Here is a 224,993-nt window from a genome sequence, read left to right on the forward strand (position 1 = left end):
CGCCGGTTGCGCCCGCGCCAGTGGCATCGCCGCCCGCCGCCACGCCGCCGGTCGCCGCCGCGTCCGCCGCGCCCGAACCGGAGTCCGCGCCCAAGAAGGCGTCGTGGCTGTCGCGGCTCAAGCAGGGCCTGTCGCGCACCGGCCAGAGCATTGGCGGCATTTTCGTCGGCGTCAAGGTCGACGAGAACCTGTTCGAGGAACTCGAATCGGCGCTCATTATGGCCGATGCCGGGCTGGAGGCCACCGAGAAGCTGCTGACCGCGCTGCGCGCGCGGGTCAAGAAAGAGCGCATCGAGGATCCGGCCCAGGTCAAGACCGCGCTGCGCCAGTTGCTGGCCGATCACCTGCGCCCGCTGGAGCGCGCCTTCGAGCTGAAGCGCGCGCAGCCGCTGGTGGTGATGATCGCGGGCGTCAACGGCGCCGGCAAGACGACGTCCATCGGCAAGCTGGCGCATACGTTCCAGCGCCAGGGCGCCAGCGTGCTGCTGGCCGCGGGCGACACGTTCCGCGCCGCGGCGCGCGAGCAGTTGATCGAATGGGGCAGCCGCAACAACGTCACCGTGATCTCGCAGGATGGCGGCGATCCGGCGGCGGTGGCGTTCGACTCGGTCAACGCCGGCCGCGCGCGCGGCATGGGCGTGGTGATGGTGGATACGGCCGGCCGCCTGCCGACCCAGCTGCACCTGATGGAAGAACTGAAGAAGATCCGCCGCGTCATCGGCAAGGCCGACCCGGCCGCGCCGCACGAAGTGCTGCTGGTGGTGGACGGCAACACCGGCCAGAACGCGCTGGCGCAGATCCGCGCGTTCGACGCGGCCATCAACCTCACCGGCCTGGTCGTGACCAAGCTGGATGGCACCGCCAAGGGCGGCACGCTGGCGGCGGTGGCGGCGGGCAGCCAGGGCGTGCGGCCGATCCCGGTGTACTGGATCGGCGTGGGCGAAAGCCTCGAAGACCTGCAGCCGTTCGTGGCCGACGAATTCGCGGGGGCATTGCTGGCCGACTGATCAGGTCCACGGATCGCCGTCGGGGCCTCGCGCCCGGCGCTGAAAACACCGCGCCCCACGCCTGATACATCGCAGGCGTGGGGCGCGGTGTTTTCAGCGGGCGCAAACGTGGTCCGCGAGGACCGCGTGGCCTCACTTCCAGAACGGTTTGCTGCTGGCCAGGTCGTCGAAGGCGCGCTGCGCATCCACCGCCAGTTCTTCCAGCCGGGCGCTGATCCAGCCCAGCGCGAACCAGGCCTGCGGATGCGTGGCCGTACACGACTCGTAGTAGTCCTTGGCCACGGCCAGGTCGTTGATCTCGCCCAGGATGTCCTGCACCCGCGATAGCAGCTTGCGGTAGCCGCGCAGCTTGGCCGGCGGCAGCAGCGATTCGGCGAAGGCCAGGCTGTAGCGCAGGCGCTTGCCGCGCTTGCGCAGTTCGTGGCGCGTCGGGATGTCGAGCGTGGCGAACTGGGTGCCCTGGTCGGCTACCTTGCTGTGCCAGCGGTGCAGGCGCCGCGCCAACTGCTTATGCAGTCGCTGCGGGTCGGGCTCGGGCGCCAGCATGGGGATGATGGTCGGTTTGACGCTGGGGCCGGCGATGCCGCCTTCCAGGCGGATGGCGGGCTCGGGCGCGGCGTCGCTGGGCATGCCATTGGCAACGTGCTGGCCGTCGGAGGCCGGCAGGGCCGGCGGCACGTCCAGGCTCCATTCCAGCAGTTCCAGCAGCCACGCCTGGAAGGCCTTGCCGCCGGCAATGGCGCGCGCGTCCTGTTCGGGCGGCGCCGCTTCCATCGGGATGACTGGCATGCCGGCGCGCATCAGCGCGGGCGCCACGGTTTCGTTCAGCACGTCCTGGTCGCGGTTGGCGCCGAAAGCGGCGAAGTGCGCGCGCACGCCCTGCATGATGCTGTCGGAGACCGGCGCGATCCAGCCATCGAACAGCTTCCAGGCCGAACGCAGGCGGCGGATGCCGACGCGCAGTTGGTGCACGTGTTCGGAATTGCCGGCGCGGTACACGCCTTCGGTGTCGACCTCGGCCAGCACTGCGGCGTTGCGGGCGATCTGGTCCAGGCATTCGGCGGCGATGCGGCCCATGGCCTGGGCCGCGGTCATGTCCTCGCGCAGCTTGACGGCGGCAGCCGTGCGCGGCGCCCAGAACAGGGCGATGGCCTGGGCGCGGCGGCTGTCGAGGTCATCGCCCGGGATGGCGTCGACATCGGCCAGGCGTTGCGCCAACTGCGCCAGGGCGTCGCCGCGTTCCGATTTGCTGCGCGGGTCCAGCACCAGGTTGTGGCGTTGCTGCCAGCCGCGCGCGACCGCGAAGATGGCGGCGGGGCGGCCCGAGACCAGTTCGAATTCGAGTTCGGAGATCGGCAGTTCCAGCGCGCCGGCGCGCAGGATGCCGGTGTCGTAGGCCAGTTCGACCGTGCCGTAGCGGGTGCGCACCTTGCGCAGCATGCGCTGCACGTCGGTCTCATAGCGCAGGCCCAGTTCGCCCTTGATGGCGGCCAGGGCGGCCTCGACTTCGGTGCCGGCGTAGACCGACAGGTCGAGCACCGGGCCAGGGCGGGGATGATTCAGTTCGATGCGGGTGATGGCGTTGATGCCGGGCATCTTCAGGGTCTGCACCCAGTCGCGGCCTTCCTGGCGCAGGCGGATGGCGATGCGCGCCCGGGCCAGTTCGCGCTCGGGGGTGTCGAAGTACATCGCGTGCAGGCGAATGCGCGTCGCTTCGCGTTGCTTGATCTCTCGCAGCACGGCCTGGCGCGAAGCCGTGGGCACGTGCAGTTTCAGTTCCTGTTCCGACATGGCGGCGGGTGTCCAGCGGCAAAAGCCGAGATGTTAATCAAATGGGGGGAGATGTTTGATGACCGGTCATATTTAGTTCATAAATGCTCGTCCGAGCATAGACCGGGTTGCGGTGCATCAACAATCGTCGGCGGACCGGTCCCGTCGATATTTTCGGCTTTGATTGCGTCCGCGCAATTACCCGGCTCCAACGACAGGCGACGACGCCCCGGGCTATTCAAATTGTAATTAGCGTGCGTGCGCGCTATGGGTGACAGCGCTCCCCATGGGCGCGACGCGGCGGTGGCGGTCCGGCGACGCGGGAAAAAAAAACCGCCCGTTGCCGGGCGGCGCAAAGGAACGTCGGTGGCGGGCGCGTCAGAGGATGCGTTTGCGCGCCTGGGTGATGAGAATCTCGGCCAGCACCACCACCACGAAGATGGCGGCCAGCACCAGCGCGACGCGGTCCCACTGGAACAGGTTGAGGGCGGTGTCCAGCGCCATGCCGATGCCGCCGGCGCCGACCAGGCCGAGCACGGCGGATTCGCGTACGTTGATGTCCCAGCGCAGCAGCACGATGGACCAGAACGCCGGGCGGATCTGCGGCCAGTAGGCGTACCAGATCACCGCGGCCTTGCTGGCGCCGGTGGCGGTGACGGCTTCGATCGGGCCGCGCTGCGCTTCCTCGATGGCTTCGCCCACCAGCTTGCCGACGAAGCCGATGGAGCGGAACGCGATGGCCAGCGTGCCGGCCAGCGCGCCGGGGCCGAAGATGGCGATGAACAGCAGCGCCCAGACCAGCGAGTTGACCGAGCGGCTCGACACCAGGACCAGCCGCGCGAGCATGTTGATGGTCTTGCTGGGCGTGAGATTGTTGGCCGCCAGCAGGCCCACCGGCACCGCCATGATCACCGACAGGATGGTGCCGAGCGTGGCAATGTGCAGGGTCTCGATCAGCGCGTCGTGCACGCCGCCGCGGTAGTGGGCCCAGTCCACCGGCCACATGCGCTGGAACAGGTCGGCCATCTGCTCGGGCGCGTCGTACAGGAACTCCGGAATGACTTCGACGCCACGGATGGCCTGCACGATGGCGGCCACCAGCAGCAGGTAGAGGGCGAAGCGCAGCAGCCGCTGGCCCAGGCTGTAGCGCTGCCAGACGCGCGGCGCGCCGCTGGCGGGCAAGGTGGGGGCGTGCGTGCTCATTGGTCCGCCTCCGCTTTGCGGGCGGCCTGGTAGGCCGCCTTCGAGCTGCTGGAGCCGATGCCGCGCGCGCCGGCGAAACGGCCCTGCAGGATGCGGTCGAAGCCCAGGTTGTCCAGGAATACGGCGCGCACGAAGCCCGCCAGGATCTCGCCCAGCATGATGATGGCGATCAGCGTCAGCAGGATGGCGCTGACGAAGTCGTAGTCAAAGCGCTGGAAGGCCGAGAACAGCGTGCCGCCGACGCCGCCGGCGCCGACGATGCCGACCATGGTGGAGTTGCGCAGGTTCGAGTCGAACTGGTAGGTGGCAAAGCCGATGAAACGCGCGAACACCTGCGGCAGCACGCCAAAGGCGAGCACGTTGGCGAACGAGGCGCCTGTGGCGCGCACCGCTTCGACCTGCTTGAGCGAGATTTCCTCGATGGCCTCGGTGAACAGTTTGCCGATGAAGCCGATCGAGGCGACCGTCAACGCCAGGATGCCGGCCAGCGCGCCAAAGCCCACGGCCTTGACGAACAGGATGGCGACGATCACCGGATGCAGCGCGCGGCATAGCGCGACGAGGGCCCGCGCCGGCCACGACACCCAGCCCGGCATCAGGTTGCGCGCGCCCAGCAGGCCCACCGGCAGCGCGAACAGGATGCCCAGCACCGAGGCCAGCACGGCGATCTCCAGGCTTTCGGCGATGCCTTTCCAGAGGGTGGCGGGCTTCTCGAAATTGGGCGGGAACATGCGCGCCAGAAAGGTCGAGGCATGGCCCATGCCGCTCTCGAAGCGGGCCCAGCTGAAGTCCAGCTGCGCGCCGGCGTAGATCGTGTATAGCACCAGCAACAGCATGCCCGCCTTGGCGCGGCCGGACAGGGCGAAGGGGCGCGGATGCGCGGAACGGGGAGAGGTCACGCCAGCCAAGACTCGCCTCCGTAGATGGTCTTGAGCATGCCGGCGTCCAGGCCCTGGCCGTCGCCGTCGTAGACCACGTGGCCGCCGGACATGCCGACGATGCGGCTGGCATAGCGCCGCGCCAGCTCGACGTCATGGATGTTGACGATGACCGGGATGCCGCTGGCATCGCCCTGCGCCGCCAGCAGTTCCATGATCTCGACCGAGGTCTTGGGGTCGAGCGACGAGGTCGGTTCGTCGGCCAGCAGCAGTTGCGGCCGCTGCATCAGGGCGCGGGCGATGCCCACGCGCTGGCGCTGGCCGCCGGACAAGGCGTCGGCGCGCTGGTCGGCAAAGCCCGCCAGGCCGACGGTATCGAGCAACTGGTAGGCATGCTCGATGTCGTCGGGCTCGAAACGGCGGGTCCAGGCCTTGAAGGCGCCGGTGTAGCCCAGCCGCCCGGTGAGCAGGTTTTCCATCACGGTCAGGCGTTCGACCAGGTTGTATTCCTGGAACACCATGCCGATGCGCCGGCGCGCGCGCCGCAGCGACGCGCCACGCACCCGGGCCAGGTCGACCGCGCCGTCGCCGGCTTCCAGCACGATCTCGCCGCGGGTCGGCTCGATCAGCCGGTTGATGCAGCGCAGCAGCGTGCTCTTGCCGGTGCCCGAGGGGCCGATGATGGCCGTCAGGCCGCGTCCCGCGATCTGCAGGTCGATGCCGTTCAGTACCGGCCGGCCGGCCCGGTATTCCTTGACCAGGCCGGATATGCGTAGCGACGTCGTCATGCTGATTACTTCTTGCTCTTGGCGGATTCGCGGTCGTAGGCGGCGCGGTTGAAGCTCTCGCCGCCGGATTCGGCGACTTGGCGCACGATGGCCCAGTCCTTCTGGTAGGTCACCAGGTAGAAGCGGTCGGCGCCGTCGAAGGCCTTGGACATCTCGGCCGGGAAGCGGTAGTCGTAGAAGCACTTGAGCATCTGGTCGCGGAACTTCGGCTCCAGGTCGTGCGCGTAGGCGAACGATGAGGTGGGGAATTTCTCGCTCTTGTAGATGATGCGGAAGTCGGCTTCCTTGACCTGGCCGCGCTCGACCATGCGCTTGAACACGTCCGAGGCGACCGCGGCGGCATCGTAGTCGCCGGAGTTCACGCCCATGACCGACTGGTCATGCTTGCCCGAGAAGATGATCTTGTAGTCCTTGTCGGGCGTCAGGCCTTCCTTGGGGAACAACGCCACCGGCGCCATGTGGCCGGAGTTCGACGACGGCGCGGTGTGCGCCAGCTTCTTGCCCTTCAGGTCGGTCAGCTTCTGGTACGGGCTGTCCTTCTTGACGATCACGATCAAGTTGTAGCCCTGGAAGCCATCGGCATAGCCCTTGACGGCGAACGGCACCGCGCCGGCGATGTTGACGGCGAAGGCGGTGGGGCCGGTGGAGAAGCCGCCCACGTGCAGGCGGCCCGAGCGCATGGCTTCGATTTCGGCGGCGTTGCTCTGCACCTGGTAGAACACCACGCGCTTGCCGGTGCATTCGGACAGGTGCTTGGTGAAGGGCTTGAAGATGTCTTCATACACCGCCGGGTCTTCCACCGGGGTGTAGGTGAACACCAGCGTCGACGGCGTCTTGAGCTTGGACGCATCGGTGGGCGTGTCGGCCACCAGGTTCTTGTCGGCGTCGCAGTACATCTGGTCCAGGTCGCCCCGGTTCGGGCAGGTGTCGGCGGCGTGGGCGGCGGACGCCCCGAACGCGAGCGCGGCCAGCGAGGCCGCTTGCAGTAGACGCAAGGCGCGCATCGTATGTCTCCTCTTATCGGTCTGAATATGACTAGTAACTGAATTCAAACATACAAGCGCAGGGGAGACACTCGGGAAAGTCCCTGTGTTTCTTTTCGGGTTTTGTTCGGTTTGTTCGTTTTGGGTTCGTTTTTGCGCGAACCGGGGCGAGGCCCGGCGACGGATCGGTCGATCCGCCGCCGGACTCGCGGGTCAGGCGGGAAGGAGGGTCAGGCGCGGTAGCCGAGCTTGCGCGAGATTTCCTGCGCGCAGGCCAGCAGCGGACGGGCGATGGCGCCGTCCCAGGACACGTCGAACAGGCCGGTGGGGCCCAGGCTGGTCAGCGCCAGCACGATGTTGCCGGTGTTGTCGAAGACCGGCACCGACAAGGCGTCGACGCCGGGCAGCGGGTTGCCCAGCGCCCGCGCCATGCCGTGCACGCGGATGTCGGCCAGTTGCGCCTCGATGTTGGCGCGGCTGGCCTTGCGCGGCGGCGGCACGCTGGCGATGACGGCGGTGTCGCCTTCCTCGCGGGCGATGTAGTGCTCGCTGACCTTGGGCGGCAGCCAGGCCGCGAACACCAGGCCGGTGGCGGTGTGCAGCATAGACATCACGGTGCCCTTGCGCATGTTCACGTGCACCGGGTAGCTGGCCTCGGTCATGTGGATCATGGTGGGGCCGTGCGAGCCCAGCACCGCGATGCCCAAGGTGTGGCCGATCTCGGATTGCAGCTTGGCGATCTCGGGCATGGCGATGCGCACCGGATCCAGCCGTTGCAGGCTGACCAGGCCCATCTGCAGCGCGAACGGCCCCAGCTCGTACTGGCCGGTGATGCTGTCCTGCTGCACCAGGCCCACGCGGATGAAGCTGACCAGGTAGGGGTGGGCCTTGGCCGAGGTCATGCCGGCGCCAGCGGCCAGGTCGCGCAGGGTCAGCGGCTTGGCGGCATCGACCAGCGCGGCCAGCAGCGGCACGCCCACTTCGATCGACTGGATGCTGCGGCGGCCGTCGTTGGCGGCGGGGGAGGATGTTTTGGCGGTGGCCACGGTGCGGGTCTCAGGCGGTGACGGCGCGGGCGGCCAGCAGGCGCTCGGCCATCTCGGTGAAACCGGCGCCGCCATGGAACGCGGCCACGTAGGCGGGGCGGTGCGTCAGGCGGTGCAACTGCGACTGGATGTTGGCCACGCCGACCGAGACCGGGAAGTAGGCGAACATGGGCTCGTCGTTGGGCGAGTCGCCGATGAACAGGGTGCTGTCGAGCACGCTGGCCACGTCCACGCCGAATTCGCGCTGGAACAGGGTGCGCGTCATGGTCAGCTTGTCGTAGTCGCCGAACCAGCCGTTGACGTGGATCGAACTGACCTTGGCCTGGGCGCCGGCTTCTTCGAAGAGGCGCACGATGCGGCCGATGTCGGCCTCGGGCAGGGGCGGCACGTCCTCGCAGAAGTCGATCGCCAGGTCGGCCACGCGGTAGTCCTGGTCGCTGGCGACGGCCGCGCCGGGCACCTCGGCCAGCACCCGGTCGCGGATCGCGTCCAACTGCTTGCGGCTGGCCTGGCGCGAGGCCGCGTCGGTCCAGTAGTGCGTGACCATGCGGCGCGCCTGGCGGTCGTAGGCGTAGTAGAACGCGCCGTTCTCGCCGACCACCGCGCGCACCGGCCACATGCGGGCGATGTGGTCGCACCAGCCAGCCGGGCGGCCGGTGATCGGCACCACCTGGATGCCGGCCTGTTCCAGGCGCTCCAGGGCGGCATAGGCGTCGGCGGGCAGCCGGCCTTCGGTGGTCAGGGTGTCGTCAATGTCGGTGAGCACGACGCGGATCCCCGCCGCGACGGTCGAAGGCATGGCCGCAAGGGCTTGCATGGCGTTTTTCCTTGGTTTTATGGGGTGTTCTCCGGCCGAAAGTTTAACCGGATGGCCCGCTTTGGGCGGGGGCGGAGCGGCCCGGTAGGGGATATGGCGCCGGGAGCGGTAAAATCCGGGCTTTCCCGCCTGGTATTGCGTGTCCACCATGTCCGTCCAGTTGTCCCCCTTGCCCGGCGCCGAGCCGGAATCCTTCGATATCGCGTCGGTCGCCGAGATCATCGCCGAGCTGCGCGCCGGCCGCATCGTCATCCTGGTCGACGAAGAAGACCGTGAAAATGAAGGCGATCTGGTCATGGCCGCCGAGTTCGTCACGCCCGAGGCCATCAATTTCATGGTGACCCACGGCCGCGGCCTGGTGTGCCTGACCCTGACCGAAGAACGCTGCCGCCAGTTGGACCTGCCGCTGATGGCGGCCCGCAACGGCACGCGATACGGCACCAATTTCACCCAGTCGATCGAGGCCGCCGAAGGCGTCGAGACCGGCATTTCGGCCGCCGACCGCGCCCGCACCATCCAGGTGGCGGTGGCGCGCGACGCCAAGCCGTCCGATCTGGTGCAGCCCGGCCACATCTTCCCGGTGCGCGCGGTGCCCGGCGGCGTGCTGGTGCGCGCCGGCCATACCGAAGCCGGCTGTGACCTGACCGCCATGGCCGGCCTGACCCCGGCCGCCGTGATCTGCGAGATCCTCAAGCCGGACGGCACCATGGCGCGCCTGCCCGACCTGGTCGAATTCGCCCGCGAGCACAGCCTGAAGATCGGCACCATCGCCGACCTGATCCAATACCGCAGCGAGCACGAATCCATCGTCAAGCGCGTCGGCAAGCGCAGCATGCAGACCGCCTGGGGCACTTTCGAGGCCGTGGCGTACGAAGACGCGGCCACCGGCTCGGCCCACTTGGCGCTGGTGCACGGCAAGATCGCGCGCGACGTCGAGACCCTGGTGCGCGTGCATGAGCCGGCCTCGGTGCTGGACGTGCTGGATACCGGCGCCAGCCCGCACAGCTGGGGCGTGGCGCAGGCCCTGCAGGCCATCGCGCAGGCGCCGGCCGGCGTGCTGGTGCTGATGAATTGCCAGTCCTCCACCGAGCACCTGTTCGCGCAGATCGCCGGCTGGAGCGACCCCAAGGCCAATGCCAACCCCGCCAACGCCGACCGTTTCGGCCTGCGCACCTACGGCATCGGCGCCCAGATCCTGCGCGACCTGAACGTGGGCCAGATGAGGCTGCTGGCCCGGCCGCGCAAGATGCCCAACATGGCGGGCTTCTCGCTCACCATTACGGGTTACGATTGCGACCCTCCGAACTCTCCCGCAACACACTGAAGGCCGACACATGAACCCTTACATCCTCACCCCCGACCTGAACGGCGAAGGGCTGCACATCGGCATCGTACGCGCCCGCTTCAATGAAGAGATCGGCCAGGCCGAACTCGAAGCGTGCCTGAAGGAACTGGCCGAACTCGGCGTGGACGAGCGCGACGTGATGGTCGCCACCGTGCCTGGCGCGCTGGAACTGGGCGTGGCCCTGTCGCACATGGCCGAGACCTTCGAGTTCGACGCCCTGATCGCTCTGGGCGCGGTCATCCGCGGCGAGACCTATCACTTTGAAGTGGTCAGCAATGAAATGGCCACTGCTATCACCCGTATCTCCCTCGAGACCGGCATCCCGGTCGCCAATGGCGTGCTGACCGTGGACACCGACGAGCAGGCGCAGGCCCGCGCCGCCGGCAAGGGCCGCGACTGCGCCCAGGTGGCGGTCGAAATGGCCAACCTGGTGGCGGCCCTGGAGCCCGAGGAAGAAGACGAAGACGACGAAGACGAGGACGAAGATTTTGACGACGAAGAAGACGACGACCAGCGCTGATAGCGCGGCGCAGGCCCGCGCCAACGCCCGCAGCGCGCGCCGCCGTGCGCGCGAATTCGCGCTGCAGGGCGTGTACGCGTGGCTGCTGCGCGGCGGCGAAGGCACGCAGGACGCCGGCGAGATCGACGCCCATCTGCGCGACACCGAGGATTTCTCCGAGGCCGACGCGCAGTGGTTCAAGACCTTGCTGCATGGCGTCCTGCGTGAAGCGCCCGCGCTGCGCGAGCGCTTCACGCCCTACGTCGACCGCCCGCTGGCCGAGTTGTCGCCCGTCGAGCATGGCATCCTGCTGATCGGCAGCTTCGAACTGATCCATCATGTCGAAGTGCCATACAAGGTCGCCATCAATGAAGCCGTGGAGCTGGCCAAGTCGTTTGGTGGCACCGACGGCTTCAAGTTCGTCAATGGCGTGCTCGACAAGCTGGCGGCCGACGTGCGTTCGCACGAAATGAAGAAGTAGTATTTACCCCCCCCCGAAGCGCTGCGCGCTTCCCCCCCAGGGGGGCGCCGCTGCGGACCGGCGGAGCCGGATCCGCGCGGCCCGGGTCTGGGGAGGGCCGTTTTTTTTGGCGACCTTTCTCCTTTTGGAGCGCGCTTTCCGTCCCGTTGGAGCGAACCTCCCTTTGGAACGTGGCCCCTGAGTGGGAGTCAATACCGGCCTTGTGCCGGACTGCGGAGTTGTCGTGGCGTCCGAATTTGATCTGATCGCGCGCTATTTCACGCGCACCGCGCCTGCGGGGCTGCTGGGCGTGGGGGACGACTGCGCGTTGTTTCCCGTGCCGCCCGGCGAGCAGGTGGCCACCAGCACCGATCTGCTGCTGGAAGGCCGGCATTTCTTTCCCGATGTCGATCCCAAGGCGCTGGGGCACAAGGCCCTGGCAGTAAACCTGTCGGACCTGGCCGCCATGGGCGCGCGTCCGATCGGTTGCGTCCTGGGGTTGGCGTTGCCGCGCCTGGACGAGCCGTGGCTGGCGGCTTTTGCCGATGGTTTTCACGCGCTGGCGGCGGCCCATGGCTGCCCGTTGATCGGCGGCGACACCACGCGCAGCGGCCATGAACTGGCCATCAGCGTGACCGTGTTCGGCGCCGTGCCGGCCGATCTGGCATTGCGCCGCGCCGGCGCGCGCGTGGACGACGATGTCTGGGTGTCCGGCGAACTGGGCGCGGCCGACGTGGCCTATCGCTTGCTCGACGGGCAGTACCCGGCCGACGCGGCGCGGTTGGCCGCGGTCCGCGGCGCGCTGGAGTGGCCCGAGCCGCAGGTGGCGTTGGGCCTGGCGTTGCGCGGCATCGCGCATGCCGCCATCGATATTTCCGACGGTTTGCTGCAGGATCTGGGCCATATCCTGGCGGCCAGCCGGGCGGGCGCGGTGCTGCATGAAGACCGGATGCCCGTGGCTGCCGCGCTGGCCGGCCTGCCCGCCGATCAGGTGCGCCGCGCCGTCCTGGGCGGCGGCGACGTTTACCAGTTCTGCTTTACCGCGCCGCCGGCGCGGCGTGATGCCGTGCTGGCCGCCGCGCGGACGGCAGGCGCGCGGGTGACCCGCGTGGGCCGCATCGTGGCCCAGGCCGGCCTGGCGGTGCTGGACGCAGACGGGCATGCGCTGGCGCAATTGCCCGCGGGCTTCGATCACTTTCCGACTGCCTGATTGCTCGTCGGCGTTGCGAAGCGCGGCGCCAAACCCTGGCACAATCGCTGCCACAGGCATCGCCAACCCTATTGTCATTCTTGCAGCCATCATCGGGCCCTCATCCATGTCGTCCTCTTCCCCCCATTCCCCGTCGATGCGCGAACGCTCGCGGGCGGTCTATCCCGCGCTGTCCTGGGTCTGCCGCGATCCGGGCCGGCTGGTCGCCTTCGGCTTTGGCAGCGGTCTCATCCGGCCCGCCTCGGGCACCTGGGGCACGCTGCTGGCCTGGATCATCTGGGTCGCCGCCGCGCCGGCCGCCTCCGACCTGGCCATCGGCATTTTCCTGGCGCTGGCTTTCCTGTACGGCTGCTGGGCCTGCGACCGTGTCGGCCGCGAACTCCAGCAGCCCGATCATGTCGGAATGGTGTGGGACGAGATGGTGGCGTTCTGGCTGGTGCTGTGGCTGACGCCGGCCGGCTGGTTGTCGCAAGCGCTGGCGTTCGTGCTGTTCCGCGCGTTCGACATCGTCAAGCCGCCGCCCATCAAGTTCTTCGACGCCCGCCTGAAGGGCGGTTTCGGGGTAATGTGGGACGATATCGTCGCGGCCGGATACGCCTTGCTGATCATGGCGCTGGTCGTGCGCACAGGAGTCTTGGGATGAACCAGCAACAGGAAAGCACGCGGTCGAATCTGTCGGCCGAACAACTGGCGCAGGCCACCGCCTTCGGGCTGGCCGAAAGGCTCGGCGACACGCTGCGGCGCCAGGGCCTGGTGCTGGGCACCGCCGAATCCTGCACCGGCGGCCTGCTGGCCGGCGCGGTGACGGCGGTAGCGGGGTCCAGCGAATGGTTCGATCGCGGCTTCGTCACCTATAGCAATGACGCCAAGGTCGCCGAGCTGGATGTGTCGCCGGACGCGTTGCATCACTTCGGCGCGGTCAGCGAGCCGGTGGCGCTGGAAATGGCCAACGGCGTGTTGCTGGCCTCGCCTGCGGCGCAGGTGGCGGTGTCCACCACCGGCATCGCCGGCCCGGGCGGCGCCACCCCGGGCAAGCCGGTGGGCATGGTGTGCTTCGGCTTCGCGCAGCGGGTCGGCGACGGCATCAGCAGCCGCGCCGTCACCCACGTGTTCAGCGGCGACCGCGCGCAGGTACGCCAGCAGGCGGTCGAGTTCGCGTTGCGCGGGGTGCTGGAATTGCTGGGGGCGCCGGCCAACCGGCGTTGAGGGCACGCGCGCAACGGCGCGGGTCGTGGAGACCATGGCGGGGGCCGGGCGGCCCCCGCAAACGTCGATCAGCGCACCGCGTTGATCGCGTCGCGCAGGCCGCGCGCGGCGTCGCCGGCGGCTTGGCGCCAGTTGTCACCGCCGCTGGCGTAGATGATGGCGCGCGAGGAATTGATCATCATGCCGCTGCGCGCGGCGTTGGCGCCGGCGTTGACGGTGGCGGTGATGTCGCCGCCCTGGGCGCCGATGCCGGGCACCAGCAGCGGCACCGCATCGCCGATGCGCTGGCGCACCGCGGCCAGTTCGTTCGGGAAGGTCGCGCCCACCACCAGGCCGCACTGGCCGTTGGCGTTCCATTTGTCGGCCACCAGCCCTGCCACGTGCAGGTACAGCGGCTCGCCGTTATCCATCTTGAGGAATTGCAGGTCCGAACCGCCGGGGTTGGAGGTGCGGCACAGCACGATCACGCCGCGGTCGCGCCAGGCCAGGTAGGGCTCGACCGAGTCCAGGCCCATGTACGGGCTGACCGTCAGCGCGTGCGCCTGGTAGCGCTCGTAGGCTTCGCGTGCGTAGTTCTCGGCGGTGGAGCCGATGTCGCCGCGCTTGGCGTCCAGCACAATGGGCAGGTCGGGATGCTGGTCGCGGATGTGCTGGCACAGCGCTTCGAGCTGGTCTTCGGCGCGGTGCGCGGCGAAGTAGGCGATCTGCGGCTTGAAGCTGCAGGCATAGGGCGCGGTGGCATCGACGATGTCGCGGCAGAACTGGAAGATCGCGTCGGGCTTGCCCTGCAGTTCGCGCGGGAAACGCTGCGGGTCGGGATCGAGCCCGACTTGCAGGAGCGAGTTGCTGGTGGTCCAGGCGTGTTCGAGTCTTTGGAGGAAGTTCATGGGGGCGTTCAGTGCAGTTTGACCCGGGGGCGCGTGCGCCGCATGAGCAGGCGCGCCAGGGCCAGGGAGGCGGTGCGTGAGATGCCCAGCACCGCTTTGTGGTGCATCAGGTGCAGGCTCATGTACATCAGGCGCGCCAGTGTACCGCTTACGAACAGTCCCCGTCCGGCCAGCTTGCCCATCAGGCTGCCCACGCCGGCATCCTGGCCCAGCGAGACCAGCGAGCCGTGGTCTTGGTAGACGTAGGGGGCGGTGGGCTCGGCAGCGCGACGCAGCCGCGCGCTGAGCTTCTTGCATAGGTAGTCGGCCTGCTGGTGCGCGGCCTGGGCGCGCGCCGGCACGGTACGGCCATCGCGCCAGGGTACGGCGCAGCAGTCGCCCAGCGCCAGGATGTGCGGGTCGGCGGTCTCGAGCCGTTCATTGACCTCGACCTGGCCCAGCCTGTTCAGCGGCAGGTCCAGTTCCGCCAGCAGGGCCGGGCCCTTGATGCCGGCCGCCCACATGCACAACCGCGCGGGGAATTCGCGGCCATCGGCGGTCTTGACGGAATCGGCGGTGACCTCGGAGACCCGGCAGTCGGTCTCGACGCGGATGCCGAGTTCGGTCAGGCGCGCGGTGGCGGCGGTGGAGATCTTTTCGGGCAGGGCCGACAGGATGCGCGGCGCGCCTTCGACCAGCGTGATCGCCAGGTCGCGCTCGGCGCGGAAATTCGGCAGGCCGTAGGCGCTGACCACATGGCTGGCCTCGACCAGCTCGACCGCCAGCTCGACGCCAGTGGCGCCGCCGCCGACGATCACCAGGTCCAGCCGCGCCGACGGGTCGCGCACCTTGGCCTGGTCGACCAGGGCCATGGCCTTGAGCATGGTCAGGCGGAACTGCTCGGCATTTTCGGTGGTATCGAGCGTGACGGCATGCTCGGCCGCGCCCGGGGTGTTGAAGAAATTGGAGGTGCTGCCCAGCGCCAGCACCAGGGTGTCGTAGGCCAGTTCGCGGCGCGGCAGCACTTCCTGGCCCTGGGCGTCGGCCACGGCGTCCACGGTGACCTGGCGCCGCTCGCGGTCGACGCCGACCAGCCGACCCTGGGCGAAGGAAAAGCCGTTCAGGTGCGCCAGCATCAGGTAGGACAGGCCTTCCTGGTGGATATCGAGCGTGCCGGCCGCCGCTTCGTGCAGCGACGGCTTCCAGATGTGGAACGGCCGGCTGTCGACCAGGGTGATGTGCTGGCGGCCGTGGAGGCGGCCGAGCTTGGCGGCCAGTTCGAGGCCGCCGGCACCCCCGCCGACGATAACGATGCGTTCCGAAGGGGCTGGCGTCGAGTTGGGCATCATGGCTCCCAGTATAGAGGCGCGGACCCCTTGGCGGGCAAGCCGGCGCCGGAATTCAGTGCATCACGAAACGGCTGACCGCCACGCCCACCCAGACCGCCACCGTGAACAGCAGCAGCAGCATGACGGCGGCGCTGCCCAGGTCCTTGGCCCGGCCCAGCAGCGGGTGGGTGTCGACCGACAGGGCGTCGGCCAGCGCCTCGATCGCGGAATTGAGCAACTCCACCGCCAGCACCAGCACCACGGTGCCGATCAGGAAGAATACTTCGACCGTGGTGCGCCCGAGGAAGAACGCGGCCGGAATCAGCAGCACGGCCAGCGCCAGTTCCTGGCGGAAAGCGGCCTCGTACTTGATGGCGGCCTGCAGGCCCTGCAGCGAATAGCGCAGCGCGTTCAGGATGCGGCGCAGGCCGCCGGTGCTTTTGTAGGGCGAGTGGTGCGGATTGGTCGACATGGGGAGCGTAAGAAGGCCTGGTGTGGCGGCTTTTTAACAGATATGGGTTGCCGGCGTGATGCCATCCGAGACTGGTCGGCAATCCTCCTGCGTTGTGCGGGTAATGCTACGTTACTTTTTGCCTTCGTTGCGGCCATGCGATACCCTGGCGGCGCGCGGCATCGCGGCGTTGGCCTTCGTCCGCGTCCGCCGTGTGCAATTTTCTATCAACGCGCCGCTTCGCCCGTCTGGGGGCGGATGCATCGCGGCGCCCTGAGACATTGCCATCCATGCTCGAACGCTTGAATACGGAGTCCCTGTCACGCCTGCCCGCGGACGTGGAAAAGCCCCCCTATGACCGCAGCCGACTGACACCGGGCATCGTGCATATGGGGCTGGGCGCCTTTCATCGCGCGCACCAGGCGCTGGCCACCGAACTGGCCATGGGCGCCAGCCAGGATCTCTCCTGGGGCATTCTCGGCGTGTCGCTGCGCAGTCCCGCGGCGCGCGATGCGCTGACACCGCAGGATGGCCTCTACACCTTGGCGCTGCGCGACTGCGGCGCGGACGGCGAAGCGCGCGAGTCGCTGCGAGTGGTCGGCGCGGTGCAGCGCGTAATGGTGGCCGGCGAAGATCCGCAGGCGGTGCTGGAACGCATCGCCTATCCGCAGACGCGCATCGTCAGCCTGACCATCACCGAAAAGGGCTATTGCCACGAACCCGCCACCGGACACCTGCGCTGGGACGACCCTGACATCCTGCACGACCTGGACAACCCGGTGCGGCCGCGCAGCGCCATCGGCATGCTGGTCCACGGCCTGGCGCTGCGGCGCGAGCGCGGCCTGCCGCCCCTGACGCTGCTGTCCTGCGACAACCTGCAGGCCAATGGCGATACCTTGCGCAGCCTGGTGCTGGCCTTCGCGCTGCGGCTGGACGCGGCCCTGACCGGCTGGATCGACGCGCACTGCACCTTTCCCAATTCTATGGTCGACCGCATCGTGCCGGCCACCCATGACGACGACCGCGCGCGCATCGCGCGGCGGCTGGGCGTGCAGGATGTCGGGCCGGTGGTCGCCGAGCCCTACCTGAATTGGGTGGTCGAGGACAAGTTCGCGGCCGGGCGCCCGGCCTGGGAAGCGGCGGGCGTGACTTTCGTGGCCAATACCGCGCCCTACGAGCGCCTGAAGCTGCGCATGGTCGACGGCCCGCAGTCGGTGCTGGCCTATCTGGGCGCGCTGCTCGGGCTGGCCACGATGCGCGAGGCGGTGGCGGTGCCGGCGTTGCGCAGGTTCATCGATGACCTGATGCGCCATGAGATCGCGCCGACGCTCAAGGGCATCCCGGAGGCCGGCCTGGAAGGCTACCGCGAGCGCTTCCTGGCGCGGGTCGGCAACGCGGCGCTGTCCCACCCGACGCGGCAGGTGGCGATGGACGGCTCGCAGAAGCTGCCGCCGCACCTGCTGGCCGCGATCCGCGACCGGCTGCGCGGCGGCGACGATATCCGCCGCCTGGCGCTGGCGGTGGCGGCCTGGCTGCACTACCTGCGCGGCGAAGACGAAAACGGCGCGGGCTATCCGGTCGAGGATCCGCTGGCCGAGTCGCTGGCCAAGCTGGTGGCGCGCGCCGATGTGGCCGCGCGGGCGGCCGCGCCCAAGCAGGCCGCGTATCGCCGCGCCCTGGTGCTGGCGGGGTATCGGCCGGTGTTCGGCGACCTGGGCGACAAGCCGGTATTCATCAATGCGCTGGCCGCGCAACTGGAGATCCTGCGCGAACACGGGGTGCTGCATGCGCTGCAAGCCGTGGCGCGCGAGCCCGAGCCCGGCGCCGCGGCCGACAGCGGGGAAGGGGCCGATGTGGCTCAAGGCGCTGACGCCGATGCCGCGCCGCACCCCCCGCAAGCGGCGGCCCGCGCCGGCGGGTGAACCCGCGGCGCCGTGGCCATGGCCGCGGCGCTATCCGTCCGGAGATCGCAGCAGGCGCAGCGCGTCGTTGACGACGGCCCGCGAGCTGCCGTTCCAGGGCTGCCCGGCCTTGCCCGATCTCAGGGCGCGTCTTGCGGCGGGGCAGGTGAGGCGGCGTCCGGTGCCGAGGCGGATGCGGGCGTCGCCGCCGTGTCCTTGCCGTTGGCCGCGCGCCCGAAGCGCAACGCGAACTGCCGCGTGAACACCGCGCCGAAAAAGAAGATCTGCGCCGAGTAATAGATCCACAGCAGCAGCGCGATCAGCGAGCCGGCCGCGCCGTATGCCGACACCGCGGCGCCTCGGCTCAGGTATACGCCGATGCCCCACTTGCCCACCAGGAACAGCGCCGCCGTGACGATGGCGCCGGGAATCACGTCGCGCCAGGAAATGCGGGCGCTGGGCAGCAGCTTGAAGATCACGGCGAACAGCGCCACCACGACCGAAAACGAAAACAGGCTGGAGAGCCAGTCGGCCACCGTGGCGAAGGCCGACGCGGCCCACAGCTCGCCGTAGTACTTGCGCGCGGCGCCCAGCGCCGCGTTCACGGTCAGCGATATCAACAGGAACAGGGCCAGCACCAGCACCAGGCCGAAAGACAGCACCCGGCTGCGCACCATGCCGTGCAGTCCGCCCTTCTGGTTGCCGGAGACCTCCCAGAGATCATCCAGGCTGGCCTTCAATTCGGCGAAGGCCGTGGTGGCGCTGAAGATCAGCACGAAGATGGAAATCAGCGCCGCGATCCAGCCGCCGCCGGATTCATGCGCGCTGGCCAGCACCGTCTGGATCACTTCGGCGCCGCGCTCGCCGGTCAGGTCGCGCAGCGACGAGAACAGCTCCGAGCGCACCGCGTCCTCGCCAAAGAAAGCGCCGGCTACCGCGATCACCAGGATCAGCATGGGCGCGAGTGAAAACACCATGTATAGCGCCAGTGCCGCGCCCTTGCTGGAGGCGCGATGGGTGGACCATTGGTTGGCGGAATCCATCAACAGCCCGCCGATTTCGGACGGACGCAGGACACGCAGGCTCTGGGGAAGGCGCATGGCTCTGGGCGGTTGTCAGTGAGCCTCTCATTGTAGGGAGGTTGCGGCCGGGCCCGTCCACCCGAAACGTAACAAGTCTGTGGAGCCGCGGGCGCGCCAGCCGCGGCTCCGGGTTGGCCGGCCCTAGCGGGCCTTGTCGTAAGCCAGGTAATTCAAATGGATGCCGATGTGATCGGCGATGTACTTCGCGTCATGCCAGACGCCCCAGATGAAGGATGAAGAGCGGTTGGTCTGGTTCGGCAGGCCCAGGAAGTAGATGCCCTTCTCGGCGGTGATGCCGCGCTTGTGCACCGGGTAGCCGTGTTCGTCGAAGATGTCGGCGTCGATCCAGCTGTAATCCACTTTGAACCCCGTCGCCCAGACGATGGCGCCGATGCCGGCCTGCGCCAGGTCCAGGCTGAGGATGGGGTTGGTGAGGCAGTCGGGGTCTTCCAGCAGCTTCCAGGCGTCGGGTTCGGGAGGCAGGTCCAGGCCGTTCTCCTCGATGTAGGCGTCGGCCTCGCGCAGCACTTCGAAGTAGTCGGCATCGCCCTGGGCGATGTTGCGGGCCAGGCCTTCCTCGAACGTCATGACGCCATCGGCGTAGCCGCGCGTGATGCCGACCAGCTGGATGCCGGTATGGGCCAGGCGCCGGAAGTCGATGGTCTTGCCGTTGTCGTAACCGCTGACCGCGAAGGCGACGTGTTCGCGCTTGGGCTTTTTCTTGACCTCGTCCCACATGCCCAGCGCGCCCAGCCACCAGCAATAGTCGCGTTCGCGATAGGCGCGGGGCGGGCGGTAGTGCTCGCCCACGGACAGGTAGACGGTGCGGCCGGCCCGCCGCAACTCTTCGGCGATCTGCGATCCCGAGGCTCCTGCGCCCACTACCAGCACCGCGCCTTCGGCCAGTTGCGCGGGGTTCTTGTAGGCCGACGAGTGGACCTGCTGGATACCGGCCTGTGCCGGCACGATCGAGGGATAGCTGGGAATCTGGAAGGCGCCGGTGGCGGCCACCACGTGGCGGGCCTCGATCTGGCCCGTCGAGGTGGTGACGGTGAAGCCGGGACGTTTCCGGTTGCGCTGGACCCGCAGCACTTCAACGCCGGTGCGCACCGGCGCCTGGATCATCCGGGCGTAATCCTCGAAATACCTGGCCATGCGCTCCTTGGGCGGGAAGGTGTCGGCACTGACGTCATCGAATGCCAGGTTGGGGAAGCGGTCGTGCCAGGCCGGGCCGTTGGCGACCAGCGAGTCCCAGCGTTCCGACCGCCAGCGCTCGGCGATGCGCCGGCGCTCCAGCACGATGTGGTCGATGCCCATCGCGCCGAGGTGTTCGCTCATGGCGATGCCGGCCTGGCCGGCGCCGATCACCAGGGTATTGGTTGTTTCCACTGACATGTTTTTCCTGAGAAGTGTCGAAGCCGGGGCGCCACTGCGTCGCGGCTTCGTCGCCGGGGGCATGAGCAAGTCCGCTCATGGATGAGGCGCAGTGTGGGCCAGAAGGCCGCGCTTGATAACTTGGTTTTTTGGACGCGGGGCTTAGGAAAAAGCAAATCACTGCCCGGCCCCGGCGGCGCGGCGGCGTTTCGCTTTTTCCGATGGACGGCATCGGTATCCACTAACGGCCGGCCGCGCCCGCCTCCCGTATGCTGCAAGCCATCGCCTCCTGGAGCGACGCAGCGGCACGCGTGCCGCGCGTGCCCTGGGAAACCCTGTCGACGAATCGCGAGCCGCTATGCAGAACAGCCCCGTGTCCCCGAAACCCTCCAGCGCGGTGAGCCTGGAAGGCGTGGTCAAGAAATACCGCCAGCAGACCGTGCTGCAGGAACTGTCGCTGAAGATCCGGCGGGGCGAATTCCTGACGCTGCTGGGCCCCTCCGGCTGCGGCAAGACCACGTTGCTGAACCTGATCGCCGGATTCGCCGATCCCGACAATGGCGAGATCTTCATCGAGGATCAACTGGTGACGGACCTGCCGCCCTATCAGCGCCAGATCGGCATCGTGTTCCAGAACTACGCCTTGTTCCCGCACATGACGGTGGAACGCAATATCGGCTATGGCTTGCGCATGCGCCGCCTGCCGGCCGAAGTGATCGCGGCGCGGGTGAGCGAAGCGATGGCGCTGGTCAAGCTGGACGGCCTGGGACAACGCCGCCCGCGCGAACTGTCCGGGGGCCAGCAGCAGCGCGTGGCGCTGGCGCGCGCGCTGGTGATCCGGCCTAAGGTCCTGCTGCTGGACGAGCCGTTCTCCGCGCTCGACAAAGGCCTGCGCGGCGCGATGCAGGTGGAGATTCGCGAGATTCAGCGCCGCCTGGGCGTGACCACCGTGTTCGTGACCCACGACCAGGGCGAGGCGCTGGCCATGTCGGACCGCATTGCCGTGATGTCCAGCGGCGTGATCCGCCAGATCGCCACGCCCGACGAGCTGTACCGCAACCCGCAGGACCCGTTCGTGGCCTCGTTCCTGGGCGATGTGAACATCCTGCCCGCGCATTACCACGGCACGGATCCCGACGGTATCCTGCTGCGCCTGGGGGCGGGGCTGATCCGCGTGCCGCGCGAGCGGCTGGTGGGCGGCTCGCACGAAGGGCGGCGCCTGGACATTTACGTGCGGCCGGAACAGATCCGGCTGGAGAATCTGCACAGCGACTCGGTTCTGAGCGGCACGGTGGTCAACCATGTGTTCCAGGGCGATCACATCGATTCCTACATCGACGTCGATATTCCGGTGGCGGGCCACCAGCGTGTGATGGTACGCAGTGCCGGCCTGGACGCGCCGCGTCAGTGGCCGGTGGGCGCGGTCACCGGCCTGGCGCTGCCGGGCCAGGGAATCAGCGTTTTCGACGCGTCGTGACGATGACGGGCACGCTTCCCTCCACCATGTTGGCCGTCGTGGCGCGCGAGCCGGGCGATGCCGGCGTTCTGACGCTGGCCGAGCGGGCCGTGCCGCGACCCGGCCCGGGCGAAGTCCTGTTGCGGGTGCGCGCCGCCGGCGTCAACCGGCCCGACATCATGCAGCGCCAGGGCCTGGCCCGTCCCGCCGCGGGCGTCACCGATGTGCTGGGCCTGGAAGCCTGCGGCGAGGTAGCCGCCTGCGGTCCGGGCGTGCCCGACACCCTGCGCGGACGACGCCTGATGTGCCTGCTGCCGGGCGGCGGATATGCGCCCTGGTGCGTGGCGCGGGTCGAGCACGCGCTGCCGGTGCCGCCGCATCTGGACGACGAGGCGGCAGCGGCCCTGCCTGAAGGGCTGTTCACGGTGTGGCACAACCTTTTCGAGCTGGGCCGCCTGCGGCAGGGCGAGACCGTGTTGATCCACGGCGCGGCCGGCGGCATCGGCACGCTGGCGATCCGCATGGCGCACGCGGCCGGGGCGCGCGTCATCGCAACCGCGGGCCGCGCCGAGCGCCTGCCGGCGCTGCGGGAAATGGGCGCGGTCGATGCGCTGTGCTACCGCGACACGGATTTCGTGCCGGCCTGCCTCGACCTGACCGAGGGGCGCGGCGTGGATGTGGTGCTGGACGTGGTGGGCGGCGACTACGTGCGGCGCAACCTGCAGGCGCTGGCGTTCGGCGGGCGCCACGTGAGCCTGTCGTTTCTGCAGGGCGCCACGGTCACGCTCGATCTGCTTGTGCTGATGCAAAAGCAACTCAGCCTGCATTCCTCGACCTTGCGGCCCCAAACCGTGGCCGAGAAGACGCGCATGGCCCAGGCGCTGGCGCGTCATGTCTTGCCGCTGATCGCCGATGGCCGGGTCGCGCCGCGACTGAGCGCCAGCCTGCCGCTGGCGCAGGCGGCCGATGCCCACCGCCTGCTGGAAAGCGGCGAGGTGTTCGGCAAGGTGGTGCTGCGTCCCTGACGTCCGCGCGCCGGTTTCCGATTTTCATTGAAGGCACGGACCCGCCATGCTCAAACTGCTATACGCACCGACTTCTCCCTACGTTCGCAAGGTCATGGCCTGCGCCCATCTCGCCGGCGTGGCGGACCGCATCGAATGGCTCGATAGCGCGGCCCATCCAGTGCGTCGCGACGACCGTATCGCGGCGCACAACCCGCTGGCCAAGGTGCCGACGCTGATCCTGGCGGATGGCACGGCGCTGTACGACAGCCGGGTCATCTGCGAATACCTGGCCGACCTGGGCGCGGCGCCCGGGCTCTTTCCGCCCGCCGGAACGCGGCGCTGGCAGGCGTTGACCTGGCAGGCCCTGGGCGATGGCCTGCTCGATGCGGCGCTGCTGGCGCGCTATGAGCACACCGCCCGGCCAGCGCAATGGCAGTGGCCGGACTGGCGCGAGGCGCAGTTGGCCAAGGTGGCGGCCTGCCTGGCCGCCATCGACCGGCTGGCGCCCGCGCTGGCACGGGACCTGCCCACGATCGGCGAGGTCACGCTGGGCTGTGCCCTGGGGTATCTGGATTTCCGGTTCCCCGAACTCGACTGGCGCGCCGGCCATCCGGATGCCGCGCGCTGGGAGGCCGCCTTCGCCACGTTGCCCGCGATGCGGGCCACGCTCCCCCACGAACCTTGAGGTCATCGTCCATGAACGCATCGACGCCCGCCACCATCCCCACGCCGGATCGCACCATCTGGTTTCTGAACGGCCCCAACGCCAACCTGTATGGCCTGGATGCCAACAAGACTTATGGCAGCGACAGCTTTCCGGTATTGCGCGAACGCTGCGAACGCAAGGCCGCCAGCCTCGGCCTGGGGCTGAGTTTCCTGCAGTCCAACCATGAAGGCCAACTGGTCGACTGGATCCAGGAGGCGCGTGGCCAGGCGCCGGGGCTGATCATCAACGCCGCGGGCCTGACCTATTCCTCGGTTCCCATCCTGGACGCGCTGCTGGCGTTTCCCGGCCGCATCATCGAGGTGCACATGAGCAATATCTGGCGGCGCGAGCCGTTTCGTCATCACTCGTATATCTCGAAGGCCGCCGACGGCGTCATCGCCGGCCTGGGCGGCGATGGCTACGAACTGGCCATTGAAGCCATGGCGCGCATGATCGCGCGCCTTGCCTGAGGACGCGGCGATGCGGGCAGACAACACGACGCCTTCCGGCGCGCTGGTGTTCTACAGCGATTTCGACGACTTCGACACCTGGCGCCAGGCGCTGCGGGCGCGCTTGCCGGGGTTGCGCATCCTGCATTCGAGCGAGGTCGCCGACCCGGCCGACATTCATTACGCATTGGCCTGGAAGCCCCCGGCGGGCTTCTTCGGCCGCATGCCCAACCTGCGCCTCATCATCAACCTGGGCGCTGGCGTGGACTCCCTGGTGGGCCGCGACGACCTGCCGGCCGGCGTGCCGGTCACGCGCATCACCGATCCGGACATGGCGCGCATGATGGCCGGCTACGTGCTGTTCGCCGTGCTGCGCCACGCGCGCGACATTCCCTGGTTCGAACAGGCCCAGCGGCGCGGCGAGTGGGCGTACCGCCATCCGCGCGCGCCGGCCGACACGCGCGTGGCGGTGCTCGGCCTGGGAGAACTGGGCGCATACGCCGCGCGCGAATTGCAGCGTCAGGGTTTGACGGTTATCGGTTGGTCGCGCAGTCCGCGCGCCATCGACGGTATCCAGTGCCATGCCGGCATGCAGACGCTGGATGCCGTGATCGCCCAGGCTGACATCCTGGTGGTGATGCTGCCGCTCACGCCGCAGACGCGCGGCCTGCTCGATCGCCAGCGGTTGCAGCGCCTGCCGCGCGGCGCGGCATTGGTGAATGTGGCGCGCGGCGCACTGGTCGACCAGGCCGCGATGACCGAGCTGCTGCGCAGCGGCCATCTGGGCGCCGCCACGCTGGACGTGTTCGAGCGCGAGCCGTTGCCGCCGGAAGATCCGCTCTGGCGGATGGACAACGTCCTGATCACGCCGCATCTGGCGTCGGTGGCGATTCCGGCCTCCGCCGCCGCCCAGATCGCCGACAACATCCTGCGCGTTTCGCGCGACGAAGTGCCGCACAACCAGGTCGATCCGACACGCGGTTACTGAGGCCCGATGTCGTTTGGCGTGGCAAAAAGGCGGCGTGGACGTTCCGGTCCACGCCGCCTTTTTCCGTGCCGCCGCTCAGTGCGTCTCGTCGATGTTGAGGATGCGGCCCAGCCCCAGGAAATAGTTGGCGAAGGCCAGCAGGCTCGCCGTCACGGCGATGTAGACCACTGACAGCGCCGCCAGGGTCGGGTCGGCGAATTCACGCACATAGTTGTACATGGCTACCGGCAGCGTTTGGGTCGCCTGGGTGGTCACGAACAGCGAGGCGGTGAATTCGCTGAAGGACATGATGGCGGCGAACAGCCAGCCGCCGAACAGGCCGGGCGCCAGCAGAGGCACCGTCACGGTGAGCATGACCTTCAGCGGCGAGGCCCCGAGGCTCGCCGCGGCCTGCTCCAGGCGCTCGTCGATGTTCTCCATGGAGACATAGACGCTGCGCATGACGAACGGCAGGACCAGCATCACATGGCACAGGATCACCAGGCCGTAGCCGCGGTCCATGTCCAGCTGGGCCACCAGGATCAACAGGCCCAGCCCCAGCGTGAAGTGCGGGATCACCAGCGGCGACAGCAGAATCGCCTGCAGCAGCTCCTTGCCCGGAAAGCCCATGCGCTTGACGGCAATCGCCAGGGCGGTGCCGATGAACAGCGCCAGGAACGATGTCCAGGCCATGACCACCAGGCTGGCGCGAAAACCCTGCTGGAAGTCCGGATAGGTGAATACCCGCGTGAACCACCGCAGCGACCAGCTCTGTGGCGGAAAGGTCAGCAGGGCTTTGTCGTTGAACGAGGCCAGCGTGACCACGAGTACCGGCAGCAGCACAAACGCCAGGATCAGCGTGATGAGCAGCGGCGCGCCCAGGCGCAGCGCCAGGGAAGATTTATGGGTCATGTCAGTGGGCTCCCAATGCCTTCAGACGCTTGGTGGCGCGGCCCAGCAGCAGCAAGGACACGACCGTCAGGGCCAGGCCGGAGACGCTCAGGCTGGCCGCCAGCGGGAAGTTCATCGAAGAGAATCCAAGCTGGTAGACCAGCGTGGAAACGGTGGGAACGCGTCCGCCGCCGATCATCTGCGGCGTGGCGAAGGCGCTGAAGGTCCAGGCGAAGGCGGTGGTGATACTGGCGATGATGCCCGGCATGGACAGCGGCAGCGTGACGGTGATAAAGGTGCGGACCGGCCCGGCGCCCAGGCTCTGCGCGGCCTTTTCATAGTCGCGGTTGATATGCGAAATGGCCGTGGCCAGCATCAGGACCACTACCGGTATCGTGACGTGGACCAGGGCGATCAGCACGCCCAGGTGCGTGAACATCAGATTCAGCGGCAGGTCGATCACGCCCAGTTTGCGCAGGACGGTGTTGATGAAACCGTTGCTGCCCAGCACGATGATCCACGAATAGGTGCGAACGATCTCGCCCAGGAACAGCGGCGTGATCGACACGATCAGGATGAACGACTTCAACAGGCGGTTGCGCACGCGCACCATGGCATAGGCCAGGGGATACGCCACCAGCAGCGAGCACAGCGTGGTTTCAATGCTCAGCAGCAGCGTGTTGGCGAATGCCGTCAGGTAAATGGACTTGCCCAGTCCGGAGAAGTTGGCCAGCGTCAGGCCGCCAACCGCCATCGAACCGGGGATAAAGGCGCGCACGCTGAATTGCAGTACCGCGGCCATCGCCACGACGATGCACAGTGCGATGAAGCCCGCTGGCGAGATCAGCCATCCCCTCAGGCCGGAACGCGTATTCATAGATCGTTTTATTCCCGTATGCGTTGATGCGTGCGGCAATGCCCGCGTCCCGGCAAGGCGAATCGCCGGGACGCGGGCGCGGCGCTGGACGGCACCGCCATCAGTTCATGATGTTCTCGGTGAACCACTTGCGCCAGGTCGCCGTCTTCTCCGCGCGCAGCTTGTCGTCGATGACGATGGCCTGCTTGTCCCATTGCTCCTTGGTGGTGAAGACGCCCGGCAAGGCGGCGTCTTCGGGGGAAACCTTGGCATTGGTAATGACCGGGCTGGCCTTCTTGTAGGCCACGATCTTGGACTGGACTTCGGGCGACAGCGCGATGTTCATGAATTTGTAGGCCAGGTCCGTCTTGGCGCTGCCTTTCATGATGCCCATGGTGTCGATGCCGAGCACGGCGCCTTCCTTGGGCATCGCGACCTTGATCGGCACGCCCTGGCCGATCATGTAATAGGCGTTCATCGACAACAGGATCTGCACCGGGGTTTCGCCGGTGGCGATCAATTGCTGGCTATTGGCGTCGTTGGTGTAGAACGCCTTGAAGTTGGGCTTGAGGGCCTTGAGTTTTTCCTCCCCTTTTTCCCATGTGGCCGCGGTGCCGCCCGACAGCAGGGCGGCCACCGTGATGATGTGGCTGGGATCGAAGTCGGGCGCCGACAGCTTGCCCTTGAGCGCGGGATTCCACAGATCGTTCCAGCTGTCGAACTTGATGTCCTTGGGCACCAGGTCGGGGCGGTAGCCTATCGTGTAGACATAGGCCCAGCTGCCGATGTGGTACGGACTGACCTTGGCGCGGTCCACCAGGTTGGCGTAGTTCGGCAGCTTGGTCGTGTCGAGTTTCTCGAACAGGCCGCCGTCGACATACAGCCAGCCGATGTGCGAGGTGGTGAAAGTAATGTCGCTTTCCGGCGTCTTGGCGAGCTTGGCCTTGTTCAGGCGGTCGATCGTGCCGCCCGTGATGTACTTGACGGGCACGCCGGTCTGGCGCGTGAATTCCTTGCCGATGTTCTCATCGATCAGGTCCCGGAAGCTGCCGCCCCAGGTGCTGACCACGAGCGCATCCTCCGCCCAGGCCACATTGGCCAGCAGCACGGTTGAGAAAAGACCGGCTACGGTTAGTTGTCGAATCATTGCAAACCCCTTGAGTGTTTTGTGTCCGCCGAGCGCCGCCGACTTGAGCCCAGATGATGAAAGAGGGGGGCGGCGCGGGCCAAGTCGCCTTTTCCTTAGGCCTGGCTCGCAATTCCTGAGGCGCCGCGTTAACCCTTGCATGCGGGCCCGCAGGCGTCCCGGGTCGGAATTTCCGAGACCGGCCCCCGGAAAAAACAAATAGGCGTGGCGCGGCGCCGGGTCCGAAGATGGAGTCCCGGCGCGGCGTCCAGCGCGCGCCCTTGCCTACAGGCCCATTTCTCGAGCAGCCATGAAACACAAGCGCATCCGCACCTTCAATACCAAGGCGACCTACCCCGAACAGAACCTGGACAACGACCTGTGCCAGGCGGTGGTGGCGCGCGGCAGCACGGTATTCCTGCGTGGACAGATCGGGCAGAACCTGGATACCTCCGAAAGCGTGTGCATCGGCGACGCCGCGGGCCAGGCCGAGCAGGCCATGGCCAACATCGCCATGCTGCTCAAGGAGGCCGGTGGCGACATCGAGGACATCTGCAAGATCACCATCTACATCATCGACCCGCGTTATCGTGAAGCGGTCTACCGCGTGGTCGGCCGCTGGCTCAAGGGCGTGTTTCCGGTCTCGACCGGCATTGTGGTGTCGGCGCTGGCCCGTCCCGAGTGGCTGGTGGAGATCGATGCCACCGCCGTCATACCCGACTGACCCGCTACAGGGACAGACCCTCGACCATGACCTTCTCGATCATTGCCCGCTGCCCCGCGTCCGGCCAGTTCGGCGCCGCCGTGTCCTCGTCCTCGCCCGCCGTGGCGGCGCGTTGCATACGCGTGCGCGCCGGCGTCGGCGCGGCGGTCAGCCAGAACATCACCGATCCGGCGCTGGGGCCGCTGGCCCTGGACCTGATGGCCGCCGGACGCACCCCGGCCCAGGCGCTGGCGCAGCTGCAGGAACGCCCGTTCATCGACTACCGGCAACTGATGGCGATCGACGCCACCCATCCGCCCGCGGTCTTCACCGGCGCCAGCGCGCTGGGTACGCTGGCCAGCGCGGCAGGCGCGCACGCCGCCTGCGCCGGCAATATGCTGGCCTCGCCCGAGGTGCCGGCGGCCATGCTGGCGGCCTTCGAACGCGCCGAGGGCGTGTTGGCCGAACGGCTGATGCTGGCGCTGCTGGCCGGGCAGGCCGCCGGCGGCGAAGCGGGGCCGGTGCATTCGGCCGGCCTGCTGGTGTGCCAGGACCTGGATTGGCCGATGGTCGACCTGCGCCTGGACTGGGTCGAAGACGGCCCCGTGCAAGCGTTGTACGCGGCCTGGAAGCTATACGAACCGCAGATTCCCGCCTACCTGACGCGGGCCCGCGATCCGCGCGATGCCCCGAGCTTTGGCGTGCCGGGGGATCTCTGAGTTCGGCAGCCGGACGCGCCTGAGGAAAATCTTGCCCGGCGCCGCGCGAGGAGGGGATACTTTGCGTGCCCCTTCCGCGCGTTCGCCGGCCTTTTGACCCTGTTTCCTCAAGTCGGACCATGCTCAACCGCATTTCCCTACGCCAGATGGAATACTTCGTGGCGACCGCCAAGCATGGCAGCATCGCCGCGGCTTCCGCCCAGATCCACATCTCGCCGCCGTCGATCTCCGCGGCCATTGCCCACATCGAAACCGAACTGGGCGTGCAGCTGTTTGTCCGGCATCCGTCCAAGGGACTGGCGCTGACGCCGCTGGGCACGCAGGTCATGCAGGAATGCGAGGACCTGCTGGAACGCGCCGCCAAGCTGTACGAGATCGCTTCCAACTCCAACGACACCATCCAGGGCGTGCTGCGCGTGGGTTGCTTCCAGCCGCTGGCCGCCATGATCGCGCCCGAGGTCATCTTCGGGTTTTCGCGCGCGTTCGAGAAAGTCGAGCTGCATATGGCCGAAGGCGACCAGCAGGAACTCATCAACCGGCTGCATCTGCTGGAAATCGACCTTGCCATCACCTATGACCTGCAACTGGGCGACGAGATCAGTTTCGAGACGCTGGCGCATATGCCGCCGCACGTGCTGGTGAGCGAGTTGCATCCCCTGGCCCAGCAAATCGCCGTCACGCTGGACGAACTGGCGCAGCTGCCGATGGTGCTGCTGGACCTGCCCATGAGCCGCGAGTATTTCCTGTCGCTGTTCGCCAAGGCCGGCCTGGAGCCGAACATCGTGGCGCGCTCGCGCTCCGAAGACGTGGTGCGCTCGATGGTCGCCAACGGCATCGGCTATGCGCTGTTCAACGTGCGGCCCAAGTCGAGCCAGTCGCTCGACGGCAAGCGCCTGGTGCGGCTGCGCCTGGCCGGCGAGCACCGGCCCATGCTGCTGGGATTGGCCACCTACCGGCCGATGAAGCCATCGCGGTTGACGCAGGCCTTCATGCAGCGCTGCCGCGCCTATATCTCCGATCAATACATTCCCGGCATGAGCGCGGCGAGTTTCTTCGATCCGTACATCTCCGGCCCGGCCGCCGACACGCCGCCTTCTTCCTGAGCCTCGCATGAATCGCCTCCCCCCTGACAGCCTGGCGCTGCTGCGCGAACTGATCGCGTTTCCCTCCGTCACCCTGACGTCCAACGCCGCCCTGATGGACCGCGTGCAGGCGGTGCTGGAGCAAGCCGGCATCGCCTCGACCCGGGTGCCGGACCCGCAGGACGCGACGCGCTGCAATCTGTACGCCAGCGTCGGCCCGCGCGACGTGGCGGGCATCCTGTTGTCGGGCCATACCGACGTGGTGCCGGTGGCGGGCCAGCCCTGGACCACGCCGCCTTTCGAGGCCAGCGAGCGCGACGGCCGACTGTATGGCCGCGGCGCGGCCGACATGAAGGGGTTCGTGGCGTGCGCAGTGATGGCCATGGTGCGGGCCGCGCGGCGTCCGTTGCGGCGGCCGCTGCTGCTGGCCTTGTCGTTCGACGAGGAGATCGGCTGCGTCGGCGTGCGGCACCTGCTGCGCGAACTGGAGGGCCTGGAGCCGCAGCCGCTGCTATGCGTGGTGGGCGAGCCCACGCTGATGCAGATCGGCACCGGCCACAAGGGCAAGGCGGCCTACCGCGCGCGCTGTTGCGGGCAGGCGGGCCATTCCGGCCTGGCGCCGCGCTTTGTCAACGCCATCCATACCGCCGCCGACCTGGTGGGCGCGCTGCGCGATGTGCAGCGCGAGCTGGCCGAACAGGGGCCGCGCGAGGACGGCTACGCGATCCCCTATTCGACGGTGCATGCCGGTACGGTGCGCGGCGGGACGGCGCTGAACATCGTGCCGGCCGAATGCGAGGTGGACTTCGAGATCCGCAATGTCGCCCAGGATGAGCCGCAGCGCATCCTGGCGCGCGTGCTGGAGCGCACCCGGACGCGGATGCGCGAGGCGCAGGCCCTGCCCGAGGCCGCAATGCCCGAGATCGTGCCGGGCAACGCGTATCCGGGGCTGTCGGTGCCGCCGGATTCGCCGGCGGTGCGCCTGCTGGCGTCAATGCTGCCGGCGGGCACGCCATGCACCAAGGTTGCCTTCGGCACCGAGGGCGGGCTGTTCGGCCAATTGTGGCAGCGGACCTCGGTGCTGGTATGCGGCCCCGGCAGTATCGAAGTGGCCCACAAGGCCGACGAATACGTCGAGATCTCGCAGATCGAGGCCTGCGACGCGATGCTGGCGCGCCTGACCGATTATCTGTGCGACTGAGCGTCGCCGAAAAAGAAAAACCCCCGGGGCGAAGGACCGGAGGTTTTTCGGGGTACTGCGTTCCCCGGCCGAAGCCGGGGAGGCCTTGCAGGGGAAGCGGGACTTAGAAGTCCATGCCGCCCATGCCGCCCATGCCGCCGGGCATGGCCGGGGCAGCGGGCTTGTCTTCGGCCAGTTCCACAACGGCGGCTTCGGCGGTCAGCAGCAGGCTGGCGACCGAGGCGGCGTTTTGCAGGGCGGTGCGGGTCACCTTGGTGGGATCCAGCACGCCTTGCTCGACCAGGTCGGTGTACTCGCCGGTCGCGGCGTTGTAGCCGTAGTTGCCCTTGCCTTGCAGCACGGTGTTGACCACGACGCTGGCTTCTTCGCCGGCGTTGGTGACGATGGTGCGCAGCGGCTCTTCGACGGCACGCAGGATCAGCTTGATGCCGGCGTTCTGGTCAGGCGTGTCGCCCTTCAGGTCGGTGATGGCTTGCTTGGCACGCAGCAGGGCCACGCCGCCGCCGGCCACAACGCCTTCTTCCACCGCAGCGCGCGTGGCGTGCAGGGCGTCTTCGACGCGAGCCTTCTTTTCCTTCATTTCGACTTCGGTGGCAGCACCGACGCGAATCACGGCAACGCCGCCGGCCAGCTTGGCCACGCGTTCCTGCAGCTTTTCACGGTCGTAGTCGGAGGTGGCTTCCTCGATCTGGACGCGGATCTGCTTGACGCGCGCTTCGATCGACTTGCTGTCGCCAGCGCCGTCGATGATCGTGGTGTTTTCCTTGCCCACTTCGATGCGCTTGGCCTGGCCGAGTTCGGCCAGCGTGGCCTTTTCCAGCGACATGCCGGTTTCTTCGGAGATCACCGTGCCGCCCGTCAGGATGGCGATGTCTTCCAGCATGGCCTTGCGGCGGTCGCCGAAGCCCGGGGCCTTGACGGCGGTGGTCTTCAGGATGCCACGGATGTTGTTGACCACCAGGGTCGCCAGGGCTTCGCCCTCGACGTCTTCGGCGATGATCAGCAGCGGACGGCTCGACTTGGCGACTTGCTCCAGCACCGGCAGCAGGTCACGGATGTTGCTGATCTTCTTGTCGAAGATCAGGACGAACGGGTCTTCCAGCGCGGCGACTTGCTTTTCCGGGCTGTTGATGAAGTAGGGCGACAGGTAGCCGCGGTCGAATTGCATGCCTTCGACGACGTCCAGCTCGTTTTCCAGCGACTTGCCGTCTTCGACGGTGATGACGCCTTCCTTGCCGACCTTGTCCATCGCGTCAGCGATGATCTGGCCGATCGAGGAATCGCTGTTGGCCGAGATCGAGCCGACCTGGGCGATTTCCTTGCTGGTCGTGACCGGCTTGGATTGCTTCTTCAGTTCGGCGACGGCGGCGGCGACGGCCTTGTCGATGCCGCGCTTCAGGTCGATCGGGTTGAAACCGGCGGCAACGTACTTCAGGCCTTCCTGAACGATGGCCTGGGCCAGCACGGTGGCGGTGGTGGTGCCGTCACCGGCGTTGTCGGAGGTCTTGGAGGCAACGTCCTTGACCAGTTGGGCGCCGATGTTCTCGAACTTGTCCTTCAGTTCGATTTCCTTGGCGACGGAGACGCCGTCCTTGGTCACGGTCGGGGCGCCGAACGAGCGCTCCAGCACGACGTTGCGACCCTTGGGGCCCAGGGTGGTCTTGACGGCGTTGGCGAGGACATTCACGCCACGGACGATGCGCACGCGGGCGTCGTCACCGAACAGTACTTGCTTGGCAGCCATTTGTTAGCTTCCTTCGAAAATTCGTTTGAGGCAGGGTTTACAGCACCACGGCGAGGATTTCGTCCTCGCGGATGACGAGCAGCTCTTCGCCATCGACCTTGACGGCCTGGCCGGCGTACTTGCCGAACAGAACCTTGTCGCCAGCCTTCAGGTCGACCGGCAGGATCTTGCCGTCTTCGGTCTTCTTGCCGGGGCCGACGGCCACGACTTCACCTTGATCAGGCTTTTCAGCGGCGCTGTCGGGGATGACGATGCCCGACGCAGTCTTGCGCTCGTTTTCGAGGCGTTTGACGATCACGCGATCGCCCAGGGGACGCAAGGCCATGAGGAACTCCTGTTACTAAAGAAGAAAGTGAATGATCGGTTGGGCCCGGGAGGATTGTTAGCACTCACCGGAGTCGAGTGCTAATTATAGGGATGATGTCGCGGGGTTCAAGGGGGGAGGGGCACGCTGTTACATTTGGGCGAGGTGTCGGGGAAGTGCGTCCCTGTTTTGTCGAATTTCATCGAACTTGAGATTTGGTTCATGGACGTCGAACGCCACTCAACTTGGCAGTTGCGTCATGCCGATTGAGATTAAACAAAATGTGTCGGCCCAAAGCAGATCTGGCACTTGGGTCGATTTCAGCCCCTAAGGTACTTAGCCCCGAGTCCGTTTTTTTGAGAATTTCGTGGCACTGGGTCGTCACGGGTGAGCGATAGGCTCAACCCGCTTTCAGAGAACTTCCGCTTTCGACCCGAAGCAGCCCTTAAACCGAAGCAGACCCGTTTGGCCAAGGCGCGCTGAATCAGGTGCGGCCCTGAAGAGCTACGCCTCGGGCTTCCTCGAGAATCCATGTCGCAAATGCCTGAAGCGGCCCTGCACTCAATTCGATTGGCTCGGGAAGAACGAGGCAGAAGTTTTTGGAGACCCCTTTACCGTCCGGCCAGGGCGTTACCAAACGGCCTTGTTCAAGCTCTGTCCCGATGTAAAGGCGCGGCACCAATGCCACGCCCAAGCCGGCTAGCGCTGCCTCAATCAGCATGGAATGGAGATCGTAACGGGCACCGACCGCAGAGTTCGTCAGCACGAAGCCGGACTCTTGGGCATAGAGCTGCCAGGCGTCCGGATTTTGCCGCCTGTGAAGGCGTGGCAGTGCATCCAGTGACGTGTTTGCACCGGCGTCCTCGAGGAGCGCCGGACTGCACACGGGCACCAGCACCTCTTCGAGCAGGTGATGCAGATGCATACCCGCCCACGCGGGATGCTCGAAATGGATGGCGGCATCGAATCCGCTCCCGGCTAGGACGAAGGGGTCCATGCGCTCGGCAAGATGCACAGTGATGTTCGGATGTTTCTGTTGGAATCTTGACAAGCGAGGAATGAGCCATCGCATCGCGAACGTGGGGATGGTGGCAATGTCCAGGCTCGCGCCATCGCTCGGCTGCCCCATCAAGTACTGGCTGTCCCGATCCAGGCGGTCAAGCGATTCGCGGACTTGGGCCGCGTAACGCTCTCCGTTGGGCAGGAGGCGCACACGATTGCCGACCCGCTCGAACAGCGTGACCCCGAGGAAGGCTTCCAGCCTGCCAATCTGGCGACTGATGGCTCCTTCAGTCAGAGACAGTTCCTCTGCCGCGCGCGCGAAGCTGCCGTGGCGGGCGGCGGCTTCAAATGCGGTCAGTGCCGTGCTGCTGGGGATCTTCCTTCGCATGAGCGCTCCCGTTCTGAAGCTGGCGATCCAGCTTAGCTTGATCTTTTATCACTGAAGCATACCGAATAATCGTTTTATGCGCGGATATCAAGGTCATACCATGACGGAACATCAACAAAGAGGGCCGGACGCACAAGAAGTCCGGTAGCGAGTCACCCATGATCTATACCGTCGAGTGCAGCTTTGCCGACCCAGCCAGCGAAGCGGAGTGGAATGATTTCTACAGCCTGGAAAAGCTGCCCGCGCTTATTTCAGTAAGCGGGTTCCATACCTCGCAGCGATTCAAGGCGTTGAGCCTTGGCTGCCCCGTCTACCTGGCCATGCACTCGATCGACGGTTTGTCCGTGCTTGAGGGCGATGAGTACCGCCAGAAGGGTGGCGGCAATTTCGCTCGTTGGCAGCACCACATCACCGATTGGCACCGCAATCTTTATGGCGGCCTTGAACGCGCGCCTGCCATCGGTGAAGGAGACCATCTGATCGTCAGCGCAGTCGGTCCCGAGCCGCTCATCGAGATGGGGCTCAAGCCGGATCTGATGCGGGCCGTCGCATTGGAGACATTCCCTGAAAACAGGTGGCTGGCGAAGCTCGATAGCGCCATCGGTCTTAGTGTGGAAACCCTTCCGAAGGACGTGTACCTCTATGCCCCGATGACCCCGCAATTGACGAGTGGCCATGGCGCAGTGCCCCAGACGCAGGGGCAGAACCGACATGCCTAACCTGACGATCTTCATCCAGGCGGAAAGGATGCCGCCCGAAGCGAATCTGGCGGAACTCACCGAACGATGCACTCGGCTTTGCACGGACGTCCTCCAGGCTGCGCTGGACAACGTGCATGTCATCTATGTCGCTGTTCGCCAGGGGCGCGGGCATCCTGCTTACGCGGAAATCAAATACCGCCTCGAACCGCTCAGAACGCCATCGGTCATGGACGCCTTCATGGCGCGACTGGATGAGGCCATAAAGCGCCATACCGGGCTGACGGCGCGCATCCGGTGCTTCGGCTATCCGGCCCCTGCCATCTGCGCGCGGAACTGATGACGCGCAAGGAGCGCCACAATGAAAAAAATGAAATTTCCAGGCCAGCAGATCGGCGAGTTTTCGATCACGGCCGTCAGTGACGGATACATTTTTGCAAGTCTGGATCTTCTCTCCAATATCGATCCTATGGAGGCGTCCAAGTTGCAGCAGGACGCAGGCGTGAGCGACCCATCCTCGATCCACATCAACTGCTATCTGGTGCGTGGAAGGGGTCGCACGATCCTCATCGACGCAGGGGCGGGTGGGTTCAAGCAATGGGGTGGAAAGTTGATCGCGAATCTCGCACTTGCTGGTGTGCAGCCCGCTGACATCGACACCATTCTTCTGACGCATGCCCATCCCGACCATGTTGGGGGGCTGCTTGACGCGTCAGGGGAAGCTGCCTTTCCCGATGCAGAGTTAGTCATCCACCAGCGTGAGGCTTCTTTCTGGAAGGATGATGGCAACCTCAGCCGAGCGAGTGAGCGGGCTCGTGGCAACTTCCTGTTTGCTCGGAAGGTGTTCGATCAGTATCGGGAGAGGACGCGCGTATTCACTGATAGCGAAGTTCTCCCCGGCATTAGTGCGGTGCCCCTTCTGGGGCATACCGCAGGACATTCCGGTTATCGCATCGAATCCGATGATCGTAGTCTGCTGGTTTGGGGGGATATCGTTCATTTCCCCCAGATCCAGATTGCGCGTCCCGACGTATCCATTGCATTCGACCAAGATCCGATTCTCTCCGCCGAAACACGATCAAAACTGTTGGATGTTGTTAGCTCGGACAAAATCCTTATCGCTGGCATGCACCTTGGCGAGCTTGGATTCGGACACATCGAGCGCAAAGGTACGCGCTACGAGATTTCCTATGAGGCTTAGCGCCCGGTAGAGATGTCTGGGATCAGCCAGCAGCGGGGAATGAGATCAATGATCCCATGGTGCTTGCTGCCAGCGATCAAACAGAAAATCACTGAACGCCGTCAGCCGGCGCGGCACCGGTTCGCGCCGTGCTCGCACGATGCTGACCTGTATTGACCCAGCGGAACCTGCTCAGGTTAAGCGGCTACCCGAATGCGCGTTGTCCGTTTCTGGCCGGGCGCCGCCAACCCGTTACTCTCTCATCCTTGCCAGGCACTGGCCGCCACGCCGGCGGCCAGCAGTAGGCACAGTGGTGAAAACACGTACGTGTCCAACCGGGCGAAGGGCTCGCCGCCAAACCGCTTGAACAATCCCACGTAGCGGAAGTCGCCAATTGCCCGTCCGAGCAGAGCCAGCGCCAGCACAGCGCCAACCCAGCGTAGCCAGGTTGGCGCCCCAAGTGTGTTCAGTAAGCCCGCGTTAACCGCAACGAGCCCGGCAAACGCCATCAATGCCAAACCCACCACGAATGTCCCCAGAGCAGACGGCCGAAACAGAGGCTTTCCGTCTTTAACAGGCAAGGCGATCTGGTAGGCGACGCGACCGCCCAGGGCCCAGTAGATGTGCCACAGCGACAGCACGACGAACACGGCACAGGTCAAGGCGGCAATGGTGGCTTGCATGATGATTTCAGAAAGTTGGAACCTGCGTGATTGTGCCCCGGAATTACTGAGAATGATCGGTAGGGACGAGCCGGTCATTGGCAAGCGGTCAGGTGGTCAACGCGCCGTTATCGGCTCTTGGAAATCACATCGCTCATGTACTTGTTCAAATCGCGAAAATCCTGAACGGTCCAGGAGTGCGGCGCCAGCTTTACGCCGTTCTCCCTCAACGTTCTCGGAATCAGGTCTCCGTTCGGACGAAGTATTACCGACGAGACAATGACGCCAGGATAATCATTGAGCCGCTTTTTGAACGCAGCAGTTGTGAGGTCAGGCGTGGGAGGATTGCTTTTCTTAGCCAATGGCCCTGTGCCCTTGATATCTGCACCGTGGCACATCGCGCATCTCTGCGTGTAGAGAGCCTTTCCGTTGATGTTTTGTGCGAAGGATGGTGACGGTTGAGTCAAAACCAACGTTCCTAGCGTAGCGATGAGTAATTCTCTTGCTTTCATGGGCCCTGGCTTATCACGCAAATTGGCGGGGCGCCGAGTATAGACTCCTAAGCTAGGAATGGCTCGTCTTGGCCGCTTCTGTCCGATTACGGGCATTGCGTGACACGAGGTCCCGACCCGCGCGACCTGGACGACCTGAGCGACGACAGCGTCCATCCGGGGGCGCACGTCTCAACGCTAAGCCTTGATGGCGATGAGGTCAGTTAATTTGTGCTGCGATACCTTGTCGGTATTTGCCGGGACCGATACCGAAGTATCGCTTGAACACGCGGTGGAAGGCGGCCTCTGACTGGTAGCCGACAGCCTCCCCAACGGCTGCGACCGAAACGCCACCGCGTTTGAGCATGGCACTGGCGTGTGCCATACGCGTTTGCAGCAATAGCACTGCCGGCGTTGTTCCTGAAACTTGCTGGAACAGCCGTGCCAACGTAGCGCGCGACATATTGCACTCGCGCGCCATGTCTTCAAGCGACCAGTCTCTTTCGGGGGCGGCCAACATACCGTGCAGTGCAGGCTGCAGACGGCGCTCACCCAGTAACGCGTAGAGCCCTGATACCGCAGGCGCTTGTTCTAACCACGCACGGATCAGTAGGGCGAACAGCACCGAAGCCAGTTGAGAGACCACAATGTCCGAACCTGGGCGCGGCGTCTCCGTTTCTTTGCGCAGCATATCAATCAACGCCCGCAGATCGGCAATACCGCTAGCGTGCGCATCGCCTCGAATCACGACCGTATCCGGCAACGCCGCCACCATCGCATTCGGCACACCGGAAAGTGGTGCGAATTCGCCGCAGAGTATGTCCGTCACCGGCCCATCTCCGTCATTGACCCGCTGCATCAGCGACGACACGGAAGGGACCAGGCGACTCGGCGATGCGTCGGCTGGTGCCCCGGTGTAAAGACGATGCGCCCGACCTCTGGGAAAGAGGGCGACGTCGCCGATATTGAGCGGCGTAGCGGTTTCGTCTGACCCATCCAACCACGCGGTTCCGCTCAGTACCAGGTGATAGGGCACGACACCTGGCGCCGCGGCTGGATGATCAATGACCCACGGGGCACGGAAGTGACAGCGAACATCAAGCGACCCCTGCATGGGATAGAGCGACAAAAGCCGGCTGAGTGTATCCATCAGGAAAGAACGTTGAGACGAAAAAGCAAATTGTAGAGTGATTCAAGCATTAATCATCCGAAGTGAGCGCCATACACTGGGCTCATGTCAGCACGAGCTGTCACCGAACCGATCACCACAAGGAATCATCATGAGCCGTCTGTATACGCAAGCCCTTTCCGAAGCCACTGGCCAGTCTGCCGAACTGTTTTCCGCAATCAAGAGCGCCGTGGGCATGGTGCCCAATGCCTACCAGGTCATCGGCAATAACAGCCCCATTGCGTTGGAAGCGGCACTGAAGCTGGATGCTGCCCTCGGCAAGAGCAGCCTCGATGCGCGTGAGATCGAAGTCGTCAAACTGGCCGTCAGCGAGGCAGCGGGTTGTGACTATTGCCTGGCCGCGCATACCCTCATGGGCCGGAAGAAAGGGCTGAGCCGCGAAGCGATGTTGGCCGTGCGCCAGGGCGAGCCATCGGGCGAGGAGCGTTTCGACGCGCTGGCCAATTTCGTGCGCACACTGGTGTCGACTCGTGGCACCGCCTCGCAGGAGGTATTGGCCGAGGTGAAGCGGGCGGGTTACAGCGATGCGCAAATTGTGGACACTCTGCTGGCGGTGGCAAGCATTACCTTCACCAATCTTTTCAACCGGGTCAATGACACTCCCGTGGATTTTCCCGCCGCAGATTGAGGCGCAGGTGATCCACCGGGTTTCTTGGACAGCGTCGATGTTAGTAATCGAGCGGTCATGAGTTCCGACTTGCTCAAGCAGCCCGGTGGACACGTCCCGCAGATCGGGCTGCATCTGGTCAATCGATTCATGCCAGGTCATGCGGCCTCGTAATGCGGATGTGCTCATCCAGCAAGGTGCGGTGCAGCCGTTCGACGACGCCGTTGCCACGCCCCAAGGTGCTCACCTGTCAGGTGAATACCCTCTCCGTACACGCCAGGTCCATGACAACTCATCGGGCGCGTTGCAGCAAGCTCTCGTTGACCTCCCGCAGATCGACGATACCGAGCAGGCCCATGTTGCGTCGCACCTCTTCGGTGATGAGCGCGATGGCATGGGCCACGCCGCGCTGGCCGGCCACCGTGGCCGCGTAGTTGAATGGACGGCCGACGAATACGCAGCGCGCGCCAAGCGCCAGCGCCTTCAGCACGTCTGTGCCGCGCCGCACGCCGCTGTCGAGCATGACCTCCATGCCGCCCGCGGCGTCCACCACCGCGGGCAGGGCCTGCAAGGGCGCCAGGCTGCCGTCCAGTTGCCGGCCGCCATGGTTGGACACGATGATCGCGTCCATGCCGTGCGCGCGGGCGGTGCGCGCATCGTCCGGGTGCAGGATGCCCTTCAACACCATCCTGCCTTTCCATGTCTTGCGTATGGCGGCGATGTGCCGCCAGTTCAGGTGGCCGCGATCGGAAAAATCCCGCAGCACATGCCTGGACAGAATCGGCGCGCCGCGCGTGGCGTAGTTGTTTTCGAAGTGCGGCATGCCGTGGCGGGCCAGCGTGCGCAGCAGAGTTCCGATCAACCAGCGGGGGTGCGTGAGGCCCTGCAAGGCCAGGCTGACGCTCGGCCGCAGCGGGGTGGAAAAGCCCGCCCGCACGTTGTTTTCGCGGTTGGCGGCGACCGGTGTGTCGACCGTCAGCACCAGCGTGTCCACCCCGGCGGCGGCGACGCGATCGATCAAGGCGGCGATCTGTGCGCTGTCGCCGGGCAGGTAGGCCTGGAACCAGGTCCCGGGCGCCGCCTCCATCACGGTTTCCAGGCGGATCAGCGAAGAACCGCTCATGATGCAGGGCACGCCTGCCTCGGCCGCCGCGCGGGCGAGCACCACGTCCCCGCGATAGCGCGTGAGCGCGGCAATTCCCATGGGCGCCACGCCAACGGGCGCCGCGTATTCGCGGCCCAGTACCGTGCAGCGCGTGCCGCGGCGGGACACGTCCACCAGCACCTTCGGACGGAACCCGTACGCGCCGTAGGCCTGCCGGTTGCTCCGCTCGGACTGCCCGTCTTCCACCGCGCCCGACACATAGGCAAACAAGGGTTTGGGCAGAATCCGCCGGGCGGCGTCTTCGAAGTCGTGCAGGCTGAGCATGTGGCGCAGCGGATCTGGCATGGCTGGGGTTCCTGGCGGCGCTCGGCGGGCACGCCGCCGCGCAAGGGTCATCGGTTACGGCGAATGACTATAGGCCGGGCCGAGGTTTGAATAAAGTGACTTTATTGAAGTCCCTTATTACACTTTTCTTCGTGCTCAATCGCCTGCCGCCGCCCGGCCTTTACTCCCATGACGCTCAAGCAACTCGAGGCCTTTTACTGGGCCGCCACCTGCAAGAACTTCGCCATCGCCGCGAATCGCCTGAATATTTCGGTGTCGTCGTTGTCGAAGCGGATCGGCGAACTGGAATCCTCGATCGGCGCCGCGCTGTTCAGCCGCAGCGCCCGTAGCGCGAGCTTGACCGCGCTGGGCGAGCAACTGGTACCCCATGCCAAGGACTTGCTGCGCAATGCGGACCAGTTCATGCAACAGGCCAGCGACAACCTCAGCTACTCCGGCCGATGCCGCTTCGGCGCCGGTGAGTTGACCGCCATGACGTGGATGGCCGGATTGATCGACGTCATCCAGCAGGCTCATCCCAATCTGCTGGTCGAGCCTTTCGTAGGCGTGGGCGAACTGGTCGAGCGCGGGCTGGAGGAGGGCGAGCTCGACTTCGCTGTGATCGCGGGCCCGTCGTCCCGGGCATCGCTCGCCTCGCGCGTGATCGGCAGCGCCCGCTTCGAATGGGTGGTGTCGGCTCGGGCCGTGCCCGATGCGGCCGCGCTCGAACCGGCCGACCTGCCAGGCCTGACGCTCATCACCCTGCCGCAAAGCTCGGGCGCGATCCGCATCCTCGACGACTGGCTGACCGAGCAGCGCGTGTCGCCGGGCCGCAATCAATGCTGCAACAGCTGGTCAGGCATTGCCGCCATGCTGCGGCAAGGGCTGGGGCTGGGCTTCCTGCCCGCCGCCTGGGCCCGGATTTTGATCGAGCGCGGCGACTTGCAGCCACTGTCGCGCTTTCCGCCATTGCCCCCCCTGGCCTATACCTTCCAATGGCGTCGCGACGACACGCGGCCCATGCTGGAAAGCCTGCGCGCACACGCGCAGGCGTGTCTGGACTTCCACGCGCCCGCCGGGATGATCTAGCCCGGGCGCCGGCGTGCGACGTGCGCGACATTTTCCAAAAAGCGTTGTTTTTCACATCAAATTATTCGCTTTAAACCGCCTTGAGCCCGGCGTAGAGTCTTCCCGGACAACGATCCAAGGAGACCAGGCGTCATGTCGGAGTTCGGATTTACCCTGCAGGAATGTCCTGCCGGCCCCAGCCGCGAGACGCTCGCGGCCTATCAGGCGCTGGCCGTGGCCAACATCAGCGATGCCATGAGCCGCGCGACCGGCACCTCGGCCTTGCTCCCGATGCATCGCTCGCGCCGTATCCTTGGCCGTGCCTACACCGTGCGCACGCGGCCGGGCGACAACCTGATGGTCCACAAGGCGATCGATTCCGCCGAGCCGGGGGACGTGATCGTGGTGGATGCCGGCGGCGATATGAACAACGCCATCATCGGCGAGATCATGGTGGGTTGGGCGGCCCGGCGCGGGCTGGCCGGCTTCGTGATCGACGGCGCCATCCGCGATAGCGAAACGATCGGCGCAGGCGATTTTCCCGTCTATGCGCGCGGGGTCGCGCATCGCGGTCCCTACAAGGATGGCCCCGGCGCCATCAATGTGCCGGTCGCGGTCGACGGGATGGTGGTGCTGCCCGGCGACCTGCTGGTGGGCGATGCCGACGGTCTGTTGGCCATCCGTCCCGACGAGGCGCCCGCCATCGCGGCGCGCGTGCGCGCGATCGCCGCGGCGGAAGCCCGAGTGCTGGAGGATATCGCGCGCGGAACGCTGGACCGCGCCTGGGTCGATGGCACGCTCAAGGCGCGAGGCGTGCTGTGAGCGTGGCGTCCCATCCCAAGACTGCCCGGCTCTGCCGCCTGGATCTCTGGCTCAATCCGGTGTTCGACGAGATCATCGGCGGCACGCCCGGTGTCTCGCTGTCGGTGCTGCCGGCAAGGGGCGACGATGCCCGCACGCTGGCCGGCCTGCAGTCGGCCCATGCGTATCACGTTTCCGCGGCCAAGGACGAGTTGCCGCGGCAATGGTTCGTCAATGCCGAACTGATCTCGCAATGCCCGGACCTGGTATGTGTCTCGTCCGGCGGCGCGGGCTATGACACCATCGACGTGGCGGCCTGCACCGCGGCAGGCATCGCCGTGGTCAATCAGGCGGGGGCAAACGCGGAGTCCGTGGCCGAGCACACGTACGCGCTGCTGCTCGCCGTGCAGCGCCGCGTGGTGGAATCGCACCATCGCCTGCGCCACGACGCCGGCTTTGCGCGCGAGGACCTCATGGGCCATGAGATCCATGGCCTGGTCCTCGGCCTGGTCGGCATCGGCAAGATCGGCAGCAGCGTCGCCCGCATTGCGCGCGGCTTCGGCCTGCGCGTGATCGCGCACGATCCGCTGCTGTCCGCCGACACCATCCGCAGCCGTGGCGCGGAACCGGTGTCGCTGGACGAATTGCTGGCGCGGGCCGATGTGGTGTCGCTGCATTGCCCGCTGGACGCCTCCACGCGCGGCCAGTTCGGTGCAAAGGCCTTCGCGGCCATGAAGCGCGACGCGGTATTCATCTCGACCGCGCGCGGCGGCATTCATGACGAAGCGGCGCTGCACGACGCGCTACGCGCCGGGCATCTGCGCGGCGCGGGGCTGGACGTCTGGGAACAGGAGCCGCCCGAACGCGGCGCCCCGCTGCTGGGTTTGCCCAATGTCGTCGCCACCTTCCATACCGCCGGCGTCACCCACGAAGCCCGGCGCAATGTCGCCCGTTCATCGGCCACGCAGCTCGTTGCGATGCTGCGCGGCGAACGTCCACCGCAACTCGTCAATCCGGAGGTCTGGCCGCTGGCGGCCAAACGCATCGCAAACCTGGCATGACAACACGGCATGGGTCCCTGCCCGCATCGAAAAGCGCGAATCAGGCAGCCCCCCGCCAAAATACAAAGGAGACAACTCATGCAAAAACAAGACAAACGCTGGAAGCGGCGCGCCGTGGCGACCCTGCTGGCGACCGCTGCGCTGCTCACCAGCGGCGCGCAGGCGGCCGGCTACCCCGAGCACCCGATCAACCTGATCGTGTCGTACGGGCCAGGCGGAGGCACCGACCTGGTGGCCCGCATGATGGCGCCCTATCTGCAGAAATACCTGGGCAGCGACGCCCGCATCGTCGTACTGAACCGCCCTGGCGCGGGCGGGGCGATAGGTTTCTCGGAATTGGCGCGTGCCCAGCCGGACGGCTATACCATCGGCTTTATCAACACGCCGAACTTGTTGACGATTCCCATCGAACGCAAGACGAGCTTCACGTGGCGCAGCTTCGATCTGCTGGGCAACCTGATCGACGATCCCGGCGCATTTTCGGTGCTGAACGACAATCCGATCAAGACCCTGGCCGATCTTTCCGCCTATGCCAAGAAGAACCCGGGCAAGGTGACGGTGGGCACCACCGGCACGGGCTCGGACGACCATCTTGCCATGCTGCGCTTCGAGCGGGTTTCCGGCGGCAAGCTCAGCCATATTCCCTACAAGGGCGCGGGAGAAGTGCGGGGCGCGCTGGCAAGCGGCGAGATCACGATCGGCGCCATCAACGTGGGCGAAGCGCTGCAGTACCAGAAGGGCGGAACCCCGTTGCGCATGCTGGGCCAGATGGGCAAGACCCGGTCGGCGGCGCTGCCGGACGTGCCGACGTTCAAGGAACAGGGCTTCGATTTCGAGTTGGCCTCGCTGCGAGGATTGGCAGCGCCCAAGGGCTTGCCCGAAGATATCCGCGCCAAGCTTGTCTCCGCGGTGAAGCGCACGGTGGACGATCCGGAATTCCAGGCCAAGGCCAAGGACATGTTTGTCCCGCTGCGCTATCTGCCGCCTCCCGAGTACGCCAAGGAACTGGCGGCCGGCGAAGCAGAATTCCGGGCGCTCTGGAAAGAAGCGCCGTGGCTGGATAAGTAACGGGTCGGATGGCGGGAAGCGGGCCTCGGCCTGAGGTCCGCGTCAGGCGGTGCATGTCCCGGTTTCGCGGCTAATTCACCTTGATTTTGAACTCCCGCACGAGAACCGTATTGCGCTCCAGTTCTGTCTTTATGCGTGCGCCGAACGCAGCACCCGGCAGGCCCACCGGATCGGTTCCCATCTCGGCGAGCTTTGCGCGGACCTCGGGTTTGGCCAGTACGGCCAACGCGGCGTCCTTCAGCTTCTTGATCGCTTCAGTCGGCGTGCCTGCTGGCGCCAGCAGACCGTACCAGGTCGTGGCAATGACATCTTTGCCAGCAGGCCCGAGCACTTCGCCGACCGTGGGGATGTCGGGCGCCAGCGGCGTGCGGGTTAGCTGGGTCACGGCCAGCGCCCGTAGCTTGCCCGCATGAATCTGCGGCAGCAGCGGCGGCAGCCCCGCGATCACCAGTTGCACCTGGCCTCCCAAGGCATCGGACACGGCCGGCCCCGCGCCCTTGTACGGAACGTGGATCAGATCGGCGCCGGTGCGGGCCTTCATGATTTCCAAGGCCAGCTGATGTGTGGATCCCGTTCCAGGCGTGCCCACGGTCAGGGGCGAACCTGATTTTGCCCGTGCAACCACGTCTTTCAGCGTGCCCTGGACCGACGGATGGGCGGCAATGATGTTCGGCGATTCCGCTATCAGCACAAGCGGGACCAAGTCGCGCGACACGTCGTATCGCGTATCCCGATACAGCGCGGGGTTGACCGTCAGTTCCGGGTTGCCCGCAACCAGCACGGTGTACCCATCCGCGCGGGCGCGCACAACGGATTCCGTGCCGATCATGCCCGCAGCGCCGCCTTTGTTTTCGACGACCACGCTTTGCTTGAGCTCGGTGGACATGGCTTGCGCAAGCAGGCGCGCAATGACGTCGATGCCACCTCCTGCCGGGTACGAAACCACCATGCGTATCGGCCTGTCGGGATACGTATCCGCCTGCGCCACGCCTGCCGTCATGGCCGTGGCAGCGGCTAATACGGCAAGTTTCGCACCGAGGCCTTTGCGCGCCAGACGCGCGAACGAATCGAACATGGATGTCTCCTGCGATGCCGGCATTGAGCGCCGATCTGGTAGGTGTAATGAAGAGGATTAATAGAAACGGGGGGCGCTCGTTGGGCGCGGGGGTGTTCCCGAAGTCCCCCCGCTGCAGGATAGCGTCACGGCCGCCATGTTTGGCAATCAACTCGGATTGCCGAGTCTTGGCGCGTTGGTCGGCGGCTTCGGGAATGCAGATAGCGCGCAGCGCCCGATCACACGCAGCGCGTTCGCTGGCATAGCCGGGATCGTCCGCGACATTACGCAGTTCTTCGGGATCGGCCTGCAGGTCGTACAGCTCGGGCGGCAAGTCGATATGGTGTATGTATTTCATCCTGCCAAGGCGCACGGCGAAGGCGCCCGCCACCGAACCGGTCGCGTGATACTCGATCAGCACGCCGCGATCTGGCTGTTGCCCCTCGCATAGTTGCGACAGCGAAACGCCAGGGCGGTCGTCCATCAGGCCGGCCGTGTCCTCCCCCACGGCTTCGAATAGAAAGGGGAATATGTCGACGTGGCTGACCGGCGTCTGGACCGTCTTGCCTGACGGCAGCCCCGCGCCGCTGACAATCAGCGGGCAACCCGCTGACTCTTCGTACAGGGTCGATTTCCCCCATAACCCGCGCGCGCCCAGGTTGTCGCCATGGTCGCTGGTGTACACGATACGCGTATTGTCCTGAAGCCCTGCTTTGTGCAATGCCGACATCACGTTGCCGATCTGTTCGTCCAGGAAGGTGCACAAGCCGTAATACGAAGCCAACGCGCGTTGCACGTGCGCGTCGTCTTCGAAGTAGGCGCCGTAGTCCAGGCAGGACGCATAGTTGCGCACGTACGGATGCAGGTCGTCGCCAGGGCGCTGATGCAGTTTGGGCATGGGCAAGGTGCGATCGGCATAGCGGTAGTAATGCTCCGGGGGCGCGGTCAACGGAAAATGCGGCGCGACAAACGACACGAAGAGCACCCATGGCTTGTTCGTGTATTTGTGTGCCTCTTCTCGCAGCCACACCTGCGCGCTGGCCGCGATGGCGCGGTCGTAAGTTGTGTAGGTGGATTCGCCAGGCCCGGCGGTGGCGGCCAGCTTTTTGGCATGCCCACGCACGGCCAAGGGATCGCGCAGCAAGCCGATCAGGTCTCCCTTGCCCTCGACGACATGCATGGGCAGCAGCTCCTCCGAAAAGCCATTGTCCTCGTCTGAACTGCGAAAGTGCAGCTTGCCGATCGAGGCCACATGATGTCCGCGGTCGCGAAGCAGGTGATGCCAGCTTTTTACCGAGCCGTCATACGGGTCGGCGTTGTCCCAGAATCCAATCTGGTGCACGTACTTGCCCAGGGCAAAAGCCGCGCGTGCCGGCACGCAGATGGGACTGGTGGTGTAGGCGTCGGTGAACAGCGTGCCTCGCTGCGCCAATGCATCCAGATTGGGAGTATGCACAATGGGGTTGCCGTAGCAGCCCAGGACTTTACGGCTATGTTCGTCGGACATGATGACGAGCAGGTTTTGCGGTTTCATGCGGGTCTCCGGTGTTTTTCGATGTTGTCGCGGGAAAGTCTAGGCCCGGCTTGGCAGCGCGATGCGGAACGAGCTTATATGGGATAAGCTAATTCTTATGAATGCGCCCATATACGATTCGCTGGATGACGCACGCCGCGCGCTCGGCCGCTTGACGATGACCGAATTCCGGACGTTGCTGGCCATCAAGACGGCGGGGACCTTGTCGCGCGCCGCAGTGGCCTTGGGCGTGAGCCAGCCTGCGCTCAGCCAACATGTGCGTGACATGGAAAGCAAACTGGGCGTGCCTATGTTTGTGCGTGGCGCGGGCGGTATGACGCCCACCGCCTATGGCGACGCAGTCTGGCAACTGGCGGCAAGCCTGCGGGCGGACATCGGGGTCGCTGCCGAGGCGCTATGGCACGCGTCACGGAACGACAAGCCGCCGCTGCGCATTGGCAGCATGTCGGTCACCTCGGGCGGCATATTGGCCGTGGCGCTGGGGCGCTACGCCTCGGAAGCGGCCAACCCCGCGTGCGTGCTGGTCGAAGGGTCGCGCGAAGTCCTGCTTGAGCATTTGCATCACCGGCGCATCGATATGTTCGTGGGCAGGTTGGCCGACGATGAGCCCCCTTCTGGCATGCTGCGGGAAACCTTGTTCCAGGATAGTTGCGTTGTCATCTCCTCGTTGCGGCACCCGCTGGCACGTAAAAGCCGCCTGAATATGGAAGCGCTTTACGATCATTCCTGGATCGTGCCTGCCGAAGACACCAGCTTCTACAAGCAGATTGCGGAATCCATGCGGCGGGCGGGTGTGGCGCAGCCCGAGGCGCGCATCGCATCCTATTCCATGCTGGCATTGGCGGCCGTCGTTTCAACCTCGGAATTATTGGGCTTCCTGCCGATGTCGTTGTACGCATCGGGTACCTTGTCCAACAGTGTGCGCAGGCTGGAGGTGGATCTGGCCTGGACGCCGTCGCCGCTAGGTATCGTGATGTGGCGCGATGCCAGCCTGAATCCACGCGCGCAGCGTCTGTTGGAAATCCTGCGCGCCGTTGCTGGCAGCGCTCGCGCTTCGGCGCCGCATGCATGACTCCTTGATCCGTTAACCATGACGCCACGCCAGCTTCGTTATTTTCTTGAAATCGCCCGCAGCGGCAGTCTGTCGCTGGCGTCCAGCGCGCTGCGTATCGCGCAGCCCGCGCTCAGCCAGCACGTGGCGGTGCTGGAAAGCGAGTTGGGCGTGGCCCTGTTCGAGCGGCACGCCAAGGGCGTCACGCTGACGGCCGAAGGCAAGCGCCTGCAGCAGCGCGCCGCGTCCATCCTGGACCAGTTGGAATCGCTGAGAGCCGATGTGCTGGGCTCGACGGGAAAACCGCGAGGACCGGTGCGGGTATGCCTGGCGCGTTCGCTGGCGCAGGTGGTGGCCGCGCCCTTGATACGGTATGTGGAACGGGAATATCCCGACATCCGGCTCTTGTTGTCGTCGGCGCTGTCCAGCCAGGTGCGCGCGGCGCTTGAGACGCGGCAACTGGATGTGGCGCTGATGCCCAACGCGTTCGAACTGCCGGGCTTGTATTGCAAGCCGGTGTACGAGGAAGGATTTTCGCTGTTCGGTCTGGAATCGATGTTCGACCGGCGCGGCAAGACCATCGCGTTTTCGGAGATCGGGTCGCGGCCACTGGTGGCGCCGGACCGCGATCACGATCTGCGCCGGCTGGTTGAGCGCACGGCGGTGGATCTGGACTGCCCGTTGAACGTGAAATATGAAATCAACGATCCCGAGTTGAATTTTGCCTTGGTGCGTGAGGGCGTGGCGTTCGCGATCCTGCCCGACAGCGCAGGCCGGGAACTGGGGCTGGGCACCCACACCGTGGGCGCACGGCGCCTGCTGCGGCCGCCGATCAAACGGATGCAGGCCATCGTGCGCGTGGCGGATAACGCGCCCGGCAGCGCGGTGCTGGCCGTGGAGCTGGCGCTACAGGCTGTGTTGCGCAGCTTGGTGGAACACAAGGTGCTGCGCGGTACGCTGGTATATGAAAAAACTTATACAAAACGCAGATAAATAATATTTGTCTTCAGGGCTGCCGCGACCGTACGCTACCCCAAAAATGGCGCACAGAAAGCGCCGATACGGAGACAAGCATGCAAGTCGGACGCAGACAATTTCTAGGCGCCCTGGGCGCCGCCGCGTGCTGTAGCGCGGTGCCGTTCAGGCAGGCGCGAGCCAATCCCCCTTTGCGTATGTTGGTCGGTTTCGCCCCGGGAGGCGCGGCTGACCTGGTGGCGCGTGCGCTGGCCGAAGGCATGCGAGCATCGGGCTACACCACCATCGTCGAAAACAAGGCGGGAGCGGGTGGCCGCATTGCGGTCGATGCGCTGTTGGCGTCGGGCGCAGATGGCAATTCCGTGCTGTTCACGCCCTCCACGAACCTGACGCTATATCCCCATCTGTACAAGGACTTGCGCTACACCACGGCGGATTTCACCCCCCTGGGAACGGCCAGTGAATTCGATTTCGCGTTCGCGGTGGGCGCCAACAGTCCTGCCAGAACACTGGCTGAATTTCTGCAACTGGCGAAAAAGGACATGCGCATGGCCGTGTACGGCACTCCCGGCGCCGGCACCGTCATGCATTTCCTGGGCATCATGCTGGCGAACGCCAGCAAAGTGCCCTTGACGCCCATTCCCTACAAGGGCGGATCGCCGGCGCTGGCCGACACCGTGGGCGGGACATTGCCTGCGTTGATCACAACGCTGCCCAACCTGATTCCCATGCACAAATCCGGCAAGATCCGGATCCTGGCCACGACGGGATCGGCGCCGTCGGCTGCGCTGCCCGACGTGCCCACGTTCGCGTCCGCTGGATATCCGTCGCTGACGATGGCCGAGTACTTCACGCTGCTGGGCAACAAGGGCTTGCCCGCCGAGCGGATGCAGGCATTGACCCGTGCCGTGGCCGACACCGTGCGCTCCCCGGCTTTCGAACGGGTCATGCGGCAGCAATTCTTCCAACCCAAAGTCACCGCGCCCGTGGCCTTGAAGCAGCAGCTGGTACGCGAAGACGCGTTCTGGGATCAGGTCGTCAGGGACAGCGGCTATCGCCCCGAGGCCTGACGCCGCGTGAGCGCGGCTATCCTATTTGCAGGAAGCACAATGAAAGGCAAGAACATCGTCGTCATCATGTCCGATGAGCACAATCCCCAATTCATGGGCTGTTCCGGGCATCCGTTCATCAAGACCCCCCATTTGGATGCACTGGCTGCGCGCGGTGCACGGTTTCCCAACGCATACACCCCCAGTCCGATCTGCGTGCCGGCCCGGGCGGCGTTTGCCACAGGCCATCGGGTGCACCAGACCCGGCATTGGGACAACGCCATGCCGTACGTGGGCGATCCCCAAGGCTGGGGCCATGTGCTGCAACAGCGCGGCATCAACGTGGAGAGCATAGGCAAACTGCACTACCGCAATGAAGAGGACCCGGTCGGCTTCGACGCGGAACATATCCCCATGCATGTGGTGGGCGGGCACGGAATGGTGTGGGCGTCGATCCGCGATCCGTATCTGCCCGTGGCCGGCCGCAAGCGCATGCTAGGCGACCGCATCGGCATGGGGGAATCTGCCTATACCTCCTATGACCGATCGGTCACGGGGCGCGCGCTGGACTGGCTGCGCGCGGCGGCGGACCGGGGGCATCCCTTTGTGCTGTACGTGGGCCTGGTGGCGCCCCATTTTCCGCTGATTGCGCCGCAGGAATTCTTCAGTTTGTACGAGGCGCGCCAGATTCCCGAGGCCAAACTGCATCCGAAAAACGGCTACGAACGACACCCCTGGGTGCAGGCCTATGCGGAATTCGAGCGCAGCGAGGAAACGTTCCAGGATGAAGAGGAGCGGGTCAACGCCTTCCTGGCGTATTACGGACTTTGCAGCTTCCTTGACAGCAACGTGGGCCGTATCGTGGACGCGCTTGCCACGCTGGGCCTGGCCGACTCGACCCACGTGGTCTACACATCGGACCACGGCGACAACGTCGGGGCCCGCGGTTTGTGGGGAAAGTCCACGCTGTATCAGGAAAGCGTGGGCATCCCCATGATATTGGCGGGCCCGGACGTGGCGCCTACTGTCTGCGAGACGCCGGTGGATTTGCTGGATCTTTACCCGACGCTGTTGCAGGCCGTGGGCGTGGATCCGGCGCCGTATCAGGGCGCCCGGCCAGGAAAGTCCTTGTTCGACATCGCGCGGCAGCCGGCCGACGCCAGCCGCGCGATTCTCAGCGAATACCATGCCGCCGGCAGCAACACGGCGGGCTTCATGCTGCGCAAGGGGCCTTGGAAGTATCACCACTATGTGCGCTTCCAGCCGGAGCTTTTCAACCTGGATTCAGATCCCGGCGAACTGCACGATCTGGCGGGCGACCCGGCTTATGCGGCCGTACTGTCCGAGATGAAGACGGCGCTGTACGCAATCTGCAATCCGGAAGACGTGGACAGGCAGGCCAAGGCCGACCAGGCCGCGATGATCGAACGCTTGGGCGGCCCCGAAGCCGCCTCGACGATGGGCGCCAGCGGGGCAACGCCGGCGCCCAGGGTGGAGCAAGCAGCATGAACGTGGATGCCCGGTATCTCAAAGACTGGAGCGGCCTGACGCGGGGTGTGCCTAGCGAGGTGCACCGGCCCATGACCACGGACGACGTGGCGGCGCTTGTTCGCGATGCCGATCTGCGGGGGCGCAAGATCACGATCCAGGGCGGGATGACGGGGCTGGCTGGCGGCGCGGTGCCGGGCGATGGCGATGTGGTCATCAACATGGAGCGCATGAATCGCATTGAATCCATCGACGAGGTGGAAGGGATCATGCAGGTGCAGGCGGGCGCCACGTTGCAACAGGTGCAGGAAGCCGCCGCCGCAGCAGGTTGGTTCTTTCCGGTGGACCTGGGCGCGCGCGGCACGTGCCAGGTCGGCGGCAACGCCGCTACCAACGCGGGCGGCACGCAGGTTGTGCGCTACGGCACGATGCGCGATTCGGTGTTGGGGCTGGAAGCGGTCTTGCCTGATGGGTCGGTCGTGACGTCGTTGACGCGCCTGGTCAAAAACAGTTCGGGTCTGGACTTGCGTTACCTGTTCATCGGCTCCGAAGGGACGCTGGGCGTGATCACCCGGCTGATCCTGCGCTTGCAGCCCGATCCAGGCGCGCCGGCGACGGCGTTGGTGCAGGTGCCGGACACGGCGTCCATGGCCTTGTTGTTGCGCCATTTGAAAAAGACCTTGGGTCCGCAACTGACCGCCTATGAATTCATGTCGGCGCCGTTTCTACAACGCGCCGCAGCGCTGACGGACGTGTCCCTGCCATTGCCTGGCGGCGCGCCATGGAGCGTGCTGATTCAGGCCAGCGGGTTGGCTGGCGTGGACCCGCAACTGGCGCTGGAAGGCGCGTTGGAACAGGCGTGGGAGGCCGGTACGATCAGCGATTGCGCGGTGGCGTCCAGCCTGTCCGATGCGCAGAAATTCTGGCGGCTGCGGGAATGCATTCCCGAACTGTTGACGGCGCTCAAGCCCACAGTGAATTTCGACTGTGGCCTGCCCTGGACCGAAATGTCGGGCTTCGTGAGCGAGGTCGAGGCCGCGCTGAAACTGAAATACCCGGATGCGGCGCACTTGTTCCTGGGCCATTTGGGCGACAACAACGTTCACATCCTGACGGGACCGCATGACCCAAGCGAATGGCTGGACGTGGAGGAGGTGGTGTACAGCGCGCTGCGAGGCCGGCAAGGGACTGTCAGCGCTGAACACGGCATAGGCTTTCTGAAAAAGCCGTTTCTGGGCTATACCCGCAGCAACGGCGAGATCGCGTTGTTGAAGCGCCTGAAGCGTGCGCTAGACCCCAACAATACGTTGAACCCGGGCCGCATTGTCGATTGACGGTCGGTTTCCGACGGAAAGTGTTCCGGGTGCAAGTGGCTCTGCCCCATCCGGAGGTTCGTAGCGCGGGTGACTGGTCACGGCCGCGCCGAACGGGCGCCAGCCCCCCGGCGGTGGGCCTCGAACGCCAACCGCCGGCATGCGCACCTCCCAAGTAAGCCGTGACACGCCACGGCATTGGCAGGATGCGCTTTGCCTCGCCGCAGGTAGGGGGCCCAGCCCTAGTTTTTATCCCCGATGCCAGCGTCATCGACGACTTTCTTCCAGCGGGCCTGTTCCGCCGCGATGTAGGTCTGATAGGCCTCGGGCCCCATATAGTCTTTCTGCAGGCCCAGATTCGCCAGCTTATCCGCGACGCCTTTCTCGTTGAGAATCTGCTCGATATCCTTGGCGAGCTGATGCACGATGGGCGCTGGCGTCTTGGCCGGCGCGGCGAAACCGAACCAGGACCTGACATCGAAGTCCTTGATGTTCAGCGCCTCCTCGACGGTCGGCACGGACGGCAGCGCCGAGCTGCGCACGTTGGTCGCCGCGGCCAGCGCTTTCAGTTTGCCCGCTTTGACGTATTGCCCGGCCAATGCGGAAGTGAGCGCCATCATGTCGACGCGGCCGGCCATCAGGTCTGACAGCGCATCCGATTGGCCCTTGTACGGCACGTGGACCAACTCGGTGTGGGTGCGCTGGGACAGCAATTCGCCGGTGAGGTGATTGGAGGTGCCGACGCCAGGCGACGAGTAGGTCAGGGGCGGGCCGGACTTGGCGCGATTGAGCAGGTCCCGCAGCGACGAGGCCGGATTGCTGGGGTTGACCACGATGACGTTGGGAATCATCCCGACGTTGGCGACCGCGACAAAGTCCTTGGTCGGAGACCACGGGATGGTCTTGCTGATGCTGGGCAGTACCGTGAAGTAGGTGCTGACCGCCAGCAAGGTATAGCCGTCCGCGGGCGCGCTGGCGACGTGTCCGGTGCCAATGGCGCCGCCGGCGCCCGCGCGGTTCTCCACGACCACCGGCTGTCCGTATTTGGCTGACAGGCGCTCGCCGATGATGCGGGCGATGGAATCCACGACCCCGCCCGGCGAGAACGCGACGACCAGCGTGATGGGTTTGGTGGGATACGCGGCGTCCGCCGCCGAGGCGACGCCCGTCGTCGCCAATGCGCTCGCCGCGACTGCGGCCAGTATGATTTTTTTCATGGTCTCCTCCGGTGCCGTGGCGATTGTCCGCCCGGCCGTGCTGTGGCTGATGCGCCGTTCTAGTTGTTCAGTTGTCCGGGCAGCGTTGCGCTGCTTGCGCACACTTCAAAGTATTCGACTTTGGGGTCATAGGATTCCAGGCGCTTTTGCGTGCTTTCCTTGACGATCGCATCTTCCAGGGGCGCGCCCTTGGCGAACAGCTTTACGGCGTCCATGTCGCGCCAGTAGCTCAGATACAGCAGTTCGAATTTGTCGCCGACCGGCTTCTTGGACAGGGATGCGCCCAGGTTCCCGTCCAGCGCGGCCATTTCCCGGAACGTGGTTGCCTGCAGATGCGCAATGTACTCGTCGATGACGGCTTGGGATGTGGCGATCGCGCGCCAGGATCGGATGATCATGTTTTGCTCCAATTGAAGGGTGGGTTGAGAGCGGCCCGTCGCTCGCGTTAGTCTGGTTGAACGACTTTGCCGGGGTTCAGCAGGTTCCTGGGATCGAGCGCCTGCTTGATGCGCTGCATCATGCGCAGGCGGGCGCCCGCCTTGTACTTGCGCAGGTGGCTCGTCTTGCGAGCGCCGATGCCATGCTCGGCGGAAAACGATCCTTCGAGATCGAGCACGATGCGATACAGCTCGTTGCGCAGATCGTCCTCGATGTTTGGCGTGACTGCCGCTTCGTGCAGGCGGGACGTATGAACGCTGAAATGCAGATTCCCGTCGCCCAAGTGGCCGAAGCAGACGATTGGCAGCGCGCCATGGCGTTCTTCGATTTTCCGCGCCGACAGAACCAGGAATCGATTGACCGCCGAAATCGGCACGGAAATATCGACATTGACGACGTGCGGCTTGCTGGCCTGGGCCAGGACGATGTTCTCCCGGATCAGCCAGAAGCTCTTGGCGCGCTGCATGCTGTCGGAGATCGAGGCATCGATCAGTTCGGCGTCGTCCATCGCGGCGCCCAGCGTCTGCTCGATGCGTGCCTGCAGCGTCTCGTGCGGCGCCTGACTGTCTAGCTGCATCAGGGCAAACTGTTCGACATCCTTGTTGTCGAGAAAGGGTATTGGCATGCCGGGAAATGCGTCCGCCGCCAATTCCAGGCTGGCGCGATTCATGATCTCGAAGCTGGTGAGCTCGGTTCCCAGCGAGGCCTGGCAGCGGCGCAGGAGCGCGACCGCGCTGTCCACGTTCCGCAAGCCCATCCAGGCGCACACCGATGACGCCGGCGCGTGTTCGATCTTGAGCGTTGCCGCCGTGATGATGCCCAGGCTACCTTCGCTGCCGATGATCAGGCCCTTGAGATCGAAGCCGGTGTTGTTCTTGCGCAGGCCGCCCAGCTCCGACACGAGTTCTCCGTCGGCGGTCAGGAACTCCAGACCCAGGCAGAGGTCGCGTGCGTTGCCAAAGCGCAGGACCTGCGCGCCGCCGGCATTGGTGGCGAGGTTGCCGCCGATCGTGCACGTGCCTTCCGAACCCAGGCTGAGCGGAAAGAGCAGGCCTTGTGCCATCAGCGATTCACGCAGGCCTTGCAAGGTGCAGCCGGCTTCCACCGTGACGGTCATGTTGGCGCGGTCGACCTTGCGGATCGCGGTCAGCCTGCGCAGGCTCAGGATGACCTGGGAGCTCGATGCGTCAGGGGTCGCGCCGGCCGCCAGCCCCGTGTTGCCGCCTTGAGGCACGATGGCAACATGCCGGTCGGCGCACTGTTGTACGACCGCGCGGGTTTGCTCGACCGATCCGGGTCGCACGACGGCGAGCGCCGATCCGTGGACCTGGCCGCGCCAGTCCGTTTCGTAACTTGCCTTGTCGTCGCCGGCCAGCACGTTGGCCGGGCCGACGATCCGGCGCAACGCGCCCAACAGTTCGTCATGCATTCGATGGCTCCCCCGATATTCTTTCGGCGCCATAGCGCCATTTTGCTGGCGAGTCTGGCCGAGGATCCTTGTCTTGGAAAGGGCTGTTTCGCTGTGCGGTTCACCGTGGCGCCACGGCGTCGGTCGGGCGCCGGGGCGTCTGTTTTGCAGTGCGAAACGGCTCCTCATGGTCAGGGAGCCTTGATCTACTGTCTGGGTATTGGCCGATGCGCGGCCCTTGCCGCCGTTGGGGAGAAGCCGCTTCGGTCGCATAGAAACAAGAACATACGATGCGTGGATGGGACAATGGATCAAAAATTCGCTGATTATTTCGTGAAGCCGCTCGAATCGCCGATTCGAGCGCTGTTTCCCTATCTCAAGGATCCGTCGATCATCGGATTTGCCGGAGGCAACCCGGCCGTCGACGTGTTTGACGTGGCGGGGCTTCGTGAGGCCATGGCCGAGGCGATGTGCGCGTCGGCCGACGGCTGGGCGCAGTACTCGGCCACCGACGGCTTGCCGCGTCTAAGGCAGGCCATCATTGGCTACATGGGCAGGCGGGGCGCGCCAGTCGACGAGGCCTCGCTGTTGCTGACGGCGGGCTCGCAACAGGCGCTGGACCTGTTGGCGCGGGTACTGGTCAATCCGGGCGACAGGATCATCGTCGAGCGGCCGACGTATCCGACGGCCATCCAGACATTCAAGTCCGCCGGCGCGCGGCTGGTTGGCGTGGATAGCGGACCCGACGGCATCTGTCTGGCGCACCTCAGAAGCATCCTGGAGGAGTCCAGCGCGAGCGGCAGACCCAAGGCGCTTTATTGCGTGCCTACGTTCGGCAACCCCACCGGGCGGACGTTTTCCGCGCAGAACCGCCGTGGCCTGCTGGCGCTGGCGAGCGAATTCGATCTGCTGATCATCGAGGATGATCCCTACAGCGCGCTCAGCTTCGAACCCCTGGATTTGCCGAGCCTCCATCGCCTTGCGCAGCAAGACGCGTCGACCTCCGGTCTGGTCGTGTATCTGTCGAGCCTGTCCAAAGTCATGGCTCCCGGGATGCGAATCGGCTGGATGATCGGGGCGGCTGCGCTGGTGCGGCGATGCGCCATCGCCAAGCAATCGGTGGATCTATGCTCCAGCACCTGGACGCAGGCGGCGGCCGCGGTCTACCTCGAGGCGGGACGGCTGGAGGCGCATCTGCCGCGCGCCTGCGAAGTCTATGCGGAACGCGCCCTGGCGTTGCAGTCCTGCTTGTCCTCCCTGCTTGGCGACCGATTCGAATTCGACGCGCCACGGGGAGGCATGTTCATTTGGGGACGCTTTCCGGCGCGGGTGAATACACAGGCGTTGCTGAAAGCGTGCATCGCTCAAGGAGTGGTGTTCGTGCCGGGGGATGCGTTCTATGCCGATGACGCGGACGGCAGCACGGCGCGGCTGTGCTTCTCGATGTGCTCGCCGGATCGCATCGAAGCAGGCGTGCGCCGGCTGGCGCAGGCGCTCGACCGATACCAGGCCGGTCAGGTCGCCGATTGATTCGGCCGATCGCCCGATGCCGGCATTATCCGCTGCGGCGCGATGGCGCGTCAGGCGCCGCCGAGTACTGCAGCGCGATTTTCCTGGCGGCGGCGTTCAGTTGTGGCGCCAGTTCGGCAAGGTCGACCTTCAGGTTGGCCTTGTTCGAGATCGTGCAGTTGATGGCCGCGGGCTCGGCCGAGCTGGGCAGGGGGATATACGTTGCAATGGCGTCGATATCCGCCAGCCATGGGCCGCGCGCGCGGCAATGCCCCGCGGCGCGAAAAAGCTGTTCATCCGCTTCGAGGTACTCGAGGCCCGCGGCGTAACTGGCGGGATCGGAAACCTTGATGCGGTTGAGCAGTGGTTCGCGCTGTTTGGCTGGATGCGCCAGGACAAGCGCCCGGCCGATGGCGCTGTGCAGCAACGGGCTGACGCTGCCCACGTCGGGCAGGTACGGATTGGCCAGGTCGGAACGAACCGAGTCGATATAGATGGCTTGGACCCGTTCCTGGGCCGCGAGGTTGACCGTGCAACCGGTTTCCGTGGCAAGTTGCTGCAAGACCGGTCTGGCGATCTGCCGTAGCGCGAGTCCGCCCAGTACGGGGTGCGCCAAGGTGAGCACGGCGGTGCCCAGGCGGTATGCCCCCGCCTCGTCCTGGCACAGATAGCCGAAGGCGGCGAGCGTGTAGGTCAGGCGCGAGACCGTCGCCTTGGGCAAGCCCGTGCGATCGGAAATCGTGCGATTGGTGAGCACGGGATCCGCGGCAGTGAAGGCGCGCAAGACTTCGAGCCCGCGCGCGAGGTTCATGGAGAACTGGCGGTCTTCGCCCCCCGAACTGGCCTCTTCGATTATCGGCGAAAGTCGCCGCGCGGCTTTTTGCTTGGGATGGGCGTCCATCGCGGGCTTTCGCTCCGGTTAAACAACGGTAGGGGAGGGATTATAGTGACTGTCACGGCCGCGAGACCGGCAAGCGTTGATCGCCCGGGGAGGCCGACGCCGGGTCCGTCCAACCCGCGCCCAGCGCCTTGTACAAGGCAACCGCGCCACGCAGCTGCGCCAGTTGGCTAAGGGCCAGCGCGTCGCGCGCCTGGTTCACGCTGCGCTGCGCCACGAGCACCGGCAGGTAGGCGCTCAGCCCGCGCGCATAGCGTTGCGTTGCCTGCTGCCGGGCCTGTTCGCTGTCGGATGCGGCCTGGCGCAACGCGGATTGCCGCTGGCGTTCGCTGTTCCAGGCCGTCAAGGCGTCTTCCACGTCGCGCAGCGCGGACCTCACATCCCGTTCGTAGACGCGCCGCACGGCGTCGGCGTTGGCCTGCGCCGCCGTAACCCCTGCCTGTGCGCGTCCTGCATCGTAGAGGGACTGACTGCCCTGTATCGCGGCCGACCATGCCAGGCTGGCGCCCGAGAACAGGTCATGGATGACGCTGGCCGTGGAGCCGATGCCCAGCGGGATGCGGAAGGTTGGGAACCGCCCGGCCTGCGCGACACCGATTTGCGCGGTGGCGGCGGCCAGGCGGCGTTCGTCCGCGCGCACATCGGGACGCTGGCGGATGACCTCCGAGGGCAGCGACAGCGGCAGGTCCGCCGGCACCGGCAAGGCCGGCGTGGCAGTGGCCAGGGCGGCGTGCCAGTCGCCGGGAAACCCGCCCGCCAGCACGCCGATGGCATGGCTGAAACGGGCGATATCCGCTTGCAGCAATGGCGGCTGCGCCTCGGCCGCTTCGCGCTCGGCGCGCGCCTGGGTGACGTCGGCCAGCGCGCCCAGACCGGCGCGGTATGCCTGTTCGGCCAGCTTCTCGGCGTTTACGAGGGTGCGGATATTGTCGCGCGCGATGGTCAGGCGCACTTGCGCGGCGCGCAACCCGGCGTAATCGGACACCATTTCGGCCACCAGGCTCACTTGCAGCGCGCGATGGTCCTCGGCCAAAGCCTGGATGCCGGCGTCGGCGGCCTCGACCGCGCGGCGCGTGCCGCCGAAAAGGTCCGGTTCCCAGCTGGCATCGACGCCCAGATGCCAGGTCCGCGCCTGTCCGCCGGGCTGCGAGGCGAGCGCTTTGCTGTCGCGCACGGCCTGGCCGGCGGCGCCGGCGGACACCTCGGGCATGGCCGCCGCGGCGATCTGCACGCGCTCGGCGCGCGCCTGACGCAGGCGCGCCAAGGCGATGTCCAGGTCCTGGTTGTGGGCCAGGGTCTGGCCGACCAGCTTGTCCAGCAGGGGATCCTGGAAGGCGCGCCACCAGGCGCGCAGGCCGTCGTGGCCGTCGGCAGGCATGGCCGTCCCGGCCTCGGTCCAGTTCGCGGGCACGTCCAGCGTGGGCGCGCGATAGTCAGGGCCCACGGTGGCGCAACCGGACAGGCCCGCCAGCAGCGAAGCCAGCCACAGTGCGGGCCGAAGGCACCGCCACGCGCGGAGAAATGATGCATGCATGGCCTGCCCCTCACATCCAGCGATGCAGCAGGGAGATCAGCCGGCCCTGGGGCATCCCGGCGCTTCCCGGTGGCGCCACTTCGATGCTGCCGGTCATGCCGGCCGCCAGCACGATCTCATGCGGGAGGTGTTCGAACTCGACGCGCACGGGAATGCGCTGCGCCAGCCGGACCCAGCTGAAAGTGGGTTCCACGCTCGGCAGCCCGCGCGCATCGGCCTGTTGGTTGGCGTCGGTGATGCCGCGCCCGATGCTCGCCACGCGTCCCGGCAACACCTGGTCGAACCCCATCAGGCGAATCCGCGCGGCGGCGCCGGGTTGGATGCCGCGCAGTTTGGTTTCCTCGAAATAGCCGGTGATCCAGAAGCTGTGGGCGTCGATCAAGGCGATATTGGGCTGGCCGGCCACGGCGTAGTCGCCTTTGTTCAAGCGCAGGTGCGTGACGTAGCCATCCGCTGGCGCACGCAGCACGGTTCGCGCCAGGTCCAGCTTTGCCCTGTCCACGGCGACCTGCGCACTGCGCAGCTCGGCCTGGGCGATGGCGGCCGCCTGTTTCGCGCGCTGGATTTCCTCGGCGGGTACCAGGTGTTCCATGCCCTGACGGCGGCGCGCATCGTCGGTTTTCTGGCGCCAGGAAAGTTCGGCCGCCGCCAACTGCGCTTCGGCCTGGGCCAGTGCCAGCGTGAAGCTGGCGCTGTCGACCCGATAGAGCACATCGCCCTGTTTGACGTATTGATCGTCCGATACCGAGACGTCGGCGACGGCGCCGGACACCTGCGGGGCGATGCGCACGATCTGCGCGCTGACGCGGCCATCGCGTGTCCAGGGCGCGACGACGTAGGCGCGCCACAGCGCGCTGACCAGGAAGCCGGCGGCGATGACCGCGGCCAGGGTGAGTCCCGCCCGCAGAAGTTGGCTGGCGGGGAATGAGCGTTCAAACATAGAGAACCAACAAGGAAACGAGGCAAAGGGAAAGGGCGAATTCGAACAGGCCCGGATGCCAGACCCAGCGCAGCACGCCCGTGCGCGCGAGCACGAAGCGGATGCCCAGGTAGATCGGCAGGGCGACGCAGGCGTAGACGAAGAAGGGCGGCAGGTAGATGCCGGCCACCGGGAATTCACTGAGCATGGGCATGGCTTCCAGAGGGAGATGAAACGGCGTCCGCGTGGCGCTCCAGCAGCGCGGCGATATCCAGCAGCACGACCGTCAGCCGCCGCACTTCGTTTGTCGTCGCGTGCGACTGCGCCGGCGAGCGCGCCAGGGATTTGGCCGCGCGGCGGGCATGGCGCGCGGCCCGCGCGGGATCGCCCGCCCGCAGGCGCATGCGGCGCAGCGCGGTGTCCACCACACGCGGACACTCGGCGTTCTTGGGCGCCTGGCGCAGCCAGCGCCGCAGGCCCAGGACTTCCTGGCCCAGATGCTGGCTGGCCAGGGCCTGGGCGATGGCGCGATCCATCGCCTGCGGCTGCGTCCTGAGCAAGGCCCCCAGCTGCGTGATGCGGTGCTGCTGGCGCCACTGCCAGGCCCGCGCATCGGCGGGCGCGCCACGTAAGGTGGCCAGCGCCTCGTCCCGGATGCGCTGGCGCAGGCGCGTGACGTCGCGCGCCAGGTTGCGCGGCAGCACGATCCTGAAACCCAGCAGCGTGAAACACGTCGCCAGGACCCAGGCCGCGGCGCTATTGAGAAATAGCGCGAAGTCGTAGCGCATCGGATTGTCCGCCGCCGCCAGTGTGGTGAAGGCCACCAGATAGGCGACGCCCGCCAAGGCATGGCGCGGCATCGTGGTGGCGTACACGCCGGGCAGCCAGAACAGGATCAGGACCGCCAGCAACAGCGGCAGTCCCGCAACGTGCGGCAGCACGATGAACGTGCACAGAAAGGCCATGGCCACGGCGGCCACCGTGCCCTTGATGAAGGCGACGGCGCCCAGGCGCGGGTCAGGGGCGGTGGACAGCAGCGCGCATGCCGCCGCCAATCCGGCCAGCATCATGTTGCCGTTTGTCCAGCCGGTGGCGATCCAGAAGGCGCCGCCCATCAACACGGTCAGCAGGGCGCGCGCGCCGTTCTGGATGGCCGCCGCCGGGTCGCGGTGGAACGGCACGGACACGCGCGCCGGGGCGGGCCTGGGCTGGTGCAGGCGCCCGATGCCGGCCAGGGCCTGCAGGTAATCGTCGAGCTGCCTGGTCAAGCGGTCGCCCGCGAGCATCAGCGCGGCATGTTCGCGGGCATCGTCGAGCGAGGCCGCGTCGAGCACGGCCGCCAGCTGGGCACGCAGGCCGGTCAGAAGCCGGACGGCGCACGCCCGCCCGCCGGGGCCGGGTTCGCGCGCCAGGGCCTGGCCGGCTTCCCGCCAGGCCTGCTCCCATTGCGGCCGCAGTGTTCTCAGTGTATCGAGGCTGGCACGGTGTTCGCGCTGGGGCGGCGCGCCGCCCACCAGGGCGGAAAACAGCGACACCATCGTTTGCCGCACCGTGCCGGCGCGATGGGCCAGATCGGCGGACTCGGCTTTGCCCAGCGCCAGCAGATCATCCAGGCCATAGACCTCGACAATGAGACTGCGCCGGTCTGCATCCAGCGGCTCGCCGCCGGGGTCGGCGCTGCCGTGAATGGCCTGATGATGGGTGGCCAGCACGCCCGCCGTGGCGGCAGCCAGCCGGTCTAGCTGCGAGGCCAGGCGGCTGCGCACGCTGCGGGGGCTGAACAAGGCCGACACCACCGCCAGGCAGATCACGCCAACCAGCACGGACGCGCCGCGCCCCATCACCTGGTCGAAGGTGAGCTGCGGATGCTGCATGGCGCCAAAGGCCGCCAGGCCGACGGTGTAGCCTGCCAGCGCCGCGCCATAGGCGCGGAAATGGCGCAGCAGGGTCATGCCCACCACGCAAAGCCCCAGCCACAGGCCGAAGCCGAGCAGGAACAGCCACGGCATCTGCCCGAAGGCGCTCATCAGGACGAACGCAGCCAGCATGCCGGCCAGGGTGCCCAGAACCCGCCAGACCCCTTTGCCGATCACGGCGCCCTGGACGGGGTTGATGACGAGCAGCACGCTGGAGGCCGCCGCATAGGGCGCGTGCAATTCCAGCAGATAGGCCACTGACAAGGCCAGGCAAGCGGCCAGGATAGAACGCATCACATAGGTCGCGCGCGGTGTCGTCAGATCGAGGCAGCACAGCCCGCGCGCCAGCCCCGCCCGAAGCCGGGAAATGGCTGGAGAGACGCCTGAATCCGCTTCAGGCTGGTTCGCCGAATGCACGATGCAACCCTTCTGCAGTGACCAGAATGCATCACTGTAGGCAGGCGCAATCGTTCCGAAAAGTGAATTTATTGCAATCGGTCGATTGCGCTACGCGCACTGATTGCCGGCGTGCCAGCGCTTACACCTTGGCTCGCATCGCCGCCTGTGCGGGATGCTCCTGGCAGAGCGCGTGAATGGTGTGCCGCAGCCATTGGTGGGCCGGGTCGGCATCCAGGCGCGGATGCCAGGCCTGCGTCAGCAGCACCGTTTCCAGCGGCGTCGGCAGGTCGAACAGCCGAATGCGCAGGCCAGCGGCCAGCGCGCTATTGGCCAGATGCCGCGGCAAGGGCAGGAGCAGATCCGAATTCTGCAGCGCGAATAGCGCCGTATACGGGCTGGGCACCACCAGGGCAACATGCCGGCGCAGCCCTTGCGCTTCCAGCGCGTCGTCGACCGGCCCGGCGGCCTTGCCGCGCCGCGACACGCTGATGTGCTCCCAGCGGGTGAGGCGCTCGGGCGTGATCTCGTCGTCGAAAATCGGATGATTGGCGCGCGCGACGCCCACGAAGGTCGTGGTGTACAGGGACTGCACGCGGATTTCCGGCCCCAGCTTGCGCGACGCGCTGATGAACAGGTCGATGCGGCCGTTGCGCAGCGCCTCTTCGTCCACGTCGTCTTCCTCTGGCGCGAAACGCAACGTCGCGCGCGGCATCTCCCTGGCCACGGCATCCAGGAGGTGGCCGAGATGGGCGCTGACGAACTCATCGGTGGCGCGGATATTGAATCGCCTGGCGAGCGATTTCAGGTCGATCTGCGTGCCGGAAGAAAAAACCTGCGAGGCCTGCGCGACCGCCGTGCGCACCGTCTCGCGCAGCGCCAGCGCCTTGGGCGTGGGCACGAGCTTGCGGCCGACCTGGACGAACACCGGATCGCCCAGCGCCTCCCGGATTCGGCTCAGGGTGCGGCTCATGGCGGGAGCGCTCAGGTGCATGCGACGCGCAGCGCCGATGACGCTGCCTTCGTCCAGCAAGGCATCCAGCGCCAGCAGCAGGTTGAGATCGGGACGCGTCATGAAAGTCCCCCGTGAGCGTTAACGTGTGTGCAATCATATTCCATATGACGCTGGGCGCATGGACCGGTTTGCCATCTGCGCCGGCATTCAGGCGGGTCGGAGCGCGGTCACCCAGGACCCAAGAAATGAGGCTCTCTCCTGTCCGCCGAAATCTTCCGCCATCGCACCGCCGAACGCGCCAAGACGCTGGACAAAGACGAATACCGCCAGAAGGCCAGCGGCGTCGGCATGCGGCGGCTGCCGGTACCGGACGGTCGCGCGAGATCACTGCGGCATGCATGAGAAGCGGTCATCGGCGGGAGGCATCGATGGGGATGAAGATCGCGACGCTAAGACCGCTTTGCTTCTCTCTGTCAGAGAAATCGAGTTGAATCTTCGCGCCAATGCGGTTCGCGATTGTCTGGACGATGGATAGTCCCAGGCCCGAGCCCTGGTGGGTGTTGCCGAGCGTGCGATAAAAGGCGTCGAATACCCGCTCCCGTTCGGCCAGGGAAATGCCGGGACCGTTATCCTCGATGCGCAGTTCGGCAAAGCCGCCGGATGCGCGAATCGAGAGATCCACGCGTCCTCGCTCCGGGGTGTAGCGGATCGCGTTATCGACCAGATTTCTGATGAGGAGGGTGAGGTCCAGCTCGCTGGTCCATATTTCGACATCTTTGGCCCCTTCCACGCCGATGTCGATGTGCTTGGCCTCGGCGAGCGGCATGAGGTCTTCAAGCACGCGTCTGAATACATGCTGGGCGGAGACCGGTACCGGGGCAGGCATCGTGCGCGACTGCGCTTTGGCCAGGGCGAGCAATTGATCGACCAGACTTCGGCCGCGTTCTATGCCCTGGCGCAGCACGGCCAGCCGTTCGCGCGCGACCTCGGACATCTCCGCTTGCGCCAGGCGCTCCGCCTGCAGCGAAAGCGCGGTCAAGGGCGAGCGCAGCTCGTGAGCGGCGTCCGCGAGAAAGCGCCGTTGTGATGTCATCGCCTGGTCGACACGCGCGAGCAGGCGGTTGATGGCCACGGCGAAGGGGCGTACCTCGACGGGCAAATGATGGTCCTGCACCGGGTGCAACGCCTGTTCTTCCCGCAAATCCACCTCTTTGGATAGCGTTGCGATGGGGCGGAACATTTTCCGGATCAGATCGCCGACGATCAGCAGGAGCACGGGTACCAGGATCAAGAAGGGCATCACCGTGCGCAGCGCGCCATCGCGGGCGATTTCGTTGCGGAAATCTGCTTCCTGCGACACGGCAAAGCGTTCGCCCGAGGCGAATGTCTTGATCATCACACGGAAGGACTCTCCGTCCAGTTCAAGGGTGTGCAGTCCATCCGCCAGGTTGGCCGGGATCGGGAGTGTTCCGGCGCCTGCCGCAACGGGCGTCGACGGTGGGGAATCTCCCAGCCGCTGAACGGTCACGCGGGCATCTTCATTGCTCTCGTCGAGCGCAGCGTTGGCGGGGGAGGCAACGAGATGCTGCCGATCCATGAGGTGGGCGATCTGCCGCAACAGATCATCCTGTAGTTCATGTGCTTCGTTCAAAGCCGAGGCGAACGAGAAGACGCCCGCCACCAGTGCCGCCAAGAGAATCGATAGCGACAGTGTGAACGAGAGCTTGAGCTGGACTGACTCGTTCAGGCGCCTTTTGAGACCATCCATCCAACCCCCCTGACATTCTTTATGATTTCGCTCCCGAGCTTGCGCCTAAGTGCATGGATCAGGTATTCAACAGCGTTGCTTTCGACTTCTTCGCCCCAGCCATATATGCGATCTTCCAGTTCGCTGCGCGAGAGAATGGCTCCTGGCCGGACCAGCAGGGCTTGCAGCAATGAGAGTTCGCGGTTGGAGAGTTGCTGGGCGGCGCCGTCCTTGGCCCAAGCCTCTTTGGTGGCCAGATCCAGGGAAACCAGGCCGTTGCTCATTACCGGTGCCGAAGATCCGGCTTTGCGGCGTATCACCGCGCGCATCCGGGCTTGAAGCTCCGCCATCTCAAAGGGTTTAAGCAGATAGTCGTCGGCCCCGCCGTCCAGACCGCGCAGCCGGTCGTCAAGACCGTCACGCGCGGTGATGATGATCAGGGGTACGTCATTGTTCCTGGCGCGAAGATCGCTCAATATCTGCAGCCCATCCTTGCCCGGCAGGCCCAGGTCCAGCAGCAGCAGATCGTAATGCTGGCAGTCCAGCGTTGTCAGCACACGTAGCCCATCCTGCACCCAATCGACCGCATAAGCGGCGTCCTTCAACGCGCTTTGGATCGCTCCACCAATCATGAGGTCGTCTTCGACGAGCAGGATCCGCATAGATTCTCCAGACGGTTCGGTGAGCCGCTCAAGGCAGCATTGACCGCAGCACCCTGTCCTTGAGCACGAAGTGGTGGTAGAGGGCGGCCACTGCATGGCCCCCCGCCAACCAGATGATGGCATCGCCCAGGAAGGCGTGAACGTCGCCCCAATCGGCCAAGCCGAGGATGGGCAACGAGGTAATCCCAGGCAGTTCAGTGATGCGCAAGCCCCCCAACAATGTCAGGGGCTGGCCTTCCGAGGCCACGGTCAGAAATGCGGTCAAAGGCAATGCAAAAAGCAGGGTCCACAAGACGACGTGCGTCAATTTGGAGGCAAAGTGCAGCTTGGGTTCGAGCTTATGGTCCGGCGCTCCCGACCGCAGGGCGACCCAGAGCAGGCGCAGAAAGGTCAGCACGAAGATGCTGACTCCCAGCGTTTCGTGCCAAACGATGTCCAGCCTTGCGCCCGGATCCGCGCCGGCGCGGACCAGGCGCCCGAAATCCCCCGGGCCGAGAATAAAGGCGGCAAGAATGAGGATGACCGTGAGCCAGTGAAATATCTTGCTGACCCCGTCGTAGTGGATGGTTTCAGTCGTGTTCATCTTTTTCTCCAGGCAGTTGCCGCGTCGCGTGTGTTGCGGCTCATCAGTGCGCAGCGCGGGCTGCCCGTTGTTTGAAGAGAAGAATGGCGGTCAGCATGAAAGCCAACAGCGCGGCCGAGGCCGAATAGCGATCCAGCGCCAGCCCGCCGGAACTCAAGGGTTTGTCGAGAAAGTCGCCGACCACCGCGCCCAGGGGACGAGTGAGGATGAATGCCGCCCAGAACAGCAGGGTGCGTGAGATTCTGGTGAAGTAATAACCCATGGCCACGAGCGCCAGCAAGCCGCCGAAGACCAGGGCCGCGCCGGTATAGCCCAGGCCGGCGGTGTCGGCAGTCCAATCGCCCAGCGCGGTGCCCAGGGTTTGCGAGAGCATGATCGTGAGCCAGTAGAACGCCTCCGCCTGGGGCGAGATGACCGTGTTGACAGACACCGATCCGAGCACGCGCTGCCAAGCGAAGAGCGATGCCAGCAACAATACGAGCAACAGGCTCGTCCCGCCCGCATACCCTATCCCCAACGAACGGTCGGCGAAGTCGGCCAGCGTCGTGCCGACGGTGGTCGTGGCGATGATCGTAATCCAGTAGAGCATGGGATGAAAGCGCCGGGCCTTGACTTGCGCGGCCACCGCCAACAGGAAGAGCACGGCAAAAATGCCCGTCCCGACCAGGTAACCCAGGTTCAGGGACATGGAGACCGCGTCTCCGCCGGTTTCGCCCAGGGTGGTGGCGGCAATTTTTATGAGCCAGAACCCCAATGTGACTTCGGGTACCTTGGATAGGGCGTTTTCTGTCGATGCGTTCATGGGAGTCCCTCATGTTAAGGCTGGCCGCGTCCGTTTTGCGCGCCATCGCCGTTGCGGCGATGGCTCAAGCGCGGTTACGCCGAGTCTGAGGGGACAGACTTAGCGTAGCCATAGGGATCACGCGCGTACCCGGCCCGTTGTGGAAACGGCCAGGAGCGCGCGCTACGCATCGATCTCCCGGACCTGCAGGTCATGCAGGATTCCTTCCTTCAATGCCATGAGCGTGGCGGCGTGGCGGCGCTCGATCGACGCGCCGGGCTCATCGGTTGCCAGGCTCAGGTTCAACACCATCGCCTGCCCGCCGGTTCCGTTCAAGGGCGTGGCGATGGCCACGACGCCCGGCTGCCAGGAAGCCACGCAATAACCGGCCGCCGACACCTTGGCGATCGCCTTGTCGATTTCCTGGCCGACGGGCCGCCATGATGCGCTGCGGTAGCTGCGCATGATCCGCGCCAGTAGCTCGCCACGGGCCGCGTCGTCCAGCGTGGCGAGGTAGGCCCGTCCCAGGGAGGTCAACTCGATCGGCACGCGCTGGCCGGCCACGATGGTGCGCAGCGAGGCCCTGCGGTTGTAACGAATCGATTCCAGGTAGACCATCTCGGCGCGATCGGCGCTGGCCAGACCCACATTGACGTGGTGCTTGAGCGAGACGTCGCGCATCAGCGGGGTGGCCGCCCGCAGGACCGGCGATGCCGCGCGCATCGCGTGTCCCAGGCTGAGCACGGGCGCGGCCAGCCGGTAGGCGCGGGCCCGCCGGTCATGTTCCAGGAAGCCGCTGGTCACCAGCGTCTGGGTCAGCCGGCTGACTGTCGCCGCGGACAGGCCGGTGCGTTCGGCCAGTTCGCCGTTGCCCAGCAGGTCGGTGCCGGGTTTGAAGGCGCGCAGGATTTCCAGCCCCCGCTCCAGCGAGCGGTTCTGGCTGGTCCCATCGAAACGCCGGTGCTCGCCGGCCGCGGCGCCGGATACCTGTTTCGCGTTCATGCAATTCCATTCTGTGGAAATAGGGGCGTGTCTGCGCATACTGTAGCGCCTACTGTGTCGCCATATCCAGAAAAAACCTGCTGCCGCCAGGGCAGGAGCAACCGAACACGGAGGGAGCGAGAGCATGGCCGACTATGAATTCATCACACTGCAATCCCATGAGGGCGTGGCGACGCTGACGCTGAACCGGCCCGACAAGCGCAACGCGATCAGCGATGCGATGCGCACCGAACTGATCCATGCATTGGAGACGGTGGCGCAGGACCGCGCCATCAGGGCGCTGGTGTTGACGGGGGCCGGCAAGGGATTCTGCGCCGGCGGCGACATCGCCGGCATGCAGCGCCGCATGGACGCGCCGGCCGGCGAAGTGGCGTTCAACGGGTGGTCGCGCCAGCAGCGGGTCCATCACGCGGTCAGCCTGCTGTACCACATGCCCAAGCCGACCATCGCCGCGGTCAACGGCGCGGCCGCGGGCCTGGGCGCCGACACGGCGCTGAGCTGCGATTTCGTGGTGGCATCCACGGCCGCCAGCTTTACCTGGAGCTACATCGCGCGCGGCCTGATCCCGGACGGGGGCGGCATGTATTTCCTGCCGCGCCGCGTCGGCCTGGCGCGGGCCAAGGAGCTGATCTATTCGGGACGCAAGGTGTCGGCCGATGAGGCGCTCAAGCTGGGCATCGCCGACCGCCTGGCGTCGGCCGGTGACGAACTGGCCGCGGCCCAAGGCTGGGCCGCGGAACTGGCGCAGGGCTCGGCCACCGCGTTGGCATTGAGCAAATCCATTCTCGACCAGAGTTCCGAACTGACGGCCGACCAGGTTTTCGCCATGGGCAGCCAGGCCCAGGGCATCTGCTACACCAGCAGCGAGCATCGCGAATCGGTGGCGGCGTTCCTGGACAAGATCGGGCAGGCCAAGGAGCAAGCGCGATGAGCGGCGTGTGGCAATTGCTGCGACCCCGCAGCGTGGCGGTGGTGGGCGCGTCGGCCGATCCCGCGAAGACGGCCGGGCGGCCGGTGGCCTATTTGCGCAAACACGGCTTCGAAGGGCGGATCTACCCCGTCAATCCGAAGGCTGCCGACATCGATGGCTTGCGCTGCTATCCCGATGTGCGGTCGTTGCCGGAGGCGCCCGACGTGGCGATCGTGCTGCTGGGCGCGGAACGCACCCAGCAGGCGATTCGTGAACTGGCGGCGATCGGCACGGGCGCCGCCATCGTCCTGGCCAGCGGCTACTCGGAGACCGGCGAAGAGGGCGCGCGCCGGCAACGCGAATTGCGCGAAGCGGCCGGGGCCATGCGCATCCTGGGGCCGAACACGATCGGGCTGGTCAATCTGACGGACCGGATCACGCTGTCGGCCAGCGGCGCGCTGGCGGTGGATCAATTGGTCAGCGGCGGCATCGGCCTGGTGTCGCAAAGCGGCGGGATCCTCGGCGCGCTGCTGTCGCGCGCCACCGCGCGGGGAATCGGATTCTCCAAACTGATTTCCACCAGCAATGAAGTCGATCTGGAGCTGGCGGATTTTGTCGATGCGCTGGCCGACGACCCGGCGACCCGGGTGATTGCGCTCTATGTCGAGAGCATCCGAAATCCGGCCGCGTTCCGCGTCGCGGCGCGCAAGGCGGCCCAGGCGGGCAAGCCGATCGTGGCCTTTAAGATCGGCCGCTCCGAGTCGGGCGCCCAGGCCGCGGCATCGCACACTGGGGCGCTGGCAGGCGCCGATGGCATGTATGACGCGCTGTTCGAGGATGCCGGCATCATCCGCGCACAGACGTTTTCCGACCTGCTCGATCTGCCCATGGCGCTGGCCTGCGAGCGGCCGCTGAACGGGCGCCGCATTGCAATCCTGACCTCGACAGGCGGCGCGGGCACGCTGGTGGCCGATTGCCTGGGGCTGGCCGGCTTTGACCTGCCCGCGCCCGACGCGCAGACGGGGGCGGCCCTGCGGGCGCTGCAGACGGGCGACCATGCGGCGCTGGACCGCAATCCCATCGACGTAACCCTGGCCGGGCTGCAGCCCGATCTGTTGCGCGGCGCGATCCGTATCGTCCTGGAGAGCGACGCTTATGACGCGCTGGTGGTCATCGTGGGATCTTCCGCCGTCGCCCAGCCGGAACTGATGGCCGATGCGTTGCGCGATTCGCTCGCCTTGAACGCAAAGCCCGTTCTGGCCTATATCAGTCCGCATGCGCCGCGGGCGGCCGAGGTGCTGAGCCGCTATGGCATTGCCGCCTTCCATTCGCCCGAGAGCGTCAGCGCGGCGTTGGGGGCCATGTGGCGGGTCCGCGCGCGCGGCTCGGCGGTGGCATCGGCGCCGCCGCCGGCGCCCGAACCGGTTTCATGTCCGGAACGCGGTTCATTGGATGAAGCCCGGGCCAAGGCCCTGTTCGCCCGGTTCGGCGTTCCCGGCGTGCGGGAGATCGTCGTGCGGTCGCCGGCCGAGGCGCAGCGGGCCGCCGTGCAACTGGGGCCGCGCGTGGTGTTGAAGGTGCTGTCCGGCGAGATTCTGCACAAGAGCGAGGTTGGCGGGGTGGCGGTCAACGTGGCGCCCGAAGACGCCGGGCCGCGATTGACGCAGATGGCGGCCGACGTACGGCGGCATACCGGCCAGACCCCGGAGGCTTTTCTGGTGCAGGAGATGGTGTCCGGGGCGGCCGAGGTGATCCTGGGCGTCCATCGCGATCCGCTTGGCACCGCGATCCTGCTGGGAATGGGCGGGGTGGTCGCGGAGCTGATCCGTGACACCACGCTGGTGCTGCTGCCCGAAGACGGTACGGCGTTGACGGCGGGGCAGGTCGAGGCGGCGTTGCGGCGGCTCAAGACCTGGCCATTGCTCGACGGCTATCGTGGCCGCGAGCGCGCTGATGTGCCGGCGCTGGTCGATGCGGTGCTGGCCTTCGCGCGCATGGCGCAGTCCCTGGGCGATCAGCTCGTGGAGGCGGAGATCAATCCCCTGTTCGTCAAGCCGCTGGGCCAGGGCGTGTGCGCGGCCGACGGCATCGCGATCCTCGGGCCCGGCGCAGGCGGATTCCGATAGGTGGAATTGACGGGATGGCAGGCCGAGCCGGCCTCCCTACACTTTTTCTTAGCGTCGCGACCAGACTGGCGCTGAACAACATCAGGAGACAATCCATGAAGAACAGCTGGATCAAGGCGCGCTGCGCCAAGAGCATTGCCACCGCGTTGGTCGCGGTGGGCACGGTGATGGCGTCGTCGCTGGCGCAGGCCGCCTTTCCGGAGCGGCCGCTGCGTATCGTGGTGCCGTTCACGCCGGGCGGCGGCACGGACATCGTGGCCCGCCAGTTGGCCAAGGGCCTGACCGATGTGCTGGGCCAATCCGTCATCGTCGAGAACCGGCCGGGCGGAAGCACCATCATTGGCACCGAAAACGTCGCCAAGAGCCCCGCGGATGGTTATTCGCTGTTGATGGCCACCTTCGCGCACGCGGTGAACCCCGCCATCCACAGGAAGTTGCCCTATGACACGGACAAGGCCTTCGCGCCGGTCGCGCTGATCGGCAAGTCGCCCAACGTGCTGGTGGTGTCGACGAAATCGAAGTTCAACAGTGTGCAGGACATTCTTGCGTACGCCCGCGCCCATCCGGGCAGGCTGACCTTCGGGTCTTACGGCAATGGCACGTCCGCGCATCTGGCCGGCGAAATGTTCAAGAGCCTGGGACATGTGGATATCCTGCATGTGCCCTACAAGGGCGCCGGCCCCGGGATCAACGACTTGATGGGCGGGCAGATCGACATGATCTTCTCGACCTCGGCCAGCGTCAGCGGCCAGATCAAGAACGGCCAGCTGCGCGCGCTGGCGGTGACGACGAAGGAGCGCTCGCCGTCCTACCCCGGCGTGCCCACCGTGGCCGAGTCCGGCGTGCCAGGCTATTTCGTCGACAGTTGGTATGGCGTGTTCGTGCCGCAGGGCACCCCCAAGGATGTCATCGACAAGTTGAACAGCGCCATCAAGAAGGTGTCGGCCAATGCGGAATTCCAAACGGCACTGAAGCTGGAGGGTCTGGTGGCCGATGTGGGCACGCCCGAGGCGCTGGGCGATTACGTCAAGGAAGAAGAGGCGCGCTGGACCAAGATTGTCCAGCAGGCGGGTATCACCGACAAGCCTTAGCCGCCCACGCCGCCGGCCCCGGGGGCCGCGCGGCGCCCGGCGCCTGCGGGCCTGCCGCAACGGCAGCCCGCCAGGCTGGGGTCACTCGGCCCTGACGTTTCCGGTCTTGATGACCGACGCCCATTTCCCGGTGTCCCGGCGCACCAGTTCGCGGAAGGCTTCGGGCGATGAGGGGCTGGGCTCGATCCCCAGGCTGGCGAGGCTGGCGACCAGCGCCGCCGACTGCAGGCTGTTGCGCACGGCCTGGTTCAACCTGCCGACCACTTCCGCCGGCGTCCCCTTCGGGGCGAACATGCCGTACCAATTGCTGGCTTCGACGTTTGGAATGCCCTGTTCGGCCAGGGTGGGCACATCGGGCAGCGATTTCAGCCGCGCTGGCGCGGCGACCCCGAGCGCCACGAGCTGGCCGTCCTTGATGAAGGGCATCAGGCCCGAGACGTCGCCGAAGAAGGCTTCCACGTGGCCGCCGATCGTATCGGCGATGGCCGGCGCGGCGCCCTTGTAGGCCACGTGCAGGAAGTCGACTTTGGTCTGGCTCTTGAATAATTCGATGGTCATGTGCGGCATGCTGCCGACGCCGGAGGAGGCCAGGGTGGCCGCTTCGCTGCGCTTGCTTGCGGCGGCGACATAGTCCGCCGCGCTCCTGGCGGCGTTTTTCGGCGAAACGACCAGGACTTCAGGTGTGTGGACGACCAGGGCGACAGGCGTCAGGTCTTCGGCCGGCTTGTACGACAGGTTGGGATAGAGCGATGGATTGATGGCGATGGCGCCGGCCGAGCTGAGGAACAGCATGCTGCCGTCGGTGGCGCCGCGCATGACGTAGTTGACCGCGATGGCGCCGTTGGCGCCCGGTTTGTTCTCGACGATGACGGTCGTCTTGAGTTCTGTCTCCAGTTCCTTGGCCAGGATGCGAGCCTGCGAGTCGGCCGGCCCGCCGGGCGGGAAGGCGACGACCAGCCGCGTGGGCGGGGTCGCATGGCTGACGCTGGTCAGGGAAAATGCGGCGAGCAGGGCGCCCGCCAGGAGGGTGCTGGCGATGGTGGGTTTCATGATGGGTATTCTCCTTGCGCGGCGCGGTCAACCGCCAGGCGCGCCTTGCGTGTTGACGTAGAGCGAATAGATGGAGGTGCAGGAAGCCATGAACAGCCGGTTGCGGTGCGTTCCGCCGAAGCACAGGTTGGCGCAGCGCTCCGGCAGCGCGATATGGCCGATGGCGTCGCCGTCCGGCGTGAAGATGCGAACGCCGTCGAGTTCTTCGGTACCCATGCCCCAGCCGCACCACAGGTTGCCGTCGACGTCCACGCGAAAGCCGTCCGGCGTGCCCGGTCCCGCGTTCATCAGCACTTCGGCATGCGACAGCGATGCGCCATCGTCCTGTACCCGGAAAACCAGAAAGTTGCGCGGTCGGGCGCGTGATTCCACGACATACAGCAGCTTTTCGTCGGGCGAGAAGGCCAGGCCGTTGGGGCCGTTGACGCCTTCGGCCACGACGCTCAGTTGTCCCGACACGCCATCGATCCGATAGATATTGGCCGGCAGTTCCTGGCGCGCGGGCTCGCCCTGGTAGTGGCCGACAATGCCGAACGGCGGATCGGTGAACCAGATTGAACCGTCCGACTTCACCACGACGTCGTTGGGCGAATTCAGGGGCCGGCCGGCGTGGCTGGCGGCCAGGACGGTGATGCGTCCGTCGTGCTCCGTCCGGGTGACTCGCCGCGTGCGATGTTCGCAGGTGATCAGCCGGCCCTGGCGGTCGCGGGTGTTGCCGTTGGCATGGTTGGAGGGCGAGCGGAAGGCGTGGACGGCGCCGGTGATTTCATCCCAGCGCAGAATGCGGTCGTTGGGAATGTCGCTCCACAGCAGGTAACGGCCGTCGCCGAACCACACGGGCCCTTCGGCCCAGCGGCTGCCGCTGGCCAGGCGTTCGACCGCCGCCGATAGCAGGTGGTACTTTTCGAAGGCCGGCGCCAATACGCGGATGGCGGGGTCGGGATAGCGTTGCGAGGGTTGCCACATGGGGCCTCCGCGGAAAGAGAGTTGGAATCAGCCGTAGAGGCGGCCGGGGTTGTCATGCAGGATCGCGGTGAGCGTTGCCGGGTCGGCGTCGCAGGCCTGGCGCAGCAACGCCAGCAGGCGCGGCACGCTGGGCTGGGGATAGCGGATGTTGACGTGCGGCCAGTCGCTGCCCCAGATGGCGCGGCCGGGGAATGCCTGCATCAGGCGCGTCATCAGGGGCAGGGCGGCCTGGTAATGACTGGCGCCGCCGGTGACGCGGTCGGCGCCCGAGAGCTTTATCCAGACGTCCGGACAGTCCGCCAGTGCCAGTAGCGGCGCCAGGGCGGCCGCGTCCGATAGCGGCGCTCTGGCCATGTGGTCGATCACCAGGGGCACGCCGTGCCGCAGCAATGCCGGGACGCTATTCAGCACGTCCGGCATCTCGGCATGCACCAGCGCGTGCCAGCCGTATGGCCGGATGCGTTCCAGCAATGCGCCCATCCTGCCGATGTCCGGCTTGCCCGCCAGATGCTTCATCATGCCCAGGCGGATGCCGCGCACCCCCGCCTGATGCATGTGCGCGAGCGTCTCCGGCGGGGTTTGCGCGTCGATCAGCGCGATGCCCCGGTACGCGCCGCCGCTGGCGCGCAAGGCCGCCAGCAGGGCGCGATGATCCGCGCCGTAGGGCGTGGCCTGCACGATTACGCCGCGCGTGATGCCGGCCGCGGCGTGCAGGGCGGCGAGCGCCGGGAATGGGGCTTGCGCAGGCGTGTAGGTGGCATCGTCCGCGAGCGGATAATCCTCCCAGGGGCCAAAGATGTGGGTATGGCAGTCCCAGACGACAGGGTCCATGTGCATGGCGGGTTTCGCTTCAGTTGGAGGTGGCGCCGGTTTCTTTGATGGTTGCGCTCCAGCGGCGGTACTCCGACTTGATCAGCGCGCCGTATTGCGCGGGCGTGCCGGGGGTGGGTTCCGCGCCCTGGGCATCGAGGCTGGCCTTCAGGCTGGCATCCTTGAGCGCGTCGTTGACGGCCTGGTTGAGCCGGGCGGTCACCTCGGGCGCCATGCCGGCGGGGCCGACAATGCCTTGCCAGGTGCCGGAATCGAAGCCCGGGGCCACCGTCTCGGCCAGGGTCGGTACGTTTGGCAGGGCCGAGACGCGCTGCGCGGTCGTGACCGCCAGGGCTTTGAGTTTGCCCTCCCTGACATAGGGCAGGAAGGCGTTGAGGCTGCCCGACATCATGAATTGGATCCTGCCTGACAGCAGGTCGGGCAGCGCCGCCGCGTTGCCCTTGTAGGGCACGTGGGCGAACTCGGTGGCCGTCTGCCGGGCAAACAGCACACTGGTCAGGTGGTCGATCGTGCCGTTGCCGGATGAGCCCATATTGAGCATCCCGGGCTTTTCCTTGAGCAGCTTGACGAAGCCCGCGGCGGTATCGGCGGGAACTTCGGGATTGACGATGAGCACCAGCGGCACGTTGGCGACCGAGGCGACCGGCGTGAAGATCTTGCCCGGGTTCAGTTTTTCATTGCCGAAGAGGGCGGGCGAAATGGCGATGGATGAGCTGTTGTAGAGCAGGGTGTAGCCATCGGCCGGCGCGTTGGCGACCATCTCGGCGGCGATGTTGCCGCCGGCGCCCGGCTTGTTTTCGACCACGACCTGCTGGCCCAGGTCGTCGCCAAGGCGTTTGGCCACCAGGCGCGCCAGCACATCGGTGGGGCCGCCGGGCGAAAACGCGACGATCAGCCGGATCGGCTTTTCCGGGAACGTGGCCGCCGACACGGGGGCGCCGGTCAGGGCCAGGAACGTTGCTGCGGTCAGGGCGCCCAGAAGGCGCCGGCGCGGTTTACCGGAAAGCGGCGGGAATTGATGCATGGTGTCTCCTTGGAGACGCTGGGCGCGTCTCTCTTTTCTGGGAAAGAACGGGGGGTCAGTCGCAGCGCACGCTCATGCCGCCGTCGACAATGATTTCGGTGCCGGTCACAAAGCGGGCCTCGTCCGAGGCGAGAAAGAGCGCGGCATTCGCGGTATCGGTGCCGTCGCCCATGAAGCCCAGCGGAATGCGGGCCTGGCGCTGGGCCAGCAAGGCGTCTACGTCGCCGCCCGCGCGCTGGCCGGCCAACCGGGCTTCGACCATGGGGGTATGCATCTGCCCGGGCACCACGGTGTTCACGCGGATGTTGTGTTTGGCATATTCCACGGCGACCACGCGCGATAGCTGAATGATGCCGGCCTTGGCGGATGCATAGCCGACCTGGGCCGCGCCCGTCCAGCGGATGCCCGAGGTGGACGCCGTATTCACGATCGCGCCGCCGCCATGGCGCTGCATGACGGGAATCACATGCTTGCAGGCCAGGAAGACACTCTTCAGGTTGAAGTCCATCTGCGCGTCCCAATCGGCCTCGGACAGATCCACCGGGCCGCCGCGGCGCGATCCGCCTACGTTGTTGACCAGGATATCGACGCGCCCGTAGCGCTCGACACACGCCTGCACCATGGCCTCGACGTCCGCGCCGAGCGTTGCGTCGCCGGTCCAGGCGGTGATGTCGCCGCCCGCGGCCCGGGCGCGCGCAAGCGTTTCGTCCATGGCCTGCGCGCTCTTGTCCACGGCGAAGACCTTGGCGCCTTCCTGGGCAAAGCGCACCGCCACGGCGCGGCCATTGCCCCAACCCGGGCCGACGCAGCCGGCGCCGGTGACGATCGCGACTTTTCCTTCCAGTCGTTTTTGCATGTGCTTCTCTCTTGAGTGATGTGATCGGGACCCGTCAATCGCCGCCGCTATCGGCGGCCGCCAGCTCGCGCGGTTCGCCCTCGGGCGGCTCGATCTCGAACACGTTCAGGGTCATGGATATCAGGGTGTAGTACCCGGCCAGGGCCACCAGATCGATGACGCCATTGCGCCCGAACATGGCCTCGGCGCGGCGGTACAGCGCGTCGGGAACGCGGCGTGTCCGGTGCAGTACGGTCAGGAACTCGTGGACCAAGGCTTCGTCCGCGTGTTCGAAGGCAATGTCCCGGCCATCGCGCAGGGCGTCGATGACTGCCGGCGCCACGCCCGCCTGCAAGGCAATGGCCTTGTGCGCCCACCACTCGAACTCCGAGCCCCACCAGCGCGCCAGGACCAGGATGCCCAGTTCGGACAGGCGCGGCGGCAGCGAGCTGTCGTAGCGGCAGAACTGCCCCAGCGCCTGGGCGGGCTCGGCCATGGCGGGGCGATGCAGCCAGACGGCGAGGGGTCCGCGCACGCGGCCGCGCGGGCCGGAGGCGATGACCGCATGGATGCGTTGTTGTTCCGCGGTCATCTCCTGGACCTGCGGCGGGTGGATTCGGGCCATCGTGATTCCTGTGTTACGCGGGCTTGGTGCCTGGCTTGCTTGTTCGGTGGGGCGATTCTGCTTATTCTCGGTAATAGCCGTCCAATACGTTTTTCGGATGTCAGTAATTCGATTACGGAATTACGCTTCTTGGTATCGTCCGCTACCCCCTCCCTGTTCGAGCTTTCCCCATGGATCAGAAATCGATGCGCATGTTTCTCGCGTTGGCCGAAGAGCTGCACTTCGGGCGCGCGGCGGCACGTCTTTTCATCTCCCAGCCGCCGCTGACCAAGGCCATCCAGCAGTTGGAGGAGCGCCTTGGCGTCACGCTGTTCGACCGCAACAAAAGAAGCGTGAGGCTGACGGTGGCCGGCGCCGCGATGGTCCAGGAGGCGCGCAGGCTGCTGGCGCAGACGGAACTGTCGATTCGCGCCGTGCAGCGCGCCGAACGCGGCGATGCGGGGCGCCTGCGCATCGGCTTTGTCGCCGCGGTGCTGTTCATGGACATACGCGAAGTCATCCTCGGGCTGGAGCGCGACCTGCCCGGTCTGGAAAGTGTCTGGGAGGAAATGGGTTCGTCCGAGCAACTGCAGGCGCTGGCGCAGGATCGCATCGACATTGGATTTGCCCAGGTGTCGCAAGGCGTGGGCGAGATGCGGTCGATTCCGGTGGGGCGCGTCGACCTGGTCATCGCGCTGGAGCAGGGGCATCGGCTTGCCCGCCGGCGGCGGGTGCGGCTGCAGGACTTGGCCGAGGACGCCTTCGTGGCCATCCCGCGCCACAGCGGGCCGAGTTTTCACGACCTGACGATCGCGGCCTGCATGCAGGCGGGATTCAGCCCGCGCATCATGCACTACGCCAAGCACCTGGTGTCGGTGGTGAGCCTGGTGGCGATGGGGCGCGGCGTGTCGCTGGTGCCCCGGTCGTTCGCGCGCGCGGGGGTGCCGGGTGTCGTGTTCAAGGATATCGACGCAATGGTGGTGGAGGCGGAGTATTCCGCCGTATGGAATCCCGCCAACACCCTGCCCCTGCTGCCGCATGTGTTGAGCCTGCTGGGCGATAAGTGCTAGGCGCGGCGGATGCGCCGCGCAGCGCATTTCCATTGGATGGAACGCCAGGATTGCCCGGCGGGGCGCGGCCTCCTAGACTCGGACGCGCCGGCCTGACAGGCGGGCAGTCCCTGGATATCGACAATTTTCACGAAGCCGCGCCATGCATGCCATCGAAACCCTGAGCGCTTTTGCGCAGCAATTCCAGCAACGTCCCCTTTCCGACGAAGTCGTCCGGCACGCCAAGCGGGCGCTGATCGACTGGTATGCGGCCGCCTATCCTGGGGCCGCGGACCGGGCCGTCGGGATCCTGCGTGCGGTGCTGCTGGACGAGCCGGCCGCGGATGCCGCCGGCCTCGTCGGCGGCGGATCGGCCACCGCGCGCGCGGCGGCGCTGATCAATGGCGCGGCCGCGCACGCGGCGGAGCTGGACGACAGCTATCGTGACGCCATGTACCACCCCGGCGCGGCAACGATCGCCGCGGCGCTTGCCGCCTGCCAGGAGCAGGAGATGAGCGGCGCGCGGCTGCTCAGGGCCATCGTGACCGGCTACGAAGTGTCCACGCGCATCGGTGTCGTGCTGGGGCGGGCGCACTATCGCTACTGGCACAGCACGGGTACCGTCGGCACGTTCGGGGCCGCCGCGGCGGCGGGTTCGGCATACGGGCTGGACCGGGCGCAGTTCGCGCATGCGCTGGGCACGGCCGCCACCTTCGCAGCCGGCCTGCAGCAGGCATTCCGCAGCGATTCGATGTCCAAGCCCTTGCATGCGGGACGCGCGGCGGAGGCGGGCGTGCTGGCCGCCAAAGCCGCGCGCCGCGGCCTGACCGGGGCGATGGATATGCTGGACGGGGAGGATGGCCTGGGCCGGGCCATGAGCAACGCGCCCGCCTGGGACGACATCGGCGATACCCTGGGGAAGGATTTCCATATCACCCGCCTGACCTTCAAGAACCACGTGGGATGCGGCCACACCTTCGCGGCGATCGATGCGGCGCTGGCGTTGCGAGAACGCGCCGGATTCGATTGGCGGGCCATCCGGCGTATCCATGTCCACACGTATCGTCCGGCGCTGGATATCGCCTGCTACGGCATGCCCGCCTCGGCGGGCGAAGCGCGCTTCAGCTTGCGCTACGTGGTGGCGCACGCCTTGCGGTACGGCAGCGTGCGCCTGGACGCGTACCGCGACGAGCGCGTCAACGATCCGGAGATCCGCGCGCTGATCGCGCTGATGGATGTGTCCACGGACCCGGATATCGATGCCGCCTTTCCCGCCAGCCGGTCCGCGCGCGTGGAGATCGAATCGGTCGCGGGCGAAAGGCATGTCCACTTTCAGCGCGACCGCAAGGGCGACCCCGAGGCTCCCCTGAGCGATGCGGAACTGAACGATAAATTCATGGAGCTCGTCGCGCCGCATCTGGGAGTGCCGGCGGCGCGCGCGCGGCTGGACGATCTGTGGCGCGTCGAGCAGCGCCCGGACCTGCGGGCAATGACGTAGTCCGGCATATAACTGTCGGTCGAAAACGGTATTGGACCGTCTCGACGCCACGCAGCTAGAGTGCCTGTACGGACGCGACAGACGTCCCGCGCGCGCCGCGCCTGCTCAGTGACGCAGGTGCGTGAGCCCGCCGAATGAACTCGACCTGTGGCTGGAGACACCATGACATTCCATCAACGACGCGCCATGCTCGGCGCGAGCCTGTCCGTGGCCGCGCTGGCCATGCTTGGCCCCAATGCGTGGGCCGACGCACCCTATCCCAAGAAGAAAGCGATCACCATGGTCGTGCCCTACACGCCGGGCGGTTCCATCGATACGATGGCGCGCCTGGTGGCCGAACAATTGCAGACCGGGTTGGGCCAGAGCATCATCGTGGAGAACCGCGCGGGGGCGTCGGGGTTCATTGGATCGGAATACGTGGCGCGTTCGGCGCCAGACGGCTACACGCTGCTTTTCAATGCGTCCAGCCAGGTGGAGATGCCGCTGGTCATGGGACGCGCCACTTATGACGCGGAAAAGGATTTCACGCCGATCGCGCAGGTGGGGCATGTGCCTTTGCTGGTCGTGACCGATCCTGCCATTCCCGTCAGGAACCTGCGCGAGTTCACCGCGCTGGTCAAGGCCGGGAAAGCCAAGTACACGTGGGCGACCTCGGGCTATGGCACCTCCGGCCACTTGGCCGAAGAGCGTATCAGGCATGGCCTGAAGCTGGATATGGACATCATTTCCTATAAAGGCGCCGCCCCGCAACTGACGGACGTGATGGGCGGTCACGTGTCGGCTGCCGTGTCGCCCATGCCGGGCGTCTATCCCCACGTCAAGTCCGGCAAGCTGCGTCCGATTGCCGTGACGAGCGCCCAGCGCCTGCCGCAATTGCCGGACGTGCCGACCGTGGCGGAAAGCGGTCTGCCCGGGTTCGAACTGCTGTCGTGGTATGGCGTGTGGGGACCGGCCGGCATGCCGCCGGACGTGGTTCAGCGGCTGGCCGACGCGGTCGAAACCGCCAAGCAGAGCGCCGCGCTGCAACAGCGCCTGCGCGAGCTCTCTTTCGTGTCGGTGCCGTCCACGCCCGCCGGCTTTGCCGAGATGATCCGCAAGGATATCGAGAAGGTCAGGGGCATCGTCGCGGATGCGAACATCCGCGTGGCTTTCTGAGGAGCGCGGCGAATGGAACCGATCACGATGACGCTGGCGCAATGGATCAGTGGTCTGCGCCGCGACGACGTTCCCGCCGACGTGCGCGCGACCTTGCGCCTGCTGGCCCTGGATACGTTCGCGTGCGCGTTGGCTGGCCGCAGCCAGCCCTGGACTCGTGCCGTGCGCGCCTGGGCTTTGGCGCCGGGTTCGATCCCGCAGGCGCCGTCGCGCATCTGGGGCGAGCCTTGCGGCCGCCTGCGCGCGGCGGACGCGGCCCTGGTGAACGGCGCGGCCGCGCATGCGTTCGAGCTGGATGATTTCCATAACGCCAAAGTGCATCTGGGCGCCGTGGTGGTGCCGGCGGTATTTGCGCTGGCCGAGTCATTGAATGCCGCGCCCGAACGCATCGAGGCGGCACTCGCCGCCGGCTACGAAGTCGTTATCCGCAGTTCGCTGGCGCTCAGGCCCGGGTTGGCGCGCTTGCAGGGGTGGCACCTGACCGCGGTGTGCGGCCCGTTGGGCGCCGCTGCGGCGGCCTCGGTGCTGCTGGGCCTGGATGTGCAGCGCACGGCTTGGGCGTTGGGGCTGGCCGGCACCCAATCGGGCGGGTTGTTCGCCTTCACGGCCGATGGCGCCAGCTCCAAGCGCTTCCATCCCGGGCGCGCGGCGCAGGCCGGCGTCATGGCGGCCGAGTTGGCCAGCCTGGGACTGAGCGGTCCGACACAGTTGTTCGAGGCGCGCGACGGCGGCTGGCTGCGGGCGTTTTCGCAAGACCCGGACCCCGCGGCGCTGATCGATGGCCTGGGGAAACACTGGCACGGCGCGGAAACGAACTTCAAGCCCTATGCCTGTTGCGGCAGCGTGCATGCGCATGTGGACGCCGCGCTTGCCCTGCGGTCGCGGTGGGCGCCTGGGCGCGGCGTTCGGGTCGGCATGCCGAAGGTGGTGCTCGTGCAGTGCGGCTACGAGTATCGGCCGGGCACGGCGCTGAATGCGCAAATGAGCGGGCGCTACAGTGTGGCAGCGGCGTTGCTGGACGGCGCGGTGCTGCCCGGGCAATTCGATGACGCGCGCATGCGCGCGGCCGATGTGGTCGATCTGGCCGGGCGGCTCGAATTGGTGCATGACGAGGCGCTCGATGCGTTGTATCCGCGGAACTTCTGCGGCTGGGCGGAGGTGCAGGAAGGCGACGGCGCCTGGCTGCGCCATGCCGTGTTGAACCCGTCGGGATCGGCGGCGAACCCGGCCCGGGGCCAGGCCATTGCGCGCAAGGCCGAGCTGCTGCTCGAGCCGATCGTCGGCGCGGCCGGCGCGATGCGCCTGCGGCGGTCATTCGAGGAACTGGATGCGACGCCCTTGCGTGAACTGCTGGCGGACGGGTGTGTCGGTGAATCCGTCGCGCCAGGCGAGGCCGGCAGCCCCGGCGCCTAGGCGATCGGCGGTTCGAGGATTTCCCGCACCACGTTGGCAACCAGGTCCGAGGGCGTCTTGGGGGCCCAGATGGCGCAGATGCGCACGCGCTGCGTGACCTGGTCCAGTTCGCGATAGGTGACACCGTTGGTGGCGCCGCGTGCGAACGAACTGGGCACCACCGCCATGCCCAGTCCGAGGCCGACCATCTGGAAGATCGTCAGGGCATGGCGGGCCGTGTGCGCGATGTTGGGACTGAACCCGGCCTGCGCGCAGGCGGCGATGAAGCTGTCGAACAAGGCCGGCGCATGTTCGCGTGAAAATGCCACGAACGGCTGTTCGCGCAGTTCAGGCAAGGGGATGCTGGGACGGGCGGCCAGCGGGTGGGCGGACGGAATCGCCAGACTGAAGGCCTCGCTGAAAATCGGGCGCGAAGCCAATTCTTCGATATGCGGCTGCTCGTGGATGATGCCGATGTCGATCTTGCCCTGATGCACGGCGCGGATCTGGTCGCGCGAACCCATGTCGGTGACCGCGACGTTCACCTGCGGGAACTGCCGCCGCAGCCGTTCCAGGATGGCGGGCATGACGTGGAAGACCGCCGAGGTGGCCATGCCCAGGCGCAGTTCTCCCACGTCGCCCTTGGCCGTGCGCAGCGTGGTGTCCACCGCCGCTTGCAGGTGCGCCAGGACCGCGCGGCTTTCACGCAGGAACACATGGCCGGCGTCGGTGAGCTTGACCTCGCGCCGCGTCCGCAGGAAAAGCGCCACGCCCATCTCGTCTTCGAGCGCCTTGATCTGTTGCGACAAGGGCGGCTGCGACATGTGCAGGCGTGTTGCGGCGCGGCTGAAATTCAATTCTTCCGCCACGGTGACGAAGTAGCGCAGTTGGCGTATGTCCATTAGTTCTTGTGCCGATAACTGTTAGCCGAATTCCATATTGGATGAATTGGCGGAGAGTTCATACAGTGCGGGAGCGGCTCCGTCATCGGGGCAATGTGTCAATGCTGCCAGGAGAAAAAATTGGAACGATTGGATCAACAGTCTCGCATGGAATCGCGCGAGCCGTTGGGAAATTTCGCGTCGGTTGAGGTTTCCAGATTCTTTGTCGAGCGCCCGGGCGGAATCCGCCTGGAGGTCTACGCCCAAGGGCGCGGCGACCTGCTGGTGATGCTGCCGTCCTTGGGGCGGGGAGCGGTGGATCTGGAAGCGATCGCAACGCCGCTGGCCGCGGCCGGGTTTCGCGTGCTGCGGCCGGAGCCTCGCGGCAATGGCGCGAGCGTGGGGCCGTTGGAGGGGAAAACGCTGCATGACTGGGCGGCGGACATCGCCGCCGTGGTGGAAAGCCAGAATGCGGGGCCGGCTTTCATCGTCGGCCATGCGCATGGCAACTGGATCGCCCGGACGCTCGCGTCGGACCGCCCTGATCTGGTGCGCGCCTTGTTGCTGCTGGCCGGGTCGGCGGGGAAGGTGCCGGCGGATCATTCGGGCGTGCCGATCAGCGATGAAATCCGGGCCGTTATCGAGCGTTGCGGTGACACATCGCTTTCCGATGCGGTGCGGCTGCAAAGCTTGCAGCAGGTCTTCTTCGCGCCGGGAAACGATGCCCGCGCCTGGCTGGACGGCTGGAATACCAGGCTGTTGACTCTGCAGACCCAGGCACAGAAGCGGACGCCGGTGGACGACTTCTTCGCCGGCGGGCGCGCGCCAATTCTGAATCTGCAGGCGGAACACGACGTCATTGCCCCGCAGCGGTTCGCGCGGGTGCTCAGCGATGCGCTGGGCGAGCGCGTCACCAACGTCACCATCCGCAATGCCGCGCACGCGTTATTGCCGGAGCAGCCCCAGGCCGTGGTGGCGGCCTTGCTCGACTACCTGGCGCGGTTCCGCTAGGCACCCGCGAGGTCCGCGGGACCGCCGGCGCCAGAGCCGGGGGCGGGTCGCGGCGCGCAGCGCGTTTGCGTGGCGGCCCGTGCGCCCCGGGTTCAGGTTCGATGGGCGTCAACGTCCGGCACCCTGGCCCCATCGAGGGAATGCGCCGTGGCGCCGAACCGCTCGGCCAGTTGCCGCGCCTGGCCGGCGGCCAGGCGCGCATTGACTTCCATGGATGTGGTCCAGAAGTACGTGCCCGCGGCCAGGCTGCCGAGCACCGACACGGCATCGACACGCCGGCCGTGCGTGTCCAGCAGGCAGCCGGTGTCGAAGTCCAGGTCGAACCCGCCCAACCCATGCGCGCGGGCGATGCCGTCCTCGCACAGTTGCCTGACCAGCGCATCCGCCGTGCTGGCCACGTCGAGCGAAAAGCTGGTGGCATTGATGACCCAGGGCGCACGCAGCTCGCCGGGGGCTGCCTGGATGACGAAGCCGTTGCGCGCGGCCTCGAAGCGGACGTCGCGGAATCCGCCATGCACGTGCAGGCGGCCCTCATGCAGCAAGGTCTGCAGCGTGAGCGCATTGCGCATCGGAAAGGTGGCGCGGCGCGCCATCCATAGGGTCCGCCAGTCGCGATGGAAGCGGTTGCGCTGCGCGTCGTCGAGCGCGTGCCAGATGTGCTCGATGCGATCGTTGGTGGCCGCGGCCACTGCCTGCCAGGGACGCGGGCCGGCCTGGGAGCGCGCGATTTCCGCGTCCAGCGCTTGCGCGGCGGGGCCCGGCACGCCCAGGATGTCGTTCGGTTCCTCGATGCCGCCTGCCTCGCGCAACGCGCGGCGCAGGCTGTCGAGCAGGCCATCGAGCGTGACGCGGCCGTCGGCCTCGGGCTCCGGCAACATGGGCAGCCGCAGGCTCTTGTTGTGGGGGCTGCGCACCGCGGGCAGCCGGCCGTTGCGCGAGACGCAATGGATGGGGCCGCGATGGCCGGACGCCTGCAGTGCCGCGATGGCGTCGATGGCGCTCAGGCTGGTGCCGATGATGCAGACCGCATCGTCCTGGCCGATCTTGCCGGTCATGCCGGCCACCGGATAAGGGCTGTTGAAATAGCCGGGCAAGGCCGCGAGGCGCGGGAACGCGACCGAGGGCAGGTTGCCGTTGCACAGCACCACGCGATCGGCCCGCAGGTGCGTGCCGCGCTCGCCCAGCACCGCCGCGCCGCCGCCAGCCTGCGGCCAGACGCCGACGACCCGTTCGGCATGGCGCGTCACCGGGATGCCGCGCGCGGCTGCCCGGGCCAGCGCGGCTTCATAGAGATCGCGCAGGTACAGGCCGAAGACCGGGCGGGGCACGAAGTCGCCCGGATCGATGCGCCGCACGCCCATGCCGGCGAGGAACGCGGGTTCGCGCTGACGCAGCCAGGCCAGGAAGCTGTCGGGATCGCGGCACACTGCCGACATGCGGCTGACCGGGATATTGAGCAGGTTGCTGGCCGCGTCGGCTTGATAGGCCGTGCCGGGCCCTACGTCGGCGGCGGGCTCGAAAAGCGCGACCGACAGCGGCGCGCCATCCGGCAGGGCATCGATCAGTTGATACAGGAAAGACACGGCGACAGAGCCGCCGCCCACGATGGCGACGCACGCGCGGGATACGTACATGCAGGACTCCTGGGAACGTTATCGGCGGTGGGGCGCGGGCGCGTCGGCGCGCCCGCGGCCAGCGGTCATTGCTTGGCGGTGCGGGTCACGGAGCGGCGTACCACCGCGCCCCATTTGTCAATTTCGCCGGCGATCACCTTGTCGGTTGCCGCAGGCGTGGTGGGCGTGGCCTTGGCGCCCAGTTTGGCCGCGCCCTCGCGCAGTTGCGGCGATGCGCCGGCTTGCTGCATGGCCATGGACATCTTCTCGATGGCTTGGGCGGGCGTGCCGGTCGGCGCGAGCAGCGCGTAGGTGGTGGCCACCGCATAGCCCGGCACGCCCTGTTCGGCCAGCGTCTTGACCTCGGGCAGGGCGGGGGCGCGCGTATCGGTCGTGACACCCAGGATGCGGATCTTGCCGCTGGCCAGCTGCGGCAGCAGGGCGGGCAGGGTATCTATCACCATGTCGATCTGCCCGCCAAGCAGGTCGGTGACGGCCGGGCCGCTGCCGCGATACGGCACGTGCAGGATGTCGGTGCCGGTGATCTGCTTGAACAATTCCCCCGCCATGTGCTGGGAACTGCCGTTGCCGGCCGAGCCCATGGTGAGCTTGCCAGGACGCGACTTGGCCAGCGCGATCAGTTCCTGCACCGTCTTGGCGGGCACGGCGTCATTGACCGCCAGCGCCATCGGCATCGTGATGGCGACGGATACGCCCTTGAAGTCCTTGACGAAACTGTAGTTCTGCTTGTCCAGCAGCGAGGCGTTGATGGCCAGGCTGCCCAGGGCGCCCATGAGCACGGTGTAGCCATCGGGCGTGGCGCGCGCCACGGCTTCGGCGCCGACCTCGCCGCCCGCGCCGGCCTTGTTTTCCACGACCACGGTTTGCTTGAGGTAGTCGCCCATCTGCTGTGCATAAAGGCGCGCGGCCACGTCGGTGGCGCCGCCAGGCGGGTAGGGCACGATCATCCGGATCGGGCGGTCGGGCCAGTCGGCGGCGTGCGCCGCGGCCAGGACGGAGCCGCTGATGGCAGCGGCGAGAAACAACAATAGGTACTTGCGCATGATGGCTTGTCTCCGATGTTTTTTTCGCCGCTGACCGCGCGGCTTGTTCTGCTTTGTGTCCTAACATATAGGAAGTGAATCCCAAATTAGGCTTAACAAGAATCTCACGCAGTGATATTCTGGTCAAGCAATGATCGATATCTCCGGGTTTTCTTGGGATTCGATTTACAAGAATCAGGATCAAAAGCGAGACGACATGGATCACAAGCAAGCGTTGGCCGGCGTGCGCGTTATCGAGGTGTGCAACGTGGCCGCCGGTCCCTACTGCGGCATGCTGTTGGCCGATATGGGCGCGGACGTCATCAAGATCGAACATCCCGAGGGCGGCGACACGCTGCGGGCCTGGCCGCCGATCAGCGAGGGCTACAGCGAGAATTTCGCTTCGCTCAACCGCAACAAGCGTTCGGTCACGCTCAACCTGAAGGACCCGGCCGATGCCGAGCTCGCGCGGCGCCTCATCGACGAGGCCGATGTACTGCTGGAGAACAACCGTCCCGGCGTGATGGAGCGGCTGGGGCTGGGCTACCCGGCGCTGTCGGCGCGCAACCCGCGGCTGATCTACTGCTCGATCTCGGCGTACGGCCAGACCGGTCCGCGCGCGCAGGAAGGCGGCTTCGACCTCACCATCCAGGCCATGAGCGGCATCATGAGCGTGACCGGCGAGCCCGGCGGCGCGCCGGTCAAATGCGGCGTGCCGCTGGCCGATTTCACCGCGGGGCTGTATGCCGCCACGTCGATCACCGCGGCGTTGCGCGTGGCCGAGCAGAGCGGCGTCGGCACGCATCTGGATGTCGCCATGCTGGGGGTCACGCTGGGCATCGCCGCTTTGCAGACCTCTGAGTATTTCGGCAGTGGCAAGGACCCGCAGAAGCTCGGTTCCGCGCATCCGCGCAATGCGCCCTACCAGGCGTTCCGTTGCCGCGACGGCTACTTCGGCATGGCGGCGGGCAACAACGCGCTGTGGCGCGCGGTCTGCGAGATCGTGGGCCATCCCGAGCTGGTGGAAGACCCGCGTTATGCCACGACGACGCTGCGCGCGCGCAACCAGGCCGAACTGCGTGAATTCCTCGAAGCCATTTTCGAGACCCGCGATGGCGACCACTGGCTGCAGCAGTTCCGGGGCCGCGGCGTGCCGTGCGCGCCCATCAACAGCTACTCGGAAGTGCTTGCCGATCCGCAGGTCGAGCATATGGAATGGGTGCGGCCGCTGGAACTGCCCAATGGCGTGCGCACCCGCACGTTCGGTGCGCCGGTGCGTATCGGCGGCGCCGCGACGCCGATACGGATGCGGCCGCCAGGGCTGGGCGAACACAGCGACGAGATCCTGGGCGCGCTGCGCGGCGCGCGCAAGGAGCCGGCATGAGCTTGGTCGATGTGCGTCATGAAGAGGGGTGCAGCCGCATTACATTGCAGCGCCCGGACAAGATGAATGCCCTGTCCGGCGAGCTGGTCGAGGCCCTGATCGCCGCGGTGGATGACGCCCATGCCTGCGAGAGCGATGCCATTGTGTTCCAGGGGCAAGGCAGGAATTTCAGCGCTGGCTTCGATTTCGGCGGTTTTGCCGAACAGAGCGAGGGCGACCTGTTGCTGCGCTTCGTGCGGCTCGAACAGCTGCTGCAGAAAGTGGCGGCGTCGCCCGCGCTCACGCTGGCGCTGGCCCATGGCAAGAATTTCGGCGCCGGCGTCGACCTGTTCGGCGCGTGCCGGCTGCGGGTGGCGGCGCCGGACGCGAGCTTTCGCATGCCGGGCCTGAAGTTCGGCCTGGTGCTGGGCACGCGGCGCTTCGCCGCGCTGGTGGGCGCGCAGACGGCGCACGACGTGCTCCTGCATACCCGCACGTTCTCGGCGCAAGCCGCGCGCGAGATGGGCTTTGCCACCCACCTGGCGCAGCCATTGGAGTGGGAGCCGGTGGCGGCCGCCGCGTTGGCGAGCGCGCGCGAGCTCGACGCGGTCACGCGCGCGCGGCTGCACGCCGCGATTGGCGGCGGCGAGCGCGACGCCGACCTGGCCGACCTGGTGCGATCGGCCGCCGCGCCCGGGCTGAAGGACCGCATACGTGCTTATCTGAATCCCTAGGCGCAGGCCTGTATTGGGCACCGACGTTGCCAGCGAGCAGCGCGGTCAACTGGAGCGAGACACATGACATCAGGTTTCAACCAATCCGATAAGCGGATCTCCCTGGCCGCGCTGGGCGCGATGATTCCAGACGGGGCATCGGTGGCGCTGGGCGGCAGCTTTCTGCATCGCGGGCCTTTCGCGCTGGTGCGCGAGCTGATCCGGCAAGAGCGCCGCGGCCTCGAAATCATCAAGCAATCGCCGGGTTACGACATCGATATCCTGTGCCGGGCCGGCGTGGCCACGCGGGCGCGGGCCGGCATCGTGGCGATGGAAGGCAATTTCGGCCTGGCCCCCTGGTACCGCAAGGCCATCGAACAGGGGCGGCTCGAACTGGAAGAGCACGCGTGCGCCAGCCTCACGGCGGGCCTGCGCGCCGCCGCCTTCGGGGTGCCGTTCATGCCCTGCGGCGGCCTGCATGGCAGCGATCTGCCCGCGCTGAATCAATGGAAGCTGCTCGACGATCCCTATGGCAGCGGGGCCAGCACCTATCTGATTCCCGCGGTGAAGCCCGATTTCGCGGTGCTGCAGGTGTCGGAGATCGACCGCCTGGGTAACGCCCGCGTCCATGGCACGGCGCATTGGGACCGCATCATGTCGCGTGCCGCGGGCTCGGTGCTGGTGGTGGCCGAGAAGCTGGTCGAGACGGAAGTGTTCGAAGCGCAGCCCGAAGCCACGCTGCTGCCCTACTTCATGGTCGAGGCGTTCACGGTATTGCCGGGCAGCGCGTGGCCAGGGTCCTGCACGCCGTATTACGACATCGACTACCCCGCCGTCGAGCGCTATATGGATACGGAACGCACGCTGCAGGCGCATATGGCCGAGGCGCCCGAGCTCAAGGAGACTTCGCATGCCTGACACCTTTTCGCCCTTCGCGCACGTGGTGCTGGGGCTGGCCCGTTTCATCCAGCCCAATGAGATCACCTTCAGCGGCGTGAACTCGACGCCGCCGATGCTGGCCTGCCTGCTGGCCAAGCAGGCCTACGATTTCGATTTCATCTACATCAACGTGGCGGGCGGCGTCGATCCGCGCCCCGAATCCATCCCGATTTCCAGTTCGGATCCGCAACTGGCCGCCCATACCGCCTCGATTTTCTCCAACGAAGATTTCTATGATCTGTGCACCCGCGGCCGGATGGATCTGACCTTCCTCGGCGCCGCGCAGATCGACGGCGAGGGCTGCGCCAACAACTCGTGCATTGGCGACTGGCATCAACCCAAGGTGCGTCTTCCGGGCGGCGGCGGTGGCGCGGTGATGTTGCCGACCGCGCGGCGCGCCTGCACCTGGCGCACCGAGCATTCGCCGCGGACCTTCGTGCAGACGCTCGATTTCCGCACCTCCTGGGGAGGCTTTCACGGCGTGGTCACGCCCATCGCCGTCTTCATCAAGCGCGATGGCCGCCTGGCCCTGCAGTCGTGGCATCCGGAATCGAGCCTGGCCGAGGTGCGTGAGCGCACGGGATTCGCGTTCGACGCCACCGGCGCGGCGCCGACGCCGCTGCCCACCGCGGCAGAGCGGGCCGCCCTGGCGGCGCTCGACCCCGAAGGCATATTCGAACGCGATGCCAACGTGCGGCTGCGCTGACGCGCGGCAGGGAGACTGGCAATGAATGAAATTCCGACGCTGCCGCAGACCTGGCAGGCGCAGTGGCGCGCGCCCGGACTGCGCGACCGGCCCGCACTGATCACGGCACAGCGCGAATGGACCTACCGGCAACTGGACGCGGCCGTGCGCGGCGTCGCGGGCGGCCTGCGGCGCGCCGGCGTGCAGGCCGGGGATTTCGTGGCGCTGGCGCTGGAACGCGGGCCGGCGCAAGTGATCGCGCTGCTCGGATGCATCGCCGCGGGCGCCTGCCCGTGTCCGCTGGAGCCGCGGATCGCCGCCGAGGAAACTGCGCGGCGGGTCCAGGCGGTTGGCCTGGGCTGGATCGTGCACGATGATGACAATGCCTCAGGCGCGACGGCTTGCGGGCTGCCGGCGGCGCGCATCCTGGCCTGGGAGGCGTTGGCGGATGCGCAGCCGTACTGGGCGCCGCACCCGGCGCCCGCCGATGCGGCGTTGCTGCTGTTCACGTCGGGCAGCACCGGCAGGCCAAAAGGCGTGCTGCTATCGCATCGCGGTATCGCGCGCAATACGGCAGGCATTCTGGCGCACACCGGGCTTGGTCCGGAGGATGTGCTGCTGCACCTGATGCCGCTGCACCATACCAACGCCATCAACAACCAGGTGTTCGCGCCGCTGGCCTGTGGCGCCGCCATCGCCTTGGCCGAGCGCTTTCGCGCCGAGGCCCTGCCGCAGGTGCTGTCGCGCTTCCGGCCGACGGTGTTGACCGGCGTGCCCACCATGTATGCGCGCATGCTGCGCCAGACCTTCGCGCCGGATGCATTTTCGCGGTTGCGGCTATTGCGCTGCGGGTCGGCGCCGATTACGACCACGCTGCATCGTGAAATCGAGGCGTTCACGGGCTGCGAACTGGTGGTGTCGTATGGGCTGTCCGAGGCCACCTGCACCTCGACCATGAATCCGCCGGGCGCGCGCCGCATCGGCACGGTCGGCACCGTGCTGGCGGGGCAGCAGGTGGCCTTGCTGGACGCCTCCGGCAAGCCGGTGGCCGCCGGGGGGGAAGGGGAGATCTGCATCGGCGGCGATGCGCTGATGCTCGGCTATCTTGGCCACGATGGCGATGACCCGGTGCGCGACGGCTGGCTGCACACCGGCGACCTGGGCCGTTTCGACGCCGACGGCTATCTCAGCATCACCGGCCGCATCAAGGAAGTGATCATCCGTGGCGGCGAGAACATCTCGCCCAGGCTGATCGAAGACGTACTGGTCACGCTGCCGGGCATTGCCGCCTGCTGTGTGGTGGCGCAGGGCGATGCGGATCTGGGCGAAGTGCCGGTGGCGGTGGTGATGGCCGATGGTTCGGCGGCCATGCCGGCCGAGGCGGACATGCGGGCCCTGGTGCAGGAGCGGCTGGGCCGGATCTATGTGCCGCAAGCGGTCTACTGCCGCGATGCCCTGCCCGAGAATGCGGTGGGCAAGGTGGATCGCAAGGCGCTGGCGGAGTGGGTGCGGACCCGCGCGGCCGAGCGATAGGCGACCAGGCGTGGCGCGGCTGCCGGCGGCCGGCGCCACGGTATCCATGGCATTGAAGTCCGCGGCCGCCGCGCCGCCGCGCCGGCGCGCGGGCGTCAGGGGCTGGCCGCGGGCGTTGGCGCCACCACGGTTGCGCGCGGCAGCTCCACGCGGAAACGCGTGACGGCGTCGCGCGATTCGGCACTGATGCGGCCGCCATGGGCCTGCACCACCTGTTGCGCGATGAACAGTCCCAGCCCCAGGCCGCGATGGCCGCCGGCGCGCCGGGCGCCGCTGCGGAAGGGGTCGAACAAGCGCGGCAGCACATCTGGCGGAATGTTGCCGCCGTTGCTGACGGTGATGGCGACTTGGCCGGCCGCCGTGCCGTCGACCTCGACCTGCACCGGGACGTCGGGGCTGCCGTGGTGCAAGGCGTTGCCCAGCAGGTTGGCCAGCACCTGCGCGATGCGCTCGCCGTCCCAGACTCCGTTGGTGTCGCCGCGATAGGCGGCTTCGATCGGGCGGCCGGCGAAGCCGGTGCGGATTTCGTCCAGCGTGCGCTCGACCAGGGTTTCCATGTGGGTGCTTGCGGGCGCCAGCGCCAGGCCGCCGGCCTGGCGGATGCGCGTCACGTCGAGCAGGTCCGAAATCAGGAGGTTCATGCGCTCGCCGCTTTGCAGGATGCGCTGCGCCAGGCTGACGACGCGCGCGTCGTCGCTCTGGCGCCGCAGCAGCGCAGCGCCCATGATGACCGCCTGCAGCGGCGTGCGCAGATCGTGGCCGAGCACCGCCATGAACATGTCATTGACCCGCAGGGCCTCGGTGCGCGCTTCCAGTTCGCGCGCCAGCGCGCGCCGGCGTTCATGCAGTTCGAAGAAGACATTTGCCTTGCTGCGCAGCATGTAGGGGTCGACCGGCTTGTACAGGAAGTCCACCGCGCCGCTTTCGTAGCCGCGGAATTGCCAGCTCTGTTCATGCGAGCCGGCGGTGATGAAGATCAGCGGGATATGGCGGGTGCGCGCGCTGCCGCGGATCAGTTCGGCCAGCTCGAAGCCATTCATGTCGGGCATCTGCACATCGAGCAGCGCCAGCGCCACGTCGGGATGGTTCAACAGCAGTTCCAGCGCCTGCGGGCCGGACTGGGCCTTCAGTACCTGGACGCGGTCGCTGGCCAGCAACGCTTCCAGCGCGATCAGATTCTCGGGAACGTCGTCGACCAGCAGGCATTTGACAGGGGTGTCCGGCGTGGGGGCAGGTGTCGATATCATGGTGTCGGGGAAGTGGAATCAGGACAGCGGCCGCGCGGGCAGGCGCGCCAGCAGGGCGGCGATGGCCGCGGGAGAGCGCACGCAGGGCGTATCCAACAGCGCCAGCGCGGCGTCGGGCATGGCGCGCATGGCGGCCGAGTCCGGCGCCTGCACCACGGCCTGGCCGCCGGCGGCGTGGATCGCCGCCAGCCCCTGGGCGCCATCTTCGTTGGCGCCGGACAGCAATATGCCCAGCAGCCTGGCGCCGTAGCAGTCGGCGGCGGATTGGAACAGCACGTCGATCGATGGTCGCGAGAAATGCACCGGCGGCCCGATCGACAGCGCCAGGCGCGGGCCGCGGTCGACCAGCAGATGGTAGTCCGGCGGCGCGAAGTAGAGATGTCCGGGCAGTATCGGCTGCTGGTCCTCGGCCTCGCGCAAGGGCAGCGCGCAGCGGTCGCGGAAGATCTCGACCAGCAGGCTGCGGCGGTCGCGCGGCAGGTGCAGCAATACGATCACCGCCGCGCGCAGGCCGGCGGGCAGGGCCGGTAGCAGCAGATTCAGGACTTCGATGGCGCCGGACGAGCCGCCGATGACGATCGCGTCCCAGCCGGGCGTGGACGCCTTGTCGTCGCGGGGCGCTGACGGGCGGCGGCTCACAGCCCGGCCTTTTTGCGGTAGATGCGGTCTTCGAGCACGAAGTCGTCGAAGCCGTCGGCCTGGGCCGAAAAGCGTACCGATTCCCGCGACCCCAGGCCCAGGAAGCCGCGATGGACCAGGGCATCGTGGAACAGGCGCAGCGCCCGGTTCTGCAACTCGCGCTCGAAGTAGATGAGCACGTTGCGGCACGACACCAGGTGCACTTCGGCGAACACGCTGTCCGTGGCCAGGCTGTGGTCAGAGAAGACCATGTGCGCGCGCAGCGCCTTGTCGAACACCACGCGGCCGTAGCGGGCGGTGTAGTAGTCGGACAGGGAGCTACGGCCGCCGGCCTGAGCGTGGTTGCGGGTGAACGCGGCCACCCGCTCCAGGTCGAACACGCCTTGCTCGGCCGTGCGCAGCGCATGGGGATTGATGTCGGTGGCATAGATCAGTGCGCGCTCCAGCAAGCCTTCCTCGCGCAGCAGGATGGCCAGCGAATAGACTTCTTCGCCGGTACTGCAGCCGGCCACCCATACCTTGATCGAAGGGTAGGTGCGCAGGATCGGCACCACTTCTTTGCGCAGCGCCAGGAAGTAGCCAGGATCGCGGAACATGTCGCTGACCTGCACCGTCAGGAACTGCAGCAACTCGGTGAACACCGGCGGTTCGTGCAGCACGCGGTCCTGCAGCAGGGACAGGGTCTTGCAGCCGAAATGCGCCAGGGCGCTTTGCAGGCGCCGCTTGAGCGAGGCCTGCGCGTAGGCGCGAAAGTCGTAGTGATAGTGGTGGTAGATCGCCTCGAGCAGCAAGCGCTGCTCGATATCCTCGGTAGGCGTCTGGTTCGGTCGCGGCATGATCGTCATCGGGGCAGGGGGCGGCCGGTCATTTTCCCATCCAGACGCGCACCAGCGACAACAGGCGTTCGACATCCAGCGGCTTGGCGATGTAGTCGTTGGCGCCCGCGGCCAGGCATTTCTCCTGGTCGTCCTTCATGGCCTTGGCGGTCAGGGCGATGATGGGCAGGCGGCGCCATTGCGGCCGTGCGCGGATCTCGCGCATGGCGGTGTAGCCGTCCATCTCGGGCATCATGATGTCCATCAGCACCAGGTCGATGGCCGGCTGGCCCTCGGCGCCGGCGCGGTCCAGCGCTTCGAGCGCCTCGCGGCCGTTGCGCGCGATCTCCACCCGCAGGCCGGTCGGCTCCAGAATGCTGGAGAGCGCGAACACATTGCGCACGTCGTCCTCGACCACCAGCACGGTGCGGCCTTCGAGCGCGGAATCGCGGCTGCGGGCCAGTTCCAGCATCTGGCGCTGCTGCGGCGGCAGGTCGGCTTCGACCTGGTGCAGGAACAGCGTCACTTCATCGAGCAGGCGTTCGGGCGAACGCGCGTCCTTGATGATGATGGACTTGGAGAAGCGGCGCAGCTGCTGTTCCTCGTCGCGCGACAGCGCCCGCCCGGTGTAGACGATGACGGGCGGGAACGACACGCTGTCCTGCTCGGCCATGGCGCGCAGCAGCTCGTGGCCGCTGATGTCCGGCAGGTTCAGGTCCATGACTACGCAGTCGAAGGTGGTGTTGCGCAGCAATTCCAGCGCGGCATGGGCGGTGGCGGCCGGGACGATCTGCACGTCGTCGCGCGCCAGCAGTTCCCGCACGCTGTCGCGCTGGCGTTCGTCGTCCTCGACCACCAGCACGCGCCGCACGTTCTGGGTGAACTTGGCTTCCAGGCGCTGCAGGGCCCGCTCCAGTTCCTCGCGCTTGACCGGCTTGAGCGCGTAGCCGACCGCGCCGCGGCCCATCGCTTCCTGGGCGTAGTCGGCGACCGAGACGATATGGACCGGAATGTGGCGGGTGTGCGGATTGCGCTTGAGCTGGTCCAGCACGCCCAGGCCCGAGAAATCGGGCAGGTTGATATCGAGCACGATGGCGTCGGGCCGGCGCCGCGCCGCCAGCGCCAGCCCTTCGGTGGCGGTGTGCGCCGCCAGGCAGCCGAAGCCCATCTCGCGCGCCAGGTCGCCCAGGATGGCGGCAAAGCGCTCGTCGTCTTCGATGACGAGGATGCTGCGGCCGGCGTCCTGTTCCGGTTCGGGCTCGGGGGCCGCGGCAAGGGGCGTGGGGGAAGGCGCCATCGCGGGGGGCTGGGGTATCGCCGCGCGCGGCGGCACGCCGTCATGCGGCGCCGGCTGGGCTTCCAGGCGCAGCGGCAGCAGCAGCGTGAAGACGCTGCCTTGCCCCGGCGTGCTGACCAGCGACAGGGTGCCGCCCAGCAGCTTGGCCAGGTCGCGCGAGATCGACAGGCCCAGGCCGGTGCCGCCATGCTTGCGGTGAGTGCTGCCGTCGGCCTGGCGGAAGGCCTCGAAGATCAATTCCTGCTGCTCGGCCGGCACGCCGATGCCGGTATCTTGCACCGCGAATGACAGCATGCCGCGCGGCGCGCGCGCCACCTTGAGGGTGACACTGCCGCGCTCGGTGAATTTGAGGGCGTTCGACAGCAGGTTCTTGATCACCTGGCCGAGGCGCTGCGGGTCCGTGTGCAGGGCCGCCGGCGAGTCGGCGGCGATATCCAGGTCCAGCTTCAGCCCCTTTTCCTGGGCGATCGGCCGCAACGGGTCGAGCAGCCGTTGCAGCGTCGGGGCGATCGCCACCTCTTCGACCTCCACGGTGGCCTGGCCGGCCTCGATCTTGGCCAGGTCGAGAATGTCGTTGATCAGCGCCAGCAGGTCGCTGCCGGCGGCATGGATGGTCTGCGCATACTTGACCTGTTCCGGGCTCAGGTTGCCGGGCTTGTTGTCTGCCAGCAGCTTGGCCAGGATCAGGGTCGAGTTGAGCGGCGTGCGCAGTTCGTGGCTCATATTGGCCAGGAATTCGCTCTTGTACTGGCTGGCCTGGCTCAACAGGCGCGCCTTGTCGGTCAGCGCGCCCTGGACCCGCAGCAACTGCTCGGTCTGCAATTCCAGGCTGACGTTGGCCTGCTTGAGCTCGGTCTGCTGCGTTTCCATGCGCGCCTGCGATTCCTGCAGGATGCGGCTTTGCTGTTCCAGTTCTTCGTTGCTGACGCGCAGTTCTTCCTGCTGGGTCTGGAGTTCTTCGGACTGGCGTTGGGTTTCCGCCAGCAGCGCTTCCAGCCGGGTGCGGTCCAGCCCGGCGCGGATGGCCGAGGCCAGCATCTCGGAGGCGCCTTCGAGCAGGCTGCGTTCGCTCTGGCCCACCGGATGATTGAAGCCCAGCTCGATCACGGCATACACCCGCTCGTTCTGCATGGCGGGCGCCAGCACCAGTTCGGCCGGATTGGAGCGGCCGGTGGCCGAGGACACCTCGAAGTGGCCGGCGGGCACGTCGCGCAGGTGCAGCAGTTGGCGTGAACGGGCCGCCTGTCCGACCAGCCCTTCGGCGGGGGATATCTTCTGCGCCAGGCGCTCGGGGGGGCAGGGCATAGCCGCCGAACAGCGTCAGGTCGTCGCCGCCGTTGACCACGTAGCCGGCCCCCACGCTGGCGTTGAGGTACTGCGCCAGGTATTCGAGCGCGCGCTTGCCGATCTCGTCCAGACGGTGATCGCCGCGCAGGCGCAGGCTCAATCCGGAAAGCCCGGCGGTGATCCAGGCCTGGCGCGCCTTGGCGCGGTATTCGCGGATGGTCATGGCGGCCGAGGCCGTGATCAGCACCAGCAGCAGCAACGACCCGCCCCATGAGTAGTAGGCCGAGGTGGCCGAGGCGGCGACCCAGGCCTCGCGTTGTTCCGTGACCAGGGACATTTGGCGCGTGTACAGGTCGGCGACCAGGTCGCGCAGCCGATCCATTGCTTCCTTGCCCGAGTCGGTCCGCACTACGGCCAGCGCGCCTTCGACATCGCCGGCCTTGCGCATTTCGATGGTGGTCCGCAGCTCGGCCAGTTTCTGCTGCGTGATGCCGGCGATATCGTTGACGATGCGGCGTTGCGCCGCATCCGCGGCGGCGGCTTGCTGGACCACCGCCAGGCGCTGTTCGATCAGCGGCACCGAGCGCAGGTAGGGCTGCAGGTAGGCCGGATCGCCCGTCAGCAGATAGCCGCGCTGGCCGATTTCGGCGTCCTTGAGCGCCGAGTTGAACAGGCTCAGCTGGCGCAGTGTCTCGGTCGTGTTGTCCATGGCCTTGACCGCCTCGGCGCGGGTATTGGCCGAGCGCACGTTGACGAAGGCGATGAGCAGCGTGGCCAGCGCGGCCATCACGAAACCGATCATCAGGGTGCGCGGAACGGCATGGCGGCTGGCGGAGTGCGGCATGTGCGGCATGGGAACGGTTCGGCGGGGAAAAAATGAAGCAACGACTATACAGGGGTCCGGGGGAGTGGTTTCGTCCGGATACAATTGCTTCCCCCTCGAAGGGCGCGCATCCCCTAGGATTCGGCCTTCCCCGCTGTGCCAATCCGCTTGCGCGCCGCCTGTGGCGCGCGCGGGACATGACAACCATGACGAAAATCCTTTTGGTCGACGATCAGCCGGCGTTGGTCGCCCTGATGAGCGAATTCCTGAGTAGCGAAGGCTACGACGTCATCACGCATACCGATGGCCTGACGGCCTTGCGGCAGATGCTGGAACTGCGGCCCGACCTGGTCATCACCGACTTTTCCATGCCCGGCATGGACGGCGGCGCCTTGCTGACCGCCATGCGTGAAAACGCCTATCTGAACGATACCCCGGTCCTGGTGCTCAGCGGCCGGCCCGAATCCGAGATCGGCCCGGCCTGCGCCGGGCGCGCGACCCTGTTGCGCAAGCCCGCCGAGCCGGAAGCGGTGCTGCTGGCCATCCGGCGCTTGCTGCCGGCCGCGCCGCGGCAGGGGGCCGGGCGTTTGGACGCGGGCCTGGCCGCGACGGCCCCGGCATTGACGGCGGGTTGCTAGCCGGATCGGGGACGGCGCGGCGGCGCGCGCCATGCGGCCAGCGGGCAAGGCGCGGATCGCTGGCGGCTCATTGTTGCTGGGCAGGCGTCGCGGCGCGGGAGGCCTGCGTGGACAGGCGTTCCTGCGTCAGGGTGCCTGGTTCGGCCTGGGAAGGACGCACCACGACGGCATTCCGGCTGTCGCTGGCGCCCAGCTTGGGCAGGTCCACCGGACGCGCGGCCAAGTTCGAAAAGGGGCCGCCGCCGCTGGCCGGCACGCCGTCCAGCGTCAGGTTCGCCGCCCATTGGCCATCACGGCGCGATAGCACCTGGTAGCGCTGTGGCGAGCCGGCCATGCGCGCCACCACATACAACGTGCCGTCAATCAAATGGATCGCCGGCGGTGACGCCGCCTCGGCCGGCAGCCTGGCGGGCTTGCCGCGCTCGACCAGCCAGAGCGGGCCATCCGCGCGCTCCAGGACCGCCACTACCACGTTGCCCTGCGCGTCGGCATCGATTGCCGGACGGCCTATGTAGGGCACGCCCAGGTCGGCCGGCACGCTCCAGTCCATTTCCAGGTCGGTGGTGTCGCCGGTTTCCTCCAGGCGGGTCAGGTGGTTGTTGCCGCGTTGGCGGAAATACAGTTCGACCCGGTGCTCGTGGTTGCGGATCGCGGCCAGCCCGCCGGCCGCCGCAGGCGCCGGCACGCGGCGCCAGGCCTGCCAGTCCGGCCGCTGGCCCTTGGCGGCCGGCAATTGGCGGGAGGAGAACAACTGCCCGCCCGCCGACGCGAAGACGATGTAGCGGCCATCGTCGCCGCGCACCACCGCGGGCGCGCCGGAGGCGCCGTCCAGCGGCGGCAGGCTTTGCCAGGGCCCCCAGCTGCCATCGATGCCGGACGGTGAGATCCAGTGCAGCCGGCCGTCATAGCCCAGCGCGACGGCGGCGGCCTCGCCGCGCGGCGCCACCGCGGGAATCTGGATGACGCGGATGCCGGCCAGCGCCTGCCACCCCTGCCAGGTGCCGTCGTGGCGTTGCTTGTTGGCCCATACCCCGCCCAGCGGATCGCGCGCCATCAGGCCGGCGGTGCCGTCGGCGTGGCCGAACGTGACCAAGGGGCCGCCGGTGCGGCCGCCCAGGCTTTGCCAGCGGCGCTGGCCCGCGTCCCAGCGGTTGGCGGCGGCGTTGGTCTCGCCCGCCGCGAACACCACCAGCCCGTCGCGCTTGTCGGGATAGATCTGCGGCGGCATGTCCCGGCGCGAGACGTAGTAGGCGCGCTGTACCCAGGCGGCCGCGGGACCGGCGGGTTCCTTGCAGCCGCTGGGGCCGGCGCAATAGTGGTAGTCGTTCCAGGCGTAGTGCTGGAAGATGATGGATTTGCTGGCGATCTCGCTGTCGGCGAGATTGCTGGCGCGCTCCTGGCTGGGATAGTCGATATAGCCGGTCTCGGCATAGTTGCCGGGCGCGCGCAGCATGGCGGCGCGCACCAGCCGCGCGCTGGCGATGTGGTCGGGATGGCCGTGTCCGGCGCAGCGCCAGCACAGTTGCGTATACGGCACGCTGATCGTGTCGTCCAGGTGACGCACGGTGGTCGGCTGGTATTGCCGGATCAATTCGGCCAGGGTGTCGATCAACTGTTCGCGCGAGTACACCTCGGGGTATGGGCCGAGCGTGTCCACGTTCTGTCCGGGTTCGGATTCGGCGCGGCTCAGCGGCGTGAGGCTGCCCCAGCCGTTGCCCAGCCACGGGTCCTTCAGGCGCAGATGCCACAGTTGCACGCGCGGGTTGCCCGACAGGCTGAAACGCGCGATCCGGCGCTGGCCCGCGTGGCCGACGCCTTCCTTCCAGAGATCGGGCTGGCCTGCCATATAGGCATAGGCCGCGCGCACGCCGCGTTCCCGACCCAGCATGTAGGGGGCGCCTTCGCCCGCATCGCTGGCGGTCAGGTAGACCACCCGCACGCAGCCGCCGGCCGCGATGTTGGAGGCGATGTCCGGGTTCATGAACAGCAGGTCGTCGTCCAGGTGGGCGACGAAGGCGAGGTCTTTGATGCCATTGCATTGCGCCAGGGTGGGGGGCGCGGCGAAGGCGGAGCCGGCCAGGCCGGCGAGCATCAGCGCTTGCCCGAAACGGGCGAGCAAGGTCGTGAGAATCCGCGTCAAGGGGCCCGCTCCTGAGGCATGGTCATGAAACTGCGCGATTGCGCGCATCTTAGCAAGCCGCGCCTGGGCGCAGGCAGGCGGGATGGCGCCCTTTGGCGAAAAGCCAACAAGCGGATTGCCTGGCAATGCAACCGCCGCGCGCAACGGCCAGCCGCCGCCGCGGCGTTGGCCGCCTGCACACAAAGTGGGTGCGTGCGCATAGAATCAGGCAGGAAATCCAGCGGATTGCACTACCGGCAGGCGCTCCGATTCCGGAAAATGCCAGTCTGGCCGGCTGCCGGCCCCGTTTCGGGACGACGGCCGGCGGATGCCCGCCGCCGTTGCCGCGCCAGTTCGCCACCTCCTTCCACCTCCATGAGGATTTCGCCATGACACAACTGCAAGTCAACGGCCAGGCCAGGGACGTGACCGTTCCGGACGATATGCCTTTGTTGTGGGTGCTGCGCGACGAGCTTGGCATGACCGGCACCAAGTTCGGCTGCGGCATGGCCCTGTGCGGCGCCTGTACCACGCACCTGGATGGGCAGCCGATCCGCGCCTGTGTCACGCCCGTGTCGGCGGTGGCCGGCCGGGCGATTGCGACCATCGAGGGCATGGATGCCGATCCGGTCGGCCGGACCGTGCAGCGCGCCTGGATCGAGAACAATGTGGCGCAATGCGGTTATTGCCAGGCGGGGCAGATCATGACGGCGGTCGGCCTGCTCAAGGCCACGCCCGCGCCCACCGAGCAGCAGATCGACGAGGCCATGAGCGGCAACATCTGCCGCTGCGGCACCTATCCGCGCATCCGCGCCGCGATCCAGCAGGCGGCGGCCCGCCTGGCCCAGGGAGGCAAGTGATGATGGACACGGCACAACGCGCGCGACGCGATTTTCTCAAGGGCGGGCTGGGTGCGCTGACGCTGGCGGTGACAGGCAGCGGCCTGGTCAGCGCGGTGCGGGCGGCCGGGGCGGAGCCTCGCAAGTACGGCGCCGATTCGATGCCGGGCGGCACGGTGGATGATCCGCTGGTGTTCGTCTCGATCGCGCCGGATGGCACGGTCACCATCGTGGCGCACCGGGCCGAGATGGGCACGGGCGTGCGCACCAGCCTGCCGATGGTGGTGGCCGATGAAATGGAAGCCGACTGGGCGCGGGTCCGCGTGGTCCAGGCCGGGGCCGACGAGGCGCGCTACGGCAACCAGAACGTGGACGGCTCGCGCAGCGTGCGGCACTTCCTGTTGCCGATGCGCCGGGTGGGCGCCGCCGCCCGCCAGATGCTGGAGGCCGCCGCCGCCGCGCGCTGGTCGGTGCCGCGGGACCAGGTGCGCGCGACCCGCCACGAGGTCGTCCATGACGCCAGCGGCCGCAGGCTGGGCTATGGCGAGCTGGCGGCCGATGCCGCCCGGTTGCCGGTGCCGGCCGGTGACGCGCTGCGGCTCAAGGTGCCCGCCGATTTCCGCTACATCGGCAAGAGCGAAGTGCGCCTGGTCGACCTGGAGGCCATCGGCAAGGGCCAGGCCGCCTATGGCATGGATTGCCACCTGCCCGGCATGGTGTACGCGGTGGTGGCGCGGCCGCCGGTGGTCGGGGGCAAGCCGCGCCGCGTCGACAGCGCCAAGGCGCTGGCCGTGCCCGGCGTGCTGAAAGTGGTGGACATTCCGCCGATGCAGGGCGCGCCCGCCTTCCAGCCCCTGGGCGGCGTGGCGGTGGTGGCGCGCAATACCTGGTCGGCGATCCAGGGCCGGGCGGCGCTGGAGATCGAGTGGGACGATGGCCCCAATGGCGACTACGATTCGGCGGCCTACCGGCAGACCCTGGCGGCCGCCAGCCGCGCGCCGGGCAAAGTCATGCGCGACCAGGGCGACGCGCCGGGGGCCTGGGCCCAGGCCGGGGAGGCCGAACGTTTCGCGGCCGATTACCATGTGCCGCATCTGGCGCATGCGTCCATGGAACCGCCGGTGGCCACGGTGCGGATCCAGGGGGATCAGGCCGAGGTCTGGACCTCGGTCCAGAACCCCGCGGCGGCGCAGGAGGCCGTGGCCCGGCGGCTCAAGCTGGACCCGGCGAAAGTCAAGGTGAACGTGCTGTTGCTGGGAGGCGGGTTCGGACGCAAGTCCAAGCCCGACTACGTGGACGAAGCCGCCATCGTGGCCCGTGCGATGCCGCAAGGCACGCCGGTCAAGCTGGTATGGACGCGCGAGGACGATATCCATCACGACTATCTGCACACGGTATCGGCAGAGCGCCTTGAGGCTGTGGTGGACCAGGACGGCAAGGTGCGGTCGTGGCTGCATCGCAGCGCCGCGCCCACCATCGGTTCGCTGTTCACCGAGGGCGCCCAGGGCGAGCAGTTGTTCGAATCGGCCATGTCCGCCATCAACATGCCCTATGTCATCCCCAACGTGCGCGTCGAGACCGCGCCGGTCGCCGCGCATGCGCGCATTGGCTGGTTCCGTTCGGTGTCCAACATTCCGCACGCGTTCGCGGCGCAGTGCTTCATCGCCGAGTTGGCGCATCGCGCCGGCAAGGATCACAAGCAATACGCGCTGGACTTGATCGGGCCGGCCCGCCGCATCGATCCAGGCACCCTGGCCGATACCTGGAACTACAGCGAATCGCCTGAACGCTACCCCTACGACACGGGCCGCCTGCGCGGCGTGATCGAGGCGGCCGCGCGCGGCGCCGGCTGGGGGCGGGAACTGCCGCGGGGTCATGGTCTCGGCCTGGCCTTCTGCTACAGCTTCATGAGCTACACCGCCACGGTGGTGGAAGTGGCGGTGGACGCCAAGGGCGAGGTCCAGGTGCTGGCCGTGGACATGGCGCTCGACTGTGGGCCGCAGATCAATCCCGAGCGCATCCGCGCGCAGATGGAGGGCGGCGCCATCATGGGCCTGAGCCTGGCCTTGCTGGGCGAGATCACGTTCGAGCGGGGGCGCGTCAAGCAGAACAACTTCTACGATTATGAAGTGCTGCGCCACGGGGCGTCGCCGCGCGTGATCCGCACTCACCTGGTCAACGATGACCATGCCTTGCCGCCAGGCGGCGTGGGCGAGCCGCCCGTGCCGCCGGTGGCGCCGGCGCTGTGCAATGCGATATTCGCGGCCACCGGCAAGCGGGTGCGCGACCTGCCGGTACGGACGGTGGCCTAGCATGGACCGGTACGACGCTTCGGACATGGCCGTGCCGCGCGCCGGGCTGCCCACGGTCATCGTGCTGGCCGCCGGCCGGGGCGAGCGCTTCACGCGTTCCGGCGGCGCCACCCACAAGCTGCAGGCGCCGCTGGCCGGCATGACCGTGCTGCAACGGGTGTTGCGCGCCGTGGCGGAATCGGGCCTGCCTTGCCATGTGGTGCGGGCCGAGGCGGACGATGGCGCCGGCGGGGCGGCCGGCATGGGCGATTCGATCGCCCGGGGCGTGCGCGCCACCGCCCGGGCCGCCGGCTGGCTCATCCTGCCGGGCGACCTGCCGCTGGTCGGCGCCGACAGCCTGCGGCGGGTCGCCGCCGCGCTCGCGTCCAGCCCGGTGGCGCTGCCATTCTGGAATGGCCGGCAGGGGCATCCGGTCGGCTTCGGGCGGTGCTGCTTCGCGGCGCTGGCGCGATTGCAGGGCGACCAGGGCGCCGCGTCGATCGTGGCGGCGCACCGGCAGGCCGGCACGCTGTGCACGCTGGCATTGGCGGACCCGGGCATCGTCGCCGACATCGACACCGTGGCGGATCTGGCCCGGGCCGAAGCGCGGCTTGCCGCCACCATGCCCACCCTGGGAGCGTGCTGAATGGAAAGTGTCGATGTGCGCGTGCTGCGCGCCGCCCGTGACTGGGCCATGGCGGGCGACCGGGTCCTGTTGGCGACGGTGGCCCGGACCTGGGGATCGTCGCCGCGCCCGGCCGGCTCGATGATGGTGTTGCGTGAGGACGGCCGCTGCGTCGGCTCGGTCTCGGGCGGTTGCATCGAAGACGACCTGGTGTCGCGCTATACCCGCGCCCACGGCGGCCCCGGTATGCCGCGGGCCCGCCCCGAGCGGCTGCGTTATGGGGTGCAGGCGGACGAGGCGCGGCGCTTCGGCCTGCCCTGCGGCGGCACGCTGGAGCTGCTGCTGGAGTTCGATCCCGATGTCTCGCTGCTCGATGCGCTGGTGCGTCAGCTGGAAGCGGGCCAACTGACGCAACGCACCGTGGACTGCGTCACGGGCGCGGTGACGCTGGCGCGCGCCGACGCGCCGGCGGCGCTGTGCTTTGACGGCGCGGTGCTGTCGCACACGCTGGGGCCGCAGTACCGCATGCTGCTGATCGGCGCGGGCGCGCTGGCCGAGTATGTCTCGACCATGGCGCTGTTCAACGATTTCGCGGTCACGCTCTGCGATCCGCGCGTCGAGCATCTGGGCGCCTGGTCGGTGGCCGGCGTGCAGCTCACCACCGAGATGCCCGACGATGCCGTGCGGGCGATGCGTCCGGACACGCGCACCTGTATCGTGGCGCTGAGCCATGATCCGAAACTGGACGACCTGGCGTTGCTCGAAGCGCTGCACAGTCCGGCTTTCTACGTGGGCGCGATCGGCTCGCGGCGCAACACCGAGCTGCGCCGCCAGCGCTTGATCGAACACTTCGACGAAACCGAGGAATCGCTGCAGCGCCTGCGGGCGCCGGTCGGCCTCTACATCGGCAGCCGCACGCCCGCGGAGATCGCCGTGAGCGTGATGGCCGAGATCCTGGCCGTGAAAAATGGCGTGCCGCTGCCGCCGGCCCTGTCGGTGGCGGCGGCCAAGACGCGGTTCCAGGCGCCCGCCTAGGTGGCGGGCCGCGCTAGCCCGCGCGCGGCAAGTCCGGGGGGGCGGTGGCGGTCGTCGCGGCGTCGGAAGGGAGCCGCGAAGGCCCCCTGAGGCGCCGGCCACCGCGTCCGCCCCGCTCCGCCGGGCCGGACTTGCCTGTATCATGCGTTCGAAGAGATCCGTCCCCCCCGAGCGCCGTTTTCCGTCGCGCGGCCTGATTGCCAGTGACCCCGGATAGCCCTCATGCCCGACCCGCTTCGTCTGCAGGCTTTGATACAGGATTGTGCCCGCGGCCAGGAATCCGCGCTGGCCGAACTCTATCGACAGACTTCCCCGCATCTGTTTGCGCTCGCCGTACGTATATTGCGTCGAAGCGACTGGGCGGAGGAAGTCCTCCAGGACAGCTTCATCAATATCTGGCGCAATGCCGCCCGCTATTCTTCGGAGCAGAGCCAAGTGATGACCTGGATGACGCGCATCGTGCGCAACCGCTGCATCGACCTGTTGCGCAGGCCGGACCTGGAGCGCCCCGACGCCGACGGTGAGCTGACGCTGGCCTGGGCCGATGACGCACCCGGCCCGTTCGAACGGCTGCAGCGCGACCAGGACGGCCAGCGCCTGGCCGACTGCCTGAAGCAGCTCGAGGGGCCGCAGCGCACCGCCATCGCGTTGTCCTTCTTCGACGACCTCAGCCACAGCGAGATCGCCCGCCGCCTGCAGGCGCCGCTGGGCACGATCAAGAGCTGGGTGCGGCGCGGCATGGACCGGCTCAAGAGGTGCCTGTCATGAACTACAGCAACCCCCAACTGCGCGCGCGGCTGGCGGCCGACTACGTGGCCGGCGCGATGCGCGGCGGCGCCCGCCGCCGCTTCGAGGGCCTGATGGCCGCCGATGCCAATCTGCGCCGCCAGGTGCGCGATTGGGAAGACGACATCTACCCGCTGCTGTGGTCGCTGCCGGCCCGGGTGCCGCCGCGCCGCGTCTGGCGCGCCATCGAATCGCGTCTCAAGCCGGGGCGCGCCCGGGGCTGGCAGGGCCTGGCGTTCTGGCGCGTGCTCAGCGGCGCGCTGGCGGCGGTGCTGGTGGCCGGGGTGGTGGTCTACCCGATGCAGGTCGACCGCGCCGCGCGCACGCAACTGATGGCGGTGCTGCAAAGTCCGGAGGCCCAGGCCATGCTGGTGGTGCGCGCCGACGAGCGCGGCGGCCTGCACGTCCATGCCCTGCAGGACTTGGCATCGCGCGCCGGCGGCAAGGCGCTGGAGCTGTGGGTGATTCCGCCCGGGCAGGCGCCGCAATCGGTCGGCTTGGTGGCGCCCGAGGGCCTGACGGCGCTGCAACGCCGCCAGGGCCTGGAAGGCATCCAGAAGCTGGCCATCACGCTCGAACCGCCGGGCGGCTCGCCTTCGGGCAAGCCGACAGGGCCGGTCATCATGAGCGGCGACGTGCTCAAGATCTGAACCGCATCCAAAGCGGGCCGGGCCGCGTATAGAGGGGTGTCCCATTGCGGAGCCCCTCATGTTTTCCTGGATAACCGCAGGCCCGCGCGGCCCGCTTGCGATCGTGGTCCTGGCCGCGCTGGCCCTGGGCCTGCTGGCCGCCTGTTCCCCCCTGACGCTGCTGAACGGCGCGGTGCCCGACGGCGCCAACCGCGTTTCGGCGGGGCTGGCCTATGGCCCGCTCGCGCGCCAGCGGCTGGACATCTACCGGCCGCCCGGCGCGGCCGGGGCGCCGGTGGTGGTGTTCTTCTACGGGGGCAGCTGGCGCAGCGGGGATCGGGCCGATTACCGTTTCGTCGGCGATGCGCTGGCGGCGCGTGGCATGGTCGCGGTCATTGCCGACTATCGCGTCTATCCCGAGGCCGGCTACCCGGACTTCCTGCGCGACGCGGCTCAGGCGGTGGCCTGGACCCAACGCCATATCGACGCCTATGGCGGCGACCCCGGGCGCGTCTTCGTCGCCGGCCACAGCGCCGGCGGCTATATCGCCGCCATGCTGGCGCTGGACGGGCGCTGGCTCGGCGGCGCCGGCTCCAGCCCCACGACGCTGGCGGGCTGGATCGGCCTGGCCGGACCCTATGACTTCCTGCCCATCGTCGCGCGCGACGTGCGGCCGGTGTTCGGCTACCCCGACACGCCGGCCGACTCGCAACCCATCCACCATGTCACCCCCCATGCGCCGCCCGGCCTGCTGCTGACCGGCACGGCCGACACCACGGTCGACCCGCGCCGCAACAGCGCCAGCCTGGCGGCCGCCCTGCGAACGGCCGGCGCCTGCGCGCGGCTGGTGACGTATCCCGACCTGGGCCACAAGCTGCTGGTGGGCGCGCTGTCGCGCCCGCTGCGCTGGCGCGCGTCCGTGCTGGACGACCTGGACGCGTTCGTGACCCATCCCTGTCCGTCGACCCAAGGAGAATGACGATGCGACGCCTGCTCGCGGTCCTGTTGCTGACTCCCCTGGCCGCATCGGCCGCCAACGAACACTACGTGGGCTACGCCTATGACAGCCGCGATGGCGCGGAACGCTATCGCGAAGAGCACTGGGTGGTGCGCGAGGGCGGCCGGCAAGTGCGGCTGGTGTTGTACCGCTGTCCCGGCGGCGAGGCATTCGCGCGCAAATGGGTGCGCGGCGCGGTCGATGATCCCGCGCCGGATTTCGCCCTGTATGACCAGCGCGACGGCTATCGCGAAGGCGTCGATACCCGCTTGGGCCGGCGCACTGTCTACGTGCAGGCGCGCGCCGGCGCGCCGATGCGCAGCCGGCCGCTGCCCGCCGTGGCCGACGCCGTGGTGGATGCCGGCTTCGATGCCTGGCTGCGGGCCAACTGGCAGCCGCCGGCCGCGCCGCCGCATTTCCTGGTGCCCAGCCGGCTGGAATGGATGCCGCTGACGGTACAGGCACGCGCCGCCGGCCAGGGCGAGCGCAGCTTCCGCCTGCGGCTCGATGCCTGGTATGGCTTCGCCGCGCCGGCCTTGCGCGTGACCTACGACAGCGCCAGCCGGCGCCTGCGGCGCTTCGAAGGGCCGAGCAACCTGCGCGACGGCAACGGCGGCACGCAGACCGTGCGCATCGAGTTCCCGGCCGACGCCGTCCGGCCGCCGCCCGCGGCGCAGGACCTGGACGCGGCGGCGGCCACGCCGCTGGTGTCGCGCTGCGGATAAGGGTTTTCACCTATGCATCCACCGCGTCTCCGCGCCCGTATATCCCGACACGTTTCACACAGGACACCATGATGCGCTCCGTTCTCTCCGGCTGGACCGCTTCGATACGACGCTGGGTCGATACCCAGGCGCAGGACGCGCCGGGCGGCGATCCCGACCGTATCGACTGGACCCGCGCCTTGCCCTTCGCGTTGTTGCACGCCGGCTGCCTGGGGGCGCTGTGGACCGGCGTATCGCCCGCGGCGCTGGCGCTGGCGGTGGCGTTGTACGCCGTGCGCATGTTCGCCCTGACCGGGTTCTACCACCGCTACTTCTCGCACCGCACTTTCCGCACCTCGCGCGGCATGCAGCTGGTGTTCGCCGTGCTGGGCGCCTCGTGCGCGCAGCGCGGACCGCTGTGGTGGGCGGCCCACCATCGCCACCACCATCGCCATGCCGACGATGAGCATGACCTGCATTCGCCGCGCCGCCATGGTTTCTGGTGGAGCCACATGGGCTGGTTTCTGACGCGCCGCGCCTTCGCCACCGATCTGGCGCGGGTGCCGGACCTGCGCGGCTACGCCGAACTGCGCTGGCTCGACCGCTTCGACGCGGCGGTGCCGCTGGCGCTGGCCCTGGGCTGCTACGGCCTGGGCGCGCTGCTGGCACGCGTGGCGCCCGGCCTGGGCACAGACGGGCCGCAGATGCTGGTATGGGGCTTTTTCATTTCGACCGTGGCGCTGTTCCACGCCACCGTCACCATCAATTCGCTGGCGCACAGCTATGGCAAGCGGCGCTACGACACCGCCGACGACAGCCGCAACAACGCCTGGCTCGCGCTGCTGACCTTCGGCGAGGGCTGGCACAACAACCACCACTTCTACCCGGGGTCGGCGCGGCAGGGATTCCGTGCCCATGAGATCGACATCACCTGGTACGGCCTGCGCCTGCTGGCCGCCACCGGCCTCATCTGGGACCTCAAGGGCGTGCCGGCCTGGGCGCTGGCCGCCGCCAAGGAGTGAACATGCGCATCGCCATCATCGGTTCGGGCATCGCGGGACTGGTCTGCGCCTGGAAGCTGGGCCGCGATCACGACGTCACGCTGTACGAGGCCAACGACTACCTGGGCGGGCATACGCACACGCACACGGTCGAGCAGGACGGCCGGCGTTACGAGGTGGACAGCGGTTTCATCGTCCACAATCCGCACAATTACCCGCAGTTCACGGCATTGCTGGAAGAGCTGGGCGTGGCGTCGCAGCCCACCACCATGAGCTTCTCGGTGCACAAACAGGCCGACGGGCTGGCGTACAACGCCACGTCGCTGGACACGCTGTTCTGCCAGCGGCGCAACCTGCTGTCGCCGCGCTTTCTGGGCATGGTGCGCGACCTGATGCGTTTTTACCGGCAGTCGCCCGCGCTGTTGCGCGCGCCGGAGCCGGGCCCCACGCTCGGCGAGTACCTGGCGCAACACCGCTACGGCGAGGCGTTCCGCACCGACCACCTGATCCCGATGGCCTCGGCGCTGTGGTCGTCGCCGGCTGCGCGCATCCTGGAATTCCCGGCGCGGTATCTCGTGCAGTTCATGGCCAATCACCAGATGCTGCAGGTCAGCGGCCGGCCGCAGTGGCGCGTGGTGCAGGGCGGATCGCGCCGCTATATCGACGCCATGCGCCAGCGCTGGACGGTGCGCGAACGGTTGAACTGCGCCGTGCGGGCCGTCCGGCGCCAGCCGGCCGGCGTGCAGGTGATCACGCGCGATGGCCAGGAGCACCATGACGAAGTGATCTTCGCCTGCCACAGCGACCAGGCGCTGGCGCTGCTGGCCGACCCGACGCCGCAGGAACGCGCGGTGCTGGGCGCCATCACCTACCAGGACAACGACGTGGTGCTGCACACCGACGCCCGCCTGCTGCCGCGCCAGCGCAAGGCCTGGGCCGCCTGGAACGCCTACGTGCCGGCCGATCCGGGGGCGCCCTGTTCGGTCAGCTATTGCATGAACCTGCTGCAGGGCATCGCCTCGCCGCGGCCGTTCATCGTGACGCTCAACCGCAGCGAGGCCATCGACCCGGCGCAAGTGCTGGCGCGCATGCGCTATCACCACCCCGTGTACACCCACGAATCGGTGGCCGCGCAGGCGCGCCGGGCCGAGATTTCGGGCCGGCATCGCAGTTGGTATGCCGGCGCCTACTGGGGTTGGGGCTTTCACGAGGATGGCGTGGCCAGCGCGCTGGACGTGGTGCGCGCCATCCTGGGGCGGCCGCGGGTCTGGGCGCGGGAGGCGGCATGAACCTGCATAGCGCCGTCTATGAGGGCCGGGTGACGCACCGGCGCCACCATCCGCATGCGCATGGCTTCGGCTACCGCATGGGCCAGCTCTACCTGGATCTGGACGAGATCGACCAGGTGTTCCAGGGCCGCTGGCTGTGGTCGGTGGAACGGCCCAACCTGGCCCAATGGCGGCGCGCCGATTACCTTGACGCGGGCGGCGGGCTGCCGCTGGCGCAGGCGGTGCGGCAACGCCTGCGGGCGCATCTGGGCGACATGCCGGACGGGCCCATCCGCCTGCTGGCGCATCCGCGCTACGCCGGCTACGTCTTCAATCCAGTGAGCTTTTACTACTGCTACGAAGCCGACGGCCGCACGCTGGCCGCGATCGTGGCCGAGATCACCAATACGCCGTGGAAGCAGCGCCATTGCGTGGTGCTGCCGGCCGCGGCCGCCGAGCGCGAAGGCGACGCGCTGGCCTGGCGCTTCGACAAACGCTTCCACGTCTCTCCCTTCATGCCCATGGACTGCGCCTACGACTGGCGCTTCACTGCGCCGGCCGACGAGCTGCGCGTGCACATGCGCGTCAGCCGCCAGGACGTGCCGCAATTCGACGCGCGCCTGGATCTGCGGCGCCGCGCGCTCGACGGCGCGGCGCTGGCGCGCCTGTTGTGGCGCTACCCGCTGATGACGCTGCAAGTCATCGGCGCCATCCATTGGCAGGCGCTGCGCCTGTGGCTCAAGCGCAATCCCGTCTACGACCATCCCCGCACCCCCAACGGAGAACCGCAATGAAACCCATGACGCCCTCGGAACACGCTTCGATCGCGGCCAGCCGCCGCGCCGGCCCGCTCGACCGCCTGTTGCGGCGGCGCCTGTTCGCCAGCCTGGCGGCGCTGGACCATGGCCAGTTGCTGATCGAGGACAGCCTGGGCAGCGTTACGCTGGGCCGCGGCGAGCCGTGCGTGCGCCTGACCGTCAGCGACCTGGGCTTCTATCGGCTGGTGGCCGCGCAAGGCAGTGTCGGCGCGGGCGAGGCCTATGGCGACGGCCTGTGGCGTTGCGACGACCTGGTCGGGCTGGTGCGCCTGCTGGTGCGCAACCGCGACACGCTGGACGCCATGGAGTCCGGGCTGGCGCGGCTGGCCGGCTGGGCGCTGCGGCGCTGGCATGCCGGCAATGCCAATACGCGCGCCGGCAGCCGGCGCAACATCGCCGCGCACTACGACCTGGGCAACACTTTCTTCGGGCTGTTCCTATCGGATGACCTGATGTATTCGTCGGCGCTGTGGACGGGCGCCGATGACACGCTGGAAGCGGCCTCCCACCGCAAGCTGGAGACGATCTGCCGCAAGCTGGAGCTGCGGCCCACGGACCGCGTGGTGGAAATCGGCAGCGGCTGGGGCGGCTTCGCGATCCACGCGGCGCGTCATTACGGCTGCCATGTCACCACCGCCACGCTGTCGCGCGAACAGCACGACCTGGCGGTCGAGCGCGTGCGCGCCGCCGGATTGCAGGACCGTGTGGATGTCGTGCTGCGCGACTATCGTGATCTGCAGGGCCAGTATGACAAGCTGGTGTCGGTGGAGATGATCGAGGCCGTTGGCGCGAACTTCCTGGAAACCTATTTCGCCAAGGTCGCCAGCCTGCTCGACCCGCGCGGCCGGGCGCTGATTCAGGCCATCACCATCGAAGACCACCGCTACCAGCAGGCGCTGACTTCGGTCGATTTCATCAAGCGCCATATTTTTCCGGGCAGCTTCATCCCGTCCATCGAGGCGATGCTGCGCGCCAAGACGCGCGCCTGCGACCTGGCCTTGGTGCACCTGGAGGACTTCGGCCTGTCGTACGCGCGCACGCTGCAGGCCTGGCGCGAGCGCTTCCTGGCGCGCCTGCCCGAGGTGCGGGCGCAGGGCTTCGACGCGCGCTTCTGCCGCTTGTGGGAGTTCTACCTGGCGTACTGCGAAGGGGGCTTTCGCGAGCGCTCCATCGGCGTTGCGCACCTGTTGCTGACGCATCCGCAGGCGCGCGCCACGGGCGGCCGCTGGGCGCGGGAGGCGGCGTGATGCGTTTCTGGGCCAACCTGATCGGCTACCAGCTCGTGTGGTTCAGCGCCGTGATCGGCGCCGGCCGCGGGCTGGCCTGGCCGGGCGTGGCCGCCGCCCTGGTGTTCATCGCGGCGCAACTGGCGGCGTCGGCCACGGCGCGCGCCGACCTGCGGCTGGCCGGGGCTGCCGTGCTGTGCGGCGCGGCGCTGGATGGCACGCTGTCGGCGCTGGGCTGGGCGCGCTATGCCGCCGACGCCTGGCCCGCGCCGCTCTGGATCCTGGCGTTGTGGGCGGCGTTCGCGCTGACGCTGAACCATTCGCTCGCCTACCTGCGTCCCAGGCCCTGGCTGGCCTGCGTGTTCGGCGCGGTCGGCGGGCCGCTGGCGTATTGGGGCGCGGCCCGTGGCTGGCAGCCGGTGCAATTCGAACCGCCGGCCTGGCGCGCCACCGTCGCGCTGGCGGCGGGATGGGCGCTGGCATTGCCGGCGCTGACCGCCGGCGCGCGGCGCTGGGTCCGGGAGGCGCCATGACGGCCTGGCAACAATGGTTCTGCATCGCGGCCGCCATGGTGGTGGCGATGGCGCTGGCCTGGCGCTGGCAGCGCCGCCGCGCCAACGCCGGCATCGTCGATGTGGTGTGGTCGCTGGGCATGGGCGCGGCCGGCGGGCTGATCGCCGCCACCGGCACGGGCAGCGTCGCGGCCCGGTTGGCGCTGGCGCTGATGGCGGGCGTCTGGTCATTGCGGCTGGCCTGGCACCTGTGGCGCCGCGTGCGCGAAGGCGAGGACGGCCGCTATCGCGCGTTGCGCGAGCACTGGCAGGGCCACCAGGGCAAGTTCTTCGGCCTGTTCATGTTCCAGGCCGCGCTGGTGATGTTGTTCTGCCTGCCGTTCCTGGCGGTCGGCGCCAGTCCGGCGCAAGGCTGGCCGGTGGCGCTGGGCCTGCTGATCTGGCTGGCGGCGCTGGCGGGCGAGGTGATCGCCGACCGCCAGCTCGATCGTTTCCGCGACGACCCCGCCCACCGTGGCCGCACCTGCCGCGAAGGCCTGTGGCGCTATTCACGGCATCCCAATTACTTCTTCGAATGGTGCCACTGGTTCGGCTATGTGGCGCTGGCCTGGGGCTCGCCGCTGCAATGGCTGGCCTGGCTGGGGCCGGCGCTGATGTACGTGTTCCTGCGCTGGATCAGCGGCATTCCGTTCACCGAGCAACAGGCGCTGCGCACGCGCGGCGACGACTACCGCGATTACCAACGCCGCACGTCGGCCTTCTTTCCCTGGTTTCCCAAATCCTGACGAGGCACGCCATGACGACCGCTACCTTGCACGACACTTCCCTGGCCACCGACCGCCCCGCGCCCGGCCTGCTCGGCCTGGCCGAACGCGGCCTGCTGCCCGACGCGCTGCTGCGGTTGGGCATGCGGCGCCTGTGCGGCCAGCGCCTGGCGCAGGAATATGCCGGCGGCATCGAGGCCTGGACCGAGCGCGACCGCCAACTCATCGCCACGCTGCGCGCCAGCGCCGTCGCCCTCCATACCGACGCCGCCAACGCTCAGCACTACGAGTTGCCGACCGCGTTCTTCCAGCTTTGCCTGGGCGCGCGCATGAAGTATTCGAGCTGTTATTACCCGACCGGCGCCGAAACCCTGGACCAGGCCGAAACCGCCATGCTGCGGCTGTACGGCGAGCGCGCCGGGCTGGCCGACGGCCAGGACATCCTGGAGCTGGGCTGCGGCTGGGGCTCGCTGACCCTGTGGATGGCCGAGCAGTTCCCCAACGCCCGCATCACGGCGGTGTCGAACTCCGCCACCCAGCGCCAGCATATCGAGGCGCGCTGCCGCGAGCGCGGCTGGTCGCACGTGCGCGTCGTGACCTGCGACGTCAACGTCCTGGCGCTGCCCGCCGCCGCCTACGACCGCTGCGTTTCGGTGGAGATGTTCGAACACATGCGCAACTACCACGACCTGCTGGCTCGCATCGCCCATTGGCTGCGGCCCGGCGGCAAGCTGTTCGTGCACATCTTCGCCCACCGCGAGCGCGCCTACCCCTTCGAGACCGACGGCGCCGACAACTGGATGGGGCGGCATTTCTTCACCGGCGGCATCATGCCGTCGGCCCATACCCTGCTGCATTTCCAGGATGACCTGCGGCTGGAGGAGCGCTGGTTCCTCGACGGCACCCACTATGCGCGCACCGCCAATCATTGGCTGGCCAACCAGGACGCCCGCCGCGAGCAGGCACGCGCGGTGCTGGCACAGGCCTATGGCGCGCCCCTGGCCGGGCTGTGGCACCAGCGCTGGCGCATGTTCTGGATGGCGTGCGCCGAACTCTTCGGCTACGACGGCGGCCAGCAATGGGGCGTGGCGCACTACCGCTACACGCGGCCCTGAGGAGAACGATCATGCTGCGCACCCTGTGTATCGGCCTGGCCGCCCTGCTGGCCGGCTGCGCGTCGCCGCCACCGATGCCGCCGGTGGCCCAGGTGGACCTGGATCGCTTCATGGGCGACTGGTATGTGATCGCGCACATCCCGAGCTGGCCCGAGCGCAACGCCTACGATGCGGTGGAAAGCTACCGCCGGCTGCCGGACGGCCGGGTGCAGACCGACTTCCGTTACCGCGATGGCAGCTTCGACGCGCCGGTCGACACCATGCACCCGGTGGCCACCGTGCGGCCCGGCACCGGCAACGCGGTCTGGGGCATGCAGTTCATTTGGCCCATCAAGGCCGAATACGTCATCGCCTACCTGGATGAGGGCTACCAGACCACCATCATCGGCCGTTCCAAGCGCGATTACGTCTGGATCATGGCGCGGGTGCCGTGCCTGGACCAGGCGGTCTATGCCGATCTGCTGCGCCGGGTGACGGCTCTGGGCTATACGGAAACCCCGCGCAAAGTGCCGCAGCGCTGCCCCCGGTGAAAGCGGGCCGGCGCCGCGGTTTTCATTCAAAGCATTGAAATGGAAGATAAAACGATGCGGGGTTAAGCGCGGGCCCCTGGTGTCGTCAATGGATCTGGAACCCTTTTTAAGGGAATGTTACTTACCGGGTTAATTATCTCGGTTTCCAAGGTCCATTGTGAAAAGAAACGCCTCGCTTGCCCCCGCCGTGCGTTCCGGCGTGTGGCCCTGTTCGCTGTCGCTTATCGCCGCGCTGCTCGCGGGCGCCACCGCTGGCGCGCAGGCGCAGGGGATACCGCATCTCTGGATCGCGGGCGGCGGCGCCGATACCCGATGGAGCACCGGCGGCAATTGGGATCTGTCGTCCCCGCCCGGGCCGGGCGACGATGTCTACATCGGCAATTCGGCCTCCCTGCAAACCGTGCGCCTGGATGGCGCGCAGCAGGTCGGGCTGTTCTATCTGGGCACCTCGGGCAGCGCCACGCTCGATTTCGATCCCGCCGCGAGCCTGCAGACCAATCTGAGCATCCTGTCCAACAGCGCGGCCTCCCAGGTTTCCATGAACCTGGCCGGGGGCCAGTCGTGGACGGATACCTCGTTGTCCGTCATCGGCAACTTCGGCCGGGCGCAGGTGTCGCTGTCCGACGGCGCCTCGTTCAACGGCTTTCGGGTCTACCTGGGAAGCGAGCAGGGGGCGCACGGCACCCTGCACATGCGTGACCGGGCCTCCGCGATCATCACCGCGCTGGAAATCGGCGCATCGGGCACCGGGGTGCTCGATGCCGCGGACAAGGACACGCTGCTGCAGACCAGTTCGGCGGTGCTTGCGACCTCCGCGGGGTCCAGCGGCTCGGCCACGTTGGCGAACGAGGCGAAATGGATCGTCCTCAATCCGTTGACGGTCGGCAGCCAGGGCGCGGGCACCATCAATGTGGCTTCCGGCGCGCAACTGTCGGCGCAGGGCCAGGTGACCATGGGCCTGTACGCCGGCAGCCGGGGCGACATCACGGTCACGGGCTCCGGTTCCCTGTTCAGCGCCTCGGGCGCCCTTTTCGTGGGCGCGCGGGGCACGGGCCTGATCACGATTGAAAACCAGGGCGCGATGGTCGCGGGCGATACCGTGCTCGGCCGGGGCGGTTCGGCCAACGGCGGCATCGTGCTCAGGGGGGCCGGCACGACGATGGGGGTCAATACCCTTACCATCGGCGGCGACCGCACCGATACCGGCGCCGTGGCGGCCGTGGGCCGCCTGGACATCAGCGACGGCGCCAAGGCCACCACGGCCCAGGTCCGATTGGGCGATGCGGTCAACGCCAGCGGCACGCTGACCTTGACCGACACGGGCTCGTCGTTGACCTCCAGCGACCGGATCAGCGTCGGCTATGCCGGCACCGGCTCGCTGGTCATGACCCGCGGCGCGGCGCTGACGGCGCAAGGCATGCTGATCGGCCATGAGGCCGGTTCGTCCGGCACCGCCACTCTGGACGGGGCGGGCACGCGCCTGAACAGCGCCGGCGTGGTGTACGTGGGCAATGTCGGCAACGGCACCCTGGAGATGAGTGGCGGCGCCCGCCTGGACAGCACCGACGGCTACGTCGGCACCGAAAACGGCTCCACCAGCAGCGCCACGCTCAGCGGCGGCGCGGCCTGGGTGAACAGCGGCGACTTCTTCGTCGGCCACAACGCCGGGGCCCGGGGCGAGGCCGTGGTGGCCGGCGGCGCCCGCGTCGAAAGCCGCTATGGCATCCTGGGCGATCTGAACGGCGCCAACGGCACGATGCTCGTCACGGGCGCCGGTTCGCTCTGGCAGACGTCCAACGACATGAACGTCGGCCGTCTGGGCCAGGGCGAGATGACCCTGGCCAATGGCGGCACGGCGCGCGCGCCCGTGATCTACATCGCCAACAACGCCGGCTCGCGCGGCGTGCTCAACGTTGGCGCCGCGACCGGCGCGGCGCCAGCGGCCGCTGGCGTGCTCGACACCCCGCGCGTGCATCTGGGCGATGGCGATGGCCGGTTGGTGTTCAACTTCGCCGGCGCGCCGCTGGTCTACGGCGGCAACATCGCCGGCCAGGGCGCCGTCGATCTGTACGCTGGCGACCTGGTGTTGAACGGCGCCAGCACCAACACCGGCCAGACCACCGTGCGCGGCGGGTCCCTGGCGGTGAACGGCAGCCTGGCCGGGCCGGTTCAGGTGCAGACCGGCGGCGTCCTCGGCGGTAGCGGCGCCGTGGGCCCGACCACGGTGGCGTCCGGCGGGGTGTTGGCGCCCGGCAATTCGATCGGCACGCTTACCGTCAACGGCGACCTGAGGCTGGCGTCCGGCTCGGTCTATCGCGTCGAAGCCGAGCCGGCAGGCACCCAGAGCGATCGCGTCGACGTGCGCGGCACTGCCTATCTGGGCGGCTCGGTGTTGCACGTGGGCCCGCAAGGCAACTTCACCCCCAACCAGCGCTACACGATACTGACCGCCAACGCGATCTCGGGCCGCTTCGACAGCGTGGCTTCCAATTACGCCTTTCTCGACCCGGCCTTGAGTTACGACGGCGGCGCCGTCAGCCTGCAACTGGATCAGACCCGTTCGTTCGCCAGCGCCGGCGCCACGGGCAACCAGCGCGCGGTCGGCGCGGCGCTCGACAGCCTGCCGGAAGGGCACGCGCTGCGGCGTTACGTGTCGGCCTTGCCTGCGGGCCAACCGCAAGCCGTGTTCAACAGCCTGTCGGGTGAAGCCCACGCCAGCGTCAGCGGTTCGCTGGCCCAGGGCGCGGCCACCTTGCGCGCGCTGCCGATGACGCGGCTGCGCGCCAATCTGCAGGCCGGCATGCTGCCGGGGGCGCCCACGGCGCAGGCGGGCGGCGCCTTGCCGCAAGGCGCGCTGCCCGCATCAGCCGCCTTGCCCGCCTGGGCCGAGGTGGTGGGCGGCTGGCAGACCTTCGATGGCGACGGCAACGCGGCGCGCTTGCGCCAGCATACCGGCGGCGTCTTCGTCGGCGCCGATCAGCCTGTTGGCGCGGGCTGGCGCCTGGGCGGCGCGTTGGGCTTCACCGATACCCGGGCCAAGGTCGACGACCGCAGCAGCCAGTCGGACATCGGCAGCTACAGCGCTCTGGTCTATGGCGGCAAGTCGTTCGCGGCCGCCAGCGGCGCCTGGAACCTGCTGGCCGGCGCGGGCTACACCTGGCACGATATTTCCACCCGGCGCCAGGCGGCCAGCCAGGCCGATGCGTTGACGGCCGATTACGGCGCCAGCACCGTGCAACTGTTCTCCGAGCTTTCCTATGCATGGGCGGCAACCGCGGACTTCACGCTCGAACCGTATGCCGGACTGGCCTGGAGCGACCTGCGCACGCGCGGCTTCCGCGAGACCGGCGGCGCCGCGGCGTTGACGGGCCAGGCCTCGCGCCAGCAGCAGACCCAGACCTCGCTCGGTCTGCGCACGCGCCAGGATTTCGAATGGGGCGGCCGGCAAGGACGGGTGACCGCGATGCTGGGCTGGCGCCACGCCTTCGGAGACGTGGAAGCGAAGACCCGGCTGGCGTTCGACGCCAGCCAGCCGTTCACGGTGGCCGGCACGCCCATCGCGCGCGACGCGGCCCTGGTGGGATTGGGCGCCGACCTGGCGCTCGGGCGCAACAGCAGCCTCGGCCTGTCCTACGACGGCCAGTTCGCGCGCGATAGCCGCGAGCACGCCGCGAGCGTGCGCGTGGCGTGGCGGTTCTGACCCGTCGATAGCCATCGCCCACGCCGGGCTGGCCCGTTTCAGCCGGCCCGGCGCCGCCCGAAGTGCATCAGCGCCATGCCCGAGATGGCGAGCGCGGCGCCGATGAACAGGCTGCCGGGCGTGGGCTCGCCGAGCCACAGGCTGGAGAACAGCACGCCGAACACGGGCACCAGCGTGATGTAGCCGGAAGCGGCGCCGGCGCCCAGCGCCTTGACGCCTTCGAAGTACCAGGCGTAGGCGATAGCGGTGGCGCCGAAGGCCAGCGCCAGCACGCTGATCCAGGCATTCAGCGGCGCGTCGCCCAGCGCCCGCCAGGCTGCGCTGCCCTCGAAGGCGAGGCTCGCCAGCAACAGCATCGATGCGCCGATCACGGTGGTGACCGTGGTGGTGGTCAGCGCGTCCACGCCCTTGAGCACCAACCGCCCGATCAGGGTATAGGCCACCCAGCAGGCCACGCAGCCGAGCAGCAGCAGTTCACCGACGCCGAGCGCGCCGGGCAGGGTGGCGCCCGAGCCGCCGCTGATCGCGATGTAGGCGCCGATGGCCGACAGCACCATGCCCGTCAGGATGGCGGGGTTCAGGCGCTCGCGGAAAAGCAGCGCGGCCAGCAACAGCGTGGCGCCTGGATTGAGCGTCACCACAATGGCGGCGCGGCCGGCCGGCACCAGTTGCAGGCTCAGCATGAAAAAGCTGGAGTAACCGAACACGCCCGCCAGGGCGGCGGCGGTCAGGCCGAGCCACTGGTTGCGGGTCAGCTTCTTCAGGTCGCGCAGCGCCGAGGCGCGATGCATCCACAACAGCAGCGCCACGCTGGCGAACAGGAACCGCAGGCTGGCCGCGGCCAGCGGCGCCATCGACTGGGCCACGACTTTGCCCCAGGACCACGACGCGCCCCATAGCGCCGCCATGCCGACCAGGCGCAGGTGCGTGGCCATCAATGTGTTTTTCATGTGTCGTTCTAGGCCTGGCGGCAAGGGTCGCGCGACGCGCGACGGGGCAAGGGGAGGGCGTCGGGACGGCGTGGGCCGACCGATCGCAGGCGGAATTTTAGCCGGCCATCGCCCCGGCCGGCATCGAGCGCCACGTCGAACCCGGGTTCAAGCGGTACACCACCAGGCGACCGCCTCGTACGAACACGGGATTGCATGCGCGGCGCTTGCTTCCGGCCGGGCGGATCCGTAGCCTGTACGCGTGGATGTCACTGCTGCCGGTATGAGTGGCGCCTTTGGCACTGTCCAGCAAAGCACCAGGAGTACCCATGATCCGTTCGCATGCGCCCAGCCGCTTCCTCTTCGCTCTGATGGCCATGCTGGCCGCCGCCGGCACCCAGGCCGCCCCGGATCGCCCCGCCGTGCTCAAGGCGCTGGAGGCGCGCGGCCTGCGCGTGGTGCAGGAATTCAAAATCGACGGCGACCTGCGCGCCTTCGCCGGCGTGGCCGGCGACCAACCCGTGGCGATCTACGTGACCCGCGACGGCAATGCGATCATCGGCGCCCGCCTGGATGCCCAGGGCAAGCCGCTGGACGATGCCACGATCGAGACCCTGGTCAGCAAGCCGATGGGCGACCAGGCCTGGGCCCAGCTCGAGAAATCGACCTGGGTGCGCGATGGCCGCAAGGACGCGCCGCGCATCATCTACACCTTCAGCGACGCCAACTGCCCCTATTGCCACAAATTCTGGGAAGCGGCGCGGCCGTGGGTCGATGCCGGCAAGGTGCAACTGCGCCACGTGATGGTGGGCGTCATCCGCCAGGACAGCCCGGCCAAGGCCGCCGCCATCCTGGGCGCGGCCGATCCCTCCGCTGCGCTGCTGGAGAACGAGCACAAGTTCGACCGCGGCGGCATCACGCCGGCCGAGCGCGTGCCCGAGGACATCGGCAGGCAGCTCGACGCCAACCAGGCGTTGATGGTGTCGCTGGGCTTTCGCGGCACGCCGGGCATCATCGTGCGCGACGATGCCGGCGCGCTGAAAAAGTACAAAGGCATGCCGCAAGCCAGCGAACTGGACCAGGTGTTCGGGCCGCGCTGACGCGTTCGCGGCCGGCCCTCAGTAGCTGCCGGCCGGCAGGACGTCGCCGAGATAAGCCTGGGGCGCTGGCGCGGCGGTCAGCATGTGCCGTACCCAGGCATCGCGCTCGTGTGCGGTGACCACCAGTTCCCAGACACACGCCAGCGCCGGCGCCTGCACCGGCGTGTAGTCGCCAGGCCGCGCCAGCGGCGCCGACAGCATGCGCTGGCAGGCAATGCCGCCCGTGATCCACCAGTCCACCAGCAGCCATACGGCCTCCTGGCCCACGTGCACCATGCAGAAGCCCAGGCCATGGCCGCGCGCGTCCCGCGCGTGCTCATCCAGCACGGCGCTGACGGCCTCCCGCGCGGCCGCGACGGCGGCCGCATCGAGCAATGGCGCCGCATGGCGCGCGTCGTGGTGGATGGCGTAGGCCTTGATGGCGTGGGCGGTGAATTGCCAGTTGCCCAGCGGTTCGATGCGGCGGGGCAGGTAGGGTTCGGGCGGGTGTGTCATGGCGGCGGCTTGAACGACGGATCCGGTGATTTTATTGCGCCGGGCGGCGCGGGTCGGTTGCCGGTCTTGCCGGCGGGGGGTCAGAATGCCCGGGGCCAGTAAGGGAGAGGCGCCACGGGCAGCCGCGCGTCGCCGGCGCGTCAGATCGACGCTTGCCGCAGCCGCGCCGACAGCGCCTGCGCGCTTTCCTTGCGTTCGCTGTAGCGATCCGTCAGGTACGGCGACACGTCGCGCGTGAGCAGGGTGAACTTCATCAGTTCCTCGACCACGTCGACGATGCGGTCGTAGTACGGCGACGGCTTCATGCGGCCGGCCTCGTCGAATTCCTGGTACGCCTTGGCCACCGACGACTGGTTGGGAATGGTCAGCATGCGCATCCAACGTCCCAGGATGCGCATCTGATTGACCGCGTTGAAGGACTGCGAACCGCCGGACACTTGCATGACGGCCAGCGTCTTGCCCTGGGTCGGGCGCACCGCGCCCACCGACAGCGGGATCCAGTCGATCTGCGTTTTCATCAGGCCGGTCATGGCGCCGTGGCGTTCCGGTGAACTCCAGACCATGCCCTCCGCCCATTGCACCAGTTCATGCAGCTCGCGCACTTTCGGATGGCGCTCGCTGCCCGGCGCGTCGACCAGCGGCAGGCCGGTCGGATCGAACAGGCGGGTGTCGCCGCCCAGGGCCCGCAGCAGGCGCGCGGCTTCCTCGGCGGCCAGCCGGCTGTAGGAGCGCTCGCGCAGCGAGCCATACAGCAGCAGGAAGCGCGGCGCGTGGCGGGCGCGGACGGGCGCGAACAGCGCGGCGGCATCCGGCCGCGCGAACAGGGTGGCATCGAGGTTGGGCAGGTCGGTCAAGGAATGTCTCCGGACAAGGTGAGCCAGGGGCGGGGTCAACGGCGCGCGAGGCCGGCGTCGTACCAGCCCTTGCTGCGGTTGACGATGCGCACCACCAGCAGCATCACCGGCACCTCGATCAGCACGCCCACCACGGTCGCCAGCGCCGCGCCCGACTGGAAGCCGAACAGGCTGATGGCGGCCGCCACCGCGAGCTCGAAGAAGTTGGACGCGCCGATCAATGCCGACGGGCAGGCGATGCTGTGGCGCTCGCCCACGCGGCGGTTGAGCCAGTACGCCAGTCCGGAGTTGAACAGCACCTGGATCAGGATCGGCACCGCCAGCATGGCGATCACCAGCGGCTGGCGCAGGATGGCCTCGCCCTGGAAGGCGAACAGCAACACCAGCGTCAGCAGCAGCGCCGCCATCGAGAACGGCCCGATGCGCGTCAGCGCCGCGTCGAACGCCGACGGCCCGCGCCGCAGCAGCGCGCGCCGCCACAGTTGCGCCAGGAGCACCGGGATCACGATGTACAGGCCGACCGACACCAGCAGCGTGTCCCACGGCACCGTGATGGCCGACAGGCCCAGCAGCAGCCCTACCAGCGGGGCAAAGGCGAACACCATGATGGTGTCGTTGAGCGCCACCTGCGACAGCGTGAACACCGGGTCGCCGCCGGTCAGCCGGCTCCACACGAATACCATGGCGGTGCAGGGCGCGGCGGCCAGCAGGATCAGGCCGGCGATGTAGCTGTCGAGCTGATCGGCGGGCAGCCAGGCGGCGAAGACGTGGCGGATGAACAGCCAGCCCAGCAGGGCCATGGAGAACGGCTTGACGGCCCAGTTGATGAACAGCGTCACGCCGATGCCGCGCCAGTGCCGTCCCACCTCGCCCATGGCGGCGAAGTCCACCTTGAGCAGCATGGGGATGATCATGACCCAGATCAGCAGCCCCACCGGCAGGTTGACCCGCGCGACCTCGAGCCGGCCAATGGCCTGGAACAGCGCGGGCAGGCTTTGGCCGAGCGCGATGCCGAGCACGATGCAGAGCAGGACCCACAGCGAGAGATAGCGCTCGAACAGGTTCAACCCTGGCGCGCGCCGCGATGCGGACGCCGGCTGTGTTTGCGACCTCATGGGTTACTCCTGTGAGTGGCCGATGCCGCGCAGTTCGGCCTGCAGCGACAAGGCGTCCAGCTTGTCGTGCGGCAACGACAGGAACAGTTCGATGCGGCGCTTGAGCATGCGCGCCGCGTCGTGGAACGCCTTGGCCCGTTGCGCCTCGTCGCCGCCATGGCTTGCGGGGTCCGGCACGCCCCAGTGCGCCGTCAGTGGATGGCCGGGCCAGACGGGACAGACCTCGCCGGCGGCGTTGTCGCAGACCGTGATGATGAAGTCCATCTCCGGCGCGCCGGGCGCGGCGAATTCATCCCAGCGCTTGCTGCGGTAACCCTCGACCGGCAGCGAATACGAGCCGAGCGTTGCCAGCGCGAGCGGATGGACCTCGCCCTTGGGCATGCTGCCGGCGGAGTACGCATGGAAGCGGCCGCCGGCCAGGCCGTTGAGCAGGCCTTCGGCCAGGATCGAGCGGGCCGAATTGCCCGTGCAAAGGAACAGCACGTTGAAGGGACGGGATGGCATGGGGGATCTCCAGTTCAGCAGGTGGCGCAGGCGCCGGGGACGTTGACGTCGCAGGGTTCGCCCTGGCAGCAGTGTTCGGTGAGATAGCCGAGCAGTCCGTTCATGCGTGAATAGTCCGCGCGGTAGATCAGATTGCGGCCCTGTTGTTCGACCGTGACCAACCCGGCATGCGCCAACGCCTTCAAGTGGAAGGACAGCGCGTTGCGGGCCACGCCGAGCTGTTCGGCCAGCACGCTGGGAGTGAGGCCGGGCAGGCCGGCCACGACCAGCGCGCGGAAGGTGCGCAAGCGTTGGGGGTGGGCGAGGGCGCCAAGCGCCGCGACGGCATGATCTTCATTCATTTTTCAATAATACAACGATTATTGAATCATTGCGAAAGTCATGCCGGGGTCTGCCTGCCCCAGGCATTGGCTGGAGGGCCCGCCCCGCGCCAGGAGCCGGCGCAGGACGTATCGATGCCGGCGCGGGGCGGCGTTACCCCTGCTGCGCTTGCCACATCTGCCGATAGCGTCCCGGCCGCGCCAGCAATTCGGCGTGCGTGCCCTGCTGGGTGATGCGGCCGTCCTCGAACACCAGGATGCGGTCGGCCGCGACGATGGTCGACAGCCGATGGGCGATGACGATGACGCTGCGGTCCGCGACCAGGGTATCGATGGCCGCCTGCACCGCCAGTTCGCTCTCGGTGTCGAGCGCGGCGGTGGGCTCGTCCAGGATCACGATGGGCGCGTTCTTCAGGATGGCGCGCGCGATCGACAGGCGCTGCCGCTCTCCGCCCGACAGCTTGCCGCCGGCCTCGCCCAGGCGCGTCTGCCAGCCTTGCGGCAGGCGCTCGATGAAGTCCAGGCAATGGGCCGCGCGCGCCGCCGCCCGCACCTCGGCCTCGCTGGCCTCGGGCCGCGCCATGCCGATGTTGCCGAGCACGGTGTCATCGAACAGATGCACGTCCTGGAACACGGTCGAGATCAGGTCGTTCAGGCCGGCGGGCGGCAGGCTGCGGATGTCCACGCCGCCGATCCGGATGGCGCCGCGCTGCGGATCGGCGTGCCGCATCAGCAGGCGCGTCAGCGTAGTCTTGCCGGAGCCGGACGGCCCCACCAGCGCGGTCAGGCCGCGCGCCGGCAGGTCCAGGTCGATATCGCGCAAGGCCGGCGCGCTGCCGCCGGCGTAGCGGAATTCGAGGTGTTCGATGCGGATGCCGGCCGGCCCGTCCACGCCTGCCTGCGCGGGCCATTGCGGTAGCGGCGCCACCGCGCGCACGTCCTCGATGCGGGCCAGGGCGGCTTCGATCAGCGCCAGGACCGTGGTGAAGTTCACGAAGGTCGCCAGCGGCTCGGCAAAGCGCGTCACCAGCACCAGCACCGCGCCCAGCGCCGCGGGCGCCAGACTGCCCTGCGTGACCCAGAGCATGCCGCAACCCAGGATCGCCAGCATGCCGGATTCGACGATGGCGGCCACCATCAGCGACGGTTTGGCGCCGCGCGAATGGTGCTCGCGCTGCAATTGCTCCATCTGCTCGAAGCCGGCGCGCAGGCGTTCGTTGGCAGTGCCGGCCCGGCCCGTCGCCAGGCACACGGGCAGCCCCTGCATGTATTCCAGCAGTTCGGCGTTCAAGGCTTCGTTGGCGTGGCCGGCGGCCGCGTGGCCGCGGTCCAGCGCCGGCCGGCGCCAGCGGTAGAGCGGCACGATCAGCGGGAACACCAGCATCAGCGCCACGCCCAGCCGCCAGTCCCAGGCCAGCAGCGCCACGGCTGCGGTGGCCGGCGTGACGATGGCGGCCAGGATCAGGTTGATCACCGTCAGCGCATAGTTCATCTGCTCGTCGACGCCGCCCAGCAGCTTGGCGGCGATGCCGCCGGTGCGATGGGTCTGCAGGGCCTCCAGCGGCATGCGCCGCAGTTGTTCGCCCAGCAGCACGCGCAGCTCGTGCGTGGCGCGCGCCATGTGGCCGCGATAGTCGAAGCCCTGTGCGCGCCAGCGCAAGGTGATGGCGGCTGCCGCCAGCAGGGTGAAGGCCGCCAGCCAGGACAACGATGCGGACCAGGGGCCGCCATCGGCCACCTGCGTGAACAGGGGTACGATGCAGGCCAGCGACAGGCCCTGGCACGCCGCGGCCAGCAGCAGCAGGCACAGGCTGGCGCGCAGGCGGTCCGCCTGGCTGCCGGCGCTGCGCAGGAGGCGGCGATAGGTGTCGCGCCAGGGAGCGGGAGATGTGTTCATGATGGGTGCTCCCCCAAAGTCCAGCGACGGGCGCGTTGATGGTTGTGCCACAGTTGGGCATAGAGGCCGCCGGCCGCGACCAGGGCGTCGTGCGTGCCGGATTCGGCCAGCCGGCCCCGGTCCAGCACCAGGATCTGGTCGGCGTGGCGAATGCTGGCCAGGCGGTGGGCCACCATGATGACGGTCTTGCCGCGCATCAGCGCAGCCAGCGCCGCGCCGACCGCGCGCTCGTTCTCGGGATCGGTGGCGGCGGTGGCCTCGTCCAGCACCAGGATCGGGCGATTCATCAGCACGGCGCGCGCGATCGTCAGCCGCTGGCGCTGGCCGCCGGACAGGTCCTTGCCGCCTTCGCGCAGCACGGTGGCGTAGCCGTCGGGCAACGCCAGGATGAAGTCATGCGCCTGCGCGGCCCGGGCGGCGGCCTCGATCTCGTCGGGGTGGGCGTCTGGGCGCCCCATGGCGATGTTCTCGGCCACGCTGCCGGAGAACAGGAAGCTGTCCTGGAACACGAAGGCCACCTGCTCGAACAGCGTTTCGCGTTCCAGGTCGCGCACGTCGACGCCGCCGATCAGCAGGCGTCCTGCGTCGATGTCCCAGAAGCGCGCGATCAGCCGCGCCACGGTGCTCTTGCCGGCGCCGGAGCGGCCGACCAGCGCCGTCACCTGGCCGGCGCGCGCGGTGAAGCTCAGGCCATCCAACGCGGTATTGCCGCCATAGCCGAAGCGCACGTCCTCGAAGCACACGCTGGCGTCGGCCGGCCGCCGCTGCGGCGCGCGCGCCGGCGGCAGCGGTGTGATCGCCAGCACCTGCTGGATGCGCGCCACGCTCAGCTTGGCCTGGTCGATCATGTGGGCCAGCGACATCATCGGGAACATGGCTTCGGCCATGCCCATGCCGAACAGCAGCAGCGCCAGCCAGATGGGGAAATCGAGCTGGCCCTGCGCCGTCCACCAGGCGCCCAGCCACAGCAGTGCCGCCAGTGTCGGCAGCGGCCCCAGCACGGCGATCGCGAAGCGCGAGCTGAAGCTGGCGCCGCGATACCAGTCGGTCAGCATGGCCAGGTAGCGCTCCAGGGCGCGATGGTAGCGGCCGAAGGTGGTCTGGCCGGTATCGAACGTGCGCACCACCGGCATCGCCTGCACGTACTCGATCACCGCGGCGCTGACCTGTTCGCGCGCCTGGTGGTAGCGCCGCGTCATGACTTCGCGGCCGCGCATCGCCAGCGACAGCCCGCCGGCGCCCACTGCCAGCACGCCCACGGCGGCCAGCGCCATGCGCCAGTCCAGCGCGAACAGCAGCACTGCGCTGAACACCGGCATGGCGTAGGCGCGGGCGAACAGCGGCGTGCTGTCGGCCACGAACACATGCAGCGCCTGCACGTCGTTCTGCACCACCTTGGCCAGCGGCCCGCTGCCCAGCGCCTGCAATTCACCGAAGGACAGCCGCGCCAGGTGCCGGACCAGGTCGTTGCGCAGGATCACTTCGAGACGGAAGGCGGCGTAGTGCGACTGGTTGAAGGCCTGCAGCCGCAGGAAGCACGCCAGCAGGGCGCAGAGCAGCGCGCCCGCGAACGCGGGCCAGGGATAGGTGGCCGGGGACCGCAGCAGGTCGCGCATGGCCAGCGCCAGGCAGCCCAGGCTGCCCAGGCTGCACAGCACGCCGGCCACGGCCAGTCCCATGGCCAGGCGGATCTGGCCGCGTACCGGCCGCATGATTTCCCAAGGCTTGTTCATACCGCCTCCCTGGGGATCCAGCGCGCGGCGGCGAGCAGCGCCAGCACGGCCAGCGCAACCGCCGCGCCGACCACGCCGCCGTAGCCGATGCGGCCCGCCAGCATGGTGCCGGCCGACGTCAGCAGCATCGAGAAGAAATGGCTCACGCTCATCTGCAGCGTGTAGTCGGTGGCGGGGCTCTGCGGCGAGGACTGATCCATGATCAGCGTGCACAGCACCGTGGCGGCCGGGGTGTACAGCATGTAGTACAGCACCACGGCCACGCCCGCGCTGGCGTGCGAGCCCCAGGCCATGGCCGGCAGCGCCAGGCCGGCGATGCCCACCACCTGCAGCAGGGCCGCCGAAAGCGTGGCGCCGCGCCGCGACCAGCGTTTCAGCAGGCGGCCGTAGGCCAGCGCCACGAGCAGGCCGGCGCTGGCGCCCACCACGTTGAGCACCAGGCCGATGTCGGCGAGCGACCAGCCGGTGTCGATCAGCGCGGGCATGATGACCGCGTAGCCCAGCGACGCGGAAGCCGGATAGAGCACCAGCAACAGCAGCCAGCGCTTGCGCTGCGGCCCGCGCCAGAAGGCCAGCAGGCGCGCATGGCCGGCGGGTCCGGCGCTGCGGGGCCATTGCGGTTCGCGGTAGCCCAGCAGTTGAACCCACGACATCGCCGTGAGCGCGGCCAGCAGCAGGCAGCAGCCGCCCCAGCCGAGCCGCGGATACAGCATCAGCATCATGCCGCCGCCGACCAGGTTGCCGATCAGGCCGCCGGCGATCTGCAGGCCATTGCCCAGGCCGCGGTCGGCCGGGCTGTCCAGCAGCCGGCAGGCCAGGCCATCCAGCGCGACGTCTTGCGCGCCCGAGAGCAGCGCGGTGGCCCAGCACAGCAGGTAGATCGCGGTGAAGTCGGCGCGCAGGTCGAGCATGCCGATCAGGGCCAGGCACAGCGCCAGCCCGCCCTGGGTCACCAGCAGCCAGCCGCGGTAATGGCCGCGCAGGCCGGTGGCATGGCGGTCGATCCAGGGGGGCGTACAGCGCCTTGAGCGGCCAGGCCATGCCCATCAGGTAGACCAGGCCAATGGTATGCAGGCTGGCCCCGCCCTCGCGCAGGATGGCCACCATGGCGATGACGAAGAACATCAGCCCCAGGAACTGGGTGCTGTAGAGGCTGGCAAGCAAGGCCCAGGCGCGGCGGGATGGCACGGCGAGATTTCTCCGGACAAATGGACAGGCGGATTCCGAACCGGCGGATTTCGGGTGTGCGGCGCGGGGGAGGGCTTGCGCAAGGCGCGCGCGGCAAGCCGGGACCGCATGCCGGCTATCTGTTGATGATAATGATTTGAATTATTATTTCTACCCGATTCCGGTCATGTCAGCCTGAATCGGATGAACCTTGCATGAAACGTCTTGCATGAGCGCCGCCCTCGGTCCGCTTTTCGGGGAGGGAGGTAGGGGTACTGCACCGCCGGGATGGCCTTTATAATATAGTCCCCTATACTATATTTCCGCGCGCCGACCATGGCTCATACCATCCGCCAGAAAGAAAAACTCATCGCCCGCGTGCGCCGCATCCGCGGCCAGCTCGATGGGATCGAACGCGCGCTCGAGGCCGAGGCCGCTTGCGGCGAGGTGTTGCGCCAGCTGGCGTCGGCGCGGGGCGCGCTCAGTGGCCTGACCGCGGAGGTCATGCAGGGGCACCTGGACGAACACGTCGTGCATGCGCCCAGCGAGGCCGGGCGCGCGCAAGCGGCGCAGGAAATGATGGATGTCATCCGGGCCTACATGAAATAGCGGTCGGCCGGCATCGGGCCGCCGGCGCAACGTCCCGCGCGCAGGAGCAAGTCCATGAATACCCCCACGACCCATGAACACGTCTTTCTCGGCCAGGATCATCGGCGCAACGAGCGCCGGGTGTGGTGGGTCATCGCCCTGACGGCGGGCATGATGGCCGTCGAGATCGTCGCAGGCCATCTCTACGGATCGATGGCGCTGGTGGCCGATGGCTGGCACATGTCGACGCATGCCGGCGCGATGCTGATCACTGCCCTGGCCTATGGTTACGCGCGCCGCCACGCGCGCAATCCGCGCTTCACGTTCGGCACCGGCAAGCTGGGCGAACTGGCGGGATTCGCCAGTGCCATCGTGCTGGCCCTGATCGCGCTGATCATCGGCTGGGAAAGCGTGACGCGCCTGGTCGATCCCGTGCCCATCCGCTTTGACCAGGCCATCGCCATCGCCGTGGTGGGGCTGCTGGTGAACCTGGCATCGGCTTGGTTGCTGAAGGACGACCACGGGCATTCGCATGGACAGGGTCACGACAACAACCTGCGCTCGGCCTACATCCACGTGCTGGCCGACGCCATGACCTCGGTGCTGGCCATCGCGGCGCTGCTGCTGGGCCGCAGTTATGGCTGGCTATGGGCCGATCCGGCGATGGGCGTGGTCGGCGCGCTGGTCATCGCCCGCTGGTCCTGGGGCCTGATCCGTGACGCGGGCACCGTGCTGTTGGACGCCGCGCCGCAGAGCGGCCGGATGCGCCGCGACATCGAACGGGCGCTGGACGTCGGCGACGGCGAGATCGCCGACCTGCATGTGTGGCAGATCGGGCCTGGCCACTATGCGGCGATCGTGTCGCTGGTGACGCGCCATCCGCGCGACAGCGCGTTCTACAAGGCCAAGCTGGCGCATATCGCCGGCCTGTCGCATTTGACGGTGGAAACCCAGGCCGCGCCGTGAACGCCTCGTAACGGACTCGGCAGGCGGGTGGCGTTATGCTCGACCGGCGGCATCGCGCGCGCGGGATGCCGGGCCTTCGGGGCCGGGCGCGCGCGTGTTTCGTGTACCTCATCGCAGGAGACCGAAGATGATCAGCAAGAACACCATTTGCCTCTGGTACGACCGCGACGCCCTGGAAGCGGCGCGTTTTTATGCGCAGACTTTTCCGGACAGCGCCGTGGGCCGCGTGATGCACGCGCCTGCCGACTATCCGTCGGGCACGCAGGGCGACGTGCTGACGGTGGAATTCACCGTGGCCGGCATTCCCTGTCTGGGCCTGAATGGCGGCCCTGGCATCCAGCACAACCAGGCGTTCTCGTTCCAGATCGCCACCGACGACCAGGCCGAGACCGACCGTCTTTGGAACGCGATCGTCGCCAATGGCGGCTCGGAAAACGTCTGCGGCTGGTGCCAGGACAAATGGGGCTTGTCGTGGCAGATCACGCCGCGCGTGCTGACCGAGGCGCTGGTGTCGCCAGACCGCGCCGCCGCCAAGCGCGCCTTCGAGGCCATGATGCAGATGGGCAAGATCGACGTGGCCGGCATCGAGGCGGCGCTGCGCGGCTGAACGCGGCGGGCCGCTTGTCTCCGTTTCCCGGGCGCCGCAAGGCGCCCGCCTTGTTGTTGCCGCCTCGGGCACGCCAGTTGCTGCAGCCCGTGGGTCCGGACTCGCGCAAAGGACGGTCCGGACTTTTCTTCAACGACAGGCAGCGGGACGATCCCGCGGGAGAAACGCGATGGAACAGCAATCGAATATCGTCGGTGGTCCGAAGGCCAAGGCGCAGGGCCCCGGCCCGGAGGTCATGGCCGCCAACACGCTGGAAGGCAACGACGTCTACAACGGCGCCGGCGAGAGCCTGGGCGACATCAAGGCCATCATGATCGACGTGCCGCGCGGCCGCGTGGCCTATGCCGTGCTGGCACGCGGCGGTGTGCTGGGAATGGGCGAGAAGCTGTTCGCCGTTCCCTGGGCGGCGCTGACGCTGGATACCGACCGCAAGTGCTTCGTGCTCGACGTCGACAAGGAAACGCTCAAGAGCGCGCCGGGGTTCGACAAGGACAACTGGCCGAGCATGGCCGACGAGACCTGGGCGCGTGAGCTGCACAAGTACTACAACCAGGATATCTACTGGTAGGAACGGGCGGGCGCCGGGCTTCAGTCCGCGTCGGCCCAGTGGCCGTGGTCCGGCCGCACTTGCTGGCGGGCGGCGCCGCGGCGCACCTGCTCCGCGTCCAGCCGCGCGGCGCCGGCCGGATCGACGTCGAAGTCGATGCCCAGCGCGGCCGCCACGCGGGCATCTTCGATCGGCAGTTCCCAGGTCAGGAATACCTGCGACAGATCGCGGCCGTGTGTGAAGCCGGCGGCGTCGAACACGCTGGCGCCGCGCGGCACCACGCCATGCGGCTGGCAGGTGTCGAACAACACCGCGGTGCCGCGCGTCAGGGCGATGCGCTGGCCGGTCTGGGCGAACACCAGGTCCAGGCCCTTGTCGTCGCTCAGGAACAGGTTGCAGAAGGCCGCGCCGCCATACTGATCGCCGTCGTGGTGGTAACGGGCGCCGCGGCAGGCCATCAGAGCGATATCGCCGTCCTCCAGCGCATCGCCCAGGCCAAGCGTCGCGGCCCAGTCGCGCATGGCCTGCAGGCAGGCGCCATAGCCGGGCCAGCGCGCGATGGTGCGCGCCAGCGGCATCTGCTCGACATCGCCCGCTTCCAACTGCAAGCGGGTCTCGATTTCGCGCGTCCAGTCGGCCTGCAGGCGCGCGGGCGGCGCGGGCAGGGCCAGCGTGGCGCAGGGGGCGGCGATGCCGATGGCGCGGCTGCGCAGGGCTTCGCCGCTGCGGAAATACGAGACGAGCGGGGCGCGGGACATACCGTCATTAGAGCGCAAAGCCGGCTCCGTGAGTCGACACTGCGCACTGGCGTCCAGGCAGCCGCGTCCCGGCGCGATTCGCGATTCAGCCGCCGAGCGCGCTGGCCCAGAGCCGCTGAATCCAGGAGCGGCGCGGCGGGCGCGGCCGGTTGCCGGTGTAGTCCTTCTGCGAGGCCTTGACCACGTCGCCGAACGGCGCGGCGGCGCGATAGTCGTCGAGCCGGTGGCCGGCGGCCAGCGCCTCCTCGTAATAGCGGTCGAACAACTCGGCCAGGTCGGCGCGCGCGTGCGCCACCAGTTCGCCATCGAACCAGTGGCGCCGGCCTTCGGCTTGCAGGCGCGGCATGGCGTAGCGGTGCGAGAACTGCGTGCCCATGTCGGAATAGTGCAGGATGCCGATCTCGTCGCGCGCCAGTCCCGCGCCGTCGATGCTGTTGTAGCGGGCATCGAGGTGCTGTACCAACTGCGGGCGTTCGGCGAAATAGTGCTTCATCTCGCGATTGGCGTGACGCTTGGCGCGCAGGGCATCGAGCGTGGGCAGGTGGGCGCGGGCGCGGGCGCAGTCCCACAGCGCCACGCATGACCGCCAGCCATCGCCGTCGCGGCGGCCGGCGACGATGGCCTCGCCCTCGAACGGCAGATCCCAGATGTCGGCCAGATCGCACAGCACCAGCATGTCGGCGTCCATGTACAGGGCGCGGCCCTGGAAGCCGGCGGCGGCCGGCACCGCCCAGCGGAAGGCGGAGAATGGCGTCGACCATTTTTCAGTGCGCCAGCCGCGTCCGCTATCCGGATCGCAATACCAGGGGCTGGCGGGGTCGCGCGACAAGCGCATCCAGGTGATCTCGACTGGCCGCGAGGCGTGCTTGCGGGCGCTGTAGTCCAGCACCATCATCTGTTCCAGGTCGCAGTCGTTCGGGTCGCAACCGACAAAAATCCTGATGGCGTCGCGCATGGGTCTCGTCATCCTCGGCAGTAGGGGGCGCCTGGCATGGGGCGCCGCACCTGAATTATTGCTGAATTGTAATCGGACTTTACCGTCCAGGCGATGCCGACGGACGCCGCGTGGTTGAATTCCCGCCGCGACGCCACTGTGCCGCTCTCATGGCAGCGCAGCAAGCTGCGTGCCCGCGCGCCGCGTTGCACGCAGCGGACGCTTGCCCGTGTCGCGCTGGCGCCCGGGCGCAAACCGAATAAAGTGCCTGGACCCCGTGGCGCGCGTGCCCGGGGCCCAGACACGACAAGGGAGACGATATGGATACGGCAGGGAACATGGGAACCGGCGTGCGCGAGCAGGTCAGCGCCACGGAATGGCAGGTGCGCAAGGATCTGGCGGCGCTGTACCGGCTGGTGGCGTTGTTCGGTTGGGACGACCTGATCTTCACCCACATCACCGCCAAGGTGCCGGGCACCGAGCATTTCCTCATCAACCCCTACGGCATGATGTTCGACGAGATCACCGCGTCCAGCCTGGTCAAGATCGATCTGGACGGACGCAAGGTGATGGATTCGGAATACGACATCAATCCGGCCGGCTTCACCATCCACAGCTGTATCCACGCGGCTCGCAAGGACGCCATGTGTGTGCTGCACACGCATTCCATCAATGGCGTGGCGGTGTCGGCGCAGAAGGATGGGCTGCTGCCGTTGTCGCAGTTCGCCTTCATCGTGCTGCGTTCGCTGGCTTATCACGACTACGAGGGCCTGGCGCTCAATCCCGAGGAACAGCCGCGGCTGGTGCGCGACCTGGGCAACAGCCAGTACCTGATCCTGCGCAACCACGGCCTGTTGACGGTGGGGCAGAGCATGGCCGAGGCGTTCCAGGCCATGCACCGGCTGGAAGCGGCCTGCATGGTGCAGGTGCGGGCCCAGGCGGGCGGCGGGGAGCTGAGCTTCATCCCGCCCGAAGTGCTGGCGCGCGCCGCAGTGGAGTCGCCAGCCGACCGCGCCCACAAGGCCGCGCTGGCCTGGCCGGGCCTGCTGCGCCGCCTGGACCGGCGCAATCCGGGCTACGCGGACTGATGCGCGCGGCGCAAGCCGCCGGAGCGGCGGCCTGGCGCCCGCGGGCTGGCTCAGCCCTTCGCGGGCCGGGCTTGAAGGAACTCGGCGCAGTCGGGCAGCGGCGTGGCCGGCTTGTAGACCGAATCGTCGGCCTGCCACTTGTAGGTCACGGTGTAGCTGCATTGCTTGTCGGCCTGCGGTTGCCGCTGGGCCGCCGTCGGCGCCGGCTGCTTGGCCGGATCGGCGTCGCGGCTGGCGCGGGCCGGCGCGCGCGTGGCCCGCGTGGTGACCTGCAGATCCGGATACGGTTGGTCGCTGGCCAGGGCCTTGACCGTGGCGTCGTAGCGGTACTGCTCCATGCAGTCGTCTGCGCGCCGGCGCTCGTCGGCCTCGTTGACGCAGGCGCGGACCGACGCCTGGGTCGCGTACGGCAGCATCTGCGCCAGGTTCGACGACCTGTCACCCAGGTCGACCGCGAACAGGTATAGATCGCGGCGCGAGAAGCTGCCGCCCGGGAACTGGATTTCTTCCTTGTAGTCGGGTTCGCTGGGGCCGATCACACCTACCAGGGCGCGTTCCTCACTCAGGCGGATCAGGTGCGGCCAGACCGTGAAGTGCGAGAAGTCCGGGATCTCCGGCAGGTCCCAGAGCCGGTATTCGGCGCGCAGCGTGCGGCTGCTGGCGAACGGGCCGTTTTCCTCGAAGCCGCCATCGACCTTGATGCCGACGCACCAGTCGGCCTGTTCGTTGCAGTACAGCTTGTTCCGCGGATCGAGCGTCAGCGCCTCGACATCGGGCTGGGCGGCGGTGGCCAGCGTGGGCAGGGCGGCGCAGAGCAACAGGGCAAGGGCTTTATTCATCGGGGTTCCTGGTGAGGCGACAAAGACGGGGCGGAAGATGCCGGCGCATTGTGGCCTGAATTCCCCGCTAACACGTCACCAATTGTGTAAAGCGCTGCAGGAACCTACGGCGCTGGGGCTGGCACTGATGATTTCGACGCCCCCGCGGTCCGGCAGCGAGGCGGAGCGCCCGGCCATGTCTTATCATCGGGGCAGAAATCAAGGCGCCGCTGAATGGCTCCTGATCCACCTGCGTGGGAGACACACATGGATATCGGATTCATCGGCCTGGGCGTCATGGGCACGCCCATGGCGCTCAACCTGGCCCGCGCCGGCACGCCGCTGGTGGCCTGGAGCCGTTCCTCCGGCGGCTTTGACGCGTTGCGCGCCGCCGGCGCGCGCATCGCCGACGATGTCGGCCAGGTCTACGCCCAATGCCGCACCGTGATCCTGATGCTGGCCCACGACCAAGCCATTGACGCAGTGCTGGCGCGCGGCACGGATGATTTCGGCGCGCGCGTGCGCGGTCACGTGATCGTCAACATGGGCACCACCTCGGCCGACTATTCGCGCCGGCTGGGGGCGGACATCGAGGCGGCCGGCGGCCGCTATGTCGAGGCGCCGGTGTCGGGCTCGCGCAAGCCGGCCGAGGCGGGCCAACTGGTGGTGATGCTGGCCGGCCATGATGATGACGTGGCGGCGGTGCGCCAACTGGTGCGGCCCCTGTGCCGCGACAGTTTCATCTGTGGCGCGGTGCCGTCCGCGCTGGCCATGAAGCTGTCGGTCAACCTGTTCCTGATCACCATGGTCACGGGGCTGGCCGAGTCGGTGCATTTCGCCGAACGCCAGGGCATCGACCTGGCGCTGTTCGCCGAGGTGCTGAATGCCGGGCCCATGGCCAGCGACGTGTCGCGCGTCAAGCTGGGCAAGCTGGTGGCGCAGGACTTCTCGGTGCAGGCCGCGATCACCGACGTGCTCAAGAACAGCCGGCTGGTGGCCGAGGCCGCGCGCGGCGCCGGCATCGCTTCGCCCTTGCTGGATGCCAGCCATGCCCTCTACGGCGAGACCGAGGCCCAGGGCCTGGGCACGGCCGACATGGTGGCCGTCATCCGCGCCATCGAACGGCGCACCGAAGCGGGCTGAACCCCGCTGCGTACTTCCTTTTTTTGCGGTCTCATGATCACTTTCAGGACTTCCACCCCCGCGGACGGCGAGCGCGTCGTCGACATCTGGCGCCGCTCGGTCGACGCCACCCATGACTTCCTGACCCCGCAGGATCGCCAGGCCATCGAGGCCGAGGTGGTCGGCTTCCTGCCCGCTGCCGCGCTCGACCTGGCGCTGGACGCGAGTGGCCGGCCGCAGGCCTTCATGTTGCTGGACGGCAGCCACATAGAAGCGCTGTTCGTCGACCCGGACGCGCGCGGCGCCGGCGTCGGGCGCGCGCTGGTCGAGGAGGCGCTGCGGCGCCATCCGGACCTGACTACCGATGTCAATGAGCAGAACGCGCAGGCCGTGGGCTTCTATGAACGCATGGGATTCGAGCGCACCGGGCGTTCCGATCGTGACGGCCAGGGGCGGGCCTATCCGCTGATCCATTTGCGTCATCGCGGGTGACGCGACGCCGTTGCCGGGGCCCGCGTCACGGCATCGGCGGGTGGCGCGCCCAGGCGCTTTCCTGCAAACCGCGTGGGGGGTGCGCGCGACGCTACCGATCGTTAGCGATCGGCGCAGCGGTGTCGGATCGCAGGTCCGGGAGATCGAAGGCCCGCACCGCCGGCGCATCGCCGCGCCAGCGTTCCACCTGCACCAGCGCCGACAGCGCGCTCGGGCCTTGCGCCAGCCGTGACGTGCCCACGTCCACCGTCAGCACGTTGGGGTTGCCGTGGCGTTCCAGCGCGTCGTCCCGCGGATCGAACCAGGCGCCGGTGGGCATCACCACCACGCCACGCAGCAGGTCGGCGCTGAGTTGCGCGCCGCCGAGGCAGGCGCCGCGCTCATTGAAGATCCGCACCACATCGCCTTGCGCGATGCCGCGTTCGGCGGCGTCGTCGGGGTGTAGCAGCACCGCCTCGCGGCCGGCGACCTTGTTGGCGCGGGTGGCCGGCGCCGGGTCGAGCTGCGAGTGCAGCCGGTCGGCCGGCTGGCAGGTCACCAGGTGCAGCGGCCAGCGCGCCGCGCTTTCAGCGCCCAGCCATTCCACCGGTGGCAGCCAGGCCGGATGTGGCGGACAGTCGTCGTAGCCGAATTCGGCGATGGCCGCGCTGTGCAGTTCGAGGCGGCCGGAACGGGTCTTGAGCGGATGCGCGGCGGGATCCTCGCGGAACTGCTCGAACAGCACGAAGTCGCGGGCTGGCGGCGGCAGCGCGACATGGCCGCGCTCCCAGAATTCGTCGAAGGCCGGCAGCGTCAGGTGCGCGGCCTCCCAGGCCGGCCGCATCTGTTCGTAGATGCGGCGGATCCAGGCCATTTCGTCGCGGCCTTCGGTGAAGGCCTGCTCGAAACCGCCGCGCGCGGCCAGTTCGCGGTAGATGTCGAAATCGTTGCGGCTGTGGCCCACGGGCGCCACCGCCTGCCGCATCGCCAGGATGTAGCGGTCGCGCGAGGAGCCGCCGATGTCGTTGCGTTCCAGCGTGGTGGTGGCCGGCAGCACGATGTCGGCGCGACGCGCGGTCGGCGTCCACCACGGTTCGTGCACGATGATGGTCTCGGGCCGCGCCCAGGCCCGCGCCAGGCGGTTCAGGTCCTGGTGATGGTGGAAGGGGTTGCCGCCGGCCCAATAGACCAGGCGGATGTCCGGGTAGGTGCCGGTCCTGCCGTTGAATTCATACGATTCGCCCGGCTGCAACAGCATGTCGGCCAGGCGCGCCACCGGGATCGAAGCGCCTGCCGGATTGCGGCCGGCGCGCATCTCCGGCGCCGGCAGATCGGGGCGCGGATTGCCGGCGCCGTTCATCGAGCCATGGCCGAAGGCGAAGCCGCCGCCGGGCAGGCCGATCTGGCCCAGCATCGCCGCCAGCGCGACACTGCCCCAGTACGGCTGTTCGCCACGATGGCCGCGTTGCAGCGACCATGAGCAAGACAACAGCGTGCGGGCGGCGGCCGCGTCCCGCGCCAGCGCGCGGATGGTTTCCGCCGGCACGCCGCAGATGCTCTCGGCCCAGCGCGCATCCTTGGGCTGGCCGTCGGCGCGGCCCAGCAGGTAGTCGGCGTATTGCTCGAAGCCGTTGCAGCAGCGCGCCAGAAAGTCCCGATCGTGGCGCGCCTCGGCCAGCAAGGTATGCGCCATGCCCAGCATCAGCGCGGCGTCGGTGTTGGGCCGGATCGGAATCCACTCGGCCGCCAGCGCCGCCGGCGCGTCGGCGCGCGTGGGGCTGACCACCACTGTGCGCATGCCAGCCTGCCGCGCCTGCGCGAGCCAGCCAGGCGCGCTGTGATCGCCGGCGCCGCCCGAGGCGATCTGGGTGTTGCGCAGGGCAATGCCGCCAAAGGCAATCAGCAGCCGCGTATGGCCGACCACGCTGCGCCAGTCGGTGATGCGGCCGGTCACGGGCGCATAGGTGCCGATGATGTGCGGCAGCAGGAATTGCGCCGCGCCCCAGCTGTAGTTGCCGGATTGATCGACGCAGCCGCCGCCGGCATAGAGGAAACGGTGCGTGAGCGTACGCGCATGGTGCAGGCGGCCGGCCGAGGACCAGCCGTACGATCCGCCGAAGATGGCGGTGGGGCCATGCTGCGCGCGCACCCGTTGCAGTTCGTCGTGCACCAGCGCCAGCGCCGTGTCCCAATCGACTTCGACGTAGCCGTCGACCCCGCGCAGTTCGGGTGCGCCGCGGTGCCTGAGCCAGCTGGCGCGCACGGCCGGACGGTCGATGCGCAGCGGCGAATGCACCATGTCGGGCATCGTGTGGATAAGCGGGGACGGGGCCTGGTCGTGGGCGAACGGCTCGCAACCCACGACACGGCCATCGCGCACCAGCGCGGTGTACGCGCCCCAGTGGGACAGGGACGGATAACGGGAGATCGCTTCGGTCATGCGGGCGGCGCCGTGAAAAGCGTATTGTTATGGAAATCCTCATAACTTAACCGCATTGCTTTAGAAATTCTTTGTCTTTCGGGCGCCCTGGAAGTGTGGAAAATAGAATAATTTTCGGGGCCGCTCTTCCTATACTGCGTAAGCAACAAGGGGAATGGTCAGGTGCAGGCGCCGACCGCGCGCCACCCTGGCTTTGATCGGGCAGTCCATACGCAAGTGGAGTAGGTCATGAGCAAAATGAAAATCCAGGGGTCTTTCGTCGCCATCGTCACGCCGTTCAATCGTGATGGCAGCGTCGATTTCAGCGCCTTCCGCAGCCTGTTGAAGTTCCAGGAAGACAACGGCACCGCCGCCGTGCTGATCATGGGCTCCACCGGTGAAGTTTCGATGCTGTCGCCCGAAGAACGGCGCCAGGTGATCGTCGAGACGGCCAAGATGAAGACCGGCAAGATGAAGCTGTTCTACGGCTGCACCGGCAACAACACCGACGCCACCATCGATTACCTGAAGTTCGCGCGCGCCAACGGCGCCGATGGCGCCATCCTGGCCGCGCCCGCCTACATTTGCGCCTCCGAGGCCGACACCGAAGCCTATTTCCTCGAGGTGGCCGATGCCACCGATCTGCCGCTGGGTATCTACAACAACCCGCCGCGGGTCAAGAGCGACCTGCACTGGGACCAGTTGCTGCGCATCTTCAAGCACCCCAACTACGTCGTGCACAAGGAATCGACCACCCGCGTCGGCCAGGTGGCGCAGGTGCTGCGCGGCCGTCCCGACGTGTCGGTGATGTGCTGCGATTCGCCCAACCTGGGCCTGGTGGTGCCCACCATGAGCCTGGGCGGCCACGGCACTGCCAACATGACCGGCAACATCGCGCCGGCCGAGATGGCCGGCATTTCGCGCCCCTGGGACACGCCGGACGTTTCGGTCAGCTTCCGCGAGGGCTATTTGGGCCTGCTGCCGATGCTGCACTACTCGTACTCCGCCATCAATCCGGTGGCGATCAAATCGCTGATGAAGGCGGTGGGCCTGCCGGTCGGTGACCTGCGGCGTCCGCTGCGCGGCCTGGAGGGCGATGCCCTGGCCAAGGGCCTGCGCATCGTGCGCGAACTGGGCCTGGACACCAAGTACGGCTTCAGCTCGGCGCAGCTCAAGGCGGCCTGATTCCCCTGTGCCGGCGGCGCGAGCCGCCGGGTTCATTTGACGATCCACGACATGGCGGCCGCGCGCAACGCGGCCGATGGCGTGGTCGGCTCCTGCGCGTCCGGAACGGCCGCGCCATCGCCAAGAGAGACCCATCATGTTCCGATCCCTGTCCCGCCCCGCGCCGCTCAAGCGTCTGCTCAATGCCGCCCTGTTGGCGGTGGGCCTCGCATGCGGCGCCCATGCACTGGCCGAAGACACCTATCCGCAGCGCCCCATCACCCTGGTGGTGCCGCATCCGCCCGGCGGCTCCGTCGACGGCTTGGCGCGCCTGTATGCCGAACAACTGGCCAAGGAACTGGGGCAGTCCGTGGTGGTGGAAAACCGCGCGGGGGCCTCGGGCATGATCGGCGCGGCGTATGTCGCGCGTGCCGCCCCGGACGGCTACACGCTGTACCTGAACGCGTCGATCCACGCGATCAATCCGCTGCTGTACAAGAAGACCATCAAGTTCGATTCGGTCAAGGATTTCACGCCCATCAGCGAACTGGCGCAGGGCGCGCTGATCTTCAGCGTCAACCCCAAGGTGGCGGCCAACAACGTGCAGGAACTTGTCAAACTGCTCAAGGCAGAGCCACAGAAATACTCGTTCGCCACCACCGGCTTCGGCTCGGCGGGCCATCTGGCCGCCGCGTCGTTCCTGCACGACAACGGCCTGGAGCAGATCCCCATTGTGCTGTATCGCGGTGGCGGTCCGGCGCTGTCCGACTTGATCGGCGGACAAGTGCAAGGCCTGTTCGACCCGATGTTGTCGTCGCTGCCGATGGTGCGCGCCGGCAAGCTCAAGGCGCTGGCGCTGACCGGCGCCGAACGCAGTCCCCTGCTGCCCGACCTGGCCACCATGAAGGAGCAGGGGCAGAAGAATTTCGCGTTCTATTCCTGGTACGGGGTGTGGGGCCCGGCCAAGCTGCCGGCGCCGGTGCTGCGCAGGCTGGAGGCGGCTTCCGCCAAGGTGATGGCCAGCCCGAAGCTCGTCGAGCAGTTGAACGGGCTGGGCTTCGAGCCGTCGGTGAAGGATTCGGCGGCCTTCGCCAGGTTCATCGACGCGGAGATGAAACGCTATCAGATCATCATCGACCAGGCCAAGATCCACATCGCCCAATAGCACAGGCCGGGCCGCGGCGCGCTTCCCGGCGGCGGCCTGCGTTTCACGGCGCGGCCATCGCCTCCGTGGTCCGGCGCGGCGTGAAGGTCGCGGCCAGGGCCAGCAGCAGCAACAGGCCCGCGGCGATCGTGTACGGCAGCCACGGGCGCACGCCATACAGCAGCGTGCACACCAGCGGCGCCACCACCATCGCCATGCCCTGTACCGCGATCACCGAGCCGGCGGCAATGCCTTGCTCGTCGGCCGTGACGGCATTGGCCGCCATGGTCTGGATCGACGGGAACACCAGCCCCATGCCGGCGGCCATGACGGCATAGCAAGCCACCAGGCCCGCGGTGCCGCCCAGGACCGGCACCAGCGCGAAGCCGATCGCCGACAGCAAGGCGCCGCCCGCCAGGCAACGCCCCGCGTTCATGCGGCGCGCCTTGGACAGCCCCACCTGCACCAGGATCAGCATGACGCCGACGGTGGTCATGGCGAACCCCGCCGTGCGCGCCGCCGGGCCGGGCGCCAGGCCCAGCGCGTCCATGGCGTAGAAGCCGACGATCATCTGCGCGGTAATGACGGCGCTCATGGCCAGCAGCATCGCGGCCAGCGGCAGCCGCAGGCGCCGGTCGCTCAGCTTCAGCGGCGGCGTGGCGCGCGGTTCGTGCGAGGCGTCGGACGGCAGCTTCGCGGCCAGCCACAGCGTGCCCAGCAGCGGCAGCGCCGCGGCGATATAGAGCGGCAGGGTCAGGCTGTCCGCGACCAGCAGGCCGCCGATGGCGGGGCCCAGCACCATGCCCAGGCCGTTGGCCGCGCCCAGCCTGGCCATCATGGCGCCGCGCTGTTCCGGCGCGGTGATGTCGGCGATGCGCGCGGCGCTGACGGTGGGCATGGCGGCGTAGAAGGCGCCGAGCAGCGCGCGCAGCGCCATCAGCGCGGCCAGCGCCAGCCACACCGGCGGCGGTTCGCGCAACATCAGATCCAGGCCCACAGCCAGCAGCAGGTAGCTGACGATGTAGCCGGCGGCGGCGCGCAGCAGCACCGCGCGGCGGCCGATGCGGTCGCTGCGGCCGCCCCAGTAGCGCGCCATCAGCATCCACAGCAAGCCGGCCACGGTGACCACCAGGCCGCCATGCCATTCGGCCAGCCGCAGGCCGCGCACCACCGGGCCGATCACCGGCATGAAGGCCATGATTGCAGTCAGGCACAGCGTATTGAAGACGAACAAGGCGGTGGCCTCGTTCGGCCGATGGGCGGGGGCTGGCAAATGGGACATGAAAAGGAAAGATGAGGATGAAAATTGTTATCATCCCGGCCGAGCGGCGGTTGCGCTAGCGAATCCGCGCCGGAAATTGCGGAATTGGAACAAAATGGCCTCTCAGCCTCGTCTTGCCCCTGACCGCGGCGCGCCCCTGACCGCGCAGGACCTGCTGCGCCTGCTGCCGCCCGATTGGCTCAGGATCCGCACCCAGCACGAGTTGCCGGGCGGGATCTCGATCGGCTGCCTCGATGGCCGGCCCGAGTCCGACTGGGCTGCCAGCGGCGCGGCCGAATCCAGCGTCGGTATCGCGATCGTGCTCGAGGGGCAGTTCGGCGTGGGTTTCGAGGGCGGCGCGGCCCTGCGCATTCGGCCTGGCAGCGTGATCCTGCACGGCACGGCCGAGCCGGTGCCGGGCTGGGACGAATTCAAAGGGCGGCACACCATCCGCGCGGTCGACATCCGCTTTTTCAACGAGGCCGTGCGCGCCCTGTGGCGGCGCACCTTGCGGCAGGTGCCGGCCTCCGCTTTCGCCGCCGACGGCAGCGTGCCGGCGCGCGATGCGCAGCTGGCGATGTTGCCGCTGTGGCCGGGCCTGGCCCGCGTGGCCAGCGAGATCCTGGCCTGGAACCAGGACCGCGGCGAGATCGCCGACCTTTATCTGCAAGGCAAGGCCCAGGAAGCCCTGGCCTTGACCCTGGCGCACCTGGCCGGACGCGGCGCGGCCGACCTGCCGCCGCCGGCGGACCGCGAGCGGCTGGCGGAGGCGCACCGCCGCATCCAGCGCGACTACGCCGATTGCGGCAGCGTGCGCCAACTGGCGCGGGCGGTGGGCCTGAGCGAAAAGCGCCTGCAAGCCGGCTTCATGTCGCTGTACGGCCAGTCGGTGCATGGCTGCCTGCTGCAAGCCAGGATGGACGCCGCCGCCGGCCTGTTGCGGCGCGGCTGCTCGGTCACCGAAACCGCCTACCGCATCGGCTTTTCCAGCCTCAGCCATTTCATCAAGGCCTTCAAGGCGCATCGCGGCGCCACGCCCAAGGCGTGGCTGCGCGGCGCGGCGCAATAGCGCGGCCAGGGCCGCCACGCCACGGCGCGGCCAGTCTGTGGGGGGTAGCCGCAATACCGGTATCGCGGCTGGCCTTGCTGCGCGGGACCTGGCTGGCAACAATTCCGGTTCCGCATATTCCCGCCCGATCGCCACAAGGCCCTTGTTCCATGACCGCACCCATTTCCACCGACGCCGACGCGGCCGCTCCGGCCCATAACATCCACTGGCGCCGCAATCTGGCGGTCTGTTTCGCCGGCTCGTTCAGCACCATCGTGGCGATGACGCTGCTGCTGCCGTTTCTGCCGCTGTATGTGGAAGAGTTGGGCGTGCAGGGCCATGCGGCCATCGTGCAATGGTCGGGCGTGGCCTACGGCGCCACCTTCTTCGCCGCGGCGCTGGTCGCGCCGTTGTGGGGCCGGCTGGGCGACCGCTATGGGCGCAAGCTGATGCTGGTGCGCGCCTCGTTCGGCATGGCGATCTGCATGTCGCTGACCGGCATGGTGCAGAGCGTGTGGCAACTGGTGCTGCTGCGGCTGCTGGTCGGGCTGGCCGGCGGTTATGCATCGGGCTCGACCATCCTGGTGGCGATGCAGGCGCCCAAGGCGCGCTCGGGTTGGGCGCTGGGCGTGCTGTCGACCGGCATCATGGCGGGCAATCTGGTGGGGCCGCTGATCGGCGGCGCGCTGCCGCCGCTGATCGGCATCCGCGCGACCTTCCTGCTGGCGGGCGGCGTGATTTTCCTGGCGTTCCTGGCCACCGTGTTCCTGATCAAGGAAATGCCGCGCGCGGCGCGGCCCGCGCGCCAGGAAGGCAAGCGGCAGGGCGGCTGGGCGCAGATTCCCGACAAGCGGCCGGTGGCCGCGATGCTGGCGACCGGCATGCTGCTGATGTTCGCCACCATGTCGATCGAGCCCATCATCACCGTGTACGTGGGGCAATTGGTGGAGGATCCGGCCCGCGTCACGCTGGTGTCCGGCGTGGTGATGTCGGCGGCGGCGCTGGGCGCGATCCTGTCGGCGTCGCGCCTGGGCCGCCTGGCCGACCGTGTCGGCCATTGGACCGTGATCATCGGCGCGCTGGCGGTGGCCGCGCTGCTGCTGGTTCCGCAAGCCTTCGTCAGCGCCGGCTGGCAACTGGTGGCGTTGCGTTTCCTGATGGGCCTGGCGTTGGGCGGACTGCTGCCGTGCGTGACCAGCGTGATCCGCCACAACGTGCCGGACGGCGTCGGCGGCAACGTGCTGGGCATGTCGATTTCCGCGCAGTACGTGGGCCAGGTGGCGGGGCCGCTGCTGGGGGGATTCGTCGGCGGCCATTTCGGCATGCCGGCCGTGTTCCTGGGCACCGCGGTCTTGCTGGCGCTGGGGGCGTTGGCCAATGGCGTGCTGCGCGCGCGCCACCAGCGGCTCGTGGCCGGCGCGTGACGCGCCGCCGCCTCAGAAACCGGCCGAGCGCGCGTCCATGACGTGGTCGATCAGGCCCCACGCCACCGCCTCCTCGGCCGTCATGTAGCGGTCGCGATCGAGGCTGCGCTCAACGTCCTCGTAGCTGCGGCCGCAATGCGCCGCATACAGGCGGATGATGCGCTGCTTGGTGCGCTGCATTTCCTCGGCGTGGATCAGCATGTCCGAGGCCTGCCCCTGGAATCCGCCCAGCGGCTGGTGCACATGCAGGCTGGCATTGGCCAGCGCGGCGCGCTGGCCGGGTTCGCCGGCCATCAGCAGGAACGAGCCCATCGAGCGCGCCGTGCCCATGCACAGCGTGTGCACCGGCGACTTGATGAATTGCATGGTGTCGTACATGGCCAGTCCGCTGGTGATGACACCGCCGGGCGAGTTGATGTACAGGTGGATCGGCTTGCCCGGGTTCTCGGCTTCCAGGAACAGCAGTTGCGCGCATACCAGCGCCGATACCGCGTCGTTGACCTCGCCGCTCAGGAAGATGATGCGTTCGCGCAGCAGGCGCGAATAGATATCGAACGAACGTTCCCCGCGGCCGGATTGTTCCACCACCATCGGGACGAGCTGCATCGTTTCGCTCATGAGCGAACTCCTGTCTTGCGTGAAAAGGAAGGGGCGGCGTCAGGCGGCGAGCTTGAAGCCGGCCCAGGCATCATTGGCGGCCTGCGGCAGCGGCTGCGTCAGGCGCGCATCGCCGGGCGTATGGGTGATGGTGAGCCGCGTGCCGCCGTCGGCGGTGGGGCTGAGCTGGAAGGTGACGACGCTGGCCAGGCAGGGCGGCAGCGTTTCGCGCATGCGATAGCACACCTCGACGCCAGGCGTGGCGGCCAGTGGCTCGGGGTCGGCCAGCGCGCTGTCCGGCAGCCACTGGTCGCGCAGGGCGGGGATGCTGAGCGCGCGCCAGACTTTCTCGGGCGGCGCGTCCAGTTCGTAATCGAGCACCAGGGCCGGGTCCTGCGGGGTGTTGTCCGTGGGGGTCATTGGTCCATGTCCTTGAGCAGCGTCTTCAGGGCGTCAACGCGCGCCGGCCAGTAGGCGCGGTACTTGGAGAGCCAGCCGGCGAGCAGCGCCAGGCCATCCGGATCGACTTCGTAATTGACGTAGCGTCCCTGGCGTTCCTCGCGCACCAGGCGTGCCTGGCGCAGCACCGCCAGGTGCTGCGAGACCGCGGGTTGGCTGATGTCCAGGCCTGCCCGCAAGGCGCTGGCGTTCATGGCGCCCAGCGCCAGCTTGTCGAAGATGGCGCGGCGCGTCGGGTCGGCCAGCGCCTTGAAGAGGTCGTTTTCGATCATGACGACACATTAGCAAGGACTTATGTGTTGTGCAAGCCTTGTCCCGGCGGAAGGGGCCGCGCCTCAATGAATGGTGCGGGCCGCCTTGCGCGCATGCTTGACCTCGTACATGCGGGCGTCGGCCTGCCGTACCGCTTCTTGCGCCGACAGGCCGCGCGGATCCAGCGCCACCACACCAACGCTGGCGCCTTCGTAGGGCAGGAGGCCGTCGCCGAGCGGGTAGCGGCCGGCGGTGGCCGCGGCGACACGGTCTTCCAGCGAGCGGGCGGCTTCCTCGGCATCGCCGCGCTCGGCCTCGTGCCCCGGTGCCGCGTCGCCGCGCGCCAGCGCCGGGCCCGGCCCGATCAGCACGAATTCATCGCCGCCCAGCCGGCCCACCATGTCGGAGGCGCGCACGGCCATCGCCAGGCGCCGCCCGACTTCCTGCAGGAACACGTCGCCCTGCTGATGGCCATGGGTATCGTTGATGCCCTTGAAGCCGTCCAGGTCGACCACGCCCACCAGCACGCTGCCGCCGTCGCGCAGGGCGCGGCCGCGCAAGCGCTCCAGTTCTTCGTACAGGGCGCGGCGGTTGGGCAGGCCGGTCAGCGGGTCGGTCAGGGCGAAGGCCAGCAGCTTGGCGTTGGCGTCGCGCAACTGCGCCACCAACAGCTCGCGTTCGAGGAAGCTGGCGATCACGTTACAGAATAGTCGCAGGATCGACTCGGTCTGCGGCGCGACCGGCTGCCGGCTGGCGCTGGCGCCGCACAGGGTGCCCAGCAATTGGCCATCGTCGGTGCGGATCGGGGCGCTGACGTAGGTCCGGATACCCAGCTGGCGGGCGGCGTCGGCATCGGGCCAGCAAGCGCTGACGTCGCTGGTCGTCATGCGGCCCTCGTCCAGCGCGCGCTTGCACAGCGTGTCCGGCCACGGCACCGACAGGCCCTCCGGAATCTGCAGCGCGCCGGTATTGCGCGCATAGCGCACGTGCTGCAGCTGACCGTGCGGATCGATCGACGTCAGATAAGTGGACTCCAGGCCGGTCACGGCGCCGAGCATGTCCAGGAGCGGGCGCGTGAGTTGCTCGACCGATCGGGCGGCCTGCAGCGATGTCGACAGTTCGGCGAGTATGGGGTCCAACGAAAGCTCCCAGGCAGGCGTTGGCATGGCGATGCCGGTTGCGGGCCTTTCCGGGATGTCCTGGCATCCCGGGCCCCGAGGGGGGACGGAATTGTTCCCCATTATGCCTTGCCGGCATGACAACGCCACATCCCTTGGGCGGGCGCGGGCCGTGGTCGTGTCCAGGCCCTAAAGTCCCTTGCCGTATTGCCGTAAGCCAGGGTGGCGTGGACGCCACCGTGCGCCGCGTACCTGGATACCCGTGCCCTCCGGCATGGGCAGCTGCAGTAAGAAGACAAGCATGAAAATCACCTCGTTGCGCAACCGGATCCTGTTGATCACCTGTTTCACCGTTATCGGCGCGCTGGTGCTCTCGGGCATCGGCATCTACCACATTGTGCGCGACAACATGATGGCAACCATCTCCGCCGACCTCGACGCCATCGCTTCCGGCAACGCCAGCGCTATTGACCGTTGGTCGGCCGACAAGGCCCAGGCGGTTGCCGCGACCGCGGCGGTGGTCGAGAAAGGCGATCCGCGCGGCCTGACCCGGCTCATGGGCGAAACCAACGGCTTTCCCATCACCAGCATTGGCTGGAGCGACAAGAGCTTTTTCTCGACCGCGCAAACTCCCGCCGGCTACGACCCCACCGCGCGCCCCTGGTACAAGAGCGCGGTGGCGGCCGGCAAGCTGACCGTGACCAAGCCCTATGGCGATTCGGGCACCGGCAAGCCGTACGTGGCCTTCACCGCGCCGATCGTGCGCGACGGCCAGACCACCGGCGTGGTCAGCGGCGCGGTGGCGCTGGACGGCATCAAGGACATCATCAAGGCCATCCGCCCCACGCCTTCCAGCACCGCGTTCGTGTTGGCCAGCGACGGCCAGGTGATCTCGCACGTCGACGACAAGCTGGCGCTCAAACCGTCGACCGAGGTGGCCGCCGGCCTCACGCCGGCGGTGCTGGCCGACATGGCGCGCGATGGCGCCGCGCCGGTTGCGCTGACGCTGGGCGGCGTGCCCAAGCTGCTCAAGGCGCGCCGCGTGCCGGGCACCGACTGGTTCCTGGTGATCGCGCTGGATCAGGCCGAGGCCACCGCCGGCCTGTCGCAGGTGTTCAACGCCACGCTGGTTTCGATGGTGGTGCTGACGCTGGTCGCGGTGTTGCTGGCCAGCGTGGTCACCTCGCGCGCGTTCAAGCGCCTGTCGGCGGTGCGCGACGCCATGGACACCATCGGTTCGGGCAACGGCGACATGACGCAGCGGCTGGCGGTAGTGGGCCACGATGAAGTGGCGCAGATTTCGTCGTCGTTCAATGCGTTTGTCGACAAGATCAGCGATGTCATGCTGGACGTGCGCAGCGGCGTGCATTCCATGACCTCGGCCACGCGCGAGATCGAAATGGGCAACCGCGACCTGTCGCAGCGCACCGAGATCTCGGCCGGCTCGCTGCAGGAAACCTCGTCGGCGCTGACCGAGCTGACTTCCAGCGTGCGCCAGACCGAGGAAGCCGCCGAGCACGCTACCCGCCTGGCCACCGAAGCCAGCCAGGCGGCCGAGCGCGGCGGCCAGGTGGTGACCGATGCCGTGAGCACCATGGGCGCGATCGCGCAGTCGTCCGAACGCATCACCGAAATCATCAGCGTCATCGACGGCATCGCCTTCCAGACCAACATCCTGGCGCTGAACGCGGCGGTGGAAGCGGCACGCGCCGGCGAGCAGGGCCGCGGCTTCGCCGTGGTGGCCGGCGAGGTGCGCACGCTGGCGCAGCGCAGCGCCGCCTCGGCACAGGAAATCCGTACGCTGATCCAGGCGTCGGTGCAGAACGTGCGCAGCGGCGCCGAACGGGTGCAGGCCGCGGGTTCGACGATGCAGGAAATCGTCGAAGGCGTATCGCGCGTGCAGAAGCTCGTCAGCGAAATCCACGGGGCCATGGCCGAGCAGAGCGTGGGCATCAGCCAGATCGACCGCAGCGTTTCCGAGATGGACCAGGCCACGCAGCAGAATGCCGCCCTGGTGGAGCAGTCGGCCGCGGCCTCGGCCATGCTGAGCGACCAGGCCGGCGTGCTGGCGGGCACGGTGGCGCTGTTCAAACTGCGGGAAGACGCGCTGGCGGTTGCCCCGGCCAGGGTCGCGCTGGCAGCCTGAGCGGGAAGGGGGCGTCAGCCCCCCAGCGCGGCCAGGTTGAGCGCGTGGCTGTGGCCGATCCATACCGCGCAGTCGCGGTGGTCACGCAGCGATTCGCCGGTATTGGGATGCAGGAACACGTCCAGCGCGCCATGGTTCAGCGTCAGCCAGGTGAGCACGCGCGGCAGCGCGGCTGGCGCGAAGGCGAGCTGGTAGCTCCATTGCGGATGCGGGCCGACCGGACGTTCGTGAAAGCGGCCCATCTGGAGGCTGTCGCCGAACGCGGCGATGATCCGGTCGCGCAGCGCCCAGGCCGCATCGCGGCTGTCGGCGTTGAAATAGACGTGGGCGTGCCAGCTGTCGACGCTGGCGGGGTCCAGGATCATGGCGGTCAACCTCCGGCGCGCTTGGCGCGATAGCCGAGTTTTTCGAGCGCGGCCAGGATGCGGTCGCAGTGATCGCCCTGCACTTCGATGACGCCGTCCTTGACGGTGCCGCCGGAGCCGCAGGCGGTGCGCAACTGCTTGCCCAGCGCGGCCAGCGCGTCGTCGTCCAGCGGCAGCCCCTTGACCACGGTCACGGCCTTGCCGCCGCGCCCCTTGGTTTCGCGCGAGACGCGCGTGGCGCCGGCGGGCGGCATGGGCCGTGCCGCCACCTTGCATTGGCAAGCGGCGAGCGGTTGGCGGCATTGCGGGCACATCTGGCCACCGTCGGTGGAATAGACGAGCCCGCCTCGGGAGCTGCTTTTCATGGGGATTGCGGGGTGTTGCGGTTCAGGCAGCCATTATGCCGCAGCGGCCGCCGCGCCTCTTGCCGGTGCTTGTTCATTCGTCGAAACCGCGCGGCCCCAGCGCCTCGACCAGGTAGTCGATGAACGACTTGATGCGCGACGAGATCGCGGTGTTGCGGTAGTACACCGCATTGACCGGCTGGCGCACGTCCAGCGTCTGGCGCGGGAACAGCTGGCGCAGGGCGCCGGACTGGCGGTCGGCGCGCGTCATGAAGTCCGACAGGCAGACGATGCCGGCGTCATTCAGCGCCAGTTGCCGCAGGGTCTCGCCGTTGAACGCGCGCAGCGCCGGCTGGATGTGCAGCGGCTGGCCATCGGCGTCCGCCAGCGGCCATTCGTTCAGCGATTCCAGCTGCGAGAATCCCAGCAGGGTGTGTGCGCTCAGGTCGGCCACGCGCCGCGGCGTGCCGTGCGCCGCCAGGTAGCCGGGGCTGGCCAGCACCCGCACGCGGCTGCGGCCGATCGGCACGGCATGCAGCGACGAGTCCTTCAGGTTGCCGATGCGCAGCGCCAGATCAGTGCGGCGCTCCAGCAGGTCGATGTTGCCTTCGTTGCTGTTCAACTCCAGTTCGACCTTGGGATAGCGCTGGCGGTAGCCCGGCACCAGCGGCACGATCACATGCAGCATGAAGGGCGAGGCGGCGTCGACCCGCAGGCGTCCGGCTGGCTGGTTGCGGCGCGCGCGCATCTGTTCCTCGGTCTCTTCGACCGCGGCGATGATCTTGCGGGCCTGCTCCAGGTAGGCGCTGCCTTCCTCGGTCAGTTCCAGCCGCCGGGTGGTGCGGCGCATCAGCGTGGTCTGCAGCTTTTCCTCCAGCCGCGTCATGGTGCGGCTGGTGGCGGAAATGGTCTGCTGCAGCGCATCGGCGGCGGCGGTGATCGAGCCGCAGTCCACGATGGCGATGAACACCTGCATTTCGTCGAGGGTTGTCTTCATCTTTGACGTCATATCAAAAGTATTTCGCCAATATAGGGCTTATTCCGCAAGTATTGCGCGGGCACACTGAGCGCATTCCAACACTTTCCGCGAGTTTTACATGAGCATTCCGTCTTTTGGCGTCGGCACGTTCCGCCTGCAGGGCCAGGTCGTCATCGATTCCGTGCGCAACGCGCTGGCGGTCGGCTACCGCGCCGTCGACACCGCGCAGATCTATGAAAACGAGGCCGAGGTCGGCCAGGCCATCGAGGCCAGCGGCGTCGCCCGCGGCGAGCTGTTCCTGACCACCAAGATCTGGGTGCCGAACTACGGCCGCGCCAGACTCGCGCCGAGCCTGAAGGACAGCCTGGCCAAGTTGCGCACCGACTACGTCGACCTGACCCTGATCCACTGGCCCGCGCCCGGCAACGGCGTTGCCATCGCCGAGATGATGGCCGGTTTGATGGACGCGCGCGAACAGGGCCTGACGCGCCGGATCGGCATTTCCAATTTCCCCATCGCCGAAACCCGCGAGGCCATCGCCGCCGTTGGCAAGGATGCGATCGCTACCAATCAGATCGAGTTGAGCCCGTATCTGCAGAACGCGAAGCTGGTGGACTTCCTGAATGAGCAGGGCATTCCCGTCACCTCCTACATGACGCTGGCCTACGGCAAGGTGCTCAAGGACCCGGTGATCGGCCAGATCGCGCAGCGCCATGCCGCCACGCCGGCGCAGGTGGCCCTGGCCTGGGCGCTGCTGCGCGGCTTCGCCGTGATTCCGTCGTCGACCAGGCGCGAGAACCTGGCGAGCAACCTGCTGGCCCGCGACCTGCGCCTGACCGAGGCCGATATGGCGCAGATCGCCGCGCTCGAACGCAATGGCCGCGAGGTCGACCCGGCGGGCCTGGCGGCGGCCTGGGACTGAGACAGGGGCTCGGCGTCAGCGGCGCCCGGCCCTGGGGGCGAAACCGGGCCGGCGCGGCTTGAACGGGGCAGGCTGTCCACGGCGTGGGCCAACCGCGCGGCCCCGTCAGCAAAACGCCAACCGAGTTGCGGTAAGGTAATTGCTTCCTTCAGAGATTCCGCACGGAGCAGAACTTGAAATACCGCAAACTCGGCCGTACCGACCTGGACGTCAGCCTGATCGGCCTGGGCACCATGACCTGGGGCGAGCAGAACACCGAGGCCGAGGCCCACCAGCAGTTGGACTACGCGCTGGAGCGCGGCGTCAACCTGGTCGACGTGGCCGAAATGTATCCGGTGCCGCCCAAGGCCGAAACCCAGGGCCTGACCGAAACCTATATCGGCACCTGGCTGGCGCGCGGCAAGCGCCGCCACGACATCGTGCTGGCCAGCAAGGTGGCCGGTCCGGTGCGCGACCCCAAGCGCCCCGGCCACATCCGCGACGGCAAGACCTTCCTGGACCGCAAAAACCTGACCGAGGCGCTGGACGCCAGCCTCAAGCGCCTGCAGACCGATTACCTGGACCTGTACCAGTTGCACTGGCCCGACCGCACCACGGCCACCTTCGGCCAGCTGTCGTATCCGTGGGTCAAGGACGAGCACACCGTGCCCATCGAGGAAACCCTGTCGGTGCTGCAGGACTTCGTGCGCGCCGGCAAGGTGCGCCACGTCGGCGTCTCCAACGAAACGCCCTGGGGCGTGGCGCAGTTCCTGAAGGCTTCCGACAACCTCGGCCTGCCGCGCATCGCCTCGATCCAGAACGCCTACAGCCTGCTGAACCGTGTCTACGAGATCGGCCTGTCGGAATTCACCCACCACGAAGGCGTGGGACTGCTGGCCTATTCGCCGCTGGCCATGGGCATGCTTTGCGGCAAGTACCTCGACGGCGCCCGCCCGGCTAATGCCCGCCTGACGCTGTACACGCGCTTCACCCGTTACAGCAACCCGCAGGCCGAAGCCGCCACCCGCGCGTACGTCGAACTGGCGCGCCAGCACGGCATCTCGCCGACCCACCTGGCGCTGGCCTGGGTCAACCAGCGCCCGTTCGTCACCAGCAACCTGATCGGCGCGACCAATCTGCAGCAGTTGAAGGAAAACATCGACAGCGTCGACGTCGAACTGCCGGCAGACGTGCTGCAGGCCATCGAGCAGATCCACGCGCGCCACCCGAACCCGGCGCCCTGAGCGCCGCCGATGCCAGGCGGTCCATCCGGCCCGCCTGGCGGCCGCGCCTGTCTTGCGCTCGCGCCGCTCAGTACACATCGCGCACATAGCGCTTGTCGGCGGCCATGCGCGCCACGTAGGCGGCCGCCGCATCGGCATCCATGCCGCCGTGTTCCGCCACCACCTGCCTGAGCATGGCGTCCACATCCCGCGCCATGCGGCCGGCATCGCCGCAGACGTAAAAATGCGCGCCATCCGCCAGCCACGCCCATAGCCGCGCGCCTTGTTCGCGCATGCGATCCTGCACATACACCTTGGCGGCCTGATCGCGCGAGAACGCCAGGTCCAGCCGCGTCAGCAGGCCGTCGTCGCGCAGCGCCTGCAGTTCGTCGCGATAGTAGAAATCGCTGGCCGCGTGCCGTTCGCCGAAAAACAGCCAGTTGCGGCCGCGGTCGCCGCGCGCCCGCCGTTCCTGCAGGAAGGCGCGGAACGGCGCCACGCCGGTGCCGGGGCCCACCATGATCATCGGCGTGTCGCCCTGACGCGGCGGACGGAAATGGCTGGCTTGCTGCACGAAGACAGGCACGTCGGCCTCGCCGGCGCGGTCGGCCAGGAATGTTGACGAGACGCCCTTGCGTTGCCGTCTGCCGTTGTCGTAGCGCACGGCGGAAACCGTCAGGTGGACCGCGTCGGGATGCGCTTTGGGGCTGGAGGCAATGGAGTAGAGGCGCGGCTGCATGCGCTTGAGCGCGTCCAGCCAGGCCTGTGCGGGCAGCGCCACGGGGAACGCGTGCAGCACATCGGCCAGCTGCTTGCCCCACAGCCATTGCCGCAGGTCGGCGCGGCGCTCCTCGGCCAGCAACTGTCGCAGGCCGGAGTCGCACGCGTGTTCCGCGATCAGCGCCAGCGTGGCGGGCGCGGGGCGCGCGATTTCGTAATGCGCGGACAGCGCCCGGGCCAGCGGCATGTCGCCGACGCCCGGCACGCTGGCCACGGCATCGCCCGACAGGCCGGTCTGCGCCAGCAGTTCCTCCACCAGCTCGGGACAGTTCACCGGCCATACGCCCAGGGCGTCGCCGGCCTCGTAGTCCAGTCCCGTGCCGGCGATGTCCAGCGCCAGCGCGCGCGTGTCCTTGTCGCCGCTGGCGTTCAGCCGCTGGTTGCCGATCAGGCGCGCGGGGGCCGGCCGCGTCCGGGACGGGGGCGCGGGGCGCGCACCGGCCGGCGGGGCGAGCGGCTCGGGCGGCGCGAGGCCGACCACCACGGGGGACGGGGTGTCGGCCGCCAGCGCCGCCGCGATGTCGTCCGGCATCCGGCCACCGGCCGGATGGCCATGTTGTTCCGCCTCGGCCGCATGGATGGCGGCGATGACGCTTTCCAGCCAGGCGTCGGCCAGCGCTTCGTAGTCCGTACCGCAATCGACCCGCGCCAACAAGGGCTGCGCGCCCAGTTGCGCCAGCCGCTGGTCGAGCCGGCGACCGTGGCCGCAGAAAGCGTCATAGTTGCTGTCGCCCAGCGCCAGCACCGCATAGCGCAGCGACGCCAGCCGCGGCGCATCGGCGGCCGACAGGGCGCGCCACAGGTCCTGGCCGTTGTCCGGCGCGTCGCCATCGCCGAAGGTGCTGGTGATCAGCAGCAGGTACTGCGCGCGAGCCAGGGCATCGAGCGCACGGTCGGCCATGCAGGCGGTGCGCAATTCGAATCCGGCCGCGGCCAGCGCGCTGGCGCTGCGTTCCACCAGCGACTCGGCATTGCCGGTCTGCGAGGCCCACAGCAGTGTCACGCGCGGACGCGGGCCGATGATGCGGACGGCGCTTTCCTCGGAGCCGGCGGCCGCGGTGATCGCCGACGCGGCGTGCATCGGCGCGCGGCTGTAAAGGCCATGCAGCGGGCCGTTCAACCACAGGCGGGTGGCGTCGTCGAAAGGCGCATGGACGGGCAGTTCGGGTACGCCGGACGCGCCGCCGGCCTGCCGCAAGCCGCCAAGAAAGCCCGACAGGTAATGGCGTTGGCGCGTATCCAGCGCGGGCGGCTCGCCGCCCGCCAGGCCCAGCACGGCGGCCATGGCCTCGGCCGGCGCTGTCGCGCCAGCCAATGCGGCGACCGGCAGCGGGGCCGTGTCGGCGGGCAAGGGGGCGGCCGTCACAGGCGCCTGCACGCGGCACAGCGCAACCGCGCAGAACTTCAGCTCCGGCTGTTGCGATAGCGGATCGATGGCGTCGCTGGTGACGGCGTTGATGCAGAGTTCATCGCCATACACGTCGTTCCAGTGCATGGGCGCGAAGCAGTTGCCGGGCCGCACCCGGTCGGTGACGACGGCGGGCAACACCGCGCGGCCGCGGCGCGAGCGGATCTCGACGCTGTCGCCGGCGCCGACGCCGAGCGTGGCCGCGTCGTCGGGGTGGATCTCCACGAACGGCGCGGGATTGAGCTTGTTCAGCATCGGCACCTTGCCGGTCTTGGTCAGCGTATGCCACTGATGCTGCAGCCGCCCCGTGTTGAGCACCATGGGGTAGTCGGCATCGGGCAGCTCGGCCGGATCCCCGTGCGGCCGCGCATGGAACTGCGCGCGACCGTTGGCGGTGGCGAACACCAGGCGCGGGCGGGCGCCGTCGTCCGCCAGGAGCGATGGCTGGCTGATGCCGTCGTTGAGATAGCGGATCGGATTGCGCTCCGGGCCGTCGGCGCGCGCGCAGGGCCATTGCAGCGGCGTCTCGCGCAGCCGCGCATGGCTGGCGCCGCGCAGGTCGTAGCCGGTGGCGGGGTTGGAGAAGCCGGCGATCTCATCGAACACCTCGGCCGCGCTGGCGTACTGGAACGCGTGGCCGTAGCCCATCTCGCAGGCCACGGTGGCGATGATGCGCCAGTCGGGCAGGGCGTCGCCGGGCGGCGGCACGGCTTGCGGCATCAGCGTCAGGGTGCGTTCGGAATTGATCATCACGCCCTCGGCCTCGGCCCACAGCGCGCCGGGCAGCAGGATGTCGGCGTAGCGGTTGGTCTCGGTATCCAGGTAGGCGTCCTGCGCGATCACCAGTTCCGCCGCCCGCAGCCCGGCCACGATGTTGGCGCGGTTGGCCACGCTGGCCACCGGGTTGGTGCAGATGATCCAGCAGGCCTTGACCTCGCCCGCGGCCATGCGTTGGAACAGGTCGATGGTGCCTTGCCCGAGCCGCGTAGGCAGCGTGCCGGCGGGCACGCCCCAGCGTGCCTCGACAAAGGCGCGATCCGAGGCCGACAGCACGCTGCGCTGGCCCGGCAGGCCGGCGCCCATGTAGCCCATCTCGCGCCCGCCCATGGCGTTGGGCTGGCCGGTCAGCGAGAACGGCCCGCTGCCGGGCCGGCAGATGCGGCCGGTGGCCAGGTGCAGGTTGCACAGCGCGTTGGTATTCCAGGTGCCGTGGGTGCTCTGGTTCAGCCCCATGGTCCAGCAGCTCATCCATTCGGGCGCCGCGCCGATCCAGTCGGCGGCGTGGCGCAATTGCGCGGCGGGAATACCGGTCAGCGTCTCGACCCGCTCGGGCGCATAGTCGCGCAGGAAGTCCGGCATCGCCTCCCAGCCGTCGGTGTGGGTGGCGATGAAGGCCGCATCGGTCTTGCCCGCCGCGTGCAGCAGGTGCAGCAGGCCATTGAGCAGCGCCAGGTCGGTGCCCGGACGGATCGCCAGGTGCAAATGCGCTTTCTCGGCGGTGGTGGTGCGGCGCGGGTCGACCACGATCAGGCGCGCGCCGGCCTTGACCCGTTCCATCATGCGCAGGTACAGGATCGGATGGCAATCCGCCATGTTGGCGCCGATCACCAGGAACAGATCGGCGCGGTCGATGTCCTCGTAAGATCCAGGCGGCCCGTCGGCGCCCAGCGACAGTTTGTAGCCGCTGCTGGCGCTGGCCATGCACAGGCGCGAATTCGATTCGATGTTGTTGGTGCCGATGAAGCCCTTGGCCAGTTTGTTGGCCAGGTATTGGGCCTCGATCGACATCTGTCCCGACACGTACAGCGACACCGCGTCTGGGCCATGCGCATCGATGATGGCGCGCAACCGCGTGGCGGTGTCGCGCAGGGTGTCCGCCATCGGCCGCGGCGCCAGATCCTGTCCACGGCGGGCGCGCACGTAGGCGTGTTCCAGCCGGCCCGACTGGCGCAGGGCGATGTGGGCCGAGGACCCCTTGGTGCACAGGCGGCCGAAGTTGCTGGGATGGTCGCGGTTGCCGGTGATTTTCACCACCTGCTCCCGTTCCACGTGCAGGGTCATGCCGCAGCCCACGCCACAGTAGGGGCAGACGGTGTCGACGGTGCGCGGGGTGCCGCTCATGCTCGGCTCCAAAAAAGAAAGGCGCCCTGCCTGCGCGGCCAGCGGGCCGGGCGGGCAGGGCGCCATTGCCCTGGTTTCCCGGCAGCGCCGGGTCGATACCCCGTCGATGCAAGTTCCATGCCAATCGCTTGCCACGGGCGGGCAGCGGGGCATGGGGAGCGGCGGCGTGCGCGGTGGTGCGCGGCCGCACCGGGTTGGTGCGGCGCGGAACCGTTTGGGTGCGCGGCGGGGGTGGCGGCGCGGCGCCGCGCGGGCGCCGCCGGGATGGCACGCTTATTGCTTTGATTGCCATACCGGGCCCGTGTCCGGCCAGACAACGCAAGCATTGCAGGCAACGGCGCCCGGACCCAACAGTCCCGGGCGCCGTTTGTCTTTTTGGAAACCGAACGGCTCCGCCTGGATGGACCCATGAATACAGCGACCTCCACGACTCCCATGCAGACCCTGATCGTCATCGGCAACGGCATGGTCGGCCATCACTGCGTCGAGCAACTGATCGAGCGCGGCGCGCTGGCGCGCTACCGCATCCTGGTGCTCGGCGAAGAGACCCGGCGGGCCTACGATCGCGTACACCTGTCCGAGTACATCGGCGGGCGCGACGCCGAATCGATGGCCATGAGCGAGGCCGCGTTCTATGAACGGCCGGGCCTGACGTTGCGGCTGGGCACGCCGGTGCTGCGCATCGACCGCCAGGCGCGGCAGGTGGTGACGGCGGACGGCAGCCATGGTTACGACAAGCTGGTGCTGGCCACCGGCTCCTATCCCTTCGTGCCGCCGATCGCCGGCGCCGAAGGCGCGTCGCGCCTGGTGTACCGCACGCTGGATGATCTGGACCAGATCCGCGCGGCCGCCGACGGCGCCCGGCGCGGTGTGGTGGTCGGCGGCGGGCTGCTGGGCCTGGAGGCCGCCAACGCGCTCAAGTCGCTCGGGCTGGAAGCGCACGTGGTCGAGTTCGCGCCGCGCCTGATGCCGGTGCAATTGGACGAGGCCGGCGGCGCCGCGCTCAAGGCGCGCATCGAAGCGCTGGGCGTGGGCGTGCACGTGGCGCGCGCCACGCAGGAAATCAAGGACGGCACGCAGTACCGCTACCGCATGCGCTTCGCCGAGGGCGCGCCGCTGGAGACCGATCTGGTCGTGTTCTCGGCAGGCATCCGCCCGCGCGACGGCCTGGCGCGCCAGGCGGGACTGACCGTGGCCGAGCGCGGCGGCGTCGCTGTCGATGGCCATTGCCGCAGCAGCGATGCATCGATCTACGCGATCGGCGAGTGCGCCGCGTTCGACGGCGCCATCTTCGGGCTGGTCGCGCCCGGCTACCAGATGGCGCGGGTGGCCGCCGCCGACCTCTGTGGCCAGGAAAGCGCGCCGTTCGCTGGCGCCGACATGTCGACCAAGCTCAAGCTGCTGGGGGTGGACGTCGGATCGATCGGCGATGCCCACGGCGCCACGCCGGGCGCGCGCAGCTATCGCTACATCGATGAGGCCGGCGCCTCGTACCGCCGCCTGGTGGTGTCGGCCGACGGCAAGCGCGTGCTGGGCGCGGTGCTGGTGGGCGACAACCGCTACTACGACACGCTGCTGCAGTACGCGCAGAACGGCATCGCACCGCCGGCCGACCCGGCCAGCCTGATCCTGCCCGCCGGCCAGGCCGCGCCCGCGCTGGGCGCCGACGCGTTGCCGGCCACCGCCACCATCTGTTCATGCCACAACGTCAGCAAGGCCGCCATCTGCGAGGCGCTGGACGGCGGCTGCGCCGATGTCGGCGGCGTCAAGGCCTGCACCAAGGCGGCCACGGGTTGCGGCGGCTGCGCCGCGCTGCTCAAGCAGGTGGTGGAACACGAACTGGCCAGCCGCGGCATCGCGGTCGACAAAAGCCTGTGCGAGCATTTCGCGTATACCCGCCAGGAGCTCTACGCCATCGTGCGGGTGCAGGGCATCGAGTCGTTCGAGGAACTGCTGGCGCGCCACGGCCGCGGCCAGGTCGGCTGCGACCTGTGCAAGCCGGTGGTGGCGTCGATCCTGGCGTCGTGCTGGAACCGGCCGATCCAGGACCCGCACCTGGTGCCGCTGCAGGACACCAATGACACCTTCATGGCCAATATGCAGAAGAACGGCACCTACTCGGTGGTGCCGCGCATCCCGGGCGGCGAGATCACGCCCGACGGCCTGATCGCGATCGGCGCCGTGGCCAGGAAGTACAAGCTCTACACCAAGATCACCGGCGGCCAGCGCATCGACCTGTTCGGCGCGCAGCTGCACGAGCTGCCCGACATCTGGGCCGAACTGATCGCCGCCGGCTTCGAGACCGGCCACGCCTACGGCAAGTCCACCCGCACCGTGAAGTCCTGCGTCGGCAGCACCTGGTGCCGCTACGGCGTGCAGGACAGCGTCGCCATGGCGCTGCGCATCGAAGACCGCTACAAGGGCCTGCGGGCGCCGCACAAGCTCAAGTTCGCGGTCTCGGGCTGCACCCGCGAATGCGCCGAGGCGCAGAGCAAGGACATCGGCGTCATCGCTACCGAAAACGGCTGGAACCTGTACGTGTGCGGCAATGGCGGCATGCGGCCGCGCCACGCCGAGCTGTTCGCGCAGGATCTGGATGACGCCACGCTGATCCGCTATATCGATCGCCTGCTGATGTTCTACATCCGCACCGCCGATAAGCTGCAGCGCACCTCGGTCTGGCGCGAGTCGCTGGAAGGCGGCCTGGATTACCTGAAAGCCGTGGTCATCGACGACAGCCTGGGGCTGGGCGCCGAGCTGGAGGCGCAGATGCAGCTGGTGGTGGACCGTTATGAATGCGAGTGGGCCAATGCCCTGTCCGATCCGGAAAAGCTCAAGCGTTTCCGCACTTTCGTCAACAGCGCGGCGGCGGACCCGGACATCCGCTTCGTGCAGGAGCGGGGCCAGCCGCGGCCCGCGCCCGCCGCGCGCGTGATTCCCATCGCCGAGGAGCTTGCCTGATGCGCCCGAATGCCGCCCTGGCCACCCCGCCTGTCCTCGACACGCCCGCCACCGCGCCCCCTGCCGCCTGGCGTCCCGCCTGCGCGCGCCACGACCTGGTGGCCTATTCCGGCGTGGTGGCGTTGGTGGACGGTCTTCAGGTGGCCCTGTTCTACCTGCCGGACGCCGCTGAAGGCACGCTCTACGCTCTCGACAACCGCGATCCGAAATCGGGCGCTAACGTCATCGGTCGCGGCATCGTGGGCCACCTGGCGGGCGAACTGGTGGTGGCCTCGCCGCTCTACAAGCAGCATTTCCGGCTGCGCGACGGCGCCTGTGTCGAATATCCCGAACAATCGCTGCGGGCCTGGCCGGTGCGTTTCCACGGCGATAAGGTGCAGGTCCAGCCGCCGGCGGCGGGTTGAGGATGTCCGCGATGTCGCCACGCGCCATGCCTTCGACCTTGCGTTTCCTCCTGGCGGCCCGCCGCAGCGAACTGCATGGGCTGGAGGCGCTGGCCGGCACTTGCGAACTGGCCACCCTGGTCAGCAAGCTGGTGCACGTGCTGCAGAAAGAGCGCGGCTCGTCCAACCTGTACCTGCGGGGCGGCCAGGATACGTTGCGCCAGACCCTGGCCGGCCTCAGTTCCGATGCCTGCGCGGTCGAGGAAGAGGTGCGCCGCTTCCTCGACCGGCTCGAACCGGACGCCACCCGCAGCGCGGGTAAGGCGCGCCTGCTCAATTGCGTTGCGTGTGCCCTGTACCGGCTGGACGAACTGCCGCGCACGCGCCGCGCCATCCGCGATCGGCGGGTGGCGGCCGAGGAAGCGGGCGCGGTTTTCACGCGGCTCATCGCCAGCCTGTTTGCGCTGGTGTTCGAGGCCGCCGATTCCTCGCTGGACGCGGGTGTCACGCGCCTGCTGGTGGCCCTGCTGAATTTCATGCAAGGCAAGGAACTCTGCGGCCAGGAGCGTGCCTATGGCGTCACGGGCTATACCGCCGGCTACTTCACCGAGTCGCAGAAGGCCCGGGTGCGCGAACTGATGGACCTGCAGGCGCGTTGCTTCGACAGCTTCGCCCAATACGCCAACCCGCAGGCGCTGGCGGCCTGGCAGCAGGTGGAGCAGGGCGCCGCCCCGGTGCAGCGGCTACGCGACATTGCCTTGCGTACCTCTGACGCCGAGCGCGTCGACACCGGCCTGGCCGAGTTGTGGTTCGCCCTGTGCACCGAACGCATCGACGCCATGCGCGCGGTCGAAAGCCTGCTGGCCGAGGCGTTGACGCTGCAATGCCACCGCCGCATCGTCGAGACGCGCGCCGAACTCGACAACCACCGGCTACTGTTGAGCCGCTTTGCCGATCACGCCAGCGACGCGGCGCCGGCGATGCTGTTCCAGTTGCAGGGCCGCATTCTCGATGTGCCGCCGCAGGACGGCGTGGGCGAAGCGATGGAGCGCTCCATCCTGGATCTGATGCGCGAGCAGGCGCAGCGCCTGCGCCAGTCCGATGATGCGCTGGCGCTGGCTCGCGGCGCGCTGGAGGAGCGGCGCCGCATCGAGCGCGCCAAGTGGCTGCTGGTCAGCCGCCACGGCCTGAGCGAACAGGCCGCGCACGACCAATTGCAGCGCGTGGCGATGGACCACCGGCGTTCGCTCGACGAGGTCGCGCGGCAGGTGCTGGCCGAACTGGAGCCCGCCGCGCGCTGAGCGGCGCTGCGTTACGCGGCCGGCACCTCCCACAGCGCGTCGGGCAGGAAGCCGTCCTGCTCGCCCTTGCGGGCATAGCCCAGCGGATTGGCCACCACGCGGCAGCCATCCTTTACGTAATCGAGCGGGCAATGCAGGTGGCCGTGCATCCACAGGTCGGCCAGCGGCAGCAGGTGGTCCAGTGCATTGCAGAAACCCGCCGTGCCCGCCGTGACGCCATAGCGCGGATCGGCGCTGGCCAGGCTCGGCGCGAAGTGGGTGATGGCCAGGGTCGGGCCGTCGAACGGCACGCGCAGCGCCTGTTCCAGCCAGGCCTGACAGGCCAGCCCCTGTTCGCGCATCTGCTCGGCCATGAAGGCCGCGCCGTGGCGCCGCATCTGTGCTTTCTCCAGATAAAAGTCGGCGGCGCGAAAAGCCTTGCCGCGCTTGGCCAGCACTTGCGTCAGCGTGTCGCCGGGCGCGGCCAGCGCGTCGAAATCGGTCCACAGCGTGGTGCCCACCAGGCGCACGCCGTCGATCACCCGCGTATCGCGTTCCAGCCACTGGATTTCCAACTGGTGGCAGAGCGCCTGCAGGCGCTCGTGGGTCTGGTCGAAATCGAGGTTGTCGTATTCATGGTTGCCCGGCACGTACACCACCGGCGTCGGCCAGCCGTTGCGCGGCGCGTAGCGGCCCAGGCCGAAGTCGTCGGTGGTCAGCCGGGAGCGCGCCTGGTACGAGCCGATGTCGCCGGCCAGCACCAGCAGGTCCGCGCCCGGCACCGGCTGCGCGGTGAACGTGGGATCGGATTCCAGGTGCAGGTCGGACAGCAATTGAATTTTCATGGGCCAGGGCTTGTGTTGGTTGCGATTCGCAAGTAAATTGGTTGCGACCCGCAACTTCAGGACGCGACACCATGGATCTTATCGACTTTCCTTCCCGATCCCGGGAACAGACCATCCGCGACCTGCGGGAATTCTCGCGCAAACTGGTGCGCGAGCTGGGCTTCATGCGGCCATCCCTGGCCGGCAGCGACCTGGCGCCGTCGGCGGTGCACGCCATCATCGAGATCGGCCTGCAGCCCGGTATCCAGGCGCGCGACCTGGCCCTGGTGCTGCGGCTGGACAAGTCCAACACCAGCCGCCAGGTCGCCAAGCTCGAAGCGGCCGGCCTGGTGGCGCGCGAAAGCGACAGCGGCGACGCGCGCGCGTCGCGCCTGTCGCTCACGCCCGACGGCCTCGCGCTGCGCAACCGCATCGACCAGTTCGCCACCGAGCAGGTTTCGCGGGCGTTGCGCCAGCTGGCGCCGCCCGACCAGGAAATCCTGGTGCGCTATCTGTCCTTGTATGCCGACGCCTTGTCGCGCGAAAACCCCAACACCCGCGCCGCGCAGGCCAGCGATATGATCGACGCGCAGATCCAGGAGGGCTACGCGCCTGGCTGTATCGGCGACGTGGCCGCCTTGCACGCGCGCTACTACGCCCAGGCCGCCGGCTTCGGCGTGGTGTTCGAGCGCCTGGTGGCCACGGGGCTGGCGGCCTTCGCCGAAAGCCTGCCCGCGCCCGGCAAGAACCTGTGGCGCTACACCGACGGCAATCGCACCCTGGCCTCCATCGTCATCGACAGCGACCTGGCGGCGCGCACGGCGCACTTGCGCTGGTTCATCGTCGATGAATCGTTGCGCGGCATGGGCGTGGGGCGCGCGTTGCTGGCGCGCGCCATGGCCTTCGTCGATACGCTGGAAATTGACGAAACGTATCTGTGGACCTTCAAGGGCCTGGATGCCGCGCGCCATCTGTACGAGTCCGCGGGCTTCGTGCTGACGCAGGAAGCCGAGGGCACGCAGTGGGGCGGCGTGGTGATCGAGCAGCGCTTCAGCCGCCGCGCCCGTTGACACACCGTTGACGCATCCGGACACACACTGAGGCCGCGCGCGCGCCGCGGCCCGCTGTCTTTCATTGCGCTGTCACTTCGCGTTCCTAGACTCGCTGGGGTCTTGCCGATCCTTCGCGGCAAGGCTGGTCCTTCCCTTTCCAAAGAACCTCCCCATGCCCTCCCCGAGTCTTGCAAGAACCCTTGCCGCGGTCCTGTTCGCCGCCGCTACGCTCGCCGCCTGTGGCGGCGACGATTCCCCGGATGATCCCGCGCAGCCGCCGGCCGCCGAACACCCTCCGCCCGCGCCGCAGCTGCGTTGCGCGCCGTAAGCGGCGGTTGCGCCGACCTCAACGAATCCGAGTATCCCCGATGACCTCCCGCCGCAATTTCCTCCAGACCGCCACCGGCGCCGGCTTCGCCGCCGCCGCGCTGGCCGCCTTTCCGCCGAGCATCCGCCGCGCCCTTGCGATTCCCGCCAACAACGCCACCGGCACCATCAAGGACGTCGAGCATGTGATCATCCTGATGCAGGAGAACCGCTCGTTCGACCATTACTTCGGCACGCTCAAGGGCGTGCGCGGCTTTGGCGACCGCTTCACCATTCCGCTGGCCAACGGCCGCAAGGTCTGGCAGCAGCAGCGCGCCAACGGCGCCGTGCTGACCCCGTTCCATATCGATGGCAGCACCCACAACGCGCAGCGCGCCGCCGGCACGCCGCACAGCTGGGACGACAGCCAGAAGGCCTGGGACGGCGGCCGCATGGCGCAATGGCCCACGCACAAGAACGACATCTCGATGGGCTACTTCAAGGACCGCGAGATTCCGTTCCAGTTCGCTCTCGCCAACGCCTTCACCCTGTGCGATGCCTATCACTGTTCGATGCATACCGGCACCGATGCCAATCGCTCGTTCCACCTGACCGGCACCAACGGCGCCGTGCCCACCAACACCGCCTTCGTCAACAACGAATGGGACTGGATCGACGGCCTGCCGGCCAACGTCGACAAGGGCTACACCTGGATGACGTATGCCGAGCGGCTGGAGCAGGCCGGCGTCAGTTGGATTTCGTACCAGAACATGCCGGATGAATGGGGCGACAACATGCTTGGCGCTTTCCGCACCTTCCGTCAGGCCAACGTGGATTCCGGCTATCCGGTATCCAGCGGCGGCCAGCCCGGCGTGCCGTACGCCAACACCGGCCAGGCGCTGCCCTACAAGGCCTATGACCCTGCCACCGACAACGCCGCCAATCCGCTCTACAAGGGCATCGCCAACACCTTGCCGGGCGCCGCGCCCGAGAACTACCTGGACGCCTTCAAGCGCGATATCCGCGAAGGCCGGCTGCCCCAGGTGTGCTGGATGAACGCGCCGTCGATCTACTGCGAACACCCGGGCCCGTCGAGCCCGGTGCAAGGCGCCTGGTTCCTGCAGGAAGTGCTGGACGCGCTGACCGCCGTGCCCGACGTCTGGAGCAAGACGGTTCTGCTGGTGAACTTCGACGAGAACGACGGTTATTTCGACCACGTGCCTTCGCCTTCCGCGCCGTCGCGCGACGCCGGCGGCCAGCTGGCCGGCATGACCACGCTGGCCGATGCCGACATGGCATTCGAGTATTTCACGCACGCTTCGCCCGTCGGCAGCACCAGCCAGCCGGCGACCAAGGATGGCCGCGTCTACGGTCCCGGCCCGCGCGTGCCGATGTTCGTGATTTCGCCCTGGAGCCGCGGCGGCTGGGTCAATTCGCAAGTGTTCGATCACACCTCGGTGCTGCGCTTCCTGGAAGCGCGCTTCGGCGTGGCCGAGCCCAATATCAGCCCATTTCGCCGCGCGGTCTGTGGTGACCTGACCAGCGCCTTCAATTTCAAGACCCCCAACACCGAGCCGCTGCCGACCCTGGCGGGCCGCGCCACGCGCGCGGCGGCGGACCAGTTGCGCAGCGCGCAGGAAGCGTTGCCGCAGATGCCGTTGCCCACCGACATGCAACTGCCCCTGCAGGCCAGCGGCACGCGGCCGTCGCGCGCCTTGCCCTACGAATTGCACACCAGCGCGCGCTGCGCCGCGACGGGCACGGTGGAACTGGTGTTCGCCAATAGCGGCGCCCAGGGCGCGGTGTTCCATGTCTACGACCGCTATCACCTGGACCGCCTGCCGCGCCGTTACGCGGTCGAGGCGGGCAAGACGCTGTCCGATACCTGGGATGCGCTGCGGGACAACCTTGGCATGTATGACCTGTGGGTGCTTGGCCCCAATGGCTACCACCGCCACTTCAAGGGCGACACCAACCGCATCGCCGACAGCGGCGCGCTGCCCGAGATCCGGGTCTGCTACGACATCGCCAATGGCGAGGTCTACGCCGAGTGCATCAACACCGGCGCCAATGCCTGCACCTTCACCCTCACGCCGCAAGCCTACCGGCAGGATGCGCCCGTGGCGCTGGAGGTGGCCGGCGGCGGCAAGGCCAGCCGCCACTGGAACCTGGCCGCCAGCGGCCAGTGGTACGACTTCGACGTCACCTGCTCCAGCGACCCGGCGTTCTATCGCCGCTTCGCCGGCCGCGTGGAAACCGGCGCGCACACGGTGAGCGATCCGGCCATGGGCGTGGCCGGCCGCTGAGCCGGCCCGGCGCCGGCCAGGCGGTCGGCGCCGGGCGATCCGTTACTGGAACATGCCGCTCTCGACGCAGAACGTCACCAGTTCCTGGTCGGTCTGCACATTGAGCTTGCGCATGGCCGAGATCTTCTGGCCGCTGACCGTCTTGACGCTGCGTTTGAGGCTGTCGGCCACCTGCATCATCGATTCACCGCGGATGAAATGCCGCAGCACCTCGAATTCCTTGGGCGACAGGCTGTTGATGCGTTCGCCGATGAATTTGCTGCGCGCCGCCAGCGTGCCGTCGCGCTGAAAGCCCGGGGGATAGTACTTGCGGCCCAGTTGCAGTGCGTGCAGCGCGGTGACGATCTCGCCCAGGTTGTCGTGCTTGAACACCACCGCGTCGACGCCGGCGTCGTACAGCGCCGAGATGATCATGGGGTTCGAGACCATGGTCAGCACGACGACGCGCGTATCCGGATAGTGGCGCAGCAGGTACTTGATCAGGCGGATGCCGTCGCCGTATACCTCGTCGCCGGGCATGGAGTAGTCGGTAATGACAACCTCCGCCTGGTCGCGCGCCAACTGCTCGACCAACGCGGTCGGGCCGCCCAGCGTGGCGACGACGTCGAAGCTCAGGTCTTTGCGCAGCAGGTCGGTCATGGCCATCAATACGAGCGGATGGTCGTCGGCGATGACGATGCGGAGTCTTTGCATGCGAGGTGCAGTCAGTGGGGCCCGGTTGGGCATACGGCTCATTCTGCACCAGGATCCGGCCCTGAACCAGAATATTGCGCAGCCGGACGTAAGACCAAATCGTAGGTGCCGCGGCAGACGCCGGACATAAGAAGAATCTTAAAAAACAGGGACGCCGGCTCCGGACGGCAAAGGGCGCCCGCGGCTACGGGAGCGGTCCGGTCGAGCGGATGAATTGAGAATTTTCTTGTCCAGGCGCCCATTGCCGTTTGGCATCATCGTCGACTTACCCGCTCCAGTCTTCCAGCGTGCCGCGCCGCCGCCGGAATTGCGGCGCTCCCGCGCCGATACGAGGTTCCATGATGTTTCCCTCCACGCGCCGCCGCCGGCCGGCGTCCGTGGCACGGCTCCGCCATGCATGATGCCGTGCCGCCGTGGCCTGCGCGCGAAAACTCCCTGTTCCTGCGTTTCCAGCCGGTGTTCACGGCGCAGGGCCGGGTACACGAATACGCGGTGGCCGGCAGTCTCATGCCGTTGCGCAACGGCAGCGCGGGCCTGACCGCCCAGCGCAACCGCCTGCGGGCCGCCGCGGTGTTCGCCGCGCAATTCACCACGCCCATCGATATCTCCTTCGAACACGCCCTGGCCGCGCCCGACGGCGCCAGCCTGGCGCAACGCTTGTGCGCCGATCTGGATATCGGCCTGGCGCATGAGCTGCTCTGCTTTGGCGCGCCCGACGCGCTCACCTCGCCGCGCCTGTCCGGCCAACGGCTGGTCTTCGACCTGCCCTTGCTGCGCCATCTGTCGCCGCACGCGCAGGCGTTGGCCGCTTATGACGACTTCCCGGCCGGCCTGCGCGCGCGCCTGCTGCCGGCCCGCGGAGGCGGTAAGGCGGCGGCCGGCGGCAGCCTGCGCGTCGAAGGCCTGACGGTCCGCGTCCCGTCGGGCTTGGGGGGCAATCGTGCCTTGCAGCGGCGATTCCTCAGCCTGCTCGGCTACGCCGCCGATGCCAGGTTGGCGGTGGTGGCCGATGGCATTGACGACATCCACGATTTCGTTTGGCTGCGCCCGCAAAGGGGCCTGCTGTTCCGGGGCACGGCATTGTCGGCGCCGCTCAGCGCGCAGTGCCTGGAGGTCTGGCTGCGCGCCGACGGCCAGGCCTGGCGTAGTTTCAATGCCTGTGTCGCGCCATCGGGCTGGGCCGAGCGCTAGGCTGCGGCCCCGCGCACGCGCCAGCGCGTGACCCTCCCGCGGCGCGGGCGCGCCACGGCCGCCGGGTCATTCGGACTGCAGGCGGCCCAGGATGAAGCCATCGACCGCGCTGCTGCGCCCGCGCCACAGCGTGGGCTGGCCCGCGATCGGCGTGCCGTCGGCGGTGAAGAACAGGGCATCGTCCAGGTGGATGTAGTTGGGCAGCGGCTCGGCCGGCTGCGGCAGCCGGAAGACATCGCCCAATTCGGCCAGCGAGGTGCGCACCGACTGCCGGGCTTGCGGGTCCATGTCGGACAGGGAATCGGCGAAGGACGCGGCGAAGCGGTCGAAATACTCGGCGCCGGACACGATCGAGCCCGATACCAGCATGCCTCCCATTTGCAGCGTCACGCCGATGCTCTCGAGCTGGCCGCCGTTGTTCACCAGGTTCACCAGGAATTGCAGGAAGACGTCGGCCGGCGGCATGGGCAGGGCAGGGGTTTGGGGGTCGGCGGGGGTCGGTTCGAGACTCATGGCGGCGCATGCTCCGGAATAGGTGAAGGTGACACAAGATACTTGAACCCGGGGCGATGCGCACCGGGTGCAATCGGCGGATAAGCGAGGCGATCGGGCATCAGTCCATGGATTCGCCCGCGCCGCTCACGGGGTAACGTGTGGACCATCGAGCTATTCACGCAAAGGCCGCGTCATGATCGTCCTGAACCCCTCGTCCGCCGCCGACCCGGCCGCCCCTCGCCATTCCGTGACCGGTACCGACAACGGCGCCTTCCGCGCCGCCTTCGCCGATGCGCGCCAGCGCGGCGCCTCGTCCCTGGGCGGTGGCGTGCAGGGCGCGACCCAGGCCGCGCCCTCCGCCGCCGAACAGGAGTTCATGGACTACGCGACCCTGTCATTGCAGGACAAGATGTTCTACGCCGCGCTCGCCGCGCTTGGCATTTCCAAGGAAGACTACGACGCCATGTCCGCGGCGGACAAATTGAAGATCGCCGACAAGGTCTCGCTGGTCATGCAGCAGTTGGCCAAGGCCGAGCTGGTCAAGCAGTCCGAACAGGCCGGTCAACCCGCCTGATTCCCTTCCGTTCGCGCCGCGTCCGCGGCGTGGCGGCGCAGCATGCGGTCGATGCGCTCGCCCGCCTGCCGCAGGCGCTGCACCAGCGCCGCCGGCGCCAGCACATCGAATTCCACATCCAGCGCCAGCAGCCAGTAGCTCAGCGCGTCCATTGACTGGCCCGCGCAGCACAACAGGCAGCGGCCGTCGTCCAGCGCTTCGAGTTCACCGGCCCAGGACGGAATGCGCGCCGCCATCGCCGCGCGTGGCGCGTGCAGGACGATGCGGGCCTGCTCGGTGTTGGCGCCCTGGCCCACCGAGCGCGCGACATAGCCGCGCAGGTCGCCGCCGTCCGGGGGCGGCCGCGGCCGGAAGTGCGTTCCCGGCGTGACCGCGCCGCCGATACGGTCGAGCCGGAACGTACGCCAATCCTCGCGCGCCGGGTCCCAGGCCACCAGATACCAGCGCCAGCCCGTATGCGCCAATCCCTGCGGTTCGACCTGGCGCGTGCTGGGCTGGCCGCGGCCATCCGTATAGTCGAAGCGCACCCGCAACTGGTCGCGGCAAGCGGCGGCCAGGGCGGCCAACAGGCTCGCATCCACCAGCGGCGTGTGGCGCGCCAGCGGCACCAGGGCCGAGCGCAATGCGTCCATTTTGTGGCGCAGCCGCGCGGGCATCACCTGTTCCAGCTTGACCAGCGCCCGCAGCGCGGCCTCCTCGATGCCGGCGACCGTGCCGGTGGCGGCGGTGCGCAAGGTGATCGCCACCGTCAGCGCTTCCTCGTCGTCCAGCAGTAAAGGAGGAAGCGCGTGCCCGGCGCGAAAAGCGTAGCCGCCCGCCACGCCGCTGCTGGCCTGGATCGGATAGCCCAGTTCGCGCAACCGTTCGATGTCGCGCCGCAGGGTGCGCGGGTGCACCTCGAGGGCTTGGGCGAGGTCCGCGCCGCTCCAGTGGCGGCGGGTTTGCAGCAGCGATAGCAGGCGCAGGAGGCGGTTGCTGGAGGTGAGCATGGGGGGGAACGATACCGGGTATCAAGGGCGGAAACTGTCCGCAATGGATTCTACAGTTCACCGTATCGCCGGCGGCCATGGGGCCGCGGCGCAACCCCCTCGAAACGGAGTCTGTTCCATGTCCATCGTCTTCTATTGGCACCCGCAGTCCAGTGCTTCCCCGATCGCCTCCGCCCTGGCCGAACTGCAAGTGCCGCACGAGCGCGTGAAGGTCGATATCCGTGCCGGCGAACAGCGCCGTCCCGAATTCCTGGCGATCAACCCGAACGGCAAGGTCCCCACGCTCACCGTGGACGGCGCGCCGCTGTTCGAGGCGCTGGCGATCCAGCTCTGGCTGGGCGAGCAATGGGGCGTCGAACGTGGCCTGTGGCCCGCCGCGGGCACGCCGCAACGGCTGGCGGCCATGTCCTGGTGCTCGTGGGTCTATGTTTCCTATGGCGCGGTGCTGTGGCGCCTGTTCCATGTCGGCCACGGCGAAGCGGGCCAGCGCGACCCGCGCCAGGCGGAACGGGCGCTGGCCCATCTGGATGCCTTGCTGGCGGTGTTGGACGGCCACCTGGCGCGCCAGCCCTGGATGCTGGGCGCCGACTACTCGCTGGCGGATCTGGTGGTGGGATCGGTGATCGGCTACAGCACGATGCTCGGGGCGCCGGTGGCGGCGCACCCGAAGGTACAGGCCTGGCTGGGCAAGGTGCAGGCCCGGCCGGCCATGCAGATCGACCGCTGACGCGGGCCGGCGCCTGCTCCGTTGCGCGACATGCCGGCGCCGCGCTACCAGCCCCAGCAGGTGCCGGCCGCCGGCTTGCCGCAGGCGCGGTAGTTGACCGCGAACCACAGCTTGCCGGCGCCGCGCGGGCTGCCGTCGCCCTTGACGTCGTTGCGGGGCAGCTCTTCGAGCGTGTCGCGCGCGTTCTTGGTCGGCGAGCCGCCAGGCGCGCCGGGCACCAGCACGATGCGGCCGAGGCTGGCCGCCGTGCGATCCTCGAACACGAGGTCATTATCGGCCAGCGCCGTCATCTTCAGGGCGGCATTGCGCACCGCCGCCGCATAGCCGTCGTTGGCGCCGGTGGCGGCCAGCGCCGAACTCAGGGTACTGACCGTCAGGATCTGCGCCGGGGTCGAGGGCGCCATCATGGCGTACTGGTCCAGGTCCGGCAATTGGCCGCCGGCCACCTGGCGGCGCAGCCAGTCGCCCCACAGGAATTCGGCGAATTCCGGCAGATCGCCGTTGCTGTAGGCGATGTCGCGGGTGAAGTACACCAGCGAACGGTAGCGGTCTTCCTGCATGCCTCCGGCCTCCTGCGCATTGGCCATCCCCAGGCGCGTCGGCAACTGGTCCACCGTGATGGGCTGGTTCTGGCCATCGCGCAGCCAGGCCTTGCGTTCATCGACCATGCGTTGCCAGAACGCCGCGGCGCTGCCGATGCCGCTGTAGTTGGCGTCGACCTTGACCCACACCGGCAGCGTGGGGCCGCCGTCGGCGATCTCGCGCAGCGACGAAAAAGTGTGATGGCCGTCGGTCAGGTACAGATTGCCGTCCCAGCCGACCACCACCGTTTTCAGGTGGGTCGGGTCGGCGCCCATGGCGGCGGTGCAGTGGAACGTGGCGGGCTGGTCCAGGCGCGCGGCCTGCGCTTCGGCTATCGAGGCAAAGGCCTGGGCGGTGGTGGCGCCCATGTCTTCGCAGTAGTCGCTGAATTTCTTGCCGACCGTGCGGTTCAGGTAGTCCAGCTGCTTGGCCGGATCGGCGGCCCAGGTGGCGCGATTGAAGTCGCCCTGCCAGCGGCCCAGCTTGTAGTAGATCTGGTCGTAGCCGATCGCGGCCTGGGTCGGGCGCAGCGCCTCGATGCGCACCTTGATCACATCGCCGGGCTTGGCCGCCAGGTAGGCCGGGTTGCGCGTATCCGCCGGCGGCGCCGGGTTTTCGGCCACGGGGCTGCCGCCCTCATCGTTGTCGCTGCCGTTGCATGCGGCCAGCATCAAGGGGAGCGCGGCCAAGGCCAATAGCCGCAGGACGGAACGCCAGGGAGAAGAGAGCGGACGAGACATGGCGGGGGGAGACAGGCGCGGCATGGAGGCAGGAGCGTAGACCAGGGAAGTATCCAATGATGACAGCAACGTGTTGCGCATTGATGGCACCGCCCTGCCCGGGACAGGGGATAGGGGCGCGGGTGGCGCAATGCTAAGATCGCCGCCAATGACCGCGCCACCTGTCCAACCCTCGCTCGCCGCCGAATTGGCGGAGCTTGCCCGCACCCTGGGCAACGCCCATCGCCTGATCTTGCTGGAACACATCGCGCAGGGTGAACGTCCGGTCGAACGGCTGGCTGAACTGGCCGGGTTGTCGGTGGCCAATGCGTCGCAGCACCTGCAACAGTTGCGCCGGGCCGGATTCGTGGCGACCCGGCGCGACGGCAAGCACGTGTATTACCGCCTGGGCACCGCGCCAATCGCCGGCCTGCTCAACGCGCTGGGCGCGGTGGCGCAGCACAATCGCGGCGAAATGCGGCGCCTGGTGGCCGACAGCCAGGACCGGCGCGACGGCCTCGAGGCCATCTCGCGCGACGAACTGTTGAGCCGGCTGGGCGAAGGCAGCATGACCCTGCTCGATGTCCGGCCCGCCGACGAGTTCGCGCAGGGGCACCTGCCCGGCGCCATCAATATTCCCGCGGACGAACTGCTCCAGCGGATCGGCGAACTGCCGGCCGACCATGAAATCGTGGCCTATTGCCGCGGGCCGTTCTGCGTGTTGTCTTCGGACGCCGTTACCGCGTTGCGCGCCCACGGCTTGCGCGCGCGGCGGTTGGACGCCGGATTTCCGGATTGGCGCGCCGAGGGCCTGCCGGAAGGGTGATCCCCAGACGGTAAGCCCCAGGCGGGTAAAGCCAAAACCGGGTGCGCCTGGACGCGCGCTTGCGACTAACCGCGCTCGCGCGCCAGCAGCAAACACCCGGCCACCGCCATCCACGCCAGGCTCAATGGCAGCGGCGTGTCGAACGGCAGCCAGGACGTGGCCGCCAGACCCAGGCCCAGCAGACTGTAGTAGGCCAGTCCGAACAGGGCGCCGGCGCGGCCCAGGCAATCGCCATAACGGCGCAGCGCCGGGCCCAGCAGGTTGGGTATCGCCAGCCCGTAGCCGGCGAACACCGGCAGGGCCGTGGCGGCCCACAGCCAGCCTGGCTGCGGCTGCCAGGCCATCGCCAGCGCCTGGGCCGTGGCGCCGAGGGCGACGCAGCGCAGGCCATGGCGGACCCGTCGCGCGGCGTTCGCCGTGGCCGGCAGCCGGCGGTTGGCGGCCGCGCCCAGGCAGCCGGCCAGCGCCACGCCCAGGCCCACCCAGCCGAAACCCAATCCGGGCAAGCGCCCCGTCATGAACGGCCCGGCGGCATAAAAGGAAAACACCAGCAGGTTCAGGCCCGCCACCCGCAACACGGCCAGGCGCAACGCGGCGTCGCCCAGCATCCGGCGTGCCAGCGCGGCCAGCGCCACGGGCCCGGCCGGCGCCGGCCGGGTCTCGGCCCAGCGCCAGACGACCGCGCCCAGCAGCAGTGCCACGCCTGCCGCGATCGCCGCCAGCACGCCGGGATAGCCTCGCCAGTCGGCCAGCAATTGGCCGGTCAGCGGTCCGACCGCGGGCGACCATGCCAGCACCGCGCCCAGCGTGACGAAGTAATGGGTCAGCCGCTGGCCGTCCAGGCAATCGCGCAGCACGGTCTGCGTCACCACCGAACAGGCCGCCAGCCCCAGCGCCTGCACGAAGCGCCCGGCCAGCAACCACGGATAGCTCGGCGCCGCCAGCGCGCCCAGCGTGCCCGCCAAGCCGACGGCCAGCCCCGCCAGCATCGCCGGGCGGCGGCCGCGGGTGTCGGCCAGATGGCCCCACAGCAACACCCCGGCGGCAAAGCCGACGAAGAAGACGCCCATGACCGGCTGGGTGGCGGCGGGATCCAGGCGCCAGTGGCGCGCCAGGTCGGGCAGGGCCGGGGCGAGGATGGTTTCGGCGATCTGTGGCAGCGCCAGCAGCGCGATGACGAGCCACGGCGGCGGCAGGGCGCCCGTGGTGCAAGAGGATGAGGAGGAGAAGGAGGAAGGGGAAGCCATGATGCCGCCGTCACGCAAAAAGACGCTAGCGTAGGCGCGCCACGGCATGCAGAATCACGATATTCAGCCATAAAACATCGCCAACCAGACATGCCCGTCTACCCACCCGCCGCCGTCGAGGATCCGGATCTCGTGGCCTGCCCTGTCGTGGGCATGGCGATCGACACGCGCGCGCACGCCTCGGATTGGCATACCCACCGGCGCGCGCAATTGCTGTATCAGGCCGAGGGAGGCGTGACCCTCTATCTGGACGACCGGGTGGGACAGCTGGCGCCGCTGCAGGCGGCCTGGCTGCCGGCCGGCTGCCGGCATCGCACGGTGATGCAAGGCTCGTTCGCCTATCGCAGCCTGTATTTCGATGTCGGCGTCTATCCCGGCCTGCCGCGGGAGCCCGGAATCCTCGACGTCAATCCGCTCCTGCGCGAGATGATCCTGCGCGTGACGCAATGGCCCTCGAACCAAGCCCTGGACGCGCCGCGCCAGCGCCTGGTGCGCACGTTGCTGGATGAACTGAGGGCGGCGCCGGCGACGCCGTTGCATTTGCCGATGCCGCGCGACCGGCGGCTGCTGCCCATCGCGCGCGAATTGCTGGCGAATCCGGCCTGCCCGCTGTCGATCGACGATTGGGGAGGGCGGGTCGGCGCCAGCGAGCGGACGCTGGCGCGGCTGTTCCTGGCGGAAACCGGCCTGTCCTTCACCCGCTGGCGCACCCAATGCCGGCTGCTGATGGCGCGGGCGCGGCTGGCCGAGGGCGCGTCGGTGACGGCGGTGGCGCATGCCATGGGCTATGCCAGCGACAGCGCCTTCATCGCCATGTACCGGCGCGCCTACGGTGAACCGCCGGGGCGCCGGCAGCGCCGGCGCGAGCCTTCGTCTTAGAACACGTGGCGGATGCCGACACCGGCCGCGGTGCTCTTGAGGCCGTCGATGAACGCGTAGTCCTTGCCGTATGAGCCATAGGCGTACAGGTTGGTGCGCTTGGACAGGTCGTAGGTATAGCCCACGCTCCAGACGTTCATGTTGGCATCGCCGCCGGTCAGGCGGTCGTTAGACGGCGAAACGTGCTGCCACGACGCGAACAGGCTGCTGGCGCCGCTGAGCGGCAGCGTCGCGCCCAGCATGTAGGCGTTGGCCTTGAAGCCGTCGACGTAGCGGTTGGTGCCGAATTCATCGCTGAACGGCGTGCCGGCCGGCAGGTCCTGGCCGACGAACCAGCCATCGGTGGTGCGGCCATAGGCGGCGGCCAGCTTCACCACTTCCAGGTCGTACGAAGCGCCCACGGCATACTGGCGCGGCGTGGCATCGTGGTCGATCGACGCGCGGTTCGAACCATTGAGCTGGTCGTAGGTCAGCGTGACATTCACCGGGCCTTCGACATAGCGCAGGCCGGCGGTGATGCCGCGCGAGTTGTCGGCGGTGCGGAAACGGGTTTCGTCGCTATTGGTATCGTCGACGTTGAAGGAATAGCCCGCGGCGAACTGGAAGCCGCTCATCGAGGGGCTGCGGTACATCACCATGTTGTCCCAGCGCATGGTGTTGGCCGCGCTGAAACCCAGGCCCATGTTCGATTGGGTGTAGCTGGTATAGAAGGGGTCAATGTCGGCCAGGTAGTTCGAGCCCACCGTGGCCTGGCGGCCGAACTCGATCGTGCCCCAGGCGTCGTTGGCCAGCCCGATGGTGGCCTGGCGACCGAACAGGCGGCCGCTCTGGCCGCGGGTGCCATTGCCCGAATCGAAGCCGCTTTCCAGCTTGAACTCGGCGCGCAGGCCATCGCCCAGGTCTTCGGATCCGCGCAGGCCCCAGCGGGAGCCGGCCTGGATGCCGTTGATCATGCCGAGCTTGCTGCCGTCATAACCATTGCCCTTGATCTTGTTGTAGCCAATGCCGGTGTCGATGACACCATAGAGAGTGACTGACGGTTCTGCCTGAGCGACGCCTGCAAAAGTGGTCAACATTGCGGCTGCGAGCAGCGTCTTCTTCATCCGTGGAACTCCTGTTGTGAAGAGAAAAAACAAAGGGAACAGCACGTCAGGCAAGATGCCGATTGCTGTCCCCAAATTTGATTGTAGGTCAAAAATCCTTATTTTCTGGCAAAACGCATGAAATTCTCGCTACTTTGATCGGCTGGGCGAGGAGCCGAATCACAAGCACCTCGCGATCCGAAAGCCCAGGCCGCACCCGGGAAGGATCGCGAAAAAAAACGCCGTCACGGACAGAGGCGTCCGTGACGGCGTTTTGGCGGCGTGGTGCCGGCGGTGCCGGCGCCGCAAGCGGGTTTAGAAGCGGTGGTGGATACCGACGCCGCCAGCAGTGCTATTGAGGCCGTCGACCAGCAGGTAGTTCTTGCCGTACGAGCCATAGGCATACAGGCTGGTGCGCTTGGACAGGTCGTAGGTATAGCCCACGCTCCAGACGTTCATCTTGGGATCGTCACTGTCGGTGGAGGCAAGATGTTGCCACGAACCAAACAGGCTACCTGCGCCACCCAGCGGCAGCGTGGCGCCGAGCATGTAGGAGTTGGCCTTGAAGCCGTCGCTGTAGAGGTAGGCTCCGGAGTTTTCGTTGAGCGAGCCCACCGGCAGATCCTGCATGACGAACAAGCCGTTGGTCGTGCGTGCGTAGGCGGCAGCCAGCTTCACGACTTCCAGATCGTACGAGATGCCCAGCGCGTATTGGCGCGGCGTGATGTCGTGGTTGAATTCGGTGGGGGTGCCGTTGATGGTGCGTTCGCGGCCGTTTGCGGCGATGTCGCGAGCCTGGTTCGAGCTGTTCAGTTGGTCATAGGTCATCGACACATTCAACGGGCCGTTGACATAGCGCAGGCCCGCCGTGATGCCACGCGCATTGTCGGCGGTGCGGAAGCCGCTCTGGTTCGCGTCCGTGCTGTCGGCGTTGAAGGAATAGCCCACCGCGAACTGGAAGCCGTCGGTCCAGGGGCTGCGGTACATGATCATGTTGTCCCAACGCATGGTGTTGGCTGCGCTGAAGGTCGTACCGATGTTGGCCTGGGTGAAGCTGGTGTAGAAGGGATCGATTTCTGCCAGGAAGTTGCCGCTGAGGGTGGTCTGGCGGCCGAATTCCAGGGAGCCCCAGCTATCGTTGGCCAGGCCGACGGTGGCCTGGCGGTTGAACAGGCGGCTCTGCTGCGACTGGCCGTTGCCCGAGTCGAAGCCGCTTTCGACCGTGAACATGGCGCGCAGGCCGTCGCCCAGATCCTCGGAGCCCTTCAGGCCCCAGCGCGAACCGCCCTGGATGCCATTGATCATGCCGACCCTGCTACCGCTCAAGTCGACGTCACGGCTCACGCCGGTATCGTCCATCATGGACGTGTGGCCGGAGATTTTGTTGTAGCCGATGCCGGTGTCAACGACGCCGTACAGCGTGACCGACGTCTCGGCTTGGGCGGCGCCGGCGAACGAGGCCAGGATGGCGGCGACAAGCAGGTTTTTTTTCATCGCGGGAACTCCTAGAGTTTTTAGGGAAGCCGAAGAACATGCCGCCGGGCGTGGTGCGCGGGGTGGTTTCGATGGCCTGTGTGGATTGCACTGGGCCATTCTCCGGTAGCTTCGGCCGACGCTCTGTGATCCGCAGGCGTTCTAGGACGTATCTGAGACGAGTTCGCCACAGGCGACGAACAGCCGCACGCCTAGCGACCTTTGGGCCGCGATAGGTGGGTATGCAGAGGGGAGGGCGGCGAGAGGGCTCGCCGCAGGCGGACACTCGCGGCCGCTGGCCGCGAGGGCAGGGATCAGCGGCGCGCGCGCAGCCGCCGTTCTTCGCGCACCACGATGCCGGCGCCGACGATGATCATCGCGGCCAGGGCATACCAGGTGATGGCATAGACCAGGTGATTGTTGGGAAAGGTCAGCGTCGTCAGGCCGCCGACCGGGGCCTGCGCCGGATCGCGGACGGCGCCGGGGGCGGCGTCGGCGTCAATGAAGTACGGCGCCACCGCGCCCAGCCCGCGCGCCTGGGCGATGGCCGGCAGGTCGCGCGAATACCAGAGGTTGGCGGCCGGATCGTTGTTGCGCAGGAAGCCGTTGCCCGGCTCGCCCATGCGCAGCAGGCCCTCGACCTTGACCGGCGCGGCCTCGGCCCCGGGCGGGGCGCCGGCGGCCTGGCGCTTGCGCCATTCGGGCAGCACGAAGCCGCGGTTGACCAGCACCGTGCCGCCGCCGTCCGCCCGTTGCAGCGGCGTCATGACCCAGTAGCCGCTGCCCAGTTCGGTGGCGGCCTGCACCAGCGTCTGCTTGTCGTATAGGTAAGTGCCGCTGGCCGATACGCGGCGGTATTCGGCATTGTCGGACGTCAGCGCCGGCCAGTCGGCGCGGGCCGGCGCGGGCACGGCGGGCGCATGGGCGCGCTGGTCCACCTGCGCGATCAGGTTCTGCTTCCAGGCCAGGCGGTGCACCTGCCAGGTACCGAGGGCGCACAGGCCCGCGAACAGCGCGGCTGCCACCACGCCCAGGATGACCAGGGTGGTTGCGCTGCGAGGGTTGCGGGGGGTGTCGCCGGAATGCGTAGAGTCTTTTGTTGCCGCCATCACGTCAGGGCATATTCCGCATGTCGTGGATCGACATGGGCATCATGTTGGAGTTCAAGTGGTACATGATCCAGATGGATCCGCTGAGCGTGATCACGACCAGCACCAGCGTGAATATTAACGCCAACATGTTCCAGCCGTTTTCGGACCTGGCATCCATGTGCAGGAAATAGACGATGTGCACCACGATCTGGACCGCCGCGAACGCCAGGATGATCAGCGCCGTGGTGCGCGAGCTCTCGAATACCCGGTCCATCACCAGCCAGAACGGGATGGCGGTCAGGATGGCCGCCAGGATGAAGCCGGTGACGTAGCTTTTCAGGGTGCCATGGGCGGCGCCGTCGTCATCGTCGTGATGGCCGTGATCGTGGCCGTGGCCGGCAGCATCGGCATGGGCGTTCATGGCAGCACTCCCATCAGGTAGACAAAGGTGAACACGCCGACCCAGATCAGGTCCAGGAAGTGCCAGAACATCGACAGGCACATCAGCCGGCGGCGGTTTTCGGGAATCAGGCCGTGCACGCGCACCTGCACCATCATCGTCACCAGCCAGACGATGCCGAACGTGACGTGCAGCCCGTGCGTGCCCACCAGGGTGAAGAACGACGACAGGAAGGCGCTGCGCTGCGGTCCGGCGCCGATGTGGATCAGATGCGCGAACTCATACAGTTCCAGCGACAGGAAGCCCAGCCCGAGCAGGCCGGTGACCGCCAGCCAGGCCTGCGTGGCGCCGACCCGGTTGCGCCGCATTTCCAGCATGGCGAAACCGTAGGTGATGGAGGACAGCAGCAGCAGCGAGGTGTTGACCGCCACCAGCGGCAGATCGAACAGATCGGCGCCGGACGGCCCGGCCGCATAGCTGCGCCCCAGCACGCCATAGGTGGCGAACAGGCAGGCGAAGATGAGGCAGTCGCTCATCAGGTAGACCCAGAAGCCCAGCAGCGTGCCGTTTTTCGGGTGGTGTTCGCCAGCCACGTGGAACACGGGCTCGGCGGGCGGCGCGCTGCCGCCGGGCAGGGTGGGAGCCAGGGTATCAGACATGTTTCGCCAACAGTTGGGTGCGGGCGGCCTCCGTGCGCACGACCTCGTCGGCCGGCACGTAGTACTCGCGCTGGTAGTTGAAGGTATGGACGATGGCCACGATGATCAGCGCGGCGAACGACAGCACCGCCAGCGGCCACATATGCCAGATCAGCGCGAAGCCCATGACCACGCTGATCCCCGCCAGCACGATGCCGGCCCAGGTGTTCTTGGGCATGTGGATGGGGATGAAGCCGCTCTGCGGACGCTGGTAGCCGTGCTGTTTCATCTGCCACCAGGCGTCCTGGTCATGCACCCGCGGCGTGAAGGCGAAGTTGTAGCTGGGCGGCGGCGAGGAGGTCGACCATTCCAGCGTGCGGCCGTCCCATGGATCGCCGCTGTCGTCGCGCAGCGCTTCCCGGCGGCGGTAGCTGACCACCAGCTGGATCAGGAAGCAGGCGATGCCGATGGCGATCAGGAAGGCGCCGAACGCGGCCACCTGGAACCAGATCTGCAGCGACATGTCTTCGAAGTGGTTCAGGCGCCGCGTCACGCCCATCAGCCCCAGCACGTACAGCGGCATGAAGGCGAAATAGAAGCCCACCAGCCAGAACCAGAACGAGCATTTGCCCCAGAACGGGTCGAGCTTGTAGCCGAATGCCTTGGGGAACCAGTAGGTGATGCCGGCCATCAGGCCGAACAGCACGCCGCCGATGATGACGTTGTGGAAGTGGGCGATCAGGAACAGGCTGTTGTGCAGCGCGAAGTCGGCCGGTGGCACCGCCAGCAGTACGCCGGTCATGCCGCCGATCACGAAGGTGACCATGAAGCCCATGGTCCACAGCATCGGCACCTCGAAGCGGATGCGGCCGCGGTACATGGTGAACAGCCAGTTGAAGATCTTGGCCCCGGTCGGGATCGAGATGATCATGGTGGTGATGCCGAAGAACGAGTTCACGCTGGCCCCGGAACCCATGGTGAAGAAGTGGTGCAGCCACACCAGGTACGACAGCACCGTGATCACCACCGTGGCGTAGACCATCGACGCATAGCCGAACAGGCGCTTGCGGCAGAAGGTGGCGACCACCTCCGAGAAGATGCCGAAGGCCGGCAGGATCAGGATGTAGACCTCGGGGTGGCCCCAGATCCAGATCAGGTTCACGTACATCATGGCGTTGCCGCCGAAGTCGGCCGTGAAGAAGTTGGTGCCGACATAGCGGTCCATCGACAGCAGCGCCAGCACCGCCGTCAACACCGGGAACGCCGCCACGATCAGCACGTTGGTGCACAGCGCGGTCCAGGTGAAGATCGGCATGCGCATCAGCGACATGCCGGGCGCGCGCATCTTGACGATGGTGACCAGCAGGTTCACGCCCGACAATAGCGTGCCGACCCCGGCTATCTGCAGGGCCCATATGTAGTAATCGACCCCCACGTCCGGACTCTGCGCGATGCCCGACAGCGGTGGATACGCCAGCCAGCCGGTGCGCGCGAATTCGCCGACGAACAGCGACATCATCACCAGCACCACGCCGCCGGTGGTCATCCAGAAGCTGAAATTGTTCAGGAACGGAAAGGCCACGTCGCGCGCGCCGATCTGCAGCGGCACCACGTAATTCATCAACCCCGTGACCAGCGGCATCGCCACGAAGAAGATCATGATGACGCCGTGCGCCGTGAAGATCTGGTCGTAATGGTGCGGCGGCAGGTAGCCGGTGGAATCGCCGAAGGCCACGGCCTGCTGCAGCCGCATCATGATGGCGTCGGCGAAGCCGCGCAGCAGCATCACCAGCCCCAGGACCATGTACATGATGCCGATCTTCTTGTGGTCGATGCTGGTGAACCACTCATGCCACAGGTAGCCCCACTTGCGGTAGTAGGTAATGGCGCCCAGCACCACGATGCCGCCGATGGCCACCATCACGAAGGTGGCCAGCAGGATCGGCTCGTGGAAGGGGATGGCGTCCCAGGTCAGGCGACCGAAGATCAGCTTGGTGAGGTCGGGTTGATCAGTCATCTCGGTTTCCAGGGTGAAGACCTTGGTTTCACGCAATGCGCCGCTGCTCCGGCGCAACCCCTACAACGTCAGATCCGCCGTCGACGTGCACATGGCGCCGACATACTTGCGCGGCGGCGCGCCGGCCAGGCCGAGGCGCTCGCGCGTGGCCTCGTCCAGGCTGGCGATGTTGCGCGCGCCGGGAATGCCCAGGCCGCCGCGGGCGTCGATCGCCATGGCGTCACTCATGCACATGCGGTTCGGCTCCACGCAGCGGTTGACGATGGCGTCGAACAGGCCGGGGGCGACGCTGGCGTAGCGCTGCACCGGATTGCGTTCGCTCGGCTGTTCCAGTTTCAGGTAGGTGTCGCGGCCCAGCGTGGCGCCGGAGGCGCGGGCGTCGGCGATCCATTTGTCGAAGCCCTGCTGGTCCAGGCCATGGAAGCGAAAGCGCATGCCGGAAAAGCCCGCGCCGCTGTAGTTGGCGGACAGCCCTTCGTATTCGCCGGGGTGGTTGATGACGGCGTGCAGCGTGGTCTGCATGCCCGGCATGGCGTAGATCTGGCCGGCCAGCGCCGGGATGAAGAAGGAGTTCATCACCGTGGACGAGGTGATCTTGAACTGGATCGGGCGATCGACGGGGGCCGCCATTTCATTGACCGCGGCCACGCCCTGTTCGGGATACAGGAACAGCCATTTCCAGTCGAGCGCCACGACTTCGACCACCAGCGGCTTGGTGCCGGGCGGCACCTCGCGGCCTTCGGACAGCCGCGCCAGGGGGCGGTAGGGGTCGAGCTGGTGGGTGCTGACCCAGGTGAGCGCGCCCAGCGCGATGATGATCAACAGCGGCGCGGCCCAGATCAGCAGCTCCAGCACCGTGGAGTGGTGCCAGTCGGGGTCGTAGTGCGCATCGCGATTGCTGGCGCGATAGCGCCACGCGAACAGGAAGGTCAGGCAGATCACCGGCACGATAATGAGCAGCATCAGGCCGGTGGAAATGATGATGAGGTTGCGCTGCTGCAGCGCGATATCGCCCGATGGGGAGAGCAATACCGCATTGCATCCGGAGAGCAATGGCAGGGCGGCAAACAGGAACAATCCGCGGAGCCTTGGGAAAGACGGCATGGCCATACCCCGAAACGTAACCGTGGGAGTTAAACGCAACACTACGCTGGAAGCCGCGAAAAATCTAGGGTAAAAAGAGCAAAAGTATGCACGCGTAGGTGTGCGGGCCAGGGCTGGCCGCCAGCGCGGCACGGCACGCGAGTCCCGGCCGCATGTGCGTACGAGTGTGTTGCAAATTCGTAGACAAGGCGTTGTTCAAACATCCTTTCAGCGAGCACTCACATGGCGACCACCACGCATTATCCCGGCCACGCCTCCGCCTTGCCGGGCCAGGGCGCGACAGGCGCAACCGGCAGCCACGCCAAGGTGGCGCCCGGCGAGATCGCGGTGGGGGTCGTGATCGGACGCGCCTCCGAATACTTCGACTTCTTCGTTTTCGGCATCGCCTGCGTGCTGGTGTTTCCACGGGTGTTCTTTCCGTTCGAACCGCAGCTTGAAGGCACGCTGTGGGCCTTCGTCATCTTCTCGTTCGCGTTCATCGCGCGGCCCATCGGCACCGCGGTATCGATGGCGATCCAGCGGCGCTGGGGGCGCGGCACCAAGCTCACCATTGCGCTGTTCCTGCTCGGCACCGCCACGGTCGGCATGGCCTTCCTGCCGGGCTACAACGCCATCGGCTCGCACGCCATCGTGCTGCTGGCGGTGTTCCGCTGCCTGCAGGGGCTGGCCTTCGGCGGTTCCTGGGACGGGTTGCCTTCATTGCTGGCGCTGAACGCGCCGCCCAAGCGCCGCGGCTGGTACGCGATGCTGGGCCAGTTGGGCGCGCCCATCGGCTTCATGATCGCCAGCGCGTTGTTCCTGTTCCTGCATGTGACACTGACCGAGGCCGACTTCCTCGACTGGGGTTGGCGCTATCCCTTTTTCGTGGCCTTTGCCATCAACGTGGTGGCGCTGTTCGCGCGGCTGCGGCTGGTGCTGACCGAGGAATACACGCAACTGCTCGAAGAGGGCGAACTGGAGCCCATCAGCACTGGCCAGATGGTGCGCGAGCAGGGCTACAACCTGTTCCTGGGCGCGTTCGCGGCGCTGGCCAGCTATGCGTTGTTCCACCTGGTGACGGTGTTTCCGCTGTCGTGGATCGCGGTCAGCGCCACGCAACAGATTCCCGATGTGCTGATCGTGCAGATCATCGGCGCGGGCGTGGGCATCGTGGGCACCATCGCCTCGGGCTGGATCGCCGACCGCATCGGCCGGCGCACCACGCTGGGCGTGCTGGCCGCGCTGATCGGCGTGTTCGCACTGTTCGCGCCGTGGCTGCTGGGCGGCGGCCCCAAGGCGCAGGACGCCTTCATCCTGATCGGTTTCGCGCTGCTGGGGCTGTCCTATGGCCAGGCCTCCGGCACGGTGACGGCCAACTTCAGCAAACGCTTCCGCTACACCGGCGCGGCGCTGACCACCGACATGGCCTGGCTCATCGGCGCGGCTTTCGCGCCGCTGGTGGCGCTGGGGCTGTCCGCGCGTTTCGGGTTGGTGGCGGTCAGCATCTACCTGCTGTCCGGCACCGCCTGCACGCTGCTGGCCCTGCGCATCAACAAGGCGCTGGAGACGCGCGACTGACGGACCGATGAGGGCCGGACCCGGCCGCTGTGCGTATCCGCCGTCGGCCGCCGGGTTCGATCAAGCGGCGTAGCCTTCCAGCACGTTGGCGACGTTGGTGCCGACCTCGGCCACCGCATAGCCGCCTTCCATGGTGAATACCGTGGGCAGGCCCAGCCGGGCCAGCCGCGCGCCCACCCGCAGGTAGTCGGCGCTGCGCAGCTTGAACTTCGAGATCGGATCGCCTTCGTAGGTGTCCACGCCCAGCGCGACCACCAGCGCGTCCGGCCGGAAGCGGGCGATGGCGGCCAGCCCCTGTTCGAGCGCCAGGGTCCAGCCGGCGAAGTCGGTGCCGGCCGGCAGCGGCAGATTCAGGTTGGCGTCCAGGCCCGCGCCCTGGCCGGGTTCGTCGGCATAGCCCAGGAAGAAGGGGTATTCGGTGGTCGGGTCGCCGTGCACCGACACGGTCAGCACGTCGCCGCGCGCGTAGAAGATGCTCTGCGTGCCATTGCCGTGGTGGTAGTCGATATCCAGTACCGCGACGCGTTCGGCGCCGGCCTCGCGCAACGCCTGCGCCGCCAGGGCGGCGTTGTTCAGAAAGCAGTAGCCGCCGAAGAAATCGGCGCCGGCATGGTGGCCGGGCGGGCGCGTCAGCGCCATGGCGGCGCGCGGGCCGTTGCCGCCCGATATCGCGCGCGCGGCGTCGATGGCGCAGGCCGCGCCGGCGGCGGCGGCTTCCCAGGTGCCCGCCGTCAGCGGGCTGCCGCTATCGAACGAGAACAGGCCAACGCGCGCGGCGAAATTGCTGGGCGAGATGTCGTGGCGAAAGCCGCGCACCGGCCACACCGACGGCAGGATGTCGAGGTCGGCGTTGGCCGGGTCCAGCGCGATCCAGTCGCGCCAGGCGCTTTGCAGGAAGTCGACGTAGCGCGGGCTGTGCACGCGCCGGACCAGCTCCAGGTCGGGCGCGGCCGGCGCCTGCAGCGTGCCGATGCCGCGCTGGCGCAGGGCCTGCAGCACGTATTCGAGGCGGGCCGGGGTTTCGTGACAGGGCACCAGCTTGCCGCGGAACATTTCCTGGCGGCCATCGTGTTTGCCGTGGACGGGGTTGTGGAAGATATGCACGGTAGCGTCTGGGGAAAAGGAAGGGGAATTAGAGCGGCCGCATCGCGTACCAGGCGATGGCGGGCAGCTCGCGCAGGATGGAATACAGGTCCCGCGCCTCGACGAAGCGGGGCGAGGCGCCGCCGACCTCGGGCACGCCGTGGCGCCTGAGCGCCAGCATGGTGCGCGGCACGTGGAAGTACTGCGTGATGGCGATGGCGCTGACGTAGCCATGCTCGCGCATATAGGCGCTGGCGTGGATGGCGGTGGCCCAGGTGTCGTTGCCGAGGCTGTCGGCCACCACCCGGTCGGCCGGCACCCCGCGCGCGATCAGATAGTCGCGCATGACCGCCGCTTCGTCGCGGCCGGCCGGATCGACGCCGCCGCTGACGAACAGCACGCGGCAACGCGCGGCGGCGTAGCAGTCGTAGGCGCGGTCCAGCCGGGCCGCCAGGCGCGGCGACGGGTGGCCGTCGGCGTCCACCGTATTGCCCAGCACGACGGCGACCTCGGCGGCGGGGGCTGGGGCGGCAAGGCCCGCGGCAACGAGCGCGCCGGCCGCTGCCAAGGTCAGGCAGGCGAGCGCGGCAAAGCGGCGCAGGAAAAGTGTCTTCGGAATCGGCACGGGGGGGGTGGGGCGGTGGCTGTTGCGGCAAGAGCTTAAGCCAGATCGGCCAGGGGCGCCGTGGCAGTGGAGCAATTGCTGACGTGGCTGCGCTGCGGATTCCTTGTGGTAATGAGAATCATGATCGATAATGCGCGACTTCTTTCCTTGCCCGTTCATGCCGCCATGTCCCGCCGCCCGCCGTCCGAAAAAGGTTGGCTCGCTCATTATCGCGAGCTGATCGGGACGTGGACGCGCCGCGGCGGCAGCCGCCATGATGCGGAGGACGCCGCGCAAGACGTGGTGGTCAACATGCTGCGCAACGGTGATGGCGCGGTGCTGGACCCCAAGGCCTATCTGTACGGCGCCAGCCAGAACCGGCTCAATGGGGAAGTGCGGCGCCAATTGCGGCACGACCTGATCGCGCTGGACGAGTTGTCGGATGCCGATCATCCCGCGCACCAGGATCCCGATTCCGCGTTGCGCGCGGCGCGATTGGCCGATGCCCTGAAGGCCGCCCTGGCCGAGTTGCCTTTGAAGTGCCAGCAGGTCTTCCTGTGGAACAAGCTCGAAGGCTATACGCAGGCTGAAATCGCGGGGAAACTGGGGCTGACACAAAGCACCGTTGAAAAGCACATGAAACGCGCACTCGGCCATATCCAGAAACGGTTGCAAGATCATGCCCCGCACTGAGCTTTCCCACCAAGCCGTTGAGGCGCTTCAGGCCCAGGCCGTGCATTGGTTCACGCGCGAGCGATTGGGCACGCTGGATGACGCGGCGCGGGCGCAACGCGACGCCTGGCTGGCTGCCGACCCCGAGCACGCGCGCCTATACCATGCCGTCCAGGCGATGTGGCGGGTGGCTGACCATCTGCCGCAGGACGAGATGCGGGCCATCCTGGCGCGCACCGATGAAGCGCCGCGCGCTTTGCCGCGCCGGCGCCTGGCGTTGGGACTGAGCGTCGCCTGTGGGGTGGCGCTGGTGGCGGGCGTGATGGGCCCCCAGCTGTGGGCGCCGACAGCGGAATTCAGGATGGCCCTGTCCACGGCGCAGGGCGAGCGCAGCCGACACACGCTGCCCGATGGTTCGTTGCTGGAGTTGAATACCGGCACGCAGGTCGACGTTGCGCTCTACCCCGATCGCCGCGAGGTCGAGCTGGCGGCGGGGGAGGCCCTGTTCACGGTCAGTCCAGACGCCGCGCGGCCATTTGTCGTGACTGTGGGCCAGGCGCGCGTGCGAGTGACGGGAACGCGCTTTAATGTCCGACGCGATGGCGACGCCGTGACGCTCGCCGTGGAAGAGGGCCGTGTCCAGTTTTCCGCTGGGCCGTGGTGGAACCGGCGCACGCGCCGGCTCACGGCCGGCTATGTCGCGCACTATACGCCGGGCGCCGAGCTCGAAGCGCCGCACCAGGAGAACGTGGCGGCCATTACGGCATGGCAACGCGGCCGGCTGGTGTTTCGCGACACGCCGCTGCGGCAGGTGGTGGCCGAACTGAACCGCTATCTGCGCGAGCCGCTGAGAATCGACGATGCCACGCTGGCACGCCTGCGTGTGGCGGGCACGCTGCCAATCGACGACCCTGAGGCCGTTCTGGATGTGCTGCCGCGGATTGCACCGGTGATCGTGCTCTATCCCGCTGGCGGTGGCCGGGTGCTGGCGCCCCGCTGACGCGCTGTGCGGTGGCTTGCGATGATACATTTAGTTTCAATAATTATACCGAGAATCATTCCGGTTTTTCTCCAATCGTGGCGTCTACCCCTTGAAGGGGTGCGTGCTCGCTCGCCGATCTCGACCCTGGAAGCGACCTTTGGCCAAGGGTGTGGGGCGCAACATGCGCGGGTAGGTGTACTGGAATGTTCTATTCATGGTGGACAAGCAAGTGATTTGGCGCGCGGAGCAAGCGCGCAAGTGGGCTCGGATGCAAGGGCGCGCGCAATGCGGCGCGCTGGCCGTGGCCTTGGCATTGGCCTGCGGCGCGATGCCGGCGGCGCAGGCGCAATCGGCGCCAGTGGCGATCAGCATCCCGGCCCAACCCTTGGGTGATGCGCTGATCGCATTGGGCGAGCAGGCGTCGCTGGTGATCTTCTATCTGCCGGAAACCGTGCGAGGGCGCGGCGCGCCCGCGGTGTCGGGCACGTTGACGCCCGACGAGGCGCTGCGCAGCCTGCTGGCCGGCACGGGCATCACCTTCCAGCGCGATGGCCGCAATGTGTCGTTGGCGCCGCCGTCCGGCGGTACCGCGCAACTGGAGCCGGTGACGGTGCGCGGCGTTGCCGTGGGCACGGCCGACAGCTACGTCGCGCTGAACTCGGCGAGCGGCAAGCTGGACGTGCCGCTGATCGAGACGCCGCGCTCCGTGTCCATCGTGACGCAGGAGCAGATCAAGATGCAGGCGCCGCGCAGCCTGGAAGGCGCGTTGGCCTACACCCCGGGTGTGCAGACGGAAGTGTCGGGATCGAGCGACGCGCGCATGGTCGGTGCGGTTATCCGGGGTTTCAGCGACGGCAGCGCCTACTACAAGGACGGCCTGAAACAGTTGTCCAGCGGCACGTACGCGTCGTGGAACGACAATCTGGACGAGTTGGACAGCATCGAGGTGCTGAAAGGGCCGGCGTCCGTGCTGTACGGCCAGGGCCGTCCTGGTGGCGTGATCAACGTGGTGTCCAAGCGGCCTACGCCCGGCCAGGTCAATAGCGTGGGTCTGAGCTACGGCACCTATGACCGGCGCCAGGCCACGGCGGATCTGGGCGGGGCGTTCGACCAGGACCAGAAAGTGCTGTATCGCCTGAACGTGACGGGCCGCAAAAGCGACGGCCGCACCGACGGCTCGCGTGACGACCGCCTGTCGGTGGCACCGTCGGTGTTGTGGAATATAAGCAGCCAGACGCGGCTGACGGTCTTGGGCACGTATTCGAAAGAACGGGCCACGCCCAAGAGTTGGTGGCCGAACCTGTTCACCTATCCAGCGATCAAGGACCTGCCCCTGAAGCGTACCGCCGGCGATCCGGATTTCGATCGTTTCGACCGCACCACCAAATCCATCGGCTACGCTTTCGAGCACGACACCGACAACGGATGGCGCTTGCGCCAGAATCTGCGCTATTCCGAGATCGACATCGACTATCGCCACCTCTACGCGATGGACCTGCTGGCCGACCAGCGCACCGTCACGCGCGGCAGCCTTGCCCAGCAGACCAACGGCAAGACGCTGGCCGTGGACAGCCGCGCCACGCGAGATTTCCAATGGGGCGACCTGAGCCATACCTTCGCGGTGGGCGTGGATTATCTGCGCTACAAGGAGCACGACGGATTGGGGTTTGGCTGGGATGTGCCTAACCTGGACATCTATGCGCCGGTGTACGGGCAACAGGTGGCGTATCCCGACCTGGATTACAGCCGCACCGATTTGAAGCAAACCGGTATCTATACCCTGAACCAGCTGAAGTGGAACCGCTGGGTCGGCAACGTCAGCCTGCGCCGTGACATCGTGCGGACTACCCAGAGCAGTGTCACGCAGCCCCGGGTCAACGATGAGGCCACCACCGGCAGCGTGGGCCTGCTGTACCTGTTCGACAGCGGCCTCGCGCCGTATGTCAGTTATGCCACGGCGTTCGATCCCATAACCGGCCAGCAATTCGACGGCAGTCCGTTCAAGCCTCGCGAAGGCAAGCAGTACGAGGCTGGACTGAAGTACCAGCCGCCGGGGGCCGATGCATTGTTCACGGCCGCTGTGTTCGACATTCGCCAGACGAACGTGGCCACGCAGGATCCAGACCATCCGCGCTTCAATGTGCAGACCGGAGAGGTCCGTTCGACGGGCCTGGAGCTCGAGGCCAAGTTTCCGCTGTCGCGCGAACTCAGCGTGATGGCCGGCTACACCTATCTGGATCCGCGCACCACCCGCAGCAACCGGCCGGCCGAGGTGGGCCGCCAGACGGTACAGACCGCCAGGCAGACGGCCAGTCTGTGGCTGGACTATCGGCCGCGGCAGGTGCAGGGCCTGATCCTGGGGGGCGGCGTGCGCTATCGGGGCAAGTCACCCGTCAACGTGGCGGCGGACGGTTCGACCAATTACAACCCCGCCTTTACGCTGGCGGACGTCGCGGTGGCCTATGAAACGCCGCGCTACCGCATCGCGTTGAACGTCAACAACGTCTTCGACAAGCGCTACTACACCTACACGTTCCGCGGGATGGAACGCGAGGCGATGCTCAGCGTGAATTACTACTGGTAGCGTCAGGCGGCCGCTTCTGGAACGGGGGGCTTCGGGCGCGGCGCGATCTCGCCGGTAACCGAGCCGCCGAGGGTCGCGGCGGCGCGGGGTTCCTGGGTAGAATCATCGGATAGCTTGCGATGCGCCTGCCATGAACCTTCCGTTCCCCATCCGTCAAGAATGTCCCCCGGGCGCCTGTATGTGCGACCGCGACCGGCTGCTGGCCGATCCCGCGGCCGACGTGCGCATCCTGCGGCTCACCAAGGAAGAGGAAAAGCGCCTGGTGGCGCGGCTCGAGAACATCACCAGCCTGGAAGATCTGCGCGCGATGCAGGGCCGCATGCAGGCGCAACTGGGCATCGTGGTGCGCATCGTCCCCAGTGACAACGAGGTGCGCACCTCGCGCGGCATCGCCATCCAGCTCGACGACCAGCCCGGCCTTTGCCGCAAGACGCGCTCGTCGATTCCGGCCGCCATCCGCCGCGGCTTCGACAACCGGCCCGAAATCGTCTACGCCCTGCTGAACGAGCGCGATCTGCTGCATGGCGCCTAGGGCGTGTGGGCGGCGCCCCGCTGTATGAGCCGGCCGGGTGCGCCGGCCTGCCGGCAGAAGCGCGCGGCACGACGCCCGGCGGGCGCCGCTAGCGTGCGCGCGGCACGACGCAGGGCATGAGCGGAGTCACCTCGCTTGGCGCGCGGCCCGCCTCGGGGCGGTGGTCGCGCGGCTTGCCGGCGCGCGCGGGATAGGCCAGCAGGACCGCGCTGCCGGGCGCGAGGCGCGGCGCTTCGGGGCCGCCATAGGCCACCGTCCAGCCGCGCACGGCCAGCGGCGCCAGCGTGTATTGCAGCGCCGATCCGGGCGAAACGTGGGCGACCTTGCCGGCGTACAAGTCCTGCTGGCGGGTTTCGGCACCGTCGATCATGCGGTAGGTAGCGATGCTGACCGGCGCGGCCGATTCGCCGTGGCGCGCCAGGATGGCGGTGGCGTATCTGCCCGGCGCGATGACGCCCAGGCTGACGTCGAAATTGTCCAGGGCCTGGCCGGCGGCGTCCAGCCGCACGCCGGTGATGTCGACGCGCGCCAGCGGCGCCGAGCCGGTGTTGCGCACCCGCACGCTGTACTGGCCCGAGGTTCCGGTCAGCGTGCAGACCTCGATGCCGTAAGGGGCCGGGCCCGCATGGGCGGGCGCCAGCGCCGCGAGGGCGATGGGCAGGATGGCGGCGCGAAGGAATCGGGACGGCACGGCATGCTCCTGTAGGGAGGCAGCGCGCCGGGACGCCGCGTTGCCTGCCTTATTACACCACTTGGCGGCCGGGGCCGTCGCCCTGCGGGCGCCTGCCGGCCAGCCAGTGCAGGATCAGCGCCAGCACCAGCAGGGCGGCCATGATGAAGCCCCAGAACAGCCAGCCCAGCACGGCGATCCAGGTGCCCAGGCTGCCGGCGGCGGGCAGGATCTGGTTCAGGCCCTGCACCAGCCAGACCAGGCCGGATTGCAGCGACTGGATCAGGCCGGCGTCGACCCAGGGGGCGGCCCAGGCGGGCGCGGCCCATTGGGCAGAGCCGATGGCCGTGGCGCCGGGCACTTGCGCCGAGGCGATGGTGGCCAGCACCCAGTCGGTCAGTTGCAGCGTCAGCGCCACCAATCCGGTCCATAGCGCGGCCAGCACGGCGAAACCGAGCCAGATGATCTTTTTCATTGCGGGGTACTCCGGTGATTCAGGAAAGAAACGTCACGATAGAGCGGAAATGGTTTCTAAAAAACCAGTGTGTATGTGAAAAACATTACGAAAAAACCGAAGTCTTGGCATGCGCCAGTATCCGCTGCACCAATGGATGGTGCTGTCCGCGCCGGTTGCGGATGCCGTGGATTTCCTCGTGCACGCTGTCGCAGCGCGCCAGCGGCCGCAGGCCGCGCAGCAGGCCGACATCGTCGCCGCCCAGGCGGCTGAGCGGGAATACGCCCAGGCCGCGCGCGGCGAACACCGACATCAGCGCGCTGTCCTCGAATTCGCCCACCACGTTGGGCCGCAGGCCCTGGTCATTGAACCACCGGTCCAGCGTCTGGCGCAGCACCGAATGGCCGGTGGGCAACAGCACGGGCAGGCGCTCCAGGCAGCGCGGGAAGTCCTGCGTGTCGGCCTTGCGCACCAGCCGCGCTGGACCGTACCAGTCCACCGGCGAGGACACCAGCCGGTCGCTGGTCAGGCGCAGGTTGGGGTTGGCCGGCGCGCCCTGGCCGGCCAGCACCAGGTCCAGGTGGTGGTGCGCCAGCTCGCCCAGCAGCTCCTCGACCTCGCCCTCGTGACAGGTCAGGCGCAGGTCGGGCGTGTCCAGCACCGGGCCCAGCAGCGCATGGGCGGCCAGCTTGGAGATGCCGTCCGACAGGCCCACCGACAGCCGGATCACCGGCTTGGTGGCGGCGGCGCGAACCTCCTGCGGCAGTTCCTGGCCGATCTGGAAGATCTCCTCGGCGCGGGCGAAGGCGGCCTGGCCGGCGTCGGTCAGGGCCACGCCGCGGCCGGCCGGGCGCAGCAGCTGGTGACCCAGGTTCTTTTCCAGTTCGCGCACCTGGGCGCTGATGGTCTGGATGGCCATGTCGAGCCGCTCGGCGGCGCGCGAGAAGCCGCCTTCCTTGGCGACCATCCAGAAGTAATACAGGTGGCGGTAATTGAGCATGGCGACATTCACTTCGGTTTTTTCGAACCATAACTCACTTTCAGGCTGATTTCTCGATCTGCCCGAGATCCGGATCATGAGGGCCTTCACCTACACGCGGGAACATCATGGAAGCCTTGCTCTCATTTCTACAAGCCGACTTCGCCGGCACGCCGGCCTGGAGCTGGCTGCTGTTCATCGGTATCGTCATCGCCCTGCTGGTCTTCGACCTGGGGGTGCTGCACAAGGAAGACCGCGAGATCGGCGTGCGCGAAAGCCTGCTGCTGTCGGCCGGCTACATCTCGGCCGCGTTGCTGTTCGGCGGCTGGGTCTGGTGGCAGATGGGCCCGGCCAGCGGCATGGCCTACTACACCGGCTTCCTGATCGAGAAATCGCTGTCGCTGGACAACGTCTTCGTGATCGCGCTGATCTTCAGCTTTTTCGCCATTCCGCGCCAGTTCCAGCACCGCGTGCTGTTCTGGGGCATCCTGGGGGTGATCGTGCTGCGCGCCATCATGATCGGCCTGGGCGCCGCGCTGGTCAGCAACTTCGGCTGGTTGATGTACCTGTTCGGCGCGTTCCTGGTGTTCACCGGCATCAAGATGTGGATGATCGCGGACCAGGAGCCGGACATCGCCACCAACCCGATTTTGAAGTTCCTCAAGCGCCGCATGCGCGTCACGGAAGGCCTGCGCGGCAACGCCTTCTGGGTGCGCGAGCCGGACGCGGCCACGGGCAAGACGGTGCGTTGGGCCACGCCGCTGTTCCTGGCCCTGGTGCTGATCGAGTTCGTGGACCTGTTGTTCGCGGTGGATTCGGTGCCGGCGATCTTCGCCATCACCACCGACCCGTTCATCGTGTACACCAGCAACATCTTCGCCATCCTGGGCTTGCGCGCGCTGTACTTCGCGCTGGCGGCGATGATCCACCGCTTCCACTACCTGAAGTACGCGCTGTCGCTGGTGCTGGTGTTCATCGGCACGAAGATCTTCCTGGTCGGCTTCATCGGCAAGATCCCCGCCGTGGTGTCGCTGTCGGTGACCTTCGGACTGATCGGTGGCGGCGTGCTGTTCTCGCTGTGGAAAACCCGCTCGGGCGCGCCGCAGCCTGAGTTGAAAACGGAGTAAGCACGGCACTTTTGCAGGGCCCGCCCATGGCGGGCCCTTTTTTCATGGGCCGGCGGATGCCGGTTCGAGCGCGCGCAGAAAGCCGGTGATGGCCTCGGCCGCGGCCTCGGGCGCGGCCTGCAGCAGGCAATGCGGCGCCTCGATGCCGATGAGGCGGGTCTGTGGCGCCAGCCGCGCGACCAGCGCGGCGGCGGCGGCGGGCACGACGCGATCATGGCGGGCCTGCAGGTACAGCAGCGGCATGCGCACAGCGGCAAACGTTGCGGTCTGGTCGGCGGCCATCACCGCTTTGAGCCGTGCCTGCATGACAGCGGGCGCGACCTGGGCGACGGCCTGGTCCAGCGCGGCGCGCAACGCCGGCGTGCCGTACGCGCCCAGCAGCAGATGATGCAGGATCGCGCGCGGCATCAGCTTGAGCGGCAACCAGCCGGCCAGGGGGCGCGCCACGCCCAGCCGGGGATAGGGCGCCCGGATGAACGAGGCGCACAGGATCAGGCCGCGCAGGTTCGGCGGCGGGGCGGCGGCGATGGCGGCGCCCAACGGCCCCGAGAACGATTCGGCCAGCAGCACGAAGGGCGCCTGCGCGGGCAGGGCCTGCCGTACCCGCGGTTCCAGCGCGGCGTAGCCGAGGGGTTCGGTGGTGGGATAGCGCACCACCACGGGCGGCGGCGCGGGCGGCAGCGCGGACAGCAGCGGGCCGAACAGATCGCCGGTGCCGTCCATGCCGGGCAACAGGACCAGGTGGGTCGTCATTCACGATGTTCCGAAGAGGCGATAACCGCATTCTGACAGGCCATTGGCATATTCAGTGGATATGTATTGATAGCGCTGTATATATTTGTCATATGGAAAGAGCCGGCGTAGAGTGCGGAACGTATCCAGACCCGCGCAAGGAGCCGTCATGACCTGGTCCGCCAAACAGTATTCCGCCTTCGAAAGCGAACGCACGCGCCCGGTGCGCGACCTGGTTGCAGCATTGCCCAACGAGGCCGTCGCGACCGCCATTGACCTGGGCTGTGGCCCGGGCAATTCCACCGAGGTGTTGGCCAGCCGCTACCCGCGGGCCGACGTGACCGGCATGGACAGTTCCGACGACATGGTGCAGGCCGCGCGCAAGCGCCTGCCGTCGATTGCCTTCGAACTGGCCGACATCGAAACCTGGAACCCGCCGCACCAGTATGACGTGATCCTGGCCAACGCGGCGCTGCAATGGGTGCCGGACCACGCCACCCTGTATCCGCGCCTGGTGGGCAAGCTGGCACCAGGCGGCAGCCTGGCGGTGCAGACGCCCGACAACATGGAAGAACCCGCCCACCGACTGGCGCGCCAGATTGCCGCCGAGGGGCCCTGGGCCGGCAAGATCGGCGGCGTGAGGCATCCACCGCGCCACAGCGCCGCCTGGTATTACGAATTGCTCAAGCCGCATTGCGATCGCCTGGATGTATGGCGCACGACCTATATGCATCCGCTGGCCGGCGCGCAGGCCGTGGTGGAGTGGTTCAAGGGCACGGCCCTGCGGCCTTACCTGAACGAGCTGGATGCCGGCGAGCAGGCCGCGTTCCTGGCGCGTTACCAGGAAGCGATTGCGCGCGCTTATCCGGCGCTGGCGGACGGCACCGTGCTGCTGCCGTTCCCGCGGCTGTTCCTGGTGGCGGGGGCGAAGCCCTGACGCAACGCCGCCGGCGCTGCGCCCGATGGCCCTAGGCCCTGGCGGCGCGCCAGTGCGCGTTCGCTCATGGCCAGGCGCCGGCCTCATTCGGACACCGTGCTGCGATCGGCCGGGTCCGCTCGCAGCGACTCGGCGATGTCTTGGCTGGATTCAGGGATATTTTGTCATTATCTCGAAACTCAGCAGCGCCGATTTTGCCTATGCTGGCGGCATGCATGCCTCTCCCGCCTCCCAACGCCCCGTCCTGCTGATCGCGGGCATTCTCTTCATCGCCATGGCATTGCGCGCGCCGGTCACGGGCGTGCCGCCGCTGGTCGGCCTGATCCGCGCGCAGCTTGGATTGTCGAATACCGCCGCCGGCATGCTGATCACGCTGCCGCTGCTGGCCTTCGCGGTCGTCTCGCTGGTGTCAGCCGGCATGGCGCGCCGCCATGGCCTGGAGCGCACCCTGTTCCTGGCGCTGCTGCTGATCGCTGGCGGCATCGTGCTGCGCAGCCAGGGCCAGGCCTGGGCGCTGTACCTCGGCACCGCGGTGATCGGATCGGGCATCGCCATTGGCAATGTATTGCTGCCTAGCCTGGTCAAGCGTGACTTTCCGCAGCGCGTGGCCGGCCTGACCTCGGCCTACGTGCTGACCATGAGCATCGCCGCCGGCGCGGCCTCGGCGTTGGCGGTGCCGCTGGCCAGCCTGGCCGGCGACGACTGGCGTTTCTCCACGTTGTGCCTGCTGGCGATTCCGGTGGCCGCGGGACTGTTGTGGCTGCCGCAGCTGGCCAACCATACGCCGCCGGCGTCTTCCACCACGCACGCGCCGCACGGCGGGCGGCTGTGGCATTCGGCGCTGGCCTGGCAGGTGACGCTGTACCTGGGCATCAATTCGTTTGTGTTCTACGTGGGCGTGAGCTGGCTGCCGGCGATCCTGCGCGATATCGGCTATTCGGCCGAGCGGGCCGGCTCGCTGCATGGGCTGCTGCAATTGATGTCGGCCGGGCCGGCCTTGTTTCTGGCGCCGGTGGTGCGGCGCGTGCAAGACCAGCGCGCCGCCGCCTTCTGCGCGGCGGCGTCCTCGCTGGCGGCATTTGCCGGCCTGATCGTGGCGCCGGGCTGGGCCACGCTATGGATCGTGTTGCTCGGGTTGGGCACGGGCGGCGGCATCATCCTCGGCCTGACGTTCGTGGGGTTGCGCGCCAGCCATGCGCAGCAGGCGGCGGCGCTGTCCGGCATGGCGCAGTGCGTCGGCTATCTGTTCGCGGCCAGCGGGCCGGCGCTGGTTGGCGCCATGCACGACCGGCTGGGTGGATGGACGGCGGCGCTCGGGCTATGCGCCGCGCTGTGCGTGGCGATGGCGGGCTGCGGCCTGCTGGCGGGGCGCGCGATCCAGATCGGCCAGTTCCGGACGCCGCCGGCCAAGGCAGCGCCACGCGCGCCACGGTGACGCGGCCGCGCGGGGCGCTAATGCGCAAGCGCGCCGGGTCCGGCCGCTGGCCGGGCGCCTTTTCCGGCCTGCGCGTCAGCGGTCCTCCGGTGCGCGCCACAGGCGCACCAGCGCGTCCGGCGCCTGCGCCTCCGGCACGTCGAAGACCAGGCGGGTGGCGGCGCCGCCGGCTGGATCGCGGAACTCCAGTTCGATATGGAAGTAGCGCTGGTCGCCGCCCTGCCTGGCGCAATCCGGCGTGGCCAGCGGGGCGGTGCGTTGCAGGGCTTCGCCGACTTCCTGGCGCAGTCCGGGCGGGCAATGGGTCAGATCGATGCGGCGGGTGTGCGCCAGGCCGGGCAGGTAGGCCAGGCCGCCTTCGCGCGTCAGACTGACGCGCAGCGCGAACTCGAGCGGGGGCAGCTCGATCATGATGTCACGCCCACTGCCGCCCAGGCGTCGGCCACGGCCTTGCGCGCGGCTTCGCCGTGCGAATCGCGCGCCACCTCCAGCGTCAGGCGCGCGAACGTGGCGAAGTCGGCGTCGTGGCGCAGCCGCTTGTCGCGCAGGGTGTCGTACCAGATGCGCCCGGCCACTTCCCAGGCCGCGCCTTTCAGGGCGATCGCGGCCAAGTGGAAGGCCCGGTTCGGAATGCCGGAATTGATGTGCACGCCGCCATTGTCCCGCGGCGTATCGACGTAGTCGCGCATGTGGGCCGGCTGCGGGTCCTTGCCCAGCACCGGATCGTCATAGGCGCTGCCGGGCTCGGCCATCGAGCGCAGCGCGCGCGCCTGCAGCCGCGGCAGGAACAGGCCCGCGCCCACCAGCCAGTCGGCCTCGCGCGCCGTCTGGCCCAGCGAGTATTGCTTGACCAGGGCGCCAAACACGTCGCACAGCGATTCGTTGAGCGCGCCGGACTGGCCCTGGTAGGCCAGCGCCGCTTCGCTGTCGATGACGCCGTGGGTGAGTTCGTGGCCGACGATGTCGACCGCCACCGTGAAGCGGTTGAACACCTCGCCGTCGCCGTCGCCGAACACCATCTGCGTGCCGTTCCAGAAAGCGTTGTCGTAGTCGTCGCCGTAGTGCACGCTGCCCACCAGCGGCATGCCGGCGCCGTCGATGGAATCGCGCTGATAGACGTCGCGGAACAGCCTGTAGGTCGCGCCCAGGTGATCGTAGGCCTCATCGACCGCTGCATCGCCACTGGCGCGTTCGCCCTCGGCGCGCACCAGTTTGCCGGGCAGCGCGGTGGTATTGGCCGCGTCGTGCACAGCGCGTTGCGGCGTGCCGGCGTCGCGGCGCGCGCCGGCCGGCAGCTCATGGGCGCGCCGCGGCTGCGCCGCCATGTCGCGCAATCCGCGTTGCTGCTGGTCGATGATGAGCGTCTTGACCGCCGGCATGCTGACGCGCGCGTCGGCATGTTGTGCCAGGCGGTCCAGGACATAAGGCGGGATCACGCCGATCAGGGGCGTGGACGCGGAAGGGCGCGGCATGGTCGATCTCCCTGCGAGGTCATGGGGGACATGGCGCGCGGGCCGGGCCCGCGGCAGCCTTCACGGTAGCAGATCGGATGCGCGCGGACGTAACAGTGTGCGGCGCGATGCCAGGAACGTTAAATGCGCGCCCCGGATTGCGCCGTGTTAGTCGAACACTCCAGCCAGCACGTCGGCGACGACGCCAGTCGCGATGGCGATGAGAATCAGGTCGTTGCCGGCCACGCGCCATTCATAGCCCGGATGCACGGGCAGGCGCGTCAGCATCGGGCCCGGCACCATCTTCTTGGCGATCCCGGGCGGCAGCGGCTTGCCGCGCGCAAGGTTCTTGCGGATGCCGGGCGGCAGCGCGCCGTAGCCGGTGGCTCCGGCCTGCACGGCGTAGCCGCGCGCGGTCGAGACGCTGATGCCGGCGGTGCTCAGGGTCACGCTGAGGTGGGTATCGGCGTCGCGGCCGCCGCCATTGTTCTTGCCGTTACCGTTGCCGTGGCCGGCATGGTCCGGCTTTCCGCGGTTTTCAGGGGGGGGCCGACCAGGCCGGCGCGATAAGGGCGGCACAGGCCAGGGCGGTCAGGAAAGCGGCGAAATGGCGGCGCATGATGCGATCCCAGTAGTGTGGCGCGCACAGCGTAGCGCAATGCCGGAACGCGCACTGTCTCTATTGGCAAGTGGTTTTTCTCATTGCAACAACCGTAACCTTTCATGCCGCTGACTCGGGCTAGAATCGCTCGCTTCCATTCCGGGGGAAAAGCCAGATGCGATATTTCCTGATCTTGGTGGGGGCGGCCGCGGTCGCCTACTTGCTCGCGCGCGGCATCGCCGCCGTGCTCTCGGATCGTAAACGCAATAAATCAGAAAGGGACTGAAAGTGAAGCCGACCGACCTCCAGATCGTCAAGTCCGTGAAACCACGCAGCCTGAAGCTGGCCATCGGCACGGCGGTGTTGTTCGTGTTGATCCTGTGCCTGGCGTTCGGTTCCTGGTTCCAGGTGGACCAGGGCGAGCGCGGCGTGGTGTTGCGCAATGGCAAGCTGGTGCGCGTGTCGGAGCCGGGCCTGGATTTCAAGACGCCGTTCATCGACACCGTGATGATGGTGTCGGTGCGCGACCACACCTTCGTGTTCGAAAAGCTCGAAGCCTACAGCTACGACCAGCAGCCCGCCACGCTGCGCGTGTCGGTGACCTACCGCGTGCCGGCCGAGCACGTGGCCGAGCTGTACTCGGAGTACGGCACCATCGGCAATCTGCAGATGCGCGTGCTCGAGCGCAAGACGCCCGACGCGGTCAAGAATGTTTTCGGCCAGTACACCGCCGTGCGCGCCATCCAGGAACGCCAGAAGCTGGGGCTGGACGTCAACAACGCTGTCCACAAGACCATGGAAGGCGCGCCGGTGCAGGTGGTGGGCGTGCAGATCGAGGAAGTCGGTTTCTCGCAGGCCTACGAGCATTCGATCGAGCAGCGCATGCTGGCCCAGGTGCAGATCGAGACCACGCGCCAGCAGAAGGAAACGGCGATGATCAACGCCGAGATCCAGGTGGTCAAGGCCAAGGCCGAAGCCGACGCGCGCCGTCAGCAGTTCACCGCCGAGGCCGACGGCATCCGCATGCGTGGCGAAGCCGAAGCCGCGTCGATCCGCGCCAAGGCCGAGGCGCTGGCCGCCAATACCAACCTGGTCAGCCTGAACGCGGTCGAGAAATGGGACGGCGTGCTGCCGGCGACCCAGGTGCCGGGATCGGCCCTGCCGTTCATCGGCATCAAATAGCGGCGGCGCTGCCGCCGGGCACGGCGGCGGGCTGTTCGCGCCGCGCGAACGCCATCATGGCGTCGCCCGACAGCGCCTTGCTGTAGAACCAGCCCTGCACGATGATCTCGGCGCTGGATTCCAGCGCTGTCAGCTGTTCGCGCGTTTCCACCCCTTCGACGATGATCCGCAGGTCGAGCGCCTCGCAAAAGCGCAGCAGGCCGCTCATCACCTGCGCGCCGCGCTCGCTGCCCTGCGCCTGCACGAAGCTGCGGTCGATCTTGACGGCGTCGATCTCGAACTGGTGCAGGTAGCTCAGGGCCGAATAGCCGGTGCCGAAGTCATCGATGTAGACCTGGCAGCCGATCGCGTGCAATCGGTCGAAGGCGGTGTGCAGGGCCTGCGCGTCTTCCACCAGCGCGTCCTCGGTCAATTCCACCGACACCTGGCCTTGGGCCTGCTCCAGCACCTTGATGAGCTTGTCCAGGTATGACGCGGACGTCAGCGTGCCGCTGGTGACGTTGATGGTCAGCGGCAGGCTGAAGCCCGCCAGGCGCCAGGCGCGGCATTGCAGCACCGCCTGCTTGGCCACCCACAGGTCCACTTCGCGCATCAGATCGGCCTGCGCCAGCCAGCGCAGGAATTCCAGCGGCGCCTGCTGCAAACCTTCCGGGCCGGTGGCGCGCAGCAGCGCCTCGCAGCCGGTGCAGCGGCCGCTGCGCAGCGACACCTGCGGCTGGTATTCGAGATAGAAGTCGTACTCGCTGATGGTGCGGATGCGCGAGATCTCGGCGCTGCGACGGGCGCGATTGGCGTAGGTGGAAACCACCGGGTCGTGCGCAAACAGCAGCGATTCTTCCTGCAGACGCGGAAACGTGGTGTCCAGCGACTTGAAGTAGACCGTGGCGTCGGCCTTGCGCTGCCGTTCCAGCGCCACCACGAACGGCGCGTAGATGCAGGCGCCGAGCGCGATCAGGAGCAGTTGCAGGACCACGCCGCCGACATGGCCGCCGGCGCCGAGATAGGCGTTGAGCAGCACGGGCGAGGTCAGCGGCAGCGTGACGCTGGCCGGCTCCAGCCAGCCGGCCTGCACCACGGCCAGCGCGATCAGCACGTTGCACACCGGCGCCAGGACAAAGGGCAACAGCAGGCGCGGATTGAGGATCAGCGGCAGGCCGAACAGCAGGATCTCGTTGACGTTCAGCAGTGATACCGGAATGCTGGCCAGCGCCAGCAGACGCAGGGATTCGCTGCGCGAGAACAGCAGGATGGCGGCGACCAGCGACAGCGTCGCGCCGGCGCCGCCGATGAAGACGAAGGCGCCCAGCAGGGTGCCGTTCAGGGCATACATGCCCTCGTAACCGGCGGCGGCGCTGGCGGCGTTCAGTTGAGTGGCCTGGTCCAGCACATCGATGATGGGCGACAGCGCGTGGTAGCCGTGGATGCCCAAGAACCAGAAGAGGGAATTCAGCGCCGCAATCACCGGCCCGGTGGTGAAGGGGCTTTCGAGCGACGCCAGGTCCAGCGGGATGTCGAACTGCGCCACGCCGGGGATGCGCAGCAGTGCGGTGACCGCCAGCGCCACGACGCCGGCGGTCAGCAGCCCGGGTATCACCATGTTGAGGGTGCCGCGCACGTTCTCGCCGATCAGCCCGTCCGGCGCCAGCCGGGTCCAGGGGCGCCGGTGCAGCAGGGCCAGCAGCGGCACGCAGCCCAGCGGCAGGAGGAGGGCGATGCACAGGATCAGGGTGGCGGCGGCGTGCGGATACGGCGCCAGCAGGGCGGTGGCGATGACCACGTATGACAGGCACAGGAATGCCGCCGGCAGGTTGGGCACGCGGTAGCGGATCGACATCATGTAGCCGACCGAGGTGCTCACCAGCATCGGCATGATGGCGTTGAGCCGACTATGGACGTCGGCCAGCGCCTCGGCGACGGCGACGGGCAGTCCCAATTGGCGGGCCAGCACCGACAGCACCAGGAACAACGCGGCCACCAGCAGGCATGGCATCGTCCAGAGCAGGCCTTCCCGTATGGCGCGCAGTCCGTTCGCGCCCGCCAGGGCCGCCAGCCGATCTTTCGGATAGCGCATGAAGCTCGATGTCGGCATACGGGTTCGCCCCAAATGGCCCCCTACCGAGGAGGGCTTGCACGGGGCGCGGGTGTGTTGCCGGCTCCCGGGTTTGTAAGAATCCTTTGCCGCATCCTAGCGCCGGAGTTCCCGCTTTAGCAATCGAGTTTCGGAAAAATCCTAGGGATTCCCCCCTGTCAAGAATTGAAAAGCGGGCGCATCGTGTGCTTATCGGGAGGCAGGCATCGCTATACGATTGAACGCGGTCCCCCGCGGGACCGCGCCTTCGGAACAGGCTGGATCAAGAGGGAGACGGGATGTCGCAGTTGGAATGGGTGTCTGGCGACACGGCGCCGGAACGGCAGGGCTATTACGAAACGCGGTTCGACACGGGCGGCACCGCGATCACGCTGTACAGCGTACTGGGCTGGATGCCGGCCAAGGCGCCCGGCAACATGGTGAGCTGGCGCGCCTTGCCGCCTGCCGTCGAGCGCGAGCAGGCCGAGCGGCACATCCAGGAGCTGCGCGCGGCGCAAAGCCACGTACCGATGGATTACTAGCGCGCGGACACGGCTTGGCCGGCCGGGCGCGCTTGCGATAATGAGAATTGTTTGTAAAATCCGCAGCGTCGCTACCCTACGCCACCGGATCGTTCCATGTCCCGCCCCGTTTCGCCTCGCCCCGGATGGCTCGCCTGCTATGACGAGCTGATTGGCGCGTGGAGCCGTCGTTCGGGCAACCGGCACGACGCCGAAGATGCCGCGCACGACGCGATCGAACACCTGCTCAGGGCCGACGGCAGCGTAGCGGCCAAGGCGCGTGGCTATCTGTTCCAGGCGGCCGGCCATCGGCTGATCGACCGTTGGCGCCGCCAGCGCCGCGAGCAGCATGTGCCGCTGGATGAACTGGGCGAGCACGACGAACCCGTGCAGGCCGATCCCGACGGGCCGGTGCGCGCGGCGCGGCTGGCTGACGACCTGGCGCGGGTGCTGGCTGAACTGCCTCCCAAGTGCCGCCAGGCCTTCGTGCTGAACCGCATCGAGGGCTGGACTCAGGCCGAAGTGGCCACCCATATGGGGCTGTCCAAGAATATGATTGAACGCTACGTCATGCGAGCGATCGAACACGTGCGGGAACGCCTGCGCGAGCACAATCCGTGACGCGGTTTTCCTTCACCCCAGTTCCGCGCCACGGCGCGAGCCACAGCCAACGATGACCGAGTCCTGCTCCCGCGATGCCGACGATCCGCGCCAGCCCGCTACCGCCGCCTGGTGGTTTGCCCGCTGGCATTCGGGCGACATGACGCGGCGCGAGCGGCGCGCGTTCGCGCGTTGGCGCCGCGAGCAGCCGGATGCGGCGCGCGAATTCGACCGCATGCAGCAACTGGGCCAGGTCGCCGGGCAACTGCCGCGCGACCGGGTGCGCGACCTGCTGGGCGGCGCGGTGCCGGCCCGTCCGCCCCGCCGCCGCATCGCGGCGCCGTTGCGCTTCGCTTTCGCTTGCGCGGTAGTGGCGATGGTGGCGCTGGTCACCTGGTGGAGCCTGCCCAGCGAGGCGCCCACCTATGCCACGGTGGTGGGCGCCGACCGGGGCGAGCGCAAGCAGATCACCCTGCCCGATGGTTCGGTGCTCGAGATCAACGGCAGCACCCTGGCCGAGGTCAAGTTCTATGGCGGCCGCCGCGAGGTCGAATTGCAGGGCGGCGAGATCCTCTTCAGCGTCAGTCCGGATGCGGACCGGCCCTTCATCGTGCGCGCGGGCAGCGGCGAAGTGCGCGTGACCGGCACGGTGTTCGATGTGCGCCGCGACGAAGACGTGGTGACCGTGCTGGTGCGCTCCGGTACCGTCGAAGTAACCGGCGGCCATTGGTGGAACCTGGGCCTGGCGGTGTTGCGTGACGGCCATGGCATCCGCGTGCCGGGCAGCGGCGCCATCGGTGTTCCGGCTCCGGCCGACGTCGATACCGCGCTGGCCTGGCAGACGGGCAGGGTGGTGTTCAAGAACGCCCCGCTGGCCGACGTGGTGAGCGAGATGAACCGCTACCTGGCCACGCCGCTGCGGCTGACCGACAGCAAGGCAGGTCGCCTGCGGGTGTCGGCTTCGTTCAGCCTGGATCGGCCCGAGGCGTTGCTGGAGGCGCTGCCGGCCGTGGCGCCGGTGAAGCTGGTGCCGGCCGCCAATGGCGCCATCGATGTGACCCTGCGCTAGGCGGTATCGAGAACCAGGCACGCCGCGCCGTTACAAAATAATCGTCCCCCGCATTCAGGTTTTTTAGCGTCGGCATCGTTCTAGGAGAGAAGGCGCGCCGCGCCCTGTCTCCGCAAGGAGACTTCCTTCTTGCCCTCGAACCGAAACCGTCGCTGATCGTGAATGCTTCCTCCAGGCGCCGCGCGCGCGCCATGCCCCGTATCGTTCTCTCTTCCCTGATGTTGTCGTTGGCCATGACGACGGGTGTCTGCGGCGCGGCCGGGACGCAGGCGCCCGCGGTGGCGGTCGACATCGCCGCCATGCCGCTGGGCGAAGCCCTGCTGCTATGGGCCGCGCAGACGCGCCAGCGCGTGTTCTATGCCCCTGAACTGGTGGCCGGGCTGCAAACGCCGGGCCTGCGCATGAATGCCAGCCCGGCGCAGTCGCTGGCGCGCTTGCTGCGGGGTTCCGGCGTGGGCTACCGCTGGCAGGGCGACAGCATCGTCCTGACGCGCCAGGAGCAAACGGCGAGCCTGGCGCCGGTCACGGTGCTGGGCGCGGGCGATCCGGCCGTGACCGAAGGCACGGGGTCCTACACCACACCCGCGACGGCGGCGGCCACGGGGCTGTCGTTGTCGCTGCGCGAAACGCCGCAGTCGGTCACGGTGGTGACGCGCCAGCGCATCGAGGACCAGAACCTGCGTTCGCTGGACGAGGTGATGGGCAACGTGGTCGGCGTGCAGGTGGTGGCCGAAGACAGTGACCGCACCGATTTCTGGTCGCGCGGCTTTTATATCGATAGCCTGCAGTACGACGGCGTGCCGACCACGATCGGCTTGTCGATGTATGGCGAGTCCAACAACGATTCCATCATCTACGACCGCATCGAAGTGGTGCGCGGGGCCACCGGCCTGATGACGGGCGCTGGCAATCCGTCGGCCTCGATCAACCTGGTGCGCAAGCATGCCAACAGCCGCGAATTCACCGGCGAGGTCAACGCGGGCATGGGTTCGTGGAACCGGTATCGCGGGTCGGTCGACCTGACGACGCCGCTGAACGCGGCGGGCACGGTGCGCGCGCGCATGGTGACGCTGTACCAGAAGACCGATTCCTACATCGACTACTACCACGCCGACAAGAAGGTGTTCTATGGGGTGATCGACGCGGACCTGACACCGGCCACGCAACTGAGTGTCGGCATGGACTACCAGGACAAGCGGCCGCGCGGCTCGACCTGGGGCGGCCTGCCGGTCGTGTTCAGCGATGGCACGCCCACCGATTGGCGTCGCTCCAAGAGCAGCGCGGCCGACTGGACCTATTGGCACACGACGCAGCGCACGGCCTTCGCGACGCTGTCGCACCGCTTCGACAACGATTGGGAAGCGCGGCTCGCGTGGTCGCAACGCAAGAGCAAGTATGACGCCAAGCTGTTGTGGTTCAGCGGCCTGCCCGATCGCGCCACCGGCGCCGGTTGGCGCGGCTTTCCCGGCTACTGGAATTCCTATGCGCAGCAGACCGCGCTGGATCTGCTGGTCAAGGGGCCATTCCAGTTGCTCGGCCGTCGCCACGAGCTGGTGCTGGGTGCCTCGCGCAGCCGCTACAGCGAGGATTTCTACAGCTACGCCCGGCCCGCGTCGATGCCGCCGACGGGCTCGTTTCATGACTGGGACGGCTCCTATCCCGAGCCCGCCTGGGGCGCGTCGACGCTGCGCGACACCGTGACGCACCAGCGCGGCGTGTATGCCGCCGCGCGCTGGTCGTTTACTGACGATGTGACGCTCATCACTGGCGCCCGCCACGCCTCCTGGAAGTCACGCTCGCCCACCCGCGACCAGCGCGACTCGCGCCTGTTGCCATACGCCGGCGTGGTGATAGACCTGGATCGCACCTATTCGGCCTACGCCAGCTATACCGACATCTTCCAGCCGCAGGACTACCGCGACCGCAATGGCAACTACCTGGACCCGGTCGCGGGGCGGAACTACGAAATTGGCCTCAAGGGCGAATACCTGGAAGGCCGGCTGAATGCGTCGGTGGCATTGTTCAAGGTCAAGGAAACCAAGACCGCCGTGCCGGATCCAGGCTATGTGGTGCCGGGGTCGACCGATGGCGCCTACCGGACAGCCGACGGGGTCACCACGCGCGGCATCGAGATGGAACTGACCGGCCAACTGGCGCCAGGATGGAACACCACGCTGGGCGGCACCTACTACACCAGCCGCGACGTGCATGGCGTATCGGTCAATACCGAGCGGCCGCGCGCCTCGGCCACCCTATTCACGACTTATCGCCTGCCAGGTGCCTGGAACAAGCTGACGCTGGGCGGCGGCGCCAACTGGCAGATCAGCACCTATAGCAAGGTGCAGCTGAACGAAGGCAGTGTTACCGCCCGGCAGAAGGCCTACGCGGTGTTCAACCTGATGGCACGCTACGACTTCAGTTCGCACCTGTCGGCACAGTTGAACCTGAACAACCTGTTCGACAAGAAGTACTACCTGGGAGGCGTGGCCAATCAGGTGTATTACGGCGAGCCTCGCAACGTCTTTCTGAATCTGAAGGCGACGTTCTGAATGTGGCGTTCTGGCGGCGCGCGGGCGAAGCCCGGGAGGCGCGCGCAAGCATCGGCGGGAATGGGATAAAATAGTAACAATTCCCATTTAGATTGCTCGCGAGCTGCGCCGTGTCCCCGACCGATTTCCTGCCCGCCGACACCGTCACGCGGATCTATCGCCAGCACCATGGCTGGCTGTCGCTCTGGCTGCGCAGGAAGCTCGGTAATTCCTTCGATGCGGCCGACCTGGCCCACGATACCTTCGTGCGCCTGATGGCCGCGCGGGTGCGGGCCGGCGGCGGCGACGAGCCGCGCGCGTTGCTCACGCACATCGCCAAGGGGCTGGTGGTGGACCACTGGCGCCGGCGCTCGCTGGAAGATGCCTATCAAGCCGCGGCGGCGCAACTGCCGCCGCGAGAAGCGCCGTCGCCGGAACTGCGGGCGCTGATCCTGGAAACCCTTTACGCCATTGACGCCACCTTGCGCACCCTGCCGGCCAGGACGCGCGCGATCTTCCTGTCGTCGCAGTTCGACGGCATGGCGTATGCCGATATCGCCCGCGCGCAACGGGTGTCCCTGGCCACCGTCAAGCGCCACATGCAGAAGGCGTTGACGGCCTGTCTCATCGCCTACCAGGCCGATTCCGCGTGAGCGCCGCGCCGGACCCCGTGTTGCTCGAAGAGGCCGCCGGCTGGCTGGTGCGCTTCCAATCCGAAACGCTGTCGGCCTCGGACCGGGCGGCGTTCGAGCGTTGGCGCGGCCGCAGCGCGGCGCACGCGGCGGCCTGGCGCCGGGTCGAAGACATGCTGCGCAGTTTCGGGCAGGTGCCGCCGGCGCTGGGGGCGCGCACCTTGCGGCAACTGGACCGGCCCGCGCGCCGCCAGGCGCTGCGCACCGTGGCGGGCCTGCTGGCGGCAGGGCCGGCGGCCTGGCTGGCCTGGCGCGAACTGCCCTGGCGCGAATGGCGCGCCGACGCCCGTACCGCCACCGGCGAACAGCGGCAGATACTGCTGGCCGACGGCACGCGGTTGTGGTTGAACACGGCCACGGCGGTGGATATCCAGTACACCGCGCGGCAACGCCAGCTCTGGCTGCGCGCCGGCGAGATCCTGCTGGCCTCCGGCCGGGACCCGCAGCAGCCGCCGCGACCATTACGGGTGCGCACCGCGTTCGGCAGTGTGCGGGCGCTGGGCACCCGCTTCATGGTGCGCGACGCGGGCCATGACATCCAGGTGGCGGTGTTCGAAGACGCGGTGGAAATCCACACCGACGGCGATGCGCGGCGGGTGCTGCATGCGGGGCAGCAGGCGCGCTTCGATGCGGCCGGCATCGGACCCGGGCGGGCCGCCGATGCGGCGCTGGTGTCATGGGAGCACGGCATGCTGGCCGCGCACAACTGGCGGCTGGCCGACCTGGTGGACGAACTGGCGCGCTATCGGCGCGGCTTCCTGCGCTGCGATCCCGAGGTGGCCGGATTGCGGGTCTCGGGCGCGTTTCCGCTGGGCGACATCGATGCCAGCCTGCGCCTGCTCGAGAAGACCTTGCCGGTGCGGATCCAGCGCGTCACGCCGTACTGGATCAAGGTGGCCGCGCGGGGCGCGGGCGGCGATCCCGCTGTTACAAATTAATCGCGCTTGCCCTGACACTTTTTGCGCCTTCGTCCGGTGTGCCGGGTGAATCGTCGCGGCCCGGCCGCGAGCCCCTCGCCCATGAAGGATCGTTCCATGCCCGTCAGCTCCACCTGCCTTCCGTCGTTCCGCCGCGCGCGGCTCCCCTCCGCTTCTCTGCGGGCCACCGCGAGCGCGTTCGGGCTGGGCCTGGCCCTGCTGCTGGCGGCGCCGCCGGCTGCCCACGCCACCGACGGCGCCAGCGCCGCGCCGGGCAGATCCTATGCGATCGCGCCCGGGGCACTGGGCGATGTGCTGGCGCAGTTCGCCGCCGCTTCGGGCGTGCCGCTGTCGTTCGATCCGGCGCTGCTGGCCGGGCGCCACAGCGACGGCCTGAACGGCGTCTACACCGTGCGCGATGGCTTTGCGCGGCTGTTGGCCGGGTCGGGCTATGCCCTGGCCGAGCAGGGCGACGGCGCGTATTCACTGCGCGCGCTGTCGCCGTCGGGCGCGGCCACCCTGTTGCCGAGCATCGTTGTCGATGGCGCCGGCGTGTCGCCGTCGGCGTTGCCGTCCGAGTATGCCGGCGGCCAGGTCGCGCGCGGCGGCCGGCTGGGCATGCTGGGCAACCGCGACGTGATGGATGCGCCCTTCAGCGTCGCCAACTACACCGCCGACCTGCTGGCCAATCGCCAGGCGGTGACGCTGGCCGACGCGCTCAACGTCGACTCGTCGGTGCGCTTCACCGGCCAGATCGGCGGGGTGACGGATTCGTTCTATATCCGCGGTTTCCCGATAGGCGAAGGCAACCTGGGCGAGATCGCCTTCGACGGTGTCTATGGCGTGGCGCCCAATTACCACGTGTTCACCGATTACATCGAACGCGTCGAGGTGTTGAAGGGCCCCGCCGCGCTGCTGTACGGCATGTCGCCCAACAGCGGCGTGGGCGGCGTCATCAATATGGTGCCCAAGCGCGCCTTGCCGCAGGACCTGACGCGTGTGTCGGCCGACTACGCCGGCGCCTCGCAGTTCGGCGGCCGCGTCGACCTGAGCCGGCGCTTCGGCGACGACGGCGCCTGGGGCGTGCGCGTCAATGGCCTGCACCGCCAGGGCGACACGCCGCTGGACAACCTGCATTCGCGCACCGACATCGGCGCGCTGTCGCTGGATTACCAAGGGGAAAAACTGCGAGCCTCGCTGGACCTGCTGACGCAGGAGGAGAAAGTCGATGCGCCCACGCGGCCGTTCCTGGTGGCGGCGGGGTTGCGTACGCCTGATGCGCCGGACGGCCGGCGCAACGCGACGCAGCCGTGGGGCTGGTGGAAATCGTCGGGGCAGTCCGCGCTGCTGCGGGTGGAGTACGACGTCAGCGACCGCCTGACCGTGTTCGCCGACGCCGGTGGCTCGGATACCGCCATCAACCGTCTGTCCGATCAGACCCCCACCATCGTCAATGCCGCCGGCGACACCGTGGTGACGCCCAACCACTTCAAGTTCCAGGTCGACCGCAGCACCTACAATGCCGGCCTGCGCGCCAGGCTGGATACTGGTCCGGTGCGCCACGCCATCACCTTCATGGGCACGCTGTACAGCGACCGCAATTCGCAGGCCAGCGTGACCGGCACGCCGCTGTCGTCCAACATCTACCACCCGGTGACGCGGGCGCGGCAGGACATCGCCGCGCCCGCCAGCGTGCCCAAGGTGTCGTCATCGGACCTGACCGGCTTCGCGCTGGTCGACACCCTGAGCGTGCTGGACGAGCGCGCGCAACTGACGCTGGGGGCGCGCCAGCAGCGCATCGAGTCGCGCAATTTCAATCCCGCCACGGGGGCGCGCACGCTCAGCTATGACGAGAGCGCCGTCACGCCGCTGGCCGGCCTGGTGCTCAAGCCGTGGGGCAATGTCTCGCTCTATGCCAACTACATCGAAGGCCTGAGCAAGGGCGACGTGGCGCCAGCCACCGCGTCCAACGCCGGACAGGTGTTCAAGCCCTACAAGGCCAAGCAGAAGGAGGTGGGCGTAAAGGTCGATTTCGACAGCGCCATGCTGACCCTGAGCGCCTTCGAGATCACCAAGCCCAGCGGCCAGTTGACCGGCTCGGTGTATGCCGCGGACAGCGAACAGCGCAACCGCGGCCTGGAGCTGAACCTGTCGGGCGAGCCGCTGCGCGGCCTGCGTCTGCTGGGCGGCGTGACCTTCCTGGATGCCGAGCTGACACGCACCAGCAACCCCGCCACGCGCGGCAACCGGCCGGTGGGCGTGCCGCGCTTTACCGCCAACCTGGGCGCGGAATGGGATACGCCCTGGGTCGCCGGCCTGACCCTGACCGGCGGCGTGATCCACACCGGCAAGGAATACGTCAACCAGGCCAATACGCAATCGGTGCCGTCATGGACCACGTTCGACCTGGGCGCCCGCTACGTTACGCGCATCGATGGCAAGGCGGTGACGCTGCGCGCCAACGTGGTCAACCTGTTCAACCGCGCTTACTGGTCGGGCGTGGCGTCCTACGGCACCCTCTCGCAGGGCGTGCCGCGCACGCTGATGCTGTCGGCGTCGATGGACTTCTGACGGCGCCGGGTTGTCCAGGCCTTACGGCGGGGCGGACTGGCCGTCCAGCGGCAGCGACAGCCCGACCCGCTCGCCGCTGCGCACCCGGCTGATGGCATGGCGCAGCGTGGCGCGGTAGTCGCCGTTGGCGCCCCGCACCGGCCGGTGCGCCGCCGCGATCACGGCGCCATCGCCCCGGCGCAGCGGCAGAACCATCGGGCGCGATTGCTGGCGCGGCCGTTGCTCGGTCATGACGAATTCGCCGCCGGTGAAGTCCCGTCCGGGCTCGGACAGCAATGCAATCAGGCGGAAGGGGAACGCGGCGTCGTCCGCGGCATGGCGCAGGGGGAGGCTGCCGTCCTGGCCGAGCCGGCTCAGGCAGGCCGGGGCCGCCGCCGTGGCCGCGGGGGCGGCGCGTCCCAACCGCTGCGCCCATGACCGAGCCAGCGGCGCCAGCCGCGCGTGCAGCTGCCGTTGCAGCGCGTCCAAGCCATCAGGCAGGGGCGGGCGCCACGATCGGCATGCCTGGCCATCTGCGCCGGCGGGCAAGGTACGCGGATCGTCGAAGGCGCGCGCCAGTTCAGCGGCCCGCGCGGGGCTGAACAACGCGGGCAGCGGCGCCCAGCCCTCGGCGTCCAGCTGTTCAAGGATGTGGGTCCAGTCGTAGCGGTCCAGCGCCGGCAGCGCGCTCATGACGCCGCCGGGGAGGGCGAGGCGGGCAGGCGCCACAGATACCAGGCCGCGATCGTGCGGTAGGGGCTGAAGGCCTCGCCGATGGCGCGCATCTGCGCCGGCGAGGGCGCCTTGTCCAGCCGCTTCAGGCGGCGGTAGCCCTCGCGCACGCCATAGTCGTCCACCGGCAGGATATCCATGCGTTCGAGCGTGTAGATCAGCAGCATCTCCACCGTCCAGCGGCCCACGCCGCGCAGCGTCACCAGGCGCGCGATCAGGTCCTCGTCGCGCATCGCCAGGGCTTCGTCGCGCGCGGGGATCAGGCCGTCCAGCGCGGCCTGCGCGATGCCGCGGATGGTGGCCAGCTTGGACGCCGAAAAGCCGCAGGCGCGCTGGATACCGGGGTCGGTGTCCAGCAGCGCGCGGGGCGCGGGAAAGGCCTGCCCCGGATACAGCGCCAGCAGGCGGCCGAGAATGGCATCGCCGGCGCGCGCGTGCAGTTGCTGGTAGGCGATGGCGCGCACCAGCGCCTCGTAGGGATCGCGCGCCGGCCGCGAGGCATGGCGGCAGGGGCCGATGGCGGCCACATGGTCTGCCCAGTCCGCGTCCAGTGCGGCCAGGTGCCGCGCCGCGCGGGCATACAGGGCGGGCATATCGTCGGCGGCGGGAGCCGTCCCGGCACGTTCAGAGGGCTTGGCGGGAGCGGGCCGGCGGCGGGCGGGCAGGGGTGCGGTTGGTGGCATGGGCACGGGGGCAGCGGGTGGACGGGAGCGGGGCGCGCAGGGAACGCCGCCCGCGAAACAGCATAGCGAACCGCGCGGCGCCGCGCACTCCGTTGCTTGCGCGGGCGGCCGAGGCGCCGGAGGTGAAGTATGCTCTGGGGCTTCTCCGCCCCTGACCCCCGTAGCCGCAATGACTGATTTTCCCTTTGACGCCGTGTTGTTCGACTGTGACGGCGTCCTGGTCGATTCCGAGCCGATCACCGCCCGCGTCCTGACCGAGATGCTCAACGAGCTGGGCTGGGCCATCACCTTCGAAGAGGCTACCCGCATCTTCACTGGCAAGGCGGTGCGTGATGAACTGCCCTTGATCCAGGCGCGCACCGGCGTGGCGCTGTCGCCCGAGTGGTTCGCGCAATTCCGCGAGCGCCGCAATGCCGCGCTCGACCGCGAGCTGCGCGAGATTCCCGGCGCGCCGGATGCGGTGCGGGCCTTGCACCAGACGCTGGCGGGCCGCATCGCCGTGGCCTCGGGCGCCGATCGCCGCAAGGTCGAGTTGCAGCTGGCCAAGGTCGGCATCGCCGAGTGTTTCGGCGAACGGGTCTTCAGTGGCCACGAGATGCCGCGCAGCAAGCCGCATCCCGATGTCTACCTGGCCGCCGCCAGCGCGCTGGGCGTGGATCCGCGCCGCTGCGCCGTGGTCGAAGACACCATCACCGGCGCCACCGCCGGGGTGGCGGCGGGCGCCACCGTGTTCGGCTACAGCCCGAGCGCCAACGGCCACAGCAGCGCCTCGGCGCTGCGCGAAGTTGGCGTGGCGCATGTGTTCACCGACATGGCGCATCTGCCGGCCCTGCTGGCCGGCTGGGCCGCGGCGCGCTGAGCCACAGGGCGCATCAGCGGCCGGCGTACTGCTCGCCGCCGTCCAGGTCGATCACCGTGCCGCTGAGATAACCGGCGCGCGGCGATGCGCCGAACACCACCATGTCGGCGACCTCTTCCGGTTCCATCAGACGGCCGAAGGGCAGGTCGTTAAGCGTCTCCTGCCAGCGCGATGCATCGCCCCAGCGGGCTTGCGCGCGCTGTCTGGCCAGGGTCAGCACCCGGTCGGTGCGGGTGCGCGACGGATTCACGCCGAACACGCGCACGCCGTGGCGCGGCCCGTCGCCGCCCAGGGCGCGGGTGAAGGCGATCAGCGAGGCATTGGCGGCGGCGCCGCAGATGTAGTCGGCGCGCGGCGCCGAGCCGGCCATGCCGATGATGTTGGCGATGACGCCGGCGCCCGCCTGGCGCATCAGCGGATAGTAGTGGCGCGCCAGATCGATGTAGCCATGCACTTTCAGGTCCCAGCCGGTGCGCCAGCGTTCGTCCTGCACCTGGTCCAGGGCGCCGCCAGGCACCGCGCCGGCATTGTTGACCAGGATGTCGATCGCGCCGGTCTGTTCCAGCACCCGCGCCGCCGCGCCGCGTTGCGCCAGGTCGACCGCCAGGGTGCGCGCCGCGCGGCCGGTCTGCGCCTGGATCGCCTGCGCGGCGGCCTGCAGCGCCGCGTCGTCGCGCGCCGCCAGGATCGGCTCGGCGCCCTCTCGCGCAAAGGCCAGGGCGCAGGCCAGGCCGATTCCCTTGGACGCGCCCGTGATCAGTACGCGCTTGCCATCCAGCTGCAAATCCATCCGAAGCTCCTCGTGGTGCCCGTCTCGATGCGGACCTGCCTGACGTTGTAAACCAGATGGCCGGCGCCGCGCCAGCGCGGCCTGCTATGCTGGCCGCATCCACCTGCCGCGGGAGACGACAATGGCGGATATCTGGCTACAAGTCTGGACCACTTTGCGCAGCGAATTCGCCGACATTCCCGATGTCGGCGAGGCCACTCGCATCGTGCTGCGATTGGGCATGGCGGTGCTGCTGGGCGGCTTGCTCGGCTACGAGCGCGAACGCAGCGGCAAGGCCGCGGGCCTGCGCACCCATATGCTGGTGGCGCTGGGCGCGGCCATCTTCGTGCTGGTGCCGCTGCAGAACGGCATGCAGGTCAGCGACCTGAGCCGGGTGCTGCAAGGGGTGATCGCGGGCATCGGTTTCCTGGGCGCGGGTGCCATCATCAAGCTCAGCGACGAGCGCGAGATCCGCGGCTTGACGACGTCGGCCAGCATCTGGATGACGGCCGCCATCGGCGTGACCGCCGGGATGGGGCGCGAGGCCACCGCCGTGGTCAGCACGCTGATGGCGCTGTTCGTGTTGGCGGTGCTGCGGCGGGCCGAGGCCCGCATCGCCGCCAAGGACGACAAGCGGTTGATCGAGCGCGACCGGCCCTGAGCGGTCCTCAGATCCAGACATCGTTGGGCGCGCTGCGCTCGCCGCCCTGGTCGCCGGTGTTGCGCACGCCGCGCGGCTCGATCAGCATGGCCTGCACCTCCTGCGGCGCACAGGGCTTGTGCTCCACCCCCTTGGGGATAACGGCCATTTCGCCTGGCCCCAGATCGATGTGGCCGTCGCGCAGGTCGATGCGCAAGTGGCCGGCCAGGACGATGAAGGTCTCGTCGGTGTCGGCATGGGCATGCCAGACGAACTCGCCGTGCAGCTTGACCAGCTTGAACTGGTAGTCGTTCATTTCGGCGATGACCTTGGGCATCCAGGTTTCCTGGATCAGCGACAGCTTGTGGGCGAGATTGATGGCGGTGATGGCGGGCATGGCGGCGTCCTTGGCCGGGGAAGAAAACCACAGCTTAGGGGCTGGCGCGCGCGGGGTCTTGTACGTTTGTGCGCAAGGCCGCGCGTCAGGGGCGCAGGGTGCCGCGCCAGCGCGCGGGCGTCATGCCGAAGGTTTCGGTGTGGCGGCGCGTCAGGTGGCTCTGGTCGGTGAAGCCGGCGGCCAGCGCGGCCTGCGCCAGGGGTTCGCCCACGGCGATCAGGCGGCGCGCCAGGTCGAGGCGGCGCAGCAGGGCATAGCGGTACGGGCTGGTGCCGTACAGCGCGCGGAAGTCGCGCGACAGGCTCCAGCGGTCGATGCCGGCGGCGCGTTCCAGGTCGTCCAGCGACACTGCCTGGCCGCGCGCGTCGTGGATGTACTGGCGTGCGCGCTCGCAGGCGGCATAGTCGGGGCGCGCCCGGGCCGGGACCTGTCCGGCGGCGGCGCACAGCGCCTGCGTCAGGTCGTAGAGCGCGTCGTCCTCGCGCAGCGGATCGGCGCAGGCGTCGGCGCCACGCAACAAGGTGGCGCAGGCCGCGCGCAAGCGCGCATCGTTGGAGATGCCGCCGCGCACGAAGGGTAACGGGCGGCCGCCCAGGATGCGCTGGATCAGCGCCGGCTGCACATAGGCCATGCGGTAGTGAAAGCCGGCGTCGGTGCCGGCCTGGCCGTCGTGCGCCTCGTCGGGGTGCAGCACCAGCACGCCACCCGGCAGGCTGTGCCGCAGGTCACGGCGGTAGTGAAAGCTCTGCACGCCCGCCAGCGTGCAGCCGATGGCGTAGGTGTCATGCCGATGCAGCCCGTAGCCGCGGCCGCCGAAGTAGGCCTCGATGCGCTCGAAGCGGTCGCCCGGCGCGTGGCGCACGATCCAGTCGCGGGAGGCGGGGCGGGCGGCCATCGGGCTACTTGAGCTGCACCAGCACGAACTCGTTGCCGTACAGGTCGATGAAGTGCGCGTAGCAGGTGGCGGAGTCGTCCACCGGCTCCTTGGTGAAGCGCACACCGCGCGCGGCCAGGCGGGCGTGGTCGCGCATCAGGTCATCGGTGTAGAACACGCCCACCGGCTGGCCGCCGGTCTGGTCGCCGACGCGGTCGCGCTGGGCCTGGGTCTGCGCCAGCAGCAGCCAGACCCCCACCGACGGCTGTTCGGGCAGGCGCAGGTGCACGTAACGTTGCGGCCCCACCGCCATGTCGACGATGGCCTCCATGCCCAGCTTGTCCTGGTAGAAGGCGATGGCGGTGTCGTAATCGTTGACCAGCACGACGAGGCGGCCAAGTGAATGCATGTCGGGACTCTTTTGAAAGTTCAGCTTGCGGCTATGCTAACCGGTCTTCATGGCGCCGCCGTGCGCCATGGGTGGAATCCGACCCGCGGAGCCGGCCTGCAGCGGGAATTTCAGCGGGCACGCTCGCGTGGGCCCCGTCGGCAAGGCCTCAGCCGGCCCGGCGCAGGGTGAAGTTGAACCGCAGGCTGCCCAGCGTCGGGTGGGGGCGCTCCTTGAGCGGCAGCACGCCGTGGTAGCGCAGCCGGTCGACCCCGCCCCACACCACCACGTCGCCATGGAACAGTGGCACATGCACGGCCCGGTCGCCGCGCGCATGGCCGCCAAAGAGGAACACCGCCGGCATGCCCAGCGAGACCGAGACGATGGGCGCGCCGTAGTCGCGCTCGTCCTTGTCCTGGTGCAGCGACAGCCGCGAGCCCGGCTGGTAGCGGTTGATCAGGCAGGCGTCCGGCGCGAAGGCGGCAAAGCCCGCCGCCAGCGCGGCCTCGCGCGCCAGTGTGTCGAAGGCCTCGGGCATGTCCGGCCACGGACTTCGCGACTGCGGATCCTCGCGGGTGTAGCGATAGCCTTGCGCGTCGCTGGTCCAGCCGTAGCGGCCGCAGTTGGTCAGCGCCACCGACATGGGCAGGCCCCCGGGCGTGACCATGTGGCGAAACGGCGCCTGCCGGCGCACCGTGTCGACGCCGGCCAGCAGCGCCTGCGCCACGGGCAAGGCGTAGCCGCGCAGCACCATCGACTGCGGGCCGATGCGTTCGCGGCCGGTCTGCGCGGTCTCTGCGTCATTGAACAGGTTGAGGCTGGTTCCCATGTCAGGCCGCATCGTGGAAGATCACGCCGAGCGTGTGGCGCCGCCCGCCGCGCAGCGCGCTGACGCCGTGGCGCATGGCCACGCGGCGCCAACCGCGCGCGCCGGCCACGGGACGCTGGTTGACGGTGAAGATCAGCGCATCGCCCTGGTCCAGTGGCACCACCTCGGCACGCTGCCCGGCGCTATCGGTTTCGGTCATGACGAATTCTCCGCCGGTGAAGTCCGCGCCCGGGCGCGACAGCAGCACCGCCGCCTGCAGCGGGAAGACATGCTCGCCGTACAGGTCCTGGTGCAGGCAGTTGTAGTCGCCGGGCCCGTATTGCAGGATCAGGGGGGTCGGCCGGCGCTGGCCGGCCTCGTGGCAGCGCGCCAGGAAGGCGGCATGCTCGGCCGGATACTCGACCGCGATGCCCATCTGGCGGTTCCAGCGGTTGGCGATCGGCGCCAGTCGCGGATACAGCGCGGTGCGCAGGTTGTGCAGCAGGCGCGGCAGCGGATAGGCGAAGTACTGGTATTCGCCGCGGCCGAAACCGTGACGGCTCATGACGATGCGGCTGCGGTAGCGATGTTCGTCGCCGTAGCCGCTGGCCAGGGCCTGGCACTGCGCGGGGGTGAGCAGGCCGGCGGCCACGGCGTGGCCGCGCGCGTCCAGTTCGGCGGCGAGGCGGGTCCAGTCCAGGGTGTCGAGTTTGCTCATGGGAAACGCGTGGTGGTGGGCGGTCGGCGGATATCCAGTCTACCGCCGACGCGGCCGGCGTGAACGCCGTAATTTGCGCCGCGGTCTGCGCAGTTCTCCGGGCCGTAAGCTGCTGCATCGAGTGCGGCCGCGCGGATCGGCGCCACGCCGGGCGCAGTCAGTGATTGATGGTTTTCCATATATGGGATAAATTTCCTGATATGGAAAAATCATCCGCACCCGATACGGACCTGGACCAACGCCTGGCCGGCCGCCTCAAGACCCTGCGCCTGGAGCGCGGCTGGTCATTGGACGAACTGGCCGGCCGTGCCGCGGTCAGCCGCGCGACCCTGTCGCGCCTGGAAAACGCCGAGGTCAGTCCCACCGCCAGCGTGCTGGGCAAGCTGTGCGGCGCCTATGGCATGACGATGTCGCGCCTGATGCGCATGGTCGAAGACGACTTCACCCCGCTGGTGCCGAGCGCGGCACAGGCGCTGTGGGTCGATGGCGACACGGGCTTTCGCCGCCGTTCGGTGTCGCCGCCCTCGCAGAAGCTGGCCGGTGAAGTGTTGGCCTGCGAACTGCCCGCGGCCACCCATATCGACTACGCGCAGTCGCCGCGGGCCGGCCTGGAACATCACCTGGTGATGCTGGAAGGCGAACTGACGATCCGCGTCGATGGCCAATGCCACACCCTCGCGCCCGGCGACTGTCTGCGGTACCAGCTCTATGGCGCCAGCGCCTTCGACACCCCGCCGCACAGCGGCGCCCGTTATCTGTTGTTCATCGTCTGAGTCCACCATGGCCATCGATTCCCTTGCATTGAACCGCGTCAGCGCGGCGGAGGCCCGCGCCTTGTTGCCCGGCCTGGGAGAACTGCTGCATGCCTGCGTGCAAGACGGCGCCAGCGTCAGTTTCGTGCTGCCTTTCGACGTCGAGGCGGCACGGGCGTTCTGGCGCGACAAGGTGCTGCCGCCGCTCGAAGGCGGCGGGCTGGTGCTGCTGGTGGCGATGCAGGACGGCCGGGTGGCCGGATCGGTGCAACTGGACTGCGATACGCCGCCCAATCAGCCGCACCGCGCCGAGATCCGCAAGCTGTTGGTGCATCCGGATTTCCGGCGCCGCGGCATTGCCCGCGCGCTGATGCGGGCAGCGGAAGCGGCCGCCGTGCAGGCCGGCCGCAGCCTGATCACGCTGGACACGCGCAGCGGTGACAACGCCGAGCCGCTGTACGCCTCGCTGGGGTATCGAACGGTGGGGAGGATTCCGGGATTCGCCCGCGATGCGCGCGATCCGGCGCGGCTGGACGCCACCACCATCATGTACAAACCGTTATAGCAACGCCCGGCGGCGGGCGGGAACCGCCGCTCAGGCGAGCGGCTTGAGGCCCACGCTGTAGGGCGGGGCGTTGCCGCGGGCAGCGGCCTTGATCTTCAGCATCGAGCCGCCGGGGGTGAATTCGAATTCCTGGAACGGCACTTCGAACCACTGGTGGAAACTGGTGCGCGAGAACTCCGGCACCCACACCTTGGGCCGCTTGGCATCGCAGTGGAATTCCACCAGCGTGCGGTCGATGCCCAACGGCCGGGTGTTGCCGATGCGGTAGCTGGCGCGCAGTTCGATGCTCTCGGTGCGGCCAGGTTGCCAGGTCAGGCCGATGGACATCATGAATTGTTCGATCGCCTCAATGCCGCGATACATAGCTGACTCCGAATGCTGCCCGGCGCGGGCGCCGGCGGGAAATAGCGGAATTATCCGCCATTCCCCGTTTTCCTGCGCGCCGCGCCCCGGCCTTGCGTTCCTTCAATGGCCCTGATTGAGTAAACCAAATGGACGCGCGCCGCCGCGCCCTGCACGATGATGCCCATGTCTTATATAAGACTGGCGCAGCCGCCGCCGGTCTGGGCATTCGACTCAAAGGAATCATCATGGCGAATCTTCTCCTGGCACTGGTCACCGCAGAACTCTCCCTTTTCGGTGTGGATGCCGCCGCGCCCGTCACGGAGCCGGTGGCGGACAGGGCCCCCGCCGGCAGCGCGCCGCGCTTCGACAGCGAGCACTATCGCAGCGCGCTGGGCTGATCCACCCGGTCGCCCGTTCGGGCCGGGGCGCCGTGGCGGCCCCCGTTTCCACGTGCGCCGGCGGGTGTCGGCAAGCCCGTAGAAATAGGCAGGTATCGCGCAAGAACGAGCCTGTGCGTGATGGCGCGCGATGCTTAATATCGCTCTCACGCCTGGGGTCGATGGGTTCCGCGTGAATCCGTCGGCGCCTGCGGGCCGCCGGCGTGTTGCCGGCCGCGGCGAGTTGAGGGAGATCGCATGAGCACCGAAAAAATCTGGTTTGTGACGGGCGTTGCCGACGGCCTGGGTCTGGCGCTGGTCAGGATGCTGCTCGATCAGGGGCACAAGGTCGCGGCCACGTCGCGCGACGTCGATGCGTTGCTGGACGCGGTGGACGCCAAGCTCGAAGGCCGCTTCCTGCCGCTGGAAGTGAACCTGGCCGACGAAGGCAGCGTGCGCCGCGCGGTCGATTCCGCCGTGGCCGCCTTCGGCCGCATCGACGTGGTGGTCAACAACGCCAGCCACGGCCTGCCGGGGGCGCTGGAAATGCTGTCGGACGCCGCGCTGCGCAGCAGCTTCGATATCAATGTCTTTGGCGTGTTGAATGTGGTGCGCGCGGTGATGCCGCGCCTGCGGGCGCAGCGCGCCGGCCACGTGTTCAACATTTCGTCGATCCTCGGTTTCGACGGCGGCAGCGCCGGCTGGGGCGCCTACAGCGCCGCCAAGTTCGCCGTCAGCGGGCTGAGCGAAGCGCTGGCCGCCGAGGCCGCCCCGCATGGCGTGCGCGTGTCGCTGGTCTATCCCGGCGCGATGCGCGCGCAGGCGGACGGCTCGCGCCCGGAGGCGGGCATCGGCCACGCCGCTTGCGGCGATCCGACCAAGGCCGCGCGCGCCCTGATCCAGGCGGCGCACGCGCAATACGCGCCGCTGCACCTGTTTCTGGGGCGCGACGCCTTCGACCAGGCGCGCGGCAAGATCCAGTCGGTGCAGCAGGAACTGGCTCGCTGGCGCGAAATGTCGGTGTCGATCGGTTTTGTCG

Annotated in this window: 212 protein-coding genes and 4 pseudogenes (1 of these 216 running past the window's edge); 109 read left to right on the forward strand and 107 right to left on the reverse strand. The window is 67.9% G+C overall.

Annotated elements, in window-relative coordinates:
* Positions 1-1,007: signal recognition particle-docking protein FtsY (gene ftsY, locus HV701_RS06175; protein WP_420867811.1), on the forward strand; the 1,007-nt coding region annotated here is incomplete at its 5' end.
* Between the two features lie 132 nt (positions 1,008-1,139).
* Here the strand turns inward: ftsY and HV701_RS06180 are convergent.
* The 7 genes from HV701_RS06180 to HV701_RS06210 all read right to left on the reverse strand — a co-directional run bounded on the left by HV701_RS06180 (position 1,140) and on the right by HV701_RS06210 (position 8,492).
* Positions 1,140-2,798, reverse strand: a complete 1,659-nt coding sequence (locus tag HV701_RS06180) for a CYTH and CHAD domain-containing protein (RefSeq protein ID WP_175132203.1) — start codon at positions 2,796-2,798, stop codon at positions 1,140-1,142.
* A gap of 357 nt (positions 2,799-3,155) precedes the next feature.
* On the reverse strand, positions 3,156-3,980 hold the full coding sequence (phnE, locus tag HV701_RS06185) for a phosphonate ABC transporter, permease protein PhnE (protein ID WP_175132204.1): 825 nt from the start codon (positions 3,978-3,980) through the stop codon (positions 3,156-3,158).
* Entirely contained in the window at positions 3,977-4,888 is a 912-nt protein-coding gene (phnE, locus tag HV701_RS06190) for a phosphonate ABC transporter, permease protein PhnE (RefSeq protein WP_175132205.1), read from the reverse strand. The genes phnE (HV701_RS06185) and phnE (HV701_RS06190) overlap by 4 nt, the downstream gene beginning before the upstream one ends.
* On the reverse strand, positions 4,876-5,646 hold the full coding sequence (gene phnC / locus HV701_RS06195) for a phosphonate ABC transporter ATP-binding protein (protein WP_175132206.1): 771 nt from the start codon (positions 5,644-5,646) through the stop codon (positions 4,876-4,878). Before phnC ends, phnE (HV701_RS06190) begins: the two co-directional genes overlap by 13 nt.
* Before the next feature lie 5 nt (positions 5,647-5,651).
* Positions 5,652-6,650 carry a phosphate/phosphite/phosphonate ABC transporter substrate-binding protein gene (phnD, locus tag HV701_RS06200; protein ID WP_175132207.1) on the reverse strand — a complete coding sequence of 333 codons (999 nt, stop codon included), beginning with the start codon at positions 6,648-6,650 and terminating at the stop codon, positions 5,652-5,654.
* A gap of 209 nt (positions 6,651-6,859) precedes the next feature.
* Positions 6,860-7,675, reverse strand: a complete 816-nt coding sequence (locus HV701_RS06205; protein ID WP_175132208.1) for an IclR family transcriptional regulator — start codon at positions 7,673-7,675, stop codon at positions 6,860-6,862.
* A gap of 10 nt (positions 7,676-7,685) precedes the next feature.
* Positions 7,686-8,492, reverse strand: a complete 807-nt coding sequence (locus HV701_RS06210; protein ID WP_175132209.1) for an HAD-IIB family hydrolase — start codon at positions 8,490-8,492, stop codon at positions 7,686-7,688.
* Between the two features lie 148 nt (positions 8,493-8,640).
* On the opposite strand from HV701_RS06210, the gene ribBA reads away from it, so the two are divergent.
* The 6 genes from ribBA (at position 8,641) to HV701_RS06240 (ending at position 13,212) form a co-directional block, all read left to right on the forward strand.
* Positions 8,641-9,816, forward strand: coding sequence for a bifunctional 3,4-dihydroxy-2-butanone-4-phosphate synthase/GTP cyclohydrolase II (ribBA, locus tag HV701_RS06215; protein ID WP_175132210.1), 1,176 nt, complete (start codon positions 8,641-8,643; stop codon positions 9,814-9,816).
* Positions 9,817-9,826: 10 nt separating this feature from the next.
* The gene (ribH, locus tag HV701_RS06220) at positions 9,827-10,357 is read left to right on the forward strand and encodes a 6,7-dimethyl-8-ribityllumazine synthase (RefSeq protein ID WP_006391339.1); all 531 of its coding nucleotides are present in this window, start codon (positions 9,827-9,829) and stop codon (positions 10,355-10,357) included.
* Positions 10,326-10,817 carry a transcription antitermination factor NusB gene (gene nusB, locus HV701_RS06225; RefSeq protein WP_049076116.1) on the forward strand — a complete coding sequence of 164 codons (492 nt, stop codon included), beginning with the start codon at positions 10,326-10,328 and terminating at the stop codon, positions 10,815-10,817. The genes ribH and nusB overlap by 32 nt, the downstream gene beginning before the upstream one ends.
* 223 nt (positions 10,818-11,040) lie before the next feature.
* Positions 11,041-12,006, forward strand: coding sequence for a thiamine-phosphate kinase (gene thiL, locus HV701_RS06230; protein WP_175132211.1), 966 nt, complete (start codon positions 11,041-11,043; stop codon positions 12,004-12,006).
* Between the two features lie 136 nt (positions 12,007-12,142).
* Positions 12,143-12,649, forward strand: coding sequence for a phosphatidylglycerophosphatase A family protein (locus tag HV701_RS06235; RefSeq protein ID WP_175132401.1), 507 nt, complete (start codon positions 12,143-12,145; stop codon positions 12,647-12,649).
* The gene (locus tag HV701_RS06240; protein WP_175132212.1) at positions 12,646-13,212 is read left to right on the forward strand and encodes a CinA family protein; all 567 of its coding nucleotides are present in this window, start codon (positions 12,646-12,648) and stop codon (positions 13,210-13,212) included. The genes HV701_RS06235 and HV701_RS06240 overlap by 4 nt, the downstream gene beginning before the upstream one ends.
* A 68-nt stretch (positions 13,213-13,280) precedes the next feature.
* On the opposite strand, the gene pyrF is transcribed toward HV701_RS06240, so the two are convergent.
* From pyrF to HV701_RS06255, 3 genes are read right to left on the reverse strand one after another with little or no spacing between them, the layout of a single operon-like run.
* Positions 13,281-14,099, reverse strand: coding sequence for an orotidine-5'-phosphate decarboxylase (gene pyrF / locus HV701_RS06245; RefSeq protein WP_175132213.1), 819 nt, complete (start codon positions 14,097-14,099; stop codon positions 13,281-13,283).
* A gap of 8 nt (positions 14,100-14,107) precedes the next feature.
* Positions 14,108-15,427, reverse strand: a complete 1,320-nt coding sequence (locus tag HV701_RS06250; RefSeq protein ID WP_175132214.1) for an NAD(P)/FAD-dependent oxidoreductase — start codon at positions 15,425-15,427, stop codon at positions 14,108-14,110.
* 52 nt (positions 15,428-15,479) lie between these two features.
* Complete coding sequence (locus tag HV701_RS06255; RefSeq protein WP_054415096.1) at positions 15,480-15,878, reverse strand: diacylglycerol kinase; 399 nt, start codon at positions 15,876-15,878, stop codon at positions 15,480-15,482.
* A 269-nt stretch (positions 15,879-16,147) separates the two neighbouring features.
* On the opposite strand from HV701_RS06255, the gene HV701_RS06260 reads away from it, so the two are divergent.
* On the forward strand, positions 16,148-17,779 hold the full coding sequence (locus tag HV701_RS06260) for a mannitol dehydrogenase family protein (RefSeq protein WP_175132215.1): 1,632 nt from the start codon (positions 16,148-16,150) through the stop codon (positions 17,777-17,779).
* Between the two features lie 119 nt (positions 17,780-17,898).
* On the opposite strand, the gene HV701_RS06265 is transcribed toward HV701_RS06260, so the two are convergent.
* Positions 17,899-18,858, reverse strand: a complete 960-nt coding sequence (locus HV701_RS06265) for a YihY/virulence factor BrkB family protein (RefSeq protein ID WP_175132216.1) — start codon at positions 18,856-18,858, stop codon at positions 17,899-17,901.
* A gap of 123 nt (positions 18,859-18,981) precedes the next feature.
* Positions 18,982-20,235: a flavin-containing monooxygenase gene (locus tag HV701_RS06270; protein ID WP_175132217.1), complete on the reverse strand. Its 1,254-nt coding sequence runs from the start codon at positions 20,233-20,235 to the stop codon at positions 18,982-18,984.
* Positions 20,236-20,587: 352 nt separating this feature from the next.
* On the opposite strand from HV701_RS06270, the gene HV701_RS06275 reads away from it, so the two are divergent.
* From HV701_RS06275 to HV701_RS06295, 5 genes are read left to right on the forward strand one after another with little or no spacing between them, the layout of a single operon-like run.
* Positions 20,588-21,691, forward strand: coding sequence for an ABC transporter ATP-binding protein (locus HV701_RS06275; RefSeq protein ID WP_254595126.1), 1,104 nt, complete (start codon positions 20,588-20,590; stop codon positions 21,689-21,691).
* 2 nt (positions 21,692-21,693) lie between these two features.
* A complete protein-coding gene (locus HV701_RS06280; RefSeq protein WP_236755707.1) occupies positions 21,694-22,695 on the forward strand; it encodes an NAD(P)H-quinone oxidoreductase in 1,002 nt (333 codons plus the stop codon).
* 46 nt (positions 22,696-22,741) lie between these two features.
* Positions 22,742-23,362, forward strand: a complete 621-nt coding sequence (locus HV701_RS06285; RefSeq protein ID WP_175132219.1) for a glutathione S-transferase — start codon at positions 22,742-22,744, stop codon at positions 23,360-23,362.
* Positions 23,363-23,373: 11 nt separating this feature from the next.
* Positions 23,374-23,853 (forward strand): type II 3-dehydroquinate dehydratase, encoded by a 480-nt coding sequence (locus tag HV701_RS06290; protein WP_175132220.1) that lies wholly within the window; start codon positions 23,374-23,376, stop codon positions 23,851-23,853.
* 10 nt (positions 23,854-23,863) lie between these two features.
* Positions 23,864-24,820, forward strand: coding sequence for a 2-hydroxyacid dehydrogenase (locus HV701_RS06295; protein ID WP_175132221.1), 957 nt, complete (start codon positions 23,864-23,866; stop codon positions 24,818-24,820).
* A 75-nt stretch (positions 24,821-24,895) separates the two neighbouring features.
* Here HV701_RS06295 and HV701_RS06300 read toward each other — a convergent pair whose 3' ends face one another.
* From HV701_RS06300 to HV701_RS06310, 3 genes are all read right to left on the reverse strand, one after another.
* Complete coding sequence (locus tag HV701_RS06300) at positions 24,896-25,711, reverse strand: ABC transporter permease (protein WP_175132222.1); 816 nt, start codon at positions 25,709-25,711, stop codon at positions 24,896-24,898.
* Between the two features lies 1 nt (position 25,712).
* Entirely contained in the window at positions 25,713-26,567 is an 855-nt protein-coding gene (locus HV701_RS06305) for an ABC transporter permease (protein WP_175132223.1), read from the reverse strand.
* Positions 26,568-26,667: 100 nt separating this feature from the next.
* Positions 26,668-27,693, reverse strand: coding sequence for an ABC transporter substrate-binding protein (locus tag HV701_RS06310; RefSeq protein ID WP_175132224.1), 1,026 nt, complete (start codon positions 27,691-27,693; stop codon positions 26,668-26,670).
* Between the two features lie 289 nt (positions 27,694-27,982).
* Here HV701_RS06310 and HV701_RS06315 point away from each other — a divergent pair, with 289 nt between their 5' ends.
* From HV701_RS06315 to argE, 4 genes are all read left to right on the forward strand, one after another.
* Positions 27,983-28,396, forward strand: a complete 414-nt coding sequence (locus HV701_RS06315) for a RidA family protein (protein WP_175132225.1) — start codon at positions 27,983-27,985, stop codon at positions 28,394-28,396.
* A 26-nt stretch (positions 28,397-28,422) separates the two neighbouring features.
* Positions 28,423-29,094 carry a DUF1028 domain-containing protein gene (locus tag HV701_RS06320; protein WP_175132226.1) on the forward strand — a complete coding sequence of 224 codons (672 nt, stop codon included), beginning with the start codon at positions 28,423-28,425 and terminating at the stop codon, positions 29,092-29,094.
* Positions 29,095-29,213: 119 nt separating this feature from the next.
* On the forward strand, positions 29,214-30,197 hold the full coding sequence (locus HV701_RS06325; RefSeq protein WP_175132227.1) for a LysR substrate-binding domain-containing protein: 984 nt from the start codon (positions 29,214-29,216) through the stop codon (positions 30,195-30,197).
* 7 nt (positions 30,198-30,204) lie between these two features.
* On the forward strand, positions 30,205-31,377 hold the full coding sequence (argE, locus tag HV701_RS06330) for an acetylornithine deacetylase (protein WP_175132228.1): 1,173 nt from the start codon (positions 30,205-30,207) through the stop codon (positions 31,375-31,377).
* A 103-nt stretch (positions 31,378-31,480) separates the two neighbouring features.
* Here argE and groL read toward each other — a convergent pair whose 3' ends face one another.
* From groL to HV701_RS06345, 3 genes are all read right to left on the reverse strand, one after another.
* Positions 31,481-33,121: a chaperonin GroEL gene (gene groL, locus HV701_RS06335; protein ID WP_175132229.1), complete on the reverse strand. Its 1,641-nt coding sequence runs from the start codon at positions 33,119-33,121 to the stop codon at positions 31,481-31,483.
* A gap of 37 nt (positions 33,122-33,158) precedes the next feature.
* Positions 33,159-33,446, reverse strand: a complete 288-nt coding sequence (gene groES, locus HV701_RS06340; RefSeq protein ID WP_175132230.1) for a co-chaperone GroES — start codon at positions 33,444-33,446, stop codon at positions 33,159-33,161.
* Between the two features lie 463 nt (positions 33,447-33,909).
* The gene (locus HV701_RS06345) at positions 33,910-34,815 is read right to left on the reverse strand and encodes a LysR substrate-binding domain-containing protein (RefSeq protein WP_175132231.1); all 906 of its coding nucleotides are present in this window, start codon (positions 34,813-34,815) and stop codon (positions 33,910-33,912) included.
* Positions 34,816-34,973: 158 nt separating this feature from the next.
* Between HV701_RS06345 and HV701_RS06350 the strand changes: the two genes are divergently transcribed.
* The 3 genes from HV701_RS06350 to HV701_RS06360 are packed head-to-tail and all read left to right on the forward strand — an operon-like array spanning position 34,974 to position 36,714.
* Positions 34,974-35,534 (forward strand): sugar ABC transporter, encoded by a 561-nt coding sequence (locus HV701_RS06350; protein ID WP_175132232.1) that lies wholly within the window; start codon positions 34,974-34,976, stop codon positions 35,532-35,534.
* Positions 35,527-35,853, forward strand: a complete 327-nt coding sequence (locus HV701_RS06355; protein ID WP_175132233.1) for a hypothetical protein — start codon at positions 35,527-35,529, stop codon at positions 35,851-35,853. Before HV701_RS06350 ends, HV701_RS06355 begins: the two co-directional genes overlap by 8 nt.
* A 21-nt stretch (positions 35,854-35,874) precedes the next feature.
* Positions 35,875-36,714 carry an MBL fold metallo-hydrolase gene (locus HV701_RS06360; protein ID WP_175132234.1) on the forward strand — a complete coding sequence of 280 codons (840 nt, stop codon included), beginning with the start codon at positions 35,875-35,877 and terminating at the stop codon, positions 36,712-36,714.
* Between the two features lie 239 nt (positions 36,715-36,953).
* On the opposite strand, the gene HV701_RS06365 is transcribed toward HV701_RS06360, so the two are convergent.
* The 3 genes from HV701_RS06365 to HV701_RS06375 form a co-directional block, all read right to left on the reverse strand.
* Positions 36,954-37,376 (reverse strand): DUF3995 domain-containing protein, encoded by a 423-nt coding sequence (locus HV701_RS06365; RefSeq protein WP_042795321.1) that lies wholly within the window; start codon positions 37,374-37,376, stop codon positions 36,954-36,956.
* 107 nt (positions 37,377-37,483) lie between these two features.
* Positions 37,484-37,867 (reverse strand): c-type cytochrome, encoded by a 384-nt coding sequence (locus HV701_RS06370; RefSeq protein ID WP_175132235.1) that lies wholly within the window; start codon positions 37,865-37,867, stop codon positions 37,484-37,486.
* 199 nt (positions 37,868-38,066) lie between these two features.
* Entirely contained in the window at positions 38,067-38,996 is a 930-nt protein-coding gene (locus tag HV701_RS06375; RefSeq protein WP_175132236.1) for an AraC family transcriptional regulator, read from the reverse strand.
* Between the two features lie 130 nt (positions 38,997-39,126).
* Here HV701_RS06375 and HV701_RS06380 point away from each other — a divergent pair, with 130 nt between their 5' ends.
* On the forward strand, positions 39,127-39,663 hold the full coding sequence (locus HV701_RS06380; protein WP_175132237.1) for a carboxymuconolactone decarboxylase family protein: 537 nt from the start codon (positions 39,127-39,129) through the stop codon (positions 39,661-39,663).
* A 99-nt stretch (positions 39,664-39,762) separates the two neighbouring features.
* Here HV701_RS06380 and HV701_RS06385 read toward each other — a convergent pair.
* Together HV701_RS06385 and HV701_RS06390 are read right to left on the reverse strand one after the other, a co-directional pair.
* Positions 39,763-39,874 (reverse strand): annotated as a pseudogene (locus HV701_RS06385) (IS481 family transposase); the annotation flags it as partial.
* Between the two features lie 60 nt (positions 39,875-39,934).
* Entirely contained in the window at positions 39,935-41,092 is a 1,158-nt protein-coding gene (locus HV701_RS06390; protein WP_175132238.1) for an alpha-hydroxy acid oxidase, read from the reverse strand.
* Positions 41,093-41,260: 168 nt separating this feature from the next.
* On the opposite strand from HV701_RS06390, the gene HV701_RS06395 reads away from it, so the two are divergent.
* The 4 genes from HV701_RS06395 to HV701_RS06410 all read left to right on the forward strand — a co-directional run bounded on the left by HV701_RS06395 (position 41,261) and on the right by HV701_RS06410 (position 45,069).
* A complete protein-coding gene (locus HV701_RS06395; RefSeq protein WP_175132239.1) occupies positions 41,261-42,160 on the forward strand; it encodes a LysR family transcriptional regulator in 900 nt (299 codons plus the stop codon).
* 132 nt (positions 42,161-42,292) lie between these two features.
* A complete protein-coding gene (locus HV701_RS06400) occupies positions 42,293-42,961 on the forward strand; it encodes an RraA family protein (RefSeq protein ID WP_175132240.1) in 669 nt (222 codons plus the stop codon).
* 2 nt (positions 42,962-42,963) lie between these two features.
* Entirely contained in the window at positions 42,964-44,001 is a 1,038-nt protein-coding gene (locus HV701_RS06405) for a hydroxyacid dehydrogenase (RefSeq protein WP_244957803.1), read from the forward strand.
* Between the two features lie 78 nt (positions 44,002-44,079).
* Positions 44,080-45,069 carry a tripartite tricarboxylate transporter substrate binding protein gene (locus HV701_RS06410; protein WP_175132242.1) on the forward strand — a complete coding sequence of 330 codons (990 nt, stop codon included), beginning with the start codon at positions 44,080-44,082 and terminating at the stop codon, positions 45,067-45,069.
* A gap of 70 nt (positions 45,070-45,139) precedes the next feature.
* On the opposite strand, the gene HV701_RS06415 is transcribed toward HV701_RS06410, so the two are convergent.
* Both HV701_RS06415 and HV701_RS06420 read right to left on the reverse strand, forming a co-directional pair.
* The gene (locus tag HV701_RS06415; protein WP_254595127.1) at positions 45,140-46,144 is read right to left on the reverse strand and encodes a Bug family tripartite tricarboxylate transporter substrate binding protein; all 1,005 of its coding nucleotides are present in this window, start codon (positions 46,142-46,144) and stop codon (positions 45,140-45,142) included.
* Positions 46,145-46,226: 82 nt separating this feature from the next.
* A pseudogene (locus tag HV701_RS06420) lies at positions 46,227-47,657 on the reverse strand (sulfatase family protein); the annotation flags it as partial.
* Between the two features lie 97 nt (positions 47,658-47,754).
* Between HV701_RS06420 and HV701_RS06425 the strand changes: the two are divergent.
* The 5 genes from HV701_RS06425 to HV701_RS06445 all read left to right on the forward strand — a co-directional run bounded on the left by HV701_RS06425 (position 47,755) and on the right by HV701_RS06445 (position 53,554).
* Positions 47,755-48,729, forward strand: coding sequence for a LysR substrate-binding domain-containing protein (locus tag HV701_RS06425; protein WP_175132243.1), 975 nt, complete (start codon positions 47,755-47,757; stop codon positions 48,727-48,729).
* A gap of 18 nt (positions 48,730-48,747) precedes the next feature.
* Positions 48,748-49,701: a LysR family transcriptional regulator gene (locus HV701_RS06430; protein WP_175132244.1), complete on the forward strand. Its 954-nt coding sequence runs from the start codon at positions 48,748-48,750 to the stop codon at positions 49,699-49,701.
* Positions 49,702-49,880: 179 nt separating this feature from the next.
* Complete coding sequence (locus tag HV701_RS06435; protein WP_254595134.1) at positions 49,881-50,753, forward strand: tripartite tricarboxylate transporter substrate-binding protein; 873 nt, start codon at positions 49,881-49,883, stop codon at positions 50,751-50,753.
* Positions 50,754-50,792: 39 nt separating this feature from the next.
* Positions 50,793-52,241 carry a sulfatase-like hydrolase/transferase gene (locus HV701_RS06440; protein WP_175132246.1) on the forward strand — a complete coding sequence of 483 codons (1,449 nt, stop codon included), beginning with the start codon at positions 50,793-50,795 and terminating at the stop codon, positions 52,239-52,241.
* Positions 52,238-53,554: an FAD-binding oxidoreductase gene (locus tag HV701_RS06445; RefSeq protein ID WP_175132247.1), complete on the forward strand. Its 1,317-nt coding sequence runs from the start codon at positions 52,238-52,240 to the stop codon at positions 53,552-53,554. The genes HV701_RS06440 and HV701_RS06445 overlap by 4 nt, the downstream gene beginning before the upstream one ends.
* A 221-nt stretch (positions 53,555-53,775) precedes the next feature.
* On the opposite strand, the gene HV701_RS06450 is transcribed toward HV701_RS06445, so the two are convergent.
* From HV701_RS06450 to HV701_RS06460, 3 genes are read right to left on the reverse strand one after another with little or no spacing between them, the layout of a single operon-like run.
* The gene (locus HV701_RS06450) at positions 53,776-54,852 is read right to left on the reverse strand and encodes a Bug family tripartite tricarboxylate transporter substrate binding protein (protein ID WP_236755727.1); all 1,077 of its coding nucleotides are present in this window, start codon (positions 54,850-54,852) and stop codon (positions 53,776-53,778) included.
* Positions 54,810-55,148 (reverse strand): hypothetical protein, encoded by a 339-nt coding sequence (locus HV701_RS06455; protein WP_175132248.1) that lies wholly within the window; start codon positions 55,146-55,148, stop codon positions 54,810-54,812. Before HV701_RS06455 ends, HV701_RS06450 begins: the two co-directional genes overlap by 43 nt.
* A 47-nt stretch (positions 55,149-55,195) precedes the next feature.
* The gene (locus tag HV701_RS06460) at positions 55,196-56,617 is read right to left on the reverse strand and encodes an FAD-binding oxidoreductase (RefSeq protein ID WP_175132249.1); all 1,422 of its coding nucleotides are present in this window, start codon (positions 56,615-56,617) and stop codon (positions 55,196-55,198) included.
* 285 nt (positions 56,618-56,902) lie between these two features.
* On the opposite strand from HV701_RS06460, the gene HV701_RS06465 reads away from it, so the two are divergent.
* Positions 56,903-58,126, forward strand: coding sequence for an aminotransferase-like domain-containing protein (locus tag HV701_RS06465; RefSeq protein ID WP_175132250.1), 1,224 nt, complete (start codon positions 56,903-56,905; stop codon positions 58,124-58,126).
* Positions 58,127-58,151: 25 nt separating this feature from the next.
* On the opposite strand, the gene HV701_RS06470 is transcribed toward HV701_RS06465, so the two are convergent.
* The 11 genes from HV701_RS06470 to HV701_RS06520 all read right to left on the reverse strand — a co-directional run bounded on the left by HV701_RS06470 (position 58,152) and on the right by HV701_RS06520 (position 69,498).
* Entirely contained in the window at positions 58,152-59,006 is an 855-nt protein-coding gene (locus HV701_RS06470) for an IclR family transcriptional regulator (RefSeq protein WP_175132251.1), read from the reverse strand.
* 52 nt (positions 59,007-59,058) lie between these two features.
* Positions 59,059-60,537, reverse strand: coding sequence for an efflux transporter outer membrane subunit (locus HV701_RS06475; protein WP_175132252.1), 1,479 nt, complete (start codon positions 60,535-60,537; stop codon positions 59,059-59,061).
* A gap of 10 nt (positions 60,538-60,547) precedes the next feature.
* Entirely contained in the window at positions 60,548-61,477 is a 930-nt protein-coding gene (locus HV701_RS06480) for an efflux RND transporter periplasmic adaptor subunit (RefSeq protein ID WP_175132253.1), read from the reverse strand.
* Entirely contained in the window at positions 61,470-61,664 is a 195-nt protein-coding gene (locus HV701_RS06485; RefSeq protein ID WP_175132254.1) for a DUF1656 domain-containing protein, read from the reverse strand. The genes HV701_RS06480 and HV701_RS06485 overlap by 8 nt, the downstream gene beginning before the upstream one ends.
* Complete coding sequence (locus HV701_RS06490; protein ID WP_175132405.1) at positions 61,654-63,666, reverse strand: FUSC family protein; 2,013 nt, start codon at positions 63,664-63,666, stop codon at positions 61,654-61,656. Before HV701_RS06490 ends, HV701_RS06485 begins: the two co-directional genes overlap by 11 nt.
* A gap of 244 nt (positions 63,667-63,910) precedes the next feature.
* Positions 63,911-64,843, reverse strand: coding sequence for a LysR family transcriptional regulator (locus HV701_RS06495; protein WP_175132255.1), 933 nt, complete (start codon positions 64,841-64,843; stop codon positions 63,911-63,913).
* A 289-nt stretch (positions 64,844-65,132) separates the two neighbouring features.
* The gene (locus tag HV701_RS06500; protein WP_175132256.1) at positions 65,133-66,491 is read right to left on the reverse strand and encodes an ATP-binding protein; all 1,359 of its coding nucleotides are present in this window, start codon (positions 66,489-66,491) and stop codon (positions 65,133-65,135) included.
* Entirely contained in the window at positions 66,467-67,132 is a 666-nt protein-coding gene (locus HV701_RS06505; protein WP_175132257.1) for a response regulator, read from the reverse strand. The genes HV701_RS06500 and HV701_RS06505 overlap by 25 nt, the downstream gene beginning before the upstream one ends.
* Positions 67,133-67,160: 28 nt before the next feature.
* Positions 67,161-67,715: a cytochrome b gene (locus HV701_RS06510; RefSeq protein WP_175132258.1), complete on the reverse strand. Its 555-nt coding sequence runs from the start codon at positions 67,713-67,715 to the stop codon at positions 67,161-67,163.
* Positions 67,716-67,758: 43 nt separating this feature from the next.
* Positions 67,759-68,517, reverse strand: a complete 759-nt coding sequence (locus tag HV701_RS06515) for a COG4705 family protein (RefSeq protein ID WP_175132259.1) — start codon at positions 68,515-68,517, stop codon at positions 67,759-67,761.
* Between the two features lie 162 nt (positions 68,518-68,679).
* A complete protein-coding gene (locus tag HV701_RS06520) occupies positions 68,680-69,498 on the reverse strand; it encodes an IclR family transcriptional regulator (RefSeq protein ID WP_175132260.1) in 819 nt (272 codons plus the stop codon).
* Between the two features lie 124 nt (positions 69,499-69,622).
* On the opposite strand from HV701_RS06520, the gene HV701_RS06525 reads away from it, so the two are divergent.
* From HV701_RS06525 to HV701_RS06535, 3 genes are all read left to right on the forward strand, one after another.
* Complete coding sequence (locus HV701_RS06525) at positions 69,623-70,429, forward strand: enoyl-CoA hydratase/isomerase family protein (RefSeq protein ID WP_175132261.1); 807 nt, start codon at positions 69,623-69,625, stop codon at positions 70,427-70,429.
* On the forward strand, positions 70,426-72,534 hold the full coding sequence (locus HV701_RS06530) for an acetate--CoA ligase family protein (RefSeq protein ID WP_175132262.1): 2,109 nt from the start codon (positions 70,426-70,428) through the stop codon (positions 72,532-72,534). Before HV701_RS06525 ends, HV701_RS06530 begins: the two co-directional genes overlap by 4 nt.
* 95 nt (positions 72,535-72,629) lie before the next feature.
* Complete coding sequence (locus HV701_RS06535; RefSeq protein ID WP_175132263.1) at positions 72,630-73,625, forward strand: Bug family tripartite tricarboxylate transporter substrate binding protein; 996 nt, start codon at positions 72,630-72,632, stop codon at positions 73,623-73,625.
* An 81-nt stretch (positions 73,626-73,706) separates the two neighbouring features.
* Here the strand turns inward: HV701_RS06535 and HV701_RS06540 are convergent, their stop codons facing one another.
* Genes HV701_RS06540 through HV701_RS06565 form a run of 6 tightly spaced genes read right to left on the reverse strand, consistent with a single transcriptional unit; the run spans position 73,707 to position 78,956 of the window.
* On the reverse strand, positions 73,707-74,675 hold the full coding sequence (locus HV701_RS06540; protein ID WP_175132264.1) for a Bug family tripartite tricarboxylate transporter substrate binding protein: 969 nt from the start codon (positions 74,673-74,675) through the stop codon (positions 73,707-73,709).
* Positions 74,676-74,702: 27 nt separating this feature from the next.
* Positions 74,703-75,641: an SMP-30/gluconolactonase/LRE family protein gene (locus tag HV701_RS06545; protein WP_175132265.1), complete on the reverse strand. Its 939-nt coding sequence runs from the start codon at positions 75,639-75,641 to the stop codon at positions 74,703-74,705.
* A gap of 27 nt (positions 75,642-75,668) precedes the next feature.
* Positions 75,669-76,478: an amidohydrolase family protein gene (locus HV701_RS06550; RefSeq protein ID WP_175132266.1), complete on the reverse strand. Its 810-nt coding sequence runs from the start codon at positions 76,476-76,478 to the stop codon at positions 75,669-75,671.
* Between the two features lie 13 nt (positions 76,479-76,491).
* Positions 76,492-77,496 (reverse strand): Bug family tripartite tricarboxylate transporter substrate binding protein, encoded by a 1,005-nt coding sequence (locus HV701_RS06555; RefSeq protein ID WP_175132267.1) that lies wholly within the window; start codon positions 77,494-77,496, stop codon positions 76,492-76,494.
* A gap of 55 nt (positions 77,497-77,551) precedes the next feature.
* Positions 77,552-78,352: an SDR family NAD(P)-dependent oxidoreductase gene (locus HV701_RS06560; protein ID WP_175132268.1), complete on the reverse strand. Its 801-nt coding sequence runs from the start codon at positions 78,350-78,352 to the stop codon at positions 77,552-77,554.
* A 34-nt stretch (positions 78,353-78,386) separates the two neighbouring features.
* Positions 78,387-78,956 (reverse strand): carboxymuconolactone decarboxylase family protein, encoded by a 570-nt coding sequence (locus tag HV701_RS06565; protein ID WP_175132269.1) that lies wholly within the window; start codon positions 78,954-78,956, stop codon positions 78,387-78,389.
* 170 nt (positions 78,957-79,126) lie between these two features.
* Here HV701_RS06565 and HV701_RS06570 point away from each other — a divergent pair, with 170 nt between their 5' ends.
* The 4 genes from HV701_RS06570 to HV701_RS06585 all read left to right on the forward strand — a co-directional run bounded on the left by HV701_RS06570 (position 79,127) and on the right by HV701_RS06585 (position 84,050).
* Positions 79,127-80,005, forward strand: a complete 879-nt coding sequence (locus HV701_RS06570; RefSeq protein WP_175132270.1) for a LysR substrate-binding domain-containing protein — start codon at positions 79,127-79,129, stop codon at positions 80,003-80,005.
* A 142-nt stretch (positions 80,006-80,147) separates the two neighbouring features.
* Complete coding sequence (locus HV701_RS06575; RefSeq protein WP_175132271.1) at positions 80,148-81,482, forward strand: MmgE/PrpD family protein; 1,335 nt, start codon at positions 80,148-80,150, stop codon at positions 81,480-81,482.
* Between the two features lie 162 nt (positions 81,483-81,644).
* Entirely contained in the window at positions 81,645-82,637 is a 993-nt protein-coding gene (locus HV701_RS06580; RefSeq protein ID WP_175132272.1) for a Bug family tripartite tricarboxylate transporter substrate binding protein, read from the forward strand.
* 12 nt (positions 82,638-82,649) lie between these two features.
* Positions 82,650-84,050 carry an MmgE/PrpD family protein gene (locus HV701_RS06585; RefSeq protein WP_175132273.1) on the forward strand — a complete coding sequence of 467 codons (1,401 nt, stop codon included), beginning with the start codon at positions 82,650-82,652 and terminating at the stop codon, positions 84,048-84,050.
* Here HV701_RS06585 and HV701_RS06590 read toward each other — a convergent pair.
* Positions 84,047-84,931: a LysR family transcriptional regulator gene (locus HV701_RS06590; RefSeq protein ID WP_175132274.1), complete on the reverse strand. Its 885-nt coding sequence runs from the start codon at positions 84,929-84,931 to the stop codon at positions 84,047-84,049. The genes HV701_RS06585 and HV701_RS06590 overlap by 4 nt on opposite strands.
* Before the next feature lie 120 nt (positions 84,932-85,051).
* Between HV701_RS06590 and HV701_RS06595 the strand changes: the two genes are divergently transcribed.
* Positions 85,052-85,921 carry an alpha/beta fold hydrolase gene (locus HV701_RS06595; protein WP_272909290.1) on the forward strand — a complete coding sequence of 290 codons (870 nt, stop codon included), beginning with the start codon at positions 85,052-85,054 and terminating at the stop codon, positions 85,919-85,921.
* A 92-nt stretch (positions 85,922-86,013) separates the two neighbouring features.
* Here the strand turns inward: HV701_RS06595 and HV701_RS06600 are convergent, their stop codons facing one another.
* Positions 86,014-87,555, reverse strand: a complete 1,542-nt coding sequence (locus HV701_RS06600) for an FAD/NAD(P)-binding protein (RefSeq protein WP_175132275.1) — start codon at positions 87,553-87,555, stop codon at positions 86,014-86,016.
* A gap of 65 nt (positions 87,556-87,620) precedes the next feature.
* Positions 87,621-88,598, reverse strand: a complete 978-nt coding sequence (locus tag HV701_RS06605) for a Bug family tripartite tricarboxylate transporter substrate binding protein (protein ID WP_175132276.1) — start codon at positions 88,596-88,598, stop codon at positions 87,621-87,623.
* A 196-nt stretch (positions 88,599-88,794) separates the two neighbouring features.
* Between HV701_RS06605 and HV701_RS06610 the strand changes: the two genes are divergently transcribed.
* The 5 genes from HV701_RS06610 (at position 88,795) to HV701_RS06630 (ending at position 93,810) form a co-directional block, all read left to right on the forward strand.
* Positions 88,795-89,961, forward strand: coding sequence for a CaiB/BaiF CoA transferase family protein (locus HV701_RS06610; RefSeq protein ID WP_175132277.1), 1,167 nt, complete (start codon positions 88,795-88,797; stop codon positions 89,959-89,961).
* Positions 89,958-90,674: an enoyl-CoA hydratase/isomerase family protein gene (locus tag HV701_RS06615; protein WP_175132278.1), complete on the forward strand. Its 717-nt coding sequence runs from the start codon at positions 89,958-89,960 to the stop codon at positions 90,672-90,674. The genes HV701_RS06610 and HV701_RS06615 overlap by 4 nt, the downstream gene beginning before the upstream one ends.
* Before the next feature lie 63 nt (positions 90,675-90,737).
* Complete coding sequence (locus HV701_RS06620; RefSeq protein WP_175132279.1) at positions 90,738-91,571, forward strand: CoA transferase subunit A; 834 nt, start codon at positions 90,738-90,740, stop codon at positions 91,569-91,571.
* On the forward strand, positions 91,564-92,298 hold the full coding sequence (locus tag HV701_RS06625) for a CoA-transferase subunit beta (RefSeq protein WP_175132280.1): 735 nt from the start codon (positions 91,564-91,566) through the stop codon (positions 92,296-92,298). The genes HV701_RS06620 and HV701_RS06625 overlap by 8 nt, the downstream gene beginning before the upstream one ends.
* A 21-nt stretch (positions 92,299-92,319) precedes the next feature.
* Complete coding sequence (locus tag HV701_RS06630; RefSeq protein WP_175132281.1) at positions 92,320-93,810, forward strand: class I adenylate-forming enzyme family protein; 1,491 nt, start codon at positions 92,320-92,322, stop codon at positions 93,808-93,810.
* 95 nt (positions 93,811-93,905) lie between these two features.
* Here the strand turns inward: HV701_RS06630 and HV701_RS06635 are convergent, their stop codons facing one another.
* The 4 genes and pseudogenes from HV701_RS06635 to HV701_RS06650 form a co-directional block, all read right to left on the reverse strand.
* Positions 93,906-95,057: a hybrid sensor histidine kinase/response regulator gene (locus tag HV701_RS06635; protein ID WP_175132282.1), complete on the reverse strand. Its 1,152-nt coding sequence runs from the start codon at positions 95,055-95,057 to the stop codon at positions 93,906-93,908.
* A gap of 18 nt (positions 95,058-95,075) precedes the next feature.
* Positions 95,076-95,696 carry a chemotaxis protein CheB gene (locus tag HV701_RS06640; protein WP_175132283.1) on the reverse strand — a complete coding sequence of 207 codons (621 nt, stop codon included), beginning with the start codon at positions 95,694-95,696 and terminating at the stop codon, positions 95,076-95,078.
* Positions 95,693-96,532, reverse strand: coding sequence for a CheR family methyltransferase (locus HV701_RS06645; RefSeq protein WP_175132284.1), 840 nt, complete (start codon positions 96,530-96,532; stop codon positions 95,693-95,695). The genes HV701_RS06640 and HV701_RS06645 overlap by 4 nt, the downstream gene beginning before the upstream one ends.
* A 28-nt stretch (positions 96,533-96,560) precedes the next feature.
* Positions 96,561-99,948 (reverse strand): annotated as a pseudogene (locus HV701_RS06650) (response regulator).
* A gap of 176 nt (positions 99,949-100,124) precedes the next feature.
* Between HV701_RS06650 and HV701_RS06655 the strand changes: the two are divergent.
* Entirely contained in the window at positions 100,125-100,556 is a 432-nt protein-coding gene (locus tag HV701_RS06655) for a response regulator (protein ID WP_244957807.1), read from the forward strand.
* 67 nt (positions 100,557-100,623) lie between these two features.
* Here the strand turns inward: HV701_RS06655 and HV701_RS06660 are convergent, their stop codons facing one another.
* Positions 100,624-102,696, reverse strand: a complete 2,073-nt coding sequence (locus HV701_RS06660; protein WP_476927915.1) for a DUF8189 domain-containing protein — start codon at positions 102,694-102,696, stop codon at positions 100,624-100,626.
* Between the two features lie 368 nt (positions 102,697-103,064).
* Here HV701_RS06660 and HV701_RS06665 point away from each other — a divergent pair, with 368 nt between their 5' ends.
* From HV701_RS06665 to HV701_RS06745, 17 genes are all read left to right on the forward strand, one after another.
* Positions 103,065-103,535 carry a (2Fe-2S)-binding protein gene (locus tag HV701_RS06665; protein ID WP_175132286.1) on the forward strand — a complete coding sequence of 157 codons (471 nt, stop codon included), beginning with the start codon at positions 103,065-103,067 and terminating at the stop codon, positions 103,533-103,535.
* Positions 103,535-105,826, forward strand: a complete 2,292-nt coding sequence (locus HV701_RS06670; RefSeq protein ID WP_175132287.1) for a xanthine dehydrogenase family protein molybdopterin-binding subunit — start codon at positions 103,535-103,537, stop codon at positions 105,824-105,826. Before HV701_RS06665 ends, HV701_RS06670 begins: the two co-directional genes overlap by 1 nt.
* Position 105,827: 1 nt before the next feature.
* Entirely contained in the window at positions 105,828-106,451 is a 624-nt protein-coding gene (locus tag HV701_RS06675; RefSeq protein WP_254595128.1) for a nucleotidyltransferase family protein, read from the forward strand.
* Positions 106,452-107,465, forward strand: a complete 1,014-nt coding sequence (locus tag HV701_RS06680) for an XdhC family protein (protein WP_175132288.1) — start codon at positions 106,452-106,454, stop codon at positions 107,463-107,465.
* Between the two features lie 222 nt (positions 107,466-107,687).
* Complete coding sequence (locus HV701_RS06685) at positions 107,688-108,233, forward strand: RNA polymerase sigma factor (RefSeq protein WP_175132289.1); 546 nt, start codon at positions 107,688-107,690, stop codon at positions 108,231-108,233.
* Complete coding sequence (locus tag HV701_RS06690) at positions 108,230-108,901, forward strand: anti-sigma factor (protein ID WP_175132290.1); 672 nt, start codon at positions 108,230-108,232, stop codon at positions 108,899-108,901. The genes HV701_RS06685 and HV701_RS06690 overlap by 4 nt, the downstream gene beginning before the upstream one ends.
* A 58-nt stretch (positions 108,902-108,959) precedes the next feature.
* Entirely contained in the window at positions 108,960-109,859 is a 900-nt protein-coding gene (locus HV701_RS06695) for an alpha/beta hydrolase (protein ID WP_175132291.1), read from the forward strand.
* 2 nt (positions 109,860-109,861) lie between these two features.
* The gene (locus HV701_RS06700) at positions 109,862-110,602 is read left to right on the forward strand and encodes a hypothetical protein (RefSeq protein WP_175132292.1); all 741 of its coding nucleotides are present in this window, start codon (positions 109,862-109,864) and stop codon (positions 110,600-110,602) included.
* Between the two features lie 68 nt (positions 110,603-110,670).
* On the forward strand, positions 110,671-111,603 hold the full coding sequence (locus HV701_RS06705; protein ID WP_175132293.1) for an acyl-CoA desaturase: 933 nt from the start codon (positions 110,671-110,673) through the stop codon (positions 111,601-111,603).
* A 2-nt stretch (positions 111,604-111,605) separates the two neighbouring features.
* A complete protein-coding gene (locus tag HV701_RS06710; protein WP_175132294.1) occupies positions 111,606-112,871 on the forward strand; it encodes an NAD(P)/FAD-dependent oxidoreductase in 1,266 nt (421 codons plus the stop codon).
* Positions 112,868-113,644 carry a DUF1365 domain-containing protein gene (locus HV701_RS06715; RefSeq protein WP_175132295.1) on the forward strand — a complete coding sequence of 259 codons (777 nt, stop codon included), beginning with the start codon at positions 112,868-112,870 and terminating at the stop codon, positions 113,642-113,644. Before HV701_RS06710 ends, HV701_RS06715 begins: the two co-directional genes overlap by 4 nt.
* Positions 113,641-114,915 carry an SAM-dependent methyltransferase gene (locus HV701_RS06720; protein WP_175132296.1) on the forward strand — a complete coding sequence of 425 codons (1,275 nt, stop codon included), beginning with the start codon at positions 113,641-113,643 and terminating at the stop codon, positions 114,913-114,915. The genes HV701_RS06715 and HV701_RS06720 overlap by 4 nt, the downstream gene beginning before the upstream one ends.
* Positions 114,915-115,427 (forward strand): DUF2878 domain-containing protein, encoded by a 513-nt coding sequence (locus tag HV701_RS06725; RefSeq protein ID WP_175132409.1) that lies wholly within the window; start codon positions 114,915-114,917, stop codon positions 115,425-115,427. The genes HV701_RS06720 and HV701_RS06725 overlap by 1 nt, the downstream gene beginning before the upstream one ends.
* Positions 115,424-116,191: a DUF1295 domain-containing protein gene (locus HV701_RS06730; RefSeq protein ID WP_175132297.1), complete on the forward strand. Its 768-nt coding sequence runs from the start codon at positions 115,424-115,426 to the stop codon at positions 116,189-116,191. The genes HV701_RS06725 and HV701_RS06730 overlap by 4 nt, the downstream gene beginning before the upstream one ends.
* Before the next feature lie 11 nt (positions 116,192-116,202).
* Entirely contained in the window at positions 116,203-117,285 is a 1,083-nt protein-coding gene (locus tag HV701_RS06735) for an SAM-dependent methyltransferase (RefSeq protein ID WP_175132298.1), read from the forward strand.
* A gap of 11 nt (positions 117,286-117,296) precedes the next feature.
* Positions 117,297-117,815, forward strand: a complete 519-nt coding sequence (locus HV701_RS06740) for a lipocalin family protein (RefSeq protein WP_175132299.1) — start codon at positions 117,297-117,299, stop codon at positions 117,813-117,815.
* A gap of 187 nt (positions 117,816-118,002) precedes the next feature.
* A complete protein-coding gene (locus HV701_RS06745) occupies positions 118,003-121,515 on the forward strand; it encodes an autotransporter family protein (RefSeq protein ID WP_175132300.1) in 3,513 nt (1,170 codons plus the stop codon).
* A gap of 38 nt (positions 121,516-121,553) precedes the next feature.
* Here HV701_RS06745 and HV701_RS06750 read toward each other — a convergent pair whose 3' ends face one another.
* Entirely contained in the window at positions 121,554-122,465 is a 912-nt protein-coding gene (locus HV701_RS06750; RefSeq protein WP_236755759.1) for a DMT family transporter, read from the reverse strand.
* A gap of 308 nt (positions 122,466-122,773) precedes the next feature.
* Here HV701_RS06750 and dsbG point away from each other — a divergent pair, with 308 nt between their 5' ends.
* The gene (gene dsbG / locus HV701_RS06755; RefSeq protein ID WP_175132301.1) at positions 122,774-123,544 is read left to right on the forward strand and encodes a thiol:disulfide interchange protein DsbG; all 771 of its coding nucleotides are present in this window, start codon (positions 122,774-122,776) and stop codon (positions 123,542-123,544) included.
* A gap of 18 nt (positions 123,545-123,562) precedes the next feature.
* Here the strand turns inward: dsbG and HV701_RS06760 are convergent, their stop codons facing one another.
* From HV701_RS06760 to HV701_RS06795, 8 genes are all read right to left on the reverse strand, one after another.
* The gene (locus HV701_RS06760) at positions 123,563-124,039 is read right to left on the reverse strand and encodes a hypothetical protein (RefSeq protein ID WP_175132302.1); all 477 of its coding nucleotides are present in this window, start codon (positions 124,037-124,039) and stop codon (positions 123,563-123,565) included.
* A gap of 140 nt (positions 124,040-124,179) precedes the next feature.
* Positions 124,180-124,893, reverse strand: a complete 714-nt coding sequence (arsH, locus tag HV701_RS06765) for an arsenical resistance protein ArsH (RefSeq protein WP_175132303.1) — start codon at positions 124,891-124,893, stop codon at positions 124,180-124,182.
* A 35-nt stretch (positions 124,894-124,928) separates the two neighbouring features.
* Positions 124,929-126,008 (reverse strand): ACR3 family arsenite efflux transporter, encoded by a 1,080-nt coding sequence (gene arsB / locus HV701_RS06770; protein ID WP_175132304.1) that lies wholly within the window; start codon positions 126,006-126,008, stop codon positions 124,929-124,931.
* Positions 126,009-126,011: 3 nt separating this feature from the next.
* Positions 126,012-126,512, reverse strand: a complete 501-nt coding sequence (locus tag HV701_RS06775; RefSeq protein WP_175132305.1) for an arsenate reductase ArsC — start codon at positions 126,510-126,512, stop codon at positions 126,012-126,014.
* Between the two features lie 14 nt (positions 126,513-126,526).
* On the reverse strand, positions 126,527-126,853 hold the full coding sequence (locus HV701_RS06780) for an ArsR/SmtB family transcription factor (RefSeq protein WP_175132306.1): 327 nt from the start codon (positions 126,851-126,853) through the stop codon (positions 126,527-126,529).
* Positions 126,854-126,986: 133 nt separating this feature from the next.
* Positions 126,987-128,729: an ABC transporter ATP-binding protein gene (locus HV701_RS06785; protein ID WP_175132307.1), complete on the reverse strand. Its 1,743-nt coding sequence runs from the start codon at positions 128,727-128,729 to the stop codon at positions 126,987-126,989.
* Positions 128,726-130,441 (reverse strand): ABC transporter ATP-binding protein, encoded by a 1,716-nt coding sequence (locus tag HV701_RS06790; RefSeq protein WP_272909445.1) that lies wholly within the window; start codon positions 130,439-130,441, stop codon positions 128,726-128,728. Before HV701_RS06790 ends, HV701_RS06785 begins: the two co-directional genes overlap by 4 nt.
* 17 nt (positions 130,442-130,458) lie before the next feature.
* Positions 130,459-131,415: an MFS transporter gene (locus HV701_RS06795; RefSeq protein ID WP_254595129.1), complete on the reverse strand. Its 957-nt coding sequence runs from the start codon at positions 131,413-131,415 to the stop codon at positions 130,459-130,461.
* Between the two features lie 550 nt (positions 131,416-131,965).
* Between HV701_RS06795 and HV701_RS06800 the strand changes: the two genes are divergently transcribed.
* The 4 genes from HV701_RS06800 (at position 131,966) to HV701_RS06815 (ending at position 134,358) form a co-directional block, all read left to right on the forward strand.
* A complete protein-coding gene (locus tag HV701_RS06800; protein ID WP_175132309.1) occupies positions 131,966-132,238 on the forward strand; it encodes a metal/formaldehyde-sensitive transcriptional repressor in 273 nt (90 codons plus the stop codon).
* A gap of 54 nt (positions 132,239-132,292) precedes the next feature.
* Positions 132,293-133,183, forward strand: coding sequence for a CDF family Co(II)/Ni(II) efflux transporter DmeF (dmeF, locus tag HV701_RS06805; RefSeq protein WP_175132310.1), 891 nt, complete (start codon positions 132,293-132,295; stop codon positions 133,181-133,183).
* A gap of 127 nt (positions 133,184-133,310) precedes the next feature.
* Complete coding sequence (locus HV701_RS06810; RefSeq protein WP_175132311.1) at positions 133,311-133,790, forward strand: VOC family protein; 480 nt, start codon at positions 133,311-133,313, stop codon at positions 133,788-133,790.
* A gap of 169 nt (positions 133,791-133,959) precedes the next feature.
* Positions 133,960-134,358, forward strand: coding sequence for a PRC-barrel domain-containing protein (locus HV701_RS06815; protein WP_175132312.1), 399 nt, complete (start codon positions 133,960-133,962; stop codon positions 134,356-134,358).
* 20 nt (positions 134,359-134,378) lie between these two features.
* On the opposite strand, the gene HV701_RS06820 is transcribed toward HV701_RS06815, so the two are convergent.
* Both HV701_RS06820 and HV701_RS06825 read right to left on the reverse strand, forming a co-directional pair.
* Positions 134,379-135,095 (reverse strand): hypothetical protein, encoded by a 717-nt coding sequence (locus HV701_RS06820; RefSeq protein ID WP_175132313.1) that lies wholly within the window; start codon positions 135,093-135,095, stop codon positions 134,379-134,381.
* Between the two features lie 85 nt (positions 135,096-135,180).
* Positions 135,181-136,050, reverse strand: coding sequence for a glycosyltransferase family protein (locus HV701_RS06825; RefSeq protein WP_175132314.1), 870 nt, complete (start codon positions 136,048-136,050; stop codon positions 135,181-135,183).
* Positions 136,051-136,349: 299 nt separating this feature from the next.
* On the opposite strand from HV701_RS06825, the gene HV701_RS06830 reads away from it, so the two are divergent.
* Complete coding sequence (locus tag HV701_RS06830; protein WP_175132315.1) at positions 136,350-137,117, forward strand: class II aldolase/adducin family protein; 768 nt, start codon at positions 136,350-136,352, stop codon at positions 137,115-137,117.
* Between the two features lie 50 nt (positions 137,118-137,167).
* Here HV701_RS06830 and HV701_RS06835 read toward each other — a convergent pair whose 3' ends face one another.
* Positions 137,168-137,956 carry a hypothetical protein gene (locus HV701_RS06835; protein ID WP_175132316.1) on the reverse strand — a complete coding sequence of 263 codons (789 nt, stop codon included), beginning with the start codon at positions 137,954-137,956 and terminating at the stop codon, positions 137,168-137,170.
* 246 nt (positions 137,957-138,202) lie between these two features.
* On the opposite strand from HV701_RS06835, the gene HV701_RS06840 reads away from it, so the two are divergent.
* Both HV701_RS06840 and HV701_RS06845 read left to right on the forward strand, forming a co-directional pair.
* Positions 138,203-139,078 (forward strand): NAD(P)-dependent oxidoreductase, encoded by an 876-nt coding sequence (locus HV701_RS06840; protein WP_175132317.1) that lies wholly within the window; start codon positions 138,203-138,205, stop codon positions 139,076-139,078.
* A 33-nt stretch (positions 139,079-139,111) separates the two neighbouring features.
* Complete coding sequence (locus HV701_RS06845) at positions 139,112-139,549, forward strand: acetyltransferase (protein WP_175132318.1); 438 nt, start codon at positions 139,112-139,114, stop codon at positions 139,547-139,549.
* 91 nt (positions 139,550-139,640) lie between these two features.
* Here HV701_RS06845 and HV701_RS06850 read toward each other — a convergent pair whose 3' ends face one another.
* Positions 139,641-141,968 carry a molybdopterin-dependent oxidoreductase gene (locus tag HV701_RS06850; protein ID WP_175132319.1) on the reverse strand — a complete coding sequence of 776 codons (2,328 nt, stop codon included), beginning with the start codon at positions 141,966-141,968 and terminating at the stop codon, positions 139,641-139,643.
* A gap of 228 nt (positions 141,969-142,196) precedes the next feature.
* Between HV701_RS06850 and HV701_RS06855 the strand changes: the two genes are divergently transcribed.
* Positions 142,197-143,132 (forward strand): 4-hydroxy-tetrahydrodipicolinate synthase family protein, encoded by a 936-nt coding sequence (locus HV701_RS06855; RefSeq protein ID WP_175132320.1) that lies wholly within the window; start codon positions 142,197-142,199, stop codon positions 143,130-143,132.
* Positions 143,133-143,268: 136 nt separating this feature from the next.
* A complete protein-coding gene (locus tag HV701_RS06860) occupies positions 143,269-144,276 on the forward strand; it encodes a Bug family tripartite tricarboxylate transporter substrate binding protein (protein ID WP_175132321.1) in 1,008 nt (335 codons plus the stop codon).
* Positions 144,277-144,319: 43 nt separating this feature from the next.
* On the opposite strand, the gene HV701_RS06865 is transcribed toward HV701_RS06860, so the two are convergent.
* The gene (locus HV701_RS06865; protein ID WP_254595130.1) at positions 144,320-145,537 is read right to left on the reverse strand and encodes an MFS transporter; all 1,218 of its coding nucleotides are present in this window, start codon (positions 145,535-145,537) and stop codon (positions 144,320-144,322) included.
* A 94-nt stretch (positions 145,538-145,631) separates the two neighbouring features.
* Between HV701_RS06865 and HV701_RS06870 the strand changes: the two genes are divergently transcribed.
* Both HV701_RS06870 and HV701_RS06875 read left to right on the forward strand, forming a co-directional pair.
* Positions 145,632-146,585, forward strand: a complete 954-nt coding sequence (locus tag HV701_RS06870; protein ID WP_175132322.1) for a helix-turn-helix transcriptional regulator — start codon at positions 145,632-145,634, stop codon at positions 146,583-146,585.
* A 149-nt stretch (positions 146,586-146,734) separates the two neighbouring features.
* Positions 146,735-147,988 (forward strand): MFS transporter, encoded by a 1,254-nt coding sequence (locus HV701_RS06875; RefSeq protein ID WP_175132323.1) that lies wholly within the window; start codon positions 146,735-146,737, stop codon positions 147,986-147,988.
* A gap of 12 nt (positions 147,989-148,000) precedes the next feature.
* Here the strand turns inward: HV701_RS06875 and HV701_RS06880 are convergent, their stop codons facing one another.
* The 4 genes from HV701_RS06880 to HV701_RS06895 form a co-directional block, all read right to left on the reverse strand.
* On the reverse strand, positions 148,001-148,606 hold the full coding sequence (locus tag HV701_RS06880; protein ID WP_175132324.1) for an ATP-dependent Clp protease proteolytic subunit: 606 nt from the start codon (positions 148,604-148,606) through the stop codon (positions 148,001-148,003).
* Between the two features lie 39 nt (positions 148,607-148,645).
* Positions 148,646-149,005: an SRPBCC family protein gene (locus HV701_RS06885; RefSeq protein ID WP_175132325.1), complete on the reverse strand. Its 360-nt coding sequence runs from the start codon at positions 149,003-149,005 to the stop codon at positions 148,646-148,648.
* A complete protein-coding gene (locus HV701_RS06890; RefSeq protein ID WP_175132326.1) occupies positions 149,002-149,316 on the reverse strand; it encodes an ArsR/SmtB family transcription factor in 315 nt (104 codons plus the stop codon). The genes HV701_RS06885 and HV701_RS06890 overlap by 4 nt, the downstream gene beginning before the upstream one ends.
* Positions 149,317-149,379: 63 nt before the next feature.
* Positions 149,380-150,435 (reverse strand): sensor domain-containing diguanylate cyclase, encoded by a 1,056-nt coding sequence (locus HV701_RS06895; RefSeq protein WP_236755773.1) that lies wholly within the window; start codon positions 150,433-150,435, stop codon positions 149,380-149,382.
* A 280-nt stretch (positions 150,436-150,715) separates the two neighbouring features.
* On the opposite strand from HV701_RS06895, the gene HV701_RS06900 reads away from it, so the two are divergent.
* The gene (locus HV701_RS06900; RefSeq protein ID WP_175132328.1) at positions 150,716-152,560 is read left to right on the forward strand and encodes a methyl-accepting chemotaxis protein; all 1,845 of its coding nucleotides are present in this window, start codon (positions 150,716-150,718) and stop codon (positions 152,558-152,560) included.
* A gap of 14 nt (positions 152,561-152,574) precedes the next feature.
* On the opposite strand, the gene HV701_RS06905 is transcribed toward HV701_RS06900, so the two are convergent.
* The 3 genes from HV701_RS06905 to HV701_RS06915 all read right to left on the reverse strand — a co-directional run bounded on the left by HV701_RS06905 (position 152,575) and on the right by HV701_RS06915 (position 154,266).
* Complete coding sequence (locus tag HV701_RS06905) at positions 152,575-152,925, reverse strand: DOPA 4,5-dioxygenase family protein (protein WP_175132329.1); 351 nt, start codon at positions 152,923-152,925, stop codon at positions 152,575-152,577.
* 5 nt (positions 152,926-152,930) lie between these two features.
* On the reverse strand, positions 152,931-153,290 hold the full coding sequence (locus tag HV701_RS06910; RefSeq protein ID WP_175132330.1) for a translation initiation factor Sui1: 360 nt from the start codon (positions 153,288-153,290) through the stop codon (positions 152,931-152,933).
* Positions 153,291-153,363: 73 nt separating this feature from the next.
* Positions 153,364-154,266, reverse strand: coding sequence for a LysR substrate-binding domain-containing protein (locus tag HV701_RS06915; RefSeq protein ID WP_175132331.1), 903 nt, complete (start codon positions 154,264-154,266; stop codon positions 153,364-153,366).
* Positions 154,267-154,366: 100 nt separating this feature from the next.
* Here HV701_RS06915 and dkgB point away from each other — a divergent pair, with 100 nt between their 5' ends.
* Complete coding sequence (dkgB, locus tag HV701_RS06920; protein ID WP_175132332.1) at positions 154,367-155,170, forward strand: 2,5-didehydrogluconate reductase DkgB; 804 nt, start codon at positions 154,367-154,369, stop codon at positions 155,168-155,170.
* A gap of 173 nt (positions 155,171-155,343) precedes the next feature.
* Positions 155,344-156,393, forward strand: coding sequence for an NADP(H)-dependent aldo-keto reductase (locus HV701_RS06925; RefSeq protein ID WP_175132333.1), 1,050 nt, complete (start codon positions 155,344-155,346; stop codon positions 156,391-156,393).
* A gap of 67 nt (positions 156,394-156,460) precedes the next feature.
* Here HV701_RS06925 and HV701_RS06930 read toward each other — a convergent pair whose 3' ends face one another.
* Entirely contained in the window at positions 156,461-160,681 is a 4,221-nt protein-coding gene (locus HV701_RS06930; RefSeq protein ID WP_175132334.1) for a bifunctional nitrate reductase/sulfite reductase flavoprotein subunit alpha, read from the reverse strand.
* A 408-nt stretch (positions 160,682-161,089) separates the two neighbouring features.
* Here HV701_RS06930 and nirB point away from each other — a divergent pair, with 408 nt between their 5' ends.
* Genes nirB through HV701_RS06945 form a run of 3 tightly spaced genes read left to right on the forward strand, consistent with a single transcriptional unit; the run spans position 161,090 to position 165,326 of the window.
* Positions 161,090-163,642 (forward strand): nitrite reductase large subunit NirB, encoded by a 2,553-nt coding sequence (gene nirB, locus HV701_RS06935; protein WP_175132335.1) that lies wholly within the window; start codon positions 161,090-161,092, stop codon positions 163,640-163,642.
* Positions 163,642-164,046 carry a nitrite reductase small subunit NirD gene (gene nirD, locus HV701_RS06940; protein WP_175132336.1) on the forward strand — a complete coding sequence of 135 codons (405 nt, stop codon included), beginning with the start codon at positions 163,642-163,644 and terminating at the stop codon, positions 164,044-164,046. The genes nirB and nirD overlap by 1 nt, the downstream gene beginning before the upstream one ends.
* 11 nt (positions 164,047-164,057) lie before the next feature.
* Entirely contained in the window at positions 164,058-165,326 is a 1,269-nt protein-coding gene (locus HV701_RS06945) for a nitrate- and nitrite sensing domain-containing protein (protein WP_175132337.1), read from the forward strand.
* A gap of 11 nt (positions 165,327-165,337) precedes the next feature.
* Here HV701_RS06945 and HV701_RS06950 read toward each other — a convergent pair whose 3' ends face one another.
* Entirely contained in the window at positions 165,338-166,150 is an 813-nt protein-coding gene (locus tag HV701_RS06950; RefSeq protein ID WP_175132338.1) for a metallophosphoesterase, read from the reverse strand.
* 71 nt (positions 166,151-166,221) lie between these two features.
* Here HV701_RS06950 and HV701_RS06955 point away from each other — a divergent pair, with 71 nt between their 5' ends.
* The gene (locus tag HV701_RS06955) at positions 166,222-167,199 is read left to right on the forward strand and encodes a bifunctional helix-turn-helix transcriptional regulator/GNAT family N-acetyltransferase (protein WP_175132339.1); all 978 of its coding nucleotides are present in this window, start codon (positions 166,222-166,224) and stop codon (positions 167,197-167,199) included.
* A gap of 350 nt (positions 167,200-167,549) precedes the next feature.
* Complete coding sequence (locus HV701_RS06960) at positions 167,550-169,793, forward strand: phosphocholine-specific phospholipase C (protein WP_175132340.1); 2,244 nt, start codon at positions 167,550-167,552, stop codon at positions 169,791-169,793.
* Positions 169,794-169,835: 42 nt separating this feature from the next.
* Here the strand turns inward: HV701_RS06960 and HV701_RS06965 are convergent, their stop codons facing one another.
* Positions 169,836-170,486 (reverse strand): response regulator, encoded by a 651-nt coding sequence (locus HV701_RS06965; protein WP_175132341.1) that lies wholly within the window; start codon positions 170,484-170,486, stop codon positions 169,836-169,838.
* Positions 170,487-170,879: 393 nt separating this feature from the next.
* Between HV701_RS06965 and HV701_RS06970 the strand changes: the two genes are divergently transcribed.
* Positions 170,880-171,677 (forward strand): hypothetical protein, encoded by a 798-nt coding sequence (locus tag HV701_RS06970; protein ID WP_175132342.1) that lies wholly within the window; start codon positions 170,880-170,882, stop codon positions 171,675-171,677.
* Between the two features lie 66 nt (positions 171,678-171,743).
* On the opposite strand, the gene gvpU is transcribed toward HV701_RS06970, so the two are convergent.
* Positions 171,744-172,190 carry a gas vesicle accessory protein GvpU gene (gene gvpU / locus HV701_RS06975; protein WP_175132343.1) on the reverse strand — a complete coding sequence of 149 codons (447 nt, stop codon included), beginning with the start codon at positions 172,188-172,190 and terminating at the stop codon, positions 171,744-171,746.
* A gap of 175 nt (positions 172,191-172,365) precedes the next feature.
* Here gvpU and HV701_RS06980 point away from each other — a divergent pair, with 175 nt between their 5' ends.
* A complete protein-coding gene (locus HV701_RS06980) occupies positions 172,366-172,746 on the forward strand; it encodes a hypothetical protein (protein WP_175132344.1) in 381 nt (126 codons plus the stop codon).
* On the opposite strand, the gene HV701_RS06985 is transcribed toward HV701_RS06980, so the two are convergent.
* On the reverse strand, positions 172,734-173,735 hold the full coding sequence (locus tag HV701_RS06985) for a helix-turn-helix transcriptional regulator (protein ID WP_175132345.1): 1,002 nt from the start codon (positions 173,733-173,735) through the stop codon (positions 172,734-172,736). The genes HV701_RS06980 and HV701_RS06985 overlap by 13 nt on opposite strands.
* Positions 173,736-173,853: 118 nt before the next feature.
* Between HV701_RS06985 and HV701_RS06990 the strand changes: the two genes are divergently transcribed.
* Entirely contained in the window at positions 173,854-174,462 is a 609-nt protein-coding gene (locus HV701_RS06990; protein ID WP_175132346.1) for a glutathione S-transferase family protein, read from the forward strand.
* Between the two features lie 44 nt (positions 174,463-174,506).
* Here HV701_RS06990 and HV701_RS06995 read toward each other — a convergent pair whose 3' ends face one another.
* Positions 174,507-175,808, reverse strand: coding sequence for a ParB/Srx family N-terminal domain-containing protein (locus HV701_RS06995; protein WP_175132411.1), 1,302 nt, complete (start codon positions 175,806-175,808; stop codon positions 174,507-174,509).
* Positions 175,809-175,932: 124 nt separating this feature from the next.
* Between HV701_RS06995 and HV701_RS07000 the strand changes: the two genes are divergently transcribed.
* Complete coding sequence (locus tag HV701_RS07000; protein WP_175132347.1) at positions 175,933-176,589, forward strand: ArsR/SmtB family transcription factor; 657 nt, start codon at positions 175,933-175,935, stop codon at positions 176,587-176,589.
* 65 nt (positions 176,590-176,654) lie between these two features.
* On the opposite strand, the gene HV701_RS07005 is transcribed toward HV701_RS07000, so the two are convergent.
* A complete protein-coding gene (locus HV701_RS07005) occupies positions 176,655-177,836 on the reverse strand; it encodes a multidrug effflux MFS transporter (protein WP_175132348.1) in 1,182 nt (393 codons plus the stop codon).
* A 90-nt stretch (positions 177,837-177,926) separates the two neighbouring features.
* On the opposite strand from HV701_RS07005, the gene HV701_RS07010 reads away from it, so the two are divergent.
* Positions 177,927-178,715 carry an AraC family transcriptional regulator gene (locus tag HV701_RS07010; protein WP_175132349.1) on the forward strand — a complete coding sequence of 263 codons (789 nt, stop codon included), beginning with the start codon at positions 177,927-177,929 and terminating at the stop codon, positions 178,713-178,715.
* Here HV701_RS07010 and HV701_RS07015 read toward each other — a convergent pair.
* From HV701_RS07015 to cyoA, 7 genes are all read right to left on the reverse strand, one after another.
* Complete coding sequence (locus HV701_RS07015; RefSeq protein WP_175132350.1) at positions 178,712-179,818, reverse strand: porin; 1,107 nt, start codon at positions 179,816-179,818, stop codon at positions 178,712-178,714. The two genes, HV701_RS07010 and HV701_RS07015, sit on opposite strands and share 4 nt — an antisense overlap.
* A gap of 294 nt (positions 179,819-180,112) precedes the next feature.
* Complete coding sequence (locus HV701_RS07020) at positions 180,113-181,291, reverse strand: porin (RefSeq protein ID WP_175132351.1); 1,179 nt, start codon at positions 181,289-181,291, stop codon at positions 180,113-180,115.
* Between the two features lie 293 nt (positions 181,292-181,584).
* Positions 181,585-182,379, reverse strand: a complete 795-nt coding sequence (locus HV701_RS07025) for an SURF1 family protein (protein ID WP_175132352.1) — start codon at positions 182,377-182,379, stop codon at positions 181,585-181,587.
* 4 nt (positions 182,380-182,383) lie between these two features.
* Positions 182,384-182,782: a cytochrome o ubiquinol oxidase subunit IV gene (cyoD, locus tag HV701_RS07030; RefSeq protein ID WP_175132353.1), complete on the reverse strand. Its 399-nt coding sequence runs from the start codon at positions 182,780-182,782 to the stop codon at positions 182,384-182,386.
* Positions 182,779-183,420, reverse strand: coding sequence for a cytochrome o ubiquinol oxidase subunit III (cyoC, locus tag HV701_RS07035; protein ID WP_175132354.1), 642 nt, complete (start codon positions 183,418-183,420; stop codon positions 182,779-182,781). Before cyoC ends, cyoD begins: the two co-directional genes overlap by 4 nt.
* Positions 183,413-185,416 carry a cytochrome o ubiquinol oxidase subunit I gene (gene cyoB / locus HV701_RS07040; RefSeq protein ID WP_175132355.1) on the reverse strand — a complete coding sequence of 668 codons (2,004 nt, stop codon included), beginning with the start codon at positions 185,414-185,416 and terminating at the stop codon, positions 183,413-183,415. Before cyoB ends, cyoC begins: the two co-directional genes overlap by 8 nt.
* 60 nt (positions 185,417-185,476) lie before the next feature.
* Positions 185,477-186,520, reverse strand: a complete 1,044-nt coding sequence (cyoA, locus tag HV701_RS07045) for a ubiquinol oxidase subunit II (protein WP_175132356.1) — start codon at positions 186,518-186,520, stop codon at positions 185,477-185,479.
* A 222-nt stretch (positions 186,521-186,742) separates the two neighbouring features.
* Here cyoA and HV701_RS07050 point away from each other — a divergent pair, with 222 nt between their 5' ends.
* The gene (locus tag HV701_RS07050; RefSeq protein WP_175132357.1) at positions 186,743-188,077 is read left to right on the forward strand and encodes an MFS transporter; all 1,335 of its coding nucleotides are present in this window, start codon (positions 186,743-186,745) and stop codon (positions 188,075-188,077) included.
* Between the two features lie 60 nt (positions 188,078-188,137).
* Here HV701_RS07050 and HV701_RS07055 read toward each other — a convergent pair whose 3' ends face one another.
* Together HV701_RS07055 and HV701_RS07060 are read right to left on the reverse strand one after the other, a co-directional pair.
* Positions 188,138-189,181 carry a histone deacetylase family protein gene (locus tag HV701_RS07055; RefSeq protein WP_175132358.1) on the reverse strand — a complete coding sequence of 348 codons (1,044 nt, stop codon included), beginning with the start codon at positions 189,179-189,181 and terminating at the stop codon, positions 188,138-188,140.
* A gap of 28 nt (positions 189,182-189,209) precedes the next feature.
* The gene (locus HV701_RS07060) at positions 189,210-189,785 is read right to left on the reverse strand and encodes a YdcF family protein (protein ID WP_236755784.1); all 576 of its coding nucleotides are present in this window, start codon (positions 189,783-189,785) and stop codon (positions 189,210-189,212) included.
* 120 nt (positions 189,786-189,905) lie between these two features.
* Here HV701_RS07060 and HV701_RS07065 point away from each other — a divergent pair, with 120 nt between their 5' ends.
* The 4 genes from HV701_RS07065 to HV701_RS07080 all read left to right on the forward strand — a co-directional run bounded on the left by HV701_RS07065 (position 189,906) and on the right by HV701_RS07080 (position 194,534).
* Positions 189,906-190,457 (forward strand): RNA polymerase sigma factor, encoded by a 552-nt coding sequence (locus HV701_RS07065; protein ID WP_254595131.1) that lies wholly within the window; start codon positions 189,906-189,908, stop codon positions 190,455-190,457.
* Positions 190,444-191,436, forward strand: coding sequence for a FecR family protein (locus HV701_RS07070; RefSeq protein ID WP_175132359.1), 993 nt, complete (start codon positions 190,444-190,446; stop codon positions 191,434-191,436). Before HV701_RS07065 ends, HV701_RS07070 begins: the two co-directional genes overlap by 14 nt.
* A gap of 196 nt (positions 191,437-191,632) precedes the next feature.
* Positions 191,633-194,002 (forward strand): TonB-dependent siderophore receptor, encoded by a 2,370-nt coding sequence (locus tag HV701_RS07075; protein ID WP_175132360.1) that lies wholly within the window; start codon positions 191,633-191,635, stop codon positions 194,000-194,002.
* 130 nt (positions 194,003-194,132) lie between these two features.
* Positions 194,133-194,534 carry a hypothetical protein gene (locus tag HV701_RS07080; RefSeq protein WP_175132361.1) on the forward strand — a complete coding sequence of 134 codons (402 nt, stop codon included), beginning with the start codon at positions 194,133-194,135 and terminating at the stop codon, positions 194,532-194,534.
* An 88-nt stretch (positions 194,535-194,622) separates the two neighbouring features.
* Here HV701_RS07080 and HV701_RS07085 read toward each other — a convergent pair whose 3' ends face one another.
* The 3 genes from HV701_RS07085 to HV701_RS07095 all read right to left on the reverse strand — a co-directional run bounded on the left by HV701_RS07085 (position 194,623) and on the right by HV701_RS07095 (position 196,658).
* A complete protein-coding gene (locus tag HV701_RS07085; protein WP_175132362.1) occupies positions 194,623-195,225 on the reverse strand; it encodes a hypothetical protein in 603 nt (200 codons plus the stop codon).
* A 52-nt stretch (positions 195,226-195,277) separates the two neighbouring features.
* Positions 195,278-195,679: a hypothetical protein gene (locus tag HV701_RS07090; RefSeq protein WP_175132363.1), complete on the reverse strand. Its 402-nt coding sequence runs from the start codon at positions 195,677-195,679 to the stop codon at positions 195,278-195,280.
* 85 nt (positions 195,680-195,764) lie between these two features.
* Positions 195,765-196,658 (reverse strand): LysR family transcriptional regulator, encoded by an 894-nt coding sequence (locus HV701_RS07095; RefSeq protein ID WP_175132364.1) that lies wholly within the window; start codon positions 196,656-196,658, stop codon positions 195,765-195,767.
* Positions 196,659-196,765: 107 nt separating this feature from the next.
* On the opposite strand from HV701_RS07095, the gene HV701_RS07100 reads away from it, so the two are divergent.
* Positions 196,766-197,764, forward strand: a complete 999-nt coding sequence (locus HV701_RS07100; RefSeq protein ID WP_175132365.1) for a TerC family protein — start codon at positions 196,766-196,768, stop codon at positions 197,762-197,764.
* Positions 197,765-197,806: 42 nt separating this feature from the next.
* Here HV701_RS07100 and HV701_RS07105 read toward each other — a convergent pair whose 3' ends face one another.
* Complete coding sequence (locus tag HV701_RS07105) at positions 197,807-198,517, reverse strand: serine aminopeptidase domain-containing protein (protein WP_175132366.1); 711 nt, start codon at positions 198,515-198,517, stop codon at positions 197,807-197,809.
* A gap of 148 nt (positions 198,518-198,665) precedes the next feature.
* Between HV701_RS07105 and tam the strand changes: the two genes are divergently transcribed.
* Together tam and HV701_RS07115 are read left to right on the forward strand one after the other, a co-directional pair.
* Positions 198,666-199,433, forward strand: coding sequence for a trans-aconitate 2-methyltransferase (gene tam / locus HV701_RS07110; protein ID WP_175132367.1), 768 nt, complete (start codon positions 198,666-198,668; stop codon positions 199,431-199,433).
* 211 nt (positions 199,434-199,644) lie between these two features.
* Entirely contained in the window at positions 199,645-200,868 is a 1,224-nt protein-coding gene (locus HV701_RS07115) for an MFS transporter (protein ID WP_175132368.1), read from the forward strand.
* A 75-nt stretch (positions 200,869-200,943) separates the two neighbouring features.
* Here the strand turns inward: HV701_RS07115 and HV701_RS07120 are convergent, their stop codons facing one another.
* The 3 genes and pseudogenes from HV701_RS07120 to HV701_RS07130 all read right to left on the reverse strand — a co-directional run bounded on the left by HV701_RS07120 (position 200,944) and on the right by HV701_RS07130 (position 202,938).
* Positions 200,944-201,279 (reverse strand): protealysin inhibitor emfourin, encoded by a 336-nt coding sequence (locus HV701_RS07120; RefSeq protein WP_175132369.1) that lies wholly within the window; start codon positions 201,277-201,279, stop codon positions 200,944-200,946.
* Entirely contained in the window at positions 201,276-202,340 is a 1,065-nt protein-coding gene (locus HV701_RS07125; protein ID WP_175132370.1) for a M4 family metallopeptidase, read from the reverse strand. The genes HV701_RS07120 and HV701_RS07125 overlap by 4 nt, the downstream gene beginning before the upstream one ends.
* A gap of 147 nt (positions 202,341-202,487) precedes the next feature.
* Positions 202,488-202,938, reverse strand: a pseudogene (locus tag HV701_RS07130) (anti-virulence regulator CigR family protein).
* Between the two features lie 303 nt (positions 202,939-203,241).
* Between HV701_RS07130 and HV701_RS07135 the strand changes: the two are divergent.
* Positions 203,242-204,102 (forward strand): prohibitin family protein, encoded by an 861-nt coding sequence (locus HV701_RS07135; protein ID WP_175132414.1) that lies wholly within the window; start codon positions 203,242-203,244, stop codon positions 204,100-204,102.
* Here the strand turns inward: HV701_RS07135 and HV701_RS07140 are convergent.
* A complete protein-coding gene (locus HV701_RS07140; RefSeq protein ID WP_175132371.1) occupies positions 204,095-206,191 on the reverse strand; it encodes an EAL domain-containing protein in 2,097 nt (698 codons plus the stop codon). The two genes, HV701_RS07135 and HV701_RS07140, sit on opposite strands and share 8 nt — an antisense overlap.
* Positions 206,192-206,469: 278 nt before the next feature.
* On the opposite strand from HV701_RS07140, the gene HV701_RS07145 reads away from it, so the two are divergent.
* From HV701_RS07145 to HV701_RS07175, 7 genes are all read left to right on the forward strand, one after another.
* Positions 206,470-206,712 carry a hypothetical protein gene (locus HV701_RS07145; RefSeq protein WP_175132372.1) on the forward strand — a complete coding sequence of 81 codons (243 nt, stop codon included), beginning with the start codon at positions 206,470-206,472 and terminating at the stop codon, positions 206,710-206,712.
* 96 nt (positions 206,713-206,808) lie between these two features.
* Entirely contained in the window at positions 206,809-207,312 is a 504-nt protein-coding gene (locus tag HV701_RS07150) for an RNA polymerase sigma factor (RefSeq protein WP_175132373.1), read from the forward strand.
* A gap of 52 nt (positions 207,313-207,364) precedes the next feature.
* Entirely contained in the window at positions 207,365-208,360 is a 996-nt protein-coding gene (locus HV701_RS07155; RefSeq protein ID WP_175132374.1) for a FecR family protein, read from the forward strand.
* Positions 208,361-208,551: 191 nt separating this feature from the next.
* A complete protein-coding gene (fhuE, locus tag HV701_RS07160) occupies positions 208,552-210,909 on the forward strand; it encodes a ferric-rhodotorulic acid/ferric-coprogen receptor FhuE (protein ID WP_175132375.1) in 2,358 nt (785 codons plus the stop codon).
* Between the two features lie 110 nt (positions 210,910-211,019).
* Positions 211,020-211,541, forward strand: coding sequence for a sigma-70 family RNA polymerase sigma factor (locus tag HV701_RS07165; RefSeq protein WP_175132376.1), 522 nt, complete (start codon positions 211,020-211,022; stop codon positions 211,539-211,541).
* Positions 211,538-212,518 carry a FecR domain-containing protein gene (locus tag HV701_RS07170; RefSeq protein ID WP_175132377.1) on the forward strand — a complete coding sequence of 327 codons (981 nt, stop codon included), beginning with the start codon at positions 211,538-211,540 and terminating at the stop codon, positions 212,516-212,518. The genes HV701_RS07165 and HV701_RS07170 overlap by 4 nt, the downstream gene beginning before the upstream one ends.
* A gap of 96 nt (positions 212,519-212,614) precedes the next feature.
* Positions 212,615-215,068, forward strand: coding sequence for a TonB-dependent receptor (locus HV701_RS07175; RefSeq protein ID WP_175132378.1), 2,454 nt, complete (start codon positions 212,615-212,617; stop codon positions 215,066-215,068).
* Positions 215,069-215,089: 21 nt separating this feature from the next.
* Here HV701_RS07175 and HV701_RS07180 read toward each other — a convergent pair whose 3' ends face one another.
* Positions 215,090-215,740, reverse strand: a complete 651-nt coding sequence (locus HV701_RS07180) for a 2OG-Fe(II) oxygenase (RefSeq protein WP_175132379.1) — start codon at positions 215,738-215,740, stop codon at positions 215,090-215,092.
* A complete protein-coding gene (locus HV701_RS07185) occupies positions 215,737-216,372 on the reverse strand; it encodes a DNA-3-methyladenine glycosylase family protein (protein ID WP_254595132.1) in 636 nt (211 codons plus the stop codon). The genes HV701_RS07180 and HV701_RS07185 overlap by 4 nt, the downstream gene beginning before the upstream one ends.
* 259 nt (positions 216,373-216,631) lie before the next feature.
* Between HV701_RS07185 and HV701_RS07190 the strand changes: the two genes are divergently transcribed.
* The gene (locus HV701_RS07190) at positions 216,632-217,321 is read left to right on the forward strand and encodes an HAD family hydrolase (RefSeq protein WP_175132381.1); all 690 of its coding nucleotides are present in this window, start codon (positions 216,632-216,634) and stop codon (positions 217,319-217,321) included.
* A gap of 13 nt (positions 217,322-217,334) precedes the next feature.
* Here HV701_RS07190 and HV701_RS07195 read toward each other — a convergent pair whose 3' ends face one another.
* On the reverse strand, positions 217,335-218,111 hold the full coding sequence (locus tag HV701_RS07195) for a short-chain dehydrogenase/reductase (protein ID WP_175132382.1): 777 nt from the start codon (positions 218,109-218,111) through the stop codon (positions 217,335-217,337).
* A 121-nt stretch (positions 218,112-218,232) separates the two neighbouring features.
* On the opposite strand from HV701_RS07195, the gene HV701_RS07200 reads away from it, so the two are divergent.
* Positions 218,233-218,751 carry an MgtC/SapB family protein gene (locus tag HV701_RS07200; protein ID WP_175132383.1) on the forward strand — a complete coding sequence of 173 codons (519 nt, stop codon included), beginning with the start codon at positions 218,233-218,235 and terminating at the stop codon, positions 218,749-218,751.
* Between the two features lie 7 nt (positions 218,752-218,758).
* Here the strand turns inward: HV701_RS07200 and HV701_RS07205 are convergent, their stop codons facing one another.
* The 5 genes from HV701_RS07205 to HV701_RS07225 all read right to left on the reverse strand — a co-directional run bounded on the left by HV701_RS07205 (position 218,759) and on the right by HV701_RS07225 (position 221,915).
* Positions 218,759-219,127: a cupin domain-containing protein gene (locus tag HV701_RS07205; RefSeq protein ID WP_175132384.1), complete on the reverse strand. Its 369-nt coding sequence runs from the start codon at positions 219,125-219,127 to the stop codon at positions 218,759-218,761.
* 85 nt (positions 219,128-219,212) lie between these two features.
* A complete protein-coding gene (locus HV701_RS07210; RefSeq protein ID WP_175132385.1) occupies positions 219,213-220,022 on the reverse strand; it encodes an AraC family transcriptional regulator in 810 nt (269 codons plus the stop codon).
* 4 nt (positions 220,023-220,026) lie between these two features.
* On the reverse strand, positions 220,027-220,410 hold the full coding sequence (locus tag HV701_RS07215; RefSeq protein ID WP_175132386.1) for a VOC family protein: 384 nt from the start codon (positions 220,408-220,410) through the stop codon (positions 220,027-220,029).
* A 148-nt stretch (positions 220,411-220,558) separates the two neighbouring features.
* Entirely contained in the window at positions 220,559-221,218 is a 660-nt protein-coding gene (gene alkB / locus HV701_RS07220; RefSeq protein WP_175132387.1) for a DNA oxidative demethylase AlkB, read from the reverse strand.
* Position 221,219: 1 nt separating this feature from the next.
* Complete coding sequence (locus HV701_RS07225) at positions 221,220-221,915, reverse strand: 2OG-Fe(II) oxygenase (protein ID WP_175132388.1); 696 nt, start codon at positions 221,913-221,915, stop codon at positions 221,220-221,222.
* A gap of 200 nt (positions 221,916-222,115) precedes the next feature.
* Between HV701_RS07225 and HV701_RS07230 the strand changes: the two genes are divergently transcribed.
* Together HV701_RS07230 and HV701_RS07235 are read left to right on the forward strand one after the other, a co-directional pair.
* On the forward strand, positions 222,116-222,688 hold the full coding sequence (locus HV701_RS07230) for a helix-turn-helix domain-containing protein (protein ID WP_175132389.1): 573 nt from the start codon (positions 222,116-222,118) through the stop codon (positions 222,686-222,688).
* Positions 222,689-222,695: 7 nt separating this feature from the next.
* Positions 222,696-223,232 (forward strand): GNAT family N-acetyltransferase, encoded by a 537-nt coding sequence (locus HV701_RS07235; protein ID WP_175132390.1) that lies wholly within the window; start codon positions 222,696-222,698, stop codon positions 223,230-223,232.
* Positions 223,233-223,262: 30 nt separating this feature from the next.
* Here the strand turns inward: HV701_RS07235 and HV701_RS07240 are convergent, their stop codons facing one another.
* Complete coding sequence (locus tag HV701_RS07240) at positions 223,263-223,595, reverse strand: hypothetical protein (RefSeq protein WP_175132391.1); 333 nt, start codon at positions 223,593-223,595, stop codon at positions 223,263-223,265.
* A 128-nt stretch (positions 223,596-223,723) separates the two neighbouring features.
* On the opposite strand from HV701_RS07240, the gene HV701_RS07245 reads away from it, so the two are divergent.
* Both HV701_RS07245 and HV701_RS07250 read left to right on the forward strand, forming a co-directional pair.
* Positions 223,724-223,975 (forward strand): hypothetical protein, encoded by a 252-nt coding sequence (locus tag HV701_RS07245; protein WP_175132202.1) that lies wholly within the window; start codon positions 223,724-223,726, stop codon positions 223,973-223,975.
* A 237-nt stretch (positions 223,976-224,212) separates the two neighbouring features.
* Positions 224,213-224,993, forward strand: the 5' portion of a protein-coding gene (locus tag HV701_RS07250; protein ID WP_175132392.1) for an SDR family NAD(P)-dependent oxidoreductase. It continues 23 nt past the right edge of the window; the window shows 781 of its 804 coding nt (coding positions 1-781); the start codon lies at positions 224,213-224,215; its stop codon lies beyond the right edge, outside the window.

Source organism: Achromobacter pulmonis, assembly GCF_902859765.1.
Lineage (GTDB): Bacteria > Pseudomonadota > Gammaproteobacteria > Burkholderiales > Burkholderiaceae_B > Achromobacter > Achromobacter pulmonis.

Coding starts and splice junctions, on each gene's coding strand:
- HV701_RS06715 (WP_175132295.1), top strand. CDS start 112,868: ATGAACCTGCATAGCGCCGTCTATGAGGGCCGGGTGACGCACCGGCGC.
- HV701_RS06695 (WP_175132291.1), top strand. CDS start 108,960: ATGTTTTCCTGGATAACCGCAGGCCCGCGCGGCCCGCTTGCGATCGTG.
- HV701_RS06615 (WP_175132278.1), top strand. CDS start 89,958: ATGAGCTTGGTCGATGTGCGTCATGAAGAGGGGTGCAGCCGCATTACA.
- HV701_RS06705 (WP_175132293.1), top strand. CDS start 110,671: ATGATGCGCTCCGTTCTCTCCGGCTGGACCGCTTCGATACGACGCTGG.
- HV701_RS06670 (WP_175132287.1), top strand. CDS start 103,535: ATGATGGACACGGCACAACGCGCGCGACGCGATTTTCTCAAGGGCGGG.
- nirB (WP_175132335.1), top strand. CDS start 161,090: ATGAATACAGCGACCTCCACGACTCCCATGCAGACCCTGATCGTCATC.
- HV701_RS06735 (WP_175132298.1), top strand. CDS start 116,203: ATGACGACCGCTACCTTGCACGACACTTCCCTGGCCACCGACCGCCCC.
- HV701_RS06900 (WP_175132328.1), top strand. CDS start 150,716: ATGAAAATCACCTCGTTGCGCAACCGGATCCTGTTGATCACCTGTTTC.
- HV701_RS06235 (WP_175132401.1), top strand. CDS start 12,143: ATGCGCGAACGCTCGCGGGCGGTCTATCCCGCGCTGTCCTGGGTCTGC.
- HV701_RS06535 (WP_175132263.1), top strand. CDS start 72,630: ATGAAGAACAGCTGGATCAAGGCGCGCTGCGCCAAGAGCATTGCCACC.
- HV701_RS06790 (WP_272909445.1), bottom strand. CDS start 130,441: ATGCGGCCGGTACGCGGCCAGATCCGCCTGGCCATGGGACTGGCCGTG.
- HV701_RS06730 (WP_175132297.1), top strand. CDS start 115,424: ATGACGGCCTGGCAACAATGGTTCTGCATCGCGGCCGCCATGGTGGTG.
- HV701_RS06815 (WP_175132312.1), top strand. CDS start 133,960: ATGGAACAGCAATCGAATATCGTCGGTGGTCCGAAGGCCAAGGCGCAG.
- HV701_RS06725 (WP_175132409.1), top strand. CDS start 114,915: ATGCGTTTCTGGGCCAACCTGATCGGCTACCAGCTCGTGTGGTTCAGC.
- cyoD (WP_175132353.1), bottom strand. CDS start 182,782: ATGAACGCCCATGCCGATGCTGCCGGCCACGGCCACGATCACGGCCAT.
- phnE (WP_175132204.1), bottom strand. CDS start 3,980: ATGAGCACGCACGCCCCCACCTTGCCCGCCAGCGGCGCGCCGCGCGTC.
- HV701_RS06965 (WP_175132341.1), bottom strand. CDS start 170,486: ATGCAAAGACTCCGCATCGTCATCGCCGACGACCATCCGCTCGTATTG.
- HV701_RS06960 (WP_175132340.1), top strand. CDS start 167,550: ATGACCTCCCGCCGCAATTTCCTCCAGACCGCCACCGGCGCCGGCTTC.
- HV701_RS06850 (WP_175132319.1), bottom strand. CDS start 141,968: ATGACCGAAGCGATCTCCCGTTATCCGTCCCTGTCCCACTGGGGCGCG.
- HV701_RS06470 (WP_175132251.1), bottom strand. CDS start 59,006: ATGGACGCCCATCCCAAGCAAAAAGCCGCGCGGCGACTTTCGCCGATA.
- HV701_RS06825 (WP_175132314.1), bottom strand. CDS start 136,050: ATGCGCGACGCCATCAGGATTTTTGTCGGTTGCGACCCGAACGACTGC.
- HV701_RS06460 (WP_175132249.1), bottom strand. CDS start 56,617: ATGCATGACGAACTGTTGGGCGCGTTGCGCCGGATCGTCGGCCCGGCC.
- HV701_RS07010 (WP_175132349.1), top strand. CDS start 177,927: ATGCCCGTCTACCCACCCGCCGCCGTCGAGGATCCGGATCTCGTGGCC.
- HV701_RS06345 (WP_175132231.1), bottom strand. CDS start 34,815: ATGCGAAGGAAGATCCCCAGCAGCACGGCACTGACCGCATTTGAAGCC.
- HV701_RS06720 (WP_175132296.1), top strand. CDS start 113,641: ATGAAACCCATGACGCCCTCGGAACACGCTTCGATCGCGGCCAGCCGC.
- HV701_RS06845 (WP_175132318.1), top strand. CDS start 139,112: ATGATCACTTTCAGGACTTCCACCCCCGCGGACGGCGAGCGCGTCGTC.
- HV701_RS07205 (WP_175132384.1), bottom strand. CDS start 219,127: ATGCCCGCCATCACCGCCATCAATCTCGCCCACAAGCTGTCGCTGATC.
- HV701_RS07150 (WP_175132373.1), top strand. CDS start 206,809: ATGTCCCGCCCCGTTTCGCCTCGCCCCGGATGGCTCGCCTGCTATGAC.
- HV701_RS06295 (WP_175132221.1), top strand. CDS start 23,864: ATGCGGGCAGACAACACGACGCCTTCCGGCGCGCTGGTGTTCTACAGC.
- HV701_RS07095 (WP_175132364.1), bottom strand. CDS start 196,658: ATGCTCAATTACCGCCACCTGTATTACTTCTGGATGGTCGCCAAGGAA.
- HV701_RS06665 (WP_175132286.1), top strand. CDS start 103,065: ATGACACAACTGCAAGTCAACGGCCAGGCCAGGGACGTGACCGTTCCG.
- HV701_RS06395 (WP_175132239.1), top strand. CDS start 41,261: ATGACGCTCAAGCAACTCGAGGCCTTTTACTGGGCCGCCACCTGCAAG.
- HV701_RS06600 (WP_175132275.1), bottom strand. CDS start 87,555: ATGTACGTATCCCGCGCGTGCGTCGCCATCGTGGGCGGCGGCTCTGTC.
- HV701_RS07120 (WP_175132369.1), bottom strand. CDS start 201,279: ATGATCGAGCTGCCCCCGCTCGAGTTCGCGCTGCGCGTCAGTCTGACG.
- HV701_RS06305 (WP_175132223.1), bottom strand. CDS start 26,567: ATGAATACGCGTTCCGGCCTGAGGGGATGGCTGATCTCGCCAGCGGGC.
- HV701_RS06710 (WP_175132294.1), top strand. CDS start 111,606: ATGCGCATCGCCATCATCGGTTCGGGCATCGCGGGACTGGTCTGCGCC.
- HV701_RS06350 (WP_175132232.1), top strand. CDS start 34,974: ATGATCTATACCGTCGAGTGCAGCTTTGCCGACCCAGCCAGCGAAGCG.
- HV701_RS06400 (WP_175132240.1), top strand. CDS start 42,293: ATGTCGGAGTTCGGATTTACCCTGCAGGAATGTCCTGCCGGCCCCAGC.
- HV701_RS06370 (WP_175132235.1), bottom strand. CDS start 37,867: ATGAAAGCAAGAGAATTACTCATCGCTACGCTAGGAACGTTGGTTTTG.
- HV701_RS06955 (WP_175132339.1), top strand. CDS start 166,222: ATGGATCTTATCGACTTTCCTTCCCGATCCCGGGAACAGACCATCCGC.
- groL (WP_175132229.1), bottom strand. CDS start 33,121: ATGGCTGCCAAGCAAGTACTGTTCGGTGACGACGCCCGCGTGCGCATC.
- argE (WP_175132228.1), top strand. CDS start 30,205: ATGAATCGCCTCCCCCCTGACAGCCTGGCGCTGCTGCGCGAACTGATC.
- HV701_RS06525 (WP_175132261.1), top strand. CDS start 69,623: ATGGCCGACTATGAATTCATCACACTGCAATCCCATGAGGGCGTGGCG.
- HV701_RS06490 (WP_175132405.1), bottom strand. CDS start 63,666: ATGCGTTCTATCCTGGCCGCTTGCCTGGCCTTGTCAGTGGCCTATCTG.
- HV701_RS06465 (WP_175132250.1), top strand. CDS start 56,903: ATGGATCAAAAATTCGCTGATTATTTCGTGAAGCCGCTCGAATCGCCG.
- HV701_RS07195 (WP_175132382.1), bottom strand. CDS start 218,111: ATGGATTTGCAGCTGGATGGCAAGCGCGTACTGATCACGGGCGCGTCC.
- HV701_RS07175 (WP_175132378.1), top strand. CDS start 212,615: ATGCCCGTCAGCTCCACCTGCCTTCCGTCGTTCCGCCGCGCGCGGCTC.
- HV701_RS06970 (WP_175132342.1), top strand. CDS start 170,880: ATGCATGATGCCGTGCCGCCGTGGCCTGCGCGCGAAAACTCCCTGTTC.
- HV701_RS07115 (WP_175132368.1), top strand. CDS start 199,645: ATGCATGCCTCTCCCGCCTCCCAACGCCCCGTCCTGCTGATCGCGGGC.
- HV701_RS06605 (WP_175132276.1), bottom strand. CDS start 88,598: ATGCGCAAGTACCTATTGTTGTTTCTCGCCGCTGCCATCAGCGGCTCC.
- HV701_RS06915 (WP_175132331.1), bottom strand. CDS start 154,266: ATGAAGACAACCCTCGACGAAATGCAGGTGTTCATCGCCATCGTGGAC.
- HV701_RS06910 (WP_175132330.1), bottom strand. CDS start 153,290: ATGAAAAGCAGCTCCCGAGGCGGGCTCGTCTATTCCACCGACGGTGGC.
- HV701_RS06820 (WP_175132313.1), bottom strand. CDS start 135,095: ATGTCCCGCGCCCCGCTCGTCTCGTATTTCCGCAGCGGCGAAGCCCTG.
- HV701_RS06760 (WP_175132302.1), bottom strand. CDS start 124,039: ATGACACACCCGCCCGAACCCTACCTGCCCCGCCGCATCGAACCGCTG.
- HV701_RS06700 (WP_175132292.1), top strand. CDS start 109,862: ATGCGACGCCTGCTCGCGGTCCTGTTGCTGACTCCCCTGGCCGCATCG.
- HV701_RS06265 (WP_175132216.1), bottom strand. CDS start 18,858: ATGCGCCTTCCCCAGAGCCTGCGTGTCCTGCGTCCGTCCGAAATCGGC.
- cyoA (WP_175132356.1), bottom strand. CDS start 186,520: ATGCCGTCTTTCCCAAGGCTCCGCGGATTGTTCCTGTTTGCCGCCCTG.
- phnC (WP_175132206.1), bottom strand. CDS start 5,646: ATGACGACGTCGCTACGCATATCCGGCCTGGTCAAGGAATACCGGGCC.
- HV701_RS06880 (WP_175132324.1), bottom strand. CDS start 148,606: ATGAGCGAAACGATGCAGCTCGTCCCGATGGTGGTGGAACAATCCGGC.
- HV701_RS06610 (WP_175132277.1), top strand. CDS start 88,795: ATGGATCACAAGCAAGCGTTGGCCGGCGTGCGCGTTATCGAGGTGTGC.
- HV701_RS06750 (WP_236755759.1), bottom strand. CDS start 122,465: ATGAAAAACACATTGATGGCCACGCACCTGCGCCTGGTCGGCATGGCG.
- HV701_RS07125 (WP_175132370.1), bottom strand. CDS start 202,340: ATGCCGCGCCCTTCCGCGTCCACGCCCCTGATCGGCGTGATCCCGCCT.
- HV701_RS06990 (WP_175132346.1), top strand. CDS start 173,854: ATGTCCATCGTCTTCTATTGGCACCCGCAGTCCAGTGCTTCCCCGATC.
- HV701_RS07050 (WP_175132357.1), top strand. CDS start 186,743: ATGGCGACCACCACGCATTATCCCGGCCACGCCTCCGCCTTGCCGGGC.
- HV701_RS06630 (WP_175132281.1), top strand. CDS start 92,320: ATGAATGAAATTCCGACGCTGCCGCAGACCTGGCAGGCGCAGTGGCGC.
- HV701_RS06325 (WP_175132227.1), top strand. CDS start 29,214: ATGCTCAACCGCATTTCCCTACGCCAGATGGAATACTTCGTGGCGACC.
- HV701_RS07185 (WP_254595132.1), bottom strand. CDS start 216,372: ATGCCCGCCCTGTATGCCCGCGCGGCGCGGCACCTGGCCGCACTGGAC.
- HV701_RS07070 (WP_175132359.1), top strand. CDS start 190,444: ATGCCCCGCACTGAGCTTTCCCACCAAGCCGTTGAGGCGCTTCAGGCC.
- dsbG (WP_175132301.1), top strand. CDS start 122,774: ATGATCCGTTCGCATGCGCCCAGCCGCTTCCTCTTCGCTCTGATGGCC.
- ribBA (WP_175132210.1), top strand. CDS start 8,641: ATGTCCGTCCAGTTGTCCCCCTTGCCCGGCGCCGAGCCGGAATCCTTC.
- HV701_RS06885 (WP_175132325.1), bottom strand. CDS start 149,005: ATGACCCCCACGGACAACACCCCGCAGGACCCGGCCCTGGTGCTCGAT.
- HV701_RS06655 (WP_244957807.1), top strand. CDS start 100,125: ATGACGAAAATCCTTTTGGTCGACGATCAGCCGGCGTTGGTCGCCCTG.
- tam (WP_175132367.1), top strand. CDS start 198,666: ATGACCTGGTCCGCCAAACAGTATTCCGCCTTCGAAAGCGAACGCACG.
- HV701_RS06530 (WP_175132262.1), top strand. CDS start 70,426: ATGAGCGGCGTGTGGCAATTGCTGCGACCCCGCAGCGTGGCGGTGGTG.
- HV701_RS06575 (WP_175132271.1), top strand. CDS start 80,148: ATGCATGCCATCGAAACCCTGAGCGCTTTTGCGCAGCAATTCCAGCAA.
- HV701_RS07080 (WP_175132361.1), top strand. CDS start 194,133: ATGAACCTTCCGTTCCCCATCCGTCAAGAATGTCCCCCGGGCGCCTGT.
- HV701_RS06355 (WP_175132233.1), top strand. CDS start 35,527: ATGCCTAACCTGACGATCTTCATCCAGGCGGAAAGGATGCCGCCCGAA.
- HV701_RS07230 (WP_175132389.1), top strand. CDS start 222,116: ATGGAAAAATCATCCGCACCCGATACGGACCTGGACCAACGCCTGGCC.
- HV701_RS06280 (WP_236755707.1), top strand. CDS start 21,694: ATGACGGGCACGCTTCCCTCCACCATGTTGGCCGTCGTGGCGCGCGAG.
- HV701_RS07100 (WP_175132365.1), top strand. CDS start 196,766: ATGGAAGCCTTGCTCTCATTTCTACAAGCCGACTTCGCCGGCACGCCG.
- alkB (WP_175132387.1), bottom strand. CDS start 221,218: ATGGGAACCAGCCTCAACCTGTTCAATGACGCAGAGACCGCGCAGACC.
- HV701_RS07240 (WP_175132391.1), bottom strand. CDS start 223,595: ATGTATCGCGGCATTGAGGCGATCGAACAATTCATGATGTCCATCGGC.
- HV701_RS06440 (WP_175132246.1), top strand. CDS start 50,793: ATGAAAGGCAAGAACATCGTCGTCATCATGTCCGATGAGCACAATCCC.
- HV701_RS06950 (WP_175132338.1), bottom strand. CDS start 166,150: ATGAAAATTCAATTGCTGTCCGACCTGCACCTGGAATCCGATCCCACG.
- HV701_RS06860 (WP_175132321.1), top strand. CDS start 143,269: ATGTTCCGATCCCTGTCCCGCCCCGCGCCGCTCAAGCGTCTGCTCAAT.
- HV701_RS06810 (WP_175132311.1), top strand. CDS start 133,311: ATGATCAGCAAGAACACCATTTGCCTCTGGTACGACCGCGACGCCCTG.
- HV701_RS06210 (WP_175132209.1), bottom strand. CDS start 8,492: ATGCAAGCCCTTGCGGCCATGCCTTCGACCGTCGCGGCGGGGATCCGC.
- HV701_RS07155 (WP_175132374.1), top strand. CDS start 207,365: ATGACCGAGTCCTGCTCCCGCGATGCCGACGATCCGCGCCAGCCCGCT.
- HV701_RS06310 (WP_175132224.1), bottom strand. CDS start 27,693: ATGATTCGACAACTAACCGTAGCCGGTCTTTTCTCAACCGTGCTGCTG.
- cyoC (WP_175132354.1), bottom strand. CDS start 183,420: ATGTCTGATACCCTGGCTCCCACCCTGCCCGGCGGCAGCGCGCCGCCC.
- HV701_RS06840 (WP_175132317.1), top strand. CDS start 138,203: ATGGATATCGGATTCATCGGCCTGGGCGTCATGGGCACGCCCATGGCG.
- nirD (WP_175132336.1), top strand. CDS start 163,642: ATGCGCCCGAATGCCGCCCTGGCCACCCCGCCTGTCCTCGACACGCCC.
- HV701_RS06360 (WP_175132234.1), top strand. CDS start 35,875: ATGAAAAAAATGAAATTTCCAGGCCAGCAGATCGGCGAGTTTTCGATC.
- HV701_RS06250 (WP_175132214.1), bottom strand. CDS start 15,427: ATGATGCCCAACTCGACGCCAGCCCCTTCGGAACGCATCGTTATCGTC.
- HV701_RS06855 (WP_175132320.1), top strand. CDS start 142,197: ATGAGCAAAATGAAAATCCAGGGGTCTTTCGTCGCCATCGTCACGCCG.
- HV701_RS06410 (WP_175132242.1), top strand. CDS start 44,080: ATGCAAAAACAAGACAAACGCTGGAAGCGGCGCGCCGTGGCGACCCTG.
- HV701_RS06785 (WP_175132307.1), bottom strand. CDS start 128,729: ATGAACACATCTCCCGCTCCCTGGCGCGACACCTATCGCCGCCTCCTG.
- phnD (WP_175132207.1), bottom strand. CDS start 6,650: ATGCGCGCCTTGCGTCTACTGCAAGCGGCCTCGCTGGCCGCGCTCGCG.
- HV701_RS06800 (WP_175132309.1), top strand. CDS start 131,966: ATGGCTCATACCATCCGCCAGAAAGAAAAACTCATCGCCCGCGTGCGC.
- HV701_RS06580 (WP_175132272.1), top strand. CDS start 81,645: ATGACATTCCATCAACGACGCGCCATGCTCGGCGCGAGCCTGTCCGTG.
- HV701_RS06780 (WP_175132306.1), bottom strand. CDS start 126,853: ATGAATGAAGATCATGCCGTCGCGGCGCTTGGCGCCCTCGCCCACCCC.
- HV701_RS06985 (WP_175132345.1), bottom strand. CDS start 173,735: ATGCTCACCTCCAGCAACCGCCTCCTGCGCCTGCTATCGCTGCTGCAA.
- HV701_RS07190 (WP_175132381.1), top strand. CDS start 216,632: ATGACTGATTTTCCCTTTGACGCCGTGTTGTTCGACTGTGACGGCGTC.
- HV701_RS07245 (WP_175132202.1), top strand. CDS start 223,724: ATGGACGCGCGCCGCCGCGCCCTGCACGATGATGCCCATGTCTTATAT.
- HV701_RS06300 (WP_175132222.1), bottom strand. CDS start 25,711: ATGACCCATAAATCTTCCCTGGCGCTGCGCCTGGGCGCGCCGCTGCTC.
- HV701_RS06875 (WP_175132323.1), top strand. CDS start 146,735: ATGACCGCACCCATTTCCACCGACGCCGACGCGGCCGCTCCGGCCCAT.
- HV701_RS07105 (WP_175132366.1), bottom strand. CDS start 198,517: ATGACGACCCACCTGGTCCTGTTGCCCGGCATGGACGGCACCGGCGAT.
- HV701_RS06540 (WP_175132264.1), bottom strand. CDS start 74,675: ATGAAACCCACCATCGCCAGCACCCTCCTGGCGGGCGCCCTGCTCGCC.
- HV701_RS06690 (WP_175132290.1), top strand. CDS start 108,230: ATGAACTACAGCAACCCCCAACTGCGCGCGCGGCTGGCGGCCGACTAC.
- HV701_RS06485 (WP_175132254.1), bottom strand. CDS start 61,664: ATGCTCAGTGAATTCCCGGTGGCCGGCATCTACCTGCCGCCCTTCTTC.
- HV701_RS07025 (WP_175132352.1), bottom strand. CDS start 182,379: ATGGCGGCAACAAAAGACTCTACGCATTCCGGCGACACCCCCCGCAAC.
- HV701_RS07075 (WP_175132360.1), top strand. CDS start 191,633: ATGGTGGACAAGCAAGTGATTTGGCGCGCGGAGCAAGCGCGCAAGTGG.
- HV701_RS07145 (WP_175132372.1), top strand. CDS start 206,470: ATGTCGCAGTTGGAATGGGTGTCTGGCGACACGGCGCCGGAACGGCAG.
- HV701_RS06545 (WP_175132265.1), bottom strand. CDS start 75,641: ATGTGGCAACCCTCGCAACGCTATCCCGACCCCGCCATCCGCGTATTG.
- HV701_RS06390 (WP_175132238.1), bottom strand. CDS start 41,092: ATGCCAGATCCGCTGCGCCACATGCTCAGCCTGCACGACTTCGAAGAC.
- HV701_RS06260 (WP_175132215.1), top strand. CDS start 16,148: ATGCTCGAACGCTTGAATACGGAGTCCCTGTCACGCCTGCCCGCGGAC.
- HV701_RS07000 (WP_175132347.1), top strand. CDS start 175,933: ATGACCGCGCCACCTGTCCAACCCTCGCTCGCCGCCGAATTGGCGGAG.
- dkgB (WP_175132332.1), top strand. CDS start 154,367: ATGAGCATTCCGTCTTTTGGCGTCGGCACGTTCCGCCTGCAGGGCCAG.
- HV701_RS06500 (WP_175132256.1), bottom strand. CDS start 66,491: ATGGATGGTCTCAAAAGGCGCCTGAACGAGTCAGTCCAGCTCAAGCTC.
- HV701_RS06555 (WP_175132267.1), bottom strand. CDS start 77,496: ATGCATCAATTCCCGCCGCTTTCCGGTAAACCGCGCCGGCGCCTTCTG.
- arsB (WP_175132304.1), bottom strand. CDS start 126,008: ATGAGGTCGCAAACACAGCCGGCGTCCGCATCGCGGCGCGCGCCAGGG.
- HV701_RS06375 (WP_175132236.1), bottom strand. CDS start 38,996: ATGGATACACTCAGCCGGCTTTTGTCGCTCTATCCCATGCAGGGGTCG.
- HV701_RS06620 (WP_175132279.1), top strand. CDS start 90,738: ATGACATCAGGTTTCAACCAATCCGATAAGCGGATCTCCCTGGCCGCG.
- HV701_RS06315 (WP_175132225.1), top strand. CDS start 27,983: ATGAAACACAAGCGCATCCGCACCTTCAATACCAAGGCGACCTACCCC.
- HV701_RS06995 (WP_175132411.1), bottom strand. CDS start 175,808: ATGCCGCGCCTGTCTCCCCCCGCCATGTCTCGTCCGCTCTCTTCTCCC.
- HV701_RS06585 (WP_175132273.1), top strand. CDS start 82,650: ATGGAACCGATCACGATGACGCTGGCGCAATGGATCAGTGGTCTGCGC.
- HV701_RS06680 (WP_175132288.1), top strand. CDS start 106,452: ATGGAAAGTGTCGATGTGCGCGTGCTGCGCGCCGCCCGTGACTGGGCC.
- HV701_RS06435 (WP_254595134.1), top strand. CDS start 49,881: ATGTTGGTCGGTTTCGCCCCGGGAGGCGCGGCTGACCTGGTGGCGCGT.
- HV701_RS06835 (WP_175132316.1), bottom strand. CDS start 137,956: ATGAATAAAGCCCTTGCCCTGTTGCTCTGCGCCGCCCTGCCCACGCTG.
- ribH (WP_006391339.1), top strand. CDS start 9,827: ATGAACCCTTACATCCTCACCCCCGACCTGAACGGCGAAGGGCTGCAC.
- HV701_RS06240 (WP_175132212.1), top strand. CDS start 12,646: ATGAACCAGCAACAGGAAAGCACGCGGTCGAATCTGTCGGCCGAACAA.
- HV701_RS06430 (WP_175132244.1), top strand. CDS start 48,748: ATGACGCCACGCCAGCTTCGTTATTTTCTTGAAATCGCCCGCAGCGGC.
- HV701_RS06515 (WP_175132259.1), bottom strand. CDS start 68,517: ATGAACGCATCGACAGAAAACGCCCTATCCAAGGTACCCGAAGTCACA.
- pyrF (WP_175132213.1), bottom strand. CDS start 14,099: ATGAACTTCCTCCAAAGACTCGAACACGCCTGGACCACCAGCAACTCG.
- HV701_RS07015 (WP_175132350.1), bottom strand. CDS start 179,818: ATGAAGAAGACGCTGCTCGCAGCCGCAATGTTGACCACTTTTGCAGGC.
- HV701_RS06320 (WP_175132226.1), top strand. CDS start 28,423: ATGACCTTCTCGATCATTGCCCGCTGCCCCGCGTCCGGCCAGTTCGGC.
- HV701_RS06495 (WP_175132255.1), bottom strand. CDS start 64,843: ATGACGCGTCCCGATCTCAACCTGCTGCTGGCGCTGGATGCCTTGCTG.
- HV701_RS06505 (WP_175132257.1), bottom strand. CDS start 67,132: ATGCGGATCCTGCTCGTCGAAGACGACCTCATGATTGGTGGAGCGATC.
- HV701_RS06645 (WP_175132284.1), bottom strand. CDS start 96,532: ATGCCGCGACCGAACCAGACGCCTACCGAGGATATCGAGCAGCGCTTG.
- HV701_RS07225 (WP_175132388.1), bottom strand. CDS start 221,915: ATGAGCAAACTCGACACCCTGGACTGGACCCGCCTCGCCGCCGAACTG.
- HV701_RS06740 (WP_175132299.1), top strand. CDS start 117,297: ATGCTGCGCACCCTGTGTATCGGCCTGGCCGCCCTGCTGGCCGGCTGC.
- HV701_RS07090 (WP_175132363.1), bottom strand. CDS start 195,679: ATGAAAAAGATCATCTGGCTCGGTTTCGCCGTGCTGGCCGCGCTATGG.
- HV701_RS06180 (WP_175132203.1), bottom strand. CDS start 2,798: ATGTCGGAACAGGAACTGAAACTGCACGTGCCCACGGCTTCGCGCCAG.
- HV701_RS07200 (WP_175132383.1), top strand. CDS start 218,233: ATGGCGGATATCTGGCTACAAGTCTGGACCACTTTGCGCAGCGAATTC.
- HV701_RS06285 (WP_175132219.1), top strand. CDS start 22,742: ATGCTCAAACTGCTATACGCACCGACTTCTCCCTACGTTCGCAAGGTC.
- HV701_RS06415 (WP_254595127.1), bottom strand. CDS start 46,144: ATGTTCGATTCGTTCGCGCGTCTGGCGCGCAAAGGCCTCGGTGCGAAA.
- HV701_RS06870 (WP_175132322.1), top strand. CDS start 145,632: ATGGCCTCTCAGCCTCGTCTTGCCCCTGACCGCGGCGCGCCCCTGACC.
- HV701_RS06980 (WP_175132344.1), top strand. CDS start 172,366: ATGATCGTCCTGAACCCCTCGTCCGCCGCCGACCCGGCCGCCCCTCGC.
- HV701_RS07020 (WP_175132351.1), bottom strand. CDS start 181,291: ATGAAAAAAAACCTGCTTGTCGCCGCCATCCTGGCCTCGTTCGCCGGC.
- HV701_RS06425 (WP_175132243.1), top strand. CDS start 47,755: ATGAATGCGCCCATATACGATTCGCTGGATGACGCACGCCGCGCGCTC.
- HV701_RS06475 (WP_175132252.1), bottom strand. CDS start 60,537: ATGCATGCATCATTTCTCCGCGCGTGGCGGTGCCTTCGGCCCGCACTG.
- HV701_RS07140 (WP_175132371.1), bottom strand. CDS start 206,191: ATGCCGACATCGAGCTTCATGCGCTATCCGAAAGATCGGCTGGCGGCC.
- HV701_RS06550 (WP_175132266.1), bottom strand. CDS start 76,478: ATGCACATGGACCCTGTCGTCTGGGACTGCCATACCCACATCTTTGGC.
- HV701_RS06255 (WP_054415096.1), bottom strand. CDS start 15,878: ATGTCGACCAATCCGCACCACTCGCCCTACAAAAGCACCGGCGGCCTG.
- gvpU (WP_175132343.1), bottom strand. CDS start 172,190: ATGAGTCTCGAACCGACCCCCGCCGACCCCCAAACCCCTGCCCTGCCC.
- HV701_RS06930 (WP_175132334.1), bottom strand. CDS start 160,681: ATGAGCGGCACCCCGCGCACCGTCGACACCGTCTGCCCCTACTGTGGC.
- HV701_RS06685 (WP_175132289.1), top strand. CDS start 107,688: ATGCCCGACCCGCTTCGTCTGCAGGCTTTGATACAGGATTGTGCCCGC.
- fhuE (WP_175132375.1), top strand. CDS start 208,552: ATGCCCCGTATCGTTCTCTCTTCCCTGATGTTGTCGTTGGCCATGACG.
- HV701_RS06290 (WP_175132220.1), top strand. CDS start 23,374: ATGAACGCATCGACGCCCGCCACCATCCCCACGCCGGATCGCACCATC.
- HV701_RS06775 (WP_175132305.1), bottom strand. CDS start 126,512: ATGCCATCCCGTCCCTTCAACGTGCTGTTCCTTTGCACGGGCAATTCG.
- HV701_RS06455 (WP_175132248.1), bottom strand. CDS start 55,148: ATGATCATCCGATCCTGGCGCGCGATCGCCACATCCCAAGCCGTCATC.
- HV701_RS06830 (WP_175132315.1), top strand. CDS start 136,350: ATGGATACGGCAGGGAACATGGGAACCGGCGTGCGCGAGCAGGTCAGC.
- HV701_RS06565 (WP_175132269.1), bottom strand. CDS start 78,956: ATGGCCCGAATCCACCCGCCGCAGGTCCAGGAGATGACCGCGGAACAA.
- HV701_RS06890 (WP_175132326.1), bottom strand. CDS start 149,316: ATGATCGAAAACGACCTCTTCAAGGCGCTGGCCGACCCGACGCGCCGC.
- HV701_RS07180 (WP_175132379.1), bottom strand. CDS start 215,740: ATGAGCGCGCTGCCGGCGCTGGACCGCTACGACTGGACCCACATCCTT.
- cyoB (WP_175132355.1), bottom strand. CDS start 185,416: ATGACTGATCAACCCGACCTCACCAAGCTGATCTTCGGTCGCCTGACC.
- HV701_RS07235 (WP_175132390.1), top strand. CDS start 222,696: ATGGCCATCGATTCCCTTGCATTGAACCGCGTCAGCGCGGCGGAGGCC.
- HV701_RS06445 (WP_175132247.1), top strand. CDS start 52,238: ATGAACGTGGATGCCCGGTATCTCAAAGACTGGAGCGGCCTGACGCGG.
- HV701_RS06520 (WP_175132260.1), bottom strand. CDS start 69,498: ATGAACGCGAAACAGGTATCCGGCGCCGCGGCCGGCGAGCACCGGCGT.
- HV701_RS06560 (WP_175132268.1), bottom strand. CDS start 78,352: ATGCAAAAACGACTGGAAGGAAAAGTCGCGATCGTCACCGGCGCCGGC.
- HV701_RS06480 (WP_175132253.1), bottom strand. CDS start 61,477: ATGTTTGAACGCTCATTCCCCGCCAGCCAACTTCTGCGGGCGGGACTC.
- HV701_RS06865 (WP_254595130.1), bottom strand. CDS start 145,537: ATGTCCCATTTGCCAGCCCCCGCCCATCGGCCGAACGAGGCCACCGCC.
- HV701_RS06365 (WP_042795321.1), bottom strand. CDS start 37,376: ATGCAAGCCACCATTGCCGCCTTGACCTGTGCCGTGTTCGTCGTGCTG.
- HV701_RS07065 (WP_254595131.1), top strand. CDS start 189,906: ATGATCGATAATGCGCGACTTCTTTCCTTGCCCGTTCATGCCGCCATG.
- HV701_RS06675 (WP_254595128.1), top strand. CDS start 105,828: ATGGACCGGTACGACGCTTCGGACATGGCCGTGCCGCGCGCCGGGCTG.
- groES (WP_175132230.1), bottom strand. CDS start 33,446: ATGGCCTTGCGTCCCCTGGGCGATCGCGTGATCGTCAAACGCCTCGAA.
- dmeF (WP_175132310.1), top strand. CDS start 132,293: ATGAATACCCCCACGACCCATGAACACGTCTTTCTCGGCCAGGATCAT.
- HV701_RS06945 (WP_175132337.1), top strand. CDS start 164,058: ATGTCGCCACGCGCCATGCCTTCGACCTTGCGTTTCCTCCTGGCGGCC.
- HV701_RS07005 (WP_175132348.1), bottom strand. CDS start 177,836: ATGGCTTCCCCTTCCTCCTTCTCCTCCTCATCCTCTTGCACCACGGGC.
- HV701_RS06635 (WP_175132282.1), bottom strand. CDS start 95,057: ATGATATCGACACCTGCCCCCACGCCGGACACCCCTGTCAAATGCCTG.
- HV701_RS06380 (WP_175132237.1), top strand. CDS start 39,127: ATGAGCCGTCTGTATACGCAAGCCCTTTCCGAAGCCACTGGCCAGTCT.
- HV701_RS06510 (WP_175132258.1), bottom strand. CDS start 67,715: ATGAACACGACTGAAACCATCCACTACGACGGGGTCAGCAAGATATTT.
- HV701_RS06590 (WP_175132274.1), bottom strand. CDS start 84,931: ATGGACATACGCCAACTGCGCTACTTCGTCACCGTGGCGGAAGAATTG.
- HV701_RS06625 (WP_175132280.1), top strand. CDS start 91,564: ATGCCTGACACCTTTTCGCCCTTCGCGCACGTGGTGCTGGGGCTGGCC.
- HV701_RS06570 (WP_175132270.1), top strand. CDS start 79,127: ATGGATCAGAAATCGATGCGCATGTTTCTCGCGTTGGCCGAAGAGCTG.
- HV701_RS07210 (WP_175132385.1), bottom strand. CDS start 220,022: ATGGCCGCCCGCCCCGCCTCCCGCGACTGGATCGTGCGCCACGCGCCG.
- HV701_RS07215 (WP_175132386.1), bottom strand. CDS start 220,410: ATGCATTCACTTGGCCGCCTCGTCGTGCTGGTCAACGATTACGACACC.
- HV701_RS06905 (WP_175132329.1), bottom strand. CDS start 152,925: ATGATCCTGGACCCCGCCAGCGTCGACAGCTGGCACGCCCACGTCTAT.
- HV701_RS06270 (WP_175132217.1), bottom strand. CDS start 20,235: ATGTCAGTGGAAACAACCAATACCCTGGTGATCGGCGCCGGCCAGGCC.